Origin of the sequence: Arthrobacter sp. B1I2 (assembly GCF_030816485.1) — a bacterium.
Taxonomy (GTDB): domain Bacteria; phylum Actinomycetota; class Actinomycetes; order Actinomycetales; family Micrococcaceae; genus Arthrobacter.
Map to the genome: position 1 here is coordinate 345,294 of NZ_JAUSYC010000001.1, position 222,995 is coordinate 568,288.

The 222,995-nt window shown below is 66.6% G+C and carries 207 protein-coding genes, 4 tRNA genes, 1 other RNA gene, 7 pseudogenes and 1 riboswitch (1 of these 220 only partly in view); of the genes and pseudogenes, 104 read left to right on the forward strand and 115 right to left on the reverse strand.

From position 1 onward, the window contains the following. The 9 genes in view from manD to QFZ57_RS01580 are tightly spaced (at most 54 nt apart) and all read right to left on the reverse strand, a layout consistent with a single transcriptional unit that may run on beyond the window. Positions 1-822 carry the 5' portion of a D-mannonate dehydratase ManD gene (gene manD, locus QFZ57_RS01540; protein ID WP_306628729.1) on the reverse strand. 408 nt of this gene lie to the left of the window's left edge, so only the first 822 of its 1,230 coding nucleotides appear in the window; its start codon is at positions 820-822; its stop codon lies off the left edge, out of view. Between the two features lie 54 nt (positions 823-876). After that, positions 877-2,313, reverse strand: coding sequence for a mannitol dehydrogenase family protein (locus tag QFZ57_RS01545; RefSeq protein ID WP_373461164.1), 1,437 nt, complete (start codon positions 2,311-2,313; stop codon positions 877-879). Further along, complete coding sequence (gene uxaC / locus QFZ57_RS01550; RefSeq protein ID WP_306897444.1) at positions 2,310-3,713, reverse strand: glucuronate isomerase; 1,404 nt, start codon at positions 3,711-3,713, stop codon at positions 2,310-2,312. The genes QFZ57_RS01545 and uxaC overlap by 4 nt, the downstream gene beginning before the upstream one ends. A gap of 3 nt (positions 3,714-3,716) precedes the next feature. After that, positions 3,717-4,622, reverse strand: coding sequence for a sugar phosphate isomerase/epimerase family protein (locus QFZ57_RS01555; RefSeq protein WP_306897446.1), 906 nt, complete (start codon positions 4,620-4,622; stop codon positions 3,717-3,719). A 4-nt stretch (positions 4,623-4,626) separates the two neighbouring features. Next, positions 4,627-5,790: a Gfo/Idh/MocA family protein gene (locus tag QFZ57_RS01560; RefSeq protein WP_306628733.1), complete on the reverse strand. Its 1,164-nt coding sequence runs from the start codon at positions 5,788-5,790 to the stop codon at positions 4,627-4,629. After that, positions 5,787-6,635 (reverse strand): sugar phosphate isomerase/epimerase family protein, encoded by an 849-nt coding sequence (locus tag QFZ57_RS01565; protein ID WP_306628734.1) that lies wholly within the window; start codon positions 6,633-6,635, stop codon positions 5,787-5,789. The genes QFZ57_RS01560 and QFZ57_RS01565 overlap by 4 nt, the downstream gene beginning before the upstream one ends. 2 nt (positions 6,636-6,637) lie before the next feature. Beyond that, positions 6,638-7,561, reverse strand: a complete 924-nt coding sequence (locus tag QFZ57_RS01570; protein WP_306897448.1) for a carbohydrate ABC transporter permease — start codon at positions 7,559-7,561, stop codon at positions 6,638-6,640. Further along, a complete protein-coding gene (locus QFZ57_RS01575) occupies positions 7,558-8,568 on the reverse strand; it encodes a carbohydrate ABC transporter permease (protein ID WP_306897450.1) in 1,011 nt (336 codons plus the stop codon). The genes QFZ57_RS01570 and QFZ57_RS01575 overlap by 4 nt, the downstream gene beginning before the upstream one ends. Before the next feature lie 6 nt (positions 8,569-8,574). Continuing rightward, the gene (locus QFZ57_RS01580) at positions 8,575-9,933 is read right to left on the reverse strand and encodes an ABC transporter substrate-binding protein (RefSeq protein WP_306628736.1); all 1,359 of its coding nucleotides are present in this window, start codon (positions 9,931-9,933) and stop codon (positions 8,575-8,577) included. Between the two features lie 216 nt (positions 9,934-10,149). Here QFZ57_RS01580 and QFZ57_RS01585 point away from each other — a divergent pair, with 216 nt between their 5' ends. After that, the gene (locus tag QFZ57_RS01585; RefSeq protein ID WP_306897452.1) at positions 10,150-11,205 is read left to right on the forward strand and encodes a LacI family DNA-binding transcriptional regulator; all 1,056 of its coding nucleotides are present in this window, start codon (positions 10,150-10,152) and stop codon (positions 11,203-11,205) included. A 28-nt stretch (positions 11,206-11,233) separates the two neighbouring features. On the opposite strand, the gene QFZ57_RS01590 is transcribed toward QFZ57_RS01585, so the two are convergent. Next, a complete protein-coding gene (locus QFZ57_RS01590; protein WP_306897453.1) occupies positions 11,234-12,697 on the reverse strand; it encodes an MFS transporter in 1,464 nt (487 codons plus the stop codon). A 78-nt stretch (positions 12,698-12,775) separates the two neighbouring features. Then, complete coding sequence (locus tag QFZ57_RS01595; RefSeq protein ID WP_306628739.1) at positions 12,776-13,249, reverse strand: MarR family winged helix-turn-helix transcriptional regulator; 474 nt, start codon at positions 13,247-13,249, stop codon at positions 12,776-12,778. 131 nt (positions 13,250-13,380) lie between these two features. Here QFZ57_RS01595 and QFZ57_RS01600 point away from each other — a divergent pair, with 131 nt between their 5' ends. The 4 genes from QFZ57_RS01600 to QFZ57_RS01615 are packed head-to-tail and all read left to right on the forward strand — an operon-like array spanning position 13,381 to position 18,283. Beyond that, complete coding sequence (locus QFZ57_RS01600) at positions 13,381-14,139, forward strand: LamB/YcsF family protein (protein ID WP_306628740.1); 759 nt, start codon at positions 13,381-13,383, stop codon at positions 14,137-14,139. Next, positions 14,136-15,815: an urea amidolyase family protein gene (locus QFZ57_RS01605; protein WP_306897457.1), complete on the forward strand. Its 1,680-nt coding sequence runs from the start codon at positions 14,136-14,138 to the stop codon at positions 15,813-15,815. The genes QFZ57_RS01600 and QFZ57_RS01605 overlap by 4 nt, the downstream gene beginning before the upstream one ends. 11 nt (positions 15,816-15,826) lie before the next feature. Then, entirely contained in the window at positions 15,827-17,581 is a 1,755-nt protein-coding gene (locus QFZ57_RS01610) for an acetyl/propionyl/methylcrotonyl-CoA carboxylase subunit alpha (protein WP_306897459.1), read from the forward strand. A gap of 33 nt (positions 17,582-17,614) precedes the next feature. Beyond that, positions 17,615-18,283, forward strand: a complete 669-nt coding sequence (locus tag QFZ57_RS01615) for a GntR family transcriptional regulator (protein WP_306901499.1) — start codon at positions 17,615-17,617, stop codon at positions 18,281-18,283. Positions 18,284-18,352: 69 nt separating this feature from the next. Here QFZ57_RS01615 and QFZ57_RS01620 read toward each other — a convergent pair whose 3' ends face one another. Both QFZ57_RS01620 and QFZ57_RS01625 read right to left on the reverse strand, forming a co-directional pair. After that, a complete protein-coding gene (locus QFZ57_RS01620) occupies positions 18,353-19,138 on the reverse strand; it encodes a putative hydro-lyase (RefSeq protein WP_306628743.1) in 786 nt (261 codons plus the stop codon). After that, the gene (locus QFZ57_RS01625) at positions 19,135-20,352 is read right to left on the reverse strand and encodes an NRAMP family divalent metal transporter (protein ID WP_306897462.1); all 1,218 of its coding nucleotides are present in this window, start codon (positions 20,350-20,352) and stop codon (positions 19,135-19,137) included. The genes QFZ57_RS01620 and QFZ57_RS01625 overlap by 4 nt, the downstream gene beginning before the upstream one ends. Positions 20,353-20,623: 271 nt before the next feature. Here QFZ57_RS01625 and QFZ57_RS01630 point away from each other — a divergent pair, with 271 nt between their 5' ends. From QFZ57_RS01630 to QFZ57_RS01645, 4 genes are read left to right on the forward strand one after another with little or no spacing between them, the layout of a single operon-like run. Next, positions 20,624-22,219 (forward strand): PucR family transcriptional regulator, encoded by a 1,596-nt coding sequence (locus QFZ57_RS01630; protein ID WP_306897463.1) that lies wholly within the window; start codon positions 20,624-20,626, stop codon positions 22,217-22,219. Beyond that, complete coding sequence (locus QFZ57_RS01635) at positions 22,216-23,169, forward strand: glutaminase (RefSeq protein WP_306897466.1); 954 nt, start codon at positions 22,216-22,218, stop codon at positions 23,167-23,169. Before QFZ57_RS01630 ends, QFZ57_RS01635 begins: the two co-directional genes overlap by 4 nt. A 45-nt stretch (positions 23,170-23,214) precedes the next feature. After that, positions 23,215-24,732, forward strand: coding sequence for an amino acid permease (locus QFZ57_RS01640; RefSeq protein WP_306897468.1), 1,518 nt, complete (start codon positions 23,215-23,217; stop codon positions 24,730-24,732). 39 nt (positions 24,733-24,771) lie between these two features. Continuing rightward, positions 24,772-26,529: a thiamine pyrophosphate-dependent enzyme gene (locus QFZ57_RS01645; RefSeq protein WP_306897470.1), complete on the forward strand. Its 1,758-nt coding sequence runs from the start codon at positions 24,772-24,774 to the stop codon at positions 26,527-26,529. A gap of 133 nt (positions 26,530-26,662) precedes the next feature. On the opposite strand, the gene QFZ57_RS01650 is transcribed toward QFZ57_RS01645, so the two are convergent. Continuing rightward, positions 26,663-27,010, reverse strand: coding sequence for a hypothetical protein (locus QFZ57_RS01650; protein ID WP_306628749.1), 348 nt, complete (start codon positions 27,008-27,010; stop codon positions 26,663-26,665). Positions 27,011-27,225: 215 nt separating this feature from the next. Between QFZ57_RS01650 and QFZ57_RS01655 the strand changes: the two genes are divergently transcribed. The 3 genes from QFZ57_RS01655 (at position 27,226) to QFZ57_RS01665 (ending at position 29,034) form a co-directional block, all read left to right on the forward strand. Then, entirely contained in the window at positions 27,226-27,435 is a 210-nt protein-coding gene (locus QFZ57_RS01655) for a hypothetical protein (RefSeq protein ID WP_306632396.1), read from the forward strand. Positions 27,436-27,584: 149 nt separating this feature from the next. Then, the gene (locus tag QFZ57_RS01660) at positions 27,585-28,217 is read left to right on the forward strand and encodes a hypothetical protein (RefSeq protein WP_306628750.1); all 633 of its coding nucleotides are present in this window, start codon (positions 27,585-27,587) and stop codon (positions 28,215-28,217) included. Between the two features lie 82 nt (positions 28,218-28,299). Beyond that, a complete protein-coding gene (locus QFZ57_RS01665; RefSeq protein WP_306897474.1) occupies positions 28,300-29,034 on the forward strand; it encodes a YcnI family copper-binding membrane protein in 735 nt (244 codons plus the stop codon). 109 nt (positions 29,035-29,143) lie between these two features. Here the strand turns inward: QFZ57_RS01665 and QFZ57_RS01670 are convergent, their stop codons facing one another. Beyond that, on the reverse strand, positions 29,144-29,395 hold the full coding sequence (locus tag QFZ57_RS01670) for a hypothetical protein (RefSeq protein ID WP_306632397.1): 252 nt from the start codon (positions 29,393-29,395) through the stop codon (positions 29,144-29,146). A gap of 55 nt (positions 29,396-29,450) precedes the next feature. Here QFZ57_RS01670 and QFZ57_RS01675 point away from each other — a divergent pair. Next, positions 29,451-29,801, forward strand: a pseudogene (locus QFZ57_RS01675) (DUF4232 domain-containing protein); the annotation flags it as partial. A gap of 139 nt (positions 29,802-29,940) precedes the next feature. On the opposite strand, the gene QFZ57_RS01680 reads toward QFZ57_RS01675, so the two are convergent. Beyond that, a complete protein-coding gene (locus tag QFZ57_RS01680) occupies positions 29,941-30,414 on the reverse strand; it encodes a DUF4383 domain-containing protein (RefSeq protein WP_373461165.1) in 474 nt (157 codons plus the stop codon). A 191-nt stretch (positions 30,415-30,605) separates the two neighbouring features. On the opposite strand from QFZ57_RS01680, the gene QFZ57_RS01685 reads away from it, so the two are divergent. From QFZ57_RS01685 to QFZ57_RS01695, 3 genes are all read left to right on the forward strand, one after another. After that, entirely contained in the window at positions 30,606-32,207 is a 1,602-nt protein-coding gene (locus QFZ57_RS01685; protein WP_306897476.1) for an FAD-dependent oxidoreductase, read from the forward strand. 126 nt (positions 32,208-32,333) lie between these two features. After that, entirely contained in the window at positions 32,334-37,433 is a 5,100-nt protein-coding gene (locus QFZ57_RS01690; protein ID WP_306897478.1) for an Lhr family ATP-dependent helicase, read from the forward strand. After that, positions 37,426-38,256, forward strand: coding sequence for an Fpg/Nei family DNA glycosylase (locus QFZ57_RS01695; RefSeq protein WP_306628753.1), 831 nt, complete (start codon positions 37,426-37,428; stop codon positions 38,254-38,256). The genes QFZ57_RS01690 and QFZ57_RS01695 overlap by 8 nt, the downstream gene beginning before the upstream one ends. Positions 38,257-38,336: 80 nt before the next feature. On the opposite strand, the gene yczE is transcribed toward QFZ57_RS01695, so the two are convergent. Beyond that, positions 38,337-38,957, reverse strand: a complete 621-nt coding sequence (yczE, locus tag QFZ57_RS01700; protein ID WP_306897482.1) for a membrane protein YczE — start codon at positions 38,955-38,957, stop codon at positions 38,337-38,339. Positions 38,958-39,018: 61 nt separating this feature from the next. Here yczE and yczR point away from each other — a divergent pair, with 61 nt between their 5' ends. Both yczR and QFZ57_RS01710 read left to right on the forward strand, forming a co-directional pair. After that, complete coding sequence (gene yczR / locus QFZ57_RS01705; protein ID WP_306897484.1) at positions 39,019-40,500, forward strand: MocR-like transcription factor YczR; 1,482 nt, start codon at positions 39,019-39,021, stop codon at positions 40,498-40,500. Between the two features lie 41 nt (positions 40,501-40,541). Continuing rightward, a complete protein-coding gene (locus QFZ57_RS01710; RefSeq protein ID WP_306901501.1) occupies positions 40,542-41,504 on the forward strand; it encodes an RluA family pseudouridine synthase in 963 nt (320 codons plus the stop codon). On the opposite strand, the gene QFZ57_RS01715 is transcribed toward QFZ57_RS01710, so the two are convergent. Further along, on the reverse strand, positions 41,476-42,006 hold the full coding sequence (locus QFZ57_RS01715; RefSeq protein ID WP_306897486.1) for an O-acetyl-ADP-ribose deacetylase: 531 nt from the start codon (positions 42,004-42,006) through the stop codon (positions 41,476-41,478). The genes QFZ57_RS01710 and QFZ57_RS01715 overlap by 29 nt on opposite strands. Positions 42,007-42,040: 34 nt before the next feature. On the opposite strand from QFZ57_RS01715, the gene QFZ57_RS01720 reads away from it, so the two are divergent. Next, positions 42,041-42,664, forward strand: a complete 624-nt coding sequence (locus QFZ57_RS01720; protein ID WP_306628758.1) for a DedA family protein — start codon at positions 42,041-42,043, stop codon at positions 42,662-42,664. On the opposite strand, the gene QFZ57_RS01725 is transcribed toward QFZ57_RS01720, so the two are convergent. The 4 genes from QFZ57_RS01725 to QFZ57_RS01740 form a co-directional block, all read right to left on the reverse strand. Beyond that, complete coding sequence (locus QFZ57_RS01725; protein ID WP_306628759.1) at positions 42,661-42,966, reverse strand: hypothetical protein; 306 nt, start codon at positions 42,964-42,966, stop codon at positions 42,661-42,663. The two genes, QFZ57_RS01720 and QFZ57_RS01725, sit on opposite strands and share 4 nt — an antisense overlap. 94 nt (positions 42,967-43,060) lie before the next feature. Then, a complete protein-coding gene (ppc, locus tag QFZ57_RS01730; RefSeq protein ID WP_306897488.1) occupies positions 43,061-45,868 on the reverse strand; it encodes a phosphoenolpyruvate carboxylase in 2,808 nt (935 codons plus the stop codon). Positions 45,869-45,981: 113 nt separating this feature from the next. After that, on the reverse strand, positions 45,982-46,521 hold the full coding sequence (locus QFZ57_RS01735) for a hypothetical protein (protein ID WP_306628761.1): 540 nt from the start codon (positions 46,519-46,521) through the stop codon (positions 45,982-45,984). Further along, on the reverse strand, positions 46,499-46,789 hold the full coding sequence (locus QFZ57_RS01740) for a hypothetical protein (RefSeq protein ID WP_306628762.1): 291 nt from the start codon (positions 46,787-46,789) through the stop codon (positions 46,499-46,501). The genes QFZ57_RS01735 and QFZ57_RS01740 overlap by 23 nt, the downstream gene beginning before the upstream one ends. Positions 46,790-46,917: 128 nt before the next feature. Between QFZ57_RS01740 and QFZ57_RS01745 the strand changes: the two genes are divergently transcribed. Further along, positions 46,918-47,769, forward strand: a complete 852-nt coding sequence (locus QFZ57_RS01745) for a DUF1684 domain-containing protein (RefSeq protein ID WP_306897490.1) — start codon at positions 46,918-46,920, stop codon at positions 47,767-47,769. On the opposite strand, the gene QFZ57_RS01750 is transcribed toward QFZ57_RS01745, so the two are convergent. Further along, positions 47,766-48,989, reverse strand: coding sequence for an acyl-CoA dehydrogenase family protein (locus tag QFZ57_RS01750; RefSeq protein WP_306628764.1), 1,224 nt, complete (start codon positions 48,987-48,989; stop codon positions 47,766-47,768). The two genes, QFZ57_RS01745 and QFZ57_RS01750, sit on opposite strands and share 4 nt — an antisense overlap. Further along, positions 48,986-49,780 (reverse strand): 3-hydroxyacyl-CoA dehydrogenase, encoded by a 795-nt coding sequence (locus tag QFZ57_RS01755; protein ID WP_306897492.1) that lies wholly within the window; start codon positions 49,778-49,780, stop codon positions 48,986-48,988. The genes QFZ57_RS01750 and QFZ57_RS01755 overlap by 4 nt, the downstream gene beginning before the upstream one ends. 154 nt (positions 49,781-49,934) lie before the next feature. On the opposite strand from QFZ57_RS01755, the gene QFZ57_RS01760 reads away from it, so the two are divergent. Beyond that, positions 49,935-51,197 carry a glycoside hydrolase family 76 protein gene (locus tag QFZ57_RS01760; RefSeq protein WP_306897494.1) on the forward strand — a complete coding sequence of 421 codons (1,263 nt, stop codon included), beginning with the start codon at positions 49,935-49,937 and terminating at the stop codon, positions 51,195-51,197. Here the strand turns inward: QFZ57_RS01760 and QFZ57_RS01765 are convergent. Both QFZ57_RS01765 and QFZ57_RS01770 read right to left on the reverse strand, forming a co-directional pair. After that, positions 51,194-52,840, reverse strand: a complete 1,647-nt coding sequence (locus QFZ57_RS01765) for a glycoside hydrolase family 32 protein (RefSeq protein ID WP_306897496.1) — start codon at positions 52,838-52,840, stop codon at positions 51,194-51,196. The genes QFZ57_RS01760 and QFZ57_RS01765 overlap by 4 nt on opposite strands. Before the next feature lie 132 nt (positions 52,841-52,972). Beyond that, positions 52,973-53,575, reverse strand: coding sequence for a YdeI/OmpD-associated family protein (locus tag QFZ57_RS01770; RefSeq protein ID WP_306628768.1), 603 nt, complete (start codon positions 53,573-53,575; stop codon positions 52,973-52,975). Between the two features lie 118 nt (positions 53,576-53,693). On the opposite strand from QFZ57_RS01770, the gene QFZ57_RS01775 reads away from it, so the two are divergent. The 7 genes from QFZ57_RS01775 (at position 53,694) to QFZ57_RS01805 (ending at position 60,164) form a co-directional block, all read left to right on the forward strand. Continuing rightward, complete coding sequence (locus QFZ57_RS01775; protein ID WP_306897499.1) at positions 53,694-54,452, forward strand: VOC family protein; 759 nt, start codon at positions 53,694-53,696, stop codon at positions 54,450-54,452. A 9-nt stretch (positions 54,453-54,461) separates the two neighbouring features. Then, positions 54,462-55,001 (forward strand): NUDIX hydrolase family protein, encoded by a 540-nt coding sequence (locus QFZ57_RS01780; RefSeq protein WP_056337381.1) that lies wholly within the window; start codon positions 54,462-54,464, stop codon positions 54,999-55,001. A gap of 88 nt (positions 55,002-55,089) precedes the next feature. Beyond that, positions 55,090-56,121, forward strand: a complete 1,032-nt coding sequence (locus QFZ57_RS01785) for a DUF6707 family protein (protein ID WP_306628770.1) — start codon at positions 55,090-55,092, stop codon at positions 56,119-56,121. A gap of 72 nt (positions 56,122-56,193) precedes the next feature. Then, on the forward strand, positions 56,194-56,922 hold the full coding sequence (locus QFZ57_RS01790; protein ID WP_306897503.1) for an SRPBCC family protein: 729 nt from the start codon (positions 56,194-56,196) through the stop codon (positions 56,920-56,922). Positions 56,923-56,987: 65 nt separating this feature from the next. Beyond that, entirely contained in the window at positions 56,988-58,274 is a 1,287-nt protein-coding gene (tgt, locus tag QFZ57_RS01795; RefSeq protein WP_306897505.1) for a tRNA guanosine(34) transglycosylase Tgt, read from the forward strand. 34 nt (positions 58,275-58,308) lie between these two features. Further along, positions 58,309-59,058: a dienelactone hydrolase family protein gene (locus tag QFZ57_RS01800; RefSeq protein ID WP_306897508.1), complete on the forward strand. Its 750-nt coding sequence runs from the start codon at positions 58,309-58,311 to the stop codon at positions 59,056-59,058. Positions 59,059-59,225: 167 nt separating this feature from the next. Further along, on the forward strand, positions 59,226-60,164 hold the full coding sequence (locus QFZ57_RS01805; RefSeq protein WP_306897509.1) for a type IV toxin-antitoxin system AbiEi family antitoxin domain-containing protein: 939 nt from the start codon (positions 59,226-59,228) through the stop codon (positions 60,162-60,164). A 135-nt stretch (positions 60,165-60,299) separates the two neighbouring features. Here the strand turns inward: QFZ57_RS01805 and QFZ57_RS01810 are convergent, their stop codons facing one another. Then, positions 60,300-61,061, reverse strand: coding sequence for a queuosine precursor transporter (locus QFZ57_RS01810; protein WP_306897510.1), 762 nt, complete (start codon positions 61,059-61,061; stop codon positions 60,300-60,302). Positions 61,062-61,269: 208 nt separating this feature from the next. Between QFZ57_RS01810 and QFZ57_RS01815 the strand changes: the two genes are divergently transcribed. The 4 genes from QFZ57_RS01815 (at position 61,270) to QFZ57_RS01830 (ending at position 64,173) form a co-directional block, all read left to right on the forward strand. Further along, positions 61,270-61,926 (forward strand): TetR/AcrR family transcriptional regulator, encoded by a 657-nt coding sequence (locus QFZ57_RS01815; protein ID WP_306897511.1) that lies wholly within the window; start codon positions 61,270-61,272, stop codon positions 61,924-61,926. 26 nt (positions 61,927-61,952) lie between these two features. Beyond that, positions 61,953-62,864, forward strand: coding sequence for a TIGR01777 family oxidoreductase (locus QFZ57_RS01820; protein ID WP_306897512.1), 912 nt, complete (start codon positions 61,953-61,955; stop codon positions 62,862-62,864). Next, entirely contained in the window at positions 62,861-63,244 is a 384-nt protein-coding gene (locus QFZ57_RS01825; RefSeq protein ID WP_306897514.1) for a hypothetical protein, read from the forward strand. The genes QFZ57_RS01820 and QFZ57_RS01825 overlap by 4 nt, the downstream gene beginning before the upstream one ends. Before the next feature lie 71 nt (positions 63,245-63,315). Continuing rightward, positions 63,316-64,173 (forward strand): hydroxymethylpyrimidine/phosphomethylpyrimidine kinase, encoded by an 858-nt coding sequence (locus QFZ57_RS01830; protein ID WP_306897516.1) that lies wholly within the window; start codon positions 63,316-63,318, stop codon positions 64,171-64,173. 87 nt (positions 64,174-64,260) lie between these two features. Here the strand turns inward: QFZ57_RS01830 and QFZ57_RS01835 are convergent, their stop codons facing one another. Both QFZ57_RS01835 and QFZ57_RS01840 read right to left on the reverse strand, forming a co-directional pair. After that, a complete protein-coding gene (locus tag QFZ57_RS01835) occupies positions 64,261-66,009 on the reverse strand; it encodes a pyruvate dehydrogenase (protein ID WP_306897517.1) in 1,749 nt (582 codons plus the stop codon). A 169-nt stretch (positions 66,010-66,178) separates the two neighbouring features. After that, entirely contained in the window at positions 66,179-67,570 is a 1,392-nt protein-coding gene (locus QFZ57_RS01840; RefSeq protein ID WP_306897519.1) for an MFS transporter, read from the reverse strand. 233 nt (positions 67,571-67,803) lie between these two features. On the opposite strand from QFZ57_RS01840, the gene QFZ57_RS01845 reads away from it, so the two are divergent. From QFZ57_RS01845 to QFZ57_RS01855, 3 genes are read left to right on the forward strand one after another with little or no spacing between them, the layout of a single operon-like run. Continuing rightward, the gene (locus QFZ57_RS01845) at positions 67,804-68,481 is read left to right on the forward strand and encodes a response regulator transcription factor (RefSeq protein WP_306897521.1); all 678 of its coding nucleotides are present in this window, start codon (positions 67,804-67,806) and stop codon (positions 68,479-68,481) included. After that, positions 68,478-69,929 (forward strand): sensor histidine kinase, encoded by a 1,452-nt coding sequence (locus QFZ57_RS01850; RefSeq protein WP_306897523.1) that lies wholly within the window; start codon positions 68,478-68,480, stop codon positions 69,927-69,929. Before QFZ57_RS01845 ends, QFZ57_RS01850 begins: the two co-directional genes overlap by 4 nt. Beyond that, positions 69,913-70,938 (forward strand): TAXI family TRAP transporter solute-binding subunit, encoded by a 1,026-nt coding sequence (locus QFZ57_RS01855; RefSeq protein WP_306897524.1) that lies wholly within the window; start codon positions 69,913-69,915, stop codon positions 70,936-70,938. Before QFZ57_RS01850 ends, QFZ57_RS01855 begins: the two co-directional genes overlap by 17 nt. A gap of 39 nt (positions 70,939-70,977) precedes the next feature. Here QFZ57_RS01855 and QFZ57_RS01860 read toward each other — a convergent pair whose 3' ends face one another. From QFZ57_RS01860 to QFZ57_RS01870, 3 genes are all read right to left on the reverse strand, one after another. Beyond that, a complete protein-coding gene (locus QFZ57_RS01860) occupies positions 70,978-71,703 on the reverse strand; it encodes an MBL fold metallo-hydrolase (protein ID WP_306897526.1) in 726 nt (241 codons plus the stop codon). 144 nt (positions 71,704-71,847) lie between these two features. Then, on the reverse strand, positions 71,848-72,258 hold the full coding sequence (locus tag QFZ57_RS01865) for a YtxH domain-containing protein (RefSeq protein WP_306897528.1): 411 nt from the start codon (positions 72,256-72,258) through the stop codon (positions 71,848-71,850). Positions 72,259-73,581: 1,323 nt separating this feature from the next. Continuing rightward, the gene (locus QFZ57_RS01870) at positions 73,582-75,093 is read right to left on the reverse strand and encodes a helix-turn-helix transcriptional regulator (protein ID WP_306897530.1); all 1,512 of its coding nucleotides are present in this window, start codon (positions 75,091-75,093) and stop codon (positions 73,582-73,584) included. Positions 75,094-75,242: 149 nt separating this feature from the next. Here QFZ57_RS01870 and aceA point away from each other — a divergent pair. Together aceA and aceB are read left to right on the forward strand one after the other, a co-directional pair. Next, positions 75,243-76,572: pseudogene (gene aceA / locus QFZ57_RS01875) on the forward strand (isocitrate lyase). Between the two features lie 162 nt (positions 76,573-76,734). Beyond that, positions 76,735-78,388, forward strand: a pseudogene (gene aceB, locus QFZ57_RS01880) (malate synthase A). Positions 78,389-78,563: 175 nt separating this feature from the next. On the opposite strand, the gene QFZ57_RS01885 reads toward aceB, so the two are convergent. Then, positions 78,564-79,757, reverse strand: a complete 1,194-nt coding sequence (locus QFZ57_RS01885) for an MFS transporter (RefSeq protein ID WP_306897531.1) — start codon at positions 79,755-79,757, stop codon at positions 78,564-78,566. Between the two features lie 144 nt (positions 79,758-79,901). Here QFZ57_RS01885 and QFZ57_RS01890 point away from each other — a divergent pair, with 144 nt between their 5' ends. Further along, positions 79,902-80,861 carry a D-2-hydroxyacid dehydrogenase family protein gene (locus QFZ57_RS01890; RefSeq protein ID WP_306897533.1) on the forward strand — a complete coding sequence of 320 codons (960 nt, stop codon included), beginning with the start codon at positions 79,902-79,904 and terminating at the stop codon, positions 80,859-80,861. Between the two features lie 14 nt (positions 80,862-80,875). Then, positions 80,876-81,409, forward strand: coding sequence for a GNAT family N-acetyltransferase (locus QFZ57_RS01895; RefSeq protein ID WP_306628792.1), 534 nt, complete (start codon positions 80,876-80,878; stop codon positions 81,407-81,409). A 28-nt stretch (positions 81,410-81,437) separates the two neighbouring features. Here the strand turns inward: QFZ57_RS01895 and QFZ57_RS01900 are convergent, their stop codons facing one another. After that, positions 81,438-83,594 carry an amylo-alpha-1,6-glucosidase gene (locus QFZ57_RS01900; protein WP_306897536.1) on the reverse strand — a complete coding sequence of 719 codons (2,157 nt, stop codon included), beginning with the start codon at positions 83,592-83,594 and terminating at the stop codon, positions 81,438-81,440. A gap of 97 nt (positions 83,595-83,691) precedes the next feature. Further along, positions 83,692-84,714, reverse strand: a complete 1,023-nt coding sequence (locus QFZ57_RS01905; RefSeq protein ID WP_306897537.1) for a glycosyltransferase family 4 protein — start codon at positions 84,712-84,714, stop codon at positions 83,692-83,694. Between the two features lie 222 nt (positions 84,715-84,936). Here QFZ57_RS01905 and QFZ57_RS01910 point away from each other — a divergent pair, with 222 nt between their 5' ends. Both QFZ57_RS01910 and QFZ57_RS01915 read left to right on the forward strand, forming a co-directional pair. After that, a complete protein-coding gene (locus QFZ57_RS01910; RefSeq protein WP_306897539.1) occupies positions 84,937-85,635 on the forward strand; it encodes a DsbA family oxidoreductase in 699 nt (232 codons plus the stop codon). A gap of 35 nt (positions 85,636-85,670) precedes the next feature. After that, positions 85,671-86,318, forward strand: coding sequence for a TetR/AcrR family transcriptional regulator (locus tag QFZ57_RS01915; protein WP_306628796.1), 648 nt, complete (start codon positions 85,671-85,673; stop codon positions 86,316-86,318). 22 nt (positions 86,319-86,340) lie between these two features. Here QFZ57_RS01915 and QFZ57_RS01920 read toward each other — a convergent pair whose 3' ends face one another. Beyond that, positions 86,341-87,003: a LytR C-terminal domain-containing protein gene (locus tag QFZ57_RS01920; protein WP_306628797.1), complete on the reverse strand. Its 663-nt coding sequence runs from the start codon at positions 87,001-87,003 to the stop codon at positions 86,341-86,343. Further along, positions 86,996-87,295, reverse strand: a complete 300-nt coding sequence (locus QFZ57_RS01925) for a type II toxin-antitoxin system VapB family antitoxin (protein ID WP_026264985.1) — start codon at positions 87,293-87,295, stop codon at positions 86,996-86,998. The genes QFZ57_RS01920 and QFZ57_RS01925 overlap by 8 nt, the downstream gene beginning before the upstream one ends. A gap of 150 nt (positions 87,296-87,445) precedes the next feature. Between QFZ57_RS01925 and QFZ57_RS01930 the strand changes: the two genes are divergently transcribed. Together QFZ57_RS01930 and QFZ57_RS01935 are read left to right on the forward strand one after the other, a co-directional pair. Beyond that, complete coding sequence (locus QFZ57_RS01930) at positions 87,446-88,375, forward strand: hypothetical protein (RefSeq protein ID WP_306897542.1); 930 nt, start codon at positions 87,446-87,448, stop codon at positions 88,373-88,375. Between the two features lie 94 nt (positions 88,376-88,469). Further along, the gene (locus tag QFZ57_RS01935; protein WP_306897544.1) at positions 88,470-90,095 is read left to right on the forward strand and encodes a stealth family protein; all 1,626 of its coding nucleotides are present in this window, start codon (positions 88,470-88,472) and stop codon (positions 90,093-90,095) included. A gap of 36 nt (positions 90,096-90,131) precedes the next feature. On the opposite strand, the gene QFZ57_RS01940 is transcribed toward QFZ57_RS01935, so the two are convergent. Continuing rightward, the gene (locus tag QFZ57_RS01940; protein WP_306897546.1) at positions 90,132-91,061 is read right to left on the reverse strand and encodes a phosphodiesterase; all 930 of its coding nucleotides are present in this window, start codon (positions 91,059-91,061) and stop codon (positions 90,132-90,134) included. Between the two features lie 160 nt (positions 91,062-91,221). After that, a complete protein-coding gene (locus tag QFZ57_RS01945) occupies positions 91,222-91,734 on the reverse strand; it encodes a glutathione peroxidase (RefSeq protein ID WP_306897548.1) in 513 nt (170 codons plus the stop codon). A 41-nt stretch (positions 91,735-91,775) separates the two neighbouring features. Here QFZ57_RS01945 and QFZ57_RS01950 point away from each other — a divergent pair, with 41 nt between their 5' ends. Then, complete coding sequence (locus tag QFZ57_RS01950; RefSeq protein WP_306901637.1) at positions 91,776-92,681, forward strand: hypothetical protein; 906 nt, start codon at positions 91,776-91,778, stop codon at positions 92,679-92,681. Positions 92,682-92,803: 122 nt separating this feature from the next. Here the strand turns inward: QFZ57_RS01950 and QFZ57_RS01955 are convergent. Then, positions 92,804-93,136 (reverse strand): annotated as a pseudogene (locus QFZ57_RS01955) (M23 family metallopeptidase); the annotation flags it as partial. 577 nt (positions 93,137-93,713) lie between these two features. Between QFZ57_RS01955 and QFZ57_RS01960 the strand changes: the two are divergent. After that, the gene (locus tag QFZ57_RS01960) at positions 93,714-94,649 is read left to right on the forward strand and encodes an oxygenase MpaB family protein (RefSeq protein WP_306897550.1); all 936 of its coding nucleotides are present in this window, start codon (positions 93,714-93,716) and stop codon (positions 94,647-94,649) included. A 77-nt stretch (positions 94,650-94,726) separates the two neighbouring features. Here the strand turns inward: QFZ57_RS01960 and QFZ57_RS01965 are convergent. After that, a tRNA-Ser gene (locus tag QFZ57_RS01965) sits at positions 94,727-94,811 on the reverse strand. Between the two features lie 415 nt (positions 94,812-95,226). On the opposite strand from QFZ57_RS01965, the gene ffs reads away from it, so the two are divergent. The 4 genes from ffs to QFZ57_RS01985 all read left to right on the forward strand — a co-directional run bounded on the left by ffs (position 95,227) and on the right by QFZ57_RS01985 (position 101,075). Continuing rightward, positions 95,227-95,323: signal recognition particle sRNA small type (gene ffs, locus QFZ57_RS01970), an RNA gene on the forward strand. A 21-nt stretch (positions 95,324-95,344) separates the two neighbouring features. Then, complete coding sequence (locus QFZ57_RS01975) at positions 95,345-98,827, forward strand: DNA polymerase III subunit gamma and tau (RefSeq protein ID WP_306897552.1); 3,483 nt, start codon at positions 95,345-95,347, stop codon at positions 98,825-98,827. 78 nt (positions 98,828-98,905) lie between these two features. Further along, positions 98,906-99,505 carry a recombination mediator RecR gene (gene recR, locus QFZ57_RS01980; RefSeq protein WP_306628804.1) on the forward strand — a complete coding sequence of 200 codons (600 nt, stop codon included), beginning with the start codon at positions 98,906-98,908 and terminating at the stop codon, positions 99,503-99,505. A 211-nt stretch (positions 99,506-99,716) separates the two neighbouring features. Continuing rightward, positions 99,717-101,075 (forward strand): aspartate kinase, encoded by a 1,359-nt coding sequence (locus QFZ57_RS01985; RefSeq protein ID WP_306897556.1) that lies wholly within the window; start codon positions 99,717-99,719, stop codon positions 101,073-101,075. Positions 101,076-101,156: 81 nt separating this feature from the next. Here the strand turns inward: QFZ57_RS01985 and QFZ57_RS01990 are convergent, their stop codons facing one another. Together QFZ57_RS01990 and QFZ57_RS01995 are read right to left on the reverse strand one after the other, a co-directional pair. Beyond that, on the reverse strand, positions 101,157-101,372 hold the full coding sequence (locus QFZ57_RS01990; RefSeq protein ID WP_306628806.1) for a hypothetical protein: 216 nt from the start codon (positions 101,370-101,372) through the stop codon (positions 101,157-101,159). A 116-nt stretch (positions 101,373-101,488) separates the two neighbouring features. Beyond that, positions 101,489-101,731 (reverse strand): hypothetical protein, encoded by a 243-nt coding sequence (locus QFZ57_RS01995; protein ID WP_306628807.1) that lies wholly within the window; start codon positions 101,729-101,731, stop codon positions 101,489-101,491. 77 nt (positions 101,732-101,808) lie between these two features. Between QFZ57_RS01995 and QFZ57_RS02000 the strand changes: the two genes are divergently transcribed. From QFZ57_RS02000 to QFZ57_RS02015, 4 genes are all read left to right on the forward strand, one after another. After that, positions 101,809-102,285: a MarR family winged helix-turn-helix transcriptional regulator gene (locus QFZ57_RS02000; RefSeq protein ID WP_306897557.1), complete on the forward strand. Its 477-nt coding sequence runs from the start codon at positions 101,809-101,811 to the stop codon at positions 102,283-102,285. 78 nt (positions 102,286-102,363) lie between these two features. Continuing rightward, positions 102,364-102,945 (forward strand): SSI family serine proteinase inhibitor, encoded by a 582-nt coding sequence (locus QFZ57_RS02005; protein WP_306897559.1) that lies wholly within the window; start codon positions 102,364-102,366, stop codon positions 102,943-102,945. 25 nt (positions 102,946-102,970) lie between these two features. Continuing rightward, complete coding sequence (locus QFZ57_RS02010; RefSeq protein WP_373461167.1) at positions 102,971-103,855, forward strand: 3-methyladenine DNA glycosylase; 885 nt, start codon at positions 102,971-102,973, stop codon at positions 103,853-103,855. Further along, entirely contained in the window at positions 103,852-104,184 is a 333-nt protein-coding gene (locus QFZ57_RS02015) for a serine protease inhibitor (protein ID WP_306897562.1), read from the forward strand. The genes QFZ57_RS02010 and QFZ57_RS02015 overlap by 4 nt, the downstream gene beginning before the upstream one ends. Positions 104,185-104,275: 91 nt before the next feature. Here the strand turns inward: QFZ57_RS02015 and QFZ57_RS02025 are convergent. Continuing rightward, positions 104,276-107,408 (reverse strand): annotated as a pseudogene (locus QFZ57_RS02025) (S8 family serine peptidase). 263 nt (positions 107,409-107,671) lie between these two features. Beyond that, positions 107,672-107,857 carry a hypothetical protein gene (locus tag QFZ57_RS02030; protein WP_306628813.1) on the reverse strand — a complete coding sequence of 62 codons (186 nt, stop codon included), beginning with the start codon at positions 107,855-107,857 and terminating at the stop codon, positions 107,672-107,674. A 269-nt stretch (positions 107,858-108,126) separates the two neighbouring features. On the opposite strand from QFZ57_RS02030, the gene purS reads away from it, so the two are divergent. Genes purS through purL form a run of 3 tightly spaced genes read left to right on the forward strand, consistent with a single transcriptional unit; the run spans position 108,127 to position 111,459 of the window. After that, on the forward strand, positions 108,127-108,378 hold the full coding sequence (gene purS, locus QFZ57_RS02035) for a phosphoribosylformylglycinamidine synthase subunit PurS (RefSeq protein WP_003798434.1): 252 nt from the start codon (positions 108,127-108,129) through the stop codon (positions 108,376-108,378). Between the two features lies 1 nt (position 108,379). After that, complete coding sequence (gene purQ / locus QFZ57_RS02040; protein WP_306628814.1) at positions 108,380-109,153, forward strand: phosphoribosylformylglycinamidine synthase subunit PurQ; 774 nt, start codon at positions 108,380-108,382, stop codon at positions 109,151-109,153. Continuing rightward, complete coding sequence (gene purL, locus QFZ57_RS02045) at positions 109,150-111,459, forward strand: phosphoribosylformylglycinamidine synthase subunit PurL (protein ID WP_306897575.1); 2,310 nt, start codon at positions 109,150-109,152, stop codon at positions 111,457-111,459. Before purQ ends, purL begins: the two co-directional genes overlap by 4 nt. Positions 111,460-111,578: 119 nt before the next feature. Here purL and QFZ57_RS02050 read toward each other — a convergent pair whose 3' ends face one another. The 6 genes from QFZ57_RS02050 to QFZ57_RS02075 form a co-directional block, all read right to left on the reverse strand. Continuing rightward, positions 111,579-111,863 carry a hypothetical protein gene (locus QFZ57_RS02050; RefSeq protein WP_306897577.1) on the reverse strand — a complete coding sequence of 95 codons (285 nt, stop codon included), beginning with the start codon at positions 111,861-111,863 and terminating at the stop codon, positions 111,579-111,581. An 8-nt stretch (positions 111,864-111,871) separates the two neighbouring features. Then, positions 111,872-112,360, reverse strand: a complete 489-nt coding sequence (locus tag QFZ57_RS02055) for a hypothetical protein (RefSeq protein ID WP_306897579.1) — start codon at positions 112,358-112,360, stop codon at positions 111,872-111,874. 213 nt (positions 112,361-112,573) lie between these two features. Further along, a complete protein-coding gene (locus tag QFZ57_RS02060) occupies positions 112,574-112,867 on the reverse strand; it encodes a DUF503 domain-containing protein (protein WP_306628817.1) in 294 nt (97 codons plus the stop codon). Positions 112,868-112,881: 14 nt separating this feature from the next. Continuing rightward, complete coding sequence (locus tag QFZ57_RS02065) at positions 112,882-113,202, reverse strand: putative quinol monooxygenase (protein ID WP_306897581.1); 321 nt, start codon at positions 113,200-113,202, stop codon at positions 112,882-112,884. Then, on the reverse strand, positions 113,199-113,753 hold the full coding sequence (locus QFZ57_RS02070) for a DUF1990 family protein (protein WP_306897583.1): 555 nt from the start codon (positions 113,751-113,753) through the stop codon (positions 113,199-113,201). The genes QFZ57_RS02065 and QFZ57_RS02070 overlap by 4 nt, the downstream gene beginning before the upstream one ends. Then, positions 113,746-114,159, reverse strand: coding sequence for an MmcQ/YjbR family DNA-binding protein (locus QFZ57_RS02075; protein ID WP_306897585.1), 414 nt, complete (start codon positions 114,157-114,159; stop codon positions 113,746-113,748). The genes QFZ57_RS02070 and QFZ57_RS02075 overlap by 8 nt, the downstream gene beginning before the upstream one ends. 45 nt (positions 114,160-114,204) lie before the next feature. Between QFZ57_RS02075 and QFZ57_RS02080 the strand changes: the two genes are divergently transcribed. Continuing rightward, positions 114,205-115,233 (forward strand): isopenicillin N synthase family dioxygenase, encoded by a 1,029-nt coding sequence (locus QFZ57_RS02080; protein WP_306897587.1) that lies wholly within the window; start codon positions 114,205-114,207, stop codon positions 115,231-115,233. Here QFZ57_RS02080 and QFZ57_RS02085 read toward each other — a convergent pair. Next, a complete protein-coding gene (locus QFZ57_RS02085) occupies positions 115,230-115,655 on the reverse strand; it encodes a CoA-binding protein (protein WP_306897588.1) in 426 nt (141 codons plus the stop codon). The two genes, QFZ57_RS02080 and QFZ57_RS02085, sit on opposite strands and share 4 nt — an antisense overlap. 319 nt (positions 115,656-115,974) lie before the next feature. Between QFZ57_RS02085 and QFZ57_RS02090 the strand changes: the two genes are divergently transcribed. The 7 genes from QFZ57_RS02090 (at position 115,975) to QFZ57_RS02120 (ending at position 123,876) form a co-directional block, all read left to right on the forward strand. After that, positions 115,975-116,799 carry an ABC transporter ATP-binding protein gene (locus tag QFZ57_RS02090; RefSeq protein ID WP_306628823.1) on the forward strand — a complete coding sequence of 275 codons (825 nt, stop codon included), beginning with the start codon at positions 115,975-115,977 and terminating at the stop codon, positions 116,797-116,799. A 140-nt stretch (positions 116,800-116,939) separates the two neighbouring features. Continuing rightward, positions 116,940-117,989, forward strand: a complete 1,050-nt coding sequence (locus QFZ57_RS02095; RefSeq protein ID WP_306628824.1) for an aliphatic sulfonate ABC transporter substrate-binding protein — start codon at positions 116,940-116,942, stop codon at positions 117,987-117,989. Then, positions 117,989-118,891, forward strand: a complete 903-nt coding sequence (locus QFZ57_RS02100) for an ABC transporter permease (RefSeq protein ID WP_306897592.1) — start codon at positions 117,989-117,991, stop codon at positions 118,889-118,891. The genes QFZ57_RS02095 and QFZ57_RS02100 overlap by 1 nt, the downstream gene beginning before the upstream one ends. Next, positions 118,882-120,846: an acetate--CoA ligase gene (gene acs / locus QFZ57_RS02105; protein WP_306901502.1), complete on the forward strand. Its 1,965-nt coding sequence runs from the start codon at positions 118,882-118,884 to the stop codon at positions 120,844-120,846. Before QFZ57_RS02100 ends, acs begins: the two co-directional genes overlap by 10 nt. Then, complete coding sequence (gene sfnG, locus QFZ57_RS02110) at positions 120,843-122,033, forward strand: dimethylsulfone monooxygenase SfnG (protein WP_306897594.1); 1,191 nt, start codon at positions 120,843-120,845, stop codon at positions 122,031-122,033. The genes acs and sfnG overlap by 4 nt, the downstream gene beginning before the upstream one ends. After that, positions 122,033-123,385: an O-acetylhomoserine aminocarboxypropyltransferase/cysteine synthase family protein gene (locus QFZ57_RS02115; protein WP_306897597.1), complete on the forward strand. Its 1,353-nt coding sequence runs from the start codon at positions 122,033-122,035 to the stop codon at positions 123,383-123,385. Before sfnG ends, QFZ57_RS02115 begins: the two co-directional genes overlap by 1 nt. Then, entirely contained in the window at positions 123,382-123,876 is a 495-nt protein-coding gene (locus QFZ57_RS02120; RefSeq protein WP_306897599.1) for a CoA-binding protein, read from the forward strand. The genes QFZ57_RS02115 and QFZ57_RS02120 overlap by 4 nt, the downstream gene beginning before the upstream one ends. A 59-nt stretch (positions 123,877-123,935) precedes the next feature. Here the strand turns inward: QFZ57_RS02120 and QFZ57_RS02125 are convergent, their stop codons facing one another. From QFZ57_RS02125 to QFZ57_RS02145, 5 genes are all read right to left on the reverse strand, one after another. After that, positions 123,936-124,940: a hypothetical protein gene (locus tag QFZ57_RS02125; protein ID WP_306897600.1), complete on the reverse strand. Its 1,005-nt coding sequence runs from the start codon at positions 124,938-124,940 to the stop codon at positions 123,936-123,938. Next, complete coding sequence (locus tag QFZ57_RS02130; protein ID WP_306897601.1) at positions 124,937-125,488, reverse strand: RNA polymerase sigma factor; 552 nt, start codon at positions 125,486-125,488, stop codon at positions 124,937-124,939. The genes QFZ57_RS02125 and QFZ57_RS02130 overlap by 4 nt, the downstream gene beginning before the upstream one ends. Before the next feature lie 294 nt (positions 125,489-125,782). Beyond that, entirely contained in the window at positions 125,783-126,157 is a 375-nt protein-coding gene (locus QFZ57_RS02135) for a YegP family protein (protein ID WP_306628831.1), read from the reverse strand. A gap of 220 nt (positions 126,158-126,377) precedes the next feature. Continuing rightward, a complete protein-coding gene (locus tag QFZ57_RS02140) occupies positions 126,378-127,667 on the reverse strand; it encodes an adenylosuccinate synthase (protein ID WP_306897603.1) in 1,290 nt (429 codons plus the stop codon). 235 nt (positions 127,668-127,902) lie between these two features. Further along, positions 127,903-128,955 (reverse strand): M14 family zinc carboxypeptidase, encoded by a 1,053-nt coding sequence (locus tag QFZ57_RS02145; protein WP_306897606.1) that lies wholly within the window; start codon positions 128,953-128,955, stop codon positions 127,903-127,905. Between the two features lie 228 nt (positions 128,956-129,183). Next, a riboswitch (SAM riboswitch) is annotated at positions 129,184-129,289 on the forward strand. A 13-nt stretch (positions 129,290-129,302) separates the two neighbouring features. Between QFZ57_RS02145 and QFZ57_RS02150 the strand changes: the two genes are divergently transcribed. Continuing rightward, positions 129,303-130,511: a cobalamin-independent methionine synthase II family protein gene (locus tag QFZ57_RS02150; RefSeq protein ID WP_306897609.1), complete on the forward strand. Its 1,209-nt coding sequence runs from the start codon at positions 129,303-129,305 to the stop codon at positions 130,509-130,511. Between the two features lie 206 nt (positions 130,512-130,717). Beyond that, positions 130,718-131,350: a uracil-DNA glycosylase gene (locus QFZ57_RS02155; RefSeq protein ID WP_306632401.1), complete on the forward strand. Its 633-nt coding sequence runs from the start codon at positions 130,718-130,720 to the stop codon at positions 131,348-131,350. An 87-nt stretch (positions 131,351-131,437) separates the two neighbouring features. On the opposite strand, the gene QFZ57_RS02160 is transcribed toward QFZ57_RS02155, so the two are convergent. From QFZ57_RS02160 to QFZ57_RS02170, 3 genes are all read right to left on the reverse strand, one after another. Next, the gene (locus tag QFZ57_RS02160; protein ID WP_306628835.1) at positions 131,438-131,860 is read right to left on the reverse strand and encodes a DUF3151 domain-containing protein; all 423 of its coding nucleotides are present in this window, start codon (positions 131,858-131,860) and stop codon (positions 131,438-131,440) included. After that, on the reverse strand, positions 131,861-132,880 hold the full coding sequence (fbaA, locus tag QFZ57_RS02165) for a class II fructose-bisphosphate aldolase (RefSeq protein ID WP_306628836.1): 1,020 nt from the start codon (positions 132,878-132,880) through the stop codon (positions 131,861-131,863). A 132-nt stretch (positions 132,881-133,012) separates the two neighbouring features. Further along, complete coding sequence (locus QFZ57_RS02170) at positions 133,013-133,687, reverse strand: TrmH family RNA methyltransferase (RefSeq protein WP_306897614.1); 675 nt, start codon at positions 133,685-133,687, stop codon at positions 133,013-133,015. A 40-nt stretch (positions 133,688-133,727) separates the two neighbouring features. Here QFZ57_RS02170 and QFZ57_RS02175 point away from each other — a divergent pair, with 40 nt between their 5' ends. Then, entirely contained in the window at positions 133,728-134,576 is an 849-nt protein-coding gene (locus QFZ57_RS02175) for an HAD-IIA family hydrolase (protein ID WP_373461168.1), read from the forward strand. On the opposite strand, the gene QFZ57_RS02180 is transcribed toward QFZ57_RS02175, so the two are convergent. The 5 genes and pseudogenes from QFZ57_RS02180 to QFZ57_RS02200 all read right to left on the reverse strand — a co-directional run. Continuing rightward, positions 134,573-135,613 (reverse strand): thioesterase domain-containing protein, encoded by a 1,041-nt coding sequence (locus tag QFZ57_RS02180; RefSeq protein ID WP_306897617.1) that lies wholly within the window; start codon positions 135,611-135,613, stop codon positions 134,573-134,575. The genes QFZ57_RS02175 and QFZ57_RS02180 overlap by 4 nt on opposite strands. A 69-nt stretch (positions 135,614-135,682) precedes the next feature. Beyond that, positions 135,683-136,303, reverse strand: coding sequence for a hypothetical protein (locus tag QFZ57_RS02185; RefSeq protein WP_306897618.1), 621 nt, complete (start codon positions 136,301-136,303; stop codon positions 135,683-135,685). Between the two features lie 84 nt (positions 136,304-136,387). Continuing rightward, positions 136,388-137,134 (reverse strand): GAF and ANTAR domain-containing protein, encoded by a 747-nt coding sequence (locus tag QFZ57_RS02190; RefSeq protein ID WP_306628842.1) that lies wholly within the window; start codon positions 137,132-137,134, stop codon positions 136,388-136,390. Positions 137,135-137,274: 140 nt separating this feature from the next. Continuing rightward, a complete protein-coding gene (pyrE, locus tag QFZ57_RS02195) occupies positions 137,275-137,859 on the reverse strand; it encodes an orotate phosphoribosyltransferase (protein ID WP_306901503.1) in 585 nt (194 codons plus the stop codon). A gap of 48 nt (positions 137,860-137,907) precedes the next feature. Beyond that, positions 137,908-139,167, reverse strand: a pseudogene (locus QFZ57_RS02200) (FAD-dependent oxidoreductase); the annotation flags it as partial. A 75-nt stretch (positions 139,168-139,242) separates the two neighbouring features. On the opposite strand from QFZ57_RS02200, the gene nadE reads away from it, so the two are divergent. After that, a complete protein-coding gene (gene nadE / locus QFZ57_RS02205; protein WP_306897621.1) occupies positions 139,243-140,097 on the forward strand; it encodes an ammonia-dependent NAD(+) synthetase in 855 nt (284 codons plus the stop codon). A gap of 104 nt (positions 140,098-140,201) precedes the next feature. Here nadE and QFZ57_RS02210 read toward each other — a convergent pair whose 3' ends face one another. Next, entirely contained in the window at positions 140,202-140,999 is a 798-nt protein-coding gene (locus tag QFZ57_RS02210; RefSeq protein WP_306897622.1) for an IclR family transcriptional regulator, read from the reverse strand. Between the two features lie 163 nt (positions 141,000-141,162). Here QFZ57_RS02210 and QFZ57_RS02215 point away from each other — a divergent pair, with 163 nt between their 5' ends. From QFZ57_RS02215 to QFZ57_RS02250, 8 genes and pseudogenes are all read left to right on the forward strand, one after another. Then, positions 141,163-141,879, forward strand: coding sequence for a CoA transferase subunit A (locus QFZ57_RS02215; RefSeq protein WP_306897625.1), 717 nt, complete (start codon positions 141,163-141,165; stop codon positions 141,877-141,879). Positions 141,880-141,939: 60 nt separating this feature from the next. Then, the gene (locus tag QFZ57_RS02220; RefSeq protein WP_306897628.1) at positions 141,940-143,379 is read left to right on the forward strand and encodes a short-chain fatty acid transporter; all 1,440 of its coding nucleotides are present in this window, start codon (positions 141,940-141,942) and stop codon (positions 143,377-143,379) included. Between the two features lie 31 nt (positions 143,380-143,410). Further along, entirely contained in the window at positions 143,411-144,100 is a 690-nt protein-coding gene (locus QFZ57_RS02225; RefSeq protein WP_306897630.1) for a CoA transferase subunit B, read from the forward strand. Continuing rightward, the gene (locus tag QFZ57_RS02230) at positions 144,097-145,281 is read left to right on the forward strand and encodes an acetyl-CoA acetyltransferase (RefSeq protein ID WP_306897631.1); all 1,185 of its coding nucleotides are present in this window, start codon (positions 144,097-144,099) and stop codon (positions 145,279-145,281) included. Before QFZ57_RS02225 ends, QFZ57_RS02230 begins: the two co-directional genes overlap by 4 nt. A 97-nt stretch (positions 145,282-145,378) precedes the next feature. Continuing rightward, positions 145,379-145,507 (forward strand): annotated as a pseudogene (locus tag QFZ57_RS02235) (DNA-binding response regulator); the annotation flags it as partial. Between the two features lie 131 nt (positions 145,508-145,638). Continuing rightward, positions 145,639-145,842 carry a cold-shock protein gene (locus tag QFZ57_RS02240; RefSeq protein ID WP_069950491.1) on the forward strand — a complete coding sequence of 68 codons (204 nt, stop codon included), beginning with the start codon at positions 145,639-145,641 and terminating at the stop codon, positions 145,840-145,842. 122 nt (positions 145,843-145,964) lie between these two features. Then, positions 145,965-146,300: a hypothetical protein gene (locus QFZ57_RS02245; RefSeq protein WP_306628849.1), complete on the forward strand. Its 336-nt coding sequence runs from the start codon at positions 145,965-145,967 to the stop codon at positions 146,298-146,300. A gap of 80 nt (positions 146,301-146,380) precedes the next feature. After that, positions 146,381-147,160, forward strand: coding sequence for a MerR family transcriptional regulator (locus QFZ57_RS02250; RefSeq protein ID WP_306897637.1), 780 nt, complete (start codon positions 146,381-146,383; stop codon positions 147,158-147,160). On the opposite strand, the gene QFZ57_RS02255 is transcribed toward QFZ57_RS02250, so the two are convergent. From QFZ57_RS02255 to QFZ57_RS02275, 5 genes are all read right to left on the reverse strand, one after another. After that, positions 147,157-148,176 (reverse strand): SDR family oxidoreductase, encoded by a 1,020-nt coding sequence (locus tag QFZ57_RS02255; RefSeq protein ID WP_306897638.1) that lies wholly within the window; start codon positions 148,174-148,176, stop codon positions 147,157-147,159. The genes QFZ57_RS02250 and QFZ57_RS02255 overlap by 4 nt on opposite strands. Before the next feature lie 109 nt (positions 148,177-148,285). Then, the gene (locus QFZ57_RS02260) at positions 148,286-148,954 is read right to left on the reverse strand and encodes a DedA family protein (RefSeq protein WP_306628852.1); all 669 of its coding nucleotides are present in this window, start codon (positions 148,952-148,954) and stop codon (positions 148,286-148,288) included. 100 nt (positions 148,955-149,054) lie between these two features. After that, positions 149,055-149,831 carry an enoyl-CoA hydratase gene (locus QFZ57_RS02265; RefSeq protein ID WP_306628853.1) on the reverse strand — a complete coding sequence of 259 codons (777 nt, stop codon included), beginning with the start codon at positions 149,829-149,831 and terminating at the stop codon, positions 149,055-149,057. Beyond that, on the reverse strand, positions 149,828-150,835 hold the full coding sequence (gene mmsB, locus QFZ57_RS02270) for a 3-hydroxyisobutyrate dehydrogenase (RefSeq protein ID WP_306897641.1): 1,008 nt from the start codon (positions 150,833-150,835) through the stop codon (positions 149,828-149,830). Before mmsB ends, QFZ57_RS02265 begins: the two co-directional genes overlap by 4 nt. After that, complete coding sequence (locus QFZ57_RS02275) at positions 150,828-151,952, reverse strand: enoyl-CoA hydratase/isomerase family protein (protein WP_306897642.1); 1,125 nt, start codon at positions 151,950-151,952, stop codon at positions 150,828-150,830. The genes mmsB and QFZ57_RS02275 overlap by 8 nt, the downstream gene beginning before the upstream one ends. Before the next feature lie 162 nt (positions 151,953-152,114). On the opposite strand from QFZ57_RS02275, the gene QFZ57_RS02280 reads away from it, so the two are divergent. Both QFZ57_RS02280 and QFZ57_RS02285 read left to right on the forward strand, forming a co-directional pair. Beyond that, entirely contained in the window at positions 152,115-152,921 is an 807-nt protein-coding gene (locus tag QFZ57_RS02280; RefSeq protein ID WP_306628856.1) for an exodeoxyribonuclease III, read from the forward strand. A 34-nt stretch (positions 152,922-152,955) separates the two neighbouring features. Beyond that, a complete protein-coding gene (locus QFZ57_RS02285) occupies positions 152,956-153,846 on the forward strand; it encodes a hypothetical protein (protein ID WP_306628857.1) in 891 nt (296 codons plus the stop codon). Between the two features lie 21 nt (positions 153,847-153,867). Here the strand turns inward: QFZ57_RS02285 and QFZ57_RS02290 are convergent, their stop codons facing one another. The 5 genes from QFZ57_RS02290 to QFZ57_RS02310 form a co-directional block, all read right to left on the reverse strand. Continuing rightward, positions 153,868-154,920, reverse strand: coding sequence for a LacI family DNA-binding transcriptional regulator (locus tag QFZ57_RS02290; protein WP_306897645.1), 1,053 nt, complete (start codon positions 154,918-154,920; stop codon positions 153,868-153,870). A gap of 141 nt (positions 154,921-155,061) precedes the next feature. After that, on the reverse strand, positions 155,062-155,310 hold the full coding sequence (locus tag QFZ57_RS02295) for a hypothetical protein (RefSeq protein WP_306628859.1): 249 nt from the start codon (positions 155,308-155,310) through the stop codon (positions 155,062-155,064). Beyond that, the gene (locus QFZ57_RS02300) at positions 155,307-156,209 is read right to left on the reverse strand and encodes a carbohydrate ABC transporter permease (protein WP_306628860.1); all 903 of its coding nucleotides are present in this window, start codon (positions 156,207-156,209) and stop codon (positions 155,307-155,309) included. The genes QFZ57_RS02295 and QFZ57_RS02300 overlap by 4 nt, the downstream gene beginning before the upstream one ends. Then, positions 156,206-157,243 (reverse strand): carbohydrate ABC transporter permease, encoded by a 1,038-nt coding sequence (locus tag QFZ57_RS02305; RefSeq protein ID WP_306628861.1) that lies wholly within the window; start codon positions 157,241-157,243, stop codon positions 156,206-156,208. The genes QFZ57_RS02300 and QFZ57_RS02305 overlap by 4 nt, the downstream gene beginning before the upstream one ends. Before the next feature lie 8 nt (positions 157,244-157,251). Further along, the gene (locus QFZ57_RS02310; RefSeq protein WP_306897648.1) at positions 157,252-158,541 is read right to left on the reverse strand and encodes an ABC transporter substrate-binding protein; all 1,290 of its coding nucleotides are present in this window, start codon (positions 158,539-158,541) and stop codon (positions 157,252-157,254) included. Positions 158,542-158,714: 173 nt separating this feature from the next. Between QFZ57_RS02310 and QFZ57_RS02315 the strand changes: the two genes are divergently transcribed. Continuing rightward, a complete protein-coding gene (locus QFZ57_RS02315; RefSeq protein WP_306897650.1) occupies positions 158,715-160,487 on the forward strand; it encodes a glycoside hydrolase family 13 protein in 1,773 nt (590 codons plus the stop codon). A 4-nt stretch (positions 160,488-160,491) separates the two neighbouring features. On the opposite strand, the gene QFZ57_RS02320 is transcribed toward QFZ57_RS02315, so the two are convergent. The 9 genes from QFZ57_RS02320 to QFZ57_RS02360 all read right to left on the reverse strand — a co-directional run bounded on the left by QFZ57_RS02320 (position 160,492) and on the right by QFZ57_RS02360 (position 165,628). After that, positions 160,492-161,103 carry a hypothetical protein gene (locus QFZ57_RS02320; protein WP_306897652.1) on the reverse strand — a complete coding sequence of 204 codons (612 nt, stop codon included), beginning with the start codon at positions 161,101-161,103 and terminating at the stop codon, positions 160,492-160,494. Continuing rightward, positions 161,100-161,738, reverse strand: a complete 639-nt coding sequence (locus QFZ57_RS02325) for a hypothetical protein (RefSeq protein WP_306897654.1) — start codon at positions 161,736-161,738, stop codon at positions 161,100-161,102. Before QFZ57_RS02325 ends, QFZ57_RS02320 begins: the two co-directional genes overlap by 4 nt. Further along, positions 161,735-162,115, reverse strand: a complete 381-nt coding sequence (locus QFZ57_RS02330) for a hypothetical protein (RefSeq protein ID WP_306897655.1) — start codon at positions 162,113-162,115, stop codon at positions 161,735-161,737. Before QFZ57_RS02330 ends, QFZ57_RS02325 begins: the two co-directional genes overlap by 4 nt. After that, the gene (locus QFZ57_RS02335) at positions 162,112-162,303 is read right to left on the reverse strand and encodes a hypothetical protein (RefSeq protein WP_306628867.1); all 192 of its coding nucleotides are present in this window, start codon (positions 162,301-162,303) and stop codon (positions 162,112-162,114) included. The genes QFZ57_RS02330 and QFZ57_RS02335 overlap by 4 nt, the downstream gene beginning before the upstream one ends. Next, positions 162,300-162,749 carry an Asp23/Gls24 family envelope stress response protein gene (locus QFZ57_RS02340; RefSeq protein ID WP_306628868.1) on the reverse strand — a complete coding sequence of 150 codons (450 nt, stop codon included), beginning with the start codon at positions 162,747-162,749 and terminating at the stop codon, positions 162,300-162,302. Before QFZ57_RS02340 ends, QFZ57_RS02335 begins: the two co-directional genes overlap by 4 nt. A 177-nt stretch (positions 162,750-162,926) precedes the next feature. Then, the gene (locus QFZ57_RS02345) at positions 162,927-164,519 is read right to left on the reverse strand and encodes a glycoside hydrolase family 68 protein (protein ID WP_306628869.1); all 1,593 of its coding nucleotides are present in this window, start codon (positions 164,517-164,519) and stop codon (positions 162,927-162,929) included. A 747-nt stretch (positions 164,520-165,266) separates the two neighbouring features. Continuing rightward, a tRNA-Phe gene (locus QFZ57_RS02350) sits at positions 165,267-165,342 on the reverse strand. Positions 165,343-165,390: 48 nt separating this feature from the next. After that, a tRNA-Asp gene (locus QFZ57_RS02355) sits at positions 165,391-165,464 on the reverse strand. A 91-nt stretch (positions 165,465-165,555) separates the two neighbouring features. Then, positions 165,556-165,628: transfer RNA gene (locus QFZ57_RS02360), tRNA-Glu, on the reverse strand. Between the two features lie 164 nt (positions 165,629-165,792). Between QFZ57_RS02360 and QFZ57_RS02365 the strand changes: the two genes are divergently transcribed. The 5 genes from QFZ57_RS02365 (at position 165,793) to QFZ57_RS02385 (ending at position 171,001) form a co-directional block, all read left to right on the forward strand. Further along, on the forward strand, positions 165,793-166,818 hold the full coding sequence (locus QFZ57_RS02365; RefSeq protein WP_306628870.1) for a PHP domain-containing protein: 1,026 nt from the start codon (positions 165,793-165,795) through the stop codon (positions 166,816-166,818). 78 nt (positions 166,819-166,896) lie between these two features. After that, complete coding sequence (locus QFZ57_RS02370) at positions 166,897-167,871, forward strand: DMT family transporter (RefSeq protein WP_306897659.1); 975 nt, start codon at positions 166,897-166,899, stop codon at positions 167,869-167,871. A 153-nt stretch (positions 167,872-168,024) separates the two neighbouring features. Then, positions 168,025-168,384: a metallopeptidase family protein gene (locus QFZ57_RS02375; protein WP_373461291.1), complete on the forward strand. Its 360-nt coding sequence runs from the start codon at positions 168,025-168,027 to the stop codon at positions 168,382-168,384. 10 nt (positions 168,385-168,394) lie between these two features. Beyond that, positions 168,395-169,315, forward strand: coding sequence for a cation diffusion facilitator family transporter (locus tag QFZ57_RS02380; RefSeq protein WP_306628873.1), 921 nt, complete (start codon positions 168,395-168,397; stop codon positions 169,313-169,315). Positions 169,316-169,498: 183 nt separating this feature from the next. Beyond that, positions 169,499-171,001 (forward strand): C40 family peptidase, encoded by a 1,503-nt coding sequence (locus QFZ57_RS02385; RefSeq protein WP_306897662.1) that lies wholly within the window; start codon positions 169,499-169,501, stop codon positions 170,999-171,001. A gap of 73 nt (positions 171,002-171,074) precedes the next feature. Here QFZ57_RS02385 and QFZ57_RS02390 read toward each other — a convergent pair whose 3' ends face one another. The 5 genes from QFZ57_RS02390 to QFZ57_RS02410 form a co-directional block, all read right to left on the reverse strand. Then, on the reverse strand, positions 171,075-171,959 hold the full coding sequence (locus QFZ57_RS02390) for an ABC transporter permease (protein ID WP_373461169.1): 885 nt from the start codon (positions 171,957-171,959) through the stop codon (positions 171,075-171,077). Then, the gene (locus QFZ57_RS02395; RefSeq protein WP_306628875.1) at positions 171,949-172,998 is read right to left on the reverse strand and encodes an ABC transporter ATP-binding protein; all 1,050 of its coding nucleotides are present in this window, start codon (positions 172,996-172,998) and stop codon (positions 171,949-171,951) included. Before QFZ57_RS02395 ends, QFZ57_RS02390 begins: the two co-directional genes overlap by 11 nt. Next, on the reverse strand, positions 172,995-174,161 hold the full coding sequence (locus tag QFZ57_RS02400) for a LolA family protein (RefSeq protein WP_306897664.1): 1,167 nt from the start codon (positions 174,159-174,161) through the stop codon (positions 172,995-172,997). Before QFZ57_RS02400 ends, QFZ57_RS02395 begins: the two co-directional genes overlap by 4 nt. A 9-nt stretch (positions 174,162-174,170) precedes the next feature. After that, a complete protein-coding gene (locus QFZ57_RS02405) occupies positions 174,171-176,987 on the reverse strand; it encodes a PEP/pyruvate-binding domain-containing protein (protein ID WP_306897666.1) in 2,817 nt (938 codons plus the stop codon). Positions 176,988-177,093: 106 nt separating this feature from the next. Continuing rightward, a complete protein-coding gene (locus QFZ57_RS02410; RefSeq protein ID WP_306897668.1) occupies positions 177,094-178,134 on the reverse strand; it encodes a universal stress protein in 1,041 nt (346 codons plus the stop codon). Between the two features lie 439 nt (positions 178,135-178,573). On the opposite strand from QFZ57_RS02410, the gene QFZ57_RS02415 reads away from it, so the two are divergent. Further along, entirely contained in the window at positions 178,574-179,227 is a 654-nt protein-coding gene (locus tag QFZ57_RS02415) for an NAD(P)-binding protein (RefSeq protein ID WP_306901505.1), read from the forward strand. Between the two features lie 55 nt (positions 179,228-179,282). On the opposite strand, the gene QFZ57_RS02420 is transcribed toward QFZ57_RS02415, so the two are convergent. Continuing rightward, the gene (locus QFZ57_RS02420) at positions 179,283-179,930 is read right to left on the reverse strand and encodes a copper resistance CopC family protein (protein ID WP_306897670.1); all 648 of its coding nucleotides are present in this window, start codon (positions 179,928-179,930) and stop codon (positions 179,283-179,285) included. Between the two features lie 111 nt (positions 179,931-180,041). Between QFZ57_RS02420 and QFZ57_RS02425 the strand changes: the two genes are divergently transcribed. Next, complete coding sequence (locus QFZ57_RS02425) at positions 180,042-181,481, forward strand: NCS2 family permease (protein WP_306628880.1); 1,440 nt, start codon at positions 180,042-180,044, stop codon at positions 181,479-181,481. On the opposite strand, the gene QFZ57_RS02430 is transcribed toward QFZ57_RS02425, so the two are convergent. Further along, positions 181,482-182,786 carry a cation:proton antiporter gene (locus QFZ57_RS02430; protein WP_306897673.1) on the reverse strand — a complete coding sequence of 435 codons (1,305 nt, stop codon included), beginning with the start codon at positions 182,784-182,786 and terminating at the stop codon, positions 181,482-181,484. A 198-nt stretch (positions 182,787-182,984) separates the two neighbouring features. Between QFZ57_RS02430 and hutG the strand changes: the two genes are divergently transcribed. Beyond that, positions 182,985-183,938 (forward strand): formimidoylglutamase, encoded by a 954-nt coding sequence (gene hutG, locus QFZ57_RS02435; protein WP_306897675.1) that lies wholly within the window; start codon positions 182,985-182,987, stop codon positions 183,936-183,938. A gap of 18 nt (positions 183,939-183,956) precedes the next feature. Here hutG and QFZ57_RS02440 read toward each other — a convergent pair whose 3' ends face one another. Together QFZ57_RS02440 and QFZ57_RS02445 are read right to left on the reverse strand one after the other, a co-directional pair. Further along, positions 183,957-184,622 carry a response regulator gene (locus tag QFZ57_RS02440; RefSeq protein WP_306628883.1) on the reverse strand — a complete coding sequence of 222 codons (666 nt, stop codon included), beginning with the start codon at positions 184,620-184,622 and terminating at the stop codon, positions 183,957-183,959. Continuing rightward, positions 184,619-186,199 (reverse strand): sensor histidine kinase, encoded by a 1,581-nt coding sequence (locus tag QFZ57_RS02445; RefSeq protein WP_306901506.1) that lies wholly within the window; start codon positions 186,197-186,199, stop codon positions 184,619-184,621. The genes QFZ57_RS02440 and QFZ57_RS02445 overlap by 4 nt, the downstream gene beginning before the upstream one ends. Positions 186,200-186,448: 249 nt before the next feature. Between QFZ57_RS02445 and QFZ57_RS02450 the strand changes: the two genes are divergently transcribed. From QFZ57_RS02450 to QFZ57_RS02470, 5 genes are all read left to right on the forward strand, one after another. Beyond that, positions 186,449-187,459, forward strand: coding sequence for a Bug family tripartite tricarboxylate transporter substrate binding protein (locus tag QFZ57_RS02450; RefSeq protein ID WP_306897677.1), 1,011 nt, complete (start codon positions 186,449-186,451; stop codon positions 187,457-187,459). Continuing rightward, on the forward strand, positions 187,456-187,959 hold the full coding sequence (locus QFZ57_RS02455; protein ID WP_306628885.1) for a tripartite tricarboxylate transporter TctB family protein: 504 nt from the start codon (positions 187,456-187,458) through the stop codon (positions 187,957-187,959). The genes QFZ57_RS02450 and QFZ57_RS02455 overlap by 4 nt, the downstream gene beginning before the upstream one ends. Then, the gene (locus tag QFZ57_RS02460; RefSeq protein WP_306628886.1) at positions 187,960-189,498 is read left to right on the forward strand and encodes a tripartite tricarboxylate transporter permease; all 1,539 of its coding nucleotides are present in this window, start codon (positions 187,960-187,962) and stop codon (positions 189,496-189,498) included. Positions 189,499-189,568: 70 nt separating this feature from the next. Continuing rightward, on the forward strand, positions 189,569-189,961 hold the full coding sequence (locus QFZ57_RS02465) for a universal stress protein (RefSeq protein WP_306628887.1): 393 nt from the start codon (positions 189,569-189,571) through the stop codon (positions 189,959-189,961). Between the two features lie 151 nt (positions 189,962-190,112). Further along, the gene (locus tag QFZ57_RS02470; RefSeq protein WP_306628888.1) at positions 190,113-190,373 is read left to right on the forward strand and encodes a hypothetical protein; all 261 of its coding nucleotides are present in this window, start codon (positions 190,113-190,115) and stop codon (positions 190,371-190,373) included. A gap of 104 nt (positions 190,374-190,477) precedes the next feature. Here the strand turns inward: QFZ57_RS02470 and QFZ57_RS02475 are convergent, their stop codons facing one another. From QFZ57_RS02475 to QFZ57_RS02490, 4 genes are all read right to left on the reverse strand, one after another. Beyond that, the gene (locus tag QFZ57_RS02475) at positions 190,478-190,723 is read right to left on the reverse strand and encodes a hypothetical protein (protein ID WP_306628889.1); all 246 of its coding nucleotides are present in this window, start codon (positions 190,721-190,723) and stop codon (positions 190,478-190,480) included. A gap of 162 nt (positions 190,724-190,885) precedes the next feature. Next, the gene (gene hutH / locus QFZ57_RS02480; protein ID WP_306897682.1) at positions 190,886-192,478 is read right to left on the reverse strand and encodes a histidine ammonia-lyase; all 1,593 of its coding nucleotides are present in this window, start codon (positions 192,476-192,478) and stop codon (positions 190,886-190,888) included. A gap of 1 nt (position 192,479) precedes the next feature. Continuing rightward, positions 192,480-194,234: a urocanate hydratase gene (hutU, locus tag QFZ57_RS02485; RefSeq protein WP_306897684.1), complete on the reverse strand. Its 1,755-nt coding sequence runs from the start codon at positions 194,232-194,234 to the stop codon at positions 192,480-192,482. Between the two features lie 141 nt (positions 194,235-194,375). Then, complete coding sequence (locus tag QFZ57_RS02490; RefSeq protein WP_373461170.1) at positions 194,376-195,212, reverse strand: IclR family transcriptional regulator; 837 nt, start codon at positions 195,210-195,212, stop codon at positions 194,376-194,378. 200 nt (positions 195,213-195,412) lie between these two features. Between QFZ57_RS02490 and QFZ57_RS02495 the strand changes: the two genes are divergently transcribed. Then, entirely contained in the window at positions 195,413-195,634 is a 222-nt protein-coding gene (locus QFZ57_RS02495) for a hypothetical protein (RefSeq protein WP_373461171.1), read from the forward strand. A gap of 164 nt (positions 195,635-195,798) precedes the next feature. Here the strand turns inward: QFZ57_RS02495 and QFZ57_RS02500 are convergent, their stop codons facing one another. Beyond that, a complete protein-coding gene (locus tag QFZ57_RS02500) occupies positions 195,799-196,770 on the reverse strand; it encodes an NAD(P)-dependent alcohol dehydrogenase (RefSeq protein WP_306628892.1) in 972 nt (323 codons plus the stop codon). A 248-nt stretch (positions 196,771-197,018) separates the two neighbouring features. On the opposite strand from QFZ57_RS02500, the gene QFZ57_RS02505 reads away from it, so the two are divergent. Beyond that, complete coding sequence (locus QFZ57_RS02505) at positions 197,019-198,509, forward strand: amino acid permease (RefSeq protein WP_306897686.1); 1,491 nt, start codon at positions 197,019-197,021, stop codon at positions 198,507-198,509. Between the two features lie 58 nt (positions 198,510-198,567). Here the strand turns inward: QFZ57_RS02505 and QFZ57_RS02510 are convergent, their stop codons facing one another. Continuing rightward, complete coding sequence (locus tag QFZ57_RS02510; protein ID WP_306897688.1) at positions 198,568-199,437, reverse strand: SDR family oxidoreductase; 870 nt, start codon at positions 199,435-199,437, stop codon at positions 198,568-198,570. Positions 199,438-199,558: 121 nt separating this feature from the next. Between QFZ57_RS02510 and QFZ57_RS02515 the strand changes: the two genes are divergently transcribed. Together QFZ57_RS02515 and QFZ57_RS02520 are read left to right on the forward strand one after the other, a co-directional pair. Continuing rightward, entirely contained in the window at positions 199,559-199,945 is a 387-nt protein-coding gene (locus QFZ57_RS02515) for a winged helix-turn-helix transcriptional regulator (RefSeq protein WP_306897690.1), read from the forward strand. Positions 199,946-200,112: 167 nt separating this feature from the next. Continuing rightward, positions 200,113-200,379, forward strand: coding sequence for a hypothetical protein (locus QFZ57_RS02520; protein WP_306897691.1), 267 nt, complete (start codon positions 200,113-200,115; stop codon positions 200,377-200,379). Positions 200,380-200,454: 75 nt separating this feature from the next. Here the strand turns inward: QFZ57_RS02520 and QFZ57_RS02525 are convergent, their stop codons facing one another. Both QFZ57_RS02525 and QFZ57_RS02530 read right to left on the reverse strand, forming a co-directional pair. Then, positions 200,455-201,204: a 3-hydroxybutyrate dehydrogenase gene (locus QFZ57_RS02525; protein WP_306628897.1), complete on the reverse strand. Its 750-nt coding sequence runs from the start codon at positions 201,202-201,204 to the stop codon at positions 200,455-200,457. Positions 201,205-201,249: 45 nt separating this feature from the next. Next, complete coding sequence (locus tag QFZ57_RS02530) at positions 201,250-202,629, reverse strand: MFS transporter (RefSeq protein WP_306897693.1); 1,380 nt, start codon at positions 202,627-202,629, stop codon at positions 201,250-201,252. A 127-nt stretch (positions 202,630-202,756) separates the two neighbouring features. Here QFZ57_RS02530 and QFZ57_RS02535 point away from each other — a divergent pair, with 127 nt between their 5' ends. Then, positions 202,757-203,653, forward strand: a complete 897-nt coding sequence (locus QFZ57_RS02535) for a LysR family transcriptional regulator (protein ID WP_306628899.1) — start codon at positions 202,757-202,759, stop codon at positions 203,651-203,653. Here QFZ57_RS02535 and QFZ57_RS02540 read toward each other — a convergent pair. From QFZ57_RS02540 to QFZ57_RS02590, 11 genes are all read right to left on the reverse strand, one after another. Beyond that, positions 203,650-204,579: a spermidine synthase gene (locus QFZ57_RS02540; protein WP_306628900.1), complete on the reverse strand. Its 930-nt coding sequence runs from the start codon at positions 204,577-204,579 to the stop codon at positions 203,650-203,652. The genes QFZ57_RS02535 and QFZ57_RS02540 overlap by 4 nt on opposite strands. 47 nt (positions 204,580-204,626) lie before the next feature. Further along, positions 204,627-206,159: a D-glycero-beta-D-manno-heptose 1-phosphate adenylyltransferase gene (gene rfaE2 / locus QFZ57_RS02545; protein ID WP_306897696.1), complete on the reverse strand. Its 1,533-nt coding sequence runs from the start codon at positions 206,157-206,159 to the stop codon at positions 204,627-204,629. Further along, positions 206,156-207,625: an aldehyde dehydrogenase family protein gene (locus QFZ57_RS02550; RefSeq protein WP_306897698.1), complete on the reverse strand. Its 1,470-nt coding sequence runs from the start codon at positions 207,623-207,625 to the stop codon at positions 206,156-206,158. Before QFZ57_RS02550 ends, rfaE2 begins: the two co-directional genes overlap by 4 nt. A gap of 81 nt (positions 207,626-207,706) precedes the next feature. Next, on the reverse strand, positions 207,707-208,423 hold the full coding sequence (locus QFZ57_RS02555; protein WP_306628903.1) for an SDR family oxidoreductase: 717 nt from the start codon (positions 208,421-208,423) through the stop codon (positions 207,707-207,709). Positions 208,424-208,459: 36 nt separating this feature from the next. Beyond that, positions 208,460-209,866, reverse strand: coding sequence for a PfkB family carbohydrate kinase (locus QFZ57_RS02560; protein ID WP_306897701.1), 1,407 nt, complete (start codon positions 209,864-209,866; stop codon positions 208,460-208,462). Then, entirely contained in the window at positions 209,863-210,573 is a 711-nt protein-coding gene (locus QFZ57_RS02565; RefSeq protein ID WP_306897703.1) for a D-sedoheptulose-7-phosphate isomerase, read from the reverse strand. The genes QFZ57_RS02560 and QFZ57_RS02565 overlap by 4 nt, the downstream gene beginning before the upstream one ends. Next, positions 210,570-211,823: a glycosyltransferase gene (locus QFZ57_RS02570; protein ID WP_306628906.1), complete on the reverse strand. Its 1,254-nt coding sequence runs from the start codon at positions 211,821-211,823 to the stop codon at positions 210,570-210,572. The genes QFZ57_RS02565 and QFZ57_RS02570 overlap by 4 nt, the downstream gene beginning before the upstream one ends. Next, a complete protein-coding gene (locus QFZ57_RS02575; RefSeq protein WP_306897706.1) occupies positions 211,820-212,854 on the reverse strand; it encodes a glycosyltransferase in 1,035 nt (344 codons plus the stop codon). The genes QFZ57_RS02570 and QFZ57_RS02575 overlap by 4 nt, the downstream gene beginning before the upstream one ends. Further along, entirely contained in the window at positions 212,851-213,939 is a 1,089-nt protein-coding gene (locus tag QFZ57_RS02580; RefSeq protein WP_306897708.1) for a glycosyltransferase family 9 protein, read from the reverse strand. The genes QFZ57_RS02575 and QFZ57_RS02580 overlap by 4 nt, the downstream gene beginning before the upstream one ends. Beyond that, positions 213,939-214,475 carry a D-glycero-alpha-D-manno-heptose-1,7-bisphosphate 7-phosphatase gene (locus QFZ57_RS02585; RefSeq protein WP_306897710.1) on the reverse strand — a complete coding sequence of 179 codons (537 nt, stop codon included), beginning with the start codon at positions 214,473-214,475 and terminating at the stop codon, positions 213,939-213,941. Before QFZ57_RS02585 ends, QFZ57_RS02580 begins: the two co-directional genes overlap by 1 nt. A 239-nt stretch (positions 214,476-214,714) precedes the next feature. Continuing rightward, the gene (locus tag QFZ57_RS02590; RefSeq protein WP_306897712.1) at positions 214,715-215,674 is read right to left on the reverse strand and encodes a sigma-70 family RNA polymerase sigma factor; all 960 of its coding nucleotides are present in this window, start codon (positions 215,672-215,674) and stop codon (positions 214,715-214,717) included. Positions 215,675-215,820: 146 nt separating this feature from the next. On the opposite strand from QFZ57_RS02590, the gene QFZ57_RS02595 reads away from it, so the two are divergent. The 7 genes from QFZ57_RS02595 to QFZ57_RS02625 all read left to right on the forward strand — a co-directional run bounded on the left by QFZ57_RS02595 (position 215,821) and on the right by QFZ57_RS02625 (position 221,680). Continuing rightward, entirely contained in the window at positions 215,821-216,885 is a 1,065-nt protein-coding gene (locus QFZ57_RS02595) for an NAD-dependent epimerase/dehydratase family protein (protein WP_306897714.1), read from the forward strand. A gap of 54 nt (positions 216,886-216,939) precedes the next feature. Next, a complete protein-coding gene (locus QFZ57_RS02600; protein WP_306897716.1) occupies positions 216,940-217,527 on the forward strand; it encodes a hypothetical protein in 588 nt (195 codons plus the stop codon). A 329-nt stretch (positions 217,528-217,856) separates the two neighbouring features. Further along, complete coding sequence (locus tag QFZ57_RS02605; protein ID WP_373461172.1) at positions 217,857-218,645, forward strand: hypothetical protein; 789 nt, start codon at positions 217,857-217,859, stop codon at positions 218,643-218,645. Next, entirely contained in the window at positions 218,645-219,076 is a 432-nt protein-coding gene (locus QFZ57_RS02610; protein ID WP_306629297.1) for a phage holin family protein, read from the forward strand. Before QFZ57_RS02605 ends, QFZ57_RS02610 begins: the two co-directional genes overlap by 1 nt. Then, a complete protein-coding gene (locus QFZ57_RS02615) occupies positions 219,073-219,735 on the forward strand; it encodes a DUF3618 domain-containing protein (protein WP_306628915.1) in 663 nt (220 codons plus the stop codon). Before QFZ57_RS02610 ends, QFZ57_RS02615 begins: the two co-directional genes overlap by 4 nt. 110 nt (positions 219,736-219,845) lie before the next feature. Then, positions 219,846-221,084, forward strand: coding sequence for a YihY/virulence factor BrkB family protein (locus QFZ57_RS02620; RefSeq protein WP_306897724.1), 1,239 nt, complete (start codon positions 219,846-219,848; stop codon positions 221,082-221,084). Positions 221,085-221,422: 338 nt separating this feature from the next. Continuing rightward, complete coding sequence (locus tag QFZ57_RS02625; protein ID WP_306628917.1) at positions 221,423-221,680, forward strand: hypothetical protein; 258 nt, start codon at positions 221,423-221,425, stop codon at positions 221,678-221,680. Between the two features lie 191 nt (positions 221,681-221,871). On the opposite strand, the gene QFZ57_RS02630 is transcribed toward QFZ57_RS02625, so the two are convergent. Continuing rightward, complete coding sequence (locus tag QFZ57_RS02630) at positions 221,872-222,561, reverse strand: O-methyltransferase (protein WP_306897727.1); 690 nt, start codon at positions 222,559-222,561, stop codon at positions 221,872-221,874. Positions 222,562-222,621: 60 nt separating this feature from the next. Then, positions 222,622-222,945 (reverse strand): thiamine-binding protein, encoded by a 324-nt coding sequence (locus QFZ57_RS02635; RefSeq protein ID WP_306628919.1) that lies wholly within the window; start codon positions 222,943-222,945, stop codon positions 222,622-222,624. Positions 222,946-222,995 lie beyond the last annotated feature (50 nt).

Consider the following 222,995-nt stretch of genomic DNA (forward strand, 5'->3'; position numbering starts at 1 on the left):
CACGGTGTTGAAGATCTCCCCGATCGCCAACGGCGTGGTGGTGTGCTGGCGCACCAGGCGCAGGCCCTCCTGGTTCTCCGCCGGCGTGCAGTCCTCCAGCCAGAACAAGTCATACGGCTCCAGCGCCTTGCCCAGCTTCGCAGCCTGGATCGGCGTCATCCGGTGGTGCCCGTCATGCAGCAACGGGATCTCCGGGCCGAACTCATTCCGCACCGCCTCAAACACCGTGGGCAGGTGCCGCAGGTACGCCCGGGTATCCCAGTCCTCCTCCAGCGGGAACGCCCCCCGCCCGGCCGGTTCGTAGTCATACCGCTCCCCCGAGGCCTGCGCCTGCGCCGCCACCCCATACACGGCCTTGATCCCGGGAACGGCCGTCTGGATCCGGATCGACTTGTACCCCAGCTCCAGGTGCTCCCGCACCGAATCAAACAGCGACGGGATATCAGCCCCGGACGCATGCCCGTACGCGCGCAACCCGTTCCGCGACGCCCCACCGAGCAGCTGGTACACCGGCATCCCGGCCATCTTGCCCTTGATATCCCACAACGCCATATCCACCGCAGCAATCGCAGCCATCGTCACCGGCCCCCGCCGCCAATACGCACTCCGGTACAGGAACTGCCACGTATCCTCAATCCGGTGCGCATCCTTACCGACCAGCAACTGCGCCACATGCTCCTTCAAATACGCGGCAACAGCCAACTCACGGCCATTCAACGTGGCATCACCAATACCGGTCACACCATCCTCCGTAGTGATCCGGAGCGTCACAAAATTCCGCGAGGGACTGGTAACGAACACATCGGCGGCAATGATTTTCATGGGATTTAACTGTTCCTTCCAAAGGTAAAGCGAGGCTCAAAGCAAAACCAGGGTTCAAATAAGTGTCGTGGTGGCGGTGGCCGCCGGGTTGGCCGCAAAGGATCCACAGAGCCCTTGGACCAGGGAAACGATGTTCGGATCGTCGGCAAGGCCCGCGCTGACCAGCCGGAGCAGCGCCTGGACCCTGTCGCTGCCATCAAGGGCGTCCGCTGCCCGGATCTGCGCGGCGAGCGGATCCTGCAGGTCCGGAGCAGTGCCCACGTAATCGATCCAGGCTGCGAGCATCAGTGCGCTGCCGCTGCCGGACCGGCCGTTGGCCCTCTCACTGGTCAGGACGGGCACGGAACGCATGCGCAGCTTGGTGGTTCCGTCCGCCGCGATTTGGGCCAGGCGGTGGGCGATGCGGGCATTTCCGAAACGCTCGAGCAGGGCCTGGCGGTACCGCGGGATGTCCAGGCCCTCGCCCTGCAGGTTACTGGCCGCTTCGTCCCAGAAATCCTCCACGGCTTTCCGGCACAGCGGGTCGGCCAGGGCTTCGGCAACGGTGGCGTGGCCGCGAAGCTGGCCGGCATACGCCAGGATGGAGTGCGAACCGTTCAGGAGCCAAAGCTTCCGGTTTTCGTAGGGCTCAATGTCATCCACAACGACGGCGCCGGCGTCCTCCCAGCGTGGCCTTCCGGCCGGGAAATCACCGCTGAGCACCCAGTTCCGGAACGGCTCGGCCACCACCGGCGAGCTGTCCCGGTAGCCGCACTGCTCCGCTACCTCCGCGATGTCCGCCTCGGTGGTCCGCGGAGTGATCCTGTCCACGGAGGTGCTGACGAAGCTGACATTCCTGCCGATCCACTCCACCAGCCCTGGGCCCCAGACGGAGGCCATGCCCAGCACGGCACGGCGGGCAACGTCGCCGTTGGCCGAAAGGTTGTCACAACTGACGACGGCGACCGGTCCCGCGCCGCTGTCCATCCGGCCTGCGAGGGCCAGCACCAGCCGCCCCAAAGGTGTGGTGGGTGTCCCGGCACCTCCGGACGCTGCTGCGGACAGCGCACGGAGGTCATCCGAAACAGCTGTTGCCCCGGCGTCGAACGTTCCGTCTGCTGCCAGCCCGTAGGCGGCCTCGGTGATGGTCAGCGTGACGATCGCCGTCTCCCTGGCCGCGACCAGCTGCGAAAGCCTGCTGATGTCAGCCCCGTCCACCGCTTCGACAATGCTTCCGATGACTTCGAAGCTGTCCCCGCCGGCGGACCGCTCAACCAGCGTATAGAGGCAGTCCTGGCCGGACAGCGCCTCCGCGGCGTCCGGGCGGCGGCCGGTAAACGCCGCAATCCCCCACTCTGCTGCGTCGGGTGAATGCTGTGTGTACCAGGCCTGGTGGGACCGGTGGAATGCGCCCAGGCCAAGGTGCACGATGCGCACCGGCGCTTTCTGCAGGTGCTTCAGGCTGCGGTTCAGGGCAGGGACTGGATCCAGGGCAGGAGGCGCGGCACTCACAGCTTGAACACCCGCCGGGGTGAGCCGTCCACGATGTCCACGATCAATTCGTGCGCCCGTTCCTCGGTGATCCGGTGCTCGGCCACTAGGCGGGCCAGGAAGGATGCCTCGATCCGCCGGGCGGTGTCATGGCGGGCCGGAATGGAGCAAAAGGCCCGGGTGTCATCGATGAAGCCCGATGAGCGGGAGAACCCTGCCGTCTCGGTCACCGCCGAGCGGAAGCGGAGCATGGCGTCCGGCGCATCCAGGAACCACCACGGTGCCCCAAGGTAGACCGAGGGGTAGAACCCGGCCAGTGGAGCCAGTTCCCGGGAGAACACAGTCTCGTCAAGGGTGAAGAGGACCAGGTGGAAGTCCTTGGCCGTCCCGAAGTCCTGCAGCAGCGGGCGGATCGCGTCGGTGTAGTTGACTGCAACCGGGATGTCGTGGCCGGTGTCCGCTCCGAAGGCTTCGAACGTTGGCGCATGGTGGTTGCGGAACGATCCCGGATGGATGGTCATGACCAGCCCGTCCTCCACCGACATCCGGGCCATTTGGTACATCATGTGCGCCTCGAAAGCGTCCCTGTCAGCAGCACCCGCCTGGCCGGACCTGCCGCGCTCGAAAAGCCGCTCCGCCTCGGCGTCGTCCAGCTTCAGGGTGGAAGGCGTGAAAACGCCGTGGTCAGCGGAGACTGCGCCGCGTTCCACAAAGTGGCGCCGGCGGGCCTCAAGGGCCTTGATGTATCCGGCGTAGCCGGAGGCACCGTCCCCGGCTGTGGTGATCAGGCGTTCCACGTTGTCCTGCCAGGCCGGGTGCGCCATGTTCAGGTACTGGTCCGGCCGGAAGGTGGGCAGGACCCGGCCCGCGAAGGCAGGATCGGACTGCAGGGACGCGTGGCTGTCCAGCGAGTCGAGGGGGTCATCCGTGGTGGCCAGCACCTCGATGTTGAATTCCTTGAACAGCTCCCGTGGCCGGAAACCGGGCTCAGAGAGCTTGGCCTGCAGGGCGTCGTAGAGCCGGTCCGCGTTCTCTGTGGACGGTTCTTCCGGGAGCCCGAACACGTGGGCGAACTCCTGCCGGATCCAATAGCCGGACGCCGTTCCTTCGAAGTCGGGCCACGCCTGACAGAAATGGCGCCAGACCTGCCGCGAATCCGCGGGCTGGCTGCCCAGTCCCAGCTGGTCCATGGGCACCCCGCCCGCGTGGATCAGCCGGGTGACGTAGTGGTCCGGGGTGACCAGGAGCGCGGCGGGGTCCGGAAAGGGGGTGTTCTGCTCGATGACCGCAGCGTCCACGTGCCCGTGCGGGGAGATGATGGGCAGCCCTTCCACCTTCGAGAAGAGTGAGCGGGCTATTCCCCGGACGCCGGGATCTGCCGGCAGGAGCCGGTCCGGGTGCTCCGCTATCGGCGTTCCCATGGGTCAACGCCTCCCTGCAGGCACGGACAGCCCAGCCAGTGCCGCGGTGGAGCGGAGGTAGTCAAGGTTGCCTGCGGTCCGTTCGGCCAGCGGAAGCTCCGTGGAGAAGTCCTCCACCGTCACCCAGCCGTCATAGCCGTAGGCGGCGAGCGCCTTGAAATACGCCAGCACGCTGCCCTGGCCGGAACGCAGCGGAGCCCACTCGTTCCGGTAGATCGCGGCGCCGGACTCGTCGGTTTCACCGCTGTTGACCCAGACTGCATTCTTCACGTGCACGTGCGCCAGGTAGTCTCCCAGGAGTTCGAACGCGGGAAGGTAGTCTTCCTGGCCTTCGATGAGCAGGTTCCCAAGGTCGTGGATCACGCCCACGTGCCGCGGATCCAGCCCGTCCAGCAGCCGGAGCGCGGACGAGGCCGAGGCGGTGATGGTGCGGTGGTGCAGCTCCACGAGTGCCTTCACGCCGTGGTGGGCTGCCCGTCCGGCGATCCACTCGAAATCACGGCGGGCGGCAGCAAGGAGTTCCGGGTAGGGCGTACCGCTGGCCGGCTCGTTCCCCCAGGCCGCGGTACCAAGGGGAGGTGTGGTCACCCGGACCTGGCCCGCGCCCAGCCTGGCGGTAGCCGCCAGCATGCGGTCCACATCCGCGTGGTTGTCGCACCGGGCGTATCCGCCGATGCCGGAAAATTCCAGGCCGGCAGCACTGGTGATGGATGCAATCCGGTCCAGGTGGTCTTCCATGCCGGTGAGCGGAATGCTGGCCTTGTTCCCGGCCCAAAAGCCCGGCGTGGCAGCGTCAGCCTGGTCCGTAATGCGCCACTCGACGCCGTCCCAGCCCTGTTCTGCGAGGTGCTGCACTGCCTCTTCAGGAGTCCATTCCGGGGTTGATGCGGTAAAAACTGAAAACTTCATAATGTCAGGCGCTTTCTGCCGCGGTGCTGCCGGTGCGGACTTCAAGATCGTTGTACTTGCCGGCCAGGACGTCGTCGAAAAGGACCGGCTGGCCGAGGGTGGCCGAAACGTAGACGGAGCGCACTGCGGCGAGCGCGTTGACGGCGTCACTGACGGTGACGCCGGCCTGCCTTCCGCCGGCGATGGCGGCCAGGATGTCCCGGTACTGCCGGACGTGGCCGGCGGGGTACACGGTGGGGTCGGCGGCCTTGTAGTCTTCCTCCGGGAACCTGGCCAGTTCCTGTTCCGCCTGGTTGCCGCCGCCCTGGAGGCCCATGTCCGCGGACTCACCGCCGGCGTCCTTGCTGTGGAAGTACTGAAGCCTGTCATTGTCCACCACCGCCGAGCCTTCGGATCCCATGAGCTGGACGCGTACCGTCAGCCCGGGGTACGCCGCGGTAGTGGCGTGCAGGACGGCCAGGCCGCCGTTTTCGAAGGTGATGGTGGCAACGGCCGTGTCTTCCACCTCGATGCGTTCGTGGGCAAGCCGGGCAGTGTGCGCATGGATCTCCACGGGGCGTCCCATGAACCACAGCAGCAGGTCCACGGTGTGGACGCCCTGGTTCATCAGCGCGCCGCCGCCGTCCATTGACCACGTGCCGCGCCAGTCGCCGGAGTCGTAGTAACCCTGGCTGCGCCACCACGCAACGGAAGCGATGGCCGATGTAAGCCGGCCGAAGCGTCCCTTGGCCACGGCGTCGGCAACAGCGACGCTTGACTGGTCAAACCGGTGCTGGCTGATGACCGAGGCCACAATCCCCTTGCCCGCCGCTTCCCTGGCTGCGGCTTCAATCTCCTGGGCCCTGCTGAGGTCAACGTCAAGGGGCTTTTCGATCACCACGTGCTTGCCGGCCGCCAGTACCTCAAGGCCCTGCTGGATGTGGAGGCCGCTGGGGGTGGCCAGCGCCACCAGGTCGATCTCAACCGCCCCGAAGGCTTCCTGCAGGGTGGTGAACTGCGGCGGCCGCTGCCCGCCTTTCTTTTCGATGAAATCCGCCAGGGACTCTGCCGCGGCCGGGATGGCATCCACCAGTGCCACGATCCGGACCTCCGGAAATGCCTGGAGGGCTACGGCGTGGGTGCGGCCAATAACGCCGCACCCGGTGATGGCTACGTTCAAGGTGCTCATGCGGTCTGGACTCCTGCTTCTGCGGTGACTTTTGCGAAGGCGCGTGCGGCGATGCCGAACGCGGTGGGGCCGGAGAATCCGCCCAGCCCGTGGGCGCCGGCGAGGTGCGGCTCCAGGGAGGCGAAGCCCTGGTAACCGTCGGCCTTGAGTGCCTCTACGGTGCGGAGCACATCCCCGTCCCCCTCACCGGCCGGAACCACGTGGCCGTTCTCGAACAAGGCGTCCTTGACCTGCAGGTACTCGAGGTGCGGGCGCAGTTTCGCGTACCCCTCATCGAAGGGCTTGACTCCCACCTGGACGAAGTTGGCAGCATCCCACGCCACCTTGAGGGCGGGGGAATTGACGGTTTGGATGATGTCCAGGACCCGGTCAGGTGTGTCCCCGAAAATATCCTTTTCGTTCTCGTGCAGGAGGATCACGCCGGCTTCCTCCGCTACGTCGGCGAGGGCCCGCATCCGCTCGATGACGGCGTCGCGGATGCTCTCCACCGGCACCGATTCGCCGTAGTAGAACGAGAAGATACGGATGTATCCGGCATCCAGGACCTTGGCAGCGTTCACTGCCCGGCGCAGCCGATCCACCTCGTGCTCCACAGGGAGGCTGACGTCCACCTTTCCTATGGGCGAGGCGATGGCCGAGACCTTCATGCCCTTCTCGGCAAGCAGTGACTTGAGGGATTGGAGCTGTTCATCGCTCAGGTCCACAATGTTGGTGCCCCATGCGCTGCGGACCTCGATGTGGTTGGCCCCAAGGGCCTGCAGCACTGCGATCTGGACTGCGGGGTCGTCGTCAATTTCGTCGCCGAAGCCTGACAGCTGCCAGGTGACCTGGGTGGTCGAAACCATGGTTATTTAACTCCTCCGGCGGTCAGCCCGCCTACTAGGTAACGCTGGAAAATCAGGTACAAAATGACTACTGGTGCCGCGCAAACGAGGGCCGCCGCCATCAGCTGGCCGTAGAACGGGATGGCACCGCCTTCCTGCGAAGCGCCAAAGATTTGAAGTGCGACGGCGGCGGTCTGGCTTTCCGGCCGGGTCATCACCGACGCGAACAACACGTCGTTCCAGCCGAGCAGGAAGGCGAAGATGCCAGAGACAACGATGCCGGGCCAGCTCAGCGGCAGGACGATCCGGAACAGCACTCCCAGGTTGGACGCGCCGTCGATCTTGGCTGCCTCCTCCAGTTCCTTGGGAAGCCCCCGGAGGTAGGTGACCATCACCCAGGTGGAGAACGGCATGGCAAACGTCAGATAGGTCACGAACAGGCCCCACTGGGTTCCGATGACCTGGATCCCCAGGTAGGTGGCAGCCGAGGAGAACAGGACGAAGACCGGCAGCACCATAAGGGTCCCGGGCACGGACTGCAGTGCCAGCAGGCTGCGGAGGATGGTCAACCTGCCGCGGAAGCTGTAGCGGACCAGGACGAACGCGGTGGACACGGACAGCGCGGCGGAGACCACCGCGGTTGCTCCCGCCACCAGCACGCTGTTGGCGAGGCCGTTGGCCAGGCCCACGCTGGTCCAGATCTTCGAGTAGTTTTCGAACGTTACCGTGGACGGCCAGAACTCCCCGTTGGCCACACCTATGTCTGAGTTCACCGAGGCCAGGAAGATATACAGCACCGGAATCAGGACCAGGGCGCCCAGGAAAACCAGGACAATGATCAACAGGGGGCCCGGGAGCAGCCGCAGCACTTCATGCTGTCGATGCGACCCCGGACGGTCGACCTCGAAGGCCGGCGCGGCCTGCCGTTTGGCTGTCGTGGTGCTCATTTCTTGGCTCCTGGTGAGTCGGCGTCGTCGAGCTTTACGGCGCGGAGGTAGACGAACAACGGAATGGCGATGAGCACCAGGGAGACGAAGGCCATGGCTGCGCTCAAGCCGAAGCGGAAGCTCTGGAAACTCGTAACGTAAGTGAGGATCGGGAGGACTTCCACGTCCGCGGGTGCCGGAACACCGAACAGCACGAACGGAAGGGTGAAGTTGTTGATGTGGTGCAGCATGCCAATCAGGAATGCGAGCGCCAGGGGGCCCTTGAGGTAAGGGAAGACGACGTAGCGGAGCTTGTTCCACCACAGCGCCCCATCGAGCGCGGACGCTTCATGGACCTCATGGTCCACAGACTGCAGGCCGGACAGCGCCAGCAGGTAGATGAACGGCCAGGAGGCCCAGATCTGGACCAGCACCAGCGTCCAGAAGGTCTGCGGTCCGTTGAGCCACAGTCCAGTGTGGATTCCCACGCTCCCGAGGGCCTCGTCCACGATTCCCCCTGGCCGCAGCATGGTGCGCCATACGGTTGCCACCACGAAGGAAGGAAGGACGTACGGGATGAGGAAGACTGACCGGATGACGGCGCGGCCCTTGAACGCGTTCTGGGTTGCGACGGCGGCAGCGATGCCCAGGGGCAGGGTCACCACCATGGCCAGCAGCGAGTAGCTGACACTGAGCCAGACAGCGTGCAGCAGGGGCGAACCAGTGACGGCTTCAACGAAGTTTTCCACTCCGATGAACGGTGCGCTGATCCATTTCCGCAGCGTGTACTGGTCCAGATTGAGGACGGACATGTAAATGCCGAGCAGGAGCGGCAGCACGATGATGATGACCATCAGGACCCCGCCAGGGATCAGCATCCAGAGCGGCCGGTTCCGTTCGCTCATGCCCTTGCGGCGCAGCCCGTCATTGTGGTCGGGCTGCTGCCCGGTTGCATCAGCTTGCCGGGCCGCCCGGCTTGCGGCGGACTCTGCCGCAAGCCGGACTTCGTTAGAGGCGTCGGTTGACATTGGAACTTATCCTTTGGAGGCCCGGTCCAGGGAAGCCTGGCCCTTGTTCTGGGCGTCTTTGATCCTGGATTCAAGGGCTGATTCGTCCACTTTCCCCGCGGCCAGGTCCGGAACGGACTGCACGGTGACGTTCAGGAGTGCGAGCTGGATATCACCCCAGGCACCGGTGAAGGGCGTCGCTTTGGACTTCGCGGCGGCGTCGGCCATCGGCTTGAGCTTCGGATCGGTCAGGCTGGCGAGGGCCTCGGCGTTGGCCGGCAGATCACCAAAGGTCTTCTGGTAGTTCAGCTGTTCATCCTTCGACGTGATCAGCTTGATGTAGGCGAAGGCCAGGTCCTGCTGCTTGGAGTAATCGGCGACCACCAGGTTGTCACCGGAGAGAATGCTGGCGGCGTCGCCGTCGGACTTGGACTGTGTCTCGCCGGGCGCGACGGTGGGCATCAGGGCGTATTCGTATTTGCCGGCAATTGCCGACTTATCGAGCGTCGGGATGGAGGTGGCGGTGGTCATCATCAGGTAGCCGGCCTTGCCGCTGGCAAAGGCGGCCACGGCGTTGCTGTTGCTCCAGCCCACGGAGGCGGGATCGACGATCTTGTCGTTGGTCAGCCAGCCGAAGTACGTCTCGTACGCCTTCTTGACCGCGGGGTCATCCATCTTCAGCTTGTTGCCGTCAACCAGCGGGTTTCCGGCCTGGACGGACATGGCCCAGATGAACTTCCAGGGATCGAAGTTGTCCTTGTACCCGGTGGCGATGCCGTAAGTGTCGCCTTTGGTCATCTTCTTGGCCTGGGCAGCCAGCTCGTCCCAGGTTGTGGCGGGCTTGTCGATGCCGGCAGCGGCCAGCAGGTCCTTGTTGTAGGCCATCACGAACGGGCGGCTGACGAAGGGAATGCCAACCTGGTGGTCCTTGTCCGGTCCGGAGATGCCAAGGGCTGCCGGGTTGAACCGGTCCTTGCCGCCCACCTTCTTCCAGTCATCGTCGGAGAGGGTGACGAATGCCTTGGTGGAGAAGGCAGTTGGCGTGAATGTGGTGCCAAGTCCGTAGACGTCCGGGCCCTGGCCGGACACCACGGAGGTCTGGATGCGGGTGAGTTCGTCGTTTGCCGAAGCGAAGGTCTCGAACTTTACGTCGGCTCCGGTTTCAGCCTTGAACTTGGCGGCGATGTCGCTCTGCCACTGCTTTTGCTGCTCGGGGTACTGGCTCAGGACACCAACCAGGACGTTGAGGGTCTTGCCCGTCCCGTCCACTTTGCCGTCCGCATTCGTTGAGCCTCCCCCGCCCGAGCCCGACGATCCGCAACCGGTCAGGGCGAGTGCTGCAGCAGTGACAATCGCCGCAAACCCAGTAGTCGATTTAAACCTCATTGTTTCTTCTCCTCTAGGACACCCACATGGCCACATCCATCCTGTGGCGGACATCACTGCAGGCGACTCAAAAGTCAGTCTAGGAAATTGGAAAGGTTGCGGCAAGCGGTTGCCAAAAGTTGCCATAAGTGGTGTGATTGGAGGAACGAGAACCAAGTGCACGCAGGCGTAAAACAGCCAATGACGCGTTCTCCAGCCAGAGAGGGAAGGTCGGCTATGGCTAATCCACCGAGTGAAGCCAGTCCCCGGGGCCCCTTTGACGCAAGCTCCCGGCAGGACCGCCCGCCCACGATCCGGGATGTGGCCGAGCTGGCCGGAGTAGCTACATCCACGGTGTCACGGGCCCTTTCGCGGCCGGACCGGGTAAATCACCGGACACGCGTCCGCATTGAAGAAGCTGCAGCGGAACTCAACTACGTGCCGAGCTCGCAGGCGCGCGGGCTTAGCTCCGGACGGACCAACGCCGTGGCCGTACTGGTACCCGACATCACCAATCCGTTCTACTTCGACATCATCCGCGGCACCCAACACCAACTCAAAGCCGCCGGCGTTACCCAGCTCCTGGTCGATACCGAGGAGTCCAGTGAGATGGAACTGGATGCATTGCACAAGATGCGCAAGTCCGCCGACGGCTTCATCCTTGCGGCCTCGCGCCTGACGGACGCCCAACTGGCGGAGGTCTCGCGGACACAGCCGCTGGTGACATTCAACCGTGCCTCCACCAGTGCCCCGACGGTGATGATCGATACGCCATCGGCCATCATCCAGGCCCTGGAGCATCTGGCCTCGCTGGGCCACCATAAAGTCTGCTACGTCTCCGGGCCGCCCACCTCGTGGTCCAACCGGATGCGCTGGAAAGTCTTCGAGGAGGACGCGACAAAACGTGGGATGGAGGTCCACCGGATTGGGCCCTACACACCCAAGACCACGTCAGGCGCTGCGGCCGCGGACGCTGCAGTAAGGACGGGCGCAACAGCCTGCATCGTTTTCAACGACCTGCTGGCCATCGGCATGCTGCAGCGCCTGCAGGCCCGCGGCATCCGCGTGCCCCAGGACATGAGCATCATCGGATCGGACGATATCTTCGGCGCGGACTTCTGCAATCCGCCGCTGACCACCATCTCCAGCCCCATAGAGCAGGCGGGCAGGGTGGCGGTGTCCATGCTGCTGGCCCAGCTCAACCCGCTGTCGGGAAGCGCCACCCGCCAGCTGGCCGTCATGCCCACCCACCTGACCGTCCGGGAATCCACCGGTCCCGCGCCGGCCCAATAAGGGCGGGCGGCACGCCTGCAGCCTGCCCCTACAGGTGGACCGCCGGTGTGTCAGAGGAGGTTGCGCCGCTGAAGGTGCTCCTGCTGATGTTGATCAGCAGCAGTGCAATGGGTGCGATCAGGACGGCAAAGCCGGCGGCCCACCAGAACACCGCAGAATAACCGTCGGACAAAGCCTCCATGGGCGCGCCGCCCGCGGCGGCAGTGGCTGCGGCCGCAACCGTACTGAACAAGGCGATCCCGAGGGAGCCGCCAATCTGCTGTGACGCGTTGACCAGCGCACTGGCCACCCCGGCGTCGTCCTTGTCCACTCCGAAGAGCGCAAGATTCTGCATGGGGACGAAGACCAGGCCCAGCCCGATGCCCAGCAGGATCAACGCCGGCAGCATGTTCACCAGGTAGCTTCCGTCTGCCCGCACCTGGGTCAGCCAGAGCATTGCCGCGGCCATGAAGATCGGCCCGACGGCGGTGGGGATTTTCGGACCGAGGACCGGCAGGTTTTTGGCCGTGATCCCGGCCGTCACGATCAGCACCACCGTCATGGGCAGGGACGCAACCCCTGCGATGAATGGCGCGAAGCCCAGCACAATCTGGATGTAGAAGTTGATGAAAAGAATGCCGCCAATCAGGACGGCTCCGGCCAGGAAGGACGCCAGGAAGGCTGCTGCACGGTTGCGCTCAGAGGCAACGCGAAGGGGCAGCAAGGGGTGCTTGACACGCCTTTCGACGACGACGAACATCGCCATGAGTGCCACGCCGGCCAGGATGAAGCCCCAGGTCTCAGGCGCCGCCCAGCCGTGTTCCGCATTGGTGAAGCCGTAAACCAGGGATCCAAGCCCGAACGCCGCCATGGCAACCCCCGGCCAGTCGTATTTGGTGGACCCTCCGGCTTTGCTTTCCTGCACGCGCTTCCACACTCCCACCAGGGCGATGGCAGCAATGGGAACGTTGACGAAGAAGCACCAGCGCCAGGAGACGTAATCCGTAAGGAACCCGCCCAGCAGGACCCCGGCGGCTGCACCCACCCCACTGATGGAGCCGAAGACCGCGAAGGCCGTGCCGCGCTCCTTCCCTCCCGGGAAGGACACCGTGAGCAGGGCCAGGGCTGCCGGGGCCAGGAGAGCCGCGAAAAGCCCCTGAAGCGCGCGGGCGCTGATCAGTTCCCAAGGTGCCTGGGCGAGCCCGCCGGCAAGCGATGCCAGAGCAAACCCGGTAGAGGCCGTAATGAAGGCGCGCTTCCGGCCCCAAAAGTCCGCGATCCGGCCGCCCAGCAGCAGGAATGCTCCCAGAGCCAGAGCATAGGCGGTCACCACCCAGGCTCGCGTGGAGTCGCTGATCCCCATCTCGGCCTGCAGGCGCGGGAGGGCCAGGTTCACGATGGTGCCGTCCAGGACCACCATGAACTGGGCCAGGGCGAGGAAGACGAGCGCCCACCATTTTCCTCTTGCTTTGGCTGCCGCCGTTTGCGGCGGATCCGCCAGTTGTGTCGTCATTCAAATCTCCACATCAGTAGCTTTACTTATATAAGTATAACTATATGGGAGGATACGTGTGAATGAGGGCAGACGGGCCTACTCCGGCTGGGCCAGGACGGACGCAAGCCGCTGCAATGCGGGCAACGCGGCTGCCAGCTGCTCGCGATCATCCGGCTGCAGCCGGCTGCCCGCGGCGGCCAGCGTGTCCGCCCACGCCCCCTCGAGCAGGGTCTTGATGCGGACCGACTCCGGCGTGGGGTGCAGGGCAACATACCGCTTATCCAAGGCATCGCGGGCCCTCGTGACCAGGCCCAGGGCTACGAGCTCACGCAACTGGGCGCTGACGTTGCTCAGCTGCCGCCCCAGCCTGGCCGCCACCTCCGCCACGTTGATTCCAGGATGCCGTTCAATCACCCGGATAACGTCCAGCACCCCACTGGACAAGGGAAGGACCCCCGTCCCCTCATGGGATTTCCGCCGCACCTCGAACGAGATATCCAGGACGGCCACCGCCAGGTCCCGGGCATCCAGCGGTGGTGTTTCTTGGGCGCGGGGCGTGGAGTGGTCCATCCCACCAGCATAGGAGTAAAGCGCGACGGCGGATCGGGCGCCCTTTTGACAAAATCCCGGCCCAAGATTGTTGAACAATCCTTGATTCTCGTGCATCCTAGAGAGACCACTTCAACGAGACGAGAATCACTATGGCCTACATTGACCTCAACAGCGACGTCGGGGAATCCTTTGGCAACTGGACCATGGGCGATGACGCAGCAATCTTCCGCTCGGTTTCCAGCGCCAACGTCGCCTGCGGCTTCCACGCCGGGGATCCGTCCACCATCGCCCGCACCTGCCGGGACGCCGTCGCGGCAGGCGTCGTCATCGGCGCGCACGTGGGCTACCGCGATCTTGCCGGCTTCGGCCGACGTTTCGTGGACTGCTCCGCTACCGAACTGGCGGATGATGTCCTCTACCAGCTGGGTGCCCTTAACGCACTTGCCGCCGCCGCGGGCGGCCGCATCCGCTACGTCAAACCGCACGGCGCCCTCTACAACACCATCGTCACGCACGAAACGCATGCCCAGGCCGTCGTGGACGCGGTCAAGGCCTTCGGCGGCGACCTGCCGCTGCTCCTGCTCCCCGGCTCCGTAGCCCTCGCCCGCGCCGAGGCGGCCGGGCTTCGCGGCGTGGCTGAAGCGTTCGCGGACCGCGCCTACAACCCTGACGGGACCCTGGTCTCCCGGCGCGAAAGCGGCGCCGTCCTCCACGACGAGGACGCCGTCGCCGCCAACATGGTCCGGCTGGCCACCGAGGGGACCATCATTGCCCGCGACGGGTCCGCCATCAAGGCGGAAGCGGAGAGCATCTGCCTCCACGGCGACACCGCCGGCGCCGTTTCCATGGCCGCCGCGGTGCGGCGGGAACTGGAAGCCGCCGGCGTGGCAATCCGGAGCTTCGTGTGAGCTCCCCCCACATCCGCTGGGCCGGGCCCCGCGCCCTCCTCATCGAACTCGACTCCCTGGAAACGGTCCTGGCCGTCCACGCCCGTTTGCAGGAGACGCCCTTGCCCGGCCAGGTGGATGTCCTGGCCGCCGCACGGACCGTCCTGGCGGTTTTCGATTCGCGCGCCTCGGCACAGGCGGCCCGTGCCGCCGTTGCCATTATGGACAGGGAGACGGCCGCGGTGGACGCCGCCGGCGCCGATCCGGTCCGGATAGAGGTGGTATACGACGGCGATGACCTCGCCGAAGTGGGCAGGCTTACCGGGCTGGGTGCCGACGGTGTGATCGCCGTGCACACCGGGCAGTTGTGGACAGCGGCGTTCGGTGGGTTCGCCCCCGGCTTCGCCTACCTGGTAGGCGAAACTGACGCATTGACTGTTCCGCGGCGCAGCTCGCCGCGGACCGCCGTTCCCGCCGGTTCCGTGGCCCTGGCCGGCAATTTCTCCGCTGTGTACCCGCGGCGCTCCCCCGGCGGCTGGCAGCTGATCGGACGCACTGCCGCCCGGATGTGGGACCTGGACCGTGAACAGCCTGCCTTGCTCCGGCCAGGGAGCACCGTCCGGTATGTCGCAGTGCGGGAAGTCGTGGAAGTCACCGAACCTGCCGGACAGCAGGGCAACCCTGCCGGCCGTGACATGGCCGCCGGCGCCCCCGCCCTGGAGATCATCACACCCGGCCCGCAGTCCCTCATCCAGGACCTTGGCCGTCCCGGCTTCGGTGACCTGGGCGTCTCCCCCGCAGGCGCTGCCGACGCCGCGGGCGCCCGCCAGGCGAACCGGCTGGTGGGGAACCTGCCGGGTGACGCCGTGCTCGAAACCGTTCTGGGCGGCCTGTCCGTACGTTCCCGCGGCGAACTGACAGCCGCACTCACCGGCGCCCCCGCGGAAGCCGAGATCCGGTCCGGAAGCGGCAGCCGCCCGGCCCCGATGTACGCCCCCTTCCCGCTGCACGACGGTGAGAGCCTCCACCTCGGCATGCCGGCGGCAGGCCTGCGCACTTACCTTGCCGTCCGCGGCGGAATTGACGTGCCCCCGGTGCTGGGCAGCAGGTCCACGGACCTGATGTCCGGGATCGGACCATCTCCGCTGGCCGCCGGAACCGTGCTGCCGGTCGGCCCCGCAGACCGGGGCCGCGTGGTGGGCCAGCCCGAACCGCCAACCCTGCATCCGGGCCTCAACCAGGGCGGGACCGGCAGCGCCCCGGTGGTGCTCCGCGTTACTCCCGGTCCCCGCGACGACTGGTTCACCCCGCAGTCCCTCGCGGCCCTGACCGGGCAGGACTGGACGGTCACCGCCGAGTCCAACCGGATCGGCGTGCGGCTGGATACAACAGCTGGCCGGACGCCGCTGGAACGCTCACGGACAGAGGAACTGCCCAGCGAAGGCGTGGTCGCCGGCTCGCTGCAGGTGCCGCCGTCGGGCCTTCCCGTCCTCTTCCTCGCCGACCACCCTGTGACCGGCGGGTACCCCGTGATCGCCGTCGTCGTCCCGGAAGACCTGCCGGTGGCGGCGCAGCTTCCGCCCGGCGCCCTCATCCGTTTCCAGGCCGTGGATCCGGGGACTATGGAGCCGCTCCGGCCCGGGGCCCTGCAGCAGCCACAACCCACCACTCCCACGCCTGTCGCAAACAGCCTGTGAAAGAAGCAGCCATGAAAAAAGTCCTGATCGCCAACCGCGGCGAGATCGCCGTCCGGATCGCCCGCGCCTGCGCCGATGCGGGCCTGGCGTCCGTCGCCGTCTACTCGGATCCCGATGCCGATGCCCTGCACGTGCGCCTCAGCGACGAGGCCTACCCGCTGGACGGTTCCGCCAGTGCCGAGACCTACCTGAACATCGAAAAGCTCCTTGCCGCGGCGACCCGCGCCGGCGCTGACGCCGTCCATCCCGGCTACGGCTTCCTGTCCGAGAACGCCGACTTCGCGCAGGCAGTGCTCGATGCCGGGCTCACCTGGGTGGGCCCGTCGCCGGAAGCCATCCGGAGCCTCGGCAACAAGGTGACCGCGCGGGAGATTGCCGTCCGCGCCGGTGCCCCGCTGGTCCCCGGGTCGGACGGACCTGTCGCGGACGCCGACGAGGTCCGGGCGTTTGCCGCACATCACGGCGTTCCGGTCGCCATCAAGGCGGCCTTCGGCGGCGGCGGCCGCGGCCTGAAGATCGCCTACCGGATGGAGGACATCGACGACGCGTTCGACTCCGCGGTGCGTGAGGCAACCGTAGCCTTCGGCCGCGGCGAATGCTTCGTGGAGCGCTTCCTGGACCGGCCCCGCCACGTCGAGGCCCAGGTCATCGCCGACACGCATGGAAACGTGGTGGTGGTGGGCACCCGCGACTGCTCACTCCAGCGCCGCCACCAGAAGCTGGTGGAAGAAGCACCCGCACCGTTCCTCACACCGGAGCAGCGCAGCCGCATTCACGAGTCCGCCCGCGCCATCTGCCGGGAAGCCGGCTACACCGGAGCCGGCACTGTGGAGTACCTGGTGGCACCTGACGGCGTCATCTCCTTCCTGGAGGTCAACACCCGCCTGCAGGTGGAACACCCGGTCACCGAGGAAACCTCCGGCATCGATCTGGTGCGCGAACAGTTCCGCATCGCCGCCGGCCTGCCGCTCTCCATCATGGAGGATCCCCAGCCCACCGGCCACGCCATCGAATTCCGGCTGAACGCCGAAGACGCCGGCCGCGGCTTCCTGCCCTCCCCCGGCCCCGTGGACGTTTTCGAAGCACCCACCGGCCCGGGCATCCGGGTCGACTCCGGGGTCCGGTCCGGCTCCGTCATCCCGGCCGAATACGACTCCCTGATGGCCAAGCTGATCGTCCGCGGCGAGGACCGGGCGCAGGCGCTGCGCCGTGCCCGTGCAGCATTGGACGAACTGCGGATCGAAGGCGTGCCCACGGTGGTCCCGTTCCACCGCGCCGTAGTGCGGGACCCGGATTTCACGGCACCGGACCGGCTGGGCGTCTACACCACATGGATTGAATCCGAGTTCTCCGGCCGGCTCGCGGCCTCACTGAAGAGCGGAATTGCCGGGCCCGTGGCGCGGCGCGAAACGCTCACCGTGGAAATCGACGGCAAGGCTGTCCAGCTGGGACTTCCGGCACAGGTTTATGCCGCACTGATGCACGGCGGCGGTGCGGCATCGCACCGCGCCCGGGAGGATGCCGACGGCGACCACGGCAGTGACGGCGCAGCCAACGGCAAGGTGACGGCACCGATGGGCGGCAACCTGGTCAAATGGCTGGCCGACGACGGCGCCGAAGTGGGTGCCGACCAGCCGCTCGCCATCGTTGAGGCGATGAAGATGGAAACCGTTGTTGCCGCTTCCGCGGCCGGCACCTTCCGCCGCGGTGAACAGGAACCGGGGGCCGTCGTCGTCCGTGGCGAAGTGCTGGGGACGGTCAGCTAACATCGGGTGTTGACGAAAACGGGGGGCACGGACATGGACACCGGGACACACGGCGCTGCAGAACACGCGCACACCACGGCATGGATCGCCTCCGTGCTGCGGAGCCGCATCGCCGCGGGCGAACTGACCCCCGGGTCAAAACTGTCCGAACAGGCGCTGTCCACCTCGCTGGGCGTTTCGCGCAATACCCTGCGGCAGGCCTTCACCATCCTTGCAGGCGAGTCCATGGTCACGCGCATTCCCAACCGTGGCGTCTTTGTGGCGTCGCCTGGCGCGGAGGAGGTGCGTGAAATCTACCGCATCCGCCGCACCATCGAACCGGCAGCCGTGCTCTGGGGCGGGCTCTCGCCGAAGATCCTGGACGACATGGAAACCATCGTCCAGCGCGCCCAGGATGCCCGGAACGCCGGTTCCGTCACGGACATGGCAGACGCCAACCAGGCCCTCCACCGTGCGGTGGTGGGCCTGACGGGAAGCGCCACCCTGCAGGAGCTGATGGACCGCGTGCTCGCCGAAATGCGGCTGGTGTTCCATGCCATGGCGTCAGCCCCCGACTTCCATAGCCACTATGTGGAGCGCAATGTGGAGCTCGTGAAGCGGCTCCGCGCCGGCGAGCGGGAAGAAGCGGCGGCCGGGCTGCGCATTTACCTCGACGCGGCTGAAGCCGAACTGCTGGGGCACCTGGCCGGCACGGGGCACTGAGCGGATTCTTAAGTCGGGAGGGGCCTGCACCGGTTGGTGCAGGCCCCTCCCGGCTTGGTAGCGCCAAGTTCAGGGAATCAGGTAATCGCTGTCCCTGGCGTCGGTAATGAGCATGTGGCCCGGCGCGTGGCCGATAGCCAGCGGCGGCCGGGACTGCATCACGGCAGCCTGCGGCGTGACTCCGCAAGCCCAGAACACCGGAATATGGCCGTCCGGAATGTCCACGGCGTCACCAAAGTCCGGCCGGCCCAGGTCGCTGATGCCCAGTTCCTGCGGGTTGCCCACGTGCACCGGCGCGCCGTGCACGGCCGGGTAGCGGGACGTGATGCGCACCGCGTCGGCCACCTGCGAGGCGGGGACGGGGCGCATGGAGACCACCATCGGCCCGGACATGGCGCCTGCGGGGGCGCACTGGCGGTTGGTGCGGTACATCGGCACATTCACGCCCTGCTCGATGTGGGCTATGCCGATGCCGCCGTCCTGCAGGGCAGCCTCGAACGTGAAGGAACAGCCGATCAGGAACGTCACCAGGTCATCACGCCAGTGGCCGGTGATGTCGGTGGGCTCGTCTACTTTCTCCCCGTCGCGGTACACCGTGTACTTCGGCACGTCCGTGCGGATGTCCCCGCCGGCCAGCAGCGGGCCGCTGGTTTCGCCGGGCTCGAGGATACCCAGGATGGGGCAGGGCTTGGGATTGCGCTGGGCGAACAGCAGGAAATCGAAGGCGTGGTCCCGGGGAATGGCAAGGACGTTCGCCTGCGCGTAACCGCGGGACCAGCCCGACGTCGGTTCCACCAGCCCGCCGCGGAACGCTTCGCGCGCCGCAGCGGGGAGGATGCTGGAGCGGTCCATCATGCCCACAGCTTTGCCAGCCCCATGATCGAAGTCCAGCCGAGGAACACGGTGAGGATCCAGGCGGCGGTACCGATCAGGAGCAGCCACTTGGGGTAGGCGTAACCCTGCATCAGATCGCGGCGGCGCCAGGCAACCCAGAGCAGGAGCGCAAAGCCCACCGGCAGGATCAGCCCGTTGAAAGCGCCGGCGAAGATCAGCAGCTGCTGGGGCGCCTGGCCGAGGAAGACGTACGCAATGGCGCAGCCGGCAATGAACGCGACGGTGATGAGATTCCGCTTGCGCTCCGGTGTGCGGGAGGAGGTGATAAAGGAGACGGAGGTGAAGGCGGCGCCGATCACCGAGGTGATGGCAGCGGCCCAAAGGACCACACCGAACATCCGGAGGCCGATTTCACCGGCGGCTGCGCCGAAGGCCTCGGCCGCCATGTTGTTGCTGGTGAGCACGGTCCCGCCGGCCACAACGCCGAGGATGGCCAGGAAGAGCAGCACGCGCATCAGGCCGGTGGTCAGGATGCCCAGGATGGAGCTGCGGGTGATCTCCTTGACGTGCCGGATACCGGTGGCGCCGGAGTCGAGCATACGGTGGGCGCCGGCGTAGGTGATGTAGCCGCCCACGGTGCCGCCAACCAGGGTGGTGATGATGAGGAAGTCCACCTTCTCTGGAAGGATCGTGTTCTTCAGCGCCTCTCCCAGCGGCGGGGCCGCGACGATGGCCACGTAGATCATCAGCAGGATCATGACGGCGCCCAGCAGCACCACGATCCGGTCCAGCGCCATGCCGGCCTTCTTGCTGAGGAAGACCAGGATGGCGACGATGGCCGAGACGGCACCGCCCACCTTCGGATCCACACCCATCATTGCGTTGGCTCCGAGGCCGGTGCCGGCGATGTTTCCGATGTTGAAGACCACACCGCCAAGGAACACCAGGCCGGAGAGCAACCAGCCGACGCCCGGAAGGACCTTGTTGCCAAGCTCCTGTGCCCGGAGCCCGCTTACGCCGATAACCCGCCAGACATTCATTTGTACTGCGATGTCGATCAGGATCGAGGCCAGGATCGCGAAGGCGAACGCGGCCCCGATCTGGGCTGTGAACACCGTGGTCTGGGTGATGAAGCCCGGTCCGATGGCGCTGGTGGCCATGAGGAACATGGCGCCGAGAAGCGCCGTGCGCCGGGCGGAAGTGCTCAGGTTCAGTTTGATGCCGGGTTCTGCCATGGTTCCATCCATTGCCTTAGGTGACCGGAGTCACAATTATCATCCCCAGCGACGATACAGGTTGTTGAACAATCTTGGCAAGGTATTGTTGAACAACTTTTCGGATGGAGGCCCTCGGACGATGGGTTCAGGGTACAGCCCTTCCATGGACCGGAAACCAAAAACGGGGCTGAAGGCTTGGATCAGGTTCCATAATCAGTGATCCCTGCGCTGGATACGATGAGGTGACCGGACAGAGCCGTCCGGTGGGATCGACGCAAAAGGAAAACCCATGGCCGCGGTTACGGTGGATGACATCCTCTCGGATCTCCCCCTTGGCTTCGCCAGCCTCATCCTCCGGCCCGACCCTTCGGCGCCGGCCATTGAGCGGTTCCTGATTGTCGACGCCGACGATGAGGGAGTACACGCCGCCGGGGCGTTTGTCCTGCTCATCGGGGTCCGCGGCCGCTCTGCGCTGCCCGCCCTCCGGCGCCTCCTGGACAACCCTCCGCAGGTGGTGGCGGTAAAGGGCAACCGCGAAGACCTGGCCGAGGCGGAAGAACTCCTCGGCACAGCCGGTTCCGGACTCCTGCTGGTGGACCCTGCTGCTGACTGGGACCGCCTGCTCTCGATTGCCAAGGACCGGATCCAGCCGCGCAGCTACCAGAGCGAAGTGTTGACATTGCTCGAGGAAGACCTGTTCGCCATCGCCCAGACAACGGCCCGGCTGACCTCCAGCCACGTCCTGGTTGAGGATGCGGCCAATAAGGTCCTCGCCTACTCCACCGTGACCAACGACATCGATGAACTCCGGAAAGCTTCCATCCTGGCGCGCCGCGGTCCGCGGAAGTACGAACTGCTGCTCAAGGACCTCGGCGCCTACCGGGAGCTCCACCGCACCCGCCAGCCGGTCCGCGTACCCGCCCGGCCCCAGGACGGCCTGCGGGAACGGGTGGCCATCGCACTCTTCGCCGGCGAACGGATCATGGGTTACATCTGGCTGCAGGAAACCGGCGAGGGCTTCGGCCCGGACGTCGAATATGTGCTCACCGGGTCCGCGGCGCGGGTTTCCGCTGAGCTCATCCGCTACCGCAACCAGCAGTCCGTCCACATGCGGGAGGACAGGATCGCGCGGATCCTGTCCGGCCCGGCGGAAGCCGCCGCCAGCGCACACAGCGGCAAGATCCCGTCGGAGCGTCCCGCGGCCCTGCTGCTGATCGGGATGTCCGACGCCGATTCCCGGGCTGAAGACGCCGCGCTGAAGCACGGGGAGCTGGCCAATCTTGCTTCCATCCACGCCGCGGCCTACAAAGCGTCCGCCGTCGTCGGACAGTTCAATGGCGACACCGCCATCATCCTGCCGGACCTGCAGTCCGGCACGGCGGAAACGGGACTGCGCGCCCTCGCCGAAGCAATCGTCCGGGATGCCCGCAAACACCTCGGGATCACTCCGTCCGCCGCTGTGGGACCGTTGGTCCCGGACCTGCTGTCCATCCACACCGCCACCGGCATCACCGAAGCCCTGCTGGCCTGCGTGCGCGGCGCGGAGGACGGGTCAGTGGCCACAGTTGACGACTTCGAAGCGGAAATCCTCTACCGCCAGGCGGTGGGCAACTTCCACGATGCACCTTTCCGGCACCGCAGCCTGGCTGCACTGCTGCACGGTGACGCCGAACTTGCAACAACCCTGCAGGCATATTTCGACGCCTCCTTCGATGTCGCCGAATGCGCCAAACGGATGAACCTGCACAAGAACACCGTCTATTACCGCGTTGCCAAGGCTGTCCGGGTCACCGGCCTGGACTTCGGCAACCCCCGCGACTCTTTAGTGGCCCTGCTCCATCTTCAGGAGTGGGCCGCATCCAACGACAATCCAGGCAGGAAATGAGCACGACACTCAGCGCACCGCCCCTTGGCCTCCTCCTTGAGGACCTCGTCCGGCAGCATCGGCCGCGGAAGGAAACGGGTGCGGTACCCGGCAACATCCCCTTCCTGGCCAGCGTCCCTTTCGACCGGTTCGGGATAGCCGTCGCCACCACCTCCGGTGAAGTCTTTTGCTCCGGCGACGCCGACGTGCCCTTCTCCATCCAAAGCATCTCCAAAGTGTTCACCCTGGCCCTGGCGCTGCAGGGCAGCCGATCCGCCCGGCTGTGGTCACGGGTGCTGCGTGAACCGTCCGGAACAGCCTTCAACTCCCTGGTCCAGCTCGAAGCCGAGCACGGCATTCCGCGCAACCCCTTCATCAACGCCGGCGCCCTGGTGGTCACCGACCACCTGATGGAAGAGACGTCCGACGCCGCCGGGCAGCTCCTGCGGTTCCTCACCGAACAGGCGGGGGGCCAACAGTCCGGGCCGGGCAAGCAGGGCCCGTTCATTGACGGGGCGGCAGCAACCGGCGAACTGGCCTCCAGCAGCCGCAACCTTGCCCTGGCGCACTTCCTGAAGGACTTCGGTAACCTCGCGCAGCCTGCGGAATCCGTGGTGGAAAACTACGTCCGCCAGTGCTCCATCATGATGACCTGCAGGGAGTTGGCCAGGGCTGGACTGTTCCTAGCCAACGACGGCCAGGGAGCGGCCGGCACGGTGTTGTCCCGCAGTGAGGCAAAGCGGATCGGTTCCATCATGCTGACCTGCGGCATGTACGACGCCGCCGGTGAATTCGCCTACCGTGTGGGCCTGCCCGGCAAGAGCGGGGTGGGCGGCGGCATCCTGGTCATCGTGCCGGGCCAGTGCGCCATCTGTGTCTGGAGCCCGCGCCTGGATGCGAAAGGCAATTCCCTCGCAGGTACCGCAGCCCTTGCCGACCTCTCCGACCGCACCGGCTGGTCAGTTTTCTAGTTTTCCCCACCCAGACAGATCTTCCCCGGATCGAAAGGAATACCCATGCCCAACAGCCCCAATGACGAGGTTGAGTTCGACCACATTATTGACGGCGGTCACGCGCATGCGTCTGAGACCTCCCTGCACGCGGAGGACAAGGGTTACCACAAGAACCTCAAGCCCCGGCAGATCCAGATGATCGCGATCGGCGGTGCGATCGGTACCGGCCTGTTCCTGGGCGCCGGCGGCCGGCTCAACGCCGCCGGCCCGTCCCTGGTCATCGCCTACGCGGTCTGCGGGTTCTTCGCGTTCCTGATCCTGCGGGCCCTGGGCGAACTGGTCCTGCACCGGCCCTCCTCGGGCTCCTTCGTCTCCTACGCCCGCGAATTCTTCGGCGAAAAGGCCGCGTTCGTTTCCGGCTGGTTCTACTGGATCAACTGGGCCACCACCACCATCGTGGACATCACCGCCGCCGCCCTCTACATGCACTTCTTCGGCAACTACATCCCCTGGATGGCCGACGTCCCGCAGTGGGCCTGGGCACTGACCGCCCTCCTCGTGGTCCTGGCCCTGAACCTGGTCTCCGTGAAAGTCTTCGGCGAAATGGAATTCTGGTTCGCCCTGATCAAGGTCGCCGCCCTCGTCGCGTTCCTCATCATCGGCACCTACTTCGTCATCTTCGGCACCCCCGTCGACGGCCAACAGGTCGGCCTCAGCCTCCTCTCCGATAACGGCGGGATCTTCCCCAACGGCCTGCTGCCCATGATCATCCTCATGCAGGGCGTCCTGTTCGCCTACGCCTCCATCGAACTCGTCGGCACCGCCGCCGGCGAAACCGAAAACCCCGAAAAAATCATGCCCAAGGCCATCAACTCCGTGGTCTTCCGGATCGCCGTGTTCTACGTCGGCTCCGTGATCCTGCTGGCCCTGCTGCTGCCCTTCACCGCCTACCAAAAAGGCGTCAGCCCCTTCGTGACCTTCTTCGGCTCCATCGGCGTCCAGGGCGTGGACGTCATCATGAACCTCGTGGTCCTCACCGCCGCCCTGTCCTCCCTGAACGCCGGGCTCTACTCCACCGGCCGGATCCTGCGCTCCATGTCCGTCAACGGCTCCGCCCCCCGCTTCGCCTCCCGCATGAACAAAGCAGGCGTCCCCTACGGCGGCATCGCCATCACCGCCGTCGTCTCCCTCCTCGGCGTCCCGCTGAACTACCTCGTCCCCGCCGAAGCCTTCGAAATCGTCCTCAACATCGCCTCCGTCGGCATCGTCATGACCTGGGCCACCATCGTCCTGTGCCAGATCCAACTCAAACGCTGGGCCGACAAAGGCTGGGTCGAACGCCCCTCCTTCCGCATGTTCGGCGCCCCCTACACCGGCTACCTCTCCCTGCTCTTCCTCGCCGGCGTCCTCATCATGGTCTTCATCGACTCACCCCTGACCATGCTCGTCACCGCCATCGCCTCCACCCTCATGATCATCGGCTGGTACGCCTGCCGCACCCGCATCCGCCACATCGCCGAAACCCGCGACGGCTACACCGGGAAGTCTCCCGTCATCGCCAACCGCACCCCCATCTCCTGAGCCCGCCACTTCCGCCAACTTCCGAGCTAGAGAAAGAACATGACACCAGAGCCGCAGTCCACCCTGTCCTCCTCCCCTGCCCGGCCCACCGGCGTCGTCCATCACCAACAGGACGCTGACCAGCAGGACGCCGCCCAGCCAAAGGCGGCGGACCCCGCGGTGCCCACCCTGAAATCGGCCGGCCATGTGATCGTTGATTCGCTGGTGGCACACGGCGTGGAACGGACCTACGTGGTTCCCGGCGAGAGCTTCCTGGACGTGCTGGACGGCCTGCACAGCTCGCAGATCGACACCATCGTCTGCCGCCACGAAGGTGGCGCCGCGTACATGGCGGAGGCCGACGGGAAGCTGAACCAGCGTCCCGGGGTGGCGATGGTGACCCGCGGGCCCGGTGCCGCCAACGCCCACGTGGGGCTGCACACCGCATGGCAGGACTCCACCCCCATGCTGCTCTTCGTGGGCCTGATCCCGTTTGCCCACCGGGACCGCGAGGCGTTCCAGGAGTTCGACATCAAGTCCTGGTTCGATACCGGCGCCAAGCGGGTGATGGTCCTTGACCACCCGGAACGGGCGTCCGAGATCGTTGCAGAAGCCATGTTCGCGGCCATGAGCGGCAGGCCCGGGCCAGTGGTGGTCGGCCTGCCCGAGGACGTCATCCGGCGGCAGGTCAGCCCCGTGCTGCACCCTGCCATCCCCGTGGCCGCCGGGGGCATGGGCAGCACGGATGCGGCAGCCCTGGAAGCGGCGCTGGCACAATCCAGCAGGCCCCTTTTCGTCACCGGCGGCAACGACTGGACGCAGGAGGCCGCGGACCGGCTCACCGCGTGGCTTGAACGGCACCACATCCCGGCCGCGGCGGAATGGCGGACGCAGGGAACGGTGCCCTTCGATTCGCCTTCCTATGTGGGACCCATCGGCTACGGCCGGCCACGCCCCACCTACGACCTGCTGGAGGAGACCGACCTCCTGGTATTTGTGGGGACAGTGCCGGGGGACGTCATTACGGACGGTTTCGTCTGCCGGCAGGACTGGAACAAGCAGAATTTCCTGGTCACGGTGGACCCGTCGCTGCGCGGAAGGTCCGGTCCGGTGTCGCGGCAGATCCTGGCCAAGCCGGAAGCGTTCGTGCGCGGACTGAAGGACATCAGCCTGCCGGTGAAGGAAGAGTGGAAGGCCTGGACGGGCCGGATGCGCGCCGAGCAGGAGCGCTTTGCCGCGCTGCCTCCCGCTACCCCGGCTGCAGGGCAGGCGCGGATGGACACCCTGATGGCCAACCTCGTCCCGCGGCTCCCTGAAGATGCACTGGTGACGTTCGGTGCAGGTGAACACACCAACTGGGCCCACCGGTATTTCCCCACCCGCCGTTACGCGTCCATGATCAGCGCGCGCAACGGTTCCATGGGCTACTCCGTCCCCTCTGCCATCGCCGCGTCCCTGGCCGAACCGCGACGGCGCGTGGTCACCATCGCAGGGGACGGCGAGTTCCTCATGAACGGGCAGGAGCTGGCAACCGCTGCCCAGTATGGCGCCACGCCCCTGGTGATCGTGATGGACAACCAGGAGTACGGCACCATCCGGACCCACCAGGAGCGGCACTACCCTTCCCGTGTGTCCGGAACACAGCTGAAAAACCCCGATTTCGGGCTGATGGCTCGCGCATTCGGCGGATTCGGGGTCACCGTGACCGAGGACCGGGACGTGCCGGCCGCTTTGGATGCCGCCCTGGCAGCCATTGACAGGGACGGCATGTTCGCGTTGATCCACCTCGTGGTGGAGCAGCGGGTCAAGGCGTACTAGGGTGACGCGGTGGTGACAGGGCCGACGGCGGGACCTTGCGCCGCCGGCCTTGGCCCGTTGGAGACGCACCCGTCATGAAACAGAACGGAAGGCCGGCACAAAAGTGCCGGCCTTCCCTTTGCTGTTATGCCCGTTAGAGCTTGTCCGTGGGGTTCTCGCCGCCCTTGTGGCTGGCCCCGCGGAGGTTCTCCTGGACCTTCCCGAACAGGTCCTTGATGGTGGACTCCGCGTTGGAAATGACGTCCACGGGCACGTAGACCTGATGGGTCACAGGCAGGTCGTACTCGTCCTTCAGGTGCGTGCCGTTTCCCACCCCCGTCAGGGACAGGTAGACCATGGCCTCAGTCCGGGCGATACCGGCGAGCTTCCCAAAGACGACGGTGAACTCGTTCGGCTGGAAGCTGATTGTCTGCCCGATGTGGCTGCGGCCCAGTTCACCGGCCTGAACGGCCTTCTCCGATTGGCTTCCGGTGTAGTCCATGAACTTCTCCTTCGATCGCCGACACGTACTTTGGCAGTCTAACCCCACCCTTTCCCGCCGCCACAGGGCCCCTGCTGGAGGGCTGCACAAGAATGCACGGGAATGGGTGGCCATTCCTCCATTGAGCCGCACGCCGGCGCACCTGTTTGATGGCATCACCGGGGTGGCAGCAGCCGCCCCGGCCAAGCCCGCTCAAAGGAATAACCGTGACTTCAATGACGAGCCGCGTAAAAAGTCCCGTCCGCTGGGACGACGTCGAAACCGGCGACACCGTGGAACTCAGCAGGGACGGACGCGCCGTTTTCGGCGGCCTGGTGGATGCCCGGACGGATGACGGCGACGTGGTCTGGGTGACAGCTCCCGCTGGAGGCCGGCGGCTGTTCCATATCGCAGACGGCTTCGACCTGGCAGGGGTGCCGGCATGACGGACTGCCCGGACGATTGCCCCTACTGCAGCGGGCCGGAGACCGACTGAGGGCCGGTAGAATCTTGAGGGCCCGGGACCAGGCTCCGGGCCAGTAGGCGGAACCGGCCCTGCAACCTGCGGTGCCGGCTGACAGCAGGAGGAGCAGCCATGCGTCGTTCCCTCCCGCGGGCACCCTTCCACCTCCTCCGCGCCTCTGCCCTGGCCGCCGGCACCCTGGCCCTGGCCGCCGGCGCCCACGTGGCCGGCGGAGGCCAACTGCCTGCCCCTGGCATCCTCCTGGCGGTGCTGGCCCTGACCGCGCTGGCCAGCACAGCTGCCACCCGCCTTCGACTCTCCCTTCCCGCCATTGGCGCGCTCCTGGGCAGCGGCCAACTGGCCCTGCATGAGGTCCTCAGTGCTTTCTCCGCTCCCCTTCAGGGCGCGGCGGCCGTGTCTGCGCCAGGCCACGTGCACAGCGGCAGCCTGGCTGCGTTCAGTGCGTTTGCTCCCCTTGCCGAACACCTGAGTCCCGCGGACCCCGGGCGGGCGCCCCTGATGCTCGCAGCGCATGCAGCGGCCACGCTGGGCTGCGCGCTGCTTCTCGCCAAAGGTGAGGCTGCCCTGTGGGCACTGGCCGCCTGGCTCCGGCCCTTTGCCGGCCTTCCGCGGCCCGTGGTACCTGTCGCTGCAGTCCGCCTGGATGGACTGTTCAGGCATGTCCCCCTGCGCCGCTCCCCCTGGCGCAACCTCCGCCAGGACAGCCGGCGCGGCCCGCCTTCCGCCGTCGTGCTTCCCCTTTAAGGCCCGGCACCGGCTTTCGGCCCGGCGTCGGGGACCAGACTTTGCACCCCCTCCATCAGGGGCGTGCGCCAGAAAGGCAACCATGACAACCCCGTTCCTTTGCCGTACCCTGACAACGTCCGCGGCCGTCGCAGGCTCAGCTGCACTCCTGCTCGCCGCGGCGGGCGGCGCCTCAGCGCATGTTGGGGTGACGCCGGACAAGACCGACGCCGGCTCCTACGCCCTGCTGACGTTCGGCATCCCCCACGGCTGTGACACGTCGCCCACCACCAAAGTGGCCATTACGCTCCCCCCGGAACTCAATGACGCCCAACCCACGGTGAACCCCAACTGGACCGCGGAAAAGGTGACCGAACAGTTTGCCGAACCCCGGAAGCTTCCGGACGGTACCGCCATCACCAAGCGGACCAGCCAGATCGTCTATACGGCCAAAACCCCGCTGAGCCCCGAACTCCGCGACGCCCTGGTCCTTTCCGTGCACCTGCCGGTCACTGCCGGAACAACCCTGCACTTTCCCACGCTGCAGACCTGCGAAAGCGGCCAGACGGACTGGTCCCAGATTGCCGGTGAGGGCCAGGATCCGCACGACCTGGAGGCCCCGGCGCCCTCACTGACGATCTCCCCGGCGGGCGGAGCAGACGCCCACGGCACGGCGGGATCAGCGCACGCCACCGAGCAGGCTGCGGCCGTGACAGACAGCGGTGCGGATGTCCGCAGTTGGACCGGGCTCGCCGCCGGCGTGGGCGGGCTGGTCCTGGGCGGGGCCGCCCTGTTCCGGGGCAGGGGCGCCCGCCGCATGCCGGGCGGCAACCAGTAGGAACCTATTTGATGCCCGGATCATCACGATCCGGGCATCAAATAGGCCCTCCTGCCGGTCGGATCGTTGACGCGGGCAACGGGTACCGCGAAGGTGGTGCCATGAGGTCTCAGAAAATTTCCCAAGGGTTGGCCATGACGACGGCGGCCGCAGCGGCAGCCCTGCTGCTCACCGCGTGCGGTGCCAGCCAACCGCAGTCCCAGACGACGACGCCGCCCGCCACCGGGCAGGCAAGCCAATCGCCCTCGTCACCGGCGTCCACCACGCCGCCGCCGTCCTCGGCGTCTTCGCCGCCGGCCACGTCGGCGCCGGCGTCCCCCGCCCCCGGCACCACTGCCGCCGCTGCACCCGGGCTATGCAAGTCAGCCGGGCTTACCGCAGCCACCGATGCCTCCGGAGGCGGTGCTGCCGGCAGTGTCTACATGAAGCTCAACCTCACCAACAAGGGCCCCGAGCCCTGCATCCTCAAGGGTTTCCCGGGCGTCTCCCTGGTGGCGGACGCCGCCGGCGCCCCCATCGGTGCACCCGCCACCCGCGACGACTCCGCCGGCGTCGTTGACGTCCTGCTGGCCCCCGGCCAGACCGGCACGGCGGTGCTGCGCTACACGCAGGCAGGCAACTACATGGACTGCTCGCTTGTGGATGCGGCCGGGTACCGCATCTACCCGCCGGAGGACACCGACTCGCTGTTCATCCCGCAGCCCACCAGGGCCTGCAGCAACGCGAACATCACCTTGCTGAGCATCGGGGCGTTCCAGCCCGCCTGACAGGCCCGCCTGACAACAGGGCAACAAGTCCCGGACAGGCCGAAGGCGGCCCGGCAATCAAGCCGGGCCGCCTTCCGTACTGCTGGACCGTCGTCGGACATTCCTGCTTGGCCGACTCCGCGTTGGTTCTTACCGCTTGTTACCGCGTTGCCGTGGTGGTGCGTCCGGCGCCCGCCGTGCCGCGGGTCAGGGCCACGCCCAGGCCGATCATGGCGACACCGAGGACAAAGTGCAGCCAGTTGTCCGCAGTGTTGACCGGTACGAAGTTGGCAGCGCTGTCCTGGCCGATGAGCAGGCCGTAGAGCCACAGCACCAGGTAGATGGCGCCGCCAACCACCAGGTAGTTCTTTGAGGCAGCCGCGCTGCGGGCCATCGCCACGCCCGCGGCGCCGAAGAGCAGGTGGACGATGTTGTGCAGGATCGAAACCTGGAAGAGACCCAGCAGCAGTGCCCCGGATCCGTGCCCGGCGAACCCCAGGGAGTCGTAGTTGGAAGTGATGCCCGGGATGAACCCCAGGACCCCTACCAGGAGGAAGACCACGCCTACGGCAAGGGTGGCTTTTTGAACGTTGGTCCGGCCCACAGTGCGACCGCCGGAATTCATGGTTGTCATGATTTCTCCTGCTTGTGTCGTAGTACGTATCTGGCTGCCGGGCGATGCATGACCAATACTGCTCGACCGTAGACTTAAACCCCGACATCATAAGTATACTTAGCAAATCCGCCGCGGATAGTAGGGCTCGATAACAGAGCCATCACAAAGTGGCCTGCGAGGGCCTTGGACCGGAGGCAGGTTGGACTGGCATGACGTCGATTTGGCTGGACCGCAGGGATCCCTTCACATCTGATCCATTCGAACCGGACAGCAGGTATGACACGGTGGTGGCGGGCGCCGGCCTCACCGGCCTGGTCACCGCACTGCTGCTGGCCCGCTCCGGGCAAAGCGTGCTGGTGCTCGAAGCCCGCCACCCCGGCGCCGTGACCACCGGCAACACCACCGCAAAAGTAACCCTGCTGCAGGGCACGTTCCTGTCCCAGCTCGCCCGCCAGTATTCCCGGAAGCAGGTGCAGGCCTACGTGGACGGCAACCGCGAGGGCCAGGCATGGCTGCTGCGCTACCTGGAGGAACAGAACGTTCCCTTCCAGCGTCGCAACGCTTACACCTATGCTGCGTCGGCCCAGGGCACGGAGAAGCTTCGGGAAGAAGTCAGCGCCGCCGCCACTGCCGGGCTGGACGTGGAGTACGTGCGCGACGCCGGCCTGCCGTTCCCCGTCCACGGCGCCGTCCGCCTGAACGACCAGGCACAGATCAACCCGATGGAGGTCCTCGACGCACTGGTGGCGGACATCCGCGGCCGCGGCGGGCGCATCGTCAGCGGCGTGCGCCTCCGCGACGTGACCGGCGATGCGCCTTCCGCCGTCCGAACCGACAGGGGCAGCGTCAGGGCGGACAAGGTGGTCCTGGCCACTGGAATCCCCGTCCTGGACCGCGGCCTGTACTTCGCCAAGCTGAAGCCAAGCCGTTCCTACGCGGCGGCGCTTGAACTTCAGGAGGACCAGGCGCCCCCGCCGGGCATGTACATCTCCGTTGAGCAGCCCACCCACTCCCTGCGCGACTACGAGGTGGACGGCAGGAACCTGCTGCTCGTGGGCGGCCACGGGCACCATGTGGGCCGGACGGAGTCGGAAAAGGCACACCTCGCCGGACTGCTTGACTGGGCCGGGCAGCATTACCCGGGCGCGGCCACCACGCACACGTGGTCCGCCCAGGACTACATGCCCACCAACCTCATGCCGTTCTTCGGCAAACTTCCCCGCGGCAAGGGCCAGATCTACTTCGGCACCGGCTACAACAAGTGGGGAATGACCAACGCCGTCGCGGCCGCGCTGGGCATATCGGCGGACATCCTGGGCGGGCAGCTGCCCTGGGCTGACGCCATCCACCACCGCATCACCTCACCGGCAGGTGCGTTGTCCGCCGTGGCGCTTAATGCCGGCGTGGCTGCCAGGATGGCCTCCGACTGGGGAAAGGTGACCGCCGAGGGCCGGAAGACTGACGGCCTGAAACGGGGCAAGGACCAGCCTGCCGCCACTGTCCCCGCCGCGCCTGCTCCTGCCGGTGCTGCTGCCGCGGGTCCTGCTGTTGCCGGTGCTGCTGCTTCCGGCGCCCCCGCTGAAGGCCAGGGCAAGGTCTACCGCGAGGGCAACCGGCCGGTGGCGGTGTCCACCGTAGGCGGAACCACCTGCCGGCTCTCTGCAGTCTGCACGCATCTGGGCGGCATCCTGCACTGGAACGACAACGAACAGACGTGGGACTGCCCCCTGCACGGCTCGCGCTTCACGAACGAGGGCAAGCTGCTCGAGGGCCCGGCCACCAAGGACCTGCCGGAAGCGGGAACTGCTTGATCCGGACTCTTTCGTGCGGGATATCACTGTCCGGGATGCCGGGTTGGATCCGGCCAGGTTCGGCCCGCGGCGGAACCTGGGGACGTTCCGGAATTCAGTGTCAGTGCCTTGGGGCATGATGGAGGCATGAACCAGGAACAGCGTCCTGCCGGCAGCGGTGTTTCCGGCGCGGCCGCCCCGATGGGACAGTTCAGCCGGGCCACCCGCGACTGGTTCCTGGGCGCGTTTTCGGAGCCCACACCTGCACAGGCAGGGGCCTGGAACGCCATTTCCTCCGGCTCGCATGCGCTGGTGGTGGCACCTACGGGTTCCGGAAAAACCCTCGCAGCCTTCCTCTGGGCCCTGGACCGGCTCCTGGGCTCCACGTCCGAGGCCCCTGATTCCGCCGGCGCTGAGGCGCCGGCGAAAGGCAAACGGAACCGGGCGCCCAAGCGCAAGACCCGCGTCCTCTACATTTCACCCCTCAAGGCTTTGGGCGTGGACGTTGAACGAAACCTGCGGTCCCCTCTGATCGGCATCACCCAGACGGCCAAGCGGCTGGGACTTCCCGCGCCGTTGATCACGGTGGGGGTCCGGTCCGGTGATACTCCCGCCGCGGACCGGCGCGCGCTTTTGAGCAACCCGCCGGACATCCTCATCACCACCCCCGAGTCCTTGTTCCTCATGCTCACCTCGAAGGCCCGGGAGACCCTCACCGAGGTGGACACCATCATCATCGACGAGGTCCACGCCGTGGCCGGGACCAAGCGCGGGGCGCACCTTGCCGTATCCCTTGAGCGGCTGGACGCTCTGCTGCCCAAACCCGCACAGCGCATCGGGCTTTCCGCCACGGTGGAGCCCCGGGAACTCGTGGCCCAGTTCCTGGCCGGTTCTGCCCCCGTGGAAATCGTCGCGCCGCCGGCCAGGAAAAACTGGGACCTTACAGTTTCCGTGCCGGTGGAGGACATGTCGGACCTGCAGGGCGCGGCCGGGGCGTTCGATTCCGGCCCGGCCTCCGGGCTGCAGCCGCAGGCTTCCATCTGGCCAAATGTGGAGGAGAAGATCGTGGACCTGGTGCTGGCCAACCAGTCCACCATCGTCTTCGCCAATTCCCGGCGCCTGGCCGAACGCCTCACTGCCCGGCTCAATGAGATCTACACCGAACGCCAACTGGTTGCGGTCGGCGGCGGCTGGGACGAGCCCGGCCCGGAAGGGCAGGCGGGTGCACCCGGCACGTTGGCGGGACCGTCGTCGGTTGTTCCCGCGTCAACCGCCACGCCGGCGCACATGATGGCCCAGGCGGGGACTTCCGCCGGGGCTGATCCGGTGCTGGCCCGCGCCCACCACGGTTCCGTTTCCAAGGACCAGCGCGCGCTCATCGAGGACGACCTCAAGTCCGGTCGGCTGCGGTGCGTGGTGGCCACGTCGTCCCTGGAACTGGGCATCGACATGGGTGCTGTGGACCTGGTGGTGCAGGTGGAATCGCCGCCGTCCGTGGCCAGCGGCCTGCAGCGGGTGGGCCGGGCGGGGCACCAGGTGGGCGAAATTTCCCAGGGCGTTCTATTCCCCAAGCACCGGGCAGACCTGGTCCACACGGCCATCACCGTGGAGCGGATGCTGGACGGCAAGATCGAGCGGCTCAGCATCCCGGCCAACCCGCTGGACATCCTGGCCCAGCAGACCGTGGCCGCAACCGCCCTGGGCAGTATCGATGTGGAGGAATGGTTCAGCACCGTGCGCCGGTCCGCACCTTTCGCTTCCCTCCCCCGCTCAGCGTTCGAAGCCACCCTCGACCTGCTGGCGGGGCGCTACCCGTCTGACGAATTCGCCGAACTCCGGCCACGGATCATCTGGGACCGCAATGCCGGCACCATCGAAGGGCGGCCCGGGGCCCAGCGCCTGGCCGTCACGTCCGGCGGCACCATCCCGGACCGCGGCCTGTTCGGCGTCTACATCATCGGCACCGAACAGGAGGGGGCGGCCCCCTCCGAGGACGGCAAACCGGCGCGCACTCCCAAGGGCGGCCGGCGGGTGGGCGAGCTGGACGAAGAGATGGTCTACGAGTCCCGGGTGGGCGACGTCTTTGCCCTCGGTGCCACCAGCTGGAAGATCGAGGACATCACCCATGATCGTGTCCTGGTCTCCCCTGCGTTCGGCCAGCCCGGCAAGCTGCCGTTCTGGAAGGGCGATTCCCTGGGGCGGCCGGTGGACCTGGGCCGTGCCCTTGGCGCGTTTGTCCGGGAACTGTCGGCGTCCGACGCCGGCCCTGCCACCGAGCGCTGCAAGGCCAGCGGCCTGGACGAATTCGCTGCCAACAACCTGATCCAGTACCTCAGCGAGCAGAAGCAGGCCACCGAAGTGGTCCCCAGCGACACCACCCTGGTGGTGGAGCGGTTCCACGACGAACTGGGCGATTGGCGCGTCATCCTGCACAGTCCGTTCGGGATGCCTGTGCACGCGCCCTGGGCCCTGGCCGTCGGACAACGGCTCCACCAGCGCTACGGACTGGACGGTTCGGCCATGGCGGCCGACGACGGCATCGTGCTGCGGGTGCCCATGATGGAGGATGAGCCGCCCGGCGCCGAGCTGTTCCTCTTCGATCCCGAGGAACTGGAGCAGATCGTCACTGCCGAGGTGGGCGGCAGCGCCCTGTTCGCGTCGCGCTTCCGGGAGTGCGCCGCCCGCGCCCTCCTGCTGCCCCGGCAGACCCCCGGCAAGCGCCAGCCGCTGTGGCAGCAGCGCCAGCGGTCGGCCCAGCTGCTGGATGTGGCCCGGAAGTACCCCACGTTTCCCATCGTGCTGGAAACGGTGCGTGAGTGCCTGCAGGACGTCTACGATCTGCCGGCGCTGAAGGACATTGCCGCGTCCGTCGAGCGGCGGGAGCTGCGGATTGTGCAGACCACCACGCAGCAGCCCTCGCCGTTCGCCAAGTCCCTTCTCTTCGGCTACGTGGCCCAGTTCCTGTACGAGGGCGATTCCCCGCTCGCGGAACGGCGGGCCGCCGCCCTGGCCCTGGACTCCACCCTCCTCAACGAGCTGCTGGGCCGGGTGGAGCTGCGCGAACTTCTGGACGCCAAGGTCATCGAGGCCACCGAACGCGAACTGCAGCGCCTGGCCCCGGACCGGCGTGCACGCGGGATCGAAGGCGTCGCCGACCTGCTGCGGCTGCTGGGCCCGCTTGCCCCAGAGGAAACGGCGGCCCGGCTCCAGCGTGCTGCGGCGGGTGGGCAGGACGTCGATGTGGTTGAGCCCGCCGGAACCGCCGACGTGCCGGCTGAGCCCGTGGAAGCCGAACCTGCCGGAACCGGACCCGTGGAGGCTGCCGCCTCTGTTGCCGAGGCGGCAGCCCACCTCGCTGCCCTCCAGCGCGCCAACCGCGCCATCAAGGTCAACATCGGCGGGGTGGAACGCTTCGCCGCCGTGGAAGATGCTGCCCGCCTCCGCGACGCCATCGGCGTGCCGCTGCCCATGGGTGTCCCGCTGGCCTTCATCGAGCCGGTGGCGGATCCGTTGGGCGATCTCGTCTCCCGGTATGCCCGGACGCATGGGCCCTTCACCGCAACCGAGGCAGCCGGCCGGCTGGGCCTTGGCGTGGCCGTGGTGGGTACAGCGCTGAAACGCCTGGCAGCGGATGGACGCGTAGTGGAGGGCGAGTTCCGGCCCCATGTCGTCCCGCCGGAAGCCGCCGTCCCCGATTCCGAACGGCAAGAGGGCACCTCCCTGGCCGCCGGGGAACCTGGCGAACCACAGCCAACTGATGAGCTGCGGGCACCTGCCGCCTCCCCCGCCGATGTTCCGCACACTGTTGCCAGCGAATGGTGCGACGCCGAGGTGTTGCGCAAGCTCCGGCGTCGGAGCCTGGCCGCGCTGCGCGCCGAAGTGGAACCGGTGGACGCCGCCGCCTACGGACGGTTCCTGCCCGCATGGCAGCATGTCAGGACCCCGGGCGGCGGCCGCGGCCAGCCCTCGCTGCGGGGACTGGACGGCATCATCACCGCCATCGACCAGCTCTCCGGGGTGCCCGTTCCCGCGTCGGCATGGGAACCCCTGGTGCTGGCAACACGGGTGTCCAATTACCAGCCGGCCATGCTGGATGAACTGATGGCCGCCGGTGAAGTCCTGTGGTCCGGGGCTGGCGCGCTGCCCGGAAACGACGGCTGGATCAGCCTTCATCTGGCGGATTCTGCGGAACTGACGCTCAACCCCGCGCCCGAGTTTGAGCCGGGGGACGCCAGCCAGCGGCTCCTGGACCATCTGCGGAACAACGGCGGCGGGTATTTCTTCCGCCAGATGACCGAGGTGGCCGGCGGCATGGACGCCGTCCTGGGCGACCAGGAGGTGGTGGCTGCGCTGTGGGACCTCGCGTGGGCCGGCAGGATCACCGGGGACACGTTCGCCCCGGTCCGGGCCCTGATCGCCGGAGGCCACACGGCCCACCGCCAGGTGGCGCGCGCACCGCGTGCCAGGGCACCGCGGCTGAGCCGGCTGGGCCGTTCGCACGGCACCGGGTTAATGGGGTCCCCCGGGCTGGCGGGTGGCCGCTACGGAACGCAGGGTGCGGCCACCCCGCCCACTGCTGCCGGACGCTGGTCCGCCCTCCCCGAGCCCGAACTCGATCCCACCATCCACGCCCGCGCCACCGCGGAACTCCTGCTGGACCGCTACGGCGTGGTGACCAGGGGCTCGGTCATGGCAGAACAGATCCTGGGCGGCTTCGGGCTGATGTACAAGGTGCTGGCCCGGCTGGAGGAGGCCGGCCGCTGCCGCCGCGGTTACTTCATCGAACACCTGGGCGCCGCCCAGTTCGCGGTCCCCGCCACCGTGGACCGGCTCCGCTCCTACTCCGAAGACACGCAACTGGCCAAGGCCGAGCCGGTGGCCCTGGCCCTCGCAGCCACCGATCCCGCCAACCCCTATGGCGCGGCCTTGCCCTGGCCGGCGCTGCAGGATGATGCCGGCACCGGGCACCGTCCCGGCCGTAAGGCCGGCGCTCTGGTCGTTTTGGTGGACGGCGCACTGGTCCTGTACGTAGAGCGCGGCGGGAAAACACTTCTGGCGTTCAGCGATGACGACGCCGTCCTGGCGGCGGCAGGAGCCGCCCTGGTGGGGGTGGTGACCCGCGGCGCGGTGGACAAACTGATCATGGAAAAGGTGAACGGGCACGGCATCCTGGATACCCCGGTTGCTGCTGCCCTCAGCTCCGCCGGCGCCTACTCCACCCCAAAGGGATTGAGGATCCGTGCCTGAAGGCGATTCCGTCTGGCGGGCAGCCCGCCAGTTGCACCAGGCCCTGGCCGGACAGAGGTTGACGGCCTCGGACTTCCGCGTGCCCCGTTACGCCACCCTGAATCTGGCCGGCTGGACCGTCGCCGAGGTAATTCCCCGGGGCAAGCACCTGCTGATGCGGGTCGTCAGCCCGGAGGACAAAAGGCTGACCATCCACTCACACCTGAAGATGGAAGGTGCCTGGCAGGTCTATCCGCCTGGCGGGAGGTGGCGCAAACCGGGTTTCACCGCCCGGTGCGTGCTGCGCACGGCCGTGGCGGACGCCGTCGGCTTCTCCCTTGGCATTGTGGAAGTGGTAGCCACGGCCAACGAGGATTCCATCGTGGGGTTCCTGGGCCCGGACCTCCTGGGCCCGGACTGGGACCTTGACGAGGCGGAACGCCGTCTTCGCTCGCGCCCCGAGGTTCCGGTGGGAGTTGCCCTTCTGGACCAGCGGAACCTCGCGGGCATCGGAAACATTTACCGTTGCGAGGCGTGTTTCCTGTCCGGGGTCCATCCCGCCACACCCGTCGCGGACGTCGCGGACGTGCGGACCATGATGACTGACGCGAAGCAGCTTTTGGAGGTCAACCTTGGGCCCGGCCGCCGCGTCACCATCCTCAACGCCCGGGGCATGCCGGTGGGCAGGATGGCGGGCAGGCCCGGCTACTGGGTGTACGGCCGGGAACGCCAACCCTGCCTGAAGTGCGGCACGCCCATCCAGCGCGGACTCCTGGGCAAGCCGAACGGCGAGGAGGAACGGGACATCTATTTCTGCCCGAAGTGCCAGCCGGCGCCAGTCTGACGTGCCCCGTGACGTGCCCGCGCGAGGTTCCCGGGGGGAAAGGAACGCCGGCCCCGTCTTTCCAGCGCCCAGCCCGGTCGTCAGCTGCACAGCTCCGGGCTCCCGGCAGGAACCGGAGGAACGGAAGGACGCACCACGAAGCGTGGCAGCAGCGCATGGACAAGGGGGCCGATGGCCAAGGCGTAAACCACGGTGCCCACGCCCACCGAACCGCCGAGCAGCCAGCCGGCGGCGAGCACGGTCACCTCGATGAGGGTGCGTGAGACCCTGACGGACCAGCCGGTGCGGCGCGCCAATCCTGTCATCAGGCCGTCGCGGGCGCCCGGCCCGAAGCCGGCACCGATGTAGCACGCTGAGGCGATAGCGTTCACCAGGACTGCCCCGGCGAGGAGCCCAATTTGGCCGGCCAGGTGGTTCACGGCAGGGAGCAGGGCCAGGCCGACGTCCGCAAACACGCCCACCAGAACCGCATTGCAGAGGGTGCCGAAGCCGGGCATCTGCCGGAGCGGGATCCAGAGCAGCAGGACCAGGAAACTCACAATGATAACCACCACGCCGATGCTCAGGCCTGTCCGGTTGGCCAGTCCCTGGTGGAAGACGTCCCAGGGGTCCAGGCCGAGCCCGGCGCGGATGAACATGGCCAGGGAGATGCCGTACATGGCGAGACCGGTGAGGAGCTGGAGGAGTCTGCGGGTCATCATGGAAACAACCTTTCCATGCAACTGGCATTGGATTACATAGCCAGTTTGAGATACTGGCTACATGTCCACCACCCTGAGCGCCTCGGCACTGTCCCGCCTGCTTGGCGCTTGGAACAACGGCACGGGACCGGCCTACCGGGAATTAGCGGACGTGGTGCGGCTCCTGATCCTGGATGGCCGCGTGGCCCTGGACAGCGCACTGCCCAGCGAACGCTCCCTTTCGGCAGCACTCGGCATCAGCCGGACGACGGTGACAGCTGCCTACTCCAGCCTCCGCGAGCAGGGCTTCCTCAGCAGCGGCCAGGGCAGCCGCGGCAAAACCCGCATCCCCGAACTCACGCCTTTCGGCCGGGCGTTTTACGGTCCTCGGCCGCGGGCCGCTGATCCCTTCACCGCACCCGGCCTCGCCGCCCCGGAAGGGTTGATCGACCTTGCCTATTCCGCGTTGCCGGCCAGCGGCGAGATGGTGCACCGGGCCTTCGCCGCGGCGTTGACGGAGCTTCCGGCCCTGCTGCCGGGGTTTGGGTACGACGCGTTGGGACTGATGCCCTTGCGCCAGGCGATTGCGGACAGGTATTCGGCAGCTGGAGTGCCCACGCAGCCAGGGCAGATCATGGTGACGTCCGGCGCGCAGCATGCCCTGACCATCGTCATCCGCGCGTTGGCAGACCGGCAGGACCGGGTGATGGTGGAGCACCCCAGCTACCCCCACGCGTTGGACGCCGTCCGGGCCGCAGGCTGCCGTGTGGTCCCGGTGGCTTTCGCGGAGTCCGGCTGGGACCTGCCCGCGATGGAGTCCGCGATGGCCCAGCAACAAACGAAGCTCGCCTACCTGGTCCCGGACTTCCACAACCCCACGGGCATGATCATGCCTGACTCCCAGCGGGGCCGGCTGGTCCGCGCCGCCGCCGCTGCCGGGACCGTGCTGGTGGCGGATGAGACACTCCGTGAACTGAACCTCGACGGCGTCGCCACCACTCCCCTGGCCGCCTTCGGCAGCACAGTCGTGTCCATCGGATCGCTGAGTAAGTCGCATTGGGGCGGCCTGCGGACCGGCTGGATCCGTGCATCGGAAGCGATGATCCAACGGTTTGCCGCAGCACGCACCACCCTGGACCTGGGCGGGCCCGTCATGGAGCAGCTCGCCGCCGCCCACCTGGTGCGGGCCCTGGACGAGCCTCTGCCCGCACTGCTGGACACCCTCCGCGGCAACCGGACAACATTGGTGGGCCTTCTGGCAGAACATCTGCCCACGTGGCGCACCACGCAGCCCGCCGGTGGCCTCTCCATCTGGTGCCGGCTTCCCGCGCCTATCAGCACGGCACTGACAGTGCTGGCGCCGGACTTCGGCATCCGGCTGGCGGCAGGACCGCGGTTTGGCATCGGTGGCGCGTTCGAACGCAACCTGCGGCTGCCGTTTACCCTCCCACCGGACAAGCTCGAAACAGCAGTGTTGGCGCTGCGCGCTGCCCGGGACAAGCTGGACGCCGCTCCCCAGCTGCGGCGCTCACTCACCCGGGCCCCCGCCGTCGCCATCGCCTGACGCGGAGCCCGGACCGGCGGCGCCGGTAGAATGGACCGGTGATGCAATCCCCCCTTCCCGTGCGCGACGGCGTCAACGCCACCCGCCTGCGGCTCCCGGAAGAGGGCCCGTGGGACACCGCGATGGACTACATGATGCACCGCTGGGGGCACATCGATCCGCAGGGAATTGAGGACAGGTTCGACGCCGGCGAGATCGTTGGCGAGGGCGGCATCCCCCTGGACCGCGCCACCCCGCTGCAGGACCACACCTTCATCTGGTACTACCGCACGCTGCCGCCGGAGACGCGGCTGCCCGTGGAAATCAGCATCCTGCACCAGGACGAACACCTGCTGGTGGTGGACAAGCCACACTTCCTGCCCACCACGCCCGGTGGCACCTACATCCAGGAGTCGGCCCTGGTCCGCCTGCGGAACCAGCTCGACCTGCCGGACCTGATCCCCATGCACCGGCTGGACCGCATGACCGCCGGCGTGCTGCTCTTCTCCACCAACCCGAAGACCCGCGGCAAGTACCAGGTGCTCTTCGAGAAGCGGCAGGTGCAGAAGGAATACGAGTGCGTCTCGGCCGCCGAGCCGGCGCCGGGACATCCCGCCGTCGAGTTTCCCGTGGTGGTCCGCAACCGGATGACCAAGTCCCGCAGCTACCTGCTGGCGGAGGTCATCGACGGCCAGCCGAACGCGGAAACCAGGATTGAACGGCGGGAAACATTCGACGGCGGCGCCTCTTTGGGTCAGCACAACAGCCGGAGACGCCTGGCCAGGTACCGGCTGGAACCGCACACCGGCAAAACCCACCAGCTGCGGGTCCACATGGCCTCATTGGGGCTGGGGATCGTGAACGATTCCTTCTACCCGGACCTGCTGGACAAGGCCCCGGACGACTACGCCAAACCGCTGCAGCTGCTGGCACGCGGCATACGGTTCGTGGATCCGATCGCGGGCCGGCCCGTGGAGTACCGCAGCAGCCTGGAACTCAGCGAAGCGGCCCAAGGACGTCCCTGAACACGGCTTCCACCTCCGCTGTGTGCAGCACGAACTCCACCAGCTCCAGGCCGCTGTCCGGATGCGAGGCGCGGAAGCCTGCCATTGCGTCCAGCGCCGCTTGTGCTACGGCAGCCGCCGGCCACCCGTAGGCTCCGGCTCCCACCGCCGGAAAGGCCAGCGCACCGGCTTCCAAAGTGTCGGCCAGGCGCAGGCTTTCACTGAAACAGGACACCAGGAGCGCCCGGTTGCTCTGTCCCGCGTGGCGGTTGGGCCCCACCGTGTGGAGCACCCACCGTGCGGGCAGCCGGAAAGCCGGTGTTGCCACCGCGGCCCCGGTCTGGAGGCCGTGTGGCAGCTGCGTTGCCCGCAGTTCCCGGCACGCCGCCAGCAGCTCCGGCCCGGCGGCCCGGTGCAGCGCCCCGTCCACTCCCCCGCCGCCCAGCAGGGACGGATCGGCGGCGTTCACCACCGCGTCCACCCGCCGTTGCGTAATGTCACCGTGCAGAATCGAGACCCGCATGCCGCCAGTTTCCCAAGTGCGGTACCTTGTGGCAATGGACTTCGGCAGCGTTGACAGCTGGGGGGTGGCCCTCTATTTCTGGATCATCCCGGTGGTGATCGGCGACGCCATTTTTCCGCCCGTCCCGTCGGAAATGGTGGTGATTACCGGCGGCGCGCTGTCCGCGGACGGCCGGGCCAACGTGTTTTTGGTGCTTGTCCTCGCCGCCCTGGCCTCCTGGCTGGGCGACATGGTGGTGTTCCACCTCTTCCGGCGGCGCCTGAGCCATGTGCTGGACCGCTGGAAATGGGGCCGGCGCGTCCATGCCGGCATCCATTCTGCACTGGCCAAGGCAGGCCGTTCATCCACTTACGGCACCATCATCGGCGCCCGGTTCATCCCGGGCGGCAGGCTCGCGACGTCGGCCGCCTCCGGCATCGGCAACGTCTCCGTGCGGGGTTTCAGCCTGTGCGCCGGCCTGGGGGCGGTCCTGTGGGCATGCTGGCTGGTGGGGCTGGGCTACTTCACCGGTTCAGCCACCAAGCTGCCGTTCTGGGCCAGCTCGCTCATCGGCGTGGCCGTTGGCCTGGTGATCGGCGCCGTCGTGGGTATCATCGTCACCCGGCGGCGGGGCAACCGGTCCCCGGTGGAGGACGAGCCCATCCCGGACGCAGGCTAGACGGGCAGCCACTTGCCGCGGCTGCGGCGCAGCACGCTGAGCGCACCCGTCAGCGCAACTTGTTCGACGGCGTCGCGCATCATGGCTGCCGACTCCACCGCCTGCCGGTTCTCACCGCTGTACTCGGTCGCCTCGACGAGGAAGCGCAGGTTCAGCTGCGGCACGCCGCCGGCGATCTGAAGCTGGTGCGCCTCCACGTGGTGGCGGGTTTCCAGCGCCTCCACGGCCGCGTCCATGACGGACTCCGGCGGATTCCCCGGCCGGAGCCCGGTGATCTTGAGGCGGGTCTGGAAGGAAGGCATGCCTCCAACCCTATCCAAATCCCCGGATGCTCTATCACTTATGGCCCCTATTCCAGCCGGTTAGGGACCATAAGTGATAGAGCAACGAGGGGGTTTAGCCGGTGTTGCGGAGGCCTGCCGCCACGCCGTTGACGGTGATCAACATGGCGCGCTGGAGCCGTTCGTCGATTTCGGCCCCGCTGATTCCGGCTTCCGTGCGGATGCGGCGCAGGAGTTCCACCTGCAGGTAGCTGATGGGATCCAGGTACTGGTCGCGGATTTCCAGGGACCGCTTCAGGGTGGGCTGCGCGTCCAGGAGCAGGTTCTCACCCGTCAGCTTCCGGACCTCGGCAACCGTGAGCTCATACTCTTCCCGGATGGTCCGGAACAGGTGGTGCAGCTCCTCCGGGACCAGGGTGGCCACGTAGTAGCCGGCGATGTCCATGTCCGTTTTGGCGAGCGTCATTTCCACGTTGGACAGCACGGAGCGGAAGAAGTGCCAGTGGTCCATCATCTCCACCAGCTGGGCGGAGTGGCCGGCCTCGCGGGCTGCCTTGAGCCCGGACCCCACGCCGAACCAGCCGGGGACGATCTGCCGCGACTGGGTCCAGCCGAACACCCACGGGATGGCGCGCAGGCCGCCCAGTCCGGCCCCGGAGTCCGGGCGCTTGGAGGGACGGGAGCCGATGTTCAAAGAGCCCAGCTGTTCCACCGGTGTGGAGGCCATGAAGTAGGCGGGCAGGTCCGGGTGGTCGATCAGCTTCCGGTAACGGTCAAAGGCGGCGTCCGAGATGACCTCCATGACGTGCCCGTACCGCTCCCGCTGGTCCTCCGAGGTCCGCGGATTGCGGTGCAGGGCCGAACCCTGCAACACGGCGGCCAGGGAAAGCTCAAGGTTTTCGCGGGCAAGCTCCGGCAGGGAATACTTGTCAGAGATGACCTCGCCCTGCTCGGTGAACTTGATTTCGCCTTCCAGGACGCCGTTGGGCTGGGCCAGGATGGCGTCATAAGTAGGTCCGCCGCCGCGGCCCACGGAGCCGCCGCGGCCGTGGAACAGGCGGACGCGCACACCGTGCTTGGCGGCAACGTCGCGCAGCTTGCGCTGGGTCTTGTGGATTTCCCACTGGCTGGTCATCACGCCGGATTCCTTGTTGGAGTCCGAGTAGCCCAGCATCACTTCCTGGATGTCACCGCGCAGCCGCACCAGTTCCCGGTAGGAGGGGTCGGAGAGCAGCTGGTCGACGATCTCGGCCGAAGCCCGCAACTCCTCCACAGTCTCCAGCAGCGGCGCGAAGCCGAGCCTGGCGTATGGCTTGTCGCCGAAGAGGTTCACCAGGCCGGCCTCGCGGGCCAGGACGGCGGCGGCAAGGACGTCGTCGGCACCGCGGGTCATGGAGATGATGTAGGTCTCGATGACGTCCGGGCCGTACATGCGCAGGGCGCGGCGGATCTCGCGGAAGACGTCGTAGGTACCGTCGGCGGCGCCGTCGAGCTTGATCGGGTGGCCGGAGAGCGGCCGGCGGGAGGCCAGCTCGGAGCCCAGCACCTCGAAGCGTTCCTTCCGGCTCAGTTCGGCGTACCGGAGCCCGGGGCCGCCGATCCGGTCCATGAGCTGCCCCACGGCGTCATGGTGGTGGTCTGCGTGTTCGCGGATGTCCAGGGTGGCCAGGTGCAGGCCGAAGGAGGCGATGGCGCGGCGGACCCGGGCCAGGGAGCCGTCCGCGGCCAGGGCTGCGGAGTGGTTCCGGAGCGAGAGTTCCAGCAGATGCAGGTCCGCCAGGAGTTCGTCGGTTCCGTTGTAGTCGCGGCCGTGCTCGTGGTTGGAGTTGGCCGCCACCCGCTTGCCGGTGTTGATGAGCTTGGCCTTGATGCAGGTGAGCTTCAGCCGGTACGGCTCCTGGGCGTTCAGTTCCAGGACGCGCTTGTCCAGGCCGGGCAGCTTCTGGAGGTCCTCGTCAATTGACTCGAGCAGCGCATCATCCGCGCCGGCCAGCGCCGTGGAGTTGGAGAGGATGGAAATCAGCTCATCGATCATGCCGATGCTGATCCGGATGGCGCTCTGGTTCTGGATCTGCAGGATTTCGCGGGTCACGGCCGCCGTGACGTTCGGGTTGCCGTCGCGGTCACCGCCAATCCAGGAGCCGAACCGGATGGGGGCGTCCTTGGAGGCGAGGGTGACGCCGTGCTCGCCCAGCAACTCGGAGAGCTCGGACAACATCTCCGGCATCGCGTCGGTGAGGATGCCGCCCAGGTAGTAGATGGCGTTCCTGGCCTCGTCCACAGGGGTGGGCCGGACCTGGCGCAACTCGTCGGTCTGCCACATCTGGTCGATGATCTCGGCCAGCTGCCGGTCCTGCCGACGGCGGGCCGTGGACCCTTCGGCGGTGGGGTGGGACAGGACGTCGGAGAGCTTGCGGATCTTGTCCAGGACGGAGCGGCGGGAGGCCTCGGTTGGGTGTGCCGTGAAAATGGGCCGCACGTCGAGCCCGTTGACCACCTCCTGCAGCACGTCCGGGCCGGCCTGCGCGGCGATGTCCGCAACGGTCTTGGCCAGCCAGCCGTCCTTTTCGGCGCGGGTCCGCAGGCCACGGACGCGGTGGACCTGTTCGGCGGCGTTGGCCAGGTGGAAGTAGAACGCGAAGGCCCGCACCAGGTCGGTTGCCTGCTCGATGGGCAGGGAGCCGAGCAGTTCACGGACCTGGGCAACAACATCGTGCGCACTCCAGGGGCCGGTGGCATGCGCACCGCCGCGCGCCGCCTCTTTGGATTCCTTGGTCAGGAGCCGGACCTGCTCCACGAGGTCCAGGAGTTCCGGTCCATGCTGGCGGACCAGCGACTCTCCCAGCAGGGTGGAAACGCGCCGGACGTCCGCGCGCAGTTCGGAGGCGAGATCTGTTTCGGGCGCTGTTGCAGTGTGGGCCATTGAAGCAATCTTTCGAGGGTTATGGACTTGGCTCGTACACTGCGCTGGATACTGTGAGCCACGTTACTAGCTAAAGATGCTACCCCCGGCGCGGGGCAGCAGTGGAATCCGTCTCAAAAGATGTCGCGGTACCCCACGTGACGTTTCACCGCGTCGAGCTCAGCCCGGAGTTTCTCCACCTCGTTGCGCCATGCAGCAGACTCGGCTTTCCGACGGCGGGCGCTCCCGGCCTGCACGGCGGCGGCTGCCAGCCCCACCGGCACCGAAACGGCCAGGGCCCAGCCGGCTGCTGCGAAGAAGTCCAGCGCCACAGGCAGCGCGGCGCGGAAGTCGATGAAGTCGTTCACACCGCCGGCCATGCCCGCCATGGCGTCGTCGAGCGGCCCCAGGAACTGGCCCACCACTGGGGTCCCGGAAAGCGACGGCGGAGCGAGCTTGGCTTGCGCATCCCCGCCCCAGCGCCCGTCCGCCAGGTGGTTCAGGACGTAGATGCCGGCGCCGACGTTTGCTGCCATGAACACGACGACGGCGGCGAGCGCGGCGAGGTCGGCCCGCCGGCGGCGCCACACCAGCACGACGGCGCCGGCAACCAGCGCAGCCAGCCAGGTCAGCGCCGCCAGCCACTCCCGATTAAATCCGGCAAGGATATCCACTCACCCATTCAACCCCGGCGGACCACCTTGAAGTTGAAATCCGAGTTCCCAGCGCGCCGAACAGCCGCAGCCAGAGCGGCATCACCATCTCGGCACCACGGGCGCTGGTGATATCGCCAAGGTCGATGATGTCCCGGTGTCCCAGCGATTCCAGCAGGCCGGTGACAACCTTCTTGGCCTCGGCATCGTCGCCGGACACGAACACCGAGTGCTCGCCGCCGGCGAGCCTGCGCGGATTCACCATCAGCCCGGCGGATCCAGCGGGCATTTCCCGAGTCCCGGGTCGGCGGCAGCCAGGGAGGCGGCGCCGTTCGGGGCGTGCCACTTTGGTTGCGTCGGCGGAATGAACACGCCCCACGCCCGGTTGTAGCCGGAGCAACGCAACCGGAAGGAATCATGACCACCACCCCAGCGGCCAAAGTCGAGCGCTGGCAGCGCTTCCGCACCAACCGCGACAAAGCCCTGGCAGCCCCGCACGGCTGGCTCACCCTCACCTCCTTCCAGTGGCTCGAAGACTCGCCCGCCGCCGTCGACCTGGCCCCGGGCCTGTGGTCCGCGGACGGCACGGCTTCAACAAGAGTCACGACGGCGTTCCTCACCGCAGTCCCGTCGGACGGACTCACGCTGGTGGAGACAGGGGAAAAGGTGGACGGCACCGTCTCCGCCGTCCTGGCAGACGAGGAATCGCTGATGTGGGTGCAGTTCGGCGGCCCTGACGGGGACCAGGTGGTGGTGGAACTGGCCATGCGCGGCGGGCGGTACGCCATCCGCACCCGGGACTCAGCCTCACCGGTCTTCACCGAGTTCGTTGGTGTCCCCACCTATCCGTACAACCCGGGCTGGGAGGTGACGGGCCGGTTTGAGCCCTACCCGGCACCCGTGGAGGTGCCGATCGGCACGGCGAACCCGTTGGTGGACGGCGTCCACCGCAGCGTGGGCGAAGTGGTGTTCAGCCTCCCCGGCAGCAAGCACGAGTTCCGGCTCCAGGCTGAGGAAGAGAAGCTCGGGGCCCTGACCGTCACGTTCCACGACGAGACCAACGGCGACACCACGGACGACTGGCGGAAGCTCTCGATTCCCAGACCCCGGCCCAATCCGTCAGGAAAGGCGTCAGTGGTGCTGGATTTCAACCGGGCCATCAACTACCCCAGCGCCTTCACCCCCTACGGCACCTGCCCCATGCCCGTGAGGAACAACAGCCTGGACATCAGAGTGGAGGCAGGCGAGAAACAGCCGTATCCCGCTTAGGAAATGGCTGAGATTCCGGTGATGGCCCGGCCCGCGATCAGGGTGTTGACCTCGAACGAGCCCTCGTAGGTGTAGATGGCCTCGGCGTCAGCGAAGATCTTGGCCATCCGGTAATCGGTGACGATCCCGTTCCCGCCCAGGATGGAACGGCCCATCGCCACGGTTTCACGCATGCGGGCACTGAGGTAGGACTTCGCCAGTGCCACCTGCGGCATGTTGGCGGCGCCCTGGTCCTGCAGCCTGGCGATCCCGGCCATCATGGCCATGCTGGCTACGGCGTTGCCCAGCATGGTCACCAGCTGCTGCTGGATCAGCTGGAAGTGCGCCAGCGGCCGGCCGAACTGCTGGCGTTCCACGGCGTACTGCCGGGCGACGTCGAATGCTGCCAACTGCTGGCCCACGGTCTGCCAGGCCACCATGATCCGTGAGCTGCGGAGCAGTTCCTTGGTGTCTTCGAAGCTGCTGATCCCGCCGAAGCGGTCCGCCTCGGCGATCCTGACATCGCGGAACACGATGTCAGCGTTCTGGACGGTGCGCAGCGCGATCTTGTTCTCGATCCTGCTCCGGCTGACGCCCGGCAGGGTGGCGTCCACGATGAAGCCCCGCACCGAACCGTCCGCCTCGTCCCGGGCCCACACCAGCATGTAGTCGCAGAACGTTCCGTTGCCGATCCACCGCTTGGCGCCGTTGAGCACCCAGGTGTCGCCGCCGCCGTCCGGTTCCCCCGTGCTGGACGATATCCGCCGCGCCCGCGTCTCCATCCCGCCGGCCACGTCCGATCCGTGCAGGGGTTCGGTGAGGGCAAAGGCGCCGGTGGTGCGCAGCTCCGAGGCGTCAGCCAGCAGCCGCTGCTTCTGGTCCTCGCTGCCGAAGGCGTACAGGGACTCGACGAAGAGATCGTGGTGGACCAGGAAGAAGGTGGCGATGGAGGTGTCCACCCGGGTGATCTCCGCGATAACCAGCCCCGCGAACAGGTGGCTGTAGCCGCGGTGCGCGGGCGTGCTCAGTTCCAGCGCGGCGAGCTTGGGCAGGATGTGGGCGGGAAACTCGGCCTTGTTCCACCAGTCCGCGGCGTAGGGCGCCACCTCGGCTGCCAGGAAGTCCCGCAGTTCGGCCAGCTTGTTCCGTTCGGCCTGGCTCAGCATCGATTCGACGGCGAAGAAGTCCGCCGCGGGCAGCTGTGAAATGTCCGGCGTATGCGGCATGTCCGGCGCGCTCATTTCGGTCCCATCCGGATGGCCCCGTCAAGGCGGATGGTCTCGCCGTTCAGCATGGCGTTGTCCACGATGTGCGCCACCAGGTTGGCGTACTCCGCGGGCTTGCCCAGCCGGGACGGGTGCGGAACCTGGGCGCCCAGGGAGTCCTGCGCCTCCTGGGGCAGGCCCGCCATCATGGGCGTCTCGAAGATGCCCGGGGCGATGGTGACCACGCGGACCAGCGAGCGCGCCAGCTCCCGTGCGAGTGGCAGGGTCATGGCGGCCACCGCACCCTTGGAAGCGGAGTAGGCCGGCTGGCCGATCTGCCCGTCGAAGGCTGCAACCGAGGCGGTGTTGATGATGACGCCGCGTTCCGGGCCGCCGAGCGCGGTGACGGCGGGCTCGGCGGCCACCATCGCCTCGGCCGCCAGCCGCAGGACGTTGAAGGTGCCGATCAGGTTCACCTGGATGACACGGCTGAACGTCTCCAGCGGCAGCACGCCGTCACGTCCCAGTACCTTGCCGGGGGTGGCGATCCCGGCGCAGTTCACCAGGATCCGCAGCGGTCCCAGCCCCGCGGCGGTCCCGACGGCGGCCCGCACGTCAGTCTCGCTCGTCACGTCCGCGGGGGCAAAGACGGCGGCCTGGCCTGCTTCAGCGCGGCCGTTGAGTTCCTCGGCCACTGACGGCCCATTCGAGGAAGGAAGGTCAACGAGCACCACGGAGGCTCCGCCGTCGAACAACTTCCGTGCGGTGGCTGCACCCAGCCCGGAGGCACCGCCTGTTACCAGTGCCACGCTGCCTTTGATGTCCATACATCCTCCTTGATGCGGTTCCCCATGCCGCGGCGCGGCCTCGAGCAACAGTTAATGAATGTTAACTGAAATGCGGCGCAGCCGCACTCTCCCGGTCCCGCGGCTGCGCTTTCCCTGCGGCGCAGGCTGTGGTGTCACGGTTAGGGTGGACGGCATGACTTCCAGCAGCACCTCCTTGACCGCATGGCAGGACAGGGCCACCCACGCCGCCCAGTCGGTGACCGCGCTGTTCGGCCGGAAACTGCTGTTCCTGCCCGGAACCCACCTGGGCGCCGTGCTGTGGCAGGGCGGCCGGCCGAGCGGACGCTGGCCCGCCGCGCTCCGGCGGGCCCGCCAGGCTGCGGGCTTGGTCCTTCCCTGGCATTACTGGTGGCAGGCCCATTACGTGGACTGTCTGGTAGACACCGGCCGGCGGGAGCTTGGCAGCGGGGCCACCCCCGCAGCCCGGTTCAACGGCCCGGACCGGCGCAGCGCCGGGCGCCTGGCCTCGCGGCTGGTCACCGGAATCAGGCTCCGCAACACCCTGACCTTCGTGAACAGCTACTACGACGACATGGCCTGGCTGGCACTGGCAACCCTGAGGCTGGACAGGCTGGCGGAGGAGACGCGGCGCCCCGGCCGCCGCCGCAACGCCGCCGTCCGCGCGTCGCTGGCGCTGCAGTTCGACGCCGCGTGCACCGATGACCTGGGCGGCGGTACGTTCTGGAGCAAGAAGCGGGACTTCAAGAACACCCCGGCCACGGCTCCCGTGGCATTGTTCTATGCCCGCACCGGACAGGGCGGCAAGGCACAGGCACTGCTGGACTGGCTGGACGCCACCCTCTTCGACCCGGACCAGGGCCTGTACCTGGACGGTGCACGCCTGAATGCGGCCGGCGAGGTGGTGGTGGACCGGGCGGTTTACACCTACAACCAGGGTCCTGTGCTCGGCGCCCTCCTGGAATTGGGCGGGGACGCGAACCTCGCCCGGGCGGCCGTTTTGGTGGAAGCCGTGCAGCGGCTGCTAACCGTCCCGGCCAACGGAACCGGGACCAGCCCGGGTGCCGGCGGAGCGGTGCTGCGCTGTGAAGGAACAGGCGACGGCGGCCTCTTCACCGGGATCCTCTGCCGTTACCTGGCGCTCGCGGCAGCTGAGACCCGGCTGCCCGAAGCAACCCGCGCCACGGCTGCCCGGCTGGTCACGGACACCGCCGAGGCGTTCTGGTCCGGCCGGCGCCCCGTGGGCAGTGGCGAAGCCGGCATCCGGCTGGAGGGCAGGAGCGTCTTCTCGCTGCACGCCGCCCAACCCGCCGCTGCGACCTGTCCGCCAGGTGCCGCCGTCGAGCTCGCCACCCAGCTCCAGGCTTGGATGACGCTGGAGGCCGCCGCGTCGGTCAGCGCGGCCCTTCCCGGCGGCACTCCCCCAACGGCCGCCTAACGGATGCCGGCCAGCGGCGTGACGGTACCAGCCCGGAGGGACACCTGTCCGTCGGCCGCCAGCCGGACCTCCTTGTGGCCTGCGGGCGGAAACACCAGGGACGTCAACGTCTTTCCGTCCACGAAGAGTTCTATGGATGACCGGTCCACATAGGCAGTGAGGCGCACGGTGTCCCCGGCCGGCCGGGCCTCCAACGAATGGGCCCGGCGGTACTCCGCGTCCGCCTCTGAAGCGCGAGCCGCGGCCTGGCCACCGGCCACGGCGTCGCCGTCGCGCGCCACGTAGGCCCGGCCGGCCGTGAAGTCGTAGCCGATGGTGGCGTAGGTGACCCCGTCGCTTTGCAGCAGCAGCCGGGCCTCACCGGTCCCGTCAGCGGGTTTTTCCAGCTCGACGTCCGCCTTGAACGCGCCGCCGCCCGGAACCGGAAACGGCTGCCCGTCCCCGATGCCGCCGCCCGGCACCTGCGCGGGCTCCCCCTCGAGTGACTGGAGGCCCGAGGTGGGCGATGACGCCAAAGCCGGGCGGCCGCCGTCGGACGTGAGCCGGATGTCCCGCACCACCGAAGCGGACCCGAACCAGTCCCTGGTAGGAAGCTGCCGGGCATAGGCCCAGTTGTTCATCCAGCCGATGGCGTGCCGCGACGCCTTGCGCTGGCCGTCGCCCAGGCGCGGGTCATCCCATGTGACCACCGCGTAGAAGTCGGGGCCGCCGTCGAGCCACTGATGGCCGCCGTCGGCGGAGAAGGCCCTGCCATCAAAGCCGCCGGTCCAGTAGGCCAGCCCGGTGGTGCGGCCCTCCGCGGATCCGTTGGCGCTGGCGGCCAGGACCCAGGTGCGCTTGGCGGGGTCGCCGTCCACGTCCAGCTGGAAGAAGTCCGGGCACTCCAGGATGCCCAGCCCATCCTGCTGGAAACCCGACACGTAGGTCCACTGTTTCAGGTCCTTCGACGTGTAAAAACCGATCTTGTGCCCCTCTGCGAGCAGCATCAGCCACTGGTTGTTGGCCTCGTCCCGCACGATCCGCGGATCCCGCCAGTGCTCCGCGCCCGGGTTGTCCATCACCGGGTTCTGCCCGTAGCTCTGGAAGTTGTAGCCGTTGTCCGTGGAGTAGAACAGGGACTGGCGCTGGACGCCGTCGTGCTGCTGGGTGAGGACGGCGATCACCGCGCCTTTGCCGAACCCGGCGGTCCCTTCCGTGTCCACCACGGCGGACCCGGTCTCGACATCGCCCAGGCCGTTGCGGAACTTCTGGATGGCCACGCCCTCGTTCTTCCAGTGCACCAGGTCCGTGCTGGTGGCGTGGAACCACTCCGTACCGTTCCCCTCCGGATAGTCGGCGTTGTAGAGGTAGTAGTAATGCCACAGGCCGTTCAGGAAGAAGGGCCGCTGCGGATCGTTCATCCAGCGCTGGTCCGGGGTGAGGTGGTAGGCAGGGCGGTAGCCGCCGGGATCGTCCGCGGGAGCAGTTTGCGTTGGCGGTGCGGCGGGTTGTCCGGTGCCAGGCCGGCCAACATCGCGCTGGGCGTTTCCTCCCAGCAGCAGGGCGCCGGCCAGGGCCAAAACCGCCACCGCAGCAACCACGGCCCACAGGAGGGGGCGGCGCCGGAAGGCAGCAGTTGCGGTTCCAGGAAGGCGTGGGGGCATGATGTGTGTCGATCCGTCGCTGAACGCACAAGTGCCGTCCCCCGGGACGGGGAACGGCACCAGCGCAAGTGAATCGTCAATTTTACCGGCCGGTGCGCCGGAAACCCAATCCCGCGGCGACCGCAGAGGACGCTATGCCCGGCCGGCGGGGCGCTTCTTCTGCGGGTACGGCGTTTCTCCCCGCGCCAGCATGTCCACGAACCCGGCGATCCTGCGTTCCCGGGTGGCCGCCTGCTTTGCCGAGTTGGTCCGGTATACCAGCGCGAAGAGGTTGGTCTTGGTGAGGACATTGAGCATCGCCTGGGCGGCGGGGTTGGCGGCGATGGCCGCAGCGAGGTCCGGCGGGACTTCGACGTCCGCCTGTCCGCCGTAGGCTGCGTCCCAGCGCCCATCAGCCTTGGCAGCCTCCACGGCCGCCCTGCCGGCGTCGGTCATTTTTCCTGCCGCCTCGAGCCGGGCAATGTGCCCTACGTTGCGGGCGGACCAGACGCTCCGGGGACGCCGCGGCGTCATCCGCTGGAAGGAGCTTTGGTCGTCCCGGCGCCGCAGTTGCCCGTCGATCCAGCCAAAGCACAGGGCCTCGTCCAGCGCCGCCGGGTAATCCAGGCTGGTCACCGTGCCGCCTTTCTTGTGCAGGACCAGCCACACCCCAGGGCTGGTCTTGTGGTTCTTTTCCAGCCAGGCGCGCCAGGCGGCGGCGTCAGGCACCAGCAGTTCCTCCAGGTCATCAGCCATGGCCTAATTCTGCCCGTGGAATCCCACGCCACAAGTCCCGTGTGCGCCGCGGCTTCCGGTGGGATCATGGCCATACGGCACCACCTCACCCAGTCAGCCCAGCACCAAGGACAATGCCATGCTTCGAGTCCGTCCCGTTCACTTCACGTCCCGCATCGAGTCCTGGAAGCAGTTCCTCACCGCACTGGGAATGGTCCAGACGGAGGACGACGGCGGGTGGCAGCTCTTCGACTCCGCGTCTGGCCGCCTGGCGCTGCACGCAGCGGAGGCAGGGTCCGGCCAGGACGGCCGCACCGTGTTTGCGGTGGAGGTGGGCGACGTGGCGGAATTCGCCCGCCGCACCAACCTGTCGGCCCAGGAAGAGGGCACCCAGGAGGGCGGGCCGCAGGGGGAAGGACCGCAGCTCGCGGAACTTGTCACCGCGGACCACGGTGAGGCCTGCCGGATCAGCGCGCCGGACGGCTTCAGTTTCCTGGCTGACAAGGTCTCCCATGCCGCCCAGTGCGCCGATGCCGATCCCGCGCTGGCCGTCGCCGGCGTCTGGTACACCGCCGAACCCGAGGCGGCCATCCGCACCCTGCTGCATGCAGGCGCACGCCCGCGCCCCGTGCCGGACAACGACGAAACCGCCGACTTCACGGCCAAGAACGGCGGCGTCCTCCTGGTGCGTCCGGCGTCCGGTCCGTCCCGCTCAGGCCTGGGCTTCGAGTACGACGGCGGGCTGGACCAGCTGCGGGAGCGCCTCACCGGCGCGGGTTTCGCCACCAGCCTGACCGAGGAGGCCTTTGGGAGCACCCTGCACGTAGCCAACCCGGACGCCGGCGGCCCCAACGCGCCCGCCACGCTCTGGATCTCCCAGCGGCGCCCCATGGGGTAGAACTTAAGCATGAACGTGCGCACACCTGACCCGAATCCCGGCTGGCTCTCTGAAGAAGACCTCTTTGAGGCGCGGGGGCGGCTGCCCATGGTGTACGTGGAGGCAGTACCGGTGAGGCTGGACCCGCTGGGGTACGTCAACGAGGTGGGCACACTGCTGCAGGCCGACGCGGACGGGACCATGGTGCGGTCCCTGGTCTCCGGCCGGGTCATTTACCGCGAAACCATCCGGGCCGCACTGCTGCGGCACATGGAAAAGGACCTCGGCCCCCTGGCGTTTCCCCAGCTTCCCCTCAGCCCCGTGCCGTTCACCGTGGCCGAATACTTCCCCGCCCCGTCCCAGACAGGGTTCACCGACGAACGGCAACACGCCGTGTCCCTGGCCTACGTCATCCCGGTCACCGGCGAGTGCGAGCCCCGCCAGGACGCCCTTGAACTGACATGGATGACCCCGGAGGAAGTCCTCAGCCCGGGCGTCCAAATGGAGTTTGTGGGCGGCCGCGGCGGCCTCATCCGGCAGGCCCTGGCATTCGCAGGTGTGGGCTTCTGACAGCCCCGCCGGGACGTGGGGGTCCCCGGTTTTAGGCGCCCGCCTTTGTAGACTGTAGGGCGGACCGCAAGAGAACTTAAGGACTCCCATGACCGAATCACCAGCCGCCAGGCACCACCGTGAACAGCAGGCTGGATCTCTGACCACCGGCAGCCACATCCTCCTTCCCGACGGCCACCGCACCGCAGAAATTGACCAGGTGGAGCTTGAGCGGGACGATTTCGGCTCCCCGGCACTGGTGCTGGCGAGCCTCTCCGGCGGCGGCACGCTGCGGGTCGCCGTGGGCACCACGGTCACCGTGGTGGACGGAACGCGCGACGACGTCGCCCAGCTTCCGCTGCCGGCCAGCCTTCCGGAGGCCACACCTCCCGTGGAAACCGCCACGCCTAACGGCGGCCGGCAGGAGCAGCCCGGCGGCGGGACCGGGCCCATCCCCGTGGCGCCCGCCGTCGTCGTACCTCCCCTGCCTCCCGTACCGCCCGCGGTGACCGGGCCCAGCGAAGAGGAACTCGCACTCATCCCGGCGCCGGCCGGCACCCCGGAATCCGTGGTGGAAGCCGCCGCCGAAGCACACCCGGATGCCATGGGCGTCCTGCTCCTGGCCGACCGGCTCTCCAAGGGCGTCAACTTCAAGTCCGGAAGCTGCCTCAAGGACCTCAGCGACCTGGCGCACGAACTGTTCATCACGCTCAAGGACGCCGACGGAGCACTGTCCGTGGCGGACCTGATCACCGTGCTGCCCTACGACGGAAACCCCGGCCGGTGGACCTCCGTGGAAGCCTCCCTGGCGCTGGCCAGCTACATCTGCCGGCAGGACGGCCAGGACGAACGCGCGGAAGTCTACGAGAAGCTGATCCGCACCCCGGAAAACCAGGAAACGGACCCGTTCAAGGCACGCATGGCCGCCAAGGTGCGGCAGCGCTCCCTCAACGAGCCCAACCTGTACGACAAGGAAATCTTCCGCTCCATCGATAACTCCAACCACGATGCCGAGCGCGAATGGCGGCTGCTGCGGCTGGAATCGCTGCTGTTCCTGCGGGCCCACGGCGGATCGGAAACCATCGGGACGACCGAGCTGGAACGCCGCATCAGCAATGAGCTGGAGGCCGTCCGCTCCTGACCAACAAGCCGGCTTCCGGGCGGGGGAAATTACCCCTACCCGGGGCGTAGCCGGGGTTGTACATTCGGGGCTATGACCAACAATCTCAGCGTAGTGATCAATGCCGACGCGCCGCAGGTCTGGACCATGCTGCGGGAACCGGCCAAGGTGGCCCAGTGGCACGGCTGGCAGGCCGAGGACCTGGAGTCCGAGATCAAGGAAATCTACTTCTCCGGCGACGTGGTGGAATCCGCTGACCACACCAGCCTGACCATGCACGGCGGGGACACGTTTGAGCTGCACCCGGTGGCCGGCGGAACACGGGTCAGTGTCACCCGCGGGGCGGTGGACCACGACTCCGAGTGGGCTGCCTGGGACGAGGACATTACCCAGGGCTGGCTGACCTTCCTGCAGCAGCTCCGCTTCGCGCTGGAACGCCACCCGCACGGCAAGCGGCACACCCTGTTCCTGCACCTGGCTGAGGGCAAGGGCTCCGCCATCGAGAAGCTCGGGCTGGCGGACGTCCCCGCCCCGGGTGACCCGTATAAGGTAACTCTGGACACCGGCGGGGAGATCAGCGGCAAGGTCTGGTACCGGACCAGCCATCAGGTGGGACTCACGGTGCACAGCTACGCGGAGCACGGCGAGGGCCTGCTGGTGGTGGCCGATCATCCCGCCATCAAGGATGTCCGCGCAGAGGGCGAAGGCTCGCTGGTCATCGCCTCCACCTACGACCTCGGGGCCGGTGCGTTCGACGCCATCCGGTCATCCTGGGATTCCTGGCGGTCCCGGAACTACCCGGACTCGGACCCGGCCAGCTGACGTTCCCGGTTTGCTGGCGCCGCATCGTTTGCTGGCGCTGACCCCTTTGCTGGCACACTGGTACGGTGCCAGCCAACCCTGCTTTCGCCCTGCCTGATACCCAGTCCCAGTTTTCGTTCAAGGTAGGCACTCGCCTTGCCGGGTCCTGCCCGCCCACGAACACGCAGGTGGCGGAAAACGGCGGGGAGTTCCTGGGCCGCACCGGCACCATCACCACCCCGCACGGTGACATCCAAACGCCGGCGTTCATCGCCGTCGGAACCAAGGCCACGGTGAAGGCCGTCCTCCCGGAATCCATGGCGGACCTGGGCGCCCAGGCGCTCCTGGCCAACGCCTACCACCTGTACCTGCAGCCCGGACCGGACATCCTGGACGAGGCCGGCGGCCTGGGTGCCTTCATGAACTGGCCCGGCCCCACCTTCACGGACTCCGGCGGATTCCAGGTGATGAGCCTGGGCTCGGGATTCAAGAAGGTCATTGACATGAAGTCTGTGGACGCGTCCGGACCCGACGACGCCGTGGCCCCCGGCAAGGAACGCCTGGCGCACATCGATGACGACGGCGTCTGGTTCAAGTCGCACCTGAACGGTGACCGCCACCGGTTCTCCCCCGAGATCTCCATGCAGGTCCAGCACCAGATCGGTGCGGACATCATGTTCGCTTTCGACGAGCTGACCACCCTGCAGAACTCCCGGCGCTACCAGGAGGAATCGCTGGAGCGCACCCGGTTGTGGGCGGAGCGGTGCATTGAAGAGCATTTCCGCCTCACGGAGGAACGGGCGGGCAAGCCCTACCAGGCGCTGTTCGGCGTGATCCAGGGCGCCCAGTACGAGGACCTGCGCCGGAAGGCGTGCCGCGATCTTGGAGCCATGCCGTTCGACGGGTTTGGCATTGGTGGGGCGCTGGAGAAGGAGAACCTGGGCACGATTGTCCGCTGGTGCAACGAGGAACTGCCGGAAGACAAGCCCCGGCACCTGCTGGGCATTTCCGAGCCGGACGACATCTTCACGGCCGTCGAAAACGGCGCCGACACCTTCGACTGCGTCTCCCCCACCCGCGTGGCGCGGAACTCCGCGTTCTACACGCCCTACGGCCGGTTCAACCTCTCCGGCGCCAAGTACAAACGCGATTTCGGGCCGCTGCAGGAGGGCTGCGACTGCTACGCCTGCGCCAACTACTCGCGGGCCTACATCCACCACCTGTTCAAGGCCAAGGAGATGGTGTCCGCCACCCTGATCTCCATCCACAATGAGCGGTTCGTGGTGAAGATGGTGGATGATGCCCGGCTGGCCATCGAATCGGGGACGTTCTTCGACTTCAAGGCGGAGACCCTGGGCCGGTACTACTCCTAGACTGACCTCCTTGCAGCTCGGGTAGGGTGGGCGCATGCCCATCGAGATCCCTGCCGCAGAAGGCACAGCAGATGCCCTGGTGGCCCGCCCGTCCACCGGAACCGGTCCTTTTCCCGGCGTCATCCTCTACATGGACGCCTTCGGCCTGCGCCCCCGCATCCAGGAGATGGCCCAGCGCATCGCTGACTGGGGCTACGTGGTGCTGGCGCCGAACGTTTTCTACCGTGACGGAACGGCCGCCGAACTCGCACCGGCCGCGGACATGTCCACCCAGGAAGGCAGGGAAGCCGCCGGCAAGGCCGCCTTCCCGCGGATTGGCCGCCTGACAACGGACAAGGCGCTGCCGGACATCGATGCGTGGGTTTCCGCGCTGAAAACGCTCGACGGCGTGGCGCCCGGTCCCATCGGCACCGTGGGCTACTGCATGGGCGCCCGGCTCGCTGTCCGCACCGCCACCTCGCATCCGGAAGTGGTGGCAGCCTGCGGCGGTTTCCACGCCGGCGGCCTGGCCACGGACGAACCGGACAGCCCGCACCTGGGTCTGAAGAATGCACGGGCGCGCTTCGTGTTCGGCCACGCGGACCATGACCGGAGCATGGCACCCGACGCCGTCACCCGGCTGGGTGCGGCGCTCCAGTCCGCGGGGCTCGAGGCGTCCAACGACATCTACCAAGGGGCGCCGCACGGGTACACGATGGCGGACACGCCGGTTTTCCACCCCGAAGCCACCGAGCGGCACTTCAAGGAGCTGCGGGCTTTGCTGGACGGGACGCTGAAGGCCTGAGCCTGCGGTCCGCCGTCGAACTCGCCGGAAAACTGCCGGCTCGCCGGAATTTTGCGGCGATCCGGACGGGTTCCGGCGATCCCAGGCGGCAGGACGGCCTTGGAAAGTTTTCCACATGACGACGGCGGCCCCTTCCGGAGCTGCCGCAGCCGCAGGATTCTGTCGGGATGACAGCACAGCAGCCCGTCCGTCTCCCCGCTCTTCCAAGCACCGGCAACCTGTGGCGAACGGGGCAACTGCACGAGAAGGGCCTCAATTCCCGGGCCATCAAGGCCTTGGTCCTCCACGGGAAGCTGGTCCGGCTTCGCCACGGCTGCTACATCCGCGCTGCGCTGTGGGAGAAGCAGACAAGTCCCGTCCGTAGCAGGCAGCTGATTCGCGCCCATGCGCACGGAACGCTGACCACCTCAGCGGGTGGCTATGTGTACAGCCACACCTCGGCCGCCCGGCTGCACGGTCTGTATCTGTGGGATGTTGACGACATGATCCACCTTCTGCTGCCGGGGAGCCCTTCCAGCGAGCGGCTCGGCAAGGATGTCCGGGGCCACACCCGGCCTTGGACCACGTCGGAGGTGCTGACTCTCGGCGGTCTCCGGGTGACCTCGCTGGAGCGGACGGTAGTGGATTGCGCCATGATGCTGGGTTGCCGGCAGGCACTGGTGCTGACGGACCACGCCATCCGGCTCGGTGCTGACAAAGCCCTAATGGAAAGTATGGCTGAGGGCCTGCAGGGACGTCGCGGTATCCGGACCCTCCGGCTGGCCCTCGCCCACGCAGATCCACGTTCGGAGTCACCCGGTGAGACACTCACCCGCGAACTCCTGACACGGCTGCACCTTCCCCTGCCGGAGCCCCAGGTCGCGGTAGCGACACGTGCTGGCCGGTATCGGCTGGACTTCGCCTGGAAGGAGGAGAAGGTTGCACTCGAATTCGACGGGAAAACAAAGTACTTCGACTACAGGCCTACGGCTGAGGTGCTGTTTCAGGAGCGGCAGCGCGAGAAGGCCCTCACCGAGAACGGTTGGATCTTTGTGCGCGTGACATGGGCCGACCTTTTCCGCGAGCATGAGTTCAAAGCCCGTGTCCTTGCCGCGCTCAGGCGGTAGCCATGCGGCCGGAGCGCCAAACCGCCGGAACGGGACCAGATCGCCGGTTCTTCCCGGCGACCCCAGCACCGTTCCGGCGTACGGAACCAGGCAGCCAAGCGATCAGCAATCAGAACGTGCGACGCCGGGTGGCAGCTACGCGGCGTTTGTCACCGCTGCCACGGCCCGGCCTGCGACGCCGTAGCTGGGCTCGCGCCTCTTGACCCAGTTGATGGCCAAGGAAGTGACGGGGACAAAGAGGAATTCGACCAGGGTTTTGTAGACGAAGCCCACCACCGCGTAGTTCACGAAGCTGCCGAAGTCCGGGATGCCGATCACGGGTGCGGCGATGCTGCAGAAGATCAGGGTGTCCACGAACTCGCCGGCGCCGGAGGAGCCCATGAGCCGGGCCCAGAGGGACTTCTCACCGGAACGGGCCTTCATCCGGACCAGGATCCAGGAGTTGATGGTCTGCCCGGCCAGGAAGGCCAGCAGGGATGCCAGCACGATCTGCGGGACGGGGCCCAGTGCGCCTTCCAGCGCGGACTGCTTGGCGTTACCGTACTCGTCGCCGAAGCCCGGAAGGGCGATGATTACCCAGTAGCAGAGCGATGCAAAGACGGACAAGGCGAACGTGGTCAGGATGGCTTTACGGGCCACCGCGAAACCGTAGACCTCGCTGATGACGTCGCCGAGGATGTACGCCAGCGGGAACAGGAAGAAGCCGCCGTCGGTGACGATGGGTCCGAAAGCCACGCCCTTGGAGGCTCCGATATTGGACAGGATCAGCACCACGGCCATGAACGCGAGCATGATCCCGAAATAGGGCGAGCCGGCGGCGGCGAAGCTGGCACCGGAGGCAGCGGACGTTTGCGGGACGGTTTCGGACGCGGCGCTGTGGCCGGGGACAGAAGGCATGACGGTATCCGTTCAGAAGTGGTTGGCCGGCGCCCGCAGCGGGGCGGCCGGTTGTATTAGCACTGGGGCCATTCTTCCACTGCCGCCGCCTGCGGCCCGCCGGACACCGGCCACCACAGCCCACAGCCCACAGCCCCACACCCAAATTGAACATGTTCAACTACCTGTGCCACACTGGTTTTGAACACGTTCAAGAATCGGGGATGGTATGGCCGCCAAGAGTGAACAGACCAGGCAGCGGGTAGCGGAGGTTGCCTTGCGCATGTTCCGTGAGATCGGCTTCGAGAAGACCACCATGCGCGGGATTGCCGCCGAGGCAGGGGTCTCGGTGGGGAATGCCTACTACTACTTCGCCTCCAAGGATGACCTGGTCCACGAGTTGTATGTCCGGGTGCAGGCAGAGCACGCCGCCAGCGCCGCTGAAGCCCTGGGTGAAGCCAGCGGACTCGCCGACCGGCTACGGGCCACGCTGCACGCAGGCCTGGACGTCATGGCGCCCTACCACCGCTTTGGCGCCGACTTCGTAGCCACCGCCATCAGGCCCACATCGCCCGTGAGTCCTTTCTCCGCGAAATCCGCTCCGGCCCGGGAAGCCGCCCTGGAGATCTTCAGGCTGGCCGTCGACGGCGCCAGGCCCGCGGTTCCCAAAAAGCTGCGGAACGACCTGCCGGAACTGCTGTGGCTGTGCTACATGGGCATCACCCTCTTTTGGGTTTATGACACCTCGGCGGAGCAGCAACGGACCAGGAAGCTGGTGGACGGCGCCGCCCCGCTGATCGCCCGGGGACTCTCGCTGGCCCGCATTCCAGGTGTCAGCAAGGTCCTGGACGACGTCCTCAGCCTGAGCCGCAGCGTCCGCGACTAGGAAAGCAACGAAGGTTGGGGGAAAAGATGGACGGGTCAAAGACTGTTGTGGTGGCAGGTGCCTCAGGCTTTATCGGCACATACCTCCGCCGGCGCTTCCAGCAGGACGGCTGGACAGTGCGCACCATCGGACGCAGGGAAGCCGGCACTACCGCGGCCTGCTGGGACGACGGCGCCGGCATGACAAGGGTGCTCAACGGCGCTTCCCTGGTGGTGAACCTCGCCGGACGCTCCGTTTCATGCCGTTACAACCGGCGGAACAGGGCGGTGATCCTGGACTCGCGCGTCGCCACCACCCAGGCGCTCGGCCGGGCCATCGCACGCTGCCAGGAACCGCCGTCGACCTGGCTGAATGCCAGCACAGGCACCATCTACCGCAATGCGCGTGACCGGCCACAGTCCGAGAGCGACGGTGAACTGGGCTCCGGATTCTCTGTGGAGGTGGCACGGGCCTGGGAGGACGCTTTGGAGGCAGCGGCAACGTCGGGAACCCGGAGGGTGCCGCTGCGGATAGCGATCGTGTTGGGCCGCGGCGGAGGTGCGCTGGCACCGTTCGCCAACCTTGCACGGCTGGGGCTGGGCGGCCACATGGGCGATGGAAACCAGAAGTTCAGCTGGATCCATGTGGAGGACCTGTACCGCAGCGTCCGGTTCCTGCACGCGCGGACCGATATCAGCGGACCGGTGAACGTGGCATCGCCGGATGTGGTCAGCAACGGGGAGATGATGCGCCTGGTCCGGCGTGCCTATGGTGTCCGCTTTGGGCTGCCCACGCCGGCCTGGCTGCTCCGTGCCGGGGCCGTCCTGATCCGCACGGAAACGGAACTGGTGCTCAAGTCCCGGTGGGTCCAGCCGCAGAAACTGCTCGACGCGGGCTTCGTGTACAGCCACCCGGAACTGGGCCGTGCGCTGCTGCAGATCGCCCGGGAGAAGGCGTGAGCCTGCAGCCCCAGGTGACTTTCGGCCCCGGCGCCTTCCTTAGCGGCGCGGCCCTGACTGTCCTTATCTTCGGATTTCCGCACGGTCCCGTCGGTTACGTGTTCGGAAGCGCCGCGGCCCTCCTGCTTGGGATGCCGCTGGCACTGCTCACCGGCATCCTGATGCGGCCGGTCCGCAACCAGCTGCTGCATATCCTGGCCGTTGGCGCAGCAGGGGTGCTAACCGGAGTGCTCACGCTCCTGTTCATCACTGGCGGACGTTGGTACACCATGTGGGGTCTGGTGCTGTGGACAGGATTCTGCGCTGCTCTTGGCCGGGCCGCAGTGCTGGGACTTGTCACCGTCCACCGCCGGCCGGAACCTGCACCGCTGGAACCCTGACCATCCCGCAGCCCGGTGCCCTGTCCAGCCATACAAAGCGAAGATCCGACGCCGGGTGGCAGGATGGGTGCATGACTTCCGTTTCCGCTGACGCAACGTTGTCCGCCACCCGTCCCGCCGTCGTCCTCACCATCGCCGGCTCCGAGGCCACCGGCGGCGCCGGCGCCCAGGCCGACCTGAAGACCTTCCAGGAACTCGGCGTCTTCGGCATCGCCAACCTCACGTGCATCGTCTCCTTCGACCCGAAGGAGAGCTGGAACCACCGCTTCGTGCCCGTGGACCAGCAGGTGATTGCCGACCAACTGGAGGCGACGACGGCAGCCTACGGTCCGGCGTCGGCCGCGCCTTCTGCTTTGGACACCGTGAAGATCGGCATGCTGGGGAGCCCGGCCACCATCAGCACGGTGGCCGGGGCGCTGCAGGAGAACAACTTCGCCAACGTGGTCCTGGATCCGGTGCTGATCTGCAAGGGCCAGGAGCCGGGGCATGCGCTGGACACGGACCAGGCCCTGAAGGCGCAGATCCTGCCGCTGGCCACGTTCGTCACGCCCAACCACTTCGAGGCTGAGTCGCTGTCCGGCCTGGAGATCACCGACGTCGAGTCCCTGAAGGCCGCGGCCGTCCGCATCCACGAGCTTAGCGGCGCAGCAGTCCTGGCCAAGGGCGGGGTGCGGCTGGAAGGCCCTGACGCCGTCGACGTCTTTTACGACGGCGAAACCCTGGAAGTCCTGAGCGCCCCGAAGGTGGGCGAAGTGGCCGTCTCCGGTGCCGGCTGCTCGCTCGCTGCGGCCGTCACGGCGGAACTCGCCAAGGGCGCCAGCCCGCTTGAGGCGGCACGGACTGCCAAGGACTTCGTCACCGCCGGAATCCGGAACCGGGTGGCCTCCGGCGCCCCCTTCGACGCCCTCTGGCAGGGCGGCCCCCGCTAGACGGGAACCGCCGGGTTCGCCGGAAACCCTCGAGATCGCCGGAATTTTGCGGCGAACCCGGCTTTTTCCGGCGAGCTCGGCGTGTGCCTAGCGGCGCGGGATGTTCCGCAGGTTGCTGCGGGCCATGCTCACGGCCTCGCCCGCACCACGGTTCAGGACCACTTTGGACATGGCCGTGGCGAACCCGATGACCTGGGAGCCGGAGATCTTCGGCGGGATGGACAGCGCTTTGGGATCGGTGATGAGTTCCACCAGTGACGGGCCGGGGTGCGCGAACGCCTCTCGGTACGCCGCCTCGATGTGCGCAGGATCCGTGACCCGGACGGCGTGGAAGCCCAGGGCCTGGGCCACGGCGGCGTAGTTAGCGTCCGGGACATCCACGCCGAAGTCGGGCAGCCCGTCCACCAGCATTTCGAGCTTGACCATGCCCAGGGTGGAGTTGTTGAACACCACCACGTTGACGGGCAGCTTGTAGGTGGCGGCGGTGATGAGCTCACCCAGCAGCATGGACAGCCCGCCGTCCCCGGAAACCGAGATGACCTGCCGGCCGGGGTATGCCAGCTGCGCGCCGATGGCATGGGGAAGGGCGTTGGCCATGGAGCCGTGCAGGAAGGACCCGATCAGCCGGCGGGTCCCCAGCGGATTGATGTAGCGCGCCGTCCAGACGTTGCACATGCCCGTATCGGCGGTGAAGATGGCGTCCTCCGCCGCCACTTGGTCCAGCAGCGAGGCCGCATACTCCGGGTGGATGGGCTGCTTCTTCTCCACTTTCCGGGTGTAGGCGCCCACGGCCTTGTTCATCAGCCGGTCGTGCTTCTTGAGCATCTGATCCAGGAAACGGCGGCTCTTCTTGGCCTTCACCAGCGGCAGCAGTGCGCGCAGGGTGGGCAGTACGTCGCCATGGACGGCGATATCGACGTCGGTCCGCCGGCCCAGCCGCTGCGCCGCCCGGTCCACCTGGGCCGTCCGGGTGTCCGGCAGGAACTGGTCGTAGGGGAAGTCTGTGCCCAGCAGGATCAGCAGGTCGGCGTCCTCGATGCCTTCAGCCGCCGCCCCGTAGCCCAGCAGTCCGGTCATGCCGATGTCGAACGGGTTGTTGTACTGGACAAAGTCCTTGCCGCGCAGCGAGTGCCCCACCGGCGCCTTGGCCAGCTCGGCGAGCGCCATCAGTTCGGCGTGGGCGCCTTCGACGCCGGCACCCGCGAAAATGGCCACCTTCCCGGCGTCGTTGATGGCATCGGCGAGCGCCTGGACGCTGCCCGGGTCCGGGACCAGGCTGGCGGGCCGGAACGTGGCGGGAAGCGGCGTCGGGGCCGTGGCCTCCAGGCCGGCGATGTCACCGGGCAGGGTCACAACGGCGACTCCCCCGAGTCCCAGCGCGTGCTGGATGGCGCTGTGCATGACGCGGGGCGCCTGCTCGGCGGTGCTGACGAGTTCGGAGTACACCGAGCATTCGTTGAACAGCCGGTCCGGGTGGGTCTCCTGGAAGAACGTGCTGCCGATCTGCTTGCTGGGAATGTGCGAGGCGATGGCCAGCACGGGCGCCCCCGACCGGTTGGCGTCGTAGAGGCCGTTGATCAGGTGCAGGTTGCCGGGACCGCAGGAGCCGGCGCAAACCGCGAGTTTTCCGGTGAGCTGGGCTTCGGCGGCCGCCGCGAAGGCAGCGGCTTCTTCATGCCGGACGTGCACCCAGTCAATCCCGCCCTTCGCGGAGCCTCCCGTCTGGCGGACGGCGTCCACGATGGGGTTCAGGCTGTCCCCCACAATCCCGTAGATCCGCTGCACGCCGGCAGCCTGGAGTTGTTCGATGAGCTGGGTGGCAAGTTCCTTGGCCATAGGTGCAGACTCCCGAGTTTGTGGTGGTGTGCTGACAAGGCCCAATATAGTCCGCCCAGCTGGGCGGCCCCTTTTGGACCGGCACACAAAGGAGGCGTACGACGGCGGCCGGGCAGCCGCCGTCGTACGCCTCCTTGGGTATCAGGTCCCCTTGGTGCCGCCCGGACCGCTAAACGCTGAGGGAATTCTTGTCTTTGCCGTCGGCCGCGTTGGATGCCCAGGCGTGGCCCTGTTCGGCGTCCAGGTGCGTGGCCTTCTTGTTCTTCAACGCGAAGATGTACACCACCAGCGAAATGGCGATGGCGACCGTGACATAGGTGAAGAACAGGTCTTCCCGTTCCGCCTTCTGGAACGCGGCGCCGATCAGCGGAACCGTGCCGCCGAAGAGCGAGTTGGCGATCGCGTAGCCCAGGCCCACACCGAGGGCGCGGATGGAGGCCGGGAAGAGCTCGGCCTTCACCAGCGCGTTGATGGAGGTGTAGCCGCCCACGACCAGCAGGCCGCCCATCATCAGCAGGAATGCGGTGAACGGATCCTTGGTGCCGGCCAGGGTGGACAGCAGCGGCCAGGTGAAGAGGACGCCGGTGATGCCGAACCAGAGCAGCAGCGGCTTGCGGCCCACCTTGTCCGAAATGATGCCGTAGACCGGCTGCAGGAGCATGAAAATGAACAGGGCCCAGAAGTTGATCACGGAGGTGTCGGTCTTGGCGATGCCGGACGTATCGTTCATGAACTTCAGGATGAAGTTGGTGTACGTGTAGAACGCCACGGTGCCACCGAGGGTGATGCCGATGCAGATCAGCAGCGGCTTCCAGTAGCTGGTGAACAGGAGCTTCATGGTGCCAGGCTGGGCCTGGCCGGGCACGGCGGGGGTCTTGGCTGCCTCGATCTGTTCGGCGGAGACGGTTTCCTCCATGGAGCGGCGCAGCCAGAGCACCACGAGGGCTGCGACGCCGCCGATGGCGAACGGGATCCGCCAGCCCCACTCGCCCAGGTCGCCCTTGGGCATCACGTTCTGCAGGACGACCAGCACCAACAGGGCCAGCATCTGGCCGCCGATCAGGGTGACGTACTGGAAGCTGGAGAAGAAGCCGCGGCGCTTGGAAGTGGCGGCCTCGGACATGTAGGTGGCGCTGGTGCCGTACTCGCCGCCCACGGAGAAGCCCTGGATCACGCGGACCAGCACCAGCAGGATCATGGCCCACAGGCCGATCACGTCCTGCGTGGGCAGCACGGCAATGGCGAAGGAGCCGGCGGACATCATGGTCACGCTCAGCGTCAGGGCGGCCTTGCGGCCCTTGCGGTCCGCGTACCGGCCGAAGAACCAGGCGCCGATGGGGCGCATGAGGAACGACGTCGAAAAGACGGCCATCGCCTCAAGGCCCGCCTGGAGCTCGTCCTTGGAGTTGAAGAAGTGGGCCTGGAAGTAGGCGGCAAAGACGGTGTAGACGTAGAGGTCGTACCATTCCACAAGGTTGCCGGCGGAGCCCTTCAGGATGTTGCCCACGGCCCGGCGGGTCTGGGCTGCCTCCGATCGGGGCGCGGCGTGTTGGGTGCTCATCGGCGAGTTCCTCCTGGTAGTGACGGCGGCCTCCGGCGGGGAGGGCCTCATCCAAGGTATGGGTGATCCACCGCACAACCAACGCGGACGGAACTTTCCTAACACTTCCTTAGGATTCGCCCGGGGGTGGGTTGCCGCGTGCCCGTCCTCCGCCGTCGGGCACATTCTGGCGCCACGCGGTAATCTCACCAAGCGGGGATGAACCGGAAACCGCAGAAAAAGCAGCGAGGAAGATGGCCGTGGACGTGCTGATCGTCGAAGACGACGAGGCCATGGCCGGTGCCCTGACTGCCGCCGTCGAAAGTGCCGGCCACCACCCGCAGCGGGTGTCGCGGGGTGCGGACGCGCTGCTTTCGCACCGGAGCTTCCAAGTGATCCTCCTGGACCTGGGGCTTCCGGACATGGACGGGCTCGAGGTCCTGCGCAAGCTGCGGCAGGTCACGAATGTTCCCATCCTGATTTTGACCGCGCGCGACGACGAGCGCAGCGTAGTGCTCGGGCTCCGCTCCGGCGCGGACGACTACCTGGTCAAGCCGGTCAAGCTCGTGGAACTGCTGGCCCGGATCGAAGCGGTGACACGGCGGGCAGGACGCGCCGGCGGCGTTCCCCAGGAGGACATCATTGTGCTGGACGACCTGGCCATCGACCTGAACCGGCGCACCGCTTCCAGGGGAGCCGCGCCCCTCCCCCTGACTGCCACGGAATTTGAACTCCTGGCCCTGCTGGCCCGCCACGCGGGGTCGGTGGTCACCCGTGAACAAATCCTCGACGCCCTGTGGGGCGATGCCTTCCTGGCCTCCTCCCGGTCCCTGGACGTGCACCTGACCGGACTGCGGGCCAAACTGCAGAAGCCCGGCTTCATCATCAATGTGCGCGGGGTGGGCTACCGGGTGGAGGCGGGCGGCGCATGAGGCTGCGCGTCCTGGGCGTCCTCAGCGTGCTCTGCCTGGTGGTGGTCTTCCTGATCTCCGGCACCATCCTGGGTTCCGCGTCCCGCGAGCTGACCCAGGAGCTCCAGATCAACCGGGCAGCGTCCCTGAACCGGCTGGCACAGGTGGCCTTTGATGCCGCCGGCGACGGCGACACCGTGCGCCTGCAGCGGGAGATGGACACCTATTCCGGACTCTATGGGGAAGGAATCGTGGTCCGGGTCCAGCAGGACATCCTGGCTTCCGGCGGACTTGATGCGGGGCGGTCCGACGTGCAGAATGCCCTGTCCCTTGCCCGGCTCAACGTGAGCAACACGTCCCTGGAACAGCTGGAGCCCTTTGGCTCCGGATCCCAGGTCATTTTCCGGCCGTTCGGCAGCGCCAGCCAGGTCCTGGGCGCCGTGGTTTTGGACGTCCACGCCGGCACGGCGCAGCAAAAGCTCCGGGAGCGGTGGCTGGTGGTGGGTGTCGCTGCGCTGGCTTTGGCCGCCGTGCTTTTGGTGGGCGCCGCCCGCGTCACGGGATGGGTTTTGCGGCCTGTGCTGCGGCTGGATTCGGCCGTGCACGAGCTGGAGCGGACCGGGCGGGCCGGGCGCCTGCCGGAGGACGGTCCGCCCGAGCTGCGGCAACTCAGCCGGTCCTTCACTGCCATGGCCCGGACCGTAAGCGCCAGCATGGCGGCGCAGCGGCAGCTGATCGCGGACACATCGCACCAGCTGCGGAACCCGGTGGGGGCGCTCCGGCTGCGGCTGGACCTGCTCCAACTGGAGCTGAAGACCGCCCGGGAACATGATGCAGCTGAGCGGGCACTGGCAGAACTGGAGCGGGTGGAAGAGATCCTGGACGGGGTACTAAAGCTGGCAGCCGCGGAGCACCGCGCATCTGAAGGGTACCTGCGGGCCGCCGGAAGTCCCGGGGAAAGCCCGCCGGCCCAGCCGGTGGACCCGTTCCCCATCCTCCAGGGGGAAATCGAACGGGCAGCGCCGCTGGCGGAACAGGCGGGTTGCCGGCTGGTCCTTGCTCCGCCACCGCAGCCGCCGGCACTGGTCGCCTGCCACCCGGCAGAGCTGGGCCAGATGGCGGGCGAACTCCTCAACAACGCCATGAAGTACGCTCCCGGTGCCACGGTTGCGGCGGCTGTGCGGACGGAGGCCGGCACTGTGGCCGTGGAGATTTCCGACGACGGCCCAGGCCTTTCCGCGTCGGAGCGCGCCTCGGCTGCCACCAGGTTTTGGCGGTCTCCGCGGCATTCCTCGGTTCCGGGCACCGGGCTGGGCATGACCATTGTGGGTGAGCTTGCCGCCGCCAACGGTGGCCGCCTGGTGCTGGCCGAAGCAGCCCCGCACGGGCTGTCGGCCCGGATCGAGCTTCCCGCTCCCCCGTCCAGCCAGGCGGCATCCGGGCCGGGCGGGGGTGGTGCCCGTGCCTGACCTTGGTACCCCGGGCGGCCCCGTGGCGCTGCCGCCGCGACGAACCCTCCTTAAGTCAGCCCTCGCCGTCGGCCTGGCTGCCTGCCTGCCACCCGCACTCAGTGCCTGTACCGGCGCCGACCGGCCGGAAAACCTGACTGTTGCCGGTGGTGAACCGGGTGGCTTCTACCTCGAGTTCTCCACGCTTCTGGCCGCAGCGCTGGAGCGTCACGGCGTTGCGCATCGTGCCAGTGCCCTGTCCACCGGCGGCAGCCTGGACAACATCGCCGAGCTGCGGGCGGGGCGCGCCGCCTTCGCCGTGGCCCTGGCGGATGCTGCCGCGCAACCGGGCGGGTCGGCCCAGGACACGGCAGGGATTGCCGCTATCGGCAAGGTTTATGAAAACTATGTCCACTGCGTGGTTCGCAAAGACAGCGGCATCCGGGACGTCCCGGCGCTGGCCGGACGCCGGGTTGCCGTGGGTCAACCCGGGTCGGGGACGTCACTGACGACGCCGAGGCTCCTCGAAGCCGCCGGGCTGCGCACCTCGGGCGATGCCGCACCCTCCGCCGGGACCACCGCCGTCGAAAATCTTGGCCTGAACGACGGCATCGCCGCGCTCAAAGCGGGAACCGTGGATGCCCTGTTCTGGTCCGGCGGCGTCCCCACTGCTGCCATCGCCGCGGCCGCTCAGGAGGTGCCGATGGGCCTCCTGGATCTGTCGGGCCTGTTGCCGGAACTGCGGCGGCGGTACGGCGGCCTGTACGACCGCGTCCTCATCCCCGAGGGAAGCTATCCCGGGGTGCCCGCGGCGTGGACCGTGGGTGCTCCCAACCTGCTCCTGTGCCGCAGCGACCTGGACAGCGCCACCGTTGAGCGGACGGTCCAGCTGCTGGTGCATAACGCGGGCGAACTCATTCCCCAGTCCAGCCTGGGCGTGCAGTTCCTCAGCGCCGAAAGCCTCATCAACACCGCCGGCGTCCCCCTGCACCCTGCTGCTGCGGACGCCTACCGGGCGCTGCACGGGTAACCCAACGCCCGCTCACCTCCTGCACCCGGAACGAGGGGCCTACGCGGGCAAACGCGCAGGCTTCCATGGCCTGTGCTCGTGTGTGAGCCAAACCATTTCGGGGTTCAGAGAGCACACCAGTAGCTGACCCTCCGTACGGGGGTTATCAAGTTCACCGAACCGGACTGCTGTATCTCCAGCGACGATGGTCGGGCGTCCATCGCCAACGACGACGACCTGTGACCCCCGAGTGTGACCAGGTGCCGGAAGGAGCCGAAGCCCGGGAAGCAGTTCGAGCTCGCCGTCGACGGGAACGTAGAGAACCCCGGGCGGGTCCACCCATTCACGGATGGTGTAGTCATTCTCGGTGCGGGCGTCCTGGAGTTCCTGACGCTGGACGTAGATGGGCTTGCCCGCGAAGAGGTGGTTACCCCCGCAATGATCGAAGTGCAGGTGGGTGTTGACGACAATGTCGACACTGTCGATGTCGAAGTCCTGCTGGTCCAACGGGTGAAGGCGGGGATCCATATCGGCGACCGCCGGATGGAGCTGAGTCATGCCGGTGTCGACCAGCACGCGCGCGTCGGGGTGGTCGACAACGTGCACGTAGACCGGCATCGGCTCGCCGTCGGCAAGCAGCTCGGCCACACGAACGGCAGTTACACGGATTACAGCGGGAGAACCCATTTCTTCACCTCCGTCCCACATCATGGCCGTGATGCATTGGGGAAGCAACAGATCGTCGGGCCGAATGCTGCGCGACCTGCTGCCATGAGCCAAAATCATACCGCCGAGGCGTCCGTGGAGCCGATGCCCCACCCCTAACCTGAGGACGAGGAGGTGCTTGCAGGTCGCCGGTCGAGTGGGACTGGAGGGATCCCCAGCGGACGGTCTGTGCCGACGGATTTGGACATTCCGAGCGGTCCGACGTCAGCCGGCGTTGGCTTCACGGTCCGCCTGGGGTGCAGTTTCCGCTTCCAGCGATTCACCCGAGGCCGGACCGCCTGTCCCGTAAAAGGCCCCTTCGGACCCGTCAGCCATTGTTTGGTCATGCGTGGAGCGCAGGGGTGTCGCCTGGTCAATATGCGTCCTGGCGTCATGCTGGAGCGTGCCGATGATTTCTTCCTTCGCTTTCTTCAGCGCCTGGCTTGCCTGCTCCCGAACCCCAGGTGCATTTGTCTCGAGGGTCTGAGCGGCGCCGGAAACTTTGTCCTGGACCGTCTGGCTCTCCCATAATCCGCGGACTTTTAGCTTGAGTTTCTCGTAGCTATCCCTGCCAGCCCGGGTCCCAAGGACATAGCCCACTGCCACACCTGATACGAATATCAGCTTATTTTTCATCTCGGTGCTCCTGCTTCTTTCGGTAACAGTGCCTGCGTTGAATCTAACTCCAAACCGGGACAGCTGTCCGACTCGGCCTTTCTCCGACCGGTCCTTCGGGCTCGCGTGTAGGCCGCGAGGACCGAGCCTTTACCGAAGACCGGGATCGGGTCAGGGGAACATGGCACGGCCGCCCTGATGCAAGCCAAATCGTGCAAAAGCTTCTTTCGCCTTCGCCGGGACGTTAGTGAAGTCCATGCCTTCGACCGTGAAGTGTTCCGCCCCAACTCCGACCACGTATCTGAGGAAGTACGGCATAACGGAAAGCGTGACAGGCCCAACAGATTTCGCATAGGCCTAAAGGCCCCCGCCTATTGAACCGATTAGCAGGTCGGGTAGAACCTGCCCGTCATCACCTGTCTTGTTTACGTCGATGCCCCTGCGGGCGTCCAATCCACGTTTTGGTTGTGGGTAGATCACGCCGCTTCAGTCGTGGGCCTGCTGACAGCGTCATCCCTCGGCTTTCCGCGGAGGAAGCATGTGACTTAGGGCCCTGTAGAGGCCCTGATGAGGCTGCCATGCTTCCTCGCATGCCATACCTCATGGAATACGTGACGAACGGGTCTATTGGCCGTTCGATCATCTATTCTGCGAGCTTTGGCGACGCTCTAATAAAGGCGAAGAACGCCCAGCGGGGGTTGCAGTGCAACTCCGCTGTTCTGTGTCATACCCCGGAATCAGATCCCATTTTTGGCAACGGTTCTATCCTCGCAAGCTACACGCCCGCTGACGGCTGGAGGATCAGCGAGGTTTGGCCACGGTAGCCTCGCCGCTCCTGCAACCTGCTGGGTTGCGCTGCAAAGAGGAGGGCGACCAAGGCGGCTCAGGCCTTTTATGACACGCAATGATCACCACGGTTCATTACGGTTGTACCGGTCAGGAAGTGCAGGCAGACGCAAAGAGGCGTGACGGGCCGGGTGAGATCTGGCTGGCTGGAGAGGATGTATTCCACGGCTGCAGGACCTGCCGGAGTGAGGTGCTCCGGCGACTAGGGACTGATAGTCCTACGGAGCGGACGCGCGCCAACTGTTCATGTGCAAAAAAGCCGGAGCCCAGACGCGGCGCCACCTTCGCGATTATCCCGTCAAGCTCCCGCTGGCCGTAAAAGGTCTTCACGCCCCAAATCCTCGCACGCACGCCAGCGTCACAGGACTGCGGCATCCGTAAGCTTCAGGACCATTGCACGGCCACCACGCCGCGATAGCCATCGCAGTCCCGCAAAGGATCACATTGCACCTGAAGAATGACACCGGCAGTCCACAAATCATCTTCCGGTCGTTTGGCTCAGCTTCCGGAGTGGGCCTGCAGGAAGCTGTACACCTCGGTCTCGTCCACGCCGGGAAAGGCGCCCGGCGGCATGGCGGCGAGCAGATGCGAGTGGGCCCGTGCCGAGGGCCAGGCGTTCCCGGCCCACTGGCTGGTCAGCTCCGCAGGCGGCCGCTTGCAGCAGTTGGGATCCGGGCAGTTGGACGTGGCCCGGGCGGTGGTCTCCCGCCCGCGGAACCACTTCACGTGCTGGTACGGCACGCCGATGCTCAATGAAAACTCGCCGCTGGCCGAACGCTCGGTGCGGGCAGTGCACCAGTACGTTCCGGACGGCGTGTCCGTGTACTGGCTGTATGCACTGAACTTGTCCGGCACGTCGAACACGGCCCGCGACGTCCATGCCTTGCAGGACGGCTGGCCCTCGATGGCTCCGGTGTGGTCCTGGGGGAAGGTCACGCCGTCGTTCTCATACGCCTTGTAGATGATGCCGCTCTGGTGCGTCTTCTGGAAATGCGTGGTGATGCCCAGGTGCTTGGTGGCCAGGTTGGTGAAGCGGTGCGCCGCGGTCTCATACGAAACGGCGAAGGCGTCCCGGATGTCCTCCACAGCAATTTCCTTGGCAGCTTTGGCTTTCTGCAGAAATTCCACGGTGGCCTGCTCGGGCAGGAGCAGCGCGGCGGCGAAATAGTTGGTGGCCACCCGCTGCGCCAGGAAGTCACCGTAGTTCCGGGGCGTTTCGTGGCCCAGCACGTAGTGGCCCAGGGCCTGGAGGAGCACCGAACGGGGGTCGTGGTCCTGCCGCTGGCTCTGCGTCAGGTAAATTCTGCGGTTCTTCAAGTCCGTCACGGAACGGGTGGAATGCGGCAGATCCCCCACGTGGTGCAGGGTGAAACCGAGGTGTGCGGCGATGTCCGCGATGACATGCTGGCTCAGCGGACCGGTGGTGTAGCCCACCTCCTTGAGGACCTTCTGCGCCTCGGCCTCGTACTCCGGGAAATAGTTTCCCCGCTCCCGCATCATGGCCCGCAGTTCACCGTTGGCGCGGCGTGCTTCCTCGGGGGTGGCCACCTGCTCGTTCATCTTGCGTTCGAGCTCGTGCAGCAGCCCCACCTGGGCCTCCAGCACATCCAGCGGCAGCCGCGAACTGATGCGGATTTTGGGCAGGTCCAGCGACTCGTAGAGCGGACCGCGCTGGTAACGCTCCAACTCGATTTCCAAGGCGGCCCGGCGGCTGGGCGGCTCGGCCCCGAGCAACTGGTCGATGCTGACGTTAAGCGCCGCCGCAAAATGCTGCAGCAGGGTCAGTTTCGGTTCACGCTTGCCGTTCTCGATCAGGCTGAGCTGACTGGGAGCAGTGCCGACGGCGGCGCTCAGGTCATCGAGCGTAAGCCCGGCTTGTTTGCGCAGGTGGCGGACGCGGCGGCCCAGGGCGATGACGTCCAGTTCCGTTGTGGCGGTGGACGGCGCTTGGGAGACGTCCCTGTTCCAGCTTGAAGGTGGCATTTCTGAAGAATACGTGAAGAAGGGCATTTCTTTCCATACCTTTTCTCTGGAAAGGGGGTTGAAAGTACTGAAAAGTAGTGACTACGGAAAGAAACACCGCACCGGAAAGACCGGTGGGAACCTCAACGACGCGGTTCCCACCTACTCCATCCGGAGCTCAATCAAGGAGATCAACGATGACTGCAGCATTTGAGCCCAACCAGCAGCCGACCGGCCAGGACACAACATCGCAGGCCGCCGCCCTGGAGCTCGAGTGGGCCGCCAACCCCCGCTGGGAAGGTGTGACCCGGGACTACTCAGCCTCCGACGTCGTCCGTCTCCGCGGCCGCGTCTCCGAGGAACACACCCTGGCCCGCCGCGGCGCCGAGAAGCTGTGGAAGCAGCTCACTGAGGAACACAAGGAAGGCAAGTACACCAACGCCCTGGGCGCCCTCACCGGCAACCAGGCCGTGCAGCAGGTCAAGGCCGGGCTGCGCGCCATCTACCTCTCCGGCTGGCAGGTGGCCGCGGACGCCAACAACTCCGGCCACACCTACCCGGACCAGTCCCTCTACCCGGCCAACTCCGTTCCCACCGTGGTCCGCCGGATCAACAACGCCCTTCTCCGGGCGGACCAGATCGAGTTCTCCGAGGGCATCCAGACCGTCGAGGACTGGCTGGTCCCGATCGTTGCCGACGCCGAGGCCGGCTTCGGCGGCCCGCTGAACGCCTACGAACTCATGAAATCCATGATCCAGGCCGGCGCCTCGGGTGTTCACTGGGAAGACCAGCTCGCCTCCGAGAAGAAGTGCGGCCACCTGGGCGGCAAGGTCCTGATCCCCACCCAGCAGCACGTCCGCACCCTCAACGCCGCCCGTCTCGCGGCGGACGTCGCCGGCACCCCCACCGTCGTCATTGCCCGCACCGACGCCGAGGCAGCCACCCTGATCACCTCCGACGTCGACGAGCGCGACCAGGAATTCATCACCGGCGAGCGCACGGCCGAGGGCTTCTACAAAGTCCGCAACGGCATCGAACCCTGCATCGCCCGCGCCAAGGCCTACGCCCCCTACTCGGACCTGATCTGGATGGAAACCGGCACCCCGGACCTGGAACTGGCCCGGAAGTTCGCCGAATCCGTCAAGGCCGAATTCCCCGGACCAGATGCTTTCCTACAACTGCTCCCCGTCGTTCAACTGGCGCAAGCACCTGGACGATGCCACCATCGCCAGGTTCCAGCGCGAACTCGGCGCCATGGGCTTCACGTTCCAGTTCATCACCCTGGCCGGCTTCCACGCCCTGAACTACTCGATGTTCGACCTCGCCCACGGCTACGCCCGTGAAGGTATGAGCGCCTACGTCGAACTCCAGGAAAAGGAATTCGCCTCCGAGTCCCGCGGCTACACCGCAACCAAGCACCAGCGCGAAGTCGGCACCGGCTACTTCGACACCATCTCCACGGCGCTCAACCCGAACGCCTCCACCCTCGCTTTGGTCGGATCGACCGAAGAGGGCCAGTTCCACTAATCCCCAGCCGCCCCCTCCGCTCGCAAGCTCGCGAGGGAACCCGGCGGCCGTGGCCCCGCTTCCCCGCCTTCCCACCCGTTGCTCTATCACTTTTGGTCCCCATTAGGCCCCTTTGGCAACCAAAAGTGATAGAGCAACCGGGGTATCCAAGGAGATTTTGAAATGAACAGCTTTACTGACAGCTTCACCATTAATGGGATTACCCTGACCGCGCAGCCCATTTGCCGGCAGGACGAAGTGCTGACGCCGGACGCCCTCTCCTTCATTGCCAAGCTGCACCGGGCTACTGCCGACCGCCGGCAGGAGCTGCTCCAGGCACGGCGTACGCGACGCACCGAGATCGCCGGCGGCCAGGACCCCCGTTTCCTGCGGGAGACCGAGCACATCCGCAACGATCCGTCCTGGCGGGTTGCTCCCCCGGCACCCGGGCTGGAGAACCGCCGCGTCGAGATCACCGGGCCGGTGGACAAGAAGATGACCATCAACGCCCTGAACTCCGGCGCCAAGGTGTGGCTCGCGGACATGGAGGACTCCTCCACCCCCACATGGCGGAACGTCATCAAGGGCCAGCTGAACCTCACCGACGCTCTGGAACGCCGGATCGACTTCACCAGTGAAGAAGGCAAGGAATACAAGCTGAAGCCGGCGGGCGACCTGCCCACCATCGTGGTCCGGCCCCGCGGCTGGCACCTGCCGGAGAAGCACATGCTCATCGACGGCCAGCCAATCGCCGGCGGCATCGTGGACTTCGGCCTGTTCTTCTTCCACAACGCCCGCCGCCTGCTCGCACAGGGCAAGGGCCCGTACTTTTACCTGCCCAAGATCGAGAACCACCTCGAAGCCCGGCTGTGGAACGACATCTTCATCCTGGCCCAGGACCTGCTCGGCATTCCGCAGGGCACCATCCGCGCCACGGTGCTGATCGAGACCATCACCGCCGCATTCGAAATGGAGGAGATCCTCTACGAACTGCGCGACCACGCCTCAGGCCTGAACGCCGGCCGCTGGGACTACATCTTCTCCCTGATCAAGAACTTCCGCACCCGGGGCCCCCGGTTCGTGCTGCCGGACCGCGGCCAGGTGACCATGACCCAGCCCTTCATGCGCGCCTACACCGAACAGCTGGTCCGGGGCCTGCCACAAGCGCGGCGCAATGGCCATTGGCGGCATGGCAGCAGCCGTCCCCAACCGCAAGGACCCGGAGGCCAACGCCAACGCGCTCGAGAAGGTCCGTGCGGACAAGACCCGCGAGGCCAACGACGGTTTCGACGGTTCCTGGGTGGCCCACCCAGACCTCGTACCCGTGTGCCGGGAAGTGTTCGACGGCGTGCTCGGTGACAAGCCCAACCAGCTGGACCGGCTCCGCGAGGACGTCACCCCGGATGACCGTGCCCTGATCGACGTGGCCGCCACCCAGGGCACCATCACGGAGCAGGGCATCCGGAACAACATCGAGGTGGGCATCCGCTACATCGAGTCCTGGCTGCGCGGCAACGGCGCGGTGGCCATCCACAACCTGATGGAGGACGCCGCCACCGCGGAGATCTCCAGGTCCCAGCTGTGGCAGTGGATCTTCGCCCGGGCCATCACGGACCAGGGCGAGATCATCAGCCATGAGTGGGTAGAGGAGCTCCTGGACGAGGAATTCGCCCGGCTGGAACGCTTCGACGGCGACCGGTTCGAGGACGCCCGGGACATCTTCGAAGAGGTCACACTCAGCCGCGAATTCCCCTCCTTCCTCACCCTCCCCGCGTACGCCCGCTACCTCACGGAGGCCAAGGAGAAAGCCACCGTCGAGGAGCTGGCCGCGGCTTAGTCCGGGGTCCCCGCCACCAACTTCCGTCTGCCGGGCCGGCACGCCCTCCGCAACAGGCCCCCCGAAATCCGGGGCGCCGGCCCGGCGACGGAGCACCACCAAACCCTCGAGGGGTGGGCCCACGCCCGCCCTTCGGGGGTTTTATCGTGCGGAATTTCGACGGCGGCGGGTTGCCTCAGCGGCCTTTCGGCACCTTGCGCACGGACAGCGTCGTGGCGGCGAAGAAGGTCAGCACCGAAACCAGGATGACGAGCAGGGCCGGGGTCCACGATCCCGAGCTGTCGTGGACGAAGCCCACCAGCGGAGGGGCCACCGCGGCGAGGCAGTAGCCCAGGCCCTGGACCGTTGCGGACATCCGGCCTGCCGAGGCCTGGTCGCGCGCCAGCTTGATGATGGCGATGAAGATCAGGGTGATGCCGCCGCCCTGGGCGATCCCGCCGGAAGTGGACCACAGCCACCAGAGCTCCGGCAGGAACAGCAGCCCCACCGGAACAGCGAGCCAGAGCGAACCCAAGGTGACCGCCACCGCCGTCGTACTCATGTATTTGGCCGCGAAGGGCACGCCGAGGCCGCCCACGATGGCCAAAATCTGGAAGATCGAGGACGCGGCGCCGGCCTCGGACGTGGACATCGCCAGCTCATCGTGCAGATAGCTGGGCAGCCACGCCGTGACGCCGTAGTAGGAGAACGCCTGGCCGCCGAAGCCTGCGGTGAGCCCGAACGTGGTCCAGCCGGAACCGGCCACCCGGGGCAGGGGCGCGTCCCCGCCGTCGTCAGCTGCGGCCAGGAACGCCGTCCGCGGCCCGACTGCCAGGACCCACACGACCACCGCGGCGACGGCCAGGACGGCGACGGCGGCCAGCGCCAGCCTCCATCCGGCCACTGCCGCCAGCGGCGCCATGGCCACCGAGGTCAGGAAGGACCCGATATTCAGGGCGGCGGTGTAGATCCCCATTGCCGTCCCCTGCCGGCGCGGGGCAAAATCACGGCGGATGATGAGCGGCACCGCAATGTTGCCCACGGTGATGGCCACCCCGATGACCACCGTGCCGGCCACCACCAGCACCGGCCCGCCTGCGGAGCGCACCAGTACTCCGGCCAGCACCCCAAGGATGGTCAGTGTGACGGCGAACTCCGCCCCGAATTTCCGGGCTGCCAGGGACGCCAGCGGAGCCGCGAGCGAGAAGCAGAGTACGGGGATACTGGTGAGCAGCCCCAGCAGGACCGGCGAAAAGTGCAGTTCCGCCTGCATGAGGTCCACCAGGGGTGCGACGGCAACGAAGGGGCCACGGAGGTTCAGCGCCAGCAGGCCGATGCAGGCCAGCAAGACCCAGCTCTTCGGGATGCGGGACAGGACGCGGCCGCTCACAGGGGCAGAATCGGGATTTGGCGTGGGTTCATCACTCCCATTGCTATCACGCCGGGCGTGACTGGAGTTTCAGGCACACTGCCGGCCGGCCCCTGCCATACGATAAACGTGACCCAAGGACGTAGGACTCCGCGAAGGACAGCCATGACGCACCGCCTTGCCATCCTCGACGACTACCAGGACGTGGCCCACGGCTTCGCCGACTTCGCGGCTTTGGCGGCGCAGGGTGTCACCGTGACCTCGTACCGCGAGCCCTTTGCTTCCCGCGACGGCCTGGTTTCGGCGCTGGCAGACACCACCATGGTCATCGCGATGCGGGAACGTACGGCGTTCCCGCGTGAGGTGTTCGAGAAGCTGCCGGCGCTTGAGCTGCTGGTCACCACCGGAATGGCAAACTCCTCCATTGACGTTGCGGCCGCCACCGAGCACGGAGTGACGGTCTGCGGCACACCGGGCTCACCAACGGCCGCGCCGGAATTGACCTGGGCCCTGCTGCTGGCCATCGCCCGGCACCTGCCGGCGGAGGAAAACTCGCTCCGGGCGGGCACGTGGCAGTCAACGGTGGGTGTGGAGCTGGCCGGGAAGACCCTGGGCATCGTGGGACTGGGAAAGATCGGCCGCCGGATAGCCGCGTACGGGCAGGCGTTCGGCATGGATGTGGTGGCGTGGAGCCAGAACCTCACGGCGGAGGCAGCAGAGGATGCCGGTGCCCGGCTGGTGTCCAAGGAGGAACTCTTCACGGTGGCCGACATCGCCACCCTCCACCTGCGGCTCTCCCCACGGTCGGAGAACACCGTGGGCGAGGCCGAGCTGCGCCTGCTGGGCCCCGAAGGCATCCTGGTGAACACCGCCCGTGGGCCTTTGGTTGACCAGGATGCGCTGCTCAAGGCCCTGAACAACGGGTGGATCCGCGGCGCCGCCCTGGACGTCTTTGACCAGGAACCCCTGCAGGCCGGGCATCCGCTCCTGGCCGCGCCTAACACCGTGCTTTCCCCCCACCTTGGCTACGTCACGCAGGAAAGCTACCGGCAGTTCTACGGCGGTGCCCTGGAGGACATTACCGCCTGGCTGGCCGGCTCCCCCATCCGGACCATCACCGCCTGATCCGGAGAAACAGCATGACGCACACCATCCGCAAAGCAACAGCAGACGACGCCGGCCCGCTGGCCGCGCTGGCGGCCGTCACCTTTCCGCTGGCCTGCCCGCCGTCGTCGTCACCTGCCGACATTGCCGCCCACCTGGCCAACACGCTCAGCGAAGAACACTTCGAGGGTTACCTCGCGGACGCGGGCACCACCATCCTGGTCATCGACGCGGACGGGCAGCTCAACGGCTACAGCCTGCTGGTGGACCGGCCTGCAACGGACCCGGACGTGACCTCCGTCCTGACACTGCTGCCGTCCGTGGAAATCAGTAAATGCTACGTGCATCCGGACTACCACGGGCTGGGCGCAGCCGCGGAACTCATGCACGCCAGTCTCCAGGCAGCGGCGGCTTCCGGCGGTGCCGGGGCGTGGCTGGGGGTCAACAGCCAGAACGCCCGCGCCATCCGCTTCTACGAAAAGTCAGGCTTTCGCAAGGTGGGCACCAAGTCCTTCCGGCTGGGCGGCACCGTGGAGCACGACTTCGTGCTGGAGCGCCCCTTGCCGTAGGCAGGTCTTCTGGACAGCGGGGCGGCCGTCAGGAAAGCCTGCCGGCGGCCATCCCTTCCACCGGATAGGCCAGCGGCGGCCGCGGTTCGGCCAGGAGCTTCAGCCCCGGCGGGAGGCCCTCGATAGTGCCGGCCGATCCGGCGGCCGTGATCGTCACCCGGCTTGTATCCAGCAGGACGTTTTCCGCCCGGAACGAGCCAACGGACTCCGGCAGGATCGGCGCCAGGTGCACCACCCCGCGGGTGAACACGGGGTCGAACCGCAGCAGGATCCGCGCGAGCTGCACCGGCGCTGCCGCGGCCCAGGCCTGCGGCGAGCATGCGGTGGGATAGGGAACAGGGCCGGGAAACTCACCGCGGTCAAACCCGCAGAACAACTCCGGCAGCCGGCCGTCAAAATGCCGGGCGGCTTCGAGGATGCCCGAGGCCACCTGCTTGGCCTCGTCCACGAACCCGTACCGCATCAGCCCGGTGGCCACCAGAGCAGTATCGTGGGGCCACACCGAGCCGTTGTGGTAGCTGACAGGGTTGTAGGCGCCCATGTCGGAGGCCAGCGTGCGGATGCCCCAGCCCGTGAACATCTGCGGGGACATCAGGTTCTCCATGACGGACCCGGCTTTGTCTTCGTCCACGACGCCCGTCCACAGGCAGTGGCCGATGTTGGAGGTCAAGGCATCAACGTGCCGTTTGTCCTTGTCCAGCGCCACCGCAAAATAGCCCTTGTCCGGCAGCCAGAACCGCTTATTGAACTCCTCCTTGAAGGCTGCCGCCTTTCCGGCCCAGTGTTGTTCCAGGCCCGAATCACCGCTCCAGTGGGCCAGCAATGACCTGCCCAGGTAGGCGGAATAGACATAGGCCTGGACCTCGCAGAGGGCTATGGGAGCTTCCGCAATGGTCCCGTCCGCAAAGTTGATCCCGTCCCAGGAGTCCTTCCAGCCCTGGTTCACCAGCCCATGGTCGTTGGGCCGAAGGTATTCCACAAAGCCGTCGCCGTCGCGGTCGCCGTACTTCTCGATCCACTCCAGGGCCCGGTCCGCATGCGCCAGCAGCGGCTGGATCGCGTCCCGGGACAGCCCCCACCTGCTCAGTTCGCCCAAGGTGGACACGAAAAGGGGGGTTGCGTCGGCTGTGCCGTAATACGCCGTGCCGCCCAGCGACAGGCCTGCTGTGACGCCAAGCCTGACCTCGTGGGGAATGCGGCCCGGTTCCTCCTCTGAATCCGGGTCCACCTTTTTTCCCTGGATCCCGGCCAGGGTCTGAAGCGTACCCAGGGCGAGGTTGGGGTTGACCATCATGCTCATGTAGGAGGTCAGCAGTGAATCCCGCCCGAACAGCGCCATGAACCACGGCGCTCCGGCGGCCACGGCAGCGCGGTCGGGATGGTGGGCATCGAAGATCCGCAGCGCACCCAAATCGCTTTGACTCCGGTTGAGCACGTTCTGGAAGCTGGCGTCCTCGATGCTGATCCGCGGAACGTTCTCTTCCCACGCCAGGTGCCGCCGCACGCCCTCGCGGTGATGCGGCAGCTGGCCTTCCCTGAAGGGCTTTTCCGGCGCTTCACCATTGACCAGCGGCACCACGATCACGCTGGTGGCCCACTTGCCCCTGGCCGGGATGGTGACATGGAAGCGGAGCCCATCCGTGCCCACGTCTGCACCGCGGGCTCCGATGGCGGAGCCCCGTTGCTGGCCATGCCGTGCCGCTTCAATGATGAGCTTTCCATCCACCACTGTGCGGGTTGTGTCGTCCGGTCCCGTGGTCCGGCCGCCCTTCACTTCGAAAAGATCGGCCTGGTCGGCATCCACGAGGAGCTCGATGCGGCACTCGACGGGTTCCGCTGCGTAGTTCTCCAGGGTGATGTCGTCCTGCAGGCCTGGTCCGATATGGCGGGTCTGACGGACCACCAACGGACTGTCGAATTTGCCGCCCGGCCAGGTGGCACGGCCCACGAACGTTGCCTCGAAGGGCTGCGGCCGCTGGGCTGACAACGGTTCGCGCCTTGATCCGTTGATGCGGAGCACCCACCGCGAAACGATCCGGGTGTCCTGGTAGAACGCTCCGTTCGTGCCGCCGTCGTGACTGATGTCACCGGTTCCGGCGGAGATACAAAACGAAGAGCCCTCCAGGACGGTCACGGCGCCCACGTCGGACCCGGAGGCCTCATTATCTTCGTTCCAGGCGGTCATGGAAGGGCTCCATCCTGAGGGGAAAGCTGCCCCGGGGGATCGGGGAAGCAGCATTGTCCCTATCGATTCTGGTGCACCCGGGAATGATGCGGAACCCCTAAAGGCGCCTCCCTGCAACGAGCTGGCCATAAAGTTCGAGGTGCTCTGCAACCATTCGCTCCGCGCTGAACCTTTCCTCCACATCCTTGCGGCAAACGGCCCTGTCCAGCGCTGCTGCTGCCGGAACCAGGTCCGCCAGTTCATCAGTCTTCCCCAGGAAGCCCGTGCGCCCGTGATCGATGATTTCCGGGGCTGAACCGATGGATGTCCCCACCACCGGTGTCCCTGTCGCCAGGGCTTCGATCATGACCAGCCCGAAAGGTTCGGACCACTGAATAGGATTCAGGAAGGCCATGGCCTCCCCCATCAGCCGGTATTTCTCCACGTCGTCCACCTCGCCCATGAAGTCCTCGTTGGGGCCGAGCAGTGGTTCAATAACTTCCCGGAAGTAGCGGACCTCTTCCGGCTCCCGCATCTTGACCGCGATCCTGAGGTGCAGTCCGGCCTGCCGGGCGATGGTGATGGCTTCAAGCAGTCCTTTGTCGGGGCACGACCGGCCCACGAAGCACAGGTACCCGCCCTTTCCGGTACCCACCGGCACAGCTGAAAGATCCATGCCATGGTGGATCACCCGCGTGACGGGAACGTCGGGAGCGCTCAACGCCTGGTCCCTTGAGATAGCGATGACAGCGCCATTCCTGGCAACGGCACGGTAGATGTCCGCAGCCTGGCCATGTATTGGGCCGTGAATAGTGGTAGCCAACGGCACCCCGCCTGGCCGGTGCAGGTAGAGGGGGCCCGCCAGGGTGTGGTCGTGGATGATGTCCACGTCCTGGAGCCCTTCGTAGGCCCTGACCACATGGCTGAGCTCGGCGAGGGTGCTGCCCAGTCCCTCGTAGTCGGTGGGCCGCATCCCTGGAACGAGCTGCACTGGGCAACTGCTGTCTGACGGTGCCGCCAACAGCACTTCATGACCGGCGGCTGCGAAGCCTCTGGCCAGCGTATCCACTACTCTTTCCGTTCCACCGTATGTTGCCGGTGGCACAGGAATCCACGGCCCTGTGACAAGTCCAATCCGCATTCCTGGCCTCCCAGGTTTGACAGGCCGGGCTCCCCAGCTGGCCGGGCAATACTCCACCGGGCGTTGTCGTCCGCCGCGATGCTTTGAGTTTCGAAGGGGCCCGATTCATGACCTCTGATCCGACTATTCCGCAGGATTGCTCCGGCCACAAGGGCCGCGCGTGTGGTGCATCTCATAACAAGGCGCCGGAATGGCGCCTGCGCCCGGCGGGTTGTACCAACCATGAAAATTGAGATCTGGTCAGACGTTGCCTGCCCGTGGTGTTACATCGGCAAGCGCCGGTTCGAGGCCGCCCTCGCAGCATTTCCCCACCGTGACGCCGTCGACGTCACCTGGCGGAGCTACCAGCTGGATCCCACGCTGCCGGAACGCTACGACGGGACCGAACTGGAGTACTTGAGCACCCGCAAAGGCATGCCGGCCCAGCAGGTCTCGCAGATGTTCGAGCACGTGACGCAGCAGGCAAAGGGCGAAGGCCTTGACTACCACTTCGACAAAGTGGTGGTGGCCAACAGTTTCACCGCCCACCGGCTGATCCACCTTGCGGCGGCGCACGGCAGGCAGGATGCGGCCAAGGAGCGCCTGCTCAGCGACCACTTCGAGCACGGCCAGGACATCGGCAGCCGGGAGTACCTGGCCTCCCTCGGCAACGACCTTGGCCTGCCTGCCACCGGGGTGGATGGACTCTTCACCACGGACAAGTACGCGAACGAGGTCCGGCTCGACTTCCAGGAGGCCCAGGGCCTGGGTATCAGCGGCGTTCCGTTCTTCGTGATCGACCGCAAGTTCGGGCTGTCCGGTGCCCAGCCCACGGAGACGTTCACGGCCGCCCTCAACCAGGCCTGGCAGGATGCAAACCCGCTGGTCCTGGTCAACTCCTCCGACGCTGAAGCCTGCGGCCCTGAAGGCTGCGCGGTTTAGCGCTTTTTACTGACACATCGCGGTAAAGTGTCTGCATGCCCAGGATTTCAGCGGCCAGCAACGCCGAACAACGCGCGGACACCCAGCGCCGCATTCTCACCGCTTTCGGCGAGCTCCTCTTCACCCATGGCCTGCCAGGGCTGACCATGACGGACGTGGCACGGCATGCAGGAATTGGGCGCACCGCCGTCTACAACTACTACGCAGACATCGAAGAACTCCTCATCTCCTACGCCCTGGATGAGACCGAGAAGTTCCTCTCCGACCTGCGCGAATCGCTGGACCGGCTGGAGAACCCGGTGGAGCGGCTGGCACTGTACGTCCGCGCCCAGGTGGTCGACCTCAGCCGCCGCCACCTCCCGCCGGGGCCTGCCATGGGGGCGGTGCTGTCGCCGTCGTCCTTTGCCAAGCTCTCCGACCACGTGGGTGAACTCAGCGTCCTGCTGCAGGGCATCCTGCGTGACGGCATGGAGCAGGGGTACCTGCCCGTGGCGGACGTGGGCCAGCAGTCCCAGCTGATCCTGGGCACCCTGTCCTCCAGCGCGGCGAGGGGCAGCGACGAGCCGGCCGAACTGGAGGCGCGCGTGGCCAGGACGGTGCGCTTCATCCAGTTGGGTGCCGGCGCCAGGTTCGACGACGGCGGGCGGCCCATCCGCGTGGCCCGGCTTCGGGCAGCTGGCTGAGGCTGAGACGGCTGAGTGAGAGTCAGGACGCCGGAGTAACAGGCAGCTTGTCAGGGTCCGCTGTACGCCGGCTTTCCCGCGGGCAGCTGAGCTTGCCCGGCGTCTGATCCACCAGTTCCGGCGGGACGAGCGACTTGTAGTCCTGCGCGAGTATCACGTCCACGCTGGCATCGGTCCTGCCGTCCTGGAAGTAGTCCGACCCCGGCACGTTGCGCTGCAGGGTGAACGCGGCCGGTTGTCCGGCCGCACCTGACACCACGGCAGCCACACCCCGGTAGCCGGCGTTGATGTTCGATACGTTCCCCACCACGAACTTCCGCGCCAGGAACTCATCGGCCACGGAGCGGGCCAGCCCGGGCCGGCTGGTGGAGTTGAAGACGTTGAGGTTGATCTTGTCGTTGGGCGTGTAGTCGAACATCGAGGCCGGGCAGGATGACACCGGCTCTGGGGCCGGCTCTGCGGCAGGAATTCTCAGCCGGCCATCAATGACGGCCAGGGCAACGATGATGCCCGCGGCGATAAGGCCAATCAGGAGGACCAGCACCACCCCGTGCAGCACGCGGCGGCGGACCCTGGCGGTCTCATCGGCGTCCTCGGCCGATTGCATGGCCGCGCGCAGCTCAGGACCGGAAACAACATGGTGGCCGTGAAGGACGCCGGGGTCCTTCGGCCGCTTCCTAGCCATCGAGCACCAGGACCCGGGCGTGGATCGCGGTGCGCTGGTGCAGGGCGGTCCGGACTGCACGGTGCAGGCCGTCCTCCAGGTAGAGGGTCCCCTGGTACTGCACCACGTGCGGGAAGAGGTCCCCGAAAAATGTGGAGTCTTCCGCCAGGAGCGCTTCCAGGTCAAGGGTTCGCTTGGTGGTCACCAGCTCGTCCAGCCGGACCGGTCGCGGCGGCAGCGATGCCCACTGCTTGGGGGTGCTGTAACCATGGTCGGGGTAAGGGCGGCCCTCGCCCACAGCTTTGAATATCACCATGCCACAGTAGGCACGGCGCAGCTCCAGCGAAAGTAGCAGGGCGGACCGGCGTCAGGTTGTAGCCAAACAGTGACCATACGCACATGCCCCGTCCCCCGGGCGCGGGCACAGGGCGGGCGGTGCCGCTCCTGCTGACAGAATGGACCCATGACAGCATCCGAGTCCCCTGCCATGCCCGTGCCCGGAATCCGCCTCCGGTCCGCCCCGCCGCTGGCGCTCCTGCTGGACGTGGACGGGCCGGTGGCCAGCCCCGTGACGCGGGACGTCAAGCCGGACATCATCCTTGACCTGGTGGCCCTCGCAGCGGCAGGGATTCCCGTCATCTTCAACACCGGCCGTTCTGACGCCTTCATCCGTGAGCAGGTCATGGAACCCATGATCGCGGCCGGCATTCCGGCAGGAACGGTCATCCACGCCATCTGCGAAAAGGGCGCCGTCTGGTTCAGCTACACCTCTTCAGGGCCGGGCCCCATCCACGTGGACCGGGAGCTTGCCGTTCCGGCCGCGTACGGCGATGACATCCGTCGGCTGGTGGCAGAGGACTACGCCGCCCACATGTTCTTCGATGAGACCAAGCGGGCCATGGTGTCCGTGGAGCAGCACATCAACGTACCCAGCGCCGACTACCTGGCCGAACAGAAACTCTTTGACACCGATGCCGTGGAACTCATGGCCCGCCACGGCCTTGGCGTGGTCCGGCTGGACCACCACGCCCCGAATTCCGACGACGAGGTGGACTACCGCGTGGATCCCACCATCATCTCCACCGACATCGAGTCGGTGCGGCTGGGGAAGGATCTGGGTGCCAGCCGGGCGGTGGAACTGCTGGCGGCCCAGGGCATCACCCCGGCAGCCTGGCGGACCGTGGGCGATTCCCGCACGGACTACGCCATGGCGGACTGGCTGCACCACAACGACCACCCCGTGAAGCACGTGGACGTGCGGCCGGCCGACGGCGTACCCAGCAAGCCCTATCCCGTGCTGACGGCAACGGACCTGGGGCTGGAGGCAACAGTGATCCACGACGACGCCGGCGGCGCCTTCCTGCGCGCGTGGCGGGAGGCGCTGGACGTTTGAGCCCCTGCCGGGCCGCCGTCGGACGCTCGCCGTGGGGGCCCGACGGCGGCGCGAAACATGCCGTTACCCCGGCAGGACTATCATGCAGGTAAGAATGCCCACTTCCATCAGCACGGAGACAACCATTACAGAAGCACCGGTTCAGGACGAGGTCTACTACGGCGGCCAGGCGTCCGTGGAGGAACAATTTCATGCCGAGATCACGTCAGCGGCGGCGGAGCAGCGGCTCCGGCACCGGCCCGACGTCATCCGGCACAAGGGCCGCTATGCCCTGATCAACGACACCAGGACCCCGTACCAGGCCATGGTTGAGGACCTGTTGTTCCTGCGCAATGTCCTGGCAAACGCGGGCCTCTCGTATCTCCTGGTCCGCGGCAACAACGACCGGCCCGTCCTGGCCCTGGACTGGAAGGACCGGAAGAAGCTCCGGGCCGCCCTGGTGGAGGCATGCCGGGACGAGCCCTTCTATTCCATGACGGTGGATGCCAAGAAGAAAACGTCCGTCCTGGTTGCCGACGGTGAGCTTTCGCCCAACCGGCAGGGACGCATCTTCCGCCTGTACCGGCCCCGGGTGGAACCGGTGGGCGGCTTCGAGTTCGGCGCCTCTGCCGGCGTCCAGATCGAGCTGTGGTCCTTCGAGGGCGAAGAGCTCATCCTCCCCATCGAAAACTCCCTGACACGCAGGACCATGCTGCGCCAGGACGCTGTCCGCGGCACCGTTGAACGCTACGGCCACACATGGCCCACCATCGAGAACATGTTTGCCGACCACGCCAGCGACATCAGCTTCGACGTCGACATCGTGTTCTCGTGGGTTGACGGAAGCTCCCCCGAATACATTGCGGCCCGCCGCGCGCAGCAGCAGGGTGTTGTCCTCGGCGAAGGCGATGACCATGAGGCCCGGTTCCGGCAAATCAACGAACTCAAATACGCGCTGCGGTCCATATACATGTTTGCGCCGTGGATCCGCCGTATCTTCATCGCCACGGACTCCCCTGCTCCTGCCTGGCTGGCAGAGCACCCGGCCGTCACGATCGTCCGCAGCGAAGAGTTCTTCTCCGACCCCTCCGTGCTGCCCACCCACAACTCACAGGCCGTGGAGTGCCAGCTGCACCACATTAAGGGGCTGTCCGAGCACTTCCTCTACTCCAATGACGACATGTTCTTTGGCCGCCCCGTGGGCCCCGACATGTTCTTCACCCCAGGCGGCATCACCAAGTTCATCGAGGCGGAAACCAGGATTGGCCTGGGCGAGAACGCCGCAGAACGCAGCGGGTTCGAAAATGCCGCCCGGGTGAACCGGAAGCTCCTGTGGAACCGGTTCGGCCGGATCACCACCCGGCACCTGGAGCACACAGCCGCACCCCTGCGGCGCAGCGTAGTGGGCAACATGGAGGAGGAGTTCCCGGCGGAATTCCGCAAAACGGCGGCCAGCCGGTTCCGCGCAGCGGACAACATCTCCGTGACCAACTCGTTCTACCACTACTACGCGCTGCTCACCGGCCGGGCCGTCACACAGACAGCCGCCAAGGTGCGCTACGTGGACACCACCATGCGGTCAGGGCTGAAGTACCTGCCCAAGCTGCTCGCCAAGCGGAACGTGGACTTCTTCTGCCTGAATGACGGCAGTTTCCCTGAGGTCAGCGCGGACGAGCGCGCCGAAGTGGTGACGGACTTCCTGGAGAGGTATTTCCCCATCAAGGCACCCTGGGAGAAGTAGACCAACCTTTGCCGCGCCCTGGTGTGGGCGCTTGGCCTAGTGCGTGCTGGGCACCCCGAGTTTGGTGTTGCCGCGCTGCTTGGTGGTCTCCGGGATCCGGATCCCCGCAGCCTCCAGCCGCCGGGCAGTCTCCTCGGGTGACACGTACTCGCCAACAGTGCGCGAGGTGCCCACTGGGACCACCGAGTGCACGATGGTGTGCTCGTACACGTGCACCAGGTTGAAGGCCTGGCCGCCGTCCTGCCCGCGGGTGCCTCCCACCGGAACGTTGAGGTCCTGCGTGTAGCAGGAGGCTGACGCGACCGAGACCGGCACACCGGCGAAGCTGGCTGTGGTGGAGTAGTGCAGGTGCCCGGCCAGGATGGTGCGGACATCCGAGTTACGGACCACCGCGGCCAGTGACGCCTGGCCGCGGAGCTCCACCAGCACGGAAAGGTCCAGCACGGACGGGACCGGAGGGTGGTGTAGGGCCAGGATGGTGCCGTCCGGGGCGGGGGTTTCCAGCTGACGGGCCAGCCACTCGAGTTGGGCGGCACTGAGTTCGCCGTGGTGGAAGCCAGGGACGGTGGTATCAAGGGTGATGACGCGCAGCCCGTTGATGAAGTAGCTGTGATCCACCGGCTCGTCACTGCCGGGCTGGTCGAGCAGCCCCTTGCGGAAGTTGGCCCGGTTGTCGTGGTTCCCCATGGCCCAGATGACCTTGGCGCCGAGTTCCCTGCAGGCAGGCTCCACAATGGCCCGCAGCTTCACGTACGCCTGGGGGTCGCCCTTGTCAGCGAGGTCGCCGGTGAAGATCACGGCTTCCGGCTTGGCCCCGGACGCTCTGACTTCGTCAAAGAGCTGGGCGAGCCGGGCTTCGCTGTCAACAGTCCCGTAGAGGGGTTCTGGACCTCCCACCAGGTGGGGATCGCTCAGGTGTAGTAGGAAGTGGCGTGGCCGTGGATGTTCGGCCTCGATGTGCTCCATTGCTACCTCTATGGTCGGTGGGAAGCCGTTCTTCCCTTGTACCCTTCAGTAATATTTATCCAATCAGACATTTGGCAAACGTGGGGTGAATCGCCGTAGCTGATGTGGAAAAAGTTGGAAGAACTGCGCTTTTGCAGACCCAATTCGGCCAAGCCCGGGTTTATCCGATCGCTTGCTCGACTCCGTCAATGACCTCGGCCGAATCCGGCTCAACGGTGGGCGCAAACCGGGCCACCACCTCGCCCTCGCGGTTGACCAGGAACTTCTCGAAATTCCACTTCACCAACCCGGGGAGCAGCCCGGTTTTGAACTTGGTGAGCTCGGCGAACAGCGGGTGCTGGTTCCTGCCCCGGACGTCGGCCTTGGCCGTCAGGGGGAACGTGACACCGAAGTTCCGTTCGCAGAACTCCGCGATTTCGCTGTCGGTGCCGGGCTCCTGCCCCGCGAACTGGTTGCAGGGAACGCCCAGGACCTCGAATCCCCGGTCACGGAACTTGCCGTAAAGAGCCTCCAGGCCGGCGTACTGGCGGGTGAAGCCGCAATTGGAGGCCACGTTGACCACCAACACCACTTTTCCCTTGAACTGGCCGAAGTCTGTCCTCGTGCCGTCGTTGAGGACCAGAGGAATTGGGTACAGCTGCGCTGGCTGTCGGGTCTGCGGAAGGTTGTTCATGTGGGAAGTTCGTTGCCTGCGCGCCAAGGTACGGGTCCGGAGTGGAGATTTCCTATGCCGGCGGCGTCGTTGGTGCTGGTTCGCTTGGCGTCGGCGTCGGTTCGCTTGGCGTTGGCGTCGGGGTTGGCTCGCCTGGCGTTAGTAAGGGTTCCGCGGGCGGCCGTATGGGGTCGGGTGCCGGCACAGCAGCGGGGGGCGCCGGAGCGGGTGCAGGTTCAGGTGTCGTTGGCGGCGGTGCTGGCGTTGTGGCCAACGGAATACTCGGCAATGGTTCACTTTGCGGCGGCTCGCTGGGCGCCGGATCAGGCGCGGAAGAAACTGGGGCAGTAGACGGCTGGACTGTGGTGGACGGCTGGTTCGGCGAAGGCTCACTCGCAGTTGGAGAAATGGACGACGTCGGCTCAGTCGGAGACGAAGTCGGCGTAGACGTTGCCGTATCAGTCGGCGTGGCCGTACCAGCCGGAGAGGAAGTCGGCGTAGACGTTGCCGTATCAGCTGACGTAGACGTGGCCGTATCAGTCGGCGACGACGTCGACGTGGCCGTATCAGTCGGCGACGACGTCGACGTGGCCGTATCAGTCGACGTAGACGTTGCCGAATCAGTCGACGTTGCCGTGTCAGTCTGCGACGACGTCGACGTGGCCGTACCAGCCGGCGTCGCCCCATTAGTCGGTGAAGGCGCGGGGTCGCTGGGGGCCGGGCTGGGCGAAGGCGGCGCGGCACTTCCCGAAGGTTCAGCAGGAGGCGGGGTCGTCGTCGTCAATTCAACGTTGGGAGGCGGAAGCACAATGCCCGTCGCCTCCGCCGGCCCAGGCGCGGGAGGAGCCGGCAGGAGTGGGGGGAAGGGTGAGGCCTGGAGACCTGCGGGGAACCCGCCGCCGGGGTCCACTTGGAGGGGGATGGTCCAGCTGACCCTGCCGCCGGACAGTTCCTTGCCAGGCGAATAGGAAACCATCCCGGCAGGAAGTCCCTGGCGCAGCTCGTGGAGCTGGAGGAAACTCCATCTCATTGGGTTGGTATAGCGTCCATTCAGGATGGCCTCGAAGTGAAGATGGCAGCCTGTGGACCATCCGGTGGTGCCAACACGAGCGATCACCTGGCCCACCTGCACCTTGTCGCCGGTCTGGACACCGATGGACTCAAGGTGGTTGTAGGTGGTGATGAGCCCGTCGCCGTGGTCGATCTCCACCCGGTTGCCACCGCCCCAGGGGTGCCATCCGGCGGCGCGCACAACACCGGAATCAGCCGCATGGACGGGTGTGCCACAGGCCGCTGCATAATCCTGGCCCAGGTGGAAATCCCCCGCCGTCCCGCTGAGCGGACTGACCCGGAAACCGAACGGCGAGCTCGGATCGAGGAGCTGAAGCGGTGCCATCAGGAAGCCTGCTCCAGGCCTGCCCATGCGCGCCGCGCCTACTGTCAAGGCACTGGTGGAGTCCTGGGTAACACTCCCAACTGGCGTGCGTGGGAAGGCCAGGCTGACCTGCGGATCGGACAGGATGGCGGGCGGAAGGGCAGCTGCACCAACCTGGTCCGACGCCGGCGGAGCAGGTTCCCGTTGCGCCTCATCAAGGTTGCCCTTGCTGGAGGTTCCGCCGGAGGCAGCAGCACCCGGGTTGCTCCCGGTGCCGGCAACTGATCCCGCCAACCGCACGGGTTCTGCCGAGCCGGCAGAAATGTTGACGGCGTAGACGGAGGCTGCCAGCACCCCGGCAGTGGCGACGGCGCGGGCAAAGGGGGAAAACGTACGCTGGTCCGGCTTCCTGTTGCCGTGCACGGATTTCTTGCCCAATGACTAACTCCACGACGTGGCCTGCCGCACGTTGTCTCGACGGTATGTCCCATGGGACCACAGCGCCGCAGGCGTGGAAACCCCATGGCTGCACATTGCGGGTTTTTTGTGGGCGTTAGGGGATTGGAGTTTCCGCACTTCAGCCAGCGGATCGAGCTGGCCTCGCGGAAATGGGCAACAATATCTCATGCGCAATGTCCTTCGTACATGGCAGGACGAAATCAAGAAGACCTTCTCAGGCAAGGCCGATGCCCCACCGGAATGGTCGCTGCGGCTGGCAGAAGGCGACGATCCGGGATACCACCTGCCCGGTTCCGCGGTGTGGGCAGTACACGGCTCGATGTCCCCCATTGTTGGCGGAATCCGCACGCTGCTCATGCAGTCGCTCCATCCGGGCGCTCTGGCAGGAGTGCACGAACACTCCAACTTCCGGGAAGACCCGCTGCGCCGGCTTGCCAACACCATCCGCTGGATCTTTTCGGTGACTTACGGTTCCACGGCAGCTGCGGAGGAAGCAACAAGGCGTGTCCGCCACCTCCATGAGCCGGTCCAGGGCCGCTACCGGGACAACGACGGCGGAGTACGCACCTACAGTGCCAACGATCCGGAACTGGCCGGCTGGATCCACATCGCCTTCACGGACGGCTTCCTCGCAGCCCACAAGATCTGGGGCGGCCCCATTCCCGGCGGCGCAGACGCCTACGTCCGGGAGTGGGCCCAGGCCGGGCGGCTGATGGGAGTGGACAACCCGCCGCTGACGGAAGCGGAGATGCGCAGCCAGCTGGATCAGTGGTACGCGCAGGGCGGGCTGCGTGCGGACGGCCTGGTGAAGGAAACCGTGCGGTTCATCCGCGATGCTCCGCTGCATCCCCTGCTGAAGCCTGGTTACCGGATCCTGTTTGCCGCTGCCGTCTACAGCCTGGAGCCCCGGTACCGCCAGATGCTCGGACTTTCCGTTCCCCGGCTGGGCCCCTTTCCCCTGCCGGTGAGGCTGGCCACAAAAGTGGTGCTCGGCGTCGTGCATCTCGCCCTGGGTGGCCCCCGCAGGCGGATGGGCCCCAGCGAGCTGGCAGCGCGGCAGCGCCTGAGGCAGCTCGGCGAACCTTCAGCAGACGTAGCCTAAAAAGCCCTGTGCCAAGGCGAATGACCGAGGAAACGCAAGAACCCGGCCCCGGAGACCGGGGCCGGGTTCTTAACCGGCGGAGAATGGGGGATTTGAACCCCCGAGGGCGTTAACCCAACACGCGTTCCAGGCGTGCGCCATAGGCCGCTAGGCGAATTCTCCAACTGCTTCTGAATCAAAAGCAGGTACTAGACTACCTGAACTTTTCGCCATCGCCCAATTGGACCGCCCGGAGCAGGGTTCCCGGACTGTCCGGTGCTCCATTTCGGCGTCCCCGTCCGCCCTGCGCGGAGGTTCCCGCCCGGCGCTTTAATTTGAAAATGGACGCCCCCAATGCGCCCATTCCCTGTTGCACCGTTGAGCTGCCTAGTCCGTCCCGTCCAACCAGGCCACGCAGCTCACAATCTTGAGATTGCCCCAATCGGTGTACGTATCCATGATCGTGGCTGGAGCAGGGATAAGCAATGAAATTCCGTGATCCGAACGGCCTCCGCACCCTGCGCCGGAGCCGACGAGGCCAGTGGGGAAGGCTGGGGAACCCGATTCGAGTCGCGCCCGATGTTCGGGTAATGTATCTGACGGCCCCTCATGTGGCGTCATCCTGTTGAACTCCCCCAGGACCGGAAGGTAGCAAGGGTAGGCGGGCTCTGGCGGGTGCATGGGGGGTCTTTACTATTCCCCCACAGGGCGGCACGATGTCAGCCCGGATTGGTAGGGTTTTCTCTGTGACAGTTACTACCGCCCTGTACCGCAGATACCGTCCCGACTCGTTCGCTGACGTTATCGGGCAGGAGCATGTCACCGAGCCGCTGATGACGGCTTTGCGGAAGAACCGCGTCAATCATGCCTACCTTTTTTCCGGCCCCAGGGGCTGCGGCAAGACCACGTCCGCCCGCATCCTGGCCCGCTGCCTTAACTGCGCCCAGGGCCCTACGGACACCCCCTGCGGAACCTGCCCCAGCTGCGTAGAGCTGGCCCGCGGGGGCTCGGGCTCCCTTGATGTCATCGAGATTGACGCGGCAAGCCATGGCGGTGTCGACGACGCCCGGGACCTCCGCGAGCGCGCCACCTACGCCCCGGTGCGGGACCGCTACAAGATCTTCATCATCGACGAAGCCCACATGGTCACCTCCGCCGGGTTCAACGCCCTGCTGAAGATTGTGGAAGAGCCGCCGGAACACATCAAGTTCATTTTTGCCACCACGGAGCCGGACAAGGTCATTGGAACCATCCGTTCCCGCACGCACCACTACCCGTTCCGGCTGGTGCCGCCCGAGCCGCTGATGGCTTACCTCGAGCTCCTGTGCCGCCAGGAAGACGTTCCTGTGGCCCCCGGCGTCCTGTCGCTGGTCATCCGCGCGGGCGGCGGCTCGGTCCGTGACTCGCTCTCCGTCCTGGACCAGCTCATGGCGGGCGCCGGACCCAATGGTCTGGACTATGAGCTCGCCGTCGCACTGCTCGGCTACACCCACGCCTCGCTGCTGGACGATGTCGTGGAGGCTGTAGCCGCCTCCGACGCCGCCACAGTCTTCCGTGCCGTGGACAGGGTCATCCAGACCGGCCACGATCCCCGCCGGTTCGTGGAGGACCTGCTTGAGCGCTTCCGGGACCTCATCATCGTCCAGGCCATGCCCGAAAGTGCGCATGCCATCCTGCGCGGAACGCCGGAGGACCAGATTGCCCGCCTGCAGAACCAGGCCCACAACCTTGGCGCCGCTGAACTTTCCCGCGCCGCGGATGTCACCAATACGGCCCTGACCGAAATGACCGGAGCCACGTCTCCGCGGCTGCATCTGGAACTGTTGTGCGCGCGGATCCTGCTGCCCAGCTCCGAACAGAACGAACGCGGCATGGCGGCCCGGATCGACCGGGTGGAGCGGCGGCTGAACTACGCAGGGAACGACGTCGGTGCTCCCGCAACGGCGGTGCCGGCAGCTGCGGAAGGACCAGCAGCGGCAGCCCCGGCAACCGCGCCTGCCTCCATTCCCGGAACCTTCGCGCAGGGGCCCCGGCCCGCGCAGGAGACGGTGGGCCCTGCACGTCAGGGTGCACAGGAAATGCCGCCCCAGTCCGCGCCGATCCAGCCCGGTCCTGCCGGCCCGACGCCGGCCCAGCCCGCTCCCGCCGTGCCGGCCGCTTCCGGGACGCAGCCGGTGGGTCCCGCCGCCGATGGTCCCCGGAGCCAGCTGACACCGCCGCGGGTGAGCACCAGCGACTGGCCTGTCGAGGAAGCGGCCCGTGCCCGGACACCGCAGGGCCCCACCGCTGCAGCTACCAGTCAGCCAGCGGCGCAAACCAACCCCGCGCCGCAAATCAACCCAGCGTCCCAAGCCAATGCAGCTCCGCAGTCCCACGAGAGCCTGCAGGCGCCCGCCCAGGCGGCCGTACCCCAGGCACAGGAAACCCCGCAGGCCCCAAGCCACCACACGCCCAGCCACGAACCCCCGGCCACCCACGCCCCCGGCCACCAGTCGCCGGCGCCGCACCAGGACGCCCACGCCAGGGCCGTCCCTGCCGCTCCCCCCGCCATGGGTGACGTGGAGGTCCTCCGCAGGGCCTGGCCGGACGTCCTGCAGGCATTGTCCAAAATCAAGCGCAGCACCTGGGCCCTCGTGGAGCCCAATGCGCAGGTCAGCGCGTTCGATGGCAGTGTTGTGACCTTGTCCTTCTCCACGCAGGGACTGGCCGGCGCCTTCGGCAGGGCGGACCACTCGGACAACCTGCGCCAGGCCATCCACAAGACCGTCGGCATCGACTGCCAGATCAACGCAGTTGCCGGCGGCACCAGCCAAACGAGCTCTGAGCCAAACCCAAAAGTACCCGCCAGCCCGGTAGTTCCGGCCACTTCAGCTGACGTCGCGTGGGGGCTTGCTCCGGCGCCTGCACAACCCGCTTCAGACGCACAGGGCCCCACATCCGTTACAACCCCCGCTGCCCCGCTGGACGGAAGAAGTTCCGGAAGCTCCGCCCCTGCCCCGAACTCCTCCACTGCCCGGTCCGCCGTTGGTCGAGGTTCCGGGAGTAGTGCCGTGGCTGCAAGCCCGGCGGCCGCAGCGGAGCGGACTCCTGCGGCGGTCCCCCCGCCAGGGACACGTCCGGTGACTGACGCCAACGTGCTCGGCGACCAGGGCGCAAAGCCTGCCCAGCCCGACGTCCAGGGCACGGCAAGTCCTGCAAACGCATCCGGCCGGGACGCCGGCCAGTCCCCATACCCGTCTTCCGGGGGCGACTACTCCTACTCCGATGACGACTGGGGTGCGCCGCGGGACGAGGACGCTCCCCCGCTGGATGAGGAACCTCCCATGGACTGGGAGCCGTCCGTGCGGTCCGGCAACGGGACTGCGGCGTCATCCCCTGCGGTTGGCAGCAGCCAGTCAGCCTCCGGCGGCCACAACGACGCTCCCGAACATCCCCGGAGTGCTGCAACGGCTGGTTCGGGCACGGACACCGCTGCCCAGCCCGTCAGCCGGCCTGCGGCCGCGGCCCACGATCCCTGGACGCGGGCTGTGGAACAGGCCCCGGGCGTCTGGGTGGTCGGAGACAAGAGCAACGTGGGTGCCAAGACCGTACCTGCCTCCGAACAGGACAACATCGGAACACAGGGCACCGTTCCGCATTATGCCCCCGCAACTGCCCAGGTGCCGCCCACCATCCCCGTGGCCCAAACATCCACGGCTGCTGCTGCAGCGGGGCCAGGCTGGGGTTCGGGGTCAGTTTCCGGCACCGGTCATGTGGGGCCGGATTCTGGCACCTATCCGGCGCCGTCCCCTGGCCGTGCTCCGGCGCCCGAATTTGCCATGGCCTCCGCCGCACCCGCCACGGTTGCCCAGGCCCCCTTTGCCCAGACAACTGCTAACCAGACCACCGTCGCGCAGGCCACGGTTGCGCCCTCCCGTCCCCAGCAGCCGGCAGCTGCACCGGCGGCCGCACTAACGGAAACGCGGCAAAGCCTTTACCAGCGGCTCTCCAGCAGCCCTGAAGCCGAGGCCGGGCGTGCCAAGGCACCGGCCAGGGCCGCCGCCGCACCGAGCGCCTTTGTCCAGGACGTGCCAAGCGCCGACGATGAGACTATCGAGGAATCCGGCGTCTTCGGCCGGGCCGCCGTCGAACGCATCCTGGGCGGAAAATTGATCGAGGAGCGGTCTCTCGACGGAAGCCCGGTCACGCCGCGCTACTGACCGCCGGCAAGGCAGCCCCGGCAGCCATAACCAGCTGACTGTTCCATCCCCCATCCACACCAAACTAAAGAGGGAAACGTGTACGAAGGTGCTGTCCAGGAGCTTATCGACGAGCTCGGACGCCTTCCGGGGGTGGGCCCCAAGTCCGCACAGCGGCTGGCGTTCCACATCCTTGAAGCCGATCCCCAGGACATGAAGCGGCTCGTGGAAGCAATCACCATGGTCAAGGAACGGGTCAAGTTCTGCACCGTCTGCGGCAATGTCACCGAGCAGGAACTGTGCAACATCTGCCGGGACCCGCGCCGCGATCCCGCCGTCATCTGCGTCGTGGAGGAGTCCAAGGACGTCCTGGCCGTGGAGCGGACCCGCTCGTTCCGCGGCCGCTACCATGTGCTGGGCGGCGCCATCAATCCCATTGCCGGAGTGGGGCCGGAGCAGCTGCGGATCCGCGAATTGCTCACCCGGCTGAACGACGGCGAAATCCAGGAAGTCATCATCGCCACCGACCCCAACCTCGAAGGTGAGGCAACGGCCACCTACCTGGCCCGCATGCTCAAGACGATCGGCATCGCCGTCACCCGCCTCGCTTCCGGCCTTCCCGTGGGCGGGGACCTGGAGTACGCGGACGAAGTTACCCTGGGGCGCGCCTTCGAAGGCCGCCGCAACGCCCTGGGCTGAGGCATCCGGCCGGCACCCGCCGTCGTACGTCAATCCGGGGTGGACCTGCCGCAGCCCTGCCTGCCGGCACCCGTGCATGCGATGGCCGGTATGTGGTCACAATTCAACGCCGCTCCGGGCACGGCGATAAACTGTCGGAGGAAAGTCGCGCCCTCGCGGCGTCAGGCTGCCTGGCCTCCAGAACTCCAATTGATCCAATGAAGGTACGCGCATGAGTACGCCCACTACCGAAGTGCACAACGCAACGCAGCCGCAGATGGCCCCCGCCGCCGGCGCGGTGACCAAACAGCTCATCGTGCAGAAATTCGGCGGCTCCTCCGTTGCGGACGCTGACGGGATCAAGCGCGTGGCCAAGCGCGTCGTTGATGCCCAGGAAGCCGGCAATGAGGTGGTCGTGGTCGTCTCGGCCATGGGCGACACCACGGATGAACTCCTGGACCTCGCTGCCCAGGTGACCGATTCCGCCCCCGCCCGCGAAATGGACATGCTCCTGTCGGCCGGTGAGCGCATTTCCATGGCATTGCTGGCAATGGCCATCAACAAGCTCGGTGCGTCCGCCCAGTCCTTTACCGGATCGCAGGCAGGCATGATCACCGACGGAATCCACGGCAAGGCGCGCATTATCGACGTCGACCCACACCGCATCCGTACCGCGCTGGACAAGGGCAACATCGCCATCGTGGCAGGCTTCCAGGGTATGAGCCGGGCCACCAACGAGATCACCACGCTGGGCCGCGGCGGCTCCGACACCACGGCGGTGGCTCTGGCGGCAGCCCTCGAAGCGGACGTCTGCGAGATCTACACCGACGTTGACGGCATCTACACCGCCGATCCGCGCGTGGTCCCCTCGGCCCAGAAGATCGACACCATCTCCAGCGAAGAGATGCTGGAACTGGCCGCCTCAGGCGCCAAGATCCTGCACCTGCGCTGCGTGGAGTACGCCCGCCGGTTCGGCGTCCCGCTGCACGTCCGTTCCTCATTCAGCCAGCATGAAGGCACCTGGGTCATCCCCAGCGCCGACGACAAGATCACCACTCAAGAGGGAGTTGCCTTGGAGCAGCCAATCATCTCCGGCGTTGCGCATGACCGTTCCGAAGCGAAGGTCACCGTGGTCGGCGTCCCCGATATTCCCGGCAAGGCCGCCGCGATCTTCCAGGTCATCGCCGACGCGCACTCGAACATCGACATGATCGTCCAGAACGTTTCCACCCACGGCACGGGCAAGACCGACATCTCCTTCACCCTGCCCATCGTCGAAGGTGCCGACGCCCTGGCCGCCCTTCACGCTGCACAGGACCAGATTGGCTTCGAGGCCATCGAATACAACGAGCAGATCGGCAAGCTGTCCCTGATCGGCGCCGGCATGCGTTCCCACCCCGGCGTCTCCGCCACCTTCTTCAAGGCGCTGTCCGACGCCGGTATCAACATCAACATGATCTCCACCTCGGAAATCCGCATCTCCGTGGTCACCCACGCAGACCTGCTGGACGAGGCTGTCCGGGTGATCCACAAAGCATTCGGGCTCGACACCGAAAGCGAAGCGACAGTTTACGGCGGCAGCGGCCGCTGAGCGCGACAAGGAAAAGCCGGGCTGCCTTCCCGCAGAGGAAGGCAGTCCGGCTTTTTGGTTTCGTGCAGCGTAAGGACAGGATCAGCTTTCGCGTTCCAGGTCTTCCCGGCGCACCGCGTAGTGGTGGCCGGTTGAATCGGTTTCCACCACGAAATGTGAAAGGTCCTCTTCGGAAGCCTGTTCGAATTCGTCGTGTTTGTGCATCACGGGCGTGTCGGCATCCAGCCGGGTGGCGGGACCAAAGATGAAGCGGAGCCTCTCTGTCAGGCCCATGAAACTGTTGAGGACATGTGCCACTGTTTCCACCCCCTTCCCGAACCTCGGGTTAAAGTGCAGCCGGCTCCGACGGGAGCCAGTGCCCTTATCTTAAGCCCGGGACAGGGAAAAGGCACCGGTGCTTTAGGGAAGGAATGCTAGCGCAGGGAGCGGTCGTCAGGGTTCCTTGGCACTACGTACGTGCTGCCGTCCGGCCTGGTGATGGTCTCCCACTGCTGGGTTTCGGCCTGGCGCTGGGCCAGCAGCCTGCGGTTTTCTTCAGTCATGTCGTGCGCCAAGGCTGTGCGGTTCGCGGGACCGAAAACGGCCCTCAGCTTTCCAGTGGCGCGCATGAAGCGCTGGGAAGCATTGCCCTTGTCCGCGGACCTGTCCCTGCCCATGAAGAGGTTCCTTTCAATCCTTGATCATCTACGGCAAATGTACACTAATGATTAGTGCACTAACAATTGGAGGATGTATGACCGCCACGGTGGCAACGGAAGCAGGAGCGACGGGCGCTGCAGTAGGGGACCAAGACCTGCTGCTGGAACATCAGCTCTGTTTTGCACTGACTGTGGCCGCCCGCAGTGTGGTGGCGGCCTACAAACCCGTACTCGAGAAACTCAACCTCACACATCCGCAATACCTGGTGATGCTCTGCCTGTGGGAAGACAGCCCCCGGACTGTGCGGAACATCAGCGAGGCGCTTGCCCAGGAGCCGGCAACCATTTCCCCGCTCCTCCGCAGGCTGGAAGCAGGGGAACTTATTACGCGGCGCCGCGCGGACGGAAACGAGCGTGCACTCGCCGTCGAACTGACACCCAAAGGCGCCGCCCTGCGGCAACAGGCACTGCAGGTGCCGGGGACCATGATGGAACGGCTGGGGCTGACCCGGGAACAGGTCACCGAACTGCACGGGTCCATGATGGCCCTGATCGCTGCCACCTCAGAATGAGTGGCGGCAGGAACGGACCGGGGCCTTCCGGCAACGGGTCAAGCGACTAGACTTACTGGACAAAGGAGAGGTGGCCCGATGCACAGTTTTCGGATGCTCGCAGCATTCCTGGCAGTCGGCGCCGGACTAATTTCCGGTTGCAGCGGCACTCCTGACAGCGGCACGTCCGCGTCAACGGCTCCTTCTACGGCCTCCGCCAGCACTTCCTCCCCCGCCGGGAGCACTCCCGGCGTCCCTGCCACGCCCTCCGCCGATACCGAAACCTCGTTGCCGGCCCCTGCCCCCGCCACGTCGCGGCCAAGTGCCGGCCCGGGGCAGGGGAACGCTGAACTCGCCATCACCGTGGTCCCGTCCCAGGGTGCGGCGGAACTCAACTACACCCTGGTCTGCACCTCCGGCACGCCCGCCGGGGAAAGCAGCCACCCCCACGCCGCTGCGGCCTGCGCGGCGCTGAAGGCCAACCCGGGCATTGCGGCTCCGGCGGCGCCGGGAACCTCCCAGCCCTGCACCCAGCAATACGGCGGCCCCCAGAAGGCAACCGTCACAGGCATGGTGGACGGAGTTGCCGTGGACTCATCCTTCGCGCGGACCAACGGATGCGAAATCAGTACATGGGATGCCGCCAAGGACGTGTTGGGCGCGGCCGGTGGAGCCTCTTAAGCTCCTGCCGGCTGACAGTGCGCGGATGCGGGAAGAAGCCCATATGCAGCGCGTCAGCCGTTATGCCGATCCCTACCTTGCCCGCAGGTCGGCTGGGCAGAAACACCCGGTGGAGGATTTTCTCTTCACCTATTACACGCAAAAGCCCGGCCGGCTGAAGCGCTGGCACCCGGGTTCCGGAGCGGTCCTTACCGGCGGCCAGGCCGCCGCACGGCTGGGGTGGAAGCATTACCGGACGCTCGACGACGGCGAGCTTGCCTTCCTGGGGCTGGCTGCGGGAAGCACCGCGGTCACCTTCGACCGGCGCGCCTTCCTGGCCGACCGCAGGGATGCGGTTGCCTTTGCCGGCATCATCCTCCGTGGGACGGCGGCCAGGCCGGCACAGTTCGGCTGCTTCGGCCTGCACGAGTGGGCCATGGTCTACCGCCAGGACAAGTTCGACCTCCGCCATGAATACCTGCAGCTGCGGCTGGGAGCGGCCGGGACCGACAAGGTGGTGGAGGACAACAGGATCCGCTGCACCCACTTCGACGCGTTCCGGTTCTACACACCGGACGCCATCCCGCTCAACGAGCATTCCCCCAGCCGGGAATCGCAGCGCCACATGGAGCAGCCGGGTTGCCTGCACGCCAACATGGACCTTTACAAGTGGGCGTACAAGCTGCTGCCGGCGCTGTCCAGCGAGCTGGTGATGGACTGCTTTGAACTGTCCTGGCGGATCAGGGCCATGGATATGCAGGCCTCCCCGTACGACCTGGCTGACTGGGGCTATCCCGCCATTCCCATCGAGACACCCCATGGCAAGGCCGCCTATGTTGAGCACCAGCGCGCATTCGCCGCGGAAGCCGGGGTCCTGCGGGAACGGCTCGCCGCCGAGCTCGCGGCCATGCCAGAGGGAGCAACAAGGTGATCGACCTGACCATCAGCATCCGGGACGCGCCCGAGGCTCCGGAGCATGTTTTCCGGCTGGTGGCCATGGACAACGCCCCGGCCGCCGCGACAACGTTGCCCCAACCCGCGGCCGCCTTGGCTGCCGTGGAACGGTTTGGTGAAGACATCTTCTTTCCCAGGCCCGGACCTCCCAAGCTGTGCACCCAGCAGTACGGCGGGCCGCAGGTTGCCGTGGTCACCGGAACGTTCCATGGGCGCCCTGTCCACTCGACCTTCACACGCACCGACGGGTGCGAGATCGCGCGCTGGAAGGCCATGGGCCCCTTACTGGGCGGGACGGCTGCTTAGCCTTCTGCTCCTGAGCCCTCCGCTGCAGGCACGGAAAAAGGTCCCGGGCGGCAATGTTGACCGCCCGGGACCTCCCCCCATGCCTTCCTGGTCAGGTTGCGGGTACCGCCTGGGCCAGGTCAAGCTGGGGAGCGCCTGCCGGGGCGGGAGCAGAGCCCTGTCCCACCTGCACGTTTACCCAGGTCTTGATGCCGTTGCTGCCAAGGCTCAGCCGTGAGAGGTATGACCCCTCGGAGAGCCCCGTCCAGCTAAGGGTGGCCGAGGTGGCGGTTCCGTTCGGCGCCACGATGGGGTTCGGGTCCACCGTGAGGTTGCCGGCGTCACCGGCGAAGGTCACGGCCTGGACCGAAGCAGTGGCGGGCCCGTTGTCCGGTGTGGCGTACAGGTTGGCCACCACGTAGTAGGTGCCGGGCCGCGGTGATTCCAGGTCCAGGAATTCGCTGGCCGATGCCGTGGCCACCTGGGTGGCGGTCAGCCCGCCCGCGGCGTTCGGTGCGTAGACCACCATGTCCCAGTCGACGTCGTTCGACTGTGCCTGGATGCCCAGCCGGGCAAACGAGGCACCGGCAGGCACCTTGACCTGGACCAGGGCGTTGTGAGCGTCATTCGTGGGCGCGTACTCGCCCGGGGTCTTGGTGATGGCGGTCTGGCTCAGCGGCGCCAGGCCCTCCACGCCCACAGCGATGGGGCTGTCCGAACCGGAGACGAGTTCCATGGAACCGCTGCCGGTGCCCGCGGCCGAGCTGAAGGAGAATGACGGCGCGATCTGGGCGTCAACGGGGCGGACGGCGATCGGTGACGTCACCGTCCGGGGGCCCTTCCAGGTGAGGCTGCCCGTGCTGAACTTGCCCACCGGCGCGCTGACGTTCCGGATGGTTACGGTGACTTCACGGGTCTGGTTGGCTTTGGCGAAGTTCAGCGTCTTGGGTTCGACGTTGACGTTGAAGCCCGGCATGTTCACCTCGGGGCGGTACATGCCCGCCACCAGGGCGGTCAGCTTGCGCTTGACCTGGACTTCCCCCCACCAGGCTGCCCAGCGCGATGGAGGGCAGGTTGAGGTCGCGGGCGGCAATGGTGCCGGCCTGCGGGGCCCCGGTCTCAACACCTTGACCGTTCAGGAAGCCAAGCCAGTCCTGGATGCCGGAGTCATAGACCAGGCCCGCGTCGAGGACGCGGGTCGAATCGATGTGGCCGGCGCCGCCCTGGAACGGGTCGGTGTTGGGTGACCCGTCGGCGTTGACCAACGGATAGGCGGTGGTCATCATGGCGGACTTCACCATGGCGGGGGTCCACTTCGGCTGCTTGCCCAGCACCAGGGCACCGAAACCGGCAATGTGCGGTGCGGCCATGGAGGTGCCGGACATGAATCCGAACTGGTCGCCGTCGTTGCCGATCGTGGAGACACCGGCCAGGACGTTCACGCCCGGGGCGGAGATGTCCGGCTTGAGCAGGTCGCCGCCGGATGCGAGGGTGGGTCCGCGGGAAGAGAAGCCGGCGATCTGGGGCGATGCGGCCGGAGGCAGGCCGGTCAGGTCGCCCTTGACCAGGCTGACCGTGAACGCGGGATTGGCTTCCAGCTTGGACTTCAGTTCCAGGCTCTTGGGAGCGTTGACGTGGATGGTGGGGATAACGTGGTTGTCTGCGTCCTCGGAGCTGCTGGTGAGGTTCACCAGGATCATGCCCACGCCGCCCTTGTCCAGGACTTCCTGGCTCTTGGCGGTCCGGTCAACCACGCCGCGGTCGCAGACCACAACTTTGCCGGCCACCTTGGTGGCGTCAAGGGTTCCCGGGCCGCAAAGGTTGGGGTTTGCAGCACCCGGGGCGGCAGCGGCGGCAGCCAGGACAACCGGCTTGTCCGCCACTTCCGACTTCATGATGGAGGCGCCGCGGTACAGCGATCCGTCAGATACCTTGACCGTTCCCAGCAGGTCGCTGGGGAAGGTGGAAGCAGCCACGGTGGTCAGCCACGGTGAAGCATGGTTGACGGTGGAGGCTGCAGGACCGGAGTTTCCAGCCGACGCAGAAACGAAGACGCCGGCTGCTGCAGCGTTCAGGAACGCCAGCGCCACGGGATCGGTCGTGCTGTCGTTGTTGCCCGAGATGGAGTAATTCAGGACATCCACGCCGTCCTTGACGGCTGCATCCACGGCCTCAACCGATGCTGACGAGTAGCAGCCGCCGGTGTCCGGGTTGGTGTCCTCCCAGCAGACTTTGTACACCGAGACCTTGGCCGCCGGGGCCACACCCGAGCTCCTTCCGAAGCTGGTCCCGTCGATCACCTGCTCGACATTGGCGTTGCCGGCTGCCGTGGTGGCGGTGTGGGTGCCATGGCTGCCGACGTCCACCGGGGAAATCTGCTCTTCCGGCGCCCGCTTTCCCGGTGCAACGTACTCAAGGAAGGTATCGGCGAAGTAGCGGGCGCCGATGACCTTGGAATTGCAGAGCGAGCCGTCATAGGCCGCCCCGGTTCCCTCACCCTTTTGGCATTCGCCCTGGAAGGTGGTGCCGTCCGCCTTGAGCATGGAGATCCTGCCGTCGCCCGTGCGGTAGGGGACGCCAACCTGCGGGGCGCCCTGAAGCGGCTTCACCGGTTCGCCTTGCAGGAAGGGGTTATCCGGTGCGTAGCCGGAGTCGATGACACCCACCACCACGCCCTTGCCGGCATTGGCTTCGCCGCCGAACTGCTTGGCCCAGGCGCCTTCAGGGCCGGTGAGCTTGAGGAAGTCGGTGGTGGTGTAGTCGGGCTTGTTCTCGACGTCGGGGGCTACCACCAGGACTCGGGTGTCCTTGGACAATGCCGAGGCCTGAGCCGCGGTCAGCTCCGCCGCGAACCCGTTAAGGGCTGCAGTGTATTGCTTGGCCGGGCTGACACCCTGGGCCGCTGCAACGTCACGCTGCTGCTTGCGCAGGTGGGCGTCGTAGGCCTGGTAGTTGGGGCTCCCGGCGTCGAGCTTCCTGCCCTGCTGCGGCTTGGTGGCGCCCAGCCCGGCCGCTCCCCCTTCGTATGCCGCGGCAGCCGGACCGGCAAGTACCACGATGTACCGGCCGTCCTTGAACTGACTGTCCTTTGCGCTGGAGGAGGCATTCTCCGCGCCCTGGCCCCCGGGTGCCGCGGAAGCGGGACCTATTGCCAGGGAGCTAAGGAGAAGGGGCAACCCGACAGCCAGCGCGGCCGCTTTCCGGAGTCCCCCGGCCCGCGAGGGGCTCTTTCCAGTTGATTTCACGTGCAACCCTTTCACGATGTACCGCCCAGCGTTGGTGGGCAGCCCGGACGACTGGAACTGCAGAGGGAATTACAGGTTTTGTAATTTGCTGAGACCAGACTGTTCACAGAGTACAGACTGAGAGCGCGATATGACATAGGGCACATTTGAGAATTTTTCGCTTGTCACACCGCTCTCAACGGGAGCACGGGGCCTCGGAAAAAGGCATCGAAAAAGGGCGCCCCGGAAGACGCCCTGGCAAGGGTGGAGGCAGGCGGTCCGCGCTACCGGCGGGGAGTGCGCACCACGTCGCTGATCCATTGCCTGGTTTTCTCATCCACAGGGCCCGCTACCCGCGTCTCCCGGGCCAACCGGTCCGCCTTCACCTTCTGGAACACCATTCTGCCCAGGCCGGCGAACACCGCGGCGGCTACCACCGGCAACAGCACGGACTTCGAATTCTCAGCCATCCCGCAATCCTAGTGAAGGCGCTCCGGCAACTCCAGAGCCACACCGCATGCTGCCCCTGGGCCAGGTTGTTCCGCCCCGGTCCGCTCCACAGATCCGCCGGATGCAAAGGGATGCGCCCGGGCCGGTAGAATGGTAAGGCAAGCTCGCGGAGCGCCCGACCTCATGGTGAACCAACGCAGGTGACCACCTGTCCCCAACACCCCGGTACGGCGTGAGACGGCACCACTCCGCTGCGCCCTTACCCAAGCTCACGCACAGGAGTTACCGGATGCCCCGGATCGTTGTTGACGTCATGCCCAAGCCCGAGATTCTGGACCCGCAGGGGAAGGCGATCGTCGGCGCTCTCCCCCGGCTGGGCTTCACCAGCTTCAGCTCTGTCCGCCAGGGCAAGCGTTTCGAACTGACGGTTGACGGCGAGGTGACGGAGGACATCCTGGCCCAGGCGCGCGATGCCGCCGAAACCCTCCTGTCCAACCCGGTGATCGAGGACGTCGTCAACGTCGAGGTCGTCGAGGCCTGAGATGACTGAACTTCCCCTGATCGGCGAGGCAGTCGCCGTCGCGGCGGAGCCGCGCCTCGCCGGCGCCCGGATCGGCGTCGTCACCTTCCCCGGCACCCTGGATGACCGGGACGCAGCCCGCGCCGTCCGCCTGGCCGGTGCCACCGCCGTCGAACTCTGGCACGGCGACACGGAACTCGGTGACGTGGACGCCGTCGTCATTCCCGGCGGTTTCTCCTACGGCGATTACCTCCGTGCCGGCGCCATTGCCCGCTTCGCCCCCCTGATGGCCAGGATCATCGACGCCGCGAACTCCGACGCCAGGCTGCCCGTCCTCGGCATCTGCAACGGGTTCCAGATCCTCACCGAGTCGCACCTGCTGCCCGGTTCGATGATCAAGAACGACCACCTGAAGTTCCTGTGCCGCGACCAGGTGCTGCGCGTCGAGAACAGCAACACCGCGTGGACGCTGGACTACGAAGCGGGCCAGGAGATCACCATCCCACTGAAGAACCAGGACGGCCAGTACATCGCGGACGAAAAGACCCTGGACGCCCTTGAGTCCGAGGGCCGGGTCGTCTTCCGCTACGTGGGCTTCAACCCGAACGGTTCCCGCCGCGACATCGCCGGCATCTCCAATGCAGCCGGCAACGTGGTGGGCCTCATGCCGCACCCCGAGCACGCCGTGGAGCCCGGATTCGGCCCCGAGTCGCTGGACGGCATCGGCGGCTCCGACACCGACGGACTGGGATTCTTCACCTCCGTACTGAACAAGATTGTGGGAGGCGACAAGTGACCACCGAGACCACCAAGAAGTTCAACATCGACACCGTCGAGCACGCCGCGAAGACCCCGGACACCGAACTGCCTTGGGCCGAGCTCGGCCTGAAGCGGAACGAGTTCGACGAGATCGTCAAGGTCCTGGGCCGCCGCCCCACCGGCGCCGAGCTGGCCATGTACTCCGTCATGTGGAGCGAGCATTGCTCCTACAAGTCCTCCAAGAACCACCTGCGCCAGTTCGGGCAGAAGGTCACCGAGGAAATGAAGAAGGACATGCTGGTGGGCATCGGCGAAAATGCCGGCGTGACCAACCTGGGGGACGGCTGGGCCGTGACCTTCAAGATCGAGTCGCACAACTCGCCGTCGTTCGTTGAGCCCTACCAGGGTGCCGCGACCGGCATCGGCGGCATTGTCCGCGACATCATCTCCATGGGCGCCCGCCCCGTGGCCGTGATGGACCCGCTGCGGTTCGGCGCCATCGACCACCCGGACACCGCCCGCGTCATGCACGGCGCCGTGGCCGGCATCGGCGGTTACGGCAACTCGCTGGGCCTGCCCAACATCGGCGGCGAAATGGTCTTCGACTCCGTGTACCAGGGCAACCCGCTGGTCAACGCGCTGGCTGTCGGCGTCATGCGGCACGAGGACATCCGGCTGGCCAACGCCTCCGGCAAGGGCAACAAGGTGGTCCTGTTCGGTGCGCGCACCGGCGGCGACGGCATTGGCGGCGCCTCCGTGCTGGCCTCCGAGTCCTTCGACGACACCAAGCCCTCCAAGCGCCCCGCCGTGCAGGTGGGCGACCCGTTCGCCGAGAAGGTCCTGATCGAGTGCTGCCTGGAGCTGTTCAAGGGCTCCCTGGTGGAGGGCATCCAGGACCTGGGCGCAGCCGGTATCTCCTGCGCCACGTCGGAGCTGGCCTCCAATGGCGACGGCGGCATGCAGGTTGAGCTGACGTCTGTACTCCTGCGCGACCCGACGCTGACCCCGGGCGAGATCCTGATGTCCGAGTCGCAGGAACGCATGATGGCCGTTGTCACTCCGGAGAACGTGGAAGCGTTCGAGGCCGTCATGGACAAGTGGGCCGTGGAGTACTCGTGGCTGGGCGAGGTGACTGACACCGGCCGTCTCATCATCACCTGGGAAGGCGAGGTGATTGTCGACGTCGATCCCCGCACCGTGGCGCACGACGGCCCGGTATATGACCGCCCGTTCGCCCGTCCCGAGTGGCAGGACGCAGTGCAGGCAGACACCTTCACCGGCTCCGTGCAGGATGCCGGGCGCCCGGCCGCTCCGGCTGAGCTGGCCAAAGCTGTGACCGAACTCGTGGCGTCGCCGAACATGTGCTCCAAGTCGTGGATCACCAACCAGTACGACCGGTACGTGGGCGGCAACACCTCCATGGCGTTCCCGGATGACGCCGGCGTGGTCCGAGTGGACGAGGAAACCGGCCTCGGCGTAGCGCTGGCCACCGACGCCAACGGCCGCTACACCTACCTGGACCCGTACCACGGCGCGCAGCTGGCGCTGGCCGAGGCCTACCGCAACGTGGCCACCGCAGGCGCCATCCCCATGGCCGTCAGCGACTGCCTGAACTTCGGCTCCCCGGAGGATCCGGACGTCATGTGGCAGCTGGCGGAGGCCATTCGCGGCCTGTCGGACGCCTGCATGGTGCTGGGTATCCCCGTCACCGGTGGCAACGTCTCGCTGTACAACCAGACGGGCACCACGCCCATCCACCCCTCCCCCGTGGTGGCAGTCCTGGGCAAGCTCGACGACGTTGCCCGCCGGACGCCGTCGGGCTGGCGCGAGGACGGCCAGGCCATCTACCTGCTGGGCACCACAGGTGCCGAGCTGGACGGTTCCGAATGGGCCAACATGCGCGGGCACCTGGGCGGCCAGCCGCCCAAGGTGGACCTCGAGGCCGAACGCGCCCTGGGTGAGATCCTGATCAACGCCTCGCGCGACGGCATGATCGACTCCGCGCACGACCTCTCCGAAGGCGGCCTGGCAGCTGCCCTGGTGGAGTCCTCGCTGCGCTACGGCGTGGGTGCCCGGATCGCGCTGCAGGACATCATGGACCGGGACGGCGTGGACCTGTTCACTGCGCTCTTCTCCGAGTCCCAGGGACGTGCCGTTGCGGGCGTCCCGCGTTCCGAAGAAGTCCGCTTCACGGACATGTGCACCGCCCGCGGCTTCGCCCACAGCCGCATCGGCGTGGTGGACGCGGCCAGCGGAACCTTGGACATCAACGGCGTGGAGAGCCTGTCCCTGGACGCGCTCCGCGAAGCCCATGAGGAAACCCTGCCGAAGTACTTCGGCTGATCCCTACCGCCACCCTCGCCTCGCAAGCTCGGCCACGGACCCTGGCGGCGTGCGCGCACCATCGACTGCTCCGTACTTGTCGTTTTGACCCCTCAGAACGACAAGTACGGAGCAGTCGTTTAACCGCTACGCCGCCAGCCGGCCGCAATCAAAGCTGTCCTGATTTTTACGACGGCGGGCTTGGCGTCGTTGAGCATGTGTCGCTTTGAGATCCGGACTTCGGTCCAGCCCAGCGCGGCGTAGCGCTCTGACCGGTTGATGTCCCGCACGATCTGCCCCTCTTCGCCGTGGTGTTCGCCCTCGTATTCGATTCCGATCCGGTACTTGCGGTAGCTCAGGTCCGGCTCGTGATACCTGATGCCGTTCTCATCGAGGATCGGCATGTTCAGCTCCGGCTCGGGCATACCAGCCCTTACCAATTCCAGCCGAAGCCGGGTTTCCTGGGGCGAGTCGGCTCCAACCCTGATGAGCTCAATCGACTCTTTGGCCTTGCGGGCCCCCGTTTGCCTTTGTGCCGGTTGATCATCCTTTGAAGGTCGGCGATAGTGCACAGCGGTGTGTCCCGGCCCTCGAGCTCCGGCCGCGGCAGCCGGACGCAGCTGTCCCCCATGGCCACGATTTCATCCACAGTTAGAAACTCGGCCATATCCAGCCAGGTGCGCTCCGGGGTGGTCACTGGAATACCTTCCAATGTTGTGACTTCGTCCTCGAAGAGCTTCATCCGATGGACGATGACGTGCGGACGGGCGAGATGCGCTGCCCCTTCGGGACGAATCAGATGGTAAACCTCAAGGGGCTCTTGCTGCCGGCGCTGCGGCAACGCATGGAGCTCCGCTGCCGTGAGATGCGACGCGGCGCACCATTCAGTGACTTCAATGAACGGCCGGACCCTCACGCTCAAGGGGAGCTCCGCCGTCGTACTTTCCCTCCGGATACCTCTGCCGTGGCGCTCCAGGGAACCGTGCCGCCAGCGCCGTGGGGACACCCCAGCAAGCGACGCGTCAGCAACAGTGAAGGGGCGGCCGCGGAGCTCCTCCGGCAGCGGGCGTGCGGTCTTCATTGCCCCATCAGACCAGAACGCGGCGATCACCGCAGAAGTTATCCACACCCCTAGTCAGTCCTCGCTGTGCAGCTCCCGCTGGCGGACGCTGAGCAGTTCAATCTCGGGCCGGCCTGCCACGAAGCGTTCGACGGCGGCGAGCACCTCCACAAGGTGCGCGCGGTCCGCTGCCACCAGGCCGGCGCCAAGCTGCGTACGCCGGTACTGGCTGTGGTCCCCCACCTCGGCGACCGAGATCTCGAAGCGGCGTTTGAGTTCAGCGAGGAGGGGCCTGACAAGAGAGCGTTTCTCCTTCAGGCTGTGAACATCGCCCAGGAGGATGTCGAACTCGATCCAGCCGATCCACATGGCCCTGAACTTTCCTACTCGATGGTGAGCTCGCCCATCAGGTCCCAACCTTCGCCTTCGAGCTGGCGGCTGATGATCCTGGGCGTTTCGGCGAGGGCCTGCGGCATGTCCGCCATGGCCTTCTTGAAGTGCTCACTGTTGACGTGGTCGCCGGCGGCATCGTCCTTGAACGCCTCCACCAGGACGTACTCGTTGGGATCGTCCAGGCTGCGGGACCAGTCGAACCAAAGGTTGCCCGGCTCCTGCCGGGTGGCCTGGGTGAAATCCGCCACGAGGCCCGGCCAGCGCTCCGACCACTCGGGCTTGACCTTGAACTTGACGACGATAAAGATCACTGGGCTGTTCCTTCCGCGGCGAGAGTGCGTGCCCCTTCAATGTACCGGGAAGTAACGTAACGCTGCGCCGCCCGGGTGACCACACCGCCGGCGGCGTAAAACCAGTTGGCAGGCCTGCTGAAAGCACGGATCCGCAGCCACACCTCCCCGTGGCCGTTGATCTCCACCTCAAAGGATTCCTCCCCGCGGGCGGGATGGCCGGGCAGTGTCCCGTAGCCAAACCCGGCCGACTGGGGAACTCCCTCCGCCGCCGGCTCCCGGACCCACACCACTTGGCAGGGCGCGGGCAGGCGGAAGGGCCCGACGCCGAACCCGCTCACCACGTGCGCCCCGGGTACCACCCTTGGCGAATCGGCCTGGACCCGCAGCCCTGCGCGCCGCTGGAGTTCCCAGCCAAGGATCCCGTCCGCCACGCGCCGGTAGACGTCCAGGCCAGTGCCCAGGCGGGCCTCCTCCAGGACATGGCCGTACCCTTCCGGGGCGCTGCCCTGTTCCGTGCCTCCCACTCCCGGGTAATCCAGCTTGCCTGCTGCCTGTCCAAAGTCAGTCATTGCCGCCCGCCCTTTCGAGGCGTGCCCACCCCAGTTGTTCCTGTTGCTTACGGCTCAAGCCTGACACCACCAGGTCATATGAGTCCTCCACCATGTCCCGGACCATCCCGTCCGGCAGCGAGCCGTCGAGGCGCACACCGTTCCAATGCGTCTTGTTCATGTGCCAGGCTCCGGTGATCGCCGGGTGTACTGCGCGAAGCTGCACGGCCAGGGCCGGCTCGCACTTCAGGTTCACGTAAAAATCGTGCTCGTCCATGGAAGACAAGGCAAACAGCTTGGCCTCGTGGCGCGCTCCCCCGGCAATGCGGGCGCGGACCTTGAAGACCGAGGTCTCAGGTCCGAACGGAAAGTCCTCATAGGCTCCCGGAAACGAAAGGCAGATCTCCCGCAGCGCGCTTGGGTCCATACCCGAAGCCTATAAAGCCAGCCTGCGCGGTGCTAGTCTGCGAGGATGTCACGCGACCAGGGAGCCATACCTGTTCTGGATTTGAGTTCCGCACGGCAGCCCTACGGGTCTTTCAGTCCCGGGTTCATCGAGCAGTTGCGGCACGCCACCCACGATGTGGGGTTCTTCCAAATCACGGGATATGGCGGCCGGCCGGGCCAGGCAGAACAGCTCCTCGACATTCTCCGGCGCTTCTTCGACCTGCCGCTTGAGGAGCGGATGAAGCTGGACAACCGCTTGTCTCCCCACTTCCGCGGCTACACCCGCATGGGCACCGAGGTGACGCAGGGCCGGGCGGACGCCCGCGAGCAGATCGACTATTCACCGGAGCGTGAACCGGTCAGGGACTATCCGGCGGACCAGCCCTACTGGCTCTTGCAAGGCCCGAACCTCTGGCCGGATGAAGCATTTCCCGAGCTGAAGCCCGCAGCCATGGAGTGGGCGGAGCTAATGTCCGAGGTAGGGATGGAGCTGCTGCGGGCCATCGCGGTTTCCCTCCAGCTGCAGGAGGACTACTTTGACGAACCGTTCCGGGATACCCCGGCCTGGATGGGCAAGCTGGTGCATTACGTGGGCGGCGTGGTGGAAGAAGCCGGAGACCAGGGCGTGGGCATCCATGCGGACTACGGCTTCGTGACCCTCCTGCTGCAGGACGACGTGGGCGGCCTTGAAGTCCTGCCGCCCGGCACCAGCGAGTGGCTGCCCGTGGAGCCCCTCCCGGGCGCGCTGGTTGTGAACCTCGGCGAGATGCTGGAAGTGGCCACGGAGGGATACCTTGCCGCTACCATCCACCGCGTGCAGGCCCCGCCGCCCGGCGTCGACCGTTACTCGGTACCGTTCTTCTGGTCCCCACGGCTCGATGCCGTCATCGAGCCCGTCCCGCTGGCACCGGAGCTGAAAGCAGCTGCCCGGGGGATCACGGATGATCCCTCCAACCCGCTCCTGGCGTCCTTCGGCCTGAACATGCTCAAGGGCCGGATGCGCGCGCACCCTGACGTCACCGAGCGGCATTACCCGGAGTTGATGAAGCGCTAGAGGTTGTACTTCCAGGCGAGCTGGGCAGGGCAGGCGTTCATCACCACGTCAAGCCCCGCCGCCTTGGCCCGTTCCGCCGCTGCCTCGTCGATGACCCCCAGCTGCAGCCACACGGCCTTGGCCCCTACGGCTATGGCCTGGTCAACCACGCTGCCCACCTTCTGCGAATTGACAAAGCAATCCACGACGTCGATCGGCAGCTTGTCCGGCGGAATCTCCCCGAGGGTGCGGTACCCGGTTTCGCCGTGGACAGCGTCGCCGGGCAGGTTGACGGGGATGATTTCCATGCCGAGCCGGTCGCGGATAAACAGCGACACATCGTAGGCCGCACGCCACTCATTGGTGGTCAGCCCGACAATGGCCCAACGCCCCTTGGTTCGCATAAGGCGTTCTATGACTGCAGGATCGTTCGTGGTGCCCATGGGATCAGCCTACGCTTCACGCCGCACCCAGGACGCCGCCGAATAAACCACGGATAAGAGCAGGCGCCTGGGCGCTGTGAACGAATATTACGCGACCCACGCGCGAGTTTGCTCTCGAAGATTCATTGCGGTGTAGTGGTGTTTGACCATCCCGAGCGGCCGAGAGACCTGGATCGATGACGCCGCAGCAACCCTGGTCGCTGGACGCTTCCCACATGCCCCGGCGATAGCAAGGACCGCAGCCGCGGGTACCCGGACCTGACCACTCCGGGAGGCTGCTTCCGTAGGGTGCTACTGCCAGGACCGATGGAGTGATCCCATGACCGCAGTTTTGTCGCCCCTGCCTGCCGGGGCAGGCCCCGCCCACGCCCCTGCCCTCCCGGTGTCATTCCGGGGCCTGCGCCGGACATTCGGCACCGGCCCCGCCGCCCATACGGTGCTGCGCGACCTCACCTTCGAGGTGGCAGCCGGTGAGGTGCTGGCCATCCTGGGCCCCTCCGGTTGCGGAAAGTCCACCCTCCTGCGTGCCACCGCCGGCCTGGATTACCCCAGTGCAGGCTCCGTGGTTATTGAGGACACCCCCGTGCACGGCATCGATCCGCGGTGCGCCTTCGCCTTCCAGGAACCCCGGCTGCTTCCCTGGCACACCCTGCAGGCCAACGTCGCCATCGGGCTGCCTGCCGGAACCAGCGCGAAAGAGGGCAAGGCCAAGGTGGCCCGGCTCCTGGAACTCGTGGGGCTCGGGAATTTCGCCAAGCACCGCCCCCGCGAGGTGTCCGGGGGCATGGCCCAGCGTGCCTCACTGGCACGGGCACTGGCCCGGAACCCCGGCGTCCTGCTGCTTGATGAGCCCTTTGGCGCCCTGGACGCCCTCACCCGGATCAAGATGCAGGACCTGCTCCTGGACATCCACCGCGCAGAGCCCACCACGGTCCTGCTGGTCACCCACGACGTGGACGAGGCCCTCCAGCTCGCAGACCGCATCATCGTGCTGGGCCCTGATGCCGCCGGCCAGGGCGCAACCATCGTACGGACCGTCGAGGTCCCCGGCAGCCGGCCCCGCGAGCGCGCCTCTGCCGAACTGGCCCTGCTGCGCGGCTCGCTGCTGGAAACCCTGGGCGTTGACGGGCACCAAGCCCACTGACGACCCGGCTGAAGTCCCACCCCCATCGGCCGTAACCGGCGATGCCGGCCGGGCCGCCGTCGGACTTGGCGCGGAACCGCCGCAACAACCTGGCCTGCCCCTGTTCCCCACCGTTTTATCCCCGCTGTCAAAGGAAACCCATGCCGCACGCATTGCCCGTCACCCGCCGTTCAGTCCTTGGCGCAGCAGCCCTTGCCGCCTCCGCCGTCCTGGCACTCACCGGATGCGTTGCAGGGGAAGGCTCCTCCGGCAGCGCAGCCGCAGCCGGCAGCAGCAAGGGCGGCACGCTCAACATCGACTTCGCTACCTACAACCCGCTGAGCCTGGTCATCAAGAAGCAGGGATGGCTCGAGGCAAGCCTCAAGGACCAGGGCGTGACCGTGAACTGGGTCCAGTCCGCAGGGTCCAACAAGGCCAACGAGGCCCTGCGCTCCGGCGCCATCGATGTGGGTTCCACCGCCGGTTCCGCCGCGCTGCTGGCCCGCGCCAATGGTTCGGAAATCAAGACCATCGACATCTTCTCCCAGCCCGAGTGGGCGGCCCTGGTGGCACCCGCCGGATCGGACATCACGTCCGTGGCCGACCTCAAGGGCAAGTCCGTGGCCGCCACCAAGGGCACCGATCCCTACTTCTTCCTGCTGCAGGCACTGGAGCAGGCGGGGCTGAAGCCCGGTGACGTGACGGTCCAGAACCTGCAGCACGCGGACGGCCGTACAGCCTTGGAAAACGGCTCAGTCCAGGCCTGGTCCGGGCTGGATCCGATCATGGCAGGGGCTGAGCAGAAGGGCGCCAAGCTCTTTTACCGCAACCTGGACTTCAACACCTACGGCTTCCTCAATGCCACGGAGTCCTTCCTGAAGAACGAACCTGTTCTGGCGCAGGCCGTGGTGAACGCCTACGAGAAGGCCCGCGCCTGGGCAGCACAGAATCCGGACCAGACCGCCCAGATCCTGGCCGACGTGGCCGGCCTGGACCCCGCCGTGGCCAAGACCGTGGTCCTGGAGCGCAGCAACCTGGACGTCGACCCCGTACCGGGCGACGCGCAGCGCAAAGTACTGGAGAAGATCGGGCCCACCTTCGTGGCGACAGGTGACGTCAAGACGCAGAAGCAGATTGACGACGCCGTGGGCTCCCTTCTCGACGACTCGCTGGTGAAGAAGGCTGACCCCTCAGCCATCAAGGCTTCCTGATGGCCAATCAGGGAAATTCCGCCATCACCGGCAACAGTGTTGCGGACGGGCGTGCTGCAGCCGCCACCGCAACCACGGCAGACGCCGCCCAGCCGGGTGCCGCGCAGGCACCCGCTCCGGCAACGGGATGGTCTCCCGCCGGAGTCCGCTCCAGGAACTGGGCGCGTCTGCCCCTTGGCCTGATCATCCCGGCCGCCCTGCTGGGGGCCTGGCAGGTGGCCTCTTCCAGCGGGCTGTTCACCGTAGTCCAGCTGCCGCCGCCGGCCATGGTGCTGGCTGCCGCCGGCGAACTCGTGGAGCGCGGCGAACTGGGCACCCACATTGCCATTTCCACCCAGCGTGTCCTCATCGGATTCCTGGTGGGCGCGGCCCTGGGCCTGGTCCTGGGCGCGACCGTTGGGCTGTCCAAGCTCGCAGATGCCCTGCTGGCACCCACCATCGGCGCGCTGCGTGCGGTGCCGTCACTGGCCTGGGTGCCGCTGCTGATCCTGTGGATGAAGATCGGCGAGGACTCCAAGGTAACGCTCATCATCATCGGCGCATTCTTCCCGGTCTTCACCACCGTGTCCCTGGCGCTGCGCCACGTGGACCGCAACCTGGTGGAAGCCGCCCGCGCTTTCGGTTTGAAGGGGGTCCGCCTGTTGACCACGGTGCAGCTGCCCGCCGTCGTCCCCGCAGTCTTTTCCGGCCTCCGCCTTGCGCTTGCCCAGGCCTGGCTGTTCCTGGTGGCGGCGGAACTGATCGCCTCCTCCATGGGGCTGGGATTCCTGTTGATCGACTCGCAGAACAACGGCCGTACGGACCGGCTGCTCCTGGCCATCGTGATGCTGGCCATCATTGGAAAAATTACCGACGCCCTGCTGGGCCTGGCCGAAAAATGGGCGGTGAAACGATGGGCCTGAGCACCACTGAAACGTTGAACCTGAACGCGGGGGTCCACCCGGACAACGTCGCCTTCTGGGAGCAGCAGGCGCTGCGCCTGGACTGGGCCAGCCCCTGGCACACTGCGCACCGCTGGGTCCCGGCAGATCCCCAGGCCGGCATGGGGCCGGAGATCACCTGGTTTGAAGGCGGCAAGCTCAACGTGGCCGCCAACTGCGTGGACCGCCATGTCGCTGCCGGCCGCGGCGCCAAAGTGGCCCTGCACTTCGAAGGCGAGCCCGGGGACCGCCGGACCATCACCTACGCCGAACTCCAGCGCGAGGTATCCAAGGCAGCCAACGCGCTCCTGGCCCTGGGCATCGGCAAGGGCGACCGGGTAGTCATCTACCTCCCGGTCATCCCCGAGACCATCATCATCACGCTGGCCGTGGCCCGCATCGGCGCCATCCATTCCCTGGTGTTCGGCGGCTTCTCCGCGGAGGCCTTGAAGTTCCGGGTGGAGGACACCGGCGCCAAGCTGCTGGTCACCACGGACGGCCAGTTCCGCCGCGGCGTGGCCGTTCCCGTGAAAGACAACGCGGACGCGGCCGTGTCCGGCGAAAACGCCATCGAGCACGTCCTCGTGGTCAACCGCACCACCCCGGCAGCGAATCTGGCGACCGTCCCCATGACCGAAGGCCGCGACGTGTGGTGGCACGACGTCGTCGGGAACGCCGCAGATATCCATGAACCGGAGGCGTTCGACGCCGAAACGCCGCTGTTCATCATGTACACCTCCGGCACCACCGGCAAGCCCAAGGGCCTGGTGCACACCTCCGGCGGCTACCTGGCGCAGGCGTCATGGAGCTTCGAACACCTGTTCAGCAACCCGGACCCCGCGCTCCGGGACCAGGACGTGCACTGGTGCACCGCTGACCTCGCCTGGATCACGGCGCACACTTACGAGATCTACGGGCCGCTGTCCAACGGCGTGACCCAGGTGATTTTCGAGGGCACTCCCAATACCCCGCACCCGGGCCGGCACTTCGAGATCATCGAGCGCTACGGCGTGACCCAGTACTACACGGCGCCCACGCTGGTCCGTTCGCTCATGGGCTGGTTCCCGGACGGCGTCCCGGACACCTACGATCTGTCCTCCATCCGCCTGCTGGGCACCGTGGGGGAAGCCGTCAACCCGGAGGCCTGGCGCTGGCTGCGCGGGAACGTCGGCGCCGGCACCGCGCCGGTGGTGGACACGTGGTGGCAGTCCGAGACCGGCGCCACCATCCTCTCCCCCGCCCCCACGGACACCGAGTTCAAGCCCGGGTGCGCGGCCCGGCCGCTGCCCGGGGTCGGCACAAGGATCGTGGACGACGCCGGCAATACAGTTCCCCCGGGCGTCCAGGGGAACATCGTGGTTGACTCCCCCGGTCCCGCCATCGCACGCACCGTCTGGGGCAACCCGCGCCGCTACTTCGACTCCTACTGGAGCAAGTACGCGGAGCACGGCTGGTTCCTTGCCGGCGACGGCGCGAAATACGATGCCGATGGCGATATCTGGATCCTGGGCCGGGTGGACGACACCCTGAATGTCTCCGGCCACCTGCTCTCCACCATCGAAATCGAATCCGCCCTGGTCTCCCACCCGGACGTGGTGGAGGCCGGGGTGTGTCCGGTCGCGGACCCGAAAACCGGCCACGCGGTGGTGTCCTTCGTCGTCCTCAAAGCAGGCGCCAAAGCCCGCCCTGCCGGCGAAGTTGCCCACGAACTCCGCAACCACGTGGCCAGGGAGATCGGCCCCATCGCCAAGCCGCGTGACGTCGTCGTGGTCCCTGATGTCCCCAAGACGCGCAGCGGCAAGATCATGCGTCGGCTGCTCACGCAGCTGTTCGAAGGGACAGCGCTGGGCGATACCACCTCACTCCAGAACGAACCGGCGATCGCCGGCATCCAGGAAGTCCTGCGCCAGCGGGACCTAGCAAAGGAAAACTCATGACCGAGATCATCAACGTCGCCCGACTCTCCGAGCCGCTTAAATTCGCCTATTGGGTCCCGAATGTCTCCGGCGGCCTGGTGGTGTCCACCATCGAACAGCGCACCGGCTGGGACTTCGACTACAACAAGAAGCTCGCCCGGATCGCCGAGGACTCAGGCTTCGAGTACGCCCTGACCCAGACCCGCTACGCCGCGTCCTACGGCGCGGACAAGCAGCACGAGGCCACCTCGTTCAGCCTTGCCCTCCTGGCGGCCACGGAGCGGCTGAAGGTCATCGCCGCAGTCCACCCGGGCATGTGGCACCCCGGCGTGCTGGCCAAATACATCATCACCGCCGACCACATCTCAAACGGCCGCGCCGCCGTCAACATCGTCTCCGGCTGGCTCAAGAACGAGTTCACCAACTTCGGCCTGGAATGGCTGGAGCACGACGAACGCTACGTCCGCACCGAGGAGTTCATCAAGGTCCTCCGCGGCCTGTGGACCGAAACCGGGTACAGCCAGTCCGGCAAGTACTACAACATCACCGATTTCACCCTGAACCCGGCACCGGTTGCCGTCCCGGGCCGCGCCCACCCGGAAATCTTCTTCGGCGGAAATTCGACGGCGGCCCAGGCCACTGCCGGCCGCGTCGCTGACTGGTACTTCTCCAACGGCAAGGACCTGGAAGGCTTCAAGGAAAACATTGCCGGAGTGGTGGCCGCCGCGGGCGAAACCAAGCGTGGCAGCGAAGGCGCCCTGGCTGCACCCCGGTTCGGCCTCAACGGTTTCGTCATCGCCCGGGATTCCGAGAAGGAAGCCCGTGACACGCTGCGCGAGATTGTGGAGAAGGCACACAAGCCGGCGGTCCAGGGTTTCCGGGACGCTGTCCAGGAAGCCGGCGCCTCCACCAAGGACGGCAAGGGCATGTGGGCAGATTCCACCTTCGAGGACCTGATCCAGTACAACGATGGCTTCAAGACGCAGCTGATTGGCACCCCTGAACAGATCGCCGAACGCATCGTGGAGTACAAGAAGCTCGGCGTGAACCTGTTCCTGACCTGCTACCTGCACTTCCAGGAGGAGGTGGCGGCGTTCGGCCAGGACATCCTGCCGATCGTGCGCGAACTGGAGGCAGACCTGGCCCGCAAGAACGGCACCGAACTGGACCTGTCTGCTACTCCCGTTGCTCAGGCGGTGGCTGTCTGATGGCTGACCGCACCTTCGGTTTCCGCACCCGCGCCCTGCACGCCGGCGGCACCCCCGACGCCGAACACGGCGCCCGTGCCGTGCCCATTTACCAGACCACGTCCTTTGTCTTCAAAGACACCAACGACGCAGCCAACCTGTTCGCCCTGCAGAAGTACGGCAACATCTACTCCCGCATCGGCAACCCCACAGTCGCGGCCTTCGAGGAGCGCATCGCTTCCCTTGAAGGCGGCATCGGAGCGGTTGCGACGTCGTCGGGCATGGCGGCCGAGTTCATCACCTTCGCCGCGCTGACCCAGGCGGGAGACCACATCGTTGCAGCCTCCCAGCTCTACGGCGGCACGGTGACCCAGCTGGACGTGACACTGCGCCGCTTCGGCGTGGACACCACGTTCGTCCCCGGCACCGACCCCGCTGACTACGCCGCGGCGCTCAGGGAGAACACGAAGGCGATCTTCGTGGAGGTGGTGGCCAACCCGTCGTCGGAAGTCCAGGACCTCGCGGGGCTGGCAAAGGTGGCGCAGGACGCCGGAATCCCCTTGGTGGTCGATGCCACCTTGAGCACCCCGTACCTCGTGCGGCCCATCGAGCACGGCGCCGACATCGTGATCCACTCCGCAACCAAATTCCTGGGCGGCCACGGCACCACGCTGGGCGGTGTGGTGGTGGAAAGCGGCCGGTTCAACTGGGGCAACGGCAAGTTCCCCACCATGACCGAACCGGTGGCCTCCTACGGCAACGTCTCCTGGTGGGGCAACTTCGGCGAGTACGGCTTCCTCACCAAGCTCCGCAGCGAGCAGCTGCGCGACATCGGCCCGGCGCTTTCGCCGCAGTCGGCCTTCCAGCTCCTCCAGGGCGTGGAAACCCTGCCGCAGCGGCTCGACGAGCACCTGAAGAACGCGAAGGCCGTGGCCGAATGGCTGGAAAACGATGACCGGGTGGCCTACGTGAACTACTCCGGCCTGCCCTCGCACCCGCACTTCGAACGGGCGCGGACGTACCTGCCCCTGGGCCCCGGAGCGGTCTTCTCCTTCGGTGTGAAGGGCGGGCGGGCTGCCGGCCAAAAGTTCATCGAGTCGCTGCAGCTGGCCTCGCACCTTGCCAACGTTGGTGACTCCCGCACCCTGGTGATCCACCCCGGCTCCACCACGCACCAGCAGCTGAGCCCGGCCCAGCTCGAATCGGCCGGCGTTCCGGAGGACCTGGTCCGCATCTCGGTGGGCCTTGAGGACATCGAGGACATCCTGTGGGACCTGGACCAGGCGCTCACCGAGGCATCGACCGTGGCGGCCGGCGCCGAACCCGTCCTTGAAGAACCTGCAGACGCCTGCACGATCGGAGCAAACGCATGAGCACCGCAGAACGCACCTGGTCCGGCCCGTCAGCACCCGAACGGCTGGCCCTGCTCCGGCAGGCGAAGTCCATTGCCATTGTTGGTGCTTCGGACAAGCCGTCACGGGCCAGCTACTTTGTGGCCACCTACCTGCTGTCATCCACCCGCTACAAGGTGTATTTCGTCAACCCTGTGGTCAAGGAAATCCTGGGCCAGCCCACCTATGCCGCGCTGACGGACCTGCCGGAGAGCCCGGACATCGTGGACGTGTTCCGCAAGCACGATGACCTTCCCGGCGTCCTGGACGAGGCCGTGGCTGCCGGCGCGAAGACGCTCTGGCTGCAGCTGGGATCCTGGCATGAAGGCGTGGCCGCAGGCGCTGAAGCCGCGGGACTCAACGTGGTGATGGATCGCTGCGTCAAGATCGAGCACGCCCGCTTCCACGGCGGACTCCACCTGGCCGGTTTCGACACCGGAGTGGTTTCCTCCAAGCGGCAGGTCCTTGCCTGACTGTTTCTCCCAAATGACAAAGCGGGCCCGTTTTACGGGCCCGCTTTGTCATGCACCAGCTATTTCGCCGGCGAGGCGGACTTCTGGCCGATTCCCTGGCCTGCGCCCTGGGTATCAGAACTTTGGGACCCTGCGCCCTGGGACCCTCCACCTTGGGATACTGCACCCTGCGGCTGGCCTTGATCGGGCACCGGGTCCGTGGTCGCCGCAGAGCCTGCTGCCTTTTGTGCCGCGGCGGCTGCATCCACGCCGCGTGCCGGAGTATTAGGCGTCGTTGTCCCATTGCCTGTTCCGGCCGCAGCGGGGCCTGCCGGTGTTCCCTCCGGCGCAGCCGGTCCAGCGCCGTCCTTGCTGCTGCCGGTCCCCCTGTCCTGCGAAGCAGCCCAGGGGGTTCCTGCCGCGCACTTCCCTGAACCAGCACCGGCGTCATGCTCAAGGGGGCCCGGGCATAACGGCGCCGCGGCGTCACTGGGCAGGTCTGCAGGATCCTGCAGGGAGCGGAATACGCGTTCTCCCGCATCGGGAAGCCCGCCGGGTGCGGCGGTTGACGGTATACCGGCAGGTTTGCCGTCTGCGGCCACCCCGGGGGCGCGGTGGCCGGAGCCGGCCGCTGACGCGTCAGGGGTCGAATGGCTCCACGGCGCCCAGTCCGCCAGCAGGTGCTCGATGGCGCTGCTCCCGGGAGCGGTGGAACTGGCGGCTACTCCGCCAACGCCCAGCCCCATCCCGGCCACCAGGACCAGGCCAAGCGCGGTGGGACGGTGCCGACGGCGGCGACGCGCCAGTTCATCGTTCGCATGGTGATCGTCCGGCTGGTCATCGGTCAGTACTTCGCCGGACTGTTCACCTGGCCGCTCGCCCGTCCGTCCCCCGGCAACAGCGCCTTCTGCCGGACCACCTGCCGCAAGCAGCGCGGCAAGCTCCCCGGTAGGCGCCGGCGCGGGCAGCGACGCCAGGGCAGCCAGCGCGAGCAGGGCGTCGCGAAGTTCCGCATCCTGGCCCAAACCGGCGTCCTGGAGCATGTCGTCAACGAGGGTGACGAGGTTATCCGAAGCTGGTGTCATGGCGTGAAATACTCCTTCACTGCCGCAAGGTCCCGAAGTTTCAGCAATGCGCGCCGCTGGAGCTGCTTTACGGCACCGGCGCTCTTATCAATGGTCTCCGCTGTCTGTTCCACGGTCAGGCCTGCCACCAGGCGAAGCGACATCACTTCGCGCTGGTCCTGGGGCAGCCCGTCCAGCAGTCGAAGGACTTCCCGGGGCGAGAGGCGCTGCAGGGCAACATGTTCCGCCGAGCTGTCTTGGCGCTGGTCGAGCTCGGGCTCGAACGGCAGCTTGACCGGGCTTCGGCTTTGGCGGCGATGGTCATCCACCATCCGTGCGTGGGCAACAGAGAAAATGAAGGTCCGCAGCCCGGCGTCACCTCCGTGCACGGTACCGAGCCGGGGCAGGACTGAAAGGAACACTTCCTGCATGGCGGCCTCCGGATCCTCGACTCCCCGGGCCGTGAGATAGCCCAGTACCTGTGACGCGTATGTCTTGTAGACGAGGCTGAAGGCAGCGGTCCCGGAAGCTGGCTGGTCCGGAGCCTCGTCTGTCTGTGCATCGGTCACTGACGTGGTGCTTTCCGTCAAAGAGGCATTGGCAAGGCGCGCGTCCAGTTCATCCGGAACGCTGCCCTTACTTTACCCTCCAGTAACCACCCCTGCCGGAACCGCCACGGCTCCAGGCGGAGGGGCCGTTGCCGGGTCCCGCGTGCGCAGCCGTCCTTGGGGAAAGACAAAAGAGCCGGCCTGGAACGTGATGGGGGACAGGTTCCAGACCGGCACTTCATAGGGGTAATCGCTGCGGAGTCCTACAGGGTTACGCGTTTTCAAAAAAATCTCTAATAGGCGGTTCCGCAGCTGTCAGCGGGTTGCCGCCGCCCTGGTCCACCGCGGTGCGGTCCCCTGCCGGCGCGGCGCCTTCGCCAGGGCGAAGGAGTGCAGCCTGGCGGGCATGCGCTCGTCGCCGCATGCGGGCACGACGGCGGAGGCCGGCTCTACGGGAACAGCGGCAGCAGCCGCAACGGGTGCGGGTGCGGGACGGGGCAGGGTTCCGGCGGGGCATAGGTCGGTGACCAGGCCGGTCCCGGCACATTCACGCACGGCGGCGATCCCGGCCGCGAGGGCCTGCTTGTCCTGGTACGGCCCGGAGACAGCCACCACTGAGCCATCCGGTGCCAGGAGTCGGAACCGGAAGAACGAATCAGCGTCAACGAATGCTTCAAATTTTCCGGCCATGACGATCCTTCCTTGGGCACCAGGGGGTACTACCGAGTCTCGCCGGTGCACCGGCGGCCTCACAAGACCGTTCGGGTTAAGCCTGTGTAAATTGCTTTCCACTCGAGCACAAACAAGACGGCAGGCCACCTGCAAAGGTGGCCTGCCGCCGTCGTAATCCCCACCCGCTCCCTAGCCTCGCAAGCTCGGCCAGGGAACCCTGCGGGCGTGGGCCCACATATTAGTCGTTGATGAGGTCATTCACCACGATGGTCTGGTCCCGGTCCGGGCCCACGCCGATCGCGGAGAACCGGGTTCCGGAGAGCTTCTCCAGCGCCAGCACGTAGTTCCGGGCGTTCTCCGGCAGGTCCGCGAGGGTGCGGGCACCGGTGATGTCCTCGGTCCAGCCGTCGAAGTACTCGAAGATGGGCTTGGCGTGGTGGAACTCGGTCTGGGTCATGGGCATCTCGTCGTGCCGGACCCCGTCCACGTCATAGGCAACGCAGACGGGGATCTGCTCGATGCCGGTGAGCACGTCCAGCTTGGTCACGAAGTAGTCCGTGAAGCCGTTCACGCGGGACGCATGGCGGGCCAGCACGGCGTCGTACCAGCCGCAGCGGCGCGGGCGGCCGGTGTTGACGCCGAATTCGCCGCCGGTCTTCTGCAGGTAGACGCCCATCTCGTCGAAGAGCTCCGTGGGGAACGGGCCTGCACCAACACGGGTGGTGTACGCCTTGATGATGCCGATCGAGCGCGAAATGCGGGTGGGGCCGATGCCGGAGCCGACGGATGCGCCGCCTGTGGTGGGATTGGAGGAGGTCACGAACGGGTAGGTGCCGTGGTCCACGTCCAGGAATGTAGCCTGGCCGCCCTCCATCAGGACCACCTTGCCTTCGTCCAGCGCGGTGTTCAGGACCAGTGTGCTGTCGATGACCAGCGGGCGGAGCCGCTCGGCGAAGGACAGGAAGTACTCCACGATCTCGTCCACCACAACGCTGCGGCGGTTGTAGACCTTGACCAGGAGTTCGTTTTTCTGGCGCAACGAGCCTTCCACCTTCTGCCGGAGGATGGACTCATCGAAGACGTCCTGGACGCGGATGCCCAGCCGGGCCACCTTGTCCATGTAGGCGGGGCCAATGCCGCGCCCGGTTGTGCCGATAGCCCGGCTGCCCAGGAAGCGTTCGGTCACCTTGTCCAGGACCTGGTGGTACGGGGCCACCAGGTGGGCGTTGGCGGAGACGCGCAGCTTTGAGGTGTCGGCGCCGCGGGCCTGCAGGCCCTCGATTTCCTGGAAGAGGGCTTCAAGGTTCACCACGCAGCCATTGCCGATGATGGGAACCGCGTTGGGGCTGAGAATGCCAGCCGGCAGCAGCTTGAGTTCGTACTTTTCACCGCCTACGACGACAGTGTGCCCGGCGTTGTTGCCGCCGTTGGGCTTGACGACGTAGTCGACACGGCCACCCAGCAGGTCGGTGGCCTTGCCCTTACCTTCGTCGCCCCACTGGGCTCCTACGATCACAATTGCTGGCATGGGATCCTCCCCCATTCGTTCGGGCTGCCCGGGTCCTGCCACCAGGTGGCGGCCCATGCAGCGCCGTTCATGAGAATGCCCCGAACATACCGGCCTCCGCACGGCCGCAGCACGGCAGGGCGAAGGAAGAGTTCCGGGGCTCTTACCACCCAAGTTTAGCCGATGGGCACTTTGACCACTGTTGTGGCCCGCCGCGGCCCGTTCCGCAAAAAGGACCGCGGCGGAGCCAGCCCGCCTACTCGTCCTCGGCTTCCCCCGCGGGCCGCGACGTCTGCTCGGCTAGCGTGTCCCAGAAGGAGGTGTCGGCGTCGGCAATGGATCCGTCCGCGATGGCCGCGGCGGTGGACGTCAGCGTGGTGACCGTCTGCTTGATCAGGTAGCCGTTGCTGCGCTGCCCCAGCGCATAGCCGTCCAGGTAGTGGTCGGACATCCCGCGCATCTCGAAGAGCAGGGTGGCAATGCCGTATTCCACGGAGATGCCGTTGCGGCTGATGGTCTCGGCGCTGCCGCCCTGGTACTTGCCCAGGTGGCCCCAGCCGGTGGAGTCCACGTTGTTGAAGACCACGGCGCCGAGCTGCTTGGACTTTTCGACTACGTCGGGATCGGCGTTCGGGGTGGTGGGGTACAGGATGGAGCCTGACACCAGCTTGCCGTCCCGCTCGGCCCGGGTGCCCTGGTGGTGCAGGTCGATCATGTAGTCAATGCGGTACTTGCGCATCACGTTGTTGTGGAGCGCCTGGGTCTCGGGCTGGACCTTGGCCACGTGGTCCCGGTTGATGTCCACCCCTTCGGCGTTGTACCGCGTCATGTTGCGGTCGCCCTTGGCCAGGTAGTCGTCAAGGGAGAAATTCACGTCGCCCATGGCACCGTCGGCGTTGAGCATGGGGACAACCAGGATGTTCACGCCGTCCAGGATGCCTGCGGACTTGCCCGTGCCCAGGTGCTTGACGAACTCGAGGGCACCCTCGGTGGTGAGCTGTTCGTTGCCGTGCTGCTGGGTCAGGTACAGGATGGTGGGCTTGGCAGGGTCCGAGATGTACTTGACCAGGTGGATGTCGCGGCCTTTGACGGTCTGGCCGATGACCTCAAGCTCCATGGCCGGCTGGCGGGCGTCCTGGTCCTTCAGGAAGGAAACCATCTGGTCGTAGGTGGCCAGCTTGGTGGTGGTGATCTGGCCGTTGCCGTCGTAGGCGGGGCCTTCGCCCACGGCGTTGGCGAGCGGCGCGGGTCCTGCCACCACGGCGAGCGCCAGCACGCCGGATACGGCAAGGGTCCTGAAGGATTTCATCACAGTGCGTTACCTCTTTCGAGTGAATCAGGTGCGGTCAGCCGCCGTGTCCCCCATTGCGGCCTGTGACAAACAGCCAACCAATCTTAACGAAACCTGTCAATGGGCTGGACAATACCTGTAAGCCTACTCGTGGCCCCCTGGAGAGGGTGGGCGGCGAGCCAACCGGGAGCGACATAAAGGGCCGCGAATTTGCCCGGATACGGGCATCTCGATTTAGGTGAAAGTGAACCATCCGGAGCGGCCGAGAGACCTGGCTCGATGACGCCGCAGCAACCACGGGATCAGAGTCATCACTCCTGCCCGAAGGTGCTACTGCCAGGACCGATGGAAAGGAAGATTCCAGCATGTCCCAGAACACCGACCACATCCGCGTGACCCACGCCGGCTCGTTGCCCCGCACCCCGGAACTCATCGCGGCCAACGCTGCCAAGGAAGCCGACGGCATCACCCCGGAATTCCTGGAACTCCTTCAAGCCTCCGTGGTGGACGTAGTGCAGCGCCAGAAGGATCTCGGCATCGACATCCCCAACGACGGCGAGTACGGGCACACCATGTCCAGCTCCGTGGATTACGGCGCGTGGTGGAATTACTCCTTCGCCCGGCTCGGCGGCCTGGAGCCCACCAACGTTGACCGCTGGGCCGATGCCGAAGTGCGGCGGTCGTCCCCCGGCAGGGTGGTCCTGACCTCCTTCCCCGACCGGCGGGACCGGCAGGCCTTCAATGAGGCCTACAACGATCCCTCCTCCGGCATCCTCACCCACCGCAAGAGCGTCGCCCAGCCCAAGATCGCCGGCCCCCTGACCTACACGGGCCAAGATCTCGTTGGCTCGGACATCAGGAACCTGAAGACCGGGCTCGCCGCGGCCGGCCTCACGGACGGCTTCGTGGCGTCCCTCTCCCCCGGCTCGTGCGCCCGGGTGGCCAACGAGTACTACAAATCCGATGAGGAACTCGTCTACGCCTGCGCCGATGCCATGCGGGAGGAATACAAGGCGATCATCGACGCCGGCCTCACAGTCCAGCTTGATGACCCGTCCCTGGCCGAAAGCTGGGACCAGATCAACCCCGAGCCCGCCCTGGCGGACTACCTGAAGTTCATCCAGCTGCGGGTGGAAGCCACCAACTGGGCACTTCGCGACCTCCCCCAGGAACAGATCCGGCTGCACGTCTGCTGGGGCTCCTGGCACGGCCCGCACACCACGGACATCCCGTTCGCCGACATCATCGGGTCGGTACTGCAGATCAACGCCGGGGCATACTCCTTCGAAGCCGCGAACGTCCGCCACGAACACGAATGGCGGGTATGGGAGGACACCAGGCTGCCCGAGGGCAAGGTGATCATTCCCGGCGTCGTCTCGCACGCCACCAACGTGGTGGAGCACCCGGACCTGGTGGCGGACCGCATTGTCCGCTTCGCCGACGTCGTGGGCCGGGAGAACGTCATCGCCTCCACTGACTGCGGCCTGGGCGGCCGTGTCCACCCGCAGATCGCCTTCGCCAAGCTGGAGGCACTGGGCGAGGGCGCACGCCGGGCCTCCAAGCGCCTCTGGTAACCCACTCTCCACACCCGGGCGCCGGCTGTGCCTTCCATCACCGGAAGGGGCTGCCGGCGTTTCGCTTCCCATGGCTTGCTAAACTGGAACAGGCCGACCAGGAGTTGGTCCACCCCATTTCAACCACTGCGGATGTGGTGCGTGATCGTGCGCCCATTTTCCGCGGCGGCAGCAACACCCAATCCCCGCAGGAGAACCAGCCCTTCATGACAGCCCTGGCCCCCGAAACATTCCACGAACAGCTCCTGAGCCGCCGCTACGAACCCAGCGTGGCCGCCGTCAACGAGCTGTGTGATTCCCTGCAGGAGGCCAAGCCCGGAACCGTGGTGCCCTACGTGGACCCTATGCACGATGTGGACGAATGCCGCATCATCAGCCTGTTCTCCAACATTGGCGAGATGGACCCGTCCGGGTTCATCACCCCCGGGGACCAGGATGCCGCTACCCGCATGCTGGGCATCCAGTGGAAGCTGGCCCTCCGCCCTGAGTTCGTCATGCCATGGAACGTCCACCCCTGGCACGTCCCGGGCGAAGCCAACGGCAAGTTCACCCCGGACCAGATCCAGGCGGGCCTGAAGCCGCTGCTGAAGTTCCTGGCCCTGGTGCCCCGCGCCTCGGTCATCGTGGCGCACGGCACTGAGGCCAACCGCCTGGCCAACCTGCTGCTGAAGACCGAAGTGCCGCTCCTCTGGCGCCGCGGCCTGAAGACCTACAAGGTCCGCTCCCTCAGCGGCCGCGCCTTCGCCGGTTCCCCGGCCCGCCAGGAGGAATACCTCGAGGACATGCGCACAGCCTACACCGACGCCATGGCGCGCACGGGGATCGCCCGGAAAGCATAGCTGACGCCTTAAACGAACTACGGCGGGCCGTCACCTTTTCCTGAAAAAGGTGACGGCCCGCCGTCGTCTATTTAAGTGTTTGAGGCCTTACTGGCCCTCGATGGCTGCCTTCGCCGTGGGATCGGAGTCGTTCAGGAACTTCTCGATCCGTTCCGGCTCGTCCGCTTCGCCGATGGCCGAGGAAGCCCGGCCAAGGGAGTACAGGGCGCGCAGGAACCCGCGGTTCGGCTCGTGCTCCCAGGGGATGGGGCCGACGCCGCGCCACCCGTTGCGGCGCAGCGAGTCCAGTCCCCGGTGGTAGCCCACCCGTGAGTAGGCGTAGGAGTCGATGGTGCGCCCCTCCGCCCAGGCCTCTTCCGCCAGCAGAGCCCACAACAGCGAGGATGTGGGGTGCTTGGCCACGAGGTCCAGGGGCTCCTGGCCGCCTTCCAGCTGCTGGTTGACCTCGGTCTCGGCGGGCAGGAGCGTGGGCTCCGGCCCCATCAGGTTCCTGCGGAACTCATCCGACATCTAGAAGGTCTTTCCGGCCGAACCGAGCTGCTTGGTGGCTTCCACCACGCGGGCTGCGAGGCCGGCTTCGGCGGAAGCACCCCAGACGCGGGGGTCGTAGGTCTTCTTGTTGCCCACTTCGCCGTCAACCTTGAGGACGCCGTCGTAGTTCTTGAACATGTGGTCCGCCACGGGACGCGTGTAGGCGTACTGGGTGTCGGTGTCGATGTTCATCTTGATCACGCCGTAGGAGACGGCGTCCGCGATCTCCTGGTCGGAGGAGCCGGAGCCGCCGTGGAACACCAGGTCGAACGGGTTGTCCTTGCCGATCTTCGCACCCACCTGCGCCTGGATGTCCTTGAGGATCTCCGGGCGGAGCTTGACGCCGCCGGGCTTGTAGACGCCGTGGACGTTGCCGAAGGTCAGGGCCGTGATGTAGCGGCCGTTGTCACCGGAGCCGAGGGCGTCAATGGTGGCCAGGGCGTCTTCCACGGTGGTGTACAGCTTGTCGTTGATGGCGTTCTCCACGCCGTCTTCCTCGCCGCCAACCGTGCCGATCTCCACCTCGAGGATCATCTTGGCGGCAGCCGTGCGCTCAAGCAGTTCCCGGGCGATGCGCAGGTTGTCCTGCAGGGTTTCGGCGGAGCCGTCCCACATGTGCGAGTTGAACAGCGGGTTGCGGCCGGCCTTGACCTCAGCCTCGGAAGCAGCCAGCAGGGGCAGGACGAAGCCGTCCAGCTTGTCCTTGGGGCAGTGGTCCGTGTGGAGGGCAATGTTGACGCCGTAGTTCTTGGCCACCTCGCGGGCGAAGGCGGCGAAGCCCAGGGAACCGGCAACCATGTCCTTCGTGGAGGCGCCGGACCAGTAGGCGGCGCCGCCGGTGGAAACCTGCACGATGCCGTCGGACTCCGCCTCGGCAAAGCCGCGAAGGGCGGCGTTCAGCGTCTGCGATGACGTGACGTTCACGGCCGGGAATGCGAAGCCGCCCGCTTTCGCACGGTCGATCATCTCGGCGTAGATCTCTGGGGTTGCAATGGGCATGCTGGCTCCTCTGCTGAGTTTCGTCTGTGGGTGGATGACCCTCAAGTAGACCGCTTACGGCTAGGCACCATCCTAGCCATTCCCCGGCCGTGGGAGTGTTTCGGGTCACCGCCCGGTAATACTCCGGCGGGGCTAAACGTGCTGGCCGAACACGTGCCGGCGGATCCAGGCGTGCATTGCGATGGCGGCTGCGGAGGCCGCGTTGATGGACCGGGTGGAGCCGAACTGTTCGATGGACAGGGTCGCGACGGCGGCCTGGTGGACTTCCGGCGTCAGGCCCGGGCCCTCCTGCCCGAAGACCAGCACGCAGTCGCGCGGCAGCTCGTAGGTTTCCAGCGGCACCGAGTCCGGGAAGATGTCGATCCCGATGATCGCCAGCCCTTCGCCCTGCGCCCACTGGACAAAGTCCTCCACGGTGGGGTGGTGGCGGACGTGCTGGTAGCGGTCGGTGACCATGGCGCCGCGCCGGTTCCACCGCCGTCGGCCGATGATGTGCACCTCTTTGGCGAGGAAGGCATTGGCGGTGCGAACCACCGTGCCGATGTTCAGGTCGTGCTGCCAGTTCTCGATGGCCACGTGGAAGTTGTGCCGCCGGGAGTCCAGCTCCGCCACGATCGCCTCGTGCTTCCAGTAGCGGTACTTGTCCAGGACGTTGCGCCGGTCGCCGTCGGCCAGGAGGTCGGGGTCCCAGTGGTCGCCTTCGGGCAGGTCCCCTTCCCAGGGCCCGACGCCGACCTCCGCCTTTGCGGCTTCGGCCTCCCCGTGTTCGTGGTGCGGTTCGTCTGGCAGGCCGGGCGTTTGGTTCACCCCTCAACACTAGACTGGACCACTGGAGCATTCATCACCGGTGGAGGTAGACGTGGCAGAAGAAGACCAGGTAGCAGCGAACCCCGCGGTTTACCGCAGCGGCCAGGAGATCGAGTGCTGGCTGACGGACATGGACGGCGTACTGGTCCACGAGAACCAGCCCATCCCCGGCGCAGCGGAACTGATCCAGCGGTGGGTGGATACGTCCAAGCGGTTCCTGGTGCTGACCAACAACTCCATCTTCACCCCCCGCGACCTCGCTGCCCGGCTGCGCGCGTCCGGCCTGGAGATCCCGGAGGAGAACATCTGGACCTCGGCGCTGGCCACGGCCCAGTTCCTGAAGGACCAGGTGTCAGCAGGCGGCTCGGAATCCGGGAACCGCGCCTACACCATCGGCGAGGCAGGGCTTACGACGGCGCTGCACGAGGCAGGCTTCATCCTCACCGACCAGAGCCCGGACTTCGTGGTGCTCGGTGAGACGCGTACCTACTCCTTTGAAGCGATCACCATGGCCATCCGCCTGATCCTTGCGGGGGCCCGGTTCATCGCCACCAACCCGGATGCCACGGGCCCGTCCAAGGACGGCCCCATGCCCGCCACCGGCGCCATCGCGGCCCTGATCACCAAGGCCACCGGCCGTGAGCCGTACATTGTGGGCAAGCCGAACCCCATGATGTTCCGTTCCGCGATGAACCAGATCGACGCGCATTCCGAGACCACCGCCATGATCGGTGACCGGATGGACACGGACATCATCGCCGGCATGGAGGCGGGCCTGCACACCGTCCTGGTCCTCAGCGGCATCACGCACAAGGACGACATCGCCGCGTATCCGTTCCGGCCCAACCAGGTGCTGAACTCCGTGGCCGACCTGAAGAACCAGATCTAGAAGATGCTCACCCGGGTACCGCCCCGGGGCAGGGGGAAGAACCCGTCCAGCAGCTCCGTCACCAAGGGCCGGTAGATTTGCGGATTCCAGCCGGGGCTGGCGTGGGCGGGCGCCGCACCGGTGGTCTGCAGGCCGCTTGAAACCATGTTGTCCTTGAAAACCACGGCCCAGGTTTCCGCTGCGGTTTCGTAGTCCACCGTCTTGTCCTTGGGGTTGCCGATATAGGCCATCTTTGCTGTTCCCAGCTTCCCGGCGAACTGGCTTCCCTCGAAGTGGTAGATGTACGCGGACTCGGTCTGCACCAGCACGTTTGACGGCGCGATCGGGGACAGCTGCTCCAGCGTCTGGTTCAGGACCTGGCGCCAGCTCCGTTCGTCCTTGTGGATGATCCGTTCCCCCAGCTCATACCCGCCCCGGAACGTGGACGGGAACCTGAAGCCACGCTCGTAAAGGAACACCACGCCGTCGAACCAGCTCTGGTCCAGGACGTCGTGGGCGCTGTAGGGGCTGGAATCCAGGAGGATGAACTGTACCTGGACACCGTGCAGGGCAAGGAGCCGGGCGGCCACCTGGGTGGCCAGCATCCCGCCGAAGCTGTGCCCGTAGAAGAACAGCTTGGTGATCTTCTCTGCGGCGATATAGTCGGTGATCGCGTTGACCACCTCAGTGATGTTCAGCCCCAGGTTGGAATATCCGACGGCGGCGAGCCGGGCGCGCTTGTTCAGCGCCCCCCGGAGGGTGTTGAGGATCCACTGGGCCTCTTCCCAGCTGGTTTTGTACCCCGGAAACAGGAACCAGCTGGCATCCGGGTAGTAGGCGTCGGCGAAGTCGTCCGCAACGCGCAGGATTTTGGTGGTCTGGCGCTGTGACTGAACCTCACGGGTCACCAGCATGTCGGCAGCGAGCAGCCCGGAGGCCCCGGCCCCGGCCAGGAACGTGCGGCGCGAAAAGCGTTTTAGGGCAGCCGCCTCCGCCAGCAGCCGGGCGTGGGAAACCCCGCGCCGGTTCTGCGGACCACTCTCCCCCTCATACGGCACACTCCTACCGTAAGCCCACCCAATCGTGACGCCGCAACGGGTGGGTGTAACCGTTCGGTGACGCCGGGATCAGCTGGCGGCCTGGCCCTCCGCGGGCGGAAAGGACGCCAGGGGTGCCTGCTGGCGGCGAAGGACTTCCAGCCCGATGTCGTTGTAGCGGCCCAGAAGCTCAGCCCCGTCCGGCGCTTGCGGGTTGTCCAGCAAGGCGAAGAGCGCATCGCTGGCTTCCAGGAGCTCTTCGTTCGAATACTCAGCCAGGGGGCGTCCGTGGAGCTCCTCGATCCACATGACGGGCAGCTGTGGATATTCACCGGCATGGTCCCCGCCGGGGAACAGCTCCCTGATGTCGGGGTCCAGCACCAGTGGCTGTTCGTGGGAGGCATCTCCGGGGGCAGCGTGGTAGGCGGAAGGCGAAAACTGGAGGGACACTCCCGCTCCTTGCGCTCCTGTCAGCGCATTCGTGTCCAGTGCGTTCAGGTCGCGGCGCAGTCCCGCCAGGGCGGAGGACTCCACGAGGGCGGCCTGGGCAAGGTTCACACGGATATGGCAGCCAATTCCCATGCGCCGGACACGCCGGATGATATGGATAAGTTGGGGACGGGAATCACTGTTGAGGCTGCCGCGGACATCGATCCGGACGATGTCTGCAGGGACATCAAGGTTTATTTGTGCGTCTAGGGCGCGGTCCATAGGTACTCCAAAAGAGGTCTCTATGGCCGACGGCTCAACCTCCGCAAGCGTAACCTCCGGCTGCAGTCCGGCACAAGCCGTGCCTTAAAGGCCCTGTCCGCCGCCTACCTTCCGGGGCTCCTGGTAGTGGGTGTGCGAACCGGTTCCACCTACTGAATCCACCAGTGACTTGGCGACGTCCCGCAGCTTGGTGTTGCTGTTGCTGGATGCCTCGGTGAGGATCTGCACGGCGGCGTCCTGGCTGCACCGGTTCTGGGCCATGACGATGCCCACCGCGATGTCGATGATGGTCCGCGATTCAAGGGTGGCCCGGAGGTTCGCAGCGCTGTCAGTGTGCAGCGAAAACCGGACTGCCAGGCGCAGGGCCTGTGAGATTTCGCGCGTAAAGTCCCGCGCCCTCTCTGCCGCGCCGCCACCGAACTTCCGTGGCACGTCGGAGTAGAGGTTCAGGGCGGCTTTGGCATCCCCCTGCAGCGTGAACGGCAGGGAAAGCACAGAGCGCAGACCATGCGACGCCACGGCTGATGCGTAATCGGGGCCCCAGCGGTTCTCCTCGAACAGGTCCGGAACGTACACCTCGCGCTCTTCCTTGGCTGCGGTGAGGCACGGACCCTGGGAGAGCGCGTATTGGATCTCGTCCACTTCCCGGGCCGAGTCGCTGCTCCAGCCGATGGTGGCTGCCTTTCGGTCGCGAAGCAGCGTGATGCCGCACAGGGCATCGTCGCCGTCACCTGCCATCTGGTGTGCAGAGTAACGGGCCAATTCGTTGAGGAAGTCCTCGAAATCCGCGCTTTCCAGAATGAGATTCTGGACCTGGTCGGTTGTGCTCAAGGTCTGGTTTGGGGGGAGCAAGGTGCGTGGTCTCCAAGCAACTGAAAAGTGTTAATGCACATCATAAGTCAGCGCCTAAAGGCCAGCCAACAGCCAACCGAATGCTACTGCCAGGCCATCGGCCCTGAATGCCGGCGGAACTAGGACAGCCCCAGTTCATCCTTGCCGAACGCGAACAGGTAGGGAACGCCTGTTTCGGCTTCGATCTTCTCCTTGGCGCCGGTATCGCGGTCCACGATCACGGCCACCGCCACCACGTTGCCGCCGGCTTTCCGGACGCCCTCTACTGCCGTCAGCGCGGAACCGCCCGTCGTGGACGTGTCCTCCAGGACCAGCACGTTGCGGCCCTCAACCGAAGGGCCCTCCACCTGGCGGCCCATGCCGTAGGACTTCTGGGCCTTGCGGACCACGAAGGCATCAACGGCCCGGCCGGCGTCAACGGCGGCATGCATCACTGCGGTGCCCACCGGGTCAGCACCCATCGTCAGCCCACCGGCGCACTCAAACTCGATCCCGGCGTCGTCTGCCAGCGCAAGCATCACCTGGCCCACCAGCTTGGAGGCCTCATGGTGCAGGGTGATACGGCGGAGGTCGATGTAGTAGTCAGCCTCGGCCCCGCTCGAGAGGATCACCTTGCCGCGGACCACGGCGAGTTCCTTGATCAGTTCGAGCAGGCGGGCGCGGGCAGCTGCGGTGTCTACCGCAGTGTCTGTGGGCGAAGTCATGGGCTCAAGTTTAGTGGCTGGGCGGACGGTGAGTGGGCGGGCAAAACCGGGCGCATGCTCGGGGCGGGGCCCGAATGCGACAACGCGCGGCAGCACACGCCTTACCACGGGGTTGTGGCGCAGGATGAAGAAGACCGACCGCTGGATGGAGAACCTGTTCCGGGCCCCCTTGCCCGTCAGCGTCCGGCCGGACAACCGCCCGGCGAAGAGCGGAACGAACACAAGCCGGTGCATGATGCGCTGCACGGTTTGGACCACCACTGTGGGCATGCGGCGGCGGCGCTGGATTGCTGCAAGGGTCCTGGTCCGCACATGGCCCCGGCGCAGGTCGGGTGCCAGCCGTTCCGCGGCGGCCACTGCGTCCTGGATGGCCAGGTTGATCCCCACCCCGCCCACCGGTGACATCGCATGCGCAGCATCCCCGATGCAGAGGAAACCGTCAACATACCAGCGCGGCAGGCGGTTGAGTTTAACGTCCAGCCAGTGCAGGTCCTCCACGCTGCGGATGGAATCCACCCGGTCGGCCAGGTCGGGGCGGAGGGCGGCAATGCGCTGCCGGAACCGTTCCACGCCCCCTGCCCGGATCCTGGCGTCGGCTCCCTTGGGAGCGAGATAGCCCATCTGGTAGTACTCGGTGCGGTTGAGTGCGATCACGGCATCCCTGTCCCCGATTGCGGGCACCACACCCGCCACCTCGCCCTGTTCTGAGGCCAGGCGCGGGAGCCTGAACCACCAGGTGTCGAAAGGCACCGGATACTCCTTTGCACGCATCCCTGCCGCCTCGCGCAGCACCGAATGCCGGCCGTCCGCGGCCACCACGACCTCGGCGTGCAGCACCTGTTCCACGCCCGGACCGGTGTCGCCGGTGGCCCGGTAGCGCACACCGGTGACGCGTCCGCCGTCGAACTCCAGGCCTGTGGCCTCAGTTTCCATCAGCAGCGTGAACGTCGGCTCCGCCGCGGCGGCCGAAGCGAGGAAATCGAGGAAGTCCCACTGGGGCATCATTGCAACGTAGTTGTACGGGGGCTTCAAGGAATCGAATGCCGCAAGGGTGACCAGCCCGGCTCCAGGGACCGGAATGGCAACGTTGTTCAGCCGGCTTTGCGGCAGGCTGCGGAATCCGGCGCCAAGGCCCAGTTCATCGATCAGCCTGATGGTGGACGCGTGCACCGTGTCGCCGCGGAAGTCCCGCAGGAAGTCGCGGTGCTTCTCCAGGACCGCCACCTGCACCCCGGCCCGCGCCAGCAGCAGGCCCAGCATTATTCCCGCCGGGCCCCCGCCCACCACGGCACATCCCGTCCGTTCCATGCAGTTACGCTACGCCGCGCAACGGGTGCCCGGAACAGTTGAGGGTTGTTGACACTGCTGGCTAGGCTGGACCACATGCGCGAACTCCAGGCCAAGATCATTGAAGAAATGGGCGTTCAGCCCCGGATCGATCCCGCAGGGGAGGTGCGCAAACGCGTCACATTCCTCAAGGAATACCTGAAGGCCACCCACACCAAGGGCTTTGTCCTGGGCATCTCCGGCGGACTGGATTCCTCCCTTGCCGGAAAGCTTGCACAGCTGGCGGTGGACGAGCTTGAGGCCGAGGGCGTTGAGGCCAACTTCGTGGCCGTCCGCCTGCCGTACGGCGTCCAGCACGACGAGGAGGACGCCCAGGCGGCCCTGGACTTCATCAAGGCCAAGACGGAATGGACGTTCAACATTTCTGCCGCCGTGGACGGTTTCGAAGATGAGTTCGAGAAGACGGCAGGTTCCGAAATTTCCGATTTCCACAAGGGCAACACCAAGGCCCGCACCCGGATGATCGCCCAGTACGCGCTCGCCGGGGAATTCAACTACCTCGTGATCGGCACGGACCACGGCGCCGAATCCGTCACCGGCTTCTTCACCAAGTACGGCGACGGCGGGGCAGACATCCTGCCCCTGTTCGGCCTCAACAAGCGGCAGAACCGGGCCCTGCTGGCTGAGCTTGGCGCGCCCGCGCGCGTTTGGGAGAAGGTGCCCACCGCCGACCTGCTCGATGACCGGCCGGGCCGTACGGACGAGGACGAACTGGGCCTCAGCTACGACCAGATCGACGACTACCTCGAGGGCCGGGAGGTTCCGGACGCCGTTGCGGAGTCGATCGAGCAGAAGTACCTCCGGACCCGCCACAAGCGCACCGTGCCGGTGAGCATCTTTGACACATGGTGGAAGGACCAGGGCCCGGAGGAGCCCCGCGCGGGCCTGTAAGCCGGCACCCGGCGCTGGATTTCCCCACCTTTGGGGAGTACGACGGCGCGTCGCACCAGAAGGGGCGGCGCGCCGTCGTCGTGCGCGGCCAAAGCCGGGGAGACTCAGCGGGTCCGCCGCCGGCCTGCGCCGCCCCCGCCGATCTGCTGCGTGATCCGGTGTGCCTCCGCCATCAGCAGGCCGCCCAGCTCCTCCTGCCGTTCGGGCTTGAAGCGCGGTTCGATGCCCGTTAATGACAACGCCCAGGCGGGCTTCCCGGAACGGTCGAACACCGCAGCACCCATCCCCCAGCTTCCCTCCAGGACCAGCCCGGGATTGACGGAGTAGCCGGCCAGCCGGGTCCGGGCCAGGTTCTTCCGCACCAGCTCGGGAGTGTGGTTTGCGGCAAAGACTCCTGCGTGTTCAGCCCAGCCGCCCAGCAACTCCTCCTGCTCGCTTTCCGGAAGGAAAGCCATGATGGCCGTCCCCGCCGAGGCGACCCCCAGAGGGAACCTAACGCCCTCGTGCAGGACGAAGGAGCGGACCGGGAAGCTTCCCTCCTCGCGCAGCAGGCATACCGTCTCGGTACCACGGCGGATGGAGAAGAAGGCGCTCTCCCCTGTGGCCTGGGCCAGCCGGCGGAGGCTTGGCCGCGCGATGTCCTCCAAGGGGAACCGTGCCGAAGCGACTGAGCCCATCAGCAGGATCTCCGGGCCCAGCACCCAGTTGCCCGTGATGGGGTCGTGGTCCAGCAGGCCTTCCACGGCAAGGGAGGTCAGGAGCCGGTGCACCGTGGGGCGCGTCAGCCCCGATTCCCGCACGAGGTCCGCGAGCGGCACCCCCTCCGCGCTCCGGCCCACCAGCCGCAGCAGCCCGGCGATCCGCATTACCACCTGGGCGCCCTGAACCGGCGTGGCTGCCATAACCCCTCCTTTGTCCACAATATGGATACATTCCACCCTACTGTCCATACTGTAGGGCGTGCAGTAGTGATTCTTGACACTCTCCGCCTTACGCCCGTAGTCTCCAAACTCGGATCCCCGGCGTCCACTAAGTGGACGCCGTCGCGCTCAACGAGGAGACGTCATGAAGAAACTCCAGGTTTCTGCCGCCACCGCCCTGGACGGGGCCCTGCAGGACGGCATCGTTCTCGCCGTAGGCGGGTTTGGCCTGAGCGGCATTCCGGCCGACCTGATCGAAGCTGTCCGTGATTCCGGGGTACGGGACCTTACCGTGGTGTCCAACAACATGGGTGTGGACGGCAAGGGGCTGGGCATCCTGATCGAGGCAGGCCAGGTCCGCAAGGTGATCGCCTCGTACGTGGGCGAAAACAAGCTGTTTGCTGAGCAGTACCTTGCCGGCAGGCTGGAGGTGGAATTCACCCCCCAGGGCACGCTGGCTGAGCGGCTTCGCGCCGGCGGGGCCGGCATCCCGGCCTTTTACACCAAGACCGGTGTGGGCACCCTGGTTGCCGAAGGCAAGCCGCACGAGGTGTTCGACGGCGAAACGTACGTCCGGGAGCGCGCTATCCGGGCCGACGTCGCGCTGGTCCACGCCCACACTGCGGACACGGACGGGAACCTCGTTTACCGTTACACGGCCAGGAACTTCAACCCGGTAGTGGCCACGGCCGGCATCCTGACCATCGCCGAGGCCGAAGTGGTTGTGGAGCCCGGCCGGCTGGACCCGAACCACATCGTCACCCCAGGGGTCTTTGTCCAGTGCCTGGTGCAGGCCACGGGCCGGGTCAAGGACATCGAGCAGCGGACCGTCCGGCAGCGCGCCGGCCTCGTCTCCGCCTGACCGCCACATCCATGCCAGCCCAAACAGCAAGAACATCACTCAATGGAGAGAAACACCGTCATGAGCAGCATGCAGCTGAACGACCAGGATGTCCGCCAGAAGGGTCTAGCCCGGATGGCTGAAAAGCTGGCCGGGTGGACGCAGAAGTGGTTCCCGGATGCCTACATCTTTGCCCTGGCAGGCGTGCTGCTGGTGGCCATCGCAGCCCTCGCCATCGGCGCCTCACCCAAGGCTGTGGTGGATTCCTTCGGCAACGGGTTCTGGGACCTCACCGCCTTCACCCTGCAGATGGCAATGGTAGTGCTGACCGGCTACGTTGTGGCAACCTCGCCGCCCGTGGCCCGCCTGATTGACCGGCTGGCACAGGTTCCGAGCTCCGCACGCGCCGCTGTCAGCTTCGTGGCCGTGATGTCCATGTCGGTGTCATTCGTGAACTGGGGTCTGAGCCTGATCTTCGGCGGGCTCCTGGCTCGTGCCGTGGCCCGGCGGGGGGACCTGAACGTCGATTACCGGGCCCTCGGCGCAGCGGCCTTCATGGGCCTGGGCGCAGTCTGGGCGTTGGGCATGTCCTCCTCGGCGGCCCAGCTCCAGGCGACAAAGGCCTCCATTCCGCCGGCGCTGCTGAAAATCACCGGCGTCCTGGACTTCGGCACCACCATCTTCACCTGGCAGTCCCTGCTGACCCTGGTCATCCTGATGCTGCTGACCACCGTCATCGCCCACTTCTCCGCCCCGACCGGAGGCGCCGTCAAGACGGCGGCCGATCTCGGCGTCGACCTTGATGACCAGCCCGAGCCGCCGGCCGAAAAATCCCGGCCCGGGGAATGGCTCGAATACAGCAGGGTCCTGCCCATCCTGGCCGGAGTACTGACCCTGGGCTGGCTGGTATCCCAACTGCTGACCCTGCCCATCCTGAGCGTGGTCAGTTCACTCAACGGGTACCTGCTGGTCTTCCTGATGCTGGGGCTGGTGCTGCACGGAACCCCGCGCAAGTTCCTCCAGTCGGTCACCAGGGCCGTGCCGGCAACGGCAGGCATCCTGGTCCAGTTCCCGCTCTATGCCGCGATGGCAGCCATCCTGACCAAAGCCACCGGCGCAGGCGGCCTCTCGGTGTCCGAGCACCTGGCACACTTCTTCACCAGCATCGGCGGCAACGGGGCGTTCGCCGTCATCATCGCCATCTACACAGCCCTTCTGGGCATGTTCGTTCCGTCCGGCGGCGGAAAGTGGCTGGTTGAAGCACCGTACGTCATGCAGTCCGCCACGGACGTGAACATGAACCTTGGCTGGACCGTGCAGATCTACAACATGGCCGAGGCGCTGCCCAACCTCATCAACCCGTTCTTCATGCTGCCGCTGCTGGCCGTGCTGGGCCTGCGTGCCAGGGACCTGGTGGGCTTCACGTTCCAGCAGTTCCTGTTCCACCTGCCGGTGGTCCTGCTGCTTGCCTGGCTGCTGGGGATGACGTTTGAGTTCGTGCCGCCGGTAATACCCAACTGAGTACAGCAAAAGAGATTGAAGGAGACACCCCATGGGATGGACCAGGGATGAAATGGCTGCCATAGCGGCCGAGGAACTGAACGATGGCGACTACGTGAACCTGGGAATCGGTATCCCCACGCTTGTGGCCAACAACCTGCCCGAGGGCGTGCGGGTGGTCCTGCAGAGCGAGAACGGGTTGCTGGGGATGGGTCCGTTCCCCTACGAGGGCGAGGAGGACGCGGACCTGATCAACGCCGGCAAGCAGACCGTCACGGTGCTGCCCGGCGGGAGTATCTTCGACTCCGCCACCTCGTTCGGCATGATCCGCGGCGGGCACGTCAAGGTGGCCATCCTGGGGGCCATGCAGGTCTCCGGCAACGGCGACCTGGCCAACTGGACCATCCCGGGCAAGATGGTCAAGGGCATGGGCGGCGCCATGGACCTGGTGGCCGGCACCCCGCGCGTGGTGGTCCTCACCGAGCACAACGCCAAGGACGGCACCGCCAAGATCGTGCGCGAGTGCACCCTGCCGTTGACGGGGCTCAGCTGCGTGGACCGGATCATCAGCGACCTTGCGGTCTTCGATCTTTACAAAGCAGACGACGGCGGGCGGCAGCTCACGCTGACCCGGCTGGCTCCGGGGGTCACGGTGGAGGAGATCCGAGGGAAAACGGAAGCGGAGTTCGCCATCGATCCCTCCCTCGCCCCAACGTCAACCTTCGAAGGAGCCACGGCATGAGCCTCAAAGACCAGTTCGGCAAGGATGTCCTGCTCACCGGCTGGGGCCACAGCCGGTTCGGGAAACTCACGGAAGAGACGCTCGAGTCCCTCATCGTCCAGGTGGCTGCAGAGGCGATCGGCAACGCAGGGATCGAACCCGGGCAGATCGATGAAATCTACCTGGGCCAGTTCAATTCCGGGATGATGCCGCTGGCGTTTCCGTCCTCGCTGGCCCTGCAGGTCTCACCGGACCTGGCCAACGTGCCCTCCACCCGGGTGGAGAACGCGTGCGCCTCCGGCTCGGCCGCGTTCCAGCAGGGCGCCAAGTCACTGCTCGCCGGCACAGCCAAGACGGTCCTGGTGATCGGCGCCGAGAAGATGACCCACGCGGGGGCTGAAGTAGTGGGCGCCGCCCTGCTCGGGGCGGACTACGACATGGCCGGCAAGCCCTCCATCACCGGCTTCACCGGCCTCTTCGCCGAAGTGGCAAAGCACTACGAGAAGCGGTACGGGCCGGTTTCCGATGTGCTGGGCACGATCGCGGCGAAGAACCACCGCAACGGCGTGGACAACCCGTACGCCCAGCTCCGCAAGGACCTCGGCGAGGAGTTCTGCCGGACGGTCTCGGACAAGAACCCGATGGTCGCCGATCCCCTGCGCCGCACCGACTGCTCCCCCGTGTCCGACGGTGCCGCCGCCGTCGTGCTGTCCACCTCCGCTACCCGCGGTGCCACCGCCCCGGTGCGCCTGGCCGGCTTCGGCCAGGCCAATGACTTCTTCCCCACCGACCGCCGCGACCCCACGGCCTTCGAGGCCACGCGCGTTTCGTGGCAGCGTGCCCTGGCGATGGCTGGCGTCGGCCTGGAAGACCTGGACTTCGCCGAGGTGCATGACTGCTTCACCATCGCTGAGCTGCTCATGAACGAAGCCATCGGGCTGACCGAACCGGGCCAGGGCTCCCGCGCGGTCAGGGAAGGCTGGGTGTTCAAGGATGGCAAGCTTCCCATCAACGTCTCGGGCGGGCTGAAGGCCAAGGGCCACCCGGTGGGTGCCACCGGCGTCTCGCAGCACGTCATAGCGGCGATGCAGCTCACGGGCACCGCCGGGGACATGCAGCTGGCAGCACCGCAACGCGCGGCAGTGCAAAACATGGGCGGCGTGGGCATCGCAAACTACGTCAGCGTGCTTGAAGCCGTCTAGTTCCTGACAGAATGGCCCGGTTTTAGGTCCACAGGGTGCGGCAGCCCTTACTGCGTTCCCGCACCCCGGAGAAAAACTGGGCCAGTGTGGCCCGGAACTCGGCCGGCGACTCGATGTCTCTGAGGCCACCGTAAAGACCCATCTGGCACACATCTGCGCCCGGCCCGGAGTGGACCCCAGGGCCGCCGCCATTGCCATCGCGATCCGCCGCGAGGGCATGCGATAAACGCGCTTTATGGCCCATACCCTTGCACCTAAGCCCCGCGCCCCGTACGTTGGGGACTGCGGGGACTAACTCCCGCGCACTCCGGGATGATCCCCGGGGAGAGAATCAGAGTCACATGAAGGAATTCAGCCATGGCAACAGGCACAGTTAAATGGTTCAACGCCGAAAAGGGTTTTGGCTTCATTGCCCCCGATGACGGGTCCGCTGACGTTTTCGCCCACTACTCGGCAATCTCCAGCAGCGGCTACCGCTCACTGGACGAGAACCAGAAGGTCGAATTCGATGTGACCCAGGGCCCCAAGGGCCCGCAAGCAGAGAACATCCGCCCGCTCTAAGTCTTCGGCGGCCACTGGCAAATGCCGGGACCCCATCCAGCGGCCTCTCCAACACAGGTTGGAGAGGCCGCTGTTTTTTGTGCGGCAGCGCTCTGCGGTTTCAGGTTTGGGATAATTGATTCATGACCGGACAGGACCAGGACAGGGATCCGTGGGAGGAGTTTGACGCGCTGGGTCCCGCCGCGCCAGACCGTGTGCCGGGCCAACCCGGCGGGGAACCGCACGGCTTCGGCTTCCGTACCGGGGTACGCAGCGCCCGGGTCGCCGTCGGCTTTGCCGTTTACGCGCTGGCGCTGGGAACGATCCTGGCCCTGACCGGATGCATTGTCTTCATCAGCCGGCAGCAATGGCTGCTGACAGGCCTCATGCTGCTGTTCGAGGCAGTCTTTGTTTTCGCTTTCACGCGCCTGGTAGCCCAGGCCAGGCGCCGCTCGCCCCGTGACCGGCACGCCCGTTGACACTCGGGCACCCGTGACCGTGACCTTGACCTTGACCTTGACCTTGACCTTGACGCAGCGTCAACCCCTAATCTCGGAGCATGGAAGATACCCAGGGCACCGGTAGGGACTGGTCCATCCAGGACGTGGCCAGGATCGCCGGCACCACCAGCCGCACGCTCCGGCATTACGACGACGTCGGCCTGCTGAAGCCCAGCCGGGTGGGCGGCAACGGTTACCGCTATTACGACGGCGCCGCCCTCCTGCAGCTGCAGCGCATCCTCTTGCTGAGGGAGCTGGGCCTGGGCCTGCCGGCCATCGCGGAGGTCTTCCATCACCAGGCCGATCCCGTCGCCGCGCTCACCCGCCATCTCGCATGGCTCGGCGAGGAGCAGCAGCGGCTGGCCCGGCAGGCGCAGTCAGTGCGGCAAACAATCGAAACAGTAAGGGCAGGAGGCCAGCTCATGGCAGAGGACATGTTCGAAGGCTTTGACCACACCCAGTACAAGGATGAGGTCGAGGAACGCTGGGGCAAGGACGCTTACGCGGCGTCGGACTCGTGGTGGCGCGGCATGGATGCGGCCCAAAAACGGGAATGGAAGTCAAAGGTGGAGGCCCTTGGCCGGGACTGGACGGCTGCGGCCGGCTCTGGAGTTGCTCCGGACGGTCCCGAAGCCCGGGAGTTGGCAAAGCGGCACGTCGACTGGCTGCAGTCCATCCCTGGAACCCCCGCCGCCAGTGGCAGCGACACCAGGGCGTACGTCCTTGGGCTGGCGGACATGTACGTGGAAGACGCACGCTTCGCCGCCAATTACGGCGGAGCGGAGGGGGCGGGCTTCGTTCGGACTGCGCTTCGCAGTTTCGCGGAGAAGTACCTTTAGGGCGGAGGCTGCGGCGCGTCAGCGCCTGCGGCTCCACACCGTCTCAGCGCCGGGCTCCAGAGTACGACGGCGGCGCCCGCCAACGTGCCTGCAGCAGCCATCCTGCGCCACGCCGTCCGCCGTTTCCCCTGCCAGCCGCCGCTGACGGAGGCCTTGCTGCTGTGGCCTGACGGCTCGTACAGGGTTCCCGTGGAAGCCGCTGCCGGTGCGTTCCGGGACAGGTGGGTCTTGTCCACCTGCACGGCCATGGCCGCTTCAACCTTGGCCGGCGTGACCTTGTGCTGGAGGACCATCAGGCGGCCGGCGGGGCCCACAATGGCTTCCCGGCGGGGCCTGGCGGCAAGGCTGACGATCGTTCCAGCCACCCGTTCCGGGGTATAGACCGGTGGCATGGCCACCACTTTCCGCCCGGTGTAGTTGGCAGCGTGCTGGAAAAACGGGGTGTCGATGGCTGCAGGCAGTACAGTGCAGACCTTCACCTTCCGCATTCCGTCCAGCTGAAGCTCGGACCGGATACTCACGCTGAGGGCACGCACCGCGGCTTTGGACATGGAGTAGGCCGCGGTATAGGGCTGGGAGATCTCGCCCACGATGGACGCGACGTTGATCAGCACTCCCGACCCCTGTGCCCGGAGCCGGGGCAGGGCGGCGCGTGCACCGTGGATGTATCCGCCAATGTTTACGTCCAGCACACGCCGGATATCGGCCAGGGGAACGTCAGTGATCCGGCCAAAGACACCGATGGCGGCATTGTTCACCCACACGTCCAGGCGCCCGAACTCCTCCACCGCCCGGGCCGCCAGCGCATCCACGCTCGCGGCGTCGGTGACGTCCGTGGGAACGGCGATAGCCTTGCCTCCCCGCTTCCTCACCTCATGCACCAGGCTTTCCAAGGCGCCGGCGCTCCGCGCGGCAAGGACCAGCCGGGCGCCCTTATCCGCGAATTTGAGCGCTGTTGCACGGCCGATGCCGCTCGAGGCTCCGGTGATGACCACCACTGCCTTCTTGACCCGCATCCCGCCTCCGTCCCGCGCCCCTTCGGGCGCAGACAAAAACACTAAGTAGGCTTACCAGTGCGATGATATCGGCAGCCGCAGCCCGCCACAACCTTCCTGTCGCCGGGCCTCAGCGCCTGGTGTCGGCTCGACCGGCCTTGGCCCGCTTGGTCCGCCGGACCACCAGCAGGACCACGGCAACGGCCAACGCAGCGTAGACGGCATAGTTCAGGAACCGGGAGTACTCCTCGATGAGCCGGTACTGGGTGCCCAGGAGGTAGCCCAGGCCGATGAGGGCGCCGTTCCAAAGCCCGCTGCCGGCAAGGGTGAACAGGCTGAAGGTTGCCAGGGGCATGGCTGCCGCTCCCGCCGGCAGGGAGATGAGGCTGCGGACCCCGGGCAACAGGCGGCCGAAGAAGATGGACGACCTGCCGTGGCGGCGGAACCAGCCCGCCGCGTGCTCGAAGTCTTCGCGGTCAACCAGGGGCAGTTTCGACAACCACCGGATGGACCGCTCCAGTCCCAGTTTGGCGCCGAGCCAGTAGAGCAGCAGTGCGCCCAGATATGCACCAAAGGTGCTGGTGGCAAAGACGAGGAGGAGGTTCAGGGAGCCCTGCTTGGCGAGGTAGCCCGCCAGGGGGAGGATCACCTCACTGGGGATCGGAGGCACCACCGTTTCCGCAAGTGTGAAGCCGCCAACGCCCCACTCGCCCAAGGTGTCGATGGCCCTCGCCGCAAAGCCCACGAGCCCTGTGAGTCCCTCGGTGGGGCTGGCTGCACCGGTCATGATTGTCCACATATGCCCGTCCCGTTCCGCTGCATCGCCTGGCCGCCTGGTGGCGCGTCATATCTACCTTACGGGGCGCAGGCTGCGTGCCCTGCAGGTCCCCGCGCCGGTGTTAACGGTGCTTGAACTCAGGCTGCCGCTTCTCGGCGAAGGCCGCCATGCCTTCTTTCTGGTCCTCGGTGGCGAACAGGGAGTGGAAGAGCCGCCGCTCGAACAGGACCCCCTGGGCCAGACCGGTTTCGAAAGCGGCGTTGACGGCCTCCTTCGCAGCCATCGCCGCAGGCTTTGATTTTGCGGCAATCCCTTCGGCCACCTTGAGTGCCTCGGACACTACATCCGCCGCCGGAACCACCCGGGACACCAGGCCGCACCGGTCTGCTTCCTCCGCGTCAAGGAACCTGCCGGTAAGGATCAGGTCCATGGCCTTCGCCTTCCCCACAGCCCGGGTGAGCCGTTGCGATCCGCCCATGCCCGGGAGCACTGCGAGGTTGATTTCGGGCTGGCCGAACTTGGCGTTGTCGCCGGCAATGATGAGGTCGCACATCATTGCCAGTTCGCAGCCGCCACCCAGGGCAAACCCCGATACCGCAGCGATGGTGGGAATCCGGAGGCGGGTGAAGTCCTCCCAGCCCCGGAACCAGTCCGCCGCGTACATGTCCATGTAGCCCTGGTCCGCCATCTCCCTGATGTCGGCTCCTGCCGCGAAGGCCTTGTTCGAACCCGTGATCACCACCGCGCCCACGCCGGGATCGGAATCCATGGCGGTCACGGCGGCCACCAACTCCTCCATGGTGGCCTTGTTCAGCGCGTTCAGCGCCGAGGGCCGGTTCAAAGTCACGAGCCCTACCCTGCCCTGCTGCTCCACCAGGATGTTGGCGTACTCGGTCATTCGGGGCTCCCGTCGTCGTGTGCTGTTGTGGTCCGGCGCCGGTCCGGCAACTGCGTACCCCTGCGCTCCCCCGCCGCCGTATCCGCGGCATGCTGCCCGGATGCGACACGGATGTCTGTGATGATGGCTGAGAAGTCGCGGCCCGCGCCGCCTTCCGCGGCAAACCTATCGTAGATCTGCGCGGCGAGCGCCCCCATTCGGCCCGCCACCCCCGTACCGTGGAGGGCGTTAACTGCCAGATTGAGGTCCTTGGCCATGAGCGCCGCGGCAAAGCCCGGCTGGTAATCCCTGTTGGCGGGACTGGTGGGAACCGGTCCGGGCACGGGGCAGTTGGTGGTCAGCGCCCAGCATTGGCCGGATGCTGCGGATGCGACGTCGAACAGGGCCTGGTGGGTCAGGCCCAGCTTCTCGCCGAGCACGAAAGCCTCGCTGACCGCGATCATGGAGACGCCCAGGATGAGGTTGTTGCAGATCTTGGCAGCCTGGCCGGCTCCGTGGCTGCCGCAGTGCACCACCCGCTTGCCCATGACCTCCAGGAGCGGCCGCACGGCCTCAAAGTCAGCCCCGTCACCGCCGGCCATGAACGTCAGGGTGCCTGCTTCGGCCCCCACCACGCCGCCGGAAACGGGGGCATCAACGGAGCGATGGCCCGCTGCAACGGCCAGGCGGGCGGCTTCCCGGGCCTCGTCCACATTGATAGTGGAGCAGTCCAGGAACATCGTTCCAGGGGGCGCCGCGGCCAGCAGGCCGGGTTCATCAGTGCCGCCCCGATAGGCGTCCAGGACGTGCCGGCCGCTGGGGAACATGGTCAGGACCACATCGGCGCCGGCCACCGCCTCGATGGCGCTCACCGCTACCGGGACACCCTGCGCCTGCGCGTTTTGGAGGGCTGCGGGCACCACGTCGAAACCGGTCACCCGGTAACCTGCCCGGACCAGATTCAGGGCCATGGGACTGCCCATGTGTCCGAGGCCCAGGAACGCAACACGGCTCAGGTCAGGCATGGTCCGCCTCCTTCATCTGCAGGTCCGGCTGTTGCTGCAGGTCCAGTTCCCCACCCTCCAGGGGCTGGAAGAACCTGTCCACCTGCCCGGGAAGCACCTCGGCCAGCGTGGCAGGTTTCCACTGCGGGTTCCTGTCCTTGTCCACTACCTGGGCGCGGATCCCCTCGCGGAAATCAGGTCCGGCCAGGAAACGGATTCCTGCCCGGTACTCCTGGGCCAGGGCTTCATCCAGGGTCAGGCTGGCGGCACGCCGCAGGGAGGCCAGGGTGACCTTGACCGAGGTGGGTGACTTGGCTTCGATCGTGTCCGCCGCGTCCGTGGCTTCATCACGTCCGGGCCCGGTCCAGCCGCGTAGGCGGGTAACGATTTCTTCTGCATCGTCGGAGGCGTAGCAGGCATCGATCCACTCATGCTGCCCGGCCAGCACGGAGGCAGGGGGCTGCCCAGCGTAGCGGGCGACGGCGTCCTCCGTGCTTTCGTTCTCCAGCGCGGCCACGAGGCCGGGCAGTGAGTGCGAGGGAACATAATGGTCGGCGAGGCCAAGGAACAAGGCATCCGCTGCCCCGAGGTGTGCTCCGGTCAGCGCCGCATGGGTTCCCGCTTCGCCTGGTGCGTGGGAAAGCAGGAAGGTCCCGCCGACGTCGGGCGCAAACCCAATGGTGGTCTCCGGCATCCCCATCCTGGTCCGCTCGGTGACCACGCGGACATCCCCGTGCGCCGAGACGCCCACCCCGCCGCCAAGGACCAGCCCGTCCATGAGGGCAACGTACGGTTTGGGGTACCGGGCAATCAGCGAGTTCACGCGGTACTCCGTCTGCCAGAAATGGGCCGTTTCATTTCCGCCGTGCAGCATGTCCTGGTAGATGGCCACAATGTCGCCGCCCGCGCAGAGTCCCCGCTCCCCGGCGCCCTGGACCAGGACGGCGGCCACGGCGTCGTCCCCTGCCCATGCGGTGAGCTTCCGCAGGAGCAGGTCCACCATGCCGGCGGTGAGTGCGTTGACGGCCCGGGGCCGGTTGAGGGTGACCACGCCGAGCCGGCCGCGGCGTTCAAAGAGAACGTCCGCACCTCCGCTCCCTGCCGCGCTGTCCGTTGTGTTGCCCGTGGCTGCGGTCATCGGCTGGGCGCTCCTTCGCATGGTGGCCGGATGAGTGATCCAGGTCATTCTGTTGCGAATATACCCGCCCTTTCCTGCCCGGAACCAACCGCAACGGATGTTGTGGGCCGGGGCCCTCCGGGGCTTTACCCCGCGTGCGGCTGCCAAGGTAAGTTAGGAACCGTGAAGATAGCTACCTGGAATGTGAACTCGCTCCGTGCCCGCGCCGACCGCGTTGAAGCCTGGCTCCAGCGCAGCGACTGCGACGTCCTGGCCATCCAGGAGACCAAGTGCAAGGACGACAACTTCCCGTGGGAGCTCTTTGAACGGATGGGCTACGAGGTGGCCCACTTCGGGGTGAACCAGTGGAACGGCGTGGCCATCGCTTCCCGGGTGGGGCTGGAGGACGTGGAGCGGACGTTCCTGGACCAGCCCTCGTTCGGCAAGGCCGGCAAGGATCCCGTGCAGGAAGCCCGCGCAATGGCTGCAACCTGCGGCGGCGTCCGCATCTGGAGCCTTTACGTCCCCAACGGCCGTTCCCTGGACGACGAGCACATGCCGTACAAGCTCAAGTGGCTGGAAAGCCTGAAGACGCACGCCCAAGGGCTCGTCGAAGAGAATCCCCAGGCGCAGGTGGCTTTGATGGGCGACTGGAACATCGCACCTTTCGACGAGGACGTCTGGGACATCGATTTGTTCATCAACAACCGGTCCACGCACGTCAGCCCGCCGGAGCGGGAGGCGTTCCACGCGTTCGAAGCGGCCGGCTACACCGACGTGGTGCGCCCCTACACCCCCGGCCCCGGTGTCTACACCTACTGGGACTACACGCAGCTGCGGTTCCCTAAAAAAGAAGGCATGCGGATCGACTTCATCCTGGCCTCCCCCGCCCTGGCCGCACGCGTCACCGGCGCTTCGATCGACCGCGAGGAACGCAAGGGCAAGGGCGCTTCGGACCACGCCCCCGTGCTGGTGGAACTGGCGGGCTGATGACTGCATCCTGGGCCCATTCAAGGAGACCGTAATGACGGGAAGCCTCTACCGGGGCCAGGCCGGCCTGCCTTTTTCCTCCACCCTGCGCGTCTACGAACCCCTCGAAGCCTTTCCGGAGGAACAACGCGCGGCCATCCAGGCGGCGGGGGCGCAGGCGGTCTCGCGTGCCGCCGTCGAAAACGCTGAACTGCTGGCCTCGCTGGGGCGCATCACGCGCTCCGGCGGAGACCCCTTCCCCACCGGGCGCACGGACCTTGTGCGCGTCACCACCGCGCCGGCGCCGGAGGGCGGAACGTCCGACGACGGTGCTGACGCAGACGCCGGGCCCGTCCTCCTGTATTGCCCCAGCCAGATGGTCCTGCGCGCCGGGCTGGCGGCCAACGCCCTGATGGAGGGAATCCACGGCCCGCTGGCCGAGCTGCTGATCCCGGAGGAGCAGCGTGACCGGCACCAGGAGCGGATCGACCTTGTGAAGGCCCGGGACGGATCCATCCGGGTGCACACGCGGGCGTCCACTTGGGGAATCCCGTTCAGCTGGTTCTCGTTGTTCATGGAATCGGACCGCAAGGACGTGGTGGAAGCCGCGGGGCGCATCCTCACCGTGCGGGTCTGGGCACCCATCACCGAGGCCTTGGAGCGCGCCCGCTACGCGGTGGCCAACCTGGCACTCGCCGCCCCGGACCTTGACATGCTTGATGACCTGGCGCAGCTGACGGAATGGCTTGAGCTGTTCCACGTGAACTCCATGGTGGAGCTGGACTATGGTGCCGTGGCGGACAAGGTGTACCCGGACGAATCCCCCATGGATATCAGGCTGGGCATCGAGTGCCTGGCGGAGGGTGACATGACGGGGGCCGCGGCGGCCTACCGCCGCCTCGCCTCGCGCTGGATTCCCATCCGGCAGCTGGCCCGCGCGTCCTGACCCGTCCTCAGTTTCCGGGATTCAGTTCCTGGGCGGGGCCGTGGTGCGCCGGATGATGAGCTCATGCGGTGCGACGGCGGACCGGACAGCTCCGAGTTCGCCGTCCAGTTCGTCGAGGAGCATCTTGGTGGCCAGCTCGGCCTGCACGTCAGGCCGCTGCCCAACGGTGGTCAGCCCCATGGGTTCGGCGAAATCGTGGTTGTCGATGCCCACGATGGACAGTTCGCCTGGAACACTGACGCCGACCCGGTTCGCCTCGAAGATGACTCCCATGGCCATCTCGTCCGAGGCGCAAAAGATTGCCGTGGGTTTCTGCCCGGGTCGAGCCCACAGGCGACGGAAGGCCTCCTGGCCGCTGCGGACCGTAAAGTCTCCCCATTCGTCCCATTCCGGCCGGGTGGGCAGGCCAGCAGCCGCCATCACGTCCTTGAATGCCAGGATGCGCACCCGGGGGACGTCGAAGTTCAAGTCGGTTTCGTCGTCGCCGTGCAGCAGGGCGATGTCCCGGTGGCCCAGGTCGATCAAGTGCCGGACCGCTGTGGAAGCGGCAGCGTAGTCGTCAATGCCGATGTAGGGGCACTCCTCCACGTGGCCGCCCACCACTACCAGCGGAATGTCGATCTTTTGCAGGTGTTCGATCTCGTCGTGACTAAGCGCCATACATAAGACCAGCAGGGCGTCGATCTGCTTGTAGACCATGGTCTTGCTGAAGAGCCGCTCACGGTTGCTGCCGTGGCCGCCGAGGTTGAAGAGTGAGAGGTTGTAGTGCCGGACATGCAGCTCGCGGTCGGCGCCCTCAATGGCTTTCGAGAAGAACCAGCGGCTGACGAACGGAGCCAGGACGCCGATCGTCTTGGTCCGGCCCGTGGCCAGGCCGGAGGCGGAGGAAGATGCCACATAGCCCAGGTTCCCCGCCACTTCCAGGATCTTTTCCCGGGTGGCCGGCGAAACGCGGGGTAACCCACGCACCGCACGGGAGACAGTGGCGGTTGAGACTCCGGCGGCTGCCGCCACGTCCTCGATGCTGACCCCGTTATGGCCGCCCCGCTGGGACCTTTCCGTTGTCCGTGCCACCGTGTCCCCTCTTTAACTCCTTTTCGGCGTAGGGCCGAATAGCCCTGCGTCTACACCCGGCCATGTATTTTTCCATCCCGCGGCGGGGCAGTGTTGATACGGGCAGGGATGACAGCGGCAGAGCCGCCGCCATCCGCGCTCCTACCTGCGGGCCGGAAGCTTTCGGCGCAGGCGGACCATTCCGTACAGCGCCAGCAGTGTGGCCAGCAGGCCCAGGGCCCAGCCAAGGGCCGGTTGGGCCGTGACTTCCATCCATACGGTGACCACCAGGAGGACCAGTGCCCAAAATGCGAGGAATCCGATGATGATGTCGAAGTCCTCGCCCGAGCGGACCAGCCGGCTGCGGTTTCCCGCCCCCGGGGTACGGGGGCGGGAACCGTTGTTCGTCACTTGACTGCACCAGCCGTAAGGCCGGCCACAATCTTGCGCTGGAAGACGAGCACCAGGATCACCAGCGGGATGGTGACGATGGTGCCTGCGGCCATGATGGCCGTGTACGGGATCTGGTTGGGCTGCGCACCGGCGAAGTTGGCGATGGCCACCGTCACCGGCTGGGTTGCGTCGCTGGACAGCTGGCTGGCGATCAGGAACTCATTCCACGAGGAAATGAATGCCAGGATCGCCGTGGTGAAGATAGCCGGTGCTGCCAGGGGCATGATGACCTTGCGGAAGGCCTGCCCCTGCGTGCAGCCGTCAACGCGCGCGGACTCCTCAAGCTCCCACGGCATTTCCCGGAAGAACGAGGTCATGGTGTAGACCGTCAGCGGAAGCACGAAAGAGATGTTCGGGATGATCAGCGCCTGGTAGGAACCCATCCAGCCGATGTTGGTGAACAGCTGGAAGAGCGGGGTGATCAGGGCAACGCCGGGGAACATGGAGGCTCCCAGGATGAAGCCGAGCACCAGGAACTTGCCCCTGAAATTCAGCCTGGCCAGAGCGTAGGCCGCGAACACCCCGATCAGCAGCGAGATAGCTGTGACCACCCCGCCGATGAACACACTGTTCAGCAGCGCCTGCCCGAACCTGTTGCCGAAGGACGTATCAAAGGCTGTCCTGAAGTTGTCCAGGGTTACGTGGGTCGGCAGGATCGACGTGTCATACGTGAAGCCGACCTCCCGGAACGCGGTCACCACCATCCAGTACGCCGGCGCAAGGCACCAGATCAGGACGATCGCTGCGCTGATGTAGGTCCGCCCCTGCGCCCACTTCTCGCGGTTCTGTGCAGCCTTGCGGCCCTTGTCCTGCCGGGCACGAAGCGCGGAGGAGGCGTCAGCTGTTGCCGTTGTCATTTCTTCCCCTTTCCGGTGGCGCCGCTCTGTTCAACGACATTTGCCCCAAGGAAGCGGACAAAGATGAAGGCGACAAGGAAGATGATGATGAAGGTGATGGTGGACAGTGCGGCCGCCGAGTTGAAGCCTTGCCTGATCTGGTTGATCACCAGGATCGACAACGTGGTGGTGTTATTAGCACCGCCGGTCAGGATGTATGGCAGGTCGAACATGCGCAGTGCATCCAAGGTGCGGAAAAGGATAGCCACCATCAGGGCCGGCTTGACCAGCGGCAGGGTGATCAGGCGGAACCGCTGCCAGGCAGTGGTGCCGTCCACCTTCGCCGCTTCGTAAACGTCCGCCGGGATCATCTGCAGGCCGGCCAGGATCAGCAGCGCCATGAACGGCGTGGTCTTCCAGACGTCCGCGATGATCACGGCCCACTTGGCCGGCCACTCACTGCCCGTCCACAGGATGGTGGTGTTGAACAGCTTGTTGGCAATGCCTTCGAAGGCGAAGATGAAGAACCACAGCTTGGCCGTCACGGCCGTGGGGATGGCCCAGGGCACCAGCACGGCGGCACGGACCAGGCTGCGGCCGCGGAATGTGCGGGCCATGATCATGGCCATCCAGAAGCCCAGGACGGTCTCCAGGGTTACCGTCACGATGGTGAAGAAGAACGTGGTGGCGGTAGCGGACCAGAACTGGCCGCCCAGGGTGCCCGGCGGGCAGGCTACGGTTCCGCCGCCCGGCGCCGAGCACTGCTGCGCCAGCCAGTTCACGTAGTTCTGGATGCCCGCGGAGCCGCCCTCGGTGAAGAGGCCGGTGGCGGGGTCCAGGCCGGCGTCCTTTCCGAAGGACATGATGATGGCGCTGATGATGGGGTAAACGATCACCACGCCCAGGGCGATGATGGTGGGCGCGAGCAGCCAGGATGCCCAGCGCCCCTGGGTTGCAATTCGGTTGTCCTCCCCTACGCCCTTCGGCGCGTGATGGACGGGGGTACCGCCCGACGCCGGCGACTTCACCGGCGTCGGGTTTAGCTCGGTCGACATGGTCTGACCTACGATCCTGCGCCAGCGGATTCGATGGACTTCTGCATGTCAGACAAGGCCGTATCGACCGGCTTCTCGCCCTTCAGGGCTGCGTAGGCGTTCTCTTGGATTGCCTTGGTGACAGCGGGGTAGAACGGCGTTACCGGGCGCGGAACCGCGTTCTGGATCGAGGTCTGGAGAACAGACAGATAAGGCAGCTTGGCCACGAGTTCCTTGTCTTCGTACACTGACGTCAGGATCGGAGCCAGCGAGGCCTGGTTCGCAAAGAACTTCTGATTTTCCTCGGTCTCGATGAACTTGATGAAGTCCAGTGCCGTGGCCTTGTTCTTGGAATACACATTGATGGCTGCGTTATGCCCACCAAGGGCGGAAGCACCGGGGCCGTCCTTACCCGGGAGGGGCGCCATGCCGAACTTGTCCTTGACGGCAGAGGAACCCTCAGTGCTCATCAGGCTGTAGACGTAGGGCCAGTTGCGCAGGAACAGGAGCTTGCCACTCTGGAAGGCCTGCCGGCTGTCCTCTTCCTTGTAAGTGATGGCTTCCTTCGGGATGTTGCCGTCGGCATAGGCCTTGGCCAGGTTTTCCAGGCCGGCCTTGGCTTCCGGTGTGTTCAGGTTCGGCTTGCCGTCCTTGTTCAGGACGGAACCACCAGCGGAGTTAATGGCTTCGGCAGCATTGACGGTGAGGCCTTCATACTTGCTGTACTGGCCGGCGTAGCAGCCGATGTTGTTTTCCTTGGCGATGGAGCACATGCCCATCATCTCGTCCCACGTTTTGGGCGGGTTGGGGACCAGGTCCTTGCGGTAGAAGAGGATGCCGCCGTCGGAATCCTTGGGCGCGGCGTAGAGCGTGCCCTTATAGGACGCTGCTTCCACCGGTGCCTTAAGCATCTTGGAAGTGTCTATTGCCATCTTGTCCTTCAGCGGCTGCAACCAGCCCTTGGCGGCAAACTCCGCGGTCCAAATGACGTCTACGCTGACCACGTCATAGTCGGACTGCTTCGCCTGGAAGTGCTGGACAAGGTCGTCGTGCTGCTGGTCCGCCTGGTCGGTCTGCTCTTTGAACGTGACCTTCTCATCGGGGTGCGCCGCGTTCCACTTCTCAATGAAGGGGCGCACAACATTGTTGTTGTCCTTGCCCTGGACATAGGTGATGGGTCCGCGGCCATCGAGGTTTGCCTCGGCGTCGCTGCCTCCGCCTCCACCTGTGGTGCCGCCTCCACCTCCGCCGCAGGCGGACAGGGTCAGGGCCAGAATGCCGGCAGTGGCAGCCGGAAGCAGGAATCTCGGGGTTTTCATTAGCTTGAAGCTCCTCGCTGAGTGACAAGTAAGTCGACAGTGCGCTTGCTAGGTGAGGTTGATGTGGTGACCATCACACTAGTAAGGTTGCTGTCGGTAATGCAAGCGTTTACATCAAAAAGTTATCAGAGGGGAACCAAATGTCCGACCCGTCCGTTCCGACCCCTCCCAGAATGCCCTCCGCCTGGTGGGCCGACGCCGTCGTCTACCAGATCTATCCCCGGTCCTTTGCCGACGGCAACGGCGATGGAATGGGCGATCTGCGCGGCGTTACCCAACGGCTTCCCTATCTTGAAAAACTGGGAGTGGACGCCATCTGGCTCTCACCGTTCTACAAGTCCCCGCAGGCAGACGGGGGTTACGACGTGGCGGACTACCGGCAGGTGGACCCGCTCTTCGGCTCACTGGCGGACTACGACGCCATGTTGCAGGAAGCTCATCGCCGCGGCCTGAAGGTCATTGTGGACCTGGTTCCCAACCACACCTCGGACGAGCATGTGTGGTTCCGGGACGCCCTGGCGGCAGCTCCGGGAAGCCCTGAACGGGACCGGTACATCTTCCGGGAGGGCAAGGACGAGGAACCGGGGTCCGGGGACGGCAGGCGGGCGCCCAACAACTGGAAATCCGTGTTCGGCGGGCCGGCCTGGAGCCGGGTGGCCGAGGCGGACGGGTCCCCCGGCCAGTGGTACCTCCACCTTTTCGACACCAAGCAGCCGGACCTGAACTGGGAAAACCTGGAAGTACAGGAGGAAATGCGGTCGGTCCTGCGCTTCTGGCTGGACCGCGGCGCCGATGGGTTCCGTGTGGATGTTGCCCACGGCCTGGTGAAAGAAGCGGGACTTCCGGATTGGGAAGGCGTGGCTGCGATGGTGGAGGGAACCTCCGCTCCGCGCCGCGAGAGCCACCTGCCCGGTGACGCTCCCCATGCCCACACGGATGCTGAGGAACCGCACAGGGCGGTCTCCCCGATGTATCCGCCGTCGCCATTTTTTGACCAGGACGGAGTTCATGACATCTACCGGGACTGGAACCGCGTCCTGGCCGAATACGGCGGGAACCGGATGATGGTGGCCGAGGCCTGGGTGGAACCGGCAGAGCGCCTGGCACGGTACGTCCGTCCCGATGAGATGCAGCAGGCCTTCAACTTCGATTTCCTGCTGGCCGGCTGGGACGCCGAGCGTATGGCTGACGCCATTGACGCATCCCTGGCAGCGGCAGCATCCGTGGGGGCTCCGTGCACCTGGGTGCTCAGCAACCACGACACGGTGCGGCACAGCACCCGGTTTGGGCTCACGGATCCCACTACTTTCCCGAAAGGCATTGGCGCCGGAGACGAACAGCCCGACGCAGCCCTGGGCCTTGCCCGGGCCCGCGCCGCCACACTGGTTGCGCTGGCGCTTCCGGGCTCGGCCTACCTTTACCAGGGCGAGGAGTTGGGTCTTCCGGAGCACACCGCCCTTCCCGACGAGGCCAGGCAGGACCCAACATTCTTCCGGACAAACGGTGCCGAGATCGGCCGTGACGGCTGCCGCGTCCCGCTGCCGTGGGCAGGGGACGAACCCGGTTTCGGTTTTTCCGGAGCACTATCGGGAGAGGCGCCCGGGCCGTGGCTCCCCCAGCCGGAAAGTTTCGGGCCTTTGGCCGCCGACCGGCAGGACGGCGAGGATGGCTCCACGCTGGAGCTTTACCGGGCCGCCCTGGCATTCAGGTCATCCCGGCACCTGGGCAGCGGCAGCGTGGAGTGGACCGGCGAGCACGCGCCGGACGCCGGGCTGCTGGCGTTCCGGAACGGGGATGTGGTGGTGCTGTCCAACATGGGCTTCGCCTCGGCCCCCGTACCCGACGGCTACGCCGTGGTGCTGTCCAGCGGCCCCGAACCGGCTGAAGACTGGGCCGGCATGCGGGAGGTTCCCGTGGACTGCACTGTGTACCTGCAGCAGGATTAGCAGGTCAGCGGACGCGCTCAGCCCGGCTGAACCGCGTCCGCGCCCCGGCCCCGATGTGGATGAGGACGGGTATTTCCTTGCCCACAACAGACTGCAGGGCATCCAGGAGCCCGGAGACCTCCGCTGCAAGCAGATGCGGCGCCACGCCCTGGCGCGGCTGGAGACGCACCTTCAACGCCGGCGAGCCTTTGACGTCATAGGTTGCGACGCTGGAACCGGCAAGGTCGGGCCGCCCCTCGAGGGCCTGCCTGAGCGCTTGTTCCGCTACCCCGCCGCCAATCCGGATGTCACCGGGAGTGTCCCCGGGATCGTATTCGGCGGCCAGAAGGTTTGACTTGCCCTTGCCTTGCTGCGCGATCCAGGCAACCATGAGCCCCATCAGTGCCAGCAACGCCAGCGCAGCCACGATCCACAACCAGCTTTCCGGCCGGCCGGGGAACCGGGTGGAGTCGAAGAGCCGGTTGATGCCGTCCCATACCCCGGCGGACCAGGTGTGCCACCAGGAACCAACGGGAGTAACGGTTGCCAGCAGCACCAGCAGGACGCCTGCCCCCAGCAGGAAGAGGCCCAGCACAGTGAGCAGGATGCGGTTGAGCAGTGCCGGGGTGCTGTTCATGCCCCGATCACCCCTGACGGGGTGACGTTGACGCGGGGAACAGGTGCCGGTTCCAGCAGCATCTGGTCCAGTTCGTCGCGGACGGCTTCAAGCACCCTGTCCTGGTCTACGGGGACACCGGAGGTGGGCCGCACGTTCACCAGCACCTGCCGCTGGGAGACAACCACCATGACCTGTTCGGGAGTTACGTTGGCAGCGAGCCGGGCGCGGCGGGCGATCGAGGATGCGATGACCTCGTCGTCCACTACTACGGCCGGAAGCCCCTCCTCCCGTGTACCGGCCAGCAGATGGCGGGCGCGCTTTCCCGGGAGGATCCCGTTGAGGAGGAAGATCAGACCAACCATGGCGAGCACGGCTCCGATCGCGGCAAGCAGCAGCGGTGGCGTTCCGGCTGGGAGATCCACGATGCGCTGTGCCGCCACCTGGGGCTCAATCAGCCACGCCGGCTGCCCCACGGCGTGAACCCCCGATTCGAGGACACCATACGCGGCCAGCACCAGGACAAGGACGGCGGCAACAACCGACACCACCGCCCGCGGGGAATGGGTTTCGCGGTACACGATCCTGCGCATGTCAGGTCCGTTGCTTCTCCGCGATCCACTGTTCGCCCGGCGGTCTTCCACCTTGCTGCTCACCGCACCCGCCCTCCTGTGCTGATCCTTGCCCCGCTGATGCGGATGTCCACCCGGCTCAGCCGGGAACCGCTCAATTCCGAGACTGTGGCCAGGATGCTGGCTTTGGCCCTGACGGTGCGCTCCCAGATGGACCCGCCGAACCCGGCCACTCTTGCAGGGTCCGGTAGGACGGACTGCAGAGGCGGGACGCTGACGGGCGCGACAAGGGACAAAGCCAGCAGGCCGTCGTCGTCCGTCCAGTCCGCCCGCACGTCCTGGGCATCGACGCCCAGCGCCTCGGCCGCAGCCGCCTTGGCGAGGCTTGTCAGGGCCTGGGTGCTGATTCGGTTATGGCCGCTGAGCGCCTGCCCACGCACAACGGGCGCGGGCGAGCTCATGAGGACGAGCGCCGGCCGGTGATGGCCTCGAACACGCCGCGCAGATCCAGCTTCCCTTCGGCGGCACGGCCCAGGAGCGCTCCGATGGCCATGAAGAGCAGGGAGACAAGGAAGCCCCAAAGGCCGAACTGCAGGGACATGAATGCCACGAAGGCGCCCATTGCCGTTCCCGCCACGGTGAGGTTCACAGGAGTGCCTCCCGCTCGGGGGCAGCCGGCGCGGTTGTCTTGACCGGCGGCGGCACGTAGACGTCCGTGATCTCGACGTTAACCTCGATGACCTGCAGCCCCACCAGTTCCTCAACCGCCCGGTAAACGGCCGCGCGGACGTCATTGGCCAGTGCATGGAGTGGGGTCCCGTAACTTGCCACCAAGGTGATATCAACGGCTACCTGCGTTTCGCCCACTTCGGCGTGGACGCCCGCTGCATGTTCGGAACTTCCGACGGCATCGCGGATGGCGCCCAAGGCACGGGACGGGCCCGAACCAAGGGAGTAGACGCCGGGAACCGCCCGCGCGGCGATTCCTGCCACCTTTGCCACGGCAGTCTCGGAAATCACCGTCCGGCCCGGACCCGGAGCCGGACTTGTGGCAGGACGCTTAGGCACCACGGGTTGTGGGTTCTGGTATTCCATCAGGCACTCCCCCTTCTGTTGTTTCCACCCTATCCCCAGGCTGTGACACATGCGGTGGAAACCCTGCGGCCCGTCCTCAAAACGATTGGTGTGGCGCCTGGTTAAAAGGAACCGGGCGGGGAGCCCAAAGGACTCCCCGCCCGGTTCCGGTGCCACGTGAAGCGGCGGTGGTGCGGCCTACTTGTAGAGGCCCGCGCCGCCAACCCTGACGTTGGTGGGCAGGTAGCCGAAGGGTCCCAGTCCGTTCCGGCCAAAGCTCCTGTCAACCTGGGATACGCCATTGCGGAAATTGATCTTTACCGTCGGCGACAGGGATCCGCCGCGGACGCCGTTGACGTTGTCGATGAAGGACTGCACCAGGCCACCGGGCTGGACGTAGTGCGAATAAGCCTGGAACTGCCGGCCGTTCTGCTTGGCGGAGGGGCTTTCCGGGGCGTTGGCCGGAAGGTTGAGGTCCGTCGGGGAACCGAGGGCCAGCCCGCTGTTGTTCATGGGCTGGTAGTCCGAGCGGACGCCGTCGCCCACGAAGCCGTAGACGCCGTCGGGCCCGCGCATGCCGGCCGCGTAGGTGAACTGGTGGCTGATGGTGAACAGGTAGTACTTGTTCTTGCCGCCCTCATTCTGGATGAAGATCTGCGGACGCTCGGTCTGGTCGTTCACGCAGTTGGCGGACAGGATGGGCGGCAGGAAGGACCATTTGGTGAGGTCCTTGTTGTCCGCCACGGCCAGGCCCACGTTCGCGGTCTGGTAGTAGGCGCCACTGCTCTGGACGTCGTTGACGGTCTCTGCGTTGGCGTCTCCCGGCTGGTAGCCGAGGTCCTCACCCTTGCACTGGTACTCGCCGCGGTTGCCGCCGGTGTTGCCTTCGAACACCATGTAGGTCTTTCCGGGGTGGGCCGGGTCGGCGAAGGTGTAGGGGTCGCGGAACGCGAAGCCCGGGTTCTGCGCCTTGGTCTGGTACATCTTGCCATCCGGTTCCAGCAGCTTGGTGTGCTGGAACCCGTCGAAGGTGACGCCGTTCTTGTCCGCGTGGATGTTTCCCAGCGCCTTGGCGATGGCTGCGTCCGGAGCGATCCCGCCGCCGCCGGCGTTCCGCTCGGCCACATCATAGAAGGTGGTGGCCGTGTAGAACACGTTCACGTGGTCGCCCTGCATCAGGCGGGTGGAGCCGGACCATTCGGTGTTGCCGATGGAGGTGTTGTCCAGGAACAGGTGGCCGCCGTAGTTCCACTTGTCCTTGGCCGGATCCGCGTTGGTTTTCCGGAAGAAGTAGCCGATTCTGGCGTTCCAGTGGCGCTGGTCGAAGCCGTACCCGGCGTGGCGGTCAGCCACCAGGGAGAAGATGACGTCCCAGCCCTTGTAGCTGATCTGGTTGGCGTTCTCATCGGTCAAGGACCAGGTGTCCCAGACCCAGACGTCGTCATTCATTGTGGGGAAATCCTCGGGGATTTCCGGCATGGTGACGTCCGGGCTCATGGAGTTCGTGCCCGGGGAGACCGAGGAGTCACTCTGCGCCATGACCTGCTTGGCGTCAGCGCGTGTCCACTTGGAGGTGAAGTCCGACGCCGGGTCGAAAGCCTGCTGGGTGTGTTGCGTGGGCAGGGGGAAGCCTGGGGTGGGGGCCGGCATCTGCTCAACGGCAGGCGGGTCGGAAGGCTCGTTGGCCTGCGCCGCGGGGACGGCCAGGAAGGCCGAGGCCACAAAGGCTGCGGCCAGCGCTGCGGCGGCAGGGCGCAACCGCAGCAGCCGGTGTTGGGGGTGCTTGTGCATGTCTTGCTCTTCTCGCGGAGTTGTAACTGTTCGTGGAAGACGGGCGTATGCCCATGCCCCCGAAGACAACCGCGCCCCGGCAACACCGCAGGCGTCATCGGGGACGCCGTTGTGTTTGGGGGGGGAATCAGGGCCTTGGTAAGGCCCTGGCGGCGAGGGAAAGCATGCTTTCCCTTCGCCGGGCTCCACGCTAAAGGGAGCGCCGGAAGGAGTTCAAACCCTGTTTCGGGAGCAAAAAACGGCTACCGCCGAGTAGGATGCAAGCGCTTACGCAAGCCAACGCGCGCGCGTGCCACATCGGTTTGGCAATAACCAAATGTTTCATTCCCGGACCAAAATTTTTCCCCACGCGGTTCCAGGGTGTTGCCGTCGTCACCCTGCTGATGGTGCAGGAGGACCGCGATCATGCTGCCGGAGCGGCGCCAATCGACCGTTCGTCCGGCTCTGGAACGTGTAGTCGACACGCAAAAGCGTGGTCGCTACGCGCGTTCATGGGCGCAGCGCTTTTATGGGTGTCGCCCGTGAGCAATTGCGTCGGGAGGGAATATCCGCGTCATGATGCAGCAGCGTCATTGCAGCGCCGGCCCGAGTCACCGGGCGAAGGTAGATGCATGATCCGGGAATATGACAGAGGGGACGTCATGGGATTCCCGCCAAGGGGCGACAATGTGGGCCTATGCGGGTTCAGCGGCTGAAGTACGGCTTAAAGCAGAAAAGCACCAGTTCCGAAGAACTGATGCTTCCCAGTGGTGGCTCCGACCGGCGTCGATCCGGTGACCTTTCGATTTTCAGTCGAACGCTCTACCAACTGAGCTACAGAGCCTAGGTGACTAGTCACCTTGAGAGCTGGAATTTCTTCCAACAATCAGAGCGACCCTGACGGGACTTGAACCCGCGACCTCCGCCGTGACAGGGCGGCGCGCTAACCAACTGCGCTACAGGGCCTTGCGTTTCTTGCTTTTGCAGTATCTCTACCGCTTTTTTCAAGGCTTCCAGCCTACCAGACTTTTTCAGCCTGCTTGACCAGTTCCCTGCGTACCCCCAACGGGATTCGAACCCGTGCCGCCGCCGTGAAAGGGCGGTGTCCTAGGCCGCTAGACGATGGGGGCCAGAACCCGTTCGGAACAAAATAAAAGGCGTCAAGCGAGGCTTTCCGTCTTTGTCCTTTGCATCTCTCCGAACTGGACTCTAAAACTATAGGGCCTCGGCAGGAATTATCCAAAATCGGCGAAAAACCCCGCCGTTTAGCCGCTGCGCAGGTAAAGATGGACGGATGGATGCCGTCGCAGCGCTCAATGAGATTGCTTTCTGGCTGGAGCGCGGACGCGCCGCCACCTTCAAGGTCCAGGCCTTCCGCAAAGCGGCGGCAGCGATTGGTTCCCTTGGCCCTGAGGAAGTGGCCAGCCGGGCCCGGACCGGGCGGCTCAAGTCCATGAAGGGAATCGGCGACCGCACTTATGCAGTGATCCGGCAGGCGGTGGACGGGCAGGTCCCGGATTACCTGGCGGACCTTCGGGAGAAGGGCGCGCAGCCGCTGGCCTCCGATGGGCAGGACATCCGCGAGGCATTGCGGGGCGACCTGCACAGCCACAGCGAATGGTCCGACGGCGGCTCCCCCATTGAACTGATGGTGGCTGCGGCAGAGGTGCTGGGCCGGGAGTACCTGGCCTTGACCGACCACTCCCCCAACCTCACCATCGCCAACGGGCTATCGGCCGAGCGCCTGCTGGACCAGCTGGATGTGGTGGCAGCGATCAACAGCAACGGCGGTGGCATGCGGCTCCTGGCCGGGATCGAAGTGGACATCCTGGAGTCCGGCCAGCTGGACCAGGAACCGGAACTGCTGGACCGCCTGGACATCGTGGTGGCCAGCGTCCACTCCAAGCTCCGCGCGGACAGGAAAACCATGACCAGCCGGATGCTCGGCGGCATCCAGGATCCGCACACCAATGTCCTGGGCCACTGCACCGGGCGGCTGGTGGAAGGCTCACGCGGAACCCGGCCGCCGTCGGAATTCGACGCCAGGGAGGTGTTTGCCGCCTGCGCGGAGCACAACGTGGCCGTGGAAATCAATTCCCGGCCGGAGCGGCAGGATCCACCCGACGCCCTGATCCAGCTGGCACTGGAGGCAGGCTGCCTGTTCTCGATTGACAGCGACGCCCACGCACCCGGGCAACTGGATTTCCTCCAGTACGGCGCCGAGCGGGCAGCCCGCAATCACGTGCCGGCCGAAAGGATCATCACCACCTGGCCGGTGGAAAAACTGCTTGCCTGGGCTGGTAAGGGACACAGCAGGTAGAGAACACATCCTGGCCGACGGCAGCGACGTGGCCGATTTCCGCCAGCCCGCCGTCCCTGCCCGCCGTAGATTTGTCTCATGCCGTCAACCAGCCCCGCCCATGAACCGCTTACGCCCGCCGCAGCCGCAGCCAGCCCTGTGAAGGCCCTTGGCGTGGCAGCAATGGTAGTGACGGTGGTGCTGTGGGCCTCCGCATTCGTGGGAATCCGGGCCATCGGCCCTCACTTCTCCCCTGGTTCCCTGAGCCTGGGCAGGCTGGCGGTTGCCGCCGTCGTACTGGCCTTCGTGGTGGTGCCGCAACTACTCAGGAGCCGGCTGCTGCCCAAGGGGCGGGAATGGCTGCCCATCCTTGCCTATGGCGTGATGTGGTTCGGCGGCTACAACGTGGCCCTGAACGCCGCCGAGCACGTCCTGGACGCCGGCACCAGCGCCCTGCTGATCAACGTGAACCCGATCCTGGTGGCCATCATGGCCGGCATCTTCCTCAAGGAAGGATTTCCGCGCTGGCTGCTCATCGGCAGCACCGTGGCGTTCGCCGGGGTCGCCCTGATTGCCCTCGGCTCCGGACAGCCGCGCACCGCGGGGGAAAGTTCGACGGCGGACCTGGGCGGGGTGGCGCTTTGCCTCCTTGCCGCGGTGCTCGCCGCAGTCAGCGTCATCATCCAGAAGCCGGTAGTACGGAAGTTTCCGGCGGCGCAGGCAACCTGGTTTGGAATCGTGGTGGGGGCGTTATGCTGCCTGCCCTTCGCCGGGCAACTGGCGTCCGAAGTGCAGGCCGCGCCGGCGCAGGCCACGTGGGCGCTGGTGTACCTGGGCGTGTTCCCCACCGCCATCGCCTTCACCACGTGGGCGTACGCATTGTCGCTGGTGGACGCCGGGAAGCTGGCCGCCACCACGTACCTGGTCCCGGGCACCACGGTCCTCATCTCCTGGCTGCTGCTTGCTGAGATCCCCACCGTCTGGGGACTGGTGGGCGGGCTGGTGTGCCTGGTGGGAGTGGGGCTCACCCGGCGCCGGACACGGGTACCCGCCCGGCCGCAGCCGCAGCGCTAGAGTCGATGTATGCCAGCCAGCCTTCCGCCGGGGCTTCCGATTGTGCCCTCCGGCCCGAGCGAGCCAGTCAGGAACAAACCAGCCGCCAGCGGGCCTGCCGCAACTGACCCAGCCGCACCTGTGCCACTCCCGGACCGGCCGCCCGGGTTCACCATGTCCTCGGACGAGTTCGAGGCCGCCGTCCGGGATGCCCTGGACAGCATTCCGGACAAACTTGCCCGCGCCATGGACAACGTGGCCGTCTTCATCGACGACGACTATGTGCCGGGGCCGGGGGAAGATCCGGACACCGTGCTGCTGGGACTGTACGAAGGCGTCCCGCTGACGGAGCGTGATTCCTGGTGGGATGCCGGTTCCCTTCCGGACCGGATAACAATTTTCCGCGAACCCATCCTGGAGATCTGCGACTCCAGGGACGACGTCATCCACGAAGTGGCCGTCACCGTGGTACACGAAATCGCCCACCACTTCGGCATTTCCGATGACCGGCTGCATGAGCTGGGCTGGGGCTAGCCTTGTAAGCATGGGACACGACCACAGCCACAATCACGGGATCACCGCCACCGGGCGGCACCGGAAACGCCTTGTGGCCGTCCTGGGGATCACCCTTGGCGTGGTGGTCATCCAAATTGCGGGAGCTGTGCTCTCCGGATCGCTCTCCCTGCTGGCAGACGCGGGGCACATGCTCTCGGACGCGGCCGGTGTCACCATCGCCCTCCTGGCCTCCTGGATCGCAGGCCGCCCCGCGAGCAGCCAAAGGACGTACGGCTACCAGCGCGCGGAGGTCCTGGCGGCCCTGGCCAATGCGCTGATCCTGATCGTGATCTCCGTGGTCATCTTCACCGAAGCGATCCGCAGGTTCGGTGCGCCGCCGGACGTGCAGACGGACATCATGCTGTTCGCCGCCGTCCTCGGTGCCGTGGCCAACCTTGTGTCGCTGGTGATCCTGCGCACGGCACAGGAGGAAAGCCTGAACGTCCGCGGCGCCTACCTGGAAGTACTGGGTGACCTCCTTGGTTCAGTAGCCGTCATCATCGCAGCCGTAGTTATCATGCTGACCGGCTTCCAGGTGGCAGACACCATTGCTTCTGTCCTGATCGCGCTGATGATCCTGCCGCGGGCATGGAGCCTGCTGCGCGATGTGGTGGACGTCCTGCTTGAGGCCAGTCCGAAAGGAGTGGAGGTACAGATGATCCGCGAACACATCCTTTCGGTGGCCGGGGTGACCGACGTGCATGACATCCATATCTGGACCATCACGTCCGGTGTGCCCGTCTTCTCGGCCCACGTTGTGGTGGAGGACGGGGTCCTTAATGCGCGGGGCGCCGACCAGTTGCTGGACAAGCTAATCACCTGCCTGGGCTCCCATTTCGATACCGACCACTGCACCTTCCAGCTGGAGCCGGCCAGCCACTCGGAGCATGAGGCGCACCAGCACGCCTGACCACGACACACCCCACTGCATCAGTCCCTAACGACACTGTTGTGGTTTATGTTATTGGTGTGACTGCTGTTGCTAATGTGCAAAACGTCACGTAGCCTCGGACTGCTGGCGAGCAGCTGAGGGGCACCGTCGTGCCGCGTCCAGAACCTCACTCCCAGCCTTACCGTTGCGAGGTCTCTGCAAATGGCTTTAACCGGATCCGGCCGCAGGACGGCCGTGCTGTGCGCCGCCGTCGTACTCTTTGCATCCGTGGCAACACCGGCAGCCGCCGTACCGGCACCATACGCTCAGCTGGCCCTTCCGGCGTCGCCCGAAATTCCCTCGCCGGAGGACATCGCTGCGGCGAAAGCCAGCGAGGCCGCGACGGCGGACCAGGTGAGTGCGATCGAGCGCATCCTGGCGGACGCGTCCGCAGCCCAGCAGGCAGCGTTCGCGGTGGCCATGCAGGCCAACAACTCGTACAGCGAGGCGCTGGTGGAGCTGCAGCAGAGGACAGCAGCGGCATCCGTTGCCTCTGCCAAGGCCTCGTCCGCCCGCGACCAGCAGGACAAAACCCGGAAGCAGGTGGGGCAGCTCGCCGGGGACCTGTACCGCAACGGCGGCCTGAACCCCACCCTGGGAACCTTTGCCAGCGGCGGCGAAAGCCTCCAACAGGCTGCAACGCTCGAAGCGCTCTCGGCCAGCCGCAGCCGGGCCTTCGAAGCTGCGGACACCGCGGCTACCGCATACCGTTCGCTCACGGCAGCTGCCGAGGATGCCACCAAAGCCGCAGACGATGCCGCGAAGACCGCGGAACAACGGAAGTCCCAGGCGGAACAGGCCAACGCCGCGCAGGCCAAGGCCGTGGCGGACGCGAAAGCGCAGCGGACCGTCCTGGTGGACCAGCTGGCACAGCTCCGCAACACCACTGTGGCGCTCGAATCGGCCCGTGTGGATGCCCTGGACCGGCAGCGCGAGGAGGCACGGCTCGCCGCCTTGTCCGCCGCCGCCGACAAGGCAGCCCAGGACAGGGCAGCACAAGATAGCGCTGCCCAGGATAAAGCAGCCCAGAACCAGGCAGTGCAGAACCAGGCAGCCGGCCAGAACAGCCGCGGACAGGCCCCGGCTCCCGCGCCTGCAGCGCCCGCCCCCGCGGCACCAGGCGTGCCAGCACCCGCTCCGGCACCGGCACCAGCTCTGGTTGCCCCGGCCCCCGCCGCTCCCGCACCCGCACCAGCACCACCTGCACCTGCACCTGCACCTGCACCAGCACCAGCTCCTGCACCCGCGCCGGCTCCCGCCCCTGCCCCGGCTCCCGCACCTTCCACGGGCTCAGGCACTCACGAGGCCGCGATCTCAGTGGCTTTGGGAAAGGTGGGCGCCCCGTACTTCTACCAGTGGGGCGGCACGGGAGCCTACGGCTTTGACTGCTCCGGGCTGGTACAGACGGCCTTCGCAGCGGCCGGCAAGTACCTTCCGCGCACAGCTTCACAGCAATACGCCGCGGCCCCGGTCCACGTTCCCATTTCGCAGGCCCGCCGCGGCGACCTGCTCGTCTGGGGTTCGGCGCCGAACTTCTACCACGTGGCCATCTACCTGGGGAACGGACAGGTGGTGCAGGCGCTCAACCCGCAGGAAGGCATCACCGTTTCCTCCATCAGCTCCATGGTGGGCATGGATCTCTACCCGTATGCGGCCCGCTACTGAGCTGCACGCGACCGGGCTGCACGGCTGAACTGCCCGGCTGAACTGGAGGACGCTGCGGTTCCCGCCGCCGTCGTCAGCTCAGGATGTCCTTGGTGACGAATCGGCCGTAGGCGAGAGCGCCGAACACTGCCACGTAGCCGGCCTGGAGCAGGGCGTTGCTGGCAAAGGAATCCCACAGCACCGGCTGGCGCAGCATGTCACCGAAACCAAGCCAGTAGTGGCTGAACAGCCATGGGTGCAGCCACTCCAGCTGTGGGAGCTGGTCCAGGACCTGCGAGACCACCGAGACCACCACGGTGGCGGCCATCGCTCCAACCGGAACCACGGTCAGGGTGGACAGGAACAGACCGATTGCAGACAACCCGGCGAGCGACACAGCCAGGTAGGCGGCGATCAGCACTATCCGCAGGGCAGCTTCAAGAGGCTGGACCACTCCGCCGGAGAGCAGCGTCACGGGACCTACGGGGAAAAGAGCCGCCCCAATGGCCGCACCCGCAAGGCCAACGGTCAACGGAGCCACGACGCAGAAGGCGAGCGCGCCGGCGTACTTGACCAGGAGCAGCCGCACCCGCCCGGCAGGCGCCACCAGGAGGTACCGGAGGGTTCCCAGGTTTGCCTCGCCGGCGATCGTGTCCCCCGCCACCACGCCCACAGCAAGCGGCATGAACAGCGGAACGGAAACCAGCATGGCGGTGAAGGCCACAAACAGGCCGTTCTGGGTAATCCGGTCAAGAAAGGCGGGACCACGCCCGGGCGGGACCGCGGACGAAACCTTCACGGCAACGGCAATCAGGACCGGGATCGCGGCGAGCGCCAGGAGCAGTGCCCAGGTCCGCCGGCGGCGGAACAGGACTTTGAGCTCCGATGCCAGCAGGGACACCCCGGAACTGCGCGGCGCTGCGGCTGGCCGGGCGGTTCCGGCGGCTTCCGGAATGTCCGCGGGCACACTACTGGGCAACGTCGAATCCTTCCCCCGTGAGGGCAACAAAGCGCTCCTCGAGGCTTTCACGCTCGACGGCGAATCCCCGGACACGGACGCCCGCTTGGACCAGGTGCGCCACGACATCCTCGGGAAGCACCTCGGGCGGTTGGGCGGCGGCGTCCAGTGCTGCGACGATGGTCTCACCGTCCGGGCTCCCCTGCCCCGGCTCCGGTTGGCCGGGTTGCCCGGTTCCAGGCAGTGCAGGCCCGGATGCTCCAGGTTCAGGCGACAGCCCCAGCCGGGACAGCACCTGCCGGGCTGCGCCGCCGTCGGGCGTCACCAGCCGCAGCCGGGTGTGTCCGGCCTGCCGCAACTCAGCCAGGGGACCCTGTGCAACGAGCTTTCCTGCGCTCATGACCGCAGCATGGGTGCACATCTGCTCCACCTCGGCCAGCAGGTGGCTGGACACAAAAACGGTGGTACCCTCGTGCGCCAGGGAACGCACCAGGTTCCGGACTTCCCGGGTCCCTTGCGGGTCCAGCCCGTTGGTGGGCTCATCCAGTACCAGCAGGTCCCTGGGCGACAGCAAGGCGTTGGCGATGCCCAGCCGCTGCTTCATTCCCAGGGAGTACGCGTGCACCCGCTTCCCTGCCGCGTGCTCCAGTCCCACACGCTCCAGCGCCCGCCCCACCCGCGCCCTGCGTGTGGCGGGGACGGTGTGCGGGCCCGCGGCGTCGAGCCGGTGGAGGTTATCGGCGCCGGAAAGAAAAGGGTAGAAGGCGGGGCCTTCCACGAGTGCGCCCACGCGGGGCAGGACGTCGTGGAGCCTGTCAGGCATCTCCTGGCCGAGCAGCTTAACCGTCCCGGCCGACGCGGCTGCCAGGCCGAGCAGCATGCGGATGGTGGTGGTCTTGCCGGAGCCGTTGGGCCCCAGGAAGCCGAACACAGTCCCGTGCGGGACGGCCAGGTCCACGTGGTCGACGGCGGCCTGCCGGCCAAAGTGCTTGCTGAGGCCGCGGGTCTCGATCGCCAGGCCGGCAGTCACCGGGCCGGTCCCCGTCCGGCCGATATTCACTGGGCAGCTGCTGCTGCGGCCTGCAGCCTCTCCGGCGGCACCATTCCCGCGAAAATACGTCCGTCGTCCGTGATCAGGACGTTGAGCAGGGCGGTGGAGAGCAGCCGGCCGCCCTGTACGGCGACGGCGGCCTGGGACAGCAGCGGATCCTTCAGCAGCGATTCGGCAGCCGTGGCGGATCCACGTACCGTGCCCACCACGGACTCCCAGCCGGTGCCGGTCACGGAGACATCCTTGGTGGCATCGGTGTGCCTGGCGCCCGGGCTGTGGGCCTCTGCGGGCATGTGGGACTTCTCCGGGACGGGGAGTTCCTTGACCGTGCTGCCCGGCGGCGGGGTGAAGGCAAAGACCGACTGGTCCGGGGCGTCCAGGGAAAGGCTGGTGAACCTTGAACGGAACGCGGGATTGTCCGCTCCGCGTGCGGTCACCTCAACGGACAGGGGCAGGCCGTTTTCACCGTCGACGGCGATGGCCACTTTACCCACCAGCGTTGCATCAGTGCGCGGCTCAATCAGCAGGTTGTACGCGGCGCGTCCAGCCACGGAAACGTCTGCTCCCACGGAAACGGCAGTGGTCGGCTCAACTTTGGACAGGAACCGTTGTGCCAGTTCGCCCGGCGCCGGCATGCCTCCTGCCCCCTGGGGGTCCTGGGGTAGCGACTGGTCGTGGGCATGTTGCGGCAGGGTCGTATGTGCAGCTGTGTTGTCTTTCGACGAATAGAACCAGACGTCGCTGCCGTGGCGGACCACGTCCCGTTCAGCCAGTTGGTCCATCACCTGCACGCGGGCGTTGTCCTTGCCGTCCAGGTAGATGCGGGCGGTGTGCTTGCCTGACAGCAGCTCAATCACGGAGGCGGCGCTGCCGGGGGCAGCAGGACCGGACGGCTTCCCGGTGGCCGGCAGCTCCGGGAGTCCCAGTTCAGCGGACTGTTCGACTGTCCCGGAGAATGTGTGCACCTGGTGGCTTCCCGCCAGTTCCAGGACCTGCGCAGGCGTCTTGGCCGGCAGCGGGTTGCTGGCGCCTGCCGGGAGGGACCCGGTGAGGGCGCCGGCAGCGATAACTACAGGGGCAGCGACGGCGGGCAGCCACCGCAGCCACGCCCGGCGGCTGATTGTGCTGTTTCGTTGCAAGCGTCCGCTGGAATCCAGCGTGTGGGAGCCCATAGGTAAAGACTACGCCCGTGTACGCGGGTCCGCGCCACTGCGGTTGTCCCCATCCGGCTGCGTACCGGGACCTTCCGGCACCACGGTGCCCGCGCCGCCGTCGACCGTTATATTCTGTCCGGTGGCTATCAGGCGCGTGGCGTCCGCGACTCCAACAACAGCGGGGATCCCGTACTCCCTGGCCACGACGGCGCCGTGGGAATTGGCTCCGCCCATCTCCATCACCAGCCCTCCAGCCGTGAGGAACAACGGAGTCCAGCCGGGGTCAGTGGACGGGGCAACCAGGATTTCGCCCGGCTCAAGGCGGGCTCCCTCGGGATCCAGGATGACACGTGCTGCAGCAGTCACCGTTCCCGCCGAGGCAGGGCTGCCGGTCAGGGTTCCGTCGCCGGAAATTCCGACGGCGGTGCGCACCGCTTCGGGTTCGGCGCCGTCCGAGAGCAGCACCCGGGGGATGTGCCGGCGCCTGAGTTCCTGCGCGTACTCCTGGCGCCGGGCCGCCACGAGTGCCCGGAGGTTTGTGACGGGCGCTCCGTTGTCCGCGACGTTCCCGGACACCGCCTGGCGGGCTTCAGCGAAGTCCAGGAAGAACATGTCGTCCTGCCGTTCGATCGTGCCCGACTGCTCCAGTTCCCTGCCCACCAGCAGCAGTTGCCGGCGGACTTCCCCGAGGCCAACAACCAGCTGGTACTTTGGCAGCTCCCGCAGGCCGGCGAACAGGCGTGCCCTGTGCAGCGCGGCACGCACCAGCCGTCCCCGTATCCTGCCTCGGGCGGCAGCGCGGGCAACGAGCCGGTCCACCTGCGCTTCCGCTTCCTCGGCGGCCTTGCTGAACTGGACGTCAGGTGCCAGGTCCGGGTCCTCCAGCCTGAGGTAATTGGCAAGGATGCCCAGGATGTGTGCCGGCTCTTCCGACCATCGCGGCAGTCCGACGTCGATTTCGCCTACCGCCCGGCGGCCGTACCTGTCCAGGAACCTGGCCAGGCCGGCGTCCAGGCGTGCCGGGAGCTGCCCGGCCTGGAAAGCCTCCGCCAGGACGGAGGGATTGTTCGTCATGAGCGCAGTGCGTGATTCGGCGTCGTCCCGGATTTCCTGTGCGAGGTGCCACAGCTCCAGATCCATTTCCGTAGTGACGTTGTTGGGCAGGCCTCGGATCACCGGCTGCAGTTCGCCCCACCCATTTCCGCCCAGCAGCTTTCCCGCGACACCGAGCATCGCGAAACCCAGTGCGGGAAGGGGAAGAATGGCCGGAACAATCGGAAACAGGCGTGAGCCCAGGAGGAACTCGGCGTGGTCAAGGCGGGCCAGGGCGCCCGCTCCGGACCCGGGAGCCAGCGACGCCTCGAATTCCCGGGTGAAGCGGTCCAGCCGTCGGAGGGCAGCCCTGGGCCGGAGCAATGCCCGGAGTACGGTGGCGGGAACCTTGGCCCGGGCTGCCACGGGGACAACGTGGCGCAGCAGCCCGAAAGGTGTCCGTCTGGTCACCGAGAACGCGGGGTCGTCGAACAGCTGCCGCATGACCGTTGCCGTCCGGGCCTCCATGATGTCGAAAACCCGCGGAACCAGGCGGCGGCCCACGCTGCTGCGGATGGGAGTGGTGAAGTCGATGTAGATCCGCTGCCCGGCTTCGGCGTAAGGGGACGGCCCACGCCGGGGATCAGGGACCGGGAAGCCGGCAGCTGTGGCGACGGAGGAGGCAATGAGACGAACAGCCGCGAGCCCCATGGGCGTGAGCGGCCGGGTAAGCCCCTGGGCAAGGCTGAAACAGAGGTACGCCCTGGTACCGCCCGCCGCGGACCTGCCCGGCGGGACCCTGCCTGCGGCGCCGTTACTCTCCGGGACCGGGTACAGCGTGGTGATGGGCCTGGACTGGGTGAGCCAGAGGGCGCCGCTGCGGTCTATGGCCCACTCCGTGTCCTGCGGGGCGCCGAAATGTCCTTCGGCCAGTTGGCCGAGCCGCGCGAGTCCGGCCACTTGCTTGTCCGTCAGGCAGGCAGTGCCGCCGGCCGCCGTCGACCTCCGGGTCTGTGTCCCGCCGCCGGGCAGGGTCCGTACCTCCACGCCCTTATCGCCGAGTTCCCTTTCAAGGATCCTGCCGGTCAGGGCATCCACCACGAAGTGGTCCGGGTTAACGGCGCCGGAGACAACGGCCTCGCCAAGGCCCGGGCTGGCATCGATAACGATCTGCCGCCTGCGGCCGGTCACGGTGTTCGCCGTGAACATGACGCCGGCTGTGTCCGCGTCCACCATCCGCTGGACCACCACGGCGAGCGCCACGCCTGCCGGATCAATCCCAAGGCTTGCCCGGTAGGCGGTTGCCCGGTCGGTCCACAGCGACGCCCAGCAATTGCGGACGGCCGCCAGCAGGGCAGGCACCCCGATGACATTGAGGTAGGTGTCCTGCTGCCCGGCAAAGCTGGCGAAGGGCAGGTCTTCTGCTGTGGCCGAAGACCTGACCGCCACCGGGACGTCGGGCCCCAGGGCCCTGTAGGCCTGTTCCACCGCCTCGGAGACGTCCCCCGGAAGCGGAGCTGCCAGGATCGCAGCCCGCGCCGTTCCGGCCAGGCCCGCCACATCGGGTGATTCCCGGCCTGTTGGGTCCCCCAGGATGGCGTAGACCTCGGCCAGCCCGGGAAGCAGGGAATCGCCGGCACCAACCACCTGCCGGTATGCCGCGGTGGTGAGGCAGAAACCCTCCGGCACTGGTAACCCGGCGGACAAGAGCTCACCGAGGTTGGCGGCCTTGCCGCCCGCCAGCGCAAGCATCCCCGCATCAAGGTGGCGCAGATCCAGCACCAGCCCGGCGTTCGTGCTGGTGCCAACCATCGGCAGCCCCTGCTGCCCTATCTCTGTGTGCTCCATGTACGGGTGCCCGATGTCCCAGGTTCCGTCTGTCCGGGATGCCCTGTTGCGCGATCCGTTTGGGCGCGGGTCAGGCGGCGTCGCCCAGGATCGGACCGAACCGCGCACGGTCGGCAAGGCGGGGGTCCTCCCGGTCCGGGACCACCATGACCGGACCCTTGGCGTGGTGGAGCACGCCGTCGGACGTTGAGCCCAGAAGCATTCCGGTGAAGCCGCCGCGTCCGCGGGTACCCAGGACCACCAGTTCCACGTGCCGGCTTTCCTCGACGAGCACATCCACTGGCGAGCCGTCCTTCAGCTCGTAGTCGGCCTGCAGGTGCGGATAGTGGCTGCGAAGCCACGCCATGCCGGCGTCCAGGGTGACCCGGATGTCATCGAACAGTGCCTTCCTGTCCATGGGAGCGGGAACCCAGGCCAGGGAACCGCTGTACTGGGGCACGGCACAGACCACGCGGAGGGAGGCGCCCAGGCGTTCGGCCTGCTCGGCTGCCTCGAGGACGGCAACGCGTGCCTGCTCGGAACCATCCACGCCAACCACCACCACGTTCTCCACCTGCCGGTGTCCGGATTTGGCTTGCTCCGCCTTGACGCGGCGGTCCTCCGTGGTCTCGCCGAGCCGGTCTGAGCAGAACAACGGGACCGTCACCGTGGGGCACTTGGCATGGGCGGGCAGGGCACTGCTGACAGATCCCAGGAGCCGCCCCACGAAGCCACCGCGGCCGCGGGTGCCCACCACCAGGAGTTCCGCGGTTTCGGAGATTTCCAGCAGGACTCCTGCGGCATCGCCGTTCTCCACCGAAGAACTGACTTCCACGTCGTACGCGGAAACCTTCTCCAGGGCCTGCTTGGCGATGGCCTCGGCACCTTCGCGGATGACGGAATCATCCACCGTGGCATAGCCTCCGTCCAGGCCGGACGCGGCGAAGATCGGCACGGAATACGCGGTGACGATATGGAGGGGACGACGGCGCCGCTGGGCTTCCCGCGCCGCCCACACCAGGGCGCACTGGCCGTGGTCCGAACCGTCCACCCCCACCACGATGCCGTGGGGAGCGGCAGACGCCCCACCACCATCCCGGGCCGGGTCCGGGTGCAACTCTCCTGAGCCCATGGGGGCCGCCTCCTCGCGATACGCCTGATGTTGCGGCTATTCTGCCAGAAAACGGACCGCACCCCGTGCATGGGCAGCACCCCCAAAAGCTGGAGCCGCACCGGCAGGGAAAGGGCCGTTCCCGTTTCCCACTATTCTCCGTCCCCAGGCGCATAGCAAGCCTGTTCAGGCGCCTGTTGGGCACGTTATCCACAGGCTTTGCGGCGCGGCCCGGAAAGCGCCTTCACGGCAGCAGGAATGTTTTCTTCATTGGGCTATCCACGGCCGGGTTTGTTCTGTAGTCTTCAGGACATTGTTGGTCCGGGACGCCAACTGCAACTTCCTGCGCGGACTGTCCCGGCCATGCGCTGCGGCCGTACTTGGGGGTAACGGGACGCGGGCCGGCGAGGATGCCGGCACCTGCCGAAAGCTTCGAAGGAGGGAAACTGTGGTGTCAAGCATGCCTGGGAATGCCGGGACGGAACAGACCACCACTGTCATCATTGGCACCGGCCTGTCCGGGCTTGCCGTGGCAGCTGAACTGCGCCGCCATGCTGTGGACTCCATCGTGGTGGACGGACTGGACATCCTTGGCGCCGGCCAACCCGCAAACACGTCGTCGCTGCAGCGCTGTGATGCGGCGGGCAGCGATACCCTCCGGGAGCGGAACGAGATCCTGCGCCATTTGCGCAATTACGCGGCGAGCCACAGCGTCGACGTCCGGAACACCACGCGGGCGGTCCAGCTGACCATGCTTGAGGGGCCGGAGCACGATGCCGCTCCGCAGTGGCAGGTGCACACCCCCACCGGCATACTGGTGGCCGACCACATTGTCCTGACCCGGTGCGCCCACAGCCAGCTGCGCCGCATGCTCAACGACTTCGGCATTGCCGTTGGCCGGAACGTGGCAGCGGCGATGCGGGCTATCGGCATCTACCTGGTGGGAGTGGGCGAGCTGATCACGCCCTCGCCCAAAGAAGTGCTGCGCCAGGCCAAGACGGTGGGCCAGGCGATTTCCGCCAAGGTCAATCCGGACAGCAGCCATTCATCCGGCGGCCATTCACCCAGCGGCGTCTTCCCGGCGACGGGAAGCTTTGCGGTGCTGAGCTGCTGACAGCCCTCCCGGTGCCCGCCGTCAGGCCGGACCCTTCCGGAACTGCAGGAACGGGCTACTCCCCGTCCCTTTCCCGGGCATCCCCGTCACCCGTGAGCCGGCGCCGGGCCAGGACGCCGAGGGCCACCAGCAGTCCCACGGCGACGGCCGCAAAAATCACGATGCTCCACTGGAACGGCGCGCCGGCATTTGCAGGCCCGGATGGCTCTTCCGTCACCCCTGGCTGCGCCGTGCCCATCCCCGGAACCACACCCGCCGTCGTCGGACTTCCCGAAGTGGAATTCACTGACGGGGCGGCACCGGACGAAGCGGCACCGGCGCCGGAGGCCGCCGTGAAAGTGAAGGTGCCCTCGATGGGGTGCGAGTCGGAACTCACCACCCGCCACGCGACCGTGTACGCCCCCGCGGGGCCGCCTGGCCGGAGCTTCTGGGTGGCCACGTTGTCCACGATCTGCACCGACCCGTCAGCCCACTCCGTGCCGCCGGCGTCCTTGACGGAGAAGGACGAGCCGATGCCCAGCGGCTTGTTGCTGAAGGTCACCGAGACCTCGCCCGGCGGGGTGGCCAGCGCGGCCCCCTGCGCCGGGCTGGTGGACTCTGCTGCGTCATGGGCCGCCGCCGTGCCCGCAAGGCCCAGCGTTGCGGCTGCAAGGATAAAGGAACCGAGCACAAGGCTCAGCAACTGGCGGCGGACCTGGCGCATGTTTGGGCTGCTCCTCGTGTTGGCTTCCTTACAGACTAGGCGAAATTGCCGGCCCACTCCCTGCCGTCCCCTTAGGATGCAGGTATTCCCACACACTTCCCCGGAGGACTAATGCTTAAGCAAGGCTCTGCCCTGGACCGGTATTTCAGGGTCACCGAGCGCGGTTCCAACCTTTCCCGCGAGGTCCGCGGCGGGTTCGCCACGTTCTTCGCCATGAGCTACATCGTGGTGCTGAACCCGCTGATCCTGTCCGGTCCGGACTCCAGCGGAACCACGCTGGGCTTCACGGCGGTGGCCGCAGTAACCGCGTTGGTAGCGGGTGTCCTGACCATCCTCATGGGGGCCTGGGGACGGCACCCCTTCGCGCTGGCCACCGGCCTGGGCGTGAACGCCTTCGTGGCCGTCACCGTGGCCACCAATCCCGGGCTCACGTGGCCCGACATGATGGGCGTGGTGGTCCTCTCCGGCCTCACCATGCTGATCCTGGTCCTCACCGGCTTCCGCACCGCGGTCTTCAAGGCCGTCCCGGACGGCCTCAAGACCGCAATCGTGGTGGGCATCGGCCTGTTCATCGCCCTGATCGGGCTGGTCAACGCAGGGTTCGTGCGGCGCATCCCGGACGTGGCAGGCACCACGGTCCCCGTCGGGCTGGGCTTTGAAGGCAAGCTGCTGGGCTGGCCCACCGCCGTTTTCGTTTTCGGCCTGATCCTGACCATCGCCCTGGTGGTGCGCAAGGTCAAGGGTGCCATCCTGATCGGCATCATCACCTCCACGGTGCTGGCCGTCATCCTTGAGATGACCCTGCACATCGGCCCCAGCTTCGACGGCAAGACCTCCAACCCCCAGGGCTGGTCCCTGGTGGCCCCGGCGTTCTCCGGCTGGGCCGCCCCCGACCTCTCGCTGATCGGCAAGGCCAACCCGTTCGGCGCCTTCGAGCACCTCGGCTTCGTGGCCGCAACGCTGCTGGCCTTCGTCATCCTGCTCAGCATCTTCTTCGACGCCATGGGCACCATGGTGGGCCTGGCCAACGAAGCCGGCACCGTGGATGAGAACGGCAACATTCCCGACGTCGACCGCGTGCTCCAGGTGGACGCACTCGGCGCCATCATTGGTGGCGGCGCGTCCGTCTCCTCCAACCAGATCTACGTGGAAGCCGGTGCCGGCATCGGCGAAGGCGCCCGGACCGGCGTGGCCTCGATCGTGACCGGTTTCCTGTTCCTGGTGGCCATGTTCTTCACCCCGCTTATCAACCTGGTGCCCTTCGAGGCCGTGGCCCCGGCACTGGTGGTGGTGGGCTTCATGATGGTGTCCCAGGTGGGCAAGATCGACTGGCAGGACTGGGGCATCGCCATCCCCGCGTTCCTGACGTTCACCCTGATGCCCTTCACCTACTCCATCGCCAACGGCCTGGGCGCGGGCTTCATCGCCTACGTCCTGATCCGCACGGTCCAGGGCAGGGTCAAGGACATCCACCCGTTGATGTGGGCTGTGGCCGCCGCGTTCCTGCTGTTCTTCGCCATCGGCCCCATCGAGGCCGCACTGGGCATGTAGCTACACCGGGGTGTTCGGCGCGAGCCCCTCGTCGCCGGACACCGCCAGCGCCTTCCGTTGGCGCAGCCGGTCCAGCCGGTTCATCAGGGGCGAGGTGGTGGCGCCGTGGATCACGATGGACAGCGCCACCACCAGCCCAATGAAGGACCAGAGCCAGCGCGCCTGGTCCGTGAAGGGGCCCTCGCCAAGTGCAAAGGCCAGGTAGTACAGCGACCCGATTCCGCGGATGCCAAAGAATGAGAGCGCCACGCGTTCCCGCGGACCGGTCTTGCCGCCCAGCAGGCCCACCCAGCCCGCCAGCGGCCGGACCACCAGCAGGAAAGCCAGCGCCACCAGCACTTCCGCCGGCCCGATTCCGGCGAGCAGCCCGCGGGCGATGGCACCGCCGAGCAGGACCAGGATCACCACGGTCAGGAGCCGTTCCAGCTGCTCCACATAGGAGTGCAGCACCCGGTGGTAGCCGTGGGTGCGCTCCCCGGCCCGGATGGTCACGGCACAGACGAACACGGCAATGAACCCGTAGCCCTCCACCATCTCCGTCAACCCATATGACAGGAATGTCGCCGCCAGGGCCACGAAACCCTCGGAATGGCTGGACAGCCTGAAGCTTTCGGCACGCGCGGAGAAGAACAGCCTGGCGAGCAGCTTGCCGGTGAGGAAGCCCACCAGAAGCCCGGCGGCCAGCCGCCACAGCACGTCCAGCCCCAGCCATTCGCCGAACCAGGCAGACGGGTTTGCCCCGGCGACGCTGATGGCAATGGCCAGGTACACAAACGGGAACGCCAGCCCGTCATTGAGCCCGGCCTCCGAGGTGAGGCCGAACCGGACCTCATCCTCCTTGTCGGTGTGATCGTCCTGGTCCGCGGGTTCGCCAACCTGGACTTCGGACGCCAGGACGGGATCGGTGGGGGCGAGGCTGGCGCCCACCAGCAGCGCCGCGCCGAGCCCCAGGCCCAGGAACCACATGCCCAGCAGTGTCAGTCCAAGGATGCACAGTGGCATGGCTATGCCCAGGAGCCGCCAGGTGGTGGACCAGCGTTTATGCCCCACCGGCCGGTCCAGGGCCAGCCCGGCGCCCATCAGCGAAATGATCACGCAGACCTCCGCAAGGTGCATGACAAAATCGTTGTGCTCCACCGGATTCGGATCCGGCAGCGAGGGAATCAGCGCGAACGCGCCCATGCCGGCACCCAAAAAGACCATCGGCATGGACAGGGGCATGTTGCGCAGCAGCTTGGGCAGCACCGCGGCGATGAAGACGGCCAGGCCGGCCACGGCAAAGAGGATGTCTGGGGCTTCGAACATGGGGCGGCTCTCCAGCCTGGAATGGTTGCGTGGATCCGAAAGCGGGCATGACACGCTCCGATCGGGCGGACTGCTCTCACCATATCCCCTGCGCCAGGCATCTCCCCGGTGCCCGGCTGAAGTATGGGTTCTTGAATCCCGGACAGGACGACGGCGCCGGTGCTGGTTTTCGTGCCCGGCATGCGGTGAGCTTGAGGCATGTCCCTCCAGCTCCCTGCCGTCGACGTCCCGCCCCAGCCCTGGACAGGCAGGTTCGACGGCGACGGCCCGGGCCACCGCCGATGGTGGCAGGCAGTGACCGCGTTGGATAAGTCACCGGGATCCGCGACGGGCGCCAGGCCGGCTGCCCTGCTGGGCTTTGCCAGCGACGAGGGGGTGCGCCGGAACAAGGGCCGCACCGGAGCGTCCGCCGCCCCCGCAGCCCTGCGGAAAGCGCTGGCTCCGCTGGCTTTCCACCTGGCCCGCACGGTGGCTGACATCGGCGACGTGGTGGTGTCCGGAACGGACCTGGAAGCCGGGCAGGAACGGCTTGGCCAGGCAGTGGCGGCCCTCCTCGATGCCGGCCACCAGACCGTTGTACTGGGCGGCGGCCACGAAACGGCTTATGCCAGCTACCTTGGAGTGAGCGCATCGTCACCGGTGCGGACCGGACAGCGACTGGGCGTCCTGAACCTTGACGCCCACTTCGACCTCCGCGACGAGCCAGTGCCCAGTTCGGGGACGCCGTTCCTGCAGATGGCCCGCGCTGAAGCGGACGCCGGGCGCGAATTCCGCTACGCCGTCGTCGGCATCTCGGAACCGAACAACACGCAGGTCCTGTTCGACACCGCCCGGAGGCTGGGCGTCCGGTACCTGCTGGATGAGGACAGCGAAGCGGAGCGGGTCCGGGACTTCGTGGCTGCGTTCCTGGCAGACATCGACGTCCTGTACCTGACCATAGACCTGGACGTGCTGCCAGCCGCGGTGGCACCCGGGGTGAGCGCGCCCGCAGCGTACGGGGTGCCGCTGCCCGTCATTTCGGCGGTGTGCCGGCAGGTGGCGCAGAGCGGGAAGCTCCTGCACCTCGATGTGGCGGAGCTGAACCCGGCCTTCGACGTGGACGGCCGGACTGCCAGGACCGCCGCGCGGCTGGTGGACACGCTGCTGCGCTGATCCAGGTCACGGGTGGGGTCAGGCCTTCAGGACGTACCGCCGCTCCGGCCGTCCCACCCCGTACTTGAGCCGCACGTCCAGCGTGCCTTCGTCGTGCAGGTATTCCAGGTAGCGGCGGGCGCTGACGCGGGACGTGCCCAGTTCCTGGGCCACTTCGGCGGCTGACACGTCACCGTCCGCGGCGGCGAGCGCGGCCTCCACCAGCCTCAGGGTCTCGATGCTGCAGCCTTTGGGGAGCGGACGCTCGGCGCGGTCCAGGCCGAACACCCGGTTGACGTCCGACTGTTCGGCCACGTCCTTGGAAGCATCCAGGCTTTGGTAGGCGCTGCGGTAGTGCTCCAGCCGCTCCTGGAGGTCCGTCTGCGAAAAGGGCTTGATCAGGTAATGGACAATGCCGCCCCGGAGCGCCTTCCTCACGGTCTCCACCTCGCGCGCAGCACTGATGACCAGCACGTCCAGCTCCGGCGCCACGCTGCGCAGACGCTGCATCAGGTCCAGGCCGTTGATGTCCGGCAGGTGGATGTCCAGCAGCACCAGGTCCGGCTGGAGCCGTTCGGTCTCCGCCATGGCCTGCGCTCCGGTGTGTGCGGCACCCACCACGGTGAAGCCCGGCGTGCGCTGGATGAAGCCGGCATGCACCTTGGCCACCATGAAATCGTCATCGACGATCAGGACCTTGATCATGGCTGGATACTCCCTCGTTTCAGCACCGCGGTAAAGACTGCCCCGTTATCGTTGGCCACCGTCAGGTCACCGCCGCTGCGGCGGCACACCGCCCGGGACAGGGCCAGCCCGAAGCCGCGGCTGCCGGCCGCGTCCGATTCCTTGGTGGTGAAGCCCTGGCGGAAGATGTGGTCGGCGGAGCCGCCCGGAATACCGGGACCATTGTCCCGCACCGTCACCACAACGTCTCCCCCGGCCTTGCCCTCCACCAGCACCCTGACGGTTGCCTCTGGAAGCCCGGTGACGGCGTCGAACGCGTTGTCCACCAGGTTCCCCACCACGGTGGTGAGGTCCCGGGACAGCTCGTCATCAACCTTGTCCAGCACGGAGTCGGGGACCAGCTGCAGGGCGGCGCCACGTTCTGCGGCAAGGCTCGACTTGGCGATCAGCAGGGCAGCGAGCGCTGGATCCTTGATCCGGCCGGTCACTTCATCGTTGAGCCGGGTCCGGTCCACGGTGGCACCATTGACGAACTGGACCACGGAGTCGTACTCGCCGATCTGGATCAGGCCGGAAATGACGTGCAGCTGGTTGGCGAACTCGTGGGCCTGGGCGCGAAGCGTGTCCGTGGCGGTGCGGGTGGTGCCAAGTTCCCGCTCCAGCTCGGACAGCTCGGTGCGGTCGCGGAGCGTGGTCACCGAGCCGATGACGCGGCCGCGGGACTGGATGGGCACCCGGTTCATCACCACGAGCCGGTCGCCGACGAGCACCAACTGGTCCGGCCCGGGCTGTTCACGGGTGAGGACTTCCTTCAAGGCAGGTTCGACGGCGAGGCCTGCCACCCTTTTGCCCACGCAGTCATCGGGAAGCCCCAGCAGGGAACGCGCGCTGCCGTTGGCCACGGTGATCCGTTCGTGCGGGTCCAGCGCAACCACGCCTTCTTTCAGGCCCTGCAGCATGGCTTCGCGGTTCTCCACCAGCCCGGTGATCTCGCTGGGTTCCATGCCGAGGGTCTGCCGCTTCACCCGGCGCGAGAGCAAGAGGGAACCGGCGATGCCCAGGACACTTGCCACGCCCAGGTAGGTGAGCAGGTTGGGAACGGCGTCGCCCAGCCGCTCGAGCACCGTGGGATAGTTGCGGCTGATGGAGGCGATGCCGATCATCCGGCCGGTGTCGTCAAGGACCGGAACGTGGGCGGACAGCAGCGGGGCCGGGGTACCGCCCACAACTCCGGTCCAGGCCCTGCCTTCCATCACCCTGCTTGCGCCGAGCTCCAGGGGCGCGCCCACCAGGCTGGGGTCCGAGGAGGCCACCACGGTGCGGTCTATTTTTGCCAGCGCCACCCGGGATGAGCCCGAGACGATCCGCACGGACTCTGCCACCGCGGGAAGCACGGCCCCGCCGCGCGGTTCAGCGTCCGGGAGGAGTTCCCGCACCACGGGGTTGCCGCCCAGGGCTTCCGCTGCGGAAAGGGCGCGCCTGCCCTCGGTGCGTTCAAAGGCCGCTGCGGACTGGGCCAGCGAGATGGCCACCACAGCCACCAGGACTGCCAGGACAATGAGCAACTGCAGCAAAAGGTACTGCCCAGCGAGGGACATTCCTCGTCGTCGAGTCACAGTGGTCTTCCTGGTGCTTTGGGGTGGGGCCGGTTGCGGCTGGCGGCGGTCCGGTACCGGGAACTATATCCCAAAGCCTCCTGCAGGGCCGTTGTGGGGTCTTGGCAACGTGAACGCAATGAACACAACTTTCTCTGCGTACACAAGAGTGATCGCTGTCACTTGCACCCCTAGCATCGGAACCACAAGTCAGCCAATGCTGATCAGATTTTTGATGAGAAGAGGAACACCATGCGCCAGATCCGCGCATTGCGAATTGCCGCCGTTGCAGCCGGCATCGCCCTGATGGCCACCGGTTGCGGTGCCACCGGAAAGAGCTCCACCGGTTCGGAAAGCTCCGGCGCCGCCGCCGGACCCATCACCGGCCTGCAGATCATGGTCCCGAACACCCCCGGCGGCGGCTACGACACCACCGCCCGCGCCGCAGCCAAGGTCCTCGACGACGAGAAGATCTCCACCAACACCGAGGTCTTCAACCTCGCCGGTGCCGGCGGCACCGTGGGCCTGGCCCGTGTGGTCAACGAAAAAGGCAACGGCGACCTGGCCATGCTCATGGGCCTTGGCGTGGTGGGGGCCAGCTACACCAACAAGTCCGAGTCCAAGCTGACGGACACCACCCCGCTGGCGCGCCTCATCGAAGAGCCCGGCGCCATCATGGTCGGCAAGGATTCCCCGTACAAGACCATCGATGACCTGGTGAAGGCATGGAAGGCCGATCCCGGTTCCATCGCCGTGGGCGGCGGCTCCTCCCCGGGCGGCCCGGACCACCTGCTGCCGATGCAGCTGGCCGGCGCCGTGGGCATCGACGCCACCAAGGTCAACTACGTGGCCTACGACGGCGGCGGCGACCTCCTTCCCGCAATCCTCGGCAACAAACTGGGCTTCGCCGCCTCCGGCGCCGGCGAATACCTGAAGCAGATCGAATCCGGCGAGGTCCGCGTCCTGGCCACCAGCGGCGAGAAGCGCCTTGACGGTGTGGATGCCCCCACGCTGAAGGAATCCAACATCGACCTGGTATTCACCAACTGGCGCGGCGTCGTGGCCCCTCCAGGCATCAGCGACAAGGACAAGGCTGCCCTGATCGCCGCCCTGGAGAAGATGCACGGAACCGACGGCTGGAAGGAAGCGCTCAAGACCCACAGCTGGACCGACGCCTTCATCACCGGTGACCAGTTCAAGTCCTTCCTCACCGAGCAGGACAAGCGCGTGGCCGATGTCCTCACCAAGCTCGGGTTGGCGTGACCTCCCTGACCACAGGCCTTAAAGGCCGCTCCGAGCTGGGAGTCGCACTCCTGCTCGGGGCGGCCGGCGTCCTGGTCTTCCTGGACGCCAACGGCCTGGTAACCCCATATTCAAAGTCCGACCCCGTGGGGCCCAAGACTGTCCCGTTCATCGTGGCCGGCCTCCTGGTGGTCTGCGCCGTACTGCTTGCCCTCAACGTCCTTCGCGGCGGCAAGGGCGAGGCCGAGGGCGGCGAGGACGTGGACCTGACCCACCCCGCCGACTGGAAGACCGTCCTGCCGCTGGCAGGCGCCTTCGTGCTCAACATCCTGCTCATCGACTGGGCCGGCTGGGTCATCTCCGGAACCGTCCTGTTCTGGGGCAGCGTCCTGGCCCTCGGCAGCCGCCACTACGTCCGCGACGGACTGATCTCCGTGGCGCTGTCCCTGCTGACCTTCTACGGCTTCTACCTCGGCCTGGGCATTGCACTGCCGGCCGGCCTCCTGGAAGGAATCCTCTAAATGGACGTCTGGTCCTCCCTGATGGACGGTTTCGCCACCGCCCTGACCCCCATGAATTTCCTGTACGCCGTCATCGGCGTCGTCCTGGGTACCGCCGTCGGTGTCCTCCCCGGGCTGGGCCCGGCCATGACCGTCGCGCTGCTGCTTCCCGTCACCTATGCCCTTGAACCCACCAGCGCGTTCATCATGTTCGCGGGCATCTACTACGGCGGCATGTACGGCGGCTCCACCACGTCCATCCTCCTGAACACCCCCGGCGAATCGTCCTCGGTGGTCACCGCCATTGAAGGCAACAAGATGGCCAAGGCGGGCCGGGCGGCCCAGGCGCTTGCGACGGCGGCAATCGGCTCGTTCGTTGCCGGAACCATCGGCACGGCACTGCTCGCCGTCTGCGCACCAATCGTGGTGAAGTTCGCCGTCAGCCTCGGTGCACCCAGCTACTTCGCAATCATGGTGCTGGCCCTGCTGGCCGTCACGGCCGTGCTGGGCTCCTCCCGGCTGCGCGGGTTCGCATCCCTGGGCCTGGGCCTGGCCATCGGTTTGGTGGGCATGGACTCGGTCACCGGCCAGCGCCGCCTGACGTTTGGCCAGCCGCTCCTGGCAGACGGCCTGGACATCGTGGTGGTGGCCGTGGCCATCTTCGCTGTGGGCGAAGCGCTTTGGGTTGCCGCCCACCTGCGGCGCACGCCGTTGCATGCCATTCCCGTGGGCCAGCCCTGGATGGGCAAGTCCGATTGGAAGCGTTCCTGGAAGCCGTGGCTGCGCGGCACCGCCTTCGGCTTCCCGTTTGGCGCGCTTCCGGCAGGTGGGGCGGAGATCCCAACCTTCCTTTCCTACGTAACGGAGAAGCGCCTCAGCAAACACCCCGAAGAGTTCGGCAAGGGCGCCATCGAGGGCGTAGCCGGCCCGGAGGCCGCGAACAACGCTGCGGCCGCAGGCACCCTGACCCCGATGCTGGCGCTGGGCCTGCCCACCAACGCCACCGCCGCGGTGATGCTGGCAGCGTTCACCTCCTACGGCATCCAGCCGGGTCCGCAGCTGTTCGAAAGCCAGGGCCCGCTGGTGTGGGCCCTGATTGCGAGCCTGTTCATCGGCAACCTGCTGCTCCTGCTGATCAACCTGCCGTTGGCACCGATGTGGGCCAAGCTGCTGCAGCTCCCCCGCCCATACCTGTACGCCGGCATCCTGTTCTTCGCCACCCTGGGCGCCTACTCGGTGAACCTGCAGGCGTTCGACCTGGTGATCCTGCTCGTCCTGGGCGCCCTCGGGTTCATGATGCGGCGGTTCGGGCTCCCCGTGCTGCCGCTGATCCTCGGTGTGATCCTCGGCCCGCGGATCGAAGGACAACTCCGCAAGACCCTGCAGCTGAGCGCAGGCGACCCGGCAGGGCTCTTCAGCGAGCCGATCGCCGTCGGCATCTATGTCATCATCGGCCTCATCCTGCTCTGGCCTTTCGCCTACAAGCTGTTTCGCCGCAACCGCCCGGAGCGCAAGCCGCTGATTCCGGCCAATTCGGGCGCCGCGGACTACAGCGACTAACAGCAGCCGGGAATTCCCGGGTTCCGTCCCGCTGCATCCAGCACAACATCAGCAGAAACAAGGAGAGACCATGACCATTGTGGTGGGATACGTCCCGACCCCCGAAGGCGAAGCCGCCCTGACACAGGCCATCGCCGAAGCCCGGAACCGCAACAGCAGGCTGCTGGTGATCAACTCGTCCAGGGGCGATGCGCCGGTGGACAACCGGTTTGCCCACGAAGGCGACATCCAAAGCATTGAAGAACGCCTGGCCACCCAGGGCATCGACCACGAGATCAAGCAGCCGGTCCGTGGGCACGATGCCGCCGCGGAGGTACTGGACGCCGCCGAGGAGCACGAAGCCGAACTGATTGTGATCGGGCTGCGGCGCCGCACCCCCGTGGGCAAGCTCATCATGGGCAGCACGTCGCAGCGCGTCCTGCTTGAGGCGGACTGCCCCGTCCTGGCCGTCAAGGCAGGTTAGGCCAGCGGGGCCGGCAGCGCCTGGATCAGGTCCTGGATGGACGCTTTGTGACTGCCACTCAGCATCCCAAAAAGGACGGTCATCTGACATATGCGGGGAGCAGTCGGTAGAATAGCGGAGCCACCCGGCAAAAATACAGAAAGTTCAGATTATGACTACAGCCACTCTGGAGCGCATCCCCGCCGCTGCCGAGCCCACCGAGGGGCCTGCCCTGCGGTCCATCAGCCTGGAGTTCTCCAGCGCCAGCGAGGTCCACGTCGGCCTGGAAGAGGCGGTGGCCGAACTGATAGAGGTGGCAGCAAAGGATGCCGAGTGCGGCATCCTGGTCACGAGGCTGCACCCTGGACGCTACAGGGTAGCCCTGGACGCCTCGGTACCTTTCGGCGAGACGTACGAGTCCGTCGCCGCCTGACCCGTTTTACCGGCCACTGGTGTTCCGCCGTGGCGGTGCCCTGACACCAAAAATCCCCGCACGCCCTTTGGCCGTGCGGGGATTTTTGGTTGCTGGTTGGATCGCTAGCCGCGGCGGACCTGCACGCCGTCGGACTTCAGGAAAAGCTGCTTTTCCGCCGGTCCTGATGGGCCGGCCGGCACCAGCCAGAGGACGTTGCCGCTCTGGGATACCTCTTCGACCTCCCCGGCCGCCACCACGTGCGCATGCTTGATGATCTCGACATGGTCCCCGGCCTGGAGGGCCTTCCAGTTGGAAACCGCGGAGGAATGGGCATTACGCCTCGACAGGACTGCCCCACGTGCTTTCATGTGAACTTCTACCCCTTTGTATTGTTCTGCCGCCACAGCTTCTTCGATGTGACTTTCACTACATCTTCAGTTCTACTACACTCCTGGCGCCGCGGTGTGCCGCGGCGCCGGAAATTCCACCCTTCGGACGGAGACGAAGAAGACGCTGAAGATTCTTCGGTTTCAGGCAAGGCGTCCGACGGCGGATTCGGCCGCCCGGAGCACGTCCCCCGAGGCGACCAGCCGGTCAGCCGCTTCCAGTTCCGGAGACAGGAACCGGTCCGTCCCCGGCCCGTCCACCACCGAGCGGAGCGCGGCCACGACGGCGGCGCCCGCAGGCCCCGGCGTAAGGACCCCGCCTGAGAGCTGCGTCCGGATGTCCAGGGCCCGGGCCGAGGTCACCAGCTCGATGGCCAGGACGCGGCGGAGGTTCTCCACCGCCTTGCGCAGCTTCCGCGCCGCGTGCCAGCCCATGGATACGTGGTCCTCCTGCATGGCGGAGCTGGGGATCGAGTCCACGGACGCCGGAACGGCGAGCCGCTTGTTGTCCGAAACCAGGCCGGCCTGGGTGTACTGGGCGATCATCAGCCCGGAGTCCACGCCGGGATCGGCCGCGAGGAAGGCGGGCAGGCCGTGCGAGCGGGCAGGATCCAGCATCCGGTCGGTCCGGCGTTCAGCGATGGAGCTCAGGTCCGCGACCGCGATGGCCAGGAAGTCCAGCACGTAGGCCACCGGGGCGCCGTGGAAGTTGCCGTTGGAACTGACGCGGCCGTCGGGCAGGACCACGGGGTTGTCGATGGCTGCAGCCAGTTCCCGGGTGGCCACCAGTTCCGCGTGGTCAACGGTGTCGCGGACGGCACCGGCAACCTGTGGGGCGCAGCGCAGCGAGTAGGCATCCTGGACCCGGGAGTCCCCCACCCGGTGCGAAGCGACGATCGGCGAATCGGACAGCACGCGCAGCATGTTGTCCGCGCTGGCCGCCTGGCCGGGGTGCGGCCGGAGCGCAGCGTGCAGTCCCGGCAGGAATACCTGGTCGGTGCCCAGCAGCGCCTCGACGCTGAGCGCGGCGGTGATGTCCGCCGTCGTCAGCAGTTGGCGAAGGTCGGCAATGGCCATCAGGAGCATGCCCAGCATGCCCTCGGTACCGTTGACCAGCGCCAGCCCTTCCTTCTCGGCAAGGGTGACCGACTCGATGCCGTGTTCTGCCAGCAGCTCAGCGACAGGCCGCTCTCCCCGCCCGCCGTACGTGACGCCGTCGGGCCCTTCCGCCTCGCCTTCACCCATGAGCACCAGGGCGCAGTGGGACAGCGGCGCAAGGTCACCGGAGCAGCCCAGCGAGCCGAACTCGCGGACCACGGGGGTGATGCCGGCGTTGAGGACGTCCACCATGGTCTGCAGGACCACGGGGCGGACGCCGGTGCGGCCGGAGGCGAGGGTCTTGGCGCGCAGGAACATGATGCCGCGCACCACTTCGCGTTCCACCGCCGGCCCCATGCCGGCGGCGTGGCTGCGGATCAGGGACTTCTGGAGCTGGGTGCGCAGTTCGGTGGGGATGTGGCGGTTGGCGAGGGCGCCGAAGCCGGTGGAGATGCCGTAGGCCGGGACGTCGCTGGCGGCGAGGTCGTCGATATGGGCGCGCACCGTGGCAACCGTCGCGAGGGCTGCCTCTGAGAGCACCACCTTCGCGTTGTGGCGCGCGACGGCGAGCACATCCTCAGGCGTGACGCCGACTGAGCCAAGGGTGACGGTCAGCGGTTCGTGGGTTAATGCGGTCATGTTATTTACTTTCTGGGGCCACGCGGACAGGGTTCCCTGGCCGAGCTTGCGAGGTTAGGGGGTCCGTGGGGATCATGGGGATGCGGACGCCGCGTTCTTTGGCAACGTCGACGGCGCGTTCGTAGCCGGCGTCGGCGTGGCGGATGACGCCCATGCCGGGATCGTTGGTGAGGAGGCGTTCGAGCTTCTGCGCGGCAAGGTCGGTGCCATCAGCGACCGAGACCTGCCCGGCGTGGATGGAGCGGCCGATGCCCACGCCGCCGCCATGGTGGATCGAGACCCAGGTGGCGCCGGACGCCGTGTTGAGCAGGGCGTTCAGCAGCGGCCAGTCGGCAATGGCGTCGGAGCCATCCGCCATGGCCTCGGTTTCGCGGTACGGGGAGGCGACGGAGCCGGAGTCCAGGTGGTCGCGCCCGATCACAATGGGGGCCTTGACCTTGCCTTCCTTCACCAGCTGGTTGAACAGCAGGCCGGCCTTGGCGCGTTCACCGTAACCGAGCCAGCAGATGCGTGCCGGCAGGCCTTCAAACTCGACGCGTTCCTGGGCGGCGTCAATCCAGCGGTGCAGGTGCTTGTTCTCGGGGAAGAGCTCCTTGATGGCTTCGTCGGTGACGCGGATGTCTTCCGGGTCGCCGGACAGGGCCACCCAGCGGAACGGGCCAAGCCCTTCGCAGAACAGGGGCCTGATATACGCCGGGACGAAGCCGGGGAACTCGAAGGCACGGGTGTAGCCGCCCTTGCGGGCTTCATCGCGGATGGAGTTGCCGTAGTCAAAGACCTCGGCCCCGGCGTCCTGGAATTCCACCATGGCCTGGACGTGCCGTGCCATCGATGCCTGGGCCTTCTTGGTGAAGCCTTCGGGATCAGCCTCAGTCTCGCGGTGCCACTCGTCCACCGAAATGCCCTCGGGCAGGTAGGACAGCGGGTCGTGGGCGGAGGTCTGGTCCGTCACGATGTCCACCGTGAGTTCGCCGGCCTTGTGGCGGCGCAGGATCTCGGGGAAGACTTCGGCAGCGTTGCCCACGTAGCCCACGGACCAGCCGCGGCGCTCCTCCTTGGCCTTCTGCACCTTGGCGATGGCGGCGCCGAGGTCCGTTTCCACCTCGTCCAGGTAGCGTTTGCCGGCGCGCCGGCGCAGGCGGGTCTCATCGACGTCGACAATGAGGCAGGCGCCGTCGTTCAGGGTGACGGCGAGGGGCTGGGCCCCACCCATGCCGCCGCAGCCGCCGGTCAGGGTGAGGGTGCCGGCGAGCGTGCCGTTCTCATCCCCGGTGAGTTTGCGGGCGATCGCGGCGAAGGTCTCGAAGGTGCCCTGCAGGATGCCCTGGGTGCCGATATAGATCCAGGACCCGGCGGTCATCTGGCCGTACATCATCAGGCCTTCGGCTTCGAGCCGGCGGAACTCGGGCCAGGTGGCCCAGTCGCCCACCAGGTTGGAGTTGGCCAGCAGCACGCGGGGGGCCCATTCGTTGGTGCGGAACACGCCGACGGGCTTGCCGGACTGGACCAGGAGGGTCTCGTCCTTTTCCATGGTCTCCAGGGTGCGGGTGATGGCGTCGAAGGCGGCCCAGGAACGGACAGCACGGCCGGTTCCGCCGTAGACCACCAGGTCATCGGGGCGCTCTGCCACCTCGGGATCCAGGTTGTTCATCAGCATGCGCAGCGGCGCTTCGGTCTGCCAGGACTTGGCGGTGAGCTCGGTGCCGCGGGCTGCTTTGACCGGGCGGGCACCGGTGGTGAAATCGGCGGGTGCCATGATGGGCTCCTTCTTGTGATGTATCTGTGGGAGGAAAGAAGTTCTGTATCAACTAAAGCCCTTTGATGAGGGGCTTCACAGGGGTTTTGAGGCCGAGCTGTCCGGAATCCGAGACAACCGTGCGGGTTCATTTCAGGGTGTTCATTTGGCCGGGCGGCCGTGGATCCGCAGGGAAAGTTCGTCCGCCACCTTCTGGACCCGGGCGGCAAGCACCGGCCACTCTTCAGCAGGCAGTTTGTCCTCCAGGAACGTGACTGCGACGGCGGCCGTGGGCCAGCCCAGATGGTCCGTGACGGCAGCGGCAATGGAGCCGAAGCCGGGCGTGACCTCACCGTGTTCGGTGGCGTAGCCGCGCTGCCGGACCTGGTCCAGGTGGGAGGACAGCGCGGAGTACTTCATGATGGCGCCCTCCACCTCATGCCGGGCCGTGAAGGCCGCGGCATTCGGGTACAGGGCACGCACCTGCGATTTGGGCAGCGCGGCAAGGATGGCGCGCCCGCTGGCAGTGAGGTGGCTGGGAAGGCGAACGCCGACGTCGGTCACCAGGGACGGGCGGTTCTTGGCCCGTTCCTCCACGATGTACAGAACGTCCCGTCCATGCAGGACGGCAAGGTGTGCGCTCTCGCCAATCGCGTCCACGAGCGAGGCGAGCAAAGGGCGGCCCAGCCGGGACAGCGGCTCCTGCCGCGAGTACGCGGAACTGAGTTCGAAGGCGCTGATGCCCAACCCGTAACGCTGCTCCTCGTGGAGGTGGAGCACGAATCCGTTCGCCTCCATAACCCCCAGCAGGTGGTAGACGCTGGAGCGGGGGAGGTCCAGGCTGGCCGCGATCTGCGACGCAGCCATGGGTCCGCGCCGCGACGCCAGCAACTTGAGGATGCGAAGGGTATTTTCAGCGGCAGGGACTTTGGACGCCACCTTTGATGATGCTGCCCTTGGTTCGTTGCCGGCCTGCGGCCTTGCTTCGGTTACTAACACCGGGCCCTCCTTGGCTTCTCGTGGCACATCCCATGGCTATCCGGGATCCCGTACTTAAGCATGCCCTCCTCCCGGCTTCGGGCCAGCCCGGAAACCTACGGGACTGTCTGAAATACCAGACTGTCGCCTTCCGTTGGGACTGGCCGGACTGCTTTCCCTTCCTGACCCCACATGCTCCCTTGGATAGAGTCCCGCAATGGATGAAAAAGAGGCGCTGCACCGCTATCTCCGGGTCCGGCGCGACAACCTGCTCGACAAACTGTGCCGAACGTGCCCATCACCTGGGCCACGCAGACATTCTGCGTGAACTCATCGACGGCAGCGCCGGGCAGCGTCCAGGGGATTCGAACCTCAGCAGGCGCAGCCCGCAGGAATGGGCTGCCCACCGTGCCAACATCGAAGCTGCGGCGAGGGAGGCCTGAGCAGCCGGGACGTGCCTGAGCAGCCGACGTGCCCGCGCTTGGCCGGCCCGCCCACGGTGCCCTGCTTCAGGCGCCCATCACTTCCCTGGCCGAGGCAGCCTGGACCACGGGAATTTGCTGGCCATGCACGGCGGGAGCCGGAGTCCCTGGATAACGGCGCCGGCTCAGACCCTGACAACCACTTTGCCGCGGGCCCGCCCCTCGTGCAGGTACTGGATGGCGTCCCGTACTTCCGCAAGGGAAAAGACCTTGTCCACCGCGGGCTTGACGCTGCCGGCTTCCATCAGCGACGCAAGGGCCTCGAGATCCAGGTACGTTTCCTTTGCGACAAGGCCCTTGAACTTCCGGCCGGAAAACAGGGAGACCAGCGGCGCAACAAGGGAGCGCTGAAATCCGCCGGTCAGCTTGCCACCCCCTTCGCCGCCGATGATCACCAGCGTCCCTTTGGGAACGAGCAGGCGTCGCAGGAGGGAAAGCGGCCGGTTGCCGGCCGTGTCCAGGATGACGTCGTACAGCTTCCCGGCGCCCGCGATATGCGAAGTCCTGTAGTCAATGACGTAGTCCGCCCCGAGGGAACGCACCAGCTCAACTTTGCCGGTACTGCACACACCCGTCACCTCTGCTCCGAAGGCCTTGGCCAGCTGGACCGCGAAGGACCCCACTCCCCCGCCCGCTCCAAGGATCAGCACCTTTTGGCCGACGGTGACGTGGCCGGCGTCGCGGACGGCCTGCAGGGCGGTGACGCCGGAGATCGGCGCCGCCCCCGCTTCTTCGAAAGAGAGGCTCAGGGGCTTACGGGCCACCTTGTCCTCCTTGGCGCAGACGTACTCGGCAAAGGATCCGTCGCAGGTCCCGAACACCTCGTCCCCAGGAGCAAAGCGGGTCACTCCAGACCCAACTGCTTCCACCACGCCGGCCACTTCCCGGCCGCGCACGGGAACTTTCGGCTTCTTCAGGCCGTAGCCGAAAAGCCGGACCAGGTACGGCAGCCCGGTCATCAGGTGCCATACGCCCTGGTCCACGCCGGCCGCCCGCACGCGGATCAATACCTCGCCGTCGCGAGGCTGAGGCCGGGCAATATCCCGCAACTCCAGCACATCTGCGGATCCATAGAGGTCCTGCACAACAGCCTGCACGTCAATCTCCTTCAGCCAGGAACTGGGCACAATCTCAAGCAGTTCATCCGCCCAGCTACCGGCGGCCCCTCACGCTATGGAAAAGCCGGAGTCGAGTCAAGGGTTATGCAGGTCAGGACCGGAAAAGCAGACGGATCAGCTGTTCGTCTGGAATGAAAGACACCAAGCGCCCGTGAGGCCCGTCACGTCCTGCATGGAAATGGTGTGCTGGTAACCGGCTCCCCTCCCGATGACGAGAAGGTATTTGCATGCAACCAGCTCCAACCCCAACCCGGAACGAAACCGCGGCCGAAAAGCACAAGCCAACTGGCGCCGTCGGACACGTCCTCAACAGGGGACTCAACGTCCGGCACATCCGCTTCATGGCCCTGGGATCGGCGATCGGCACCGGCCTCTTCTATGGCTCAGCCTCCGCCATCCAGAAAGCCGGCCCGGCCGTTCTGCTGGCCTACATCATTGGCGGCGCAGCCGTGTCCATGGTGATGCGCGCCCTCGGCGAAATGGCTGTGCGGCATCCGGTGTCCGGCTCCTTCAGCCAGTACGCGAGCCGGTACCTTGGCCCCCTTGCCGGCTTTGTGACCGGCTGGACATACGTTTTCGAGATGGCCATCGTGGCCATCGCCGACGTCACGGCCTTCAGCATCTATATGGGCTTCTGGTTCCCGCAGGTGGACCGCTGGATCTGGATCCTGGCCGTCATCTGCTTCCTCGCCGCGTTGAACCTGCTCAGCGTCAGGGTCTTCGGCGAACTCGAGTTCTGGTTCTCGTTGATCAAGGTCGCGGCCATCATCGCCATGATTGCCGGCGGCGCGGCACTGATCGTGTTCGGCTTCCAGGGCGGCGGCTCCACAGTTACCCCGGGACTGGGCAACCTGGTTGAGCACGGCGGCTTCTTCCCCAATGGCTTCGAAGGCCTCCTGGCATCGTTCGCCGTGGTGATGTTCGCCTTCGGCGGCATCGAGACCCTGGGCATCACGGCCGGCGAGGCAGCGGACCCCAAAAAGGTCATTCCCAAGGCCGTCAACACCGTCCCGGTCCGCGTACTGCTGTTCTACGTCCTGACCCTGGCAGTCCTGATGAGCCTCTTCCCGTGGGACCAGGTGGGCACCGGCGGCAGCCCGTTCGTGCAGATCTTCAGCGGCCTGGGCATCCCTGCAGCCCCCCACATCCTGAATGCGGTGGTGATCACTGCCGCACTCTCGGCCATCAACAGCGACATCTTTGGAGCCGGGCGCATCCTCTTCGGGCTCTCCAACCAGGGCCACGCACCGGCCGCCTTCGGCAAAGTCTCCCGTCATGGGGTGCCCTGGATGACAGTGGTCATGATGGCGGGGATCCTGCTGGTGGGAGTGGTCCTCAACGCGGTCATCCCGGAGGACGTGTTCCTGGTGATTGCCTCGATTGCCACCTTTGCCACGGTGTGGGTGTGGGTGATGATCCTCGCGTCCCATGTTGCGATGAAGCGGGAAATCGCCCGCGGGGGCCTGCCGGCGTCGGAATTCCCGTCCCCGTGGTGGCCCGCTGCCTCTGTCCTCACCATCGCGTTCATGGTGCTGGTGATCTCCATCCTGGGTGCATTCGAGGACACCCGCATCGCCCTGTACGTGGGCGCAGCCTGGCTTGGGCTGCTGGTCGTGGCGTACCGCCTGTGGATCAAAGGCGACGGACGACGCCGGGCCCACCTTGAGGACGAAACGTCGCCGCTGCCGGTGGTCGGGACGGCCCGCAGCAGCAAATAAGGCCCGTCCACAACGAAAGGTGCCCGGTCCAAACAGCGGACCGGGCACCTGCCTGTTCTTACTCCTGCACCTCCGTCGCGGCGGCACGGACCGCCTGGCCGAGGGACGTCGTCGGACGCCCTATCAGCCTGCGAAGGTCCCCGGTGCTGACCAGGAGATCGCCGCGCGCAATGCCCAGGTCGGAGTCCGCCAGGATCTCCGCGAACGCCTCGGGCACACCCACCCCGGCGAGCAGGCCGGCATAATCCTCCGCGGGCAGGTTGTTGTAGGTGATGGTTTTGCCGGTGGCTGCACTGATCTCGGACGCCAGCTCCGCCATGCTGAACGGGCGGTCACCGCCCAGTTCGTAGACCTTGCCGGCCTGGCCAGTCGCCACCAGCACCGCGGCGGCGGCGTGGGCGTAGTCGGCCCGCGCGGCCCCGCTGACCTTACCCTCTCCGGCGCTGCCCGCGAGCGCGCCCTGGGCGAGGGTTCCGGGCAGCTGCTCCGTGTAGTTTTCCAGGTACCAGCCGTTGCGCAGCAGGACGAACGGAACACCGGAGTCGCGCAACAGCGCCTCGGTGGCCTTGTGTTCCTCGGCCAGTTTCATGCCCGTGGTGTCCGCATTGGCGATGCTGGTGTAGGCCAGCAGCTCCACGCCCTCGGCCTTGGCGGCATCGATCACGGTGCGGTGCTGTTCCACCCGCCGTCCTACTTCGCTGCCGGAGATCAGCAGCACCCGCCGGGCGCCTTTCAGGGCAGCGGCCACCGAACCGTCGTCGGAGTAGTCCATGGGCCGCACCTGCACCCCACGCCCGGCGAAATCAGCCAGTTTTCCAGTGGAACGGCCGGCGGCGACGATGTCTCCCGCAGGTACTCCGCGTTCGAGGAGGGCTTCAATAACGTGGCGGCCCAGCTGTCCGGTGGCGCCTGTAACAACGATGCTCACGATGGTTCCTTTCGGGGGTTTTGCTCTGTCAGAGGGCATAACCCCCGCGTTCCGCTGTAACTTCCCATTAGTGAGTACGCACTTTGAAGTAAGGTACTGACCTTTAGGTAAGCTGGCGGGCATGGAAGCACCTCCGCACGCCGTTCCCCTCCCGCAGGCCTTTGCCGACGGCGTGTTCCCCGCCGGGTGCCCCAGCCGGACACTGCTGGACCACATCACCAGCAAATGGGGCGTACTGATCCTGCTCGCGCTGTCCGAGGGGGAACAGCGCTGGAGTGATTTACGACGGCGGGCCGAGGGCATCAGTGAGAAGATGCTGGCACAAACGCTGAAGACGCTTGAGCGCGACGGGCTGGTCAGCAGGAACGCCCAGCCCGTCATCCCGCCCCGGGTGGACTACAGCCTCACGGAGCGCGGCTACGAAGTGGGCGCACTCCTGGTGCCGCTGGTTGCCTGGGCGTTCGAGAACGCCGAGGACATCATCAACGGGACTGGACAAGGCAAGTAGTACTGCCCCCGGAATTCGAGTACCTGTTACTGATGTTGCTGGTGTGAATAGCGCATAGCGTAGTCGTACGGTGGCGGCCGGAATGGGAGGACCATCCTCTGCTGGGAGCGTTCCGCCAACCAGCACCGTTAGCAAGCGGCAGGCTGCCGCCTGGAGGAGTTGGTCACGTGGGCACGGACAACTATGCACAGGATCTTTCCCGTATGGGCGAGCCCGTCAGCATCCGCGATGTACTGGGCCGGGCCCTGGGCCGGATGGCGCGGGCGTTCAGCCCGCAATGCCCTTACCGGGTAGGGGACACGGTCATAGGCGACGACCCCTTCAGCGGCAGGCGCGAAGGGGTCGTCGTATGGCGGGACCGCCGATCAGTGGGGGTGAAGACCACCTACGGCGTCTTCTTTTACGACCACCGGCTGGTCCGGCTCCTGGACTAGCTTGGAGTTTTTGGACAGATAAAGGGGCTTCCAGGCCGGCAAAGTCCCCGTACGTGTCCAAAAACTCTGCCTCTCCTAGCGCGCGGACCAGCCGCCGTCCATGGTGTAGCTGGCGCCGGTCACCATGCCCGCGTCCGAGGACGCCAGCCAGGCCACCAGCGATGCCACTTCCTCCGGCTCCACCAGGCGTTTGATGGCGGATTCGGTGAGCATCACCTTGGCCAGGACTTCGGACTCGGGGATGCCGTGCACCTGGGCCTGGTCGGCGAGCTGCTTCTCCACCAGCGGCGTGCGCACGTAGCCGGGGTTCACGCAGTTCGAGGTGACACCGTGCTCCCCGCCCTCCAGCGCCGTCACCTTGCTCAGCCCTTCCAGGCCGTGCTTGGCGGAGACATACGCGCTCTTGAACGGGGAGGCACGGATACCGTGCACCGAGGAGAGATTGATGATGCGGCCGAACTGGTTGGCGTACATGTGCGGCAACGCCGCCCGGACCAGCAGGAACGGGGCCTCCAGCATCAGGGTGATGATCCTGCGGAACTCCGCCGGATCAAACTCCTCGATGGGGCTGATGCGCTGGATCCCGGCATTGTTGACCAGGATGTCGCAGTCTAGGCTCAGCGTGGCCAGGGCGTCGACGTCCAGCAGGTCCACGGCCCAGGCGGTGCCACCCACCTCATCGGCGAGTGTCGCAGCAGCGGCGGAGTCGACGTCGGCCACCACCACTTTCGCTCCCCGGGCGGCGAGTGCGCGCACGCACGCCGCGCCGATTCCGCTGGCACCGCCGGTGACCAGCGCCTTGCGTCCATTCAACGTGTTGTCCATTGCAGTTCTCCTTTGTGCGCCCGAACGGTCCGGTGGCCCGGCAGCTCAGCGGTGCCCGGCGGAAAGCAGGCCTTCGCGGGCGGCGTCTTCCTTGTCCACGTCTTCCAGTGCGATGCCCTTGGTTTCACGCAGGCTCAGCACTGCCACGACGGTGATGGCGCAGGCCACCACCAGGTAGATGGCGGTGGGCACCCATGAGCCGGTGTCCTTCAGCCACTGGGTGGCCAGCAGCGGTGCCAGCGAGCCGGCGAAGATGGACGTGACCTGCGAGCCGAGGGACGCGCCGGAGTACCGCATCCGGGTGGGGAACATCTCGGCCATGATGGCCGGCTGACCGGCGTACATGAGTCCGTGGAGGCACAGGCCGATGGTCACGGCAAGGACGATGACCACTGCGTTGCGGGTGTCGAACATCGGGAAGGCGAAGAACGGCCAGGTGGCACCCAGGATGGCACCGGCGAGGTAGACGGGCTTGCGCCCGATCCGGTCCGCCAGCCGGCCGTACTGCGGGATGACGGCGAAGTGGATGACGTGGGCGATCAGCAGCGCCAGCAGGAGCGATGAGGTGTCGTACTTGTGCACGCTCTTGAGGTAGACAATGGCGAAGCTGACCACCAGGTAGTACATGATGTTTTCCGCGAACCGCAGGCCCATGGCCTGGAAGATGCCCTTGGGGTACTTGCGGACCACCTCGAACACGCCGTAGCTGACGGCCTGTTCCTTTTCCACGAGCGCCTTGGCTTCAAGGAAGATGGGCGCTTCGCTGACGTGGGTGCGGATGTAATAGCCGACGAAGACGATCACTGCGGAAAGCCAGAAGGCCACGCGCCAGCCCCAGCCCAGGAACGCCTCGCTGCTGAGCGTGGTGGACATGATGTACAGCACCAGGGTGGCCAGCAGGTTGCCAACCGGGACGGCGGCCTGGGGCCAGCTGGACCAGAAGGCACGGGTCTTGTTCGGGCTGTGTTCGGCCACGAGGAGGACTGCTCCGCCCCATTCGCCGCCCAGAGCGAAGCCCTGGATGAACCGCAGCGCCACCAGCAGCGCAGGGGCAAGGTACCCGATGTCGGCGAAGCCCGGGAGGCAGCCCATCAGGAACGTGGACACGCCGATGATCACGATGGTCAGCTGCAGGGTGGGTTTGCGGCCCAGCTTGTCACCGATCTGGCCGAACACGATGCCGCCCAGCGGCCTGGCGATGAAGCCCACGGCGTAGGTCAGGAAGGCCTGGATGATCCCGTCCAGCTCATTGCCGGTGGCGGGGAAGAAATACTTGCCGAAGACCAGGGTGGCGGCGGTGGCGTAGAGGAAGAACTCGTACCACTCCACCACTGTGCCCACCATGGAGGCGGCAACGATTTTCTTCAGTCCTGATCCTTTGGGTGCATGCCCGGCTTCGTTTGCCCGGCGTTGCTCAACGCTCATGGTTCTCCTCAGTGTCCACATTGACACGTGCTGTGATCTCCAGCACAAGTGACTCAGATGAGTATTGCTGCACAAAGCAGGCACTTCAATGCCCAAAGCGGCACTGAACGTGTGCACAATTGCAGATATGAATGCGAACCCCGATGACCTCCTGGTCCTCCTCGCGGTGTCACGCTCCGCCAGGTTCACGACGGCGGCCCAGGCGTTGGGCTTGAACCACACCACGGTTTCCCGCAGGATCGCTGCCCTGGAGAAAGCGCTCGGCGGCCGGGTGCTGTCCCGGGCCGCCGGCGGCTGGGAACTGACGGAGCTCGGCGAACGGGCCGTGCAGGCGGCGGAACAGGTGGAGGCGGTGCTGGGCACGCTGGGGCCGGCCGGCCAGGCACCCGACCCGGTTACCGGCGTCGTACGCATGACCGCGACTGATGGCTTCAGCGCGTACATTGCCGCCCCTGCCGTGGCGCGGCTGCGCCGGGACCATCCCGGCCTGAGCGTTGAGGTAGTGACCATGACCCGCCGTGCCCTGCAGCAGCGGTCCGGGCTGGACATTGAGGTGGTGGTGGGTGAGCCGCAGGTGCACCGCGCCGAGGCCATCCGGCTGGGTGAATACCGCTTGGGAATGTACGCCTCCCGCGCCTACCTCGCGGAGCACGGGACACCGGCAACCGTGGCCGAACTGAACCGGCATCCGCTGGTCTATTTCGTGGATTCGATGCTGCAGGTGGACGACCTCGACGCGCCGCGCCGGCTGGTTCCGGCCATGCGTGACGGCCTCACCTCCACCAACGTGTTCGTCCACGTGGAGGCAACCCGGGCCGGCGCGGGCGTCGGGTTTCTGCCGTGCTTCATGGCGGACCTCCATGGCGACCTGGTCCGCCTGCTGCCCAGTGAGATCGGTGAACTGCTCCCCTACTGGATGGTCCTGCGCCCGGATTCACTGCGCCGGCCAGCCGTTGCCGCCGTCGTGCAGGCCCTCCGGGAACAGATGGCCGCACACCGCGAAGCGCTCCTGGGCCGGGTTTAGGTTTCCGGCACGGGGTCGTGGCGGACTGGGGCTCCGGCCGCGAACGCACGGACCTGGGCGTCGTCCCAGAGGTGCGCGGGTACTGCACCACCCAGGAGCCGGCGCCGCAGCCGGGGGTCTTCAACAATGGGCGAGTCGCTGCCGGCCATCACCATGTTTCCGTAGCGCCGGCCCTTCAGCATGGCGGGATCGGCGATGATTACCGTGTGTGCAAAGGTGGCCGCGATGGTGGCCGCGTCCTCCCGGGCGTTCCTGAGGTCAGGGGCGTCCCCGGAGTTGGCAACGTAGAGTCCGCCAGGGGCCAGGACGCGTTTGACGTGCCCGTTGAATTCCGCGGTGGTGAGCGGGCGCGGGGTGTGGGCACCTGCAAAGACGTCGCGGATGATGAAGTCCCGGGTATGGGCCGTCAGGGTCTCCGTCACGGCCCGGGCTTCCCCTACGCGGATCCGGAGCAGGGGCGCCTTGGGCAGGTCGAACCAGCCGCGCACGTACTCGGCCAGCTTGCCGTCAAGTTCCACCACCACCTGCCGCGCATCCGGGTAGGCCGCGGCGAAGTAGCGCGCCATGGAGCAGGCCCCGCCGCCCAGGTGCAGCCCGCGCAGCTTGTGCTCCTGCAGCCCGCGCAGCTTTGCCGGGGATGCATCCGACGGCGGCCAGCGGGACTCGATGAGCGCCGCCATCCACCGCATGTACTCGAAGTCCAGGAACAGCGGATCGGCGAGGTCGATGTGCGAGCTCATGACGCCGTTGATTTTCAGGAGCCAGCCGGTGGAGTTGTCCTGGTCGGCGATCAGCTCGCAGTCGCCGGTGTCGACGTAGTAGACACCTTCAACAGGTCCGCTTTGGCGGGAACCGGCCGGCACCTCCACAACTCCGGCCACCGCACGCATGCCGTTCCGGCCCCCTGACCTTCCGCGTTTTGCCATTACCCGTGCCACGCTTCAGTCATGCTTTAACCTTAGTTGCTGGCACTTCAGCTGCTGGGCACGGCCCCTTCGCCCTCCCGGATCCGCTTCACCACGGCGGTGGTGGACCGTTCGGCAACGTAGTCGAGGATGGCCACGCGGCCGCCGTACTCCTCCACGGCCGGGGTCTCCGCCAGCATCTCCGGCGTGTAGTCCCCGCCCTTGGCGTACACCTCGGGCCGGAGGCGGCGGATCAGCGGGCTGGCGGTGGGGGTATCGAACACCGTCACGTAGTCCACGCAGCTCAGCGCGGCCACCACCGCTGCCCGGTCGGCCACGTTGTTGATGGGACGGCCGGAACCCTTGAGCCGGCGCACCGAATCATCACTGTTCAGCGCCACCACCAGGATGTCGCCCAACTGCTTGGCCTGGTTGAGGTACCTGGTGTGGCCGCTGTGCAGCACGTCGAAGCAACCGTTGGTCAGCACGATCCGCTGCCCTTGGGCGCGGTGCACCTCCAGCTGCCGCTCCAGTTCGTCCTCGCTCAGGGCAGTATCCGCGAAGGCCTCCAGGTAGCGGCTGAGCTGGGCAGTGCTGCACACAGAGGTGCCAGGCTGGTGGACCACCACGTCGGCGGCCGACTGGGCCAGGTCCAGGCTGGCAGTCAACGGCAACCCGGCGGCCCGGGCCAGCGTCAGCGCCGCCACGAACGTGTCTCCTGCGCCGGACGCCTGTTTCTCTGCGGCCGGCCGGGCCCACGTCCGGTGCCGCACGCCGTCGGGCATCAACAGCACGGTTCCGTCCCGGTCCAGGGTGACCACCACAGCCTGCGCTCCGGTTTCCTGCAGCAGCGCCTCCGACTCCGCGCCCACGGCTTCCACCCGGTCCTGGCCCTCCGGCAGTTTCCGGTCCAGCAGCCGCGCGGCTTCCTGCGCATTCGGGGTCACCAGGTCGGGCTGCAGGGCAGCCCAGGGCCGCGGATCGTGGGCGTCAACCACCACCAGCGGACGTTTCCCGCCGGCGGTACCACTGCCAAGGACGTCGGCAAGGACCGTGCGGACCGGGTCCGCCACCACGCCGGTTCCGTAGTCGCACACCAGCACGGCGTCCTGGCGTTCGACGGCGGCACGCACCGAGGCGGCGAGCGCGCCGAGGGCGTCGGCCGGGACAGTCCTGGCCGAGTCGTCGAGGCGGAGCATCACCTGCCCGCCGCTGCTGATCCGGATCTTGGTGGTGGTGACCATGTCCGGGTGGGTGTGCAGGTGCTGGACATCGATGCCTGCGGCGGCAAGCTGCCCGCGCAGGTCCTCACCGGCGTCGTCGGAGCCGATGATCCCGGCCACCGAGACCTTCGCTCCCAGGGCTGCCAGGTTCATGGCGGTGTTGGCCGCGCCGCCCGGGACCGATTCGCGGGACTGGATATCCACCACGGGGGCGGGGGCTTCCCGGCACAGCCGCTCGATGCTGCCGCTCCACCAGCCGTCGAGCATCACGTCGCCGATGACCAGGATGGCGGGCTGTTCCGCGGCCAGCCGGCCGGGGAGCCAGTCGGACAGTGCCCGCTGGGTGGACAGGTCGATGGATTCCGGTGATGCGCTCATGGCCGGCCCTGTTCATCGCTGCCGGCCACGGGCTCCGGGTCGTTGGCGGAGCCCGACGGTGCCGGTGCGGGCGGGGCGGCGATGTGCACCACCTTGACCTGGCTGAATTCGTCCAGCAGTTCGGGTCCGTAACCGAACCCTGCGCCGCTCTCGCCGCGGGGCTGGGCTGCGCCTCCGGGGGCACCGCCAAACACCTCGTTGACCTTCACGGTTCCCACCGGCAGCGCGGCCACTGCCTGCTGGATGTGCGCGATGTTGCTGCTCAGGACGGTGGCTGCCAGGCCGTACTTGCCGCTGCACGCCAGGCGCAGGCCGTCGTCGAACGTGTCCACCACCTGCACCGGGGCGACCGGGCCGAACGTTTCCTCCGTCATGACCTGCATCCCGTCGGTGCAGTGGAGCAGGACGGTGGCGGGGTAGAACGAGCCGGGCCCGTCCGGAAGGGCACCGCCTTCCACGGCCCGTGCGCCCTGGGCCAGGGCGTCGGCAATGTGGGCATGGACGGCGTCGCGCATCCGCAGGTCCACCAGCGGCGCCACGCTGCCGTTCCCGTTGCGGAGTGCGGCCTCGGCTTCCAGTGCGCTGCAGAACTCCGCGGCGATGTCCTTGTGGACATAGATCCGTTCCACAGCGGTGCAGATCTGGCCGCTGTTGCTGAAAGCGCCGATGGCGGCCTGCTCCGCTGCCCACCTCGGGTCCACGTCGCGGTCCACCAGCAGGGGGTCGTTGCCGCCGTTCTCCCTGATGACGTGGGCGCCGGTAAGGGCTCCCGCGCGGGCAATCCGCGCACCGGAGACGCTGGATCCCACATGGGCGATCACGTCCACGTCCGCCTGGGACAGCGCCGCGCCCACTCCTGCGCCCCCGGAGATGGTCTGGAAGACGCCGGCAGGAAAAGCCGTTGCCAGTACCTCTCCCAGCGCCTCCCCCAGCCGCGGGCACCGCTCGCTGGGTTTGTGGATGACCGTGTTGCCTGTGACCAGTGCGGCGCCGATCAGCCCGCAGGCCACAGCCACGGGATCGTTCCACGGGGTCAGCAGGACGGCCACGCCGCGCGGTTCGGCAAGCGTGTAGTCGGAGGCGAGCCGGTTGCCGCGGAGGCTGTGTCCGCGGTGGACCGGGCCCAGCTCTGCGTATTGTTCCAGGGTGGAAACGCCGGCGGCAATACCGGCCAGGGCCTCGTTTTCGGGCCGGCCGGTTTCGCTGGCATTCAACCCCGCGAGTTCCTTGGCTGCTGCGTCCAGGGCCTTTGCGGCTGCCCGGAGGGCGGCGCCCCGTTCGGCGGGTGCGGTTGCCGCCCAGCCGGCCGCCTCACCGCGCGCCACGCTCACGGCGTGGTTGACTGCGTCCGGGCCCGCTTCGGGCACCGTCCACAGCACTTCACCGGTTCGCGGGTCCTGGATGGTGATGCCGGAGCCCTCGACTGTCTCATTGCCTGCGGTTGTTTCGGTGGCTGTGGTGGGCATGGTGTTCCTCCCGCCTTTCGGTGCTGGTTATGTGCCGGTGGTCCTGCTGCGGCCACCGGAGTGGTTGTGGCCGGTTGCGGCTTAGGGCCAGGAGCCCTCTTCCTCATGGCAGATCAGCATTTCGCGGACCTCGCAGCCGGTGGGCTGGTTGAGTGCGAACAGGATGGCCTGCGCGGTGTTGGCGGGGTCGTTGAGCCGGGAGTCGTCCTGCGGCTTGTACTGCTCCGTGCGGTCGTCGAAGAACCGGGTTTTCATGCCGCCGGGGATCATGGTGGTGACACCGATTTCGCCGCCGGTTTCCGCGGCCAGGGCGTGGCTGAATCCCACCACGCCGAATTTGGAGGCGCAGTAGGCGGTGGCATCCGCCACGGCGCGCTTGCCAAGGGTGGACGCCACGGTCACCACGCGGCCGTGGGTTTCCTTGAGGTAGGGCAGGGCGGCGCGGACCACCGAGACCGTACCCATCAGGTTGACGCCGATCACCTTTTCCCACTCGGCGGCTTCGACGTCGGCCAGCTTGCCGCAGCGGTCGATCCCGGCGGCGGTGACCACCGCGTCCAGGCCGCCCAGCGTCTCTGCGGCTTCACGGACGGCGTGCTCAACGGCCGCCCGGTCCGCGACGTCCACTTCGAACGCCTTCACGCCGGAGACGCTGCTGATGTCGCGGTCCAGGACCACCGGGGTGCCGCCTGAGCGAAGAACGGCGTCGACGACGGCGGCGCCCAGTCCTGAGGCGCCGCCGGTAACCAGGACGCGGCCGGGCGTGGTGGATGCAGTTGCAGTTGGTTCTGCAGTCATGGTGTTCCTTTCAATGGGGAAAACAAGTAAACGGGTTCAGCTGACCTTGGCGAGTGCGTCCGCCAGGCCGGTGGTGGAGCGGGCGGGGTGGAACGGGACGGTGAGGCAGCGGCCGCCCCAGCTTTCCACCAGGTCGGCTTCGGGCAGGCGGGCTCCCTTGTAGTCGCCGCCTTTGACCCAGATATCGGGGCGGAGGCGGTCCAGCGCGGCTTCGGGCGTGTCCTCGTCAAAGACCATCACCGCGTCCACGCATTCCATCGCCAGGAGCAGTTCCGCCCGGTCATGCTGGCCGATGATGGGACGCTCCGGTCCTTTGAGCCGCCGCACCGAGTCGTCGGAGTTGAGGCATACGATCAGGCAGTCCCCCAGCTCGCGGGCGGCGGCGAGGGACCGGATGTGGCCGGCATGGATCAGGTCGAAGCAGCCACCGGTGGCCACGACTTTTCCACCGTTTTCGCGCACCGAGCGGGCCAGAAGCAGCGGCTCGGTGGTACGCCGGCCGGGCGCCGGCACCGTCCGGGCATCTCCGGTGGCAGCATCGGATTCTGGAGTATCGGGCAGCGCCGAAACTCCCCCGGCGGCCAGGAAATCCGCAGCGTCATGCACTGCCAAAGCCGCCGCTTCGGGCAGGTCGCGGCCGGCCAGGAGGTGCACTGCCAGGCTGGCGGCCAGGCGGTCGCCGGCCCCGCAGGGATCGCCGGCCTCCACCCTCGGCGCGGGAACGGCACGGGAAGAGCTCTCGCCGCGCCGCAGCAGGACGGCCCCTTCCTCGCCCCTGGTCACCAGCACGGCCTGGCTGCGCCAACGCTCCAGCAGGATTTCCGCCACGGCCTCAGCGGAACCTGCCTGGCCGGAACCTTGTCCAGCGCCTGACTGCACCGCCTTGGTGGCTTCGGAAATGTTGGGGGTCACGACGGCCACCCCGGGCACCGGATCCGGGCCCGACGGGTGCGGGTCCCAGATGATGGGCACCTGATCGGCGAGCCGGGCCAGCAGGTCGCGCAGCTGCGCGTTCGCTGCCAATCCCCTGCCGTAGTCGGCAACGATGACCACGCCGGCTTTTTCCACGGCACGGAGCATGGCGGGGCTGACGTCCGGCACGGGCGTCCTTTCGCAGCCCTGGTCAAAGCGGACCACCGGATGGGAACCCGCCCGGACGCGGGTCTTGACCGGAGAGGGGTACCCGCTGGTCCCTGCCACGAGCCGCACCCCGGCGAGGTGTGTGCGGAGCTGGCTGCCGGCGTCGTCATTTCCAAGGACCGTCACCAGGGTGACGGGCCAGCCGTCCTGCGCCAGCATCCGGGCCACCAGGCCTGCACCGCCTGCACGGCGGCGGACTCCGGAAACGTCCACAACGGGAACAGGGGCGTCCGGGCTGAGCCGGGTGGCCTCACCGGAAAGGTCGACGTCGAGCATCACGTCACCCACGACCACGATCCTCATGGCCGGCCCCCGTTCGCCAGTCCCGGGACAAGGGATGGGGTGTGCCGGGCAACCTCAAGGTCGAAAGCCCTGCAGACGGCATGCAGGGCGATCAGGTGCCCTTCCTGGGCGTTGGCGTTCAGGGCGTCGACCATGACGGCCTCATCGCAGGCATCCGCCAGCGGATTGGGTCCGGCGCCGGTGAGTGCCCAGGTGGTCATGTTGAGCCGGGACGCCGCTTCCGCCGCCCGCAGCAGGTTGGGGCTCTTGCCGCTGGTGGACAGCAGCATCAGCACGTCGCCGGAGCGGCCGTGCGCGCGGACCTGCCGGGCGAAGACCTCGTCGTAGCCGTAATCGTTGGCAATGGCGGTGACCGCGGATGATTCGGCGTGCAGGGAGATGGCGGAGAACGGGACCCGCTCGCTGTCGAACCGGCCCACCAGCTCGGCGGTGAGGTGCTGCGCCTCCGCGGCCGAGCCACCGTTGCCGGCCGCCAGCAGGCGTTGCCCGCGCAGCAGGCGCTGCGCCAGCTCCACGCCCCAGGCGGCGAGCCGGCCGGACTGGCTGCGGAGTGAATCCAGGGCCGGAAGAACATTGTCCAGGTGGGTTCGCACGGCGTCGGCGCTGGCCGGATCCACGAAGGTGGCGCCGGGGATTACCGCGGGCAGCGCCGGCGGCGCGGTCAGGGTGCGCAGGTCTGCTTCGCGCAGGGACCATTCGGCAGTCACAGCACGGCTCCTTCCATCGGTACAACGCCGGCGGGGGCACCGGCCATGGCCAGCTGGTAGGCCTTCTCGGTTTCCGCTGCCACCCGGTCCCAGGAGTACCGGGTGCGGGCGCGCCGCTCTCCGGCCTGGCCGAGTTTGGTCCGGAGGGCGGGGTTTCCCAGCAGCAGTGACAGGGCCGATGCGATGGCCTCCGGGTCCCGCGGCGGGACGTGCAGGCCGGTGGTGTGGTCCACCACCGTGTCCCGGAGCCCGCCCACCGCTGCTGCCACCACTGGAACGCCGCAGGCCATGGCCTCCAGTGGGACAATGCCGAACGGCTCGTACCAAGGGGCGCACACCACGGCGTCCGCGCTGCGGAAGATGCCCGGCATCTCAGCCCGGGACACCTGCCCCTGCAGGGTCACCTGTTCAGACACGCCGAGCTCGGCGGCAAGGTCCAGCAGGCGGCGGATTTCGGGGTCGGCGTGCATCACGCTCGAGTCACCGCCCCCGCCCACAATCAGGAGCTCGACGTCGTCGAATCCTGCCGCCTTGAGGTAGGGAAGCGCGCGGATCACCAGGTCCACGCCTTTGCGCGGCACCAGCCGCCCTACTGAGAGGATCCGGTACCGGCGCTTGCGTGCGGCCGCCGGGCCCTCCGGCGAGAAGAAGCTGAGGTCCACACCGCAGGGGGCAATGGAGATCTTGCCGGTGGCGATGCCCATGGCCTTGAGCTCGAAGACCTCATCCGAACACGTTGCGATGATCCGGTCCGCGGAGCGTCCCACGCCTGGTTCCAGCCAGCGGCGTGCCTCGGGGCTGGTGTCCTCGGCACCCTGGTGCCTGCGCTTGACGGTCCCCAGGGCGTGGAACGTCTGCAGCATCGGTACGCGGTATCCGGTGTGGGGCCGCCGGGCGGCGTCCAGGGCAGCCAGGCCGGACATCCAGAAGTGGCCGTGCACCACATCCGGCGGCCGCTGTCCCCAGTCGCTGGCCACGCCGTCCGCGAGTTCGCCCATATAGGGCAGCAGCTCATCCTTGGGCACGTGCCGGGCCGGGCCGGCGTCCACGTGGACCACCTCCAGGCGGCGCCCCACCCGGACCCGTTCAGGAAGCTCCGTTGCGTCCCTGCGGGTGTACACGGTGACGTGGTGGCCCCGCTGGGCAAGGGCCTCGGACAGTGCGGCAACGTGAACATTCTGCCCGCCGGCGTCCACCCCGCCCAGTGCCGCCAGCGGACTGGCGTGTTCGGAAATCATGGCGATCTTCATGGGGTCTTCCTCTCCCGCGCCGGAACGAGGATCCGCTCGTCCGGCCGTTTGTTGACGGGGTGCCGGGGCCGGTTCCGCAGGTCCGCCAGGAGCTCGTCCCAGCGGTCCTGGAACTTGCCCAGGCCGTAACGCTCCAGTGCCGCCTCACGGGCGGCGAGTCCCCGCCGTCGGGCTTCATCCGGATTGGCGACCAGCCGCGCCGCGCAGCGGAGCAGTTCGTCGACGTCGGCGGAGACGGCGCCGGCTTCCTGCGGCACCGCCCGTGGGGCCTCCGTGGTGGCAAGCACCACCACCGGCATGCCCAGGTGCATGGCCTCCAGGAGGGACAGCCCCAGCGAGGTCCAGCGCATGGGGTGGATGTAGACCCTGCAACGCGCCAGTTCCCGGTGCAGCTCACGGGTTTTCAGGTCGCCCCTGGAAGTCAGGCGTGCAGCGTCGATTCCAGTGGCTTCGGCCAGGCCCTCTGTCTTCATGCCGAACACCTGCAGCGGCGCCACGGACGCGAAGGCTGGCAGCAGGTCGGTTCCTGTTACCCGGCCGCGCCGCACCGGTTCGTTGACCACTACGCCAAGTTCCGGCAGCTCACCGGTGTAGAGCTGTCCGGGATCGGGGATTCCGTGCTCGATCACCGTGGTGGGAGCAGAGCCGTTGTCCCAGGCCAGCCGGTTGAAGTGGGTGACGTGAACCACCGGAATACTGTTTTGGTCGGCGAGTGGATGGCTGGTGTTCGGGAAGTTGCCTTTGGGCGTGTTGTGCTCCACGAACACGGCCGGAAGATCGACCCCGGGCGTCCGGCCCAAGGTGCGGACCACTTCATCGATCTCTTCCGGGCGTTGGAGGACGACGGCGTCCACGGAGTCGGCGTCGAGCGTCGCCAGGTCCACCTCCCGCGCTGATTCAGGCCAGTCCCTGCCGGCGCGGCCCAGCCCCCAGGCTCCCCGTTCGGGCAGGACGGGAAGCAGGTACTCATGACGGCCGCGGACAAAGGCGTCCGTCCAGGAACCGTGGACATGCCAGAGCAGGATTCTCATCTGTTGCGGGCCTTTCTACGGGTGCTGACGTGGGTGCTGAAGGAGCTCACTCCGCTGATCAGGCGTTCCACCGCCGCCACCACTTCCTCCGGGGACACCGAGTCGAGGCAGGGGTGGCCCGGGATGGGGCAAACCCGGGCGCGGGACATGCGGCAGGGTGCGTTCTGGTCCCCGAGGAGTTCCAGGGGCACGCCATAGGGTGCCCAGCGGATCGCCGGGACCACGGGGGAAAACAGGCACGCCACCGGTGTTCCCACCGCGGCGGCCAGGTGGGCCGGCCCGGTGTTGCCGCTGATCACGGCATCCGCGCCCGCCATCACGCCGGCCATGGTGGGAAGGTCGGTGCGCCCACCGAGATCCAGCGCCGAGGGGCCGGCCACGGTGGCGGTCAGCGACTTCTCGCCCGGACCCCCGGTCACCACCACCCGGTACCCCGCACCCTGGAGAAGTTCGACGGCGGCCGCATGGTGCAGCGGGGGCCAGGCCCTGGCGGGAACAGCGGCTCCGGGGTGGACCACGACGTACGGTTCCTCACCCACCAGGTGCGTCACATCGGGAACGGAGCTGACGTGCAGCTTTCCGTCGTCGCCGGCGGGAAGCCGGAAGCCGGCGGCCTCGGCGATACCCAGCGCCCGTTCCGCCTCGGGCTGGTCTTCGGGGAAGTCCTCCCCCGGCTTGAGGCGCACGTCCAGCAGCGAACCGGCGTAGTCGGTTGAAGCGCCGGTGATGCGCTCCACGCCTGCCAGCCGCAGCAACAGGGCCAGCGGCAGCGGTGACTGGTGGAAGGACGTGAGGATGACTGCTTCGGTGATCCGGGAGTTCCGGACATATTCGATCAGCCTGTCGGCGTGCGGGCCGGTCATCCGTGGCGCCGGGTTCATGATCCAGGGGCTGTCCCAGCTGTAGACCTCGGCGACGCCCGGGAGCATGGCGGCCGCAGCTTCGCCCTGCCTGCCGCACAGCATCACAACGTGGTTGGTGCTTCCGCCGTGCTGGGCGCGGCCGTTGGCCACCGCGCGGACCGCTGGACCTGCCAGCAGGACATCGCCCATGCTGTCCAGCCGGGCCACCAGGACGCTCCCCATCAGGGCGTCCCCTGCAGCAGGCCGACGGCGGACGCCAGATCGGAGGCGACCAGCCGTGCCGCAGCCACCTCTTCAGCGCGGGTCACGGGCGTGGGAACCAGGACTCCGGTGGCGCCGGCAGCCTCGGCAGCCCCCACGTCGGCGCCGATGTCCCCGATAAGGGCAGCCTCCGATGCGTGGATGCCCAGTTTGCGGCAGGCGCTGTGGACCATTCCCGGGGCGGGTTTGCGGCAGGCACAGCCGTCCTGCTCGGCGTGGGGGCAAACTTCCCACACGTCAAAAGGTCCCAGCAGTTCTTCCACCCGGGCATTGACTTTTGCCACGTCCTCGGCCGTGATCAGCCCGCGGGCAATACCTGACTGGTTACTGATCACACCGGTGGCGATTCCTTCTGCCCGCAGGCTGTCCAGCACTGCCTTGGCACCGGCCATTGGCCGTACTTTGCCGGGGTCCCCGTTGTAGGGCACATCGACCACCAGGGTCCCGTCCCGGTCGAACAGGACAGCCCGGAGCTTGGAGGTTTCAGAGCTTCCCATAACCAACCAGTTCCCCCCTGCTGCTGCTCCTAAACAGGGCCGCAGGCTTTTTCAGCTGCAGTAGCGGGTTCTTGCCGGGCGTTTGAACAGGCAAGATAGGAAGCCTGTTGCTTTAGGTGCTCCTTCCGTTGCCCGCCGAAGCCCTTCTGCGCAGCCTTCCGGCAGGCCGGCGGCGAGAGCTCCTGGAGCCGTCGTCCGCCGTCGAACCAGTGACAACGCAGGGCTGTCTGGGGCGGCCTTTACCTGGTCCTCGTGCCGCCGAAGCGGCGGCCGGCAGCAGTGCCCGCACTGCTGCCGGCATGCCCATTCCTGGTTTGCCGGAATGGCGCAACGTGGTTGGCTGTCTGGTCCGCGCGAGCAACCCGGGACGACGTTTCATTGGCGGCAGCATCCTCCGGCCCACCGAACTGGGCGCTTGCCTCGAGGCGGCGCTGCAGTTCCACCAGCACCTTGGCGAGGCGGCGGGACACCTGCATTTGGGACATTCCCAACCGCTTCCCCAGCTGAACCTGTGTTTCCTCGCAGAAGTAGCGGCGGTACAGGAGCTCGCGGTCTGAGTCGTCCAGGTCCTGCATGGCGTCGCGCAGGCAGGCGAGTTCCTCGAGCCGCTCCAGGGGCGTTTCCGGGCAGGCCAGGATTTCGCCAATGGACGGTGCATCCGAGTTCGGGTTCACGGCGTCAAGGGAGTCCGGGTGCATGCTGCTGGATGCCGAAATGGCTTCCTGCACCTCAGCGGGGTCAGTCCCCAGCTCGCCGGCCAGTTCGGCAACGCTGGGGTTCCGGCCCAGCGACTGGGTCAACTCCGGCTCTGCCCGGAACAGCCGGGTCCTCAAGTCCTGGATATGGCGGGGCGGGCGCACAACCCACGTCCGGTCGCGAAGGTATCTCTTCAGTTCGCCGGTGATGGTGGGCGCGGCGTAGGCGGGAAAGCTTTCACCCTTGGCCTGGTCGAATCCGCGTGCCGCCTTCACCAGGCCCAGGTAGGCCACCTGGTTCAGGTCTGCGCGCTCCCGGCCGCGGGCCTCGAACCGGGCGGCGAGGGCTTCGGCGAGGTCCAGGTACCGTAGGACCAGGTCATTCTCGAACGTCTCCCGCAGCCGTCCTGATGTGGCGGGAGGAGCTTGTTGTTGTGCCGGCTCGGACTGCTGGTGATGGACAGGCGCAGCGTCCACGGCAAGTGCGGCAAAGGACTCGGGCATGAGTGTTGGTTCCCTCTGTCTGGTTCCGAAAGCCTGCGGCAAGACTTAGAAGTAGGAAATCATAAGGTTGCTTATAAAACAATCCTTCTCCGCTATAGGCTCGGCATGTAAGACGGAACCGGACCACCGGCCAAGGAGTCGTTATCATGCGCATAGCCATCACGGGAGCCAGCGGAAACGCAGGAACAGCATTGCTGCGCAATCTTCAGGGCCAACTCGCCCGGAAGCCCGGCAGCCTGCAGCTTGTCGGAATCAGCCGCCGGCTGCCCAATACCTCCCAGGACCCCTACGGCGGCGTGCAGTGGCACACCCTGGATGTGGGCCTGGAGCAGGACAGGCCGCAGCTGGAGGAGGCGCTCGCGGGCGTTGATGCGGTAGTCCACCTGGCGTGGCAGATCCAGCCGAACCGCAATCTGGCGCTCCTGCACAGGACCAATGTCACGGGCACGAGGAATGTCCTGGAAGCTGCCGCCAGGATGGGCGTGAAACAGGTTGTGTGCGCCTCGTCGGTGGGCGCCTACTGCAAGGCGGACAAGGACCAGCGGAGGGACGAGTCCTGGCCGGCAACAGGCATGGCCGGCTCGCACTACAGCCGCCACAAGGCGGAGCAGGAAAAGCTCCTTGACGAGTTCGCGGCCGCAGAGCCAGGCATTACTGTCGCCCGGCTGAGGCCGGGACTCATTTTCCAGGGAAGGGCGGGAAGTGAAATCGGCAGGTATTTCCTGGGGCACGCATTTCCGCGGCTCGTACCGCGGAAGCCCTGGGTTCCGCTGCTGCCGGTTCCGGACAACCTGATCTTCCAGGCGGTCCACGCGGATGACGTGGCAGAGGCTTACTGGCGGGTGGTGGACCAGCGGGCCAGTGGCGCCTTCAACATTGCCGCCGAACCGGTTTTGACTCCCCGGGAGCTTGCCCGCATCCTTGGCGCCAAGAGGATCCTTCCCATCCCCATGCGGCTGCTTCACGCAGTGGTGGACCTGACTTGGCGGGCACGTATTCAGCCCACGGATTCGGGGTGGGTGGAGATGGCGGCCGGCGCACCCATCATGGACACGAGCCGCGCACAACGGATTTTGGGGTGGGAACCGAAAGTGTCATCCATTGACGCGGTCAAGGAACTCCTGGCAGGCATGGGAACGGGGAAAGGCATTGACCCTTCCCCCGTTCTCAGGCCGCGGCAGACCATCCCTGGCTTACGGCGCCGGCCCTAGCACCCGCGACTGTTTTTGCCGCGGGAGCGGCCAGCCTTAAATGCCGGTTCGCGGATGTCCCTCATCGCGCAGATCACGTCCACCGGAAGTGTCCGTGGCGTCCGATTGCCGCCTCCGTGCCGATTCAGCGTCCGGCCCGGTCGTATTGGCGTCGTCGGCAAGGGTGTCAGGGCTCCCTGCGTCGCGACGTCCGGCGTCGGCATGCCCTTCCCGGCGATCCCGTCGGCTGCCATCCGCTCCGACGTCGGGATCGAGTTCGTCAGCCTTCCGGGCATGGGTGGCAACGTCACCCCGCAGGGACTGGGCTTCATGGGCCCGCTGCTCGGCTTCCTGCCGAAGGCGCGCTGCGTCAACCTGTGCCTGCTCAGCATCAGCCCGCGCCCGAATGGCCTTAGCTTCCCGCTCACGGGCATCAATTTCCATATTCTCGGCTTCACGCCGGATTTCGGCAGCCTTTTCCCGGTGCTCCTGGTCCCGTTTCTGCTGGGCAGCCTTCCGGCGCTTTCCACCGGCCAGAAGGAGCACCACGATCAGTGCAACGACAACAATGGCAACTACCACCCATACCCATGGAGCTGTATCCATTTTTCCCACCACTTTCCACTTCGTTGTGACCGGGCAGGCCCTCGCCATTCCGGCTGACATTTTTGGAACGGTTATAACTCGCTTAGCAAGGGTACTTACTTTTTATTAGTAACCATGCTTATCATTTTACGGCCAGTATTGCTGGTTCTTGATCAACAACCGGCCTTCTTGGAAAGAGAGAGCGAAGATGACAGAGAACCAATGGCCCGAGGACCCGGCTTACACCACTTCCTCCGGGCAGTACAGGAATCCCTGGCGAGCGGGAGGCCACCACCTTCCCATCGACTGCCAGCCCATACGGAGGCGACGCCGGAACCGGCTACGCCACCGCCGATGAAACCTCTGGATCCTCGCGCAAAGAGGCTGCAAAGGAAGAAGCAGCCGACGTGGCCCGTACTGCGGCGGGGTCCGCCCAGGGCGTTGCCCAGACTGCCAAGAGTGAGGCCGCGAACGTGGCGCATGAGGCGAAAACCAACGCGCAGGACCTCCTGCACCAGGCCAGGTCGGGACTGACCAGCCAGGCGGGCACGCAGCAGCAGAAGGCAGCGGAGGGCATCCGCAGCATTTCGAGCCAGCTGCAGAGCATGGCCAGTGCCCCGGACCAGCAGGGCATGGCTTCGGACCTCGTCCGGCAGGCGGCCGAGCGGACCTCCTCGATGGCGTCCTGGCTGGAGAACCGGGAGCCGGGTGACCTCCTGGACGAGGTCCAGCGGTTCGCCCGCAACCGTCCCGGAACGTTCCTGCTCCTCGCCGCCGGCGCCGGCGTCCTGGCCGGACGCCTCACCCGCGGCCTCACCGCAGGCGCACCCGAATCTTCCACCACTACCTCTTCCGGCGCCGCGGGCCTGTCCGGCCAGTACTCCGGCAGCACCTACGGCAGCGAGTACGGCCAGCCGTATCCCCCTGCCGGCGGTACCGTTCCCCCGCCGCCTGTCCAGCTTCCCGGCCCGGCCACCACTACGGCCGGTTACGACGGCGGCGCACCGGGCAGCAGCTATCCCGAGGCTTCGGGTGCGGCCAGCGGCCTTGACAGCCCGCAGCTGGTGGAGGAGCCATGGTCCGGCAACCAGGTGTCCGACGACCCGCTGCGTGACCGCGACCTCGCCGACGATCCCATGGCGAACGATCCCCTCACCCAGGACCGCGCGCGTCGGGGCCAGACGGGTGGTTTGTGATGAGTAGCCAGATTCCCGAGATGCCGCCCAGTGAGGCGCATGTGAAAGCGGACAACGCGTCCCTGGGTGAGTTGCTCGGTGACGTGACCCGGGACCTGTCCACCCTGATGCGCCAGGAAGTGGAACTGGCCAAGGCCGAACTGAAACAAACCACTTCCCGCGCAGGCAAAGGCGCCGGCATGCTCGCCGGCGCCGGCGTCGGCGGACACTTCGTCCTGCTCTTCCTGTCCCTGGCCCTGATGTGGGCCCTGGGCGCCATCATGCCCCTGGGCTGGTCCGCGCTGATCGTCGCCGTGATCTGGGGCATCATCGCCGCGGTCCTGGCCTCCATGGGCCGCAAGGAACTCAAGCAGATCAAGGGCATGCCCCAAACAGGCGAAACCCTCTCAGAAATTCCCCCAACCCTAAAACCAGGTGAGGTAAACCGATGAGCGAAAACCCTGACGTCATCCGCGCAGACATAGAAGCCACCCGGGCACGCCTGGGCACCAACGTGGACGCCGTGGCCGACAAGGTCACCCCGTCCAACATCGTCCACCGCCAAACCGACAAAGTGAAGGGCGCCGTGAGCGGGGTGAAGGAGAAAATCATGGGAGCAGCAGACACCGCCACCACCAAGGTCCACGACACCACCAGCACCGGTGCCGGGCACACCACCAACGCCATGCACTCCGCCGGGGACAGCCTGCACCAGGCCGGGGACACCGTCTCGGCCAGACTCTCCGACGCCGGCCAGGCCGTCTCCGCCGCTCCGGACCAGGTCAAAGCCAAAACCCAGGGCAACCCCCTGGCCGCCGGGCTGATCGCGTTCGGCGCCGGCCTGCTGGTCTCCTCACTGATCCCGCCGAGCCAGAAGGAACGCGAAGCCGCGGACCAGCTCAAAACCGCAGCCCAGCCCCTGGCCACCCAGGTCACCGACGCCGCGAAAACCATGGCCCAGGACCTCAAGGAACCAGCCCAGGAAGCCATGGAAAACGTCAAAGCCACCGCCACCGACGCCGCCCAAAACGTCAAGACCGAAGGCCAGCAAGCCGCCACCGACGTCAAAGACCGCGCCACAGACGCCAAAGACAACGTCCAAAACACCTAGCCCACGGCGGCCGCAGCACCCGCAAGGCAACAGCTTTTATCGACAGGCCGGCACCGCCACCCGCGGGGCCGGCCTGTCCGCTTCGGCCCCCTGATTTGAGAGGACGCCCCATGGCCACTCACGACGATTCCGAGACCAGTACCGCGAAGGCGGGCCAGGCTCCGGATCCAAACGACGCAAGGAAACCCGACAGCCCGAGGGACCTGGATAAACCGTCCTGGAAATACATCACCAAAAAGACGCTTCGGGAGTTCACCAAGGACCAGTGCCCCGATCTGGCAGCCAGCCTGACGTACTACGCAGTGCTCTCGCTGTTCCCGGCCCTGCTGGCACTCGTTTCACTGCTTGGCCTTTTCGGTGATCCACAGAAGACAACCAACGCCTTGCTCGAGATCGTGCGCGGCTTCGCTCCGGCAGAGACTGTCAACACGATCAGCGGCCCAGTGTCGGAACTGACCAGCGCCCCGGCCGCCGGGTTCACCCTGGTGCTCGGCCTCTTGACCGCCCTGTGGTCCGCCTCCGGATATGTAGGTGCTTTCGGCCGGGCCATGAACCGGGTCTATGAGGTGGATGAGGGCCGTGCCTTCGTGAAGTTGCGCGGCACCATGCTCGCCGTCACCCTCCTGGCCGTGGTCATCGTGGCGCTGCTGGCCGGCATGCTGGTGCTCAGCGGGCCGGTTTCCGAGGCAGTGGGCGGCCTGATCGGCCTCAGTGGCCCCTTCCTCACGGTGTGGAACATCGCCAAATGGCCGGTAATGGTCATCCTGATCGTTGCCATCATTGCCGTCCTTTACTACGCCACACCCAACGTCAAGCAGCCCAAGTTCCGGTGGATGAGCATGGGCTCGGGCATTGCCTTGTTCGTGTTCCTGATCGCTTCGCTTGGCTTCGGCTTTTACGTAGGCAACTTTGGCAACTACAACAAGACCTATGGCGCGCTGGGCAGCGTGATCATCATGTTGCTGTGGCTGTGGATCCTGAACATGTCACTGCTGTTTGGCGCTGAGTTCGACGCAGAGGTGGAGCGCGGCCGTCAACTCCAGGCCGGCATCAAGGCAGAGGAAACTATCCAGCTGCCGCCGCGGGACACCAAGAAGAGCGAAAAGCTGCAGCAGCAGATCGAGGAAGACATCAAGCACGGCCGTGAACTCCGGGAAAAGTACAGCTCGGAGGAGGACCTGGACGGCCAGGACGGCTCCGGCGACAGTCAGGATGAGCAGCCTGCCGGCAACGGGCAGGCCGGCGATTCCCACGGGGAGCGGCACCGCGACAGGGTTCGCGAGAAGGTGCAGCACCGCGCGGGCAACGGAGAGTCCGACGACGGCGGCCGGCACAGCAGGGACGCTTAGCCCGGCGGGTGCAGCCGCTGCGCACGGGGACCAGTGCGCAGGGGGACTAGGCAGGACCTTCGAGATGGAGGAAAATTCATCTTGAAGGTCCTGTTGTTTTTCCCGGGATGCAATACTCCGGGTATATACGGGGTCGGCGGTGAGATGGCCTCTTCTGAGACCGAGGCCAGTCCCCCCAGTCGCCGCCGGCCCCCCTCGCAACTCCCCGGGCCCTGGCCTAACTGGACAAAACGCCTTGAACTGCAATACTTTCTTGAATACCTCGCCGGGATCCTACGGAAACCGGCAGGTCCGCTGAAGCAGCCGGCGGCATCACTGTCAACCCTTAATGAGCGGACATGCCTGCTACCCATTTTGAACAGTTTCTTGCCGAAGCAGTTGTCCCGGACAGGGAGCCCGGACTGGGCCTCGGACGCGACGAGCTATACGGCCTTTATACAAGCTGGTGCCTTCTGCACAAGGCCGAACTCCAGTCGCCGGCCGCCCTTTGGGAGGCCTTGCAGGACGCCGGAATCAACCCGGACAGCAATAACCTCTCCATGACTGGACCAGCCGCGGCCGACTACATCGTGGCCAGCGCCCCGGACCTGGTGTAACAGCCCGGTAAGCGGGCCTCGTGAAGCGGGCCGATGAAAGGCCAGGGACGCTTCATGGCAGAGAGAGCTTAGAGAGAAGGGCTGTTGCCGTTGGGCAGCAGCCCTTCTCTGCGTCCCAGGCCCGCTCCGTCTTCCGGACAGCTCATGGCTGGGCAAGCGCCAGGAGGTACGCGGCAACCCCCGGGTACCGCCTACTGTTTTTGCGGGAGGATGCGCGCCAGGGCGAACCCGTCCCAGCCCTTGGAGCCGACGGTCTGGATGACGGTGGCGTCCAGCCGCGGGTGGTCGCCGAGCAGCTTGAGTGCATCAATGATCCCTGGCGCATTGACGGGGTCGATCTCCGGATCGAGTACCGCCCCCTCCCAGATCGTGTTGTCCAGGACGACGGCCGCACCCGGCCTGCCGAGCCTGACGGCCCAGTCAAGGTAGCGGCTGTTGTTCTGCTTGTCGGCGTCGATGAAAATGAAGTCGAACGGCTCCCTGTCCTCTTCCTCGAGGGCGGCGAGGGTATCCAGTGCGGGGCCCAGCCGGATTTCCACCCTTTCCCCCAGGCCGGCGGCGTCGATATTGGCCCACGCCACCTCTGCATGCTGGGGCAGGTATTCGCACGTGACAATCTTGCCGTTGTGGGGAAGTCCCCGGCCCATCCAGATGGTGCTGCAGCCCGCCAGCGTCCCGATCTCCAGGATGCGGCGGGCACCGGACAACTGCACCAGGAGTTTCAGGAGCTTGCCGGCGTTTGGCGCCACCTCAATGGCCGGCATCCCGGCTTCGGCCGCAGCGCGGATGGCCTGCTGGACGGCTGCGTCCGGATGCACGACAGCACTGGATAAGAACTCCTCAGTGGCAATCCACTCCGGCCGGGGTTTGTGCTCGAACATGGGCACAGTTTGGCACGCGGTGTCCCGGGGGTCCAGACACCGCGCCTCCCCAGCGCAGGCTTAGGGCTCCTGCGCCAGGGCGTTTTCGAGGCGGTCCACCTTCGCCGTCAGCTCGCCGCTGTAGCCGGGCCTGATGTCGGCCTTGATCACCAGCGAGACGCGGCTGCCGTAGCGTCCCACGGCCTCGGTGGCCCGCTTAACGACGTCGAACACTTCATCCCACTCACCCTCAATGGTGGTGAACATGGAATCCGTCTGGTTGGGCAGCCCGGACTCCCGGACGATCCTCACCGCGGCTGCAACGGCGTCGTGCACGGACGCGTCGGTTGGCCGGGAGCCCTCGCTGGGAACGCCTGATGGGGCAACAGAGAATGCAAGCAACATGCCTCCCAGTCTCGCATGCGGCCTGGCGCCGCCGCAGGCCCGGGCGCGGC

What these genes read in the sequence shown, in the direction of transcription:
- uxaC (WP_306897444.1), bottom strand. Translation starts at nt 3,713, where the DNA reads ATGGGAACGCCGATAGCGGAGCACCCGGACCGGCTCCTGCCGGCAGAT.
- QFZ57_RS01555 (WP_306897446.1), bottom strand. Translation starts at nt 4,622, where the DNA reads ATGAAGTTTTCAGTTTTTACCGCATCAACCCCGGAATGGACTCCTGAA.
- QFZ57_RS01560 (WP_306628733.1), bottom strand. Translation starts at nt 5,790, where the DNA reads ATGAGCACCTTGAACGTAGCCATCACCGGGTGCGGCGTTATTGGCCGC.
- QFZ57_RS01565 (WP_306628734.1), bottom strand. Translation starts at nt 6,635, where the DNA reads ATGGTTTCGACCACCCAGGTCACCTGGCAGCTGTCAGGCTTCGGCGAC.
- QFZ57_RS01570 (WP_306897448.1), bottom strand. Translation starts at nt 7,561, where the DNA reads ATGAGCACCACGACAGCCAAACGGCAGGCCGCGCCGGCCTTCGAGGTC.
- QFZ57_RS01575 (WP_306897450.1), bottom strand. Translation starts at nt 8,568, where the DNA reads ATGTCAACCGACGCCTCTAACGAAGTCCGGCTTGCGGCAGAGTCCGCC.
- QFZ57_RS01580 (WP_306628736.1), bottom strand. Translation starts at nt 9,933, where the DNA reads ATGAGGTTTAAATCGACTACTGGGTTTGCGGCGATTGTCACTGCTGCA.
- QFZ57_RS01585 (WP_306897452.1), top strand. Translation starts at nt 10,150, where the DNA reads ATGGCTAATCCACCGAGTGAAGCCAGTCCCCGGGGCCCCTTTGACGCA.
- QFZ57_RS01590 (WP_306897453.1), bottom strand. Translation starts at nt 12,697, where the DNA reads ATGACGACACAACTGGCGGATCCGCCGCAAACGGCGGCAGCCAAAGCA.
- QFZ57_RS01595 (WP_306628739.1), bottom strand. Translation starts at nt 13,249, where the DNA reads ATGGACCACTCCACGCCCCGCGCCCAAGAAACACCACCGCTGGATGCC.
- QFZ57_RS01600 (WP_306628740.1), top strand. Translation starts at nt 13,381, where the DNA reads ATGGCCTACATTGACCTCAACAGCGACGTCGGGGAATCCTTTGGCAAC.
- QFZ57_RS01610 (WP_306897459.1), top strand. Translation starts at nt 15,827, where the DNA reads ATGAAAAAAGTCCTGATCGCCAACCGCGGCGAGATCGCCGTCCGGATC.
- QFZ57_RS01615 (WP_306901499.1), top strand. Translation starts at nt 17,615, where the DNA reads ATGGACACCGGGACACACGGCGCTGCAGAACACGCGCACACCACGGCA.
- QFZ57_RS01620 (WP_306628743.1), bottom strand. Translation starts at nt 19,138, where the DNA reads ATGATGGACCGCTCCAGCATCCTCCCCGCTGCGGCGCGCGAAGCGTTC.
- QFZ57_RS01625 (WP_306897462.1), bottom strand. Translation starts at nt 20,352, where the DNA reads ATGGCAGAACCCGGCATCAAACTGAACCTGAGCACTTCCGCCCGGCGC.
- QFZ57_RS01630 (WP_306897463.1), top strand. Translation starts at nt 20,624, where the DNA reads ATGGCCGCGGTTACGGTGGATGACATCCTCTCGGATCTCCCCCTTGGC.
- QFZ57_RS01635 (WP_306897466.1), top strand. Translation starts at nt 22,216, where the DNA reads ATGAGCACGACACTCAGCGCACCGCCCCTTGGCCTCCTCCTTGAGGAC.
- QFZ57_RS01640 (WP_306897468.1), top strand. Translation starts at nt 23,215, where the DNA reads ATGCCCAACAGCCCCAATGACGAGGTTGAGTTCGACCACATTATTGAC.
- QFZ57_RS01645 (WP_306897470.1), top strand. Translation starts at nt 24,772, where the DNA reads ATGACACCAGAGCCGCAGTCCACCCTGTCCTCCTCCCCTGCCCGGCCC.
- QFZ57_RS01650 (WP_306628749.1), bottom strand. Translation starts at nt 27,010, where the DNA reads ATGGACTACACCGGAAGCCAATCGGAGAAGGCCGTTCAGGCCGGTGAA.
- QFZ57_RS01655 (WP_306632396.1), top strand. Translation starts at nt 27,226, where the DNA reads ATGACGAGCCGCGTAAAAAGTCCCGTCCGCTGGGACGACGTCGAAACC.
- QFZ57_RS01660 (WP_306628750.1), top strand. Translation starts at nt 27,585, where the DNA reads ATGCGTCGTTCCCTCCCGCGGGCACCCTTCCACCTCCTCCGCGCCTCT.
- QFZ57_RS01665 (WP_306897474.1), top strand. Translation starts at nt 28,300, where the DNA reads ATGACAACCCCGTTCCTTTGCCGTACCCTGACAACGTCCGCGGCCGTC.
- QFZ57_RS01680 (WP_373461165.1), bottom strand. Translation starts at nt 30,414, where the DNA reads ATGACAACCATGAATTCCGGCGGTCGCACTGTGGGCCGGACCAACGTT.
- QFZ57_RS01685 (WP_306897476.1), top strand. Translation starts at nt 30,606, where the DNA reads ATGACGTCGATTTGGCTGGACCGCAGGGATCCCTTCACATCTGATCCA.
- QFZ57_RS01690 (WP_306897478.1), top strand. Translation starts at nt 32,334, where the DNA reads ATGAACCAGGAACAGCGTCCTGCCGGCAGCGGTGTTTCCGGCGCGGCC.
- yczE (WP_306897482.1), bottom strand. Translation starts at nt 38,957, where the DNA reads ATGATGACCCGCAGACTCCTCCAGCTCCTCACCGGTCTCGCCATGTAC.
- yczR (WP_306897484.1), top strand. Translation starts at nt 39,019, where the DNA reads ATGTCCACCACCCTGAGCGCCTCGGCACTGTCCCGCCTGCTTGGCGCT.
- QFZ57_RS01710 (WP_306901501.1), top strand. Translation starts at nt 40,542, where the DNA reads ATGCAATCCCCCCTTCCCGTGCGCGACGGCGTCAACGCCACCCGCCTG.
- QFZ57_RS01715 (WP_306897486.1), bottom strand. Translation starts at nt 42,006, where the DNA reads ATGCGGGTCTCGATTCTGCACGGTGACATTACGCAACGGCGGGTGGAC.
- QFZ57_RS01720 (WP_306628758.1), top strand. Translation starts at nt 42,041, where the DNA reads ATGGACTTCGGCAGCGTTGACAGCTGGGGGGTGGCCCTCTATTTCTGG.
- QFZ57_RS01725 (WP_306628759.1), bottom strand. Translation starts at nt 42,966, where the DNA reads ATGCCTTCCTTCCAGACCCGCCTCAAGATCACCGGGCTCCGGCCGGGG.
- ppc (WP_306897488.1), bottom strand. Translation starts at nt 45,868, where the DNA reads ATGGCCCACACTGCAACAGCGCCCGAAACAGATCTCGCCTCCGAACTG.
- QFZ57_RS01740 (WP_306628762.1), bottom strand. Translation starts at nt 46,789, where the DNA reads ATGCCCGCTGGATCCGCCGGGCTGATGGTGAATCCGCGCAGGCTCGCC.
- QFZ57_RS01745 (WP_306897490.1), top strand. Translation starts at nt 46,918, where the DNA reads ATGACCACCACCCCAGCGGCCAAAGTCGAGCGCTGGCAGCGCTTCCGC.
- QFZ57_RS01750 (WP_306628764.1), bottom strand. Translation starts at nt 48,989, where the DNA reads ATGAGCGCGCCGGACATGCCGCATACGCCGGACATTTCACAGCTGCCC.
- QFZ57_RS01755 (WP_306897492.1), bottom strand. Translation starts at nt 49,780, where the DNA reads ATGGACATCAAAGGCAGCGTGGCACTGGTAACAGGCGGTGCCTCCGGG.
- QFZ57_RS01760 (WP_306897494.1), top strand. Translation starts at nt 49,935, where the DNA reads ATGACTTCCAGCAGCACCTCCTTGACCGCATGGCAGGACAGGGCCACC.
- QFZ57_RS01765 (WP_306897496.1), bottom strand. Translation starts at nt 52,840, where the DNA reads ATGCCCCCACGCCTTCCTGGAACCGCAACTGCTGCCTTCCGGCGCCGC.
- QFZ57_RS01770 (WP_306628768.1), bottom strand. Translation starts at nt 53,575, where the DNA reads ATGGCTGATGACCTGGAGGAACTGCTGGTGCCTGACGCCGCCGCCTGG.
- QFZ57_RS01775 (WP_306897499.1), top strand. Translation starts at nt 53,694, where the DNA reads ATGCTTCGAGTCCGTCCCGTTCACTTCACGTCCCGCATCGAGTCCTGG.
- QFZ57_RS01780 (WP_056337381.1), top strand. Translation starts at nt 54,462, where the DNA reads ATGAACGTGCGCACACCTGACCCGAATCCCGGCTGGCTCTCTGAAGAA.
- QFZ57_RS01785 (WP_306628770.1), top strand. Translation starts at nt 55,090, where the DNA reads ATGACCGAATCACCAGCCGCCAGGCACCACCGTGAACAGCAGGCTGGA.
- QFZ57_RS01790 (WP_306897503.1), top strand. Translation starts at nt 56,194, where the DNA reads ATGACCAACAATCTCAGCGTAGTGATCAATGCCGACGCGCCGCAGGTC.
- QFZ57_RS01800 (WP_306897508.1), top strand. Translation starts at nt 58,309, where the DNA reads ATGCCCATCGAGATCCCTGCCGCAGAAGGCACAGCAGATGCCCTGGTG.
- QFZ57_RS01805 (WP_306897509.1), top strand. Translation starts at nt 59,226, where the DNA reads ATGACAGCACAGCAGCCCGTCCGTCTCCCCGCTCTTCCAAGCACCGGC.
- QFZ57_RS01810 (WP_306897510.1), bottom strand. Translation starts at nt 61,061, where the DNA reads ATGCCTTCTGTCCCCGGCCACAGCGCCGCGTCCGAAACCGTCCCGCAA.
- QFZ57_RS01815 (WP_306897511.1), top strand. Translation starts at nt 61,270, where the DNA reads ATGGCCGCCAAGAGTGAACAGACCAGGCAGCGGGTAGCGGAGGTTGCC.
- QFZ57_RS01820 (WP_306897512.1), top strand. Translation starts at nt 61,953, where the DNA reads ATGGACGGGTCAAAGACTGTTGTGGTGGCAGGTGCCTCAGGCTTTATC.
- QFZ57_RS01830 (WP_306897516.1), top strand. Translation starts at nt 63,316, where the DNA reads ATGACTTCCGTTTCCGCTGACGCAACGTTGTCCGCCACCCGTCCCGCC.
- QFZ57_RS01835 (WP_306897517.1), bottom strand. Translation starts at nt 66,009, where the DNA reads ATGGCCAAGGAACTTGCCACCCAGCTCATCGAACAACTCCAGGCTGCC.
- QFZ57_RS01840 (WP_306897519.1), bottom strand. Translation starts at nt 67,570, where the DNA reads ATGAGCACCCAACACGCCGCGCCCCGATCGGAGGCAGCCCAGACCCGC.
- QFZ57_RS01845 (WP_306897521.1), top strand. Translation starts at nt 67,804, where the DNA reads ATGGCCGTGGACGTGCTGATCGTCGAAGACGACGAGGCCATGGCCGGT.
- QFZ57_RS01850 (WP_306897523.1), top strand. Translation starts at nt 68,478, where the DNA reads ATGAGGCTGCGCGTCCTGGGCGTCCTCAGCGTGCTCTGCCTGGTGGTG.
- QFZ57_RS01860 (WP_306897526.1), bottom strand. Translation starts at nt 71,703, where the DNA reads ATGATTTTGGCTCATGGCAGCAGGTCGCGCAGCATTCGGCCCGACGAT.
- QFZ57_RS01865 (WP_306897528.1), bottom strand. Translation starts at nt 72,258, where the DNA reads ATGAAAAATAAGCTGATATTCGTATCAGGTGTGGCAGTGGGCTATGTC.
- QFZ57_RS01870 (WP_306897530.1), bottom strand. Translation starts at nt 75,093, where the DNA reads ATGCCCTTCTTCACGTATTCTTCAGAAATGCCACCTTCAAGCTGGAAC.
- QFZ57_RS01890 (WP_306897533.1), top strand. Translation starts at nt 79,902, where the DNA reads ATGACGCACCGCCTTGCCATCCTCGACGACTACCAGGACGTGGCCCAC.
- QFZ57_RS01895 (WP_306628792.1), top strand. Translation starts at nt 80,876, where the DNA reads ATGACGCACACCATCCGCAAAGCAACAGCAGACGACGCCGGCCCGCTG.
- QFZ57_RS01900 (WP_306897536.1), bottom strand. Translation starts at nt 83,594, where the DNA reads ATGACCGCCTGGAACGAAGATAATGAGGCCTCCGGGTCCGACGTGGGC.
- QFZ57_RS01905 (WP_306897537.1), bottom strand. Translation starts at nt 84,714, where the DNA reads ATGCGGATTGGACTTGTCACAGGGCCGTGGATTCCTGTGCCACCGGCA.
- QFZ57_RS01910 (WP_306897539.1), top strand. Translation starts at nt 84,937, where the DNA reads ATGAAAATTGAGATCTGGTCAGACGTTGCCTGCCCGTGGTGTTACATC.
- QFZ57_RS01915 (WP_306628796.1), top strand. Translation starts at nt 85,671, where the DNA reads ATGCCCAGGATTTCAGCGGCCAGCAACGCCGAACAACGCGCGGACACC.
- QFZ57_RS01920 (WP_306628797.1), bottom strand. Translation starts at nt 87,003, where the DNA reads ATGGCTAGGAAGCGGCCGAAGGACCCCGGCGTCCTTCACGGCCACCAT.
- QFZ57_RS01930 (WP_306897542.1), top strand. Translation starts at nt 87,446, where the DNA reads ATGACAGCATCCGAGTCCCCTGCCATGCCCGTGCCCGGAATCCGCCTC.
- QFZ57_RS01935 (WP_306897544.1), top strand. Translation starts at nt 88,470, where the DNA reads ATGCCCACTTCCATCAGCACGGAGACAACCATTACAGAAGCACCGGTT.
- QFZ57_RS01940 (WP_306897546.1), bottom strand. Translation starts at nt 91,061, where the DNA reads ATGGAGCACATCGAGGCCGAACATCCACGGCCACGCCACTTCCTACTA.
- QFZ57_RS01945 (WP_306897548.1), bottom strand. Translation starts at nt 91,734, where the DNA reads ATGAACAACCTTCCGCAGACCCGACAGCCAGCGCAGCTGTACCCAATT.
- QFZ57_RS01960 (WP_306897550.1), top strand. Translation starts at nt 93,714, where the DNA reads ATGCGCAATGTCCTTCGTACATGGCAGGACGAAATCAAGAAGACCTTC.
- QFZ57_RS01975 (WP_306897552.1), top strand. Translation starts at nt 95,345, where the DNA reads ATGTCAGCCCGGATTGGTAGGGTTTTCTCTGTGACAGTTACTACCGCC.
- QFZ57_RS01985 (WP_306897556.1), top strand. Translation starts at nt 99,717, where the DNA reads ATGAGTACGCCCACTACCGAAGTGCACAACGCAACGCAGCCGCAGATG.
- QFZ57_RS01995 (WP_306628807.1), bottom strand. Translation starts at nt 101,731, where the DNA reads ATGGGCAGGGACAGGTCCGCGGACAAGGGCAATGCTTCCCAGCGCTTC.
- QFZ57_RS02000 (WP_306897557.1), top strand. Translation starts at nt 101,809, where the DNA reads ATGACCGCCACGGTGGCAACGGAAGCAGGAGCGACGGGCGCTGCAGTA.
- QFZ57_RS02005 (WP_306897559.1), top strand. Translation starts at nt 102,364, where the DNA reads ATGCACAGTTTTCGGATGCTCGCAGCATTCCTGGCAGTCGGCGCCGGA.
- QFZ57_RS02010 (WP_373461167.1), top strand. Translation starts at nt 102,971, where the DNA reads ATGCGGGAAGAAGCCCATATGCAGCGCGTCAGCCGTTATGCCGATCCC.
- QFZ57_RS02030 (WP_306628813.1), bottom strand. Translation starts at nt 107,857, where the DNA reads ATGGCTGAGAATTCGAAGTCCGTGCTGTTGCCGGTGGTAGCCGCCGCG.
- purS (WP_003798434.1), top strand. Translation starts at nt 108,127, where the DNA reads ATGCCCCGGATCGTTGTTGACGTCATGCCCAAGCCCGAGATTCTGGAC.
- purQ (WP_306628814.1), top strand. Translation starts at nt 108,380, where the DNA reads ATGACTGAACTTCCCCTGATCGGCGAGGCAGTCGCCGTCGCGGCGGAG.
- QFZ57_RS02050 (WP_306897577.1), bottom strand. Translation starts at nt 111,863, where the DNA reads ATGCCCGAGCCGGAGCTGAACATGCCGATCCTCGATGAGAACGGCATC.
- QFZ57_RS02060 (WP_306628817.1), bottom strand. Translation starts at nt 112,867, where the DNA reads ATGTGGATCGGCTGGATCGAGTTCGACATCCTCCTGGGCGATGTTCAC.
- QFZ57_RS02070 (WP_306897583.1), bottom strand. Translation starts at nt 113,753, where the DNA reads ATGACTGACTTTGGACAGGCAGCAGGCAAGCTGGATTACCCGGGAGTG.
- QFZ57_RS02075 (WP_306897585.1), bottom strand. Translation starts at nt 114,159, where the DNA reads ATGGACCCAAGCGCGCTGCGGGAGATCTGCCTTTCGTTTCCGGGAGCC.
- QFZ57_RS02080 (WP_306897587.1), top strand. Translation starts at nt 114,205, where the DNA reads ATGTCACGCGACCAGGGAGCCATACCTGTTCTGGATTTGAGTTCCGCA.
- QFZ57_RS02085 (WP_306897588.1), bottom strand. Translation starts at nt 115,655, where the DNA reads ATGGGCACCACGAACGATCCTGCAGTCATAGAACGCCTTATGCGAACC.
- QFZ57_RS02090 (WP_306628823.1), top strand. Translation starts at nt 115,975, where the DNA reads ATGACCGCAGTTTTGTCGCCCCTGCCTGCCGGGGCAGGCCCCGCCCAC.
- QFZ57_RS02095 (WP_306628824.1), top strand. Translation starts at nt 116,940, where the DNA reads ATGCCGCACGCATTGCCCGTCACCCGCCGTTCAGTCCTTGGCGCAGCA.
- QFZ57_RS02100 (WP_306897592.1), top strand. Translation starts at nt 117,989, where the DNA reads ATGGCCAATCAGGGAAATTCCGCCATCACCGGCAACAGTGTTGCGGAC.
- acs (WP_306901502.1), top strand. Translation starts at nt 118,882, where the DNA reads ATGGGCCTGAGCACCACTGAAACGTTGAACCTGAACGCGGGGGTCCAC.
- sfnG (WP_306897594.1), top strand. Translation starts at nt 120,843, where the DNA reads ATGACCGAGATCATCAACGTCGCCCGACTCTCCGAGCCGCTTAAATTC.
- QFZ57_RS02115 (WP_306897597.1), top strand. Translation starts at nt 122,033, where the DNA reads ATGGCTGACCGCACCTTCGGTTTCCGCACCCGCGCCCTGCACGCCGGC.
- QFZ57_RS02120 (WP_306897599.1), top strand. Translation starts at nt 123,382, where the DNA reads ATGAGCACCGCAGAACGCACCTGGTCCGGCCCGTCAGCACCCGAACGG.
- QFZ57_RS02125 (WP_306897600.1), bottom strand. Translation starts at nt 124,940, where the DNA reads ATGACACCAGCTTCGGATAACCTCGTCACCCTCGTTGACGACATGCTC.
- QFZ57_RS02135 (WP_306628831.1), bottom strand. Translation starts at nt 126,157, where the DNA reads ATGGCCGGAAAATTTGAAGCATTCGTTGACGCTGATTCGTTCTTCCGG.
- QFZ57_RS02140 (WP_306897603.1), bottom strand. Translation starts at nt 127,667, where the DNA reads ATGCCAGCAATTGTGATCGTAGGAGCCCAGTGGGGCGACGAAGGTAAG.
- QFZ57_RS02145 (WP_306897606.1), bottom strand. Translation starts at nt 128,955, where the DNA reads ATGAAATCCTTCAGGACCCTTGCCGTATCCGGCGTGCTGGCGCTCGCC.
- QFZ57_RS02150 (WP_306897609.1), top strand. Translation starts at nt 129,303, where the DNA reads ATGTCCCAGAACACCGACCACATCCGCGTGACCCACGCCGGCTCGTTG.
- QFZ57_RS02155 (WP_306632401.1), top strand. Translation starts at nt 130,718, where the DNA reads ATGACAGCCCTGGCCCCCGAAACATTCCACGAACAGCTCCTGAGCCGC.
- QFZ57_RS02160 (WP_306628835.1), bottom strand. Translation starts at nt 131,860, where the DNA reads ATGTCGGATGAGTTCCGCAGGAACCTGATGGGGCCGGAGCCCACGCTC.
- fbaA (WP_306628836.1), bottom strand. Translation starts at nt 132,880, where the DNA reads ATGCCCATTGCAACCCCAGAGATCTACGCCGAGATGATCGACCGTGCG.
- QFZ57_RS02185 (WP_306897618.1), bottom strand. Translation starts at nt 136,303, where the DNA reads ATGGACCGCGCCCTAGACGCACAAATAAACCTTGATGTCCCTGCAGAC.
- pyrE (WP_306901503.1), bottom strand. Translation starts at nt 137,859, where the DNA reads ATGACTTCGCCCACAGACACTGCGGTAGACACCGCAGCTGCCCGCGCC.
- nadE (WP_306897621.1), top strand. Translation starts at nt 139,243, where the DNA reads ATGCGCGAACTCCAGGCCAAGATCATTGAAGAAATGGGCGTTCAGCCC.
- QFZ57_RS02210 (WP_306897622.1), bottom strand. Translation starts at nt 140,999, where the DNA reads ATGGCAGCCACGCCGGTTCAGGGCGCCCAGGTGGTAATGCGGATCGCC.
- QFZ57_RS02215 (WP_306897625.1), top strand. Translation starts at nt 141,163, where the DNA reads ATGAAGAAACTCCAGGTTTCTGCCGCCACCGCCCTGGACGGGGCCCTG.
- QFZ57_RS02220 (WP_306897628.1), top strand. Translation starts at nt 141,940, where the DNA reads ATGAGCAGCATGCAGCTGAACGACCAGGATGTCCGCCAGAAGGGTCTA.
- QFZ57_RS02225 (WP_306897630.1), top strand. Translation starts at nt 143,411, where the DNA reads ATGGGATGGACCAGGGATGAAATGGCTGCCATAGCGGCCGAGGAACTG.
- QFZ57_RS02230 (WP_306897631.1), top strand. Translation starts at nt 144,097, where the DNA reads ATGAGCCTCAAAGACCAGTTCGGCAAGGATGTCCTGCTCACCGGCTGG.
- QFZ57_RS02240 (WP_069950491.1), top strand. Translation starts at nt 145,639, where the DNA reads ATGGCAACAGGCACAGTTAAATGGTTCAACGCCGAAAAGGGTTTTGGC.
- QFZ57_RS02245 (WP_306628849.1), top strand. Translation starts at nt 145,965, where the DNA reads ATGACCGGACAGGACCAGGACAGGGATCCGTGGGAGGAGTTTGACGCG.
- QFZ57_RS02250 (WP_306897637.1), top strand. Translation starts at nt 146,381, where the DNA reads ATGGAAGATACCCAGGGCACCGGTAGGGACTGGTCCATCCAGGACGTG.
- QFZ57_RS02255 (WP_306897638.1), bottom strand. Translation starts at nt 148,176, where the DNA reads ATGCGGGTCAAGAAGGCAGTGGTGGTCATCACCGGAGCCTCGAGCGGC.
- QFZ57_RS02260 (WP_306628852.1), bottom strand. Translation starts at nt 148,954, where the DNA reads ATGTGGACAATCATGACCGGTGCAGCCAGCCCCACCGAGGGACTCACA.
- QFZ57_RS02265 (WP_306628853.1), bottom strand. Translation starts at nt 149,831, where the DNA reads ATGACCGAGTACGCCAACATCCTGGTGGAGCAGCAGGGCAGGGTAGGG.
- mmsB (WP_306897641.1), bottom strand. Translation starts at nt 150,835, where the DNA reads ATGCCTGACCTGAGCCGTGTTGCGTTCCTGGGCCTCGGACACATGGGC.
- QFZ57_RS02275 (WP_306897642.1), bottom strand. Translation starts at nt 151,952, where the DNA reads ATGACCGCAGCCACGGGCAACACAACGGACAGCGCGGCAGGGAGCGGA.
- QFZ57_RS02285 (WP_306628857.1), top strand. Translation starts at nt 152,956, where the DNA reads ATGACGGGAAGCCTCTACCGGGGCCAGGCCGGCCTGCCTTTTTCCTCC.
- QFZ57_RS02300 (WP_306628860.1), bottom strand. Translation starts at nt 156,209, where the DNA reads ATGACAACGGCAACAGCTGACGCCTCCTCCGCGCTTCGTGCCCGGCAG.
- QFZ57_RS02305 (WP_306628861.1), bottom strand. Translation starts at nt 157,243, where the DNA reads ATGTCGACCGAGCTAAACCCGACGCCGGTGAAGTCGCCGGCGTCGGGC.
- QFZ57_RS02310 (WP_306897648.1), bottom strand. Translation starts at nt 158,541, where the DNA reads ATGAAAACCCCGAGATTCCTGCTTCCGGCTGCCACTGCCGGCATTCTG.
- QFZ57_RS02315 (WP_306897650.1), top strand. Translation starts at nt 158,715, where the DNA reads ATGCCCTCCGCCTGGTGGGCCGACGCCGTCGTCTACCAGATCTATCCC.
- QFZ57_RS02320 (WP_306897652.1), bottom strand. Translation starts at nt 161,103, where the DNA reads ATGAACAGCACCCCGGCACTGCTCAACCGCATCCTGCTCACTGTGCTG.
- QFZ57_RS02330 (WP_306897655.1), bottom strand. Translation starts at nt 162,115, where the DNA reads ATGAGCTCGCCCGCGCCCGTTGTGCGTGGGCAGGCGCTCAGCGGCCAT.
- QFZ57_RS02340 (WP_306628868.1), bottom strand. Translation starts at nt 162,749, where the DNA reads ATGGAATACCAGAACCCACAACCCGTGGTGCCTAAGCGTCCTGCCACA.
- QFZ57_RS02345 (WP_306628869.1), bottom strand. Translation starts at nt 164,519, where the DNA reads ATGCACAAGCACCCCCAACACCGGCTGCTGCGGTTGCGCCCTGCCGCC.
- QFZ57_RS02365 (WP_306628870.1), top strand. Translation starts at nt 165,793, where the DNA reads ATGGATGCCGTCGCAGCGCTCAATGAGATTGCTTTCTGGCTGGAGCGC.
- QFZ57_RS02370 (WP_306897659.1), top strand. Translation starts at nt 166,897, where the DNA reads ATGCCGTCAACCAGCCCCGCCCATGAACCGCTTACGCCCGCCGCAGCC.
- QFZ57_RS02375 (WP_373461291.1), top strand. Translation starts at nt 168,025, where the DNA reads ATGTCCTCGGACGAGTTCGAGGCCGCCGTCCGGGATGCCCTGGACAGC.
- QFZ57_RS02380 (WP_306628873.1), top strand. Translation starts at nt 168,395, where the DNA reads ATGGGACACGACCACAGCCACAATCACGGGATCACCGCCACCGGGCGG.
- QFZ57_RS02385 (WP_306897662.1), top strand. Translation starts at nt 169,499, where the DNA reads ATGGCTTTAACCGGATCCGGCCGCAGGACGGCCGTGCTGTGCGCCGCC.
- QFZ57_RS02400 (WP_306897664.1), bottom strand. Translation starts at nt 174,161, where the DNA reads ATGGGCTCCCACACGCTGGATTCCAGCGGACGCTTGCAACGAAACAGC.
- QFZ57_RS02405 (WP_306897666.1), bottom strand. Translation starts at nt 176,987, where the DNA reads ATGGTTGGCACCAGCACGAACGCCGGGCTGGTGCTGGATCTGCGCCAC.
- QFZ57_RS02410 (WP_306897668.1), bottom strand. Translation starts at nt 178,134, where the DNA reads ATGGGCTCAGGAGAGTTGCACCCGGACCCGGCCCGGGATGGTGGTGGG.
- QFZ57_RS02415 (WP_306901505.1), top strand. Translation starts at nt 178,574, where the DNA reads ATGCCTGGGAATGCCGGGACGGAACAGACCACCACTGTCATCATTGGC.
- QFZ57_RS02420 (WP_306897670.1), bottom strand. Translation starts at nt 179,930, where the DNA reads ATGCGCCAGGTCCGCCGCCAGTTGCTGAGCCTTGTGCTCGGTTCCTTT.
- QFZ57_RS02425 (WP_306628880.1), top strand. Translation starts at nt 180,042, where the DNA reads ATGCTTAAGCAAGGCTCTGCCCTGGACCGGTATTTCAGGGTCACCGAG.
- QFZ57_RS02430 (WP_306897673.1), bottom strand. Translation starts at nt 182,786, where the DNA reads ATGTTCGAAGCCCCAGACATCCTCTTTGCCGTGGCCGGCCTGGCCGTC.
- hutG (WP_306897675.1), top strand. Translation starts at nt 182,985, where the DNA reads ATGTCCCTCCAGCTCCCTGCCGTCGACGTCCCGCCCCAGCCCTGGACA.
- QFZ57_RS02440 (WP_306628883.1), bottom strand. Translation starts at nt 184,622, where the DNA reads ATGATCAAGGTCCTGATCGTCGATGACGATTTCATGGTGGCCAAGGTG.
- QFZ57_RS02445 (WP_306901506.1), bottom strand. Translation starts at nt 186,199, where the DNA reads ATGTCCCTCGCTGGGCAGTACCTTTTGCTGCAGTTGCTCATTGTCCTG.
- QFZ57_RS02450 (WP_306897677.1), top strand. Translation starts at nt 186,449, where the DNA reads ATGCGCCAGATCCGCGCATTGCGAATTGCCGCCGTTGCAGCCGGCATC.
- QFZ57_RS02460 (WP_306628886.1), top strand. Translation starts at nt 187,960, where the DNA reads ATGGACGTCTGGTCCTCCCTGATGGACGGTTTCGCCACCGCCCTGACC.
- QFZ57_RS02465 (WP_306628887.1), top strand. Translation starts at nt 189,569, where the DNA reads ATGACCATTGTGGTGGGATACGTCCCGACCCCCGAAGGCGAAGCCGCC.
- QFZ57_RS02470 (WP_306628888.1), top strand. Translation starts at nt 190,113, where the DNA reads ATGACTACAGCCACTCTGGAGCGCATCCCCGCCGCTGCCGAGCCCACC.
- QFZ57_RS02475 (WP_306628889.1), bottom strand. Translation starts at nt 190,723, where the DNA reads ATGAAAGCACGTGGGGCAGTCCTGTCGAGGCGTAATGCCCATTCCTCC.
- hutH (WP_306897682.1), bottom strand. Translation starts at nt 192,478, where the DNA reads ATGACCGCATTAACCCACGAACCGCTGACCGTCACCCTTGGCTCAGTC.
- hutU (WP_306897684.1), bottom strand. Translation starts at nt 194,234, where the DNA reads ATGGCACCCGCCGATTTCACCACCGGTGCCCGCCCGGTCAAAGCAGCC.
- QFZ57_RS02495 (WP_373461171.1), top strand. Translation starts at nt 195,413, where the DNA reads ATGAAAAAGAGGCGCTGCACCGCTATCTCCGGGTCCGGCGCGACAACC.
- QFZ57_RS02505 (WP_306897686.1), top strand. Translation starts at nt 197,019, where the DNA reads ATGCAACCAGCTCCAACCCCAACCCGGAACGAAACCGCGGCCGAAAAG.
- QFZ57_RS02515 (WP_306897690.1), top strand. Translation starts at nt 199,559, where the DNA reads ATGGAAGCACCTCCGCACGCCGTTCCCCTCCCGCAGGCCTTTGCCGAC.
- QFZ57_RS02525 (WP_306628897.1), bottom strand. Translation starts at nt 201,204, where the DNA reads ATGGACAACACGTTGAATGGACGCAAGGCGCTGGTCACCGGCGGTGCC.
- QFZ57_RS02530 (WP_306897693.1), bottom strand. Translation starts at nt 202,629, where the DNA reads ATGAGCGTTGAGCAACGCCGGGCAAACGAAGCCGGGCATGCACCCAAA.
- QFZ57_RS02535 (WP_306628899.1), top strand. Translation starts at nt 202,757, where the DNA reads ATGAATGCGAACCCCGATGACCTCCTGGTCCTCCTCGCGGTGTCACGC.
- QFZ57_RS02540 (WP_306628900.1), bottom strand. Translation starts at nt 204,579, where the DNA reads ATGGCAAAACGCGGAAGGTCAGGGGGCCGGAACGGCATGCGTGCGGTG.
- rfaE2 (WP_306897696.1), bottom strand. Translation starts at nt 206,159, where the DNA reads ATGAGCGCATCACCGGAATCCATCGACCTGTCCACCCAGCGGGCACTG.
- QFZ57_RS02550 (WP_306897698.1), bottom strand. Translation starts at nt 207,625, where the DNA reads ATGCCCACCACAGCCACCGAAACAACCGCAGGCAATGAGACAGTCGAG.
- QFZ57_RS02555 (WP_306628903.1), bottom strand. Translation starts at nt 208,423, where the DNA reads ATGACTGCAGAACCAACTGCAACTGCATCCACCACGCCCGGCCGCGTC.
- QFZ57_RS02560 (WP_306897701.1), bottom strand. Translation starts at nt 209,866, where the DNA reads ATGAGGATCGTGGTCGTGGGTGACGTGATGCTCGACGTCGACCTTTCC.
- QFZ57_RS02570 (WP_306628906.1), bottom strand. Translation starts at nt 211,823, where the DNA reads ATGAAGATCGCCATGATTTCCGAACACGCCAGTCCGCTGGCGGCACTG.
- QFZ57_RS02575 (WP_306897706.1), bottom strand. Translation starts at nt 212,854, where the DNA reads ATGAGAATCCTGCTCTGGCATGTCCACGGTTCCTGGACGGACGCCTTT.
- QFZ57_RS02580 (WP_306897708.1), bottom strand. Translation starts at nt 213,939, where the DNA reads ATGGGGAGCGTCCTGGTGGCCCGGCTGGACAGCATGGGCGATGTCCTG.
- QFZ57_RS02585 (WP_306897710.1), bottom strand. Translation starts at nt 214,475, where the DNA reads ATGGGAAGCTCTGAAACCTCCAAGCTCCGGGCTGTCCTGTTCGACCGG.
- QFZ57_RS02590 (WP_306897712.1), bottom strand. Translation starts at nt 215,674, where the DNA reads ATGCCCGAGTCCTTTGCCGCACTTGCCGTGGACGCTGCGCCTGTCCAT.
- QFZ57_RS02595 (WP_306897714.1), top strand. Translation starts at nt 215,821, where the DNA reads ATGCGCATAGCCATCACGGGAGCCAGCGGAAACGCAGGAACAGCATTG.
- QFZ57_RS02600 (WP_306897716.1), top strand. Translation starts at nt 216,940, where the DNA reads ATGTCCCTCATCGCGCAGATCACGTCCACCGGAAGTGTCCGTGGCGTC.
- QFZ57_RS02610 (WP_306629297.1), top strand. Translation starts at nt 218,645, where the DNA reads ATGAGTAGCCAGATTCCCGAGATGCCGCCCAGTGAGGCGCATGTGAAA.
- QFZ57_RS02615 (WP_306628915.1), top strand. Translation starts at nt 219,073, where the DNA reads ATGAGCGAAAACCCTGACGTCATCCGCGCAGACATAGAAGCCACCCGG.
- QFZ57_RS02620 (WP_306897724.1), top strand. Translation starts at nt 219,846, where the DNA reads ATGGCCACTCACGACGATTCCGAGACCAGTACCGCGAAGGCGGGCCAG.
- QFZ57_RS02625 (WP_306628917.1), top strand. Translation starts at nt 221,423, where the DNA reads ATGCCTGCTACCCATTTTGAACAGTTTCTTGCCGAAGCAGTTGTCCCG.
- QFZ57_RS02630 (WP_306897727.1), bottom strand. Translation starts at nt 222,561, where the DNA reads ATGTTCGAGCACAAACCCCGGCCGGAGTGGATTGCCACTGAGGAGTTC.
- QFZ57_RS02635 (WP_306628919.1), bottom strand. Translation starts at nt 222,945, where the DNA reads ATGTTGCTTGCATTCTCTGTTGCCCCATCAGGCGTTCCCAGCGAGGGC.